The sequence below is a fragment of the Denitromonas ohlonensis genome (genome assembly GCF_007625205.1).
Taxonomy (GTDB): Bacteria; Pseudomonadota; Gammaproteobacteria; order Burkholderiales; family Rhodocyclaceae; genus Nitrogeniibacter; species Nitrogeniibacter ohlonensis.
On the sequence record NZ_VMNI01000010.1, the window covers coordinates 1 to 226,317 of the forward strand.

Annotated in this window: 204 protein-coding genes, 2 tRNA genes, 1 rRNA gene, 1 other RNA gene and 3 pseudogenes; 94 read left to right on the forward strand and 117 right to left on the reverse strand. The window is 63.6% G+C overall.

What is annotated here, in order from left to right:
- Positions 1-24: 24 nt before the first annotated feature.
- Positions 25-137 (forward strand): 5S ribosomal RNA (gene rrf / locus FHP89_RS10955).
- 190 nt (positions 138-327) lie between these two features.
- On the opposite strand, the gene FHP89_RS10960 is transcribed toward rrf, so the two are convergent.
- Together FHP89_RS10960 and FHP89_RS10965 are read right to left on the reverse strand one after the other, a co-directional pair.
- On the reverse strand, positions 328-1,566 hold the full coding sequence (locus FHP89_RS10960) for a beta-ketoacyl synthase N-terminal-like domain-containing protein (RefSeq protein WP_144177848.1): 1,239 nt from the start codon (positions 1,564-1,566) through the stop codon (positions 328-330).
- Positions 1,567-1,882: 316 nt separating this feature from the next.
- The gene (locus tag FHP89_RS10965) at positions 1,883-2,200 is read right to left on the reverse strand and encodes a hypothetical protein (protein WP_144177850.1); all 318 of its coding nucleotides are present in this window, start codon (positions 2,198-2,200) and stop codon (positions 1,883-1,885) included.
- A gap of 144 nt (positions 2,201-2,344) precedes the next feature.
- Here FHP89_RS10965 and FHP89_RS10970 point away from each other — a divergent pair, with 144 nt between their 5' ends.
- Positions 2,345-2,764 carry an excinuclease ATPase subunit gene (locus tag FHP89_RS10970; RefSeq protein WP_222105370.1) on the forward strand — a complete coding sequence of 140 codons (420 nt, stop codon included), beginning with the start codon at positions 2,345-2,347 and terminating at the stop codon, positions 2,762-2,764.
- 101 nt (positions 2,765-2,865) lie between these two features.
- On the opposite strand, the gene FHP89_RS10975 is transcribed toward FHP89_RS10970, so the two are convergent.
- From FHP89_RS10975 to FHP89_RS11070, 20 genes are all read right to left on the reverse strand, one after another.
- Positions 2,866-3,564: a class I SAM-dependent methyltransferase gene (locus FHP89_RS10975; RefSeq protein ID WP_260851563.1), complete on the reverse strand. Its 699-nt coding sequence runs from the start codon at positions 3,562-3,564 to the stop codon at positions 2,866-2,868.
- 20 nt (positions 3,565-3,584) lie between these two features.
- Complete coding sequence (locus tag FHP89_RS10980) at positions 3,585-4,418, reverse strand: MipA/OmpV family protein (protein WP_144177854.1); 834 nt, start codon at positions 4,416-4,418, stop codon at positions 3,585-3,587.
- Positions 4,411-5,640, reverse strand: coding sequence for a beta-ketoacyl-ACP synthase (locus FHP89_RS10985; protein WP_144177856.1), 1,230 nt, complete (start codon positions 5,638-5,640; stop codon positions 4,411-4,413). Before FHP89_RS10985 ends, FHP89_RS10980 begins: the two co-directional genes overlap by 8 nt.
- Positions 5,640-6,377, reverse strand: a complete 738-nt coding sequence (locus tag FHP89_RS10990) for a 3-ketoacyl-ACP reductase FabG2 (RefSeq protein WP_144177859.1) — start codon at positions 6,375-6,377, stop codon at positions 5,640-5,642. The genes FHP89_RS10985 and FHP89_RS10990 overlap by 1 nt, the downstream gene beginning before the upstream one ends.
- Positions 6,370-6,804 (reverse strand): ApeP family dehydratase, encoded by a 435-nt coding sequence (locus FHP89_RS10995; protein WP_144177861.1) that lies wholly within the window; start codon positions 6,802-6,804, stop codon positions 6,370-6,372. The genes FHP89_RS10990 and FHP89_RS10995 overlap by 8 nt, the downstream gene beginning before the upstream one ends.
- On the reverse strand, positions 6,801-7,997 hold the full coding sequence (locus FHP89_RS11000; protein ID WP_222105371.1) for a beta-ketoacyl-[acyl-carrier-protein] synthase family protein: 1,197 nt from the start codon (positions 7,995-7,997) through the stop codon (positions 6,801-6,803). Before FHP89_RS11000 ends, FHP89_RS10995 begins: the two co-directional genes overlap by 4 nt.
- A 2-nt stretch (positions 7,998-7,999) precedes the next feature.
- Positions 8,000-8,566: a DUF3261 domain-containing protein gene (locus FHP89_RS11005; RefSeq protein ID WP_144177865.1), complete on the reverse strand. Its 567-nt coding sequence runs from the start codon at positions 8,564-8,566 to the stop codon at positions 8,000-8,002.
- A complete protein-coding gene (locus FHP89_RS11010) occupies positions 8,563-10,893 on the reverse strand; it encodes an MMPL family transporter (RefSeq protein ID WP_144177867.1) in 2,331 nt (776 codons plus the stop codon). Before FHP89_RS11010 ends, FHP89_RS11005 begins: the two co-directional genes overlap by 4 nt.
- The gene (locus FHP89_RS11015; RefSeq protein ID WP_144177869.1) at positions 10,893-11,513 is read right to left on the reverse strand and encodes a LolA family protein; all 621 of its coding nucleotides are present in this window, start codon (positions 11,511-11,513) and stop codon (positions 10,893-10,895) included. The genes FHP89_RS11010 and FHP89_RS11015 overlap by 1 nt, the downstream gene beginning before the upstream one ends.
- Positions 11,510-11,926, reverse strand: coding sequence for an acyl-CoA thioesterase (locus tag FHP89_RS11020; protein ID WP_144177871.1), 417 nt, complete (start codon positions 11,924-11,926; stop codon positions 11,510-11,512). The genes FHP89_RS11015 and FHP89_RS11020 overlap by 4 nt, the downstream gene beginning before the upstream one ends.
- Complete coding sequence (locus tag FHP89_RS11025; protein WP_144177874.1) at positions 11,923-13,482, reverse strand: HAL/PAL/TAL family ammonia-lyase; 1,560 nt, start codon at positions 13,480-13,482, stop codon at positions 11,923-11,925. The genes FHP89_RS11020 and FHP89_RS11025 overlap by 4 nt, the downstream gene beginning before the upstream one ends.
- Positions 13,479-15,173, reverse strand: a complete 1,695-nt coding sequence (locus tag FHP89_RS11030) for a glycosyltransferase family 2 protein (RefSeq protein ID WP_144177876.1) — start codon at positions 15,171-15,173, stop codon at positions 13,479-13,481. The genes FHP89_RS11025 and FHP89_RS11030 overlap by 4 nt, the downstream gene beginning before the upstream one ends.
- The gene (locus tag FHP89_RS11035; RefSeq protein WP_144177879.1) at positions 15,170-15,511 is read right to left on the reverse strand and encodes an ApeI family dehydratase; all 342 of its coding nucleotides are present in this window, start codon (positions 15,509-15,511) and stop codon (positions 15,170-15,172) included. The genes FHP89_RS11030 and FHP89_RS11035 overlap by 4 nt, the downstream gene beginning before the upstream one ends.
- Positions 15,508-16,866, reverse strand: a complete 1,359-nt coding sequence (locus tag FHP89_RS11040; RefSeq protein ID WP_186300304.1) for a class I adenylate-forming enzyme family protein — start codon at positions 16,864-16,866, stop codon at positions 15,508-15,510. Before FHP89_RS11040 ends, FHP89_RS11035 begins: the two co-directional genes overlap by 4 nt.
- On the reverse strand, positions 16,863-17,426 hold the full coding sequence (locus FHP89_RS11045; RefSeq protein ID WP_144177883.1) for a COG4648 family protein: 564 nt from the start codon (positions 17,424-17,426) through the stop codon (positions 16,863-16,865). Before FHP89_RS11045 ends, FHP89_RS11040 begins: the two co-directional genes overlap by 4 nt.
- A 1-nt stretch (position 17,427) precedes the next feature.
- Positions 17,428-17,679, reverse strand: coding sequence for an acyl carrier protein (locus tag FHP89_RS11050; protein ID WP_222105372.1), 252 nt, complete (start codon positions 17,677-17,679; stop codon positions 17,428-17,430).
- Positions 17,680-17,693: 14 nt separating this feature from the next.
- Positions 17,694-17,960, reverse strand: coding sequence for a phosphopantetheine-binding protein (locus FHP89_RS11055; RefSeq protein ID WP_144177885.1), 267 nt, complete (start codon positions 17,958-17,960; stop codon positions 17,694-17,696).
- Positions 17,941-18,729 carry a lysophospholipid acyltransferase family protein gene (locus tag FHP89_RS11060; protein WP_144177887.1) on the reverse strand — a complete coding sequence of 263 codons (789 nt, stop codon included), beginning with the start codon at positions 18,727-18,729 and terminating at the stop codon, positions 17,941-17,943. The genes FHP89_RS11055 and FHP89_RS11060 overlap by 20 nt, the downstream gene beginning before the upstream one ends.
- Positions 18,722-19,444, reverse strand: coding sequence for a beta-ketoacyl synthase chain length factor (locus FHP89_RS11065; RefSeq protein ID WP_186300305.1), 723 nt, complete (start codon positions 19,442-19,444; stop codon positions 18,722-18,724). Before FHP89_RS11065 ends, FHP89_RS11060 begins: the two co-directional genes overlap by 8 nt.
- 86 nt (positions 19,445-19,530) lie before the next feature.
- Positions 19,531-20,244 (reverse strand): 4'-phosphopantetheinyl transferase family protein, encoded by a 714-nt coding sequence (locus FHP89_RS11070; protein ID WP_144177891.1) that lies wholly within the window; start codon positions 20,242-20,244, stop codon positions 19,531-19,533.
- A gap of 215 nt (positions 20,245-20,459) precedes the next feature.
- Here FHP89_RS11070 and parA point away from each other — a divergent pair, with 215 nt between their 5' ends.
- Complete coding sequence (gene parA / locus FHP89_RS11075; protein WP_144177893.1) at positions 20,460-21,125, forward strand: ParA family partition ATPase; 666 nt, start codon at positions 20,460-20,462, stop codon at positions 21,123-21,125.
- Positions 21,122-21,496, forward strand: coding sequence for a hypothetical protein (locus FHP89_RS11080; RefSeq protein ID WP_144177895.1), 375 nt, complete (start codon positions 21,122-21,124; stop codon positions 21,494-21,496). Before parA ends, FHP89_RS11080 begins: the two co-directional genes overlap by 4 nt.
- 57 nt (positions 21,497-21,553) lie before the next feature.
- Here FHP89_RS11080 and FHP89_RS11085 read toward each other — a convergent pair.
- Positions 21,554-21,628 (reverse strand) — tRNA-Arg (locus tag FHP89_RS11085).
- A gap of 117 nt (positions 21,629-21,745) precedes the next feature.
- Here FHP89_RS11085 and FHP89_RS11090 point away from each other — a divergent pair.
- Entirely contained in the window at positions 21,746-23,635 is a 1,890-nt protein-coding gene (locus FHP89_RS11090; RefSeq protein ID WP_144177897.1) for an ATP-binding cassette domain-containing protein, read from the forward strand.
- Between the two features lie 5 nt (positions 23,636-23,640).
- On the opposite strand, the gene FHP89_RS11095 is transcribed toward FHP89_RS11090, so the two are convergent.
- The 3 genes from FHP89_RS11095 to FHP89_RS11105 all read right to left on the reverse strand — a co-directional run bounded on the left by FHP89_RS11095 (position 23,641) and on the right by FHP89_RS11105 (position 26,116).
- Positions 23,641-24,528 (reverse strand): hypothetical protein, encoded by an 888-nt coding sequence (locus FHP89_RS11095; RefSeq protein ID WP_144177899.1) that lies wholly within the window; start codon positions 24,526-24,528, stop codon positions 23,641-23,643.
- Between the two features lie 18 nt (positions 24,529-24,546).
- Entirely contained in the window at positions 24,547-25,122 is a 576-nt protein-coding gene (locus FHP89_RS11100) for a LemA family protein (protein ID WP_144177901.1), read from the reverse strand.
- Positions 25,123-25,216: 94 nt separating this feature from the next.
- On the reverse strand, positions 25,217-26,116 hold the full coding sequence (locus FHP89_RS11105) for an HDOD domain-containing protein (protein ID WP_144177908.1): 900 nt from the start codon (positions 26,114-26,116) through the stop codon (positions 25,217-25,219).
- 153 nt (positions 26,117-26,269) lie between these two features.
- On the opposite strand from FHP89_RS11105, the gene FHP89_RS11110 reads away from it, so the two are divergent.
- The 3 genes from FHP89_RS11110 to FHP89_RS11120 all read left to right on the forward strand — a co-directional run bounded on the left by FHP89_RS11110 (position 26,270) and on the right by FHP89_RS11120 (position 30,461).
- A complete protein-coding gene (locus FHP89_RS11110) occupies positions 26,270-27,268 on the forward strand; it encodes an oxidoreductase (RefSeq protein WP_144177914.1) in 999 nt (332 codons plus the stop codon).
- 22 nt (positions 27,269-27,290) lie between these two features.
- Positions 27,291-28,484: a response regulator gene (locus FHP89_RS11115; protein WP_260851567.1), complete on the forward strand. Its 1,194-nt coding sequence runs from the start codon at positions 27,291-27,293 to the stop codon at positions 28,482-28,484.
- Between the two features lie 84 nt (positions 28,485-28,568).
- Positions 28,569-30,461, forward strand: a complete 1,893-nt coding sequence (locus FHP89_RS11120) for a propionate--CoA ligase (RefSeq protein WP_144177916.1) — start codon at positions 28,569-28,571, stop codon at positions 30,459-30,461.
- Between the two features lie 61 nt (positions 30,462-30,522).
- Here FHP89_RS11120 and FHP89_RS11125 read toward each other — a convergent pair whose 3' ends face one another.
- Genes FHP89_RS11125 through FHP89_RS11135 form a run of 3 tightly spaced genes read right to left on the reverse strand, consistent with a single transcriptional unit; the run spans position 30,523 to position 33,761 of the window.
- Positions 30,523-31,272 carry a PEP-CTERM/exosortase system-associated acyltransferase gene (locus FHP89_RS11125; protein WP_144177918.1) on the reverse strand — a complete coding sequence of 250 codons (750 nt, stop codon included), beginning with the start codon at positions 31,270-31,272 and terminating at the stop codon, positions 30,523-30,525.
- 27 nt (positions 31,273-31,299) lie between these two features.
- Positions 31,300-32,511: an ABC transporter permease gene (locus FHP89_RS11130; protein WP_144177920.1), complete on the reverse strand. Its 1,212-nt coding sequence runs from the start codon at positions 32,509-32,511 to the stop codon at positions 31,300-31,302.
- A 5-nt stretch (positions 32,512-32,516) separates the two neighbouring features.
- Entirely contained in the window at positions 32,517-33,761 is a 1,245-nt protein-coding gene (locus tag FHP89_RS11135) for an ABC transporter permease (protein WP_144177922.1), read from the reverse strand.
- Positions 33,762-33,828: 67 nt separating this feature from the next.
- Here FHP89_RS11135 and FHP89_RS11140 point away from each other — a divergent pair, with 67 nt between their 5' ends.
- The 3 genes from FHP89_RS11140 to pepA all read left to right on the forward strand — a co-directional run bounded on the left by FHP89_RS11140 (position 33,829) and on the right by pepA (position 36,803).
- A complete protein-coding gene (locus FHP89_RS11140; RefSeq protein WP_144177924.1) occupies positions 33,829-34,713 on the forward strand; it encodes a ThiF family adenylyltransferase in 885 nt (294 codons plus the stop codon).
- Complete coding sequence (locus tag FHP89_RS11145) at positions 34,706-35,782, forward strand: nitroreductase family protein (protein WP_144177926.1); 1,077 nt, start codon at positions 34,706-34,708, stop codon at positions 35,780-35,782. The genes FHP89_RS11140 and FHP89_RS11145 overlap by 8 nt, the downstream gene beginning before the upstream one ends.
- Before the next feature lie 241 nt (positions 35,783-36,023).
- Positions 36,024-36,803 carry a flocculation-associated PEP-CTERM protein PepA gene (gene pepA / locus FHP89_RS21185; RefSeq protein WP_260851569.1) on the forward strand — a complete coding sequence of 260 codons (780 nt, stop codon included), beginning with the start codon at positions 36,024-36,026 and terminating at the stop codon, positions 36,801-36,803.
- Positions 36,804-36,970: 167 nt separating this feature from the next.
- Here pepA and proB read toward each other — a convergent pair whose 3' ends face one another.
- The 5 genes from proB to FHP89_RS11175 form a co-directional block, all read right to left on the reverse strand.
- Complete coding sequence (gene proB, locus FHP89_RS11155; RefSeq protein WP_144177928.1) at positions 36,971-38,086, reverse strand: glutamate 5-kinase; 1,116 nt, start codon at positions 38,084-38,086, stop codon at positions 36,971-36,973.
- Entirely contained in the window at positions 38,083-39,177 is a 1,095-nt protein-coding gene (gene cgtA, locus FHP89_RS11160; protein WP_144177930.1) for an Obg family GTPase CgtA, read from the reverse strand. The genes proB and cgtA overlap by 4 nt, the downstream gene beginning before the upstream one ends.
- A 125-nt stretch (positions 39,178-39,302) precedes the next feature.
- Positions 39,303-39,566 (reverse strand): 50S ribosomal protein L27, encoded by a 264-nt coding sequence (gene rpmA, locus FHP89_RS11165; RefSeq protein WP_144177932.1) that lies wholly within the window; start codon positions 39,564-39,566, stop codon positions 39,303-39,305.
- Positions 39,567-39,581: 15 nt separating this feature from the next.
- Positions 39,582-39,893 carry a 50S ribosomal protein L21 gene (gene rplU, locus FHP89_RS11170; protein ID WP_144177934.1) on the reverse strand — a complete coding sequence of 104 codons (312 nt, stop codon included), beginning with the start codon at positions 39,891-39,893 and terminating at the stop codon, positions 39,582-39,584.
- 65 nt (positions 39,894-39,958) lie between these two features.
- Positions 39,959-41,671, reverse strand: coding sequence for a SulP family inorganic anion transporter (locus FHP89_RS11175; protein WP_144177936.1), 1,713 nt, complete (start codon positions 41,669-41,671; stop codon positions 39,959-39,961).
- Positions 41,672-41,842: 171 nt separating this feature from the next.
- Here FHP89_RS11175 and FHP89_RS11180 point away from each other — a divergent pair, with 171 nt between their 5' ends.
- From FHP89_RS11180 to glcF, 5 genes are read left to right on the forward strand one after another with little or no spacing between them, the layout of a single operon-like run.
- Positions 41,843-42,604: a FadR/GntR family transcriptional regulator gene (locus tag FHP89_RS11180; RefSeq protein ID WP_144177938.1), complete on the forward strand. Its 762-nt coding sequence runs from the start codon at positions 41,843-41,845 to the stop codon at positions 42,602-42,604.
- Complete coding sequence (locus FHP89_RS11185) at positions 42,601-44,115, forward strand: FAD-linked oxidase C-terminal domain-containing protein (protein ID WP_144177940.1); 1,515 nt, start codon at positions 42,601-42,603, stop codon at positions 44,113-44,115. Before FHP89_RS11180 ends, FHP89_RS11185 begins: the two co-directional genes overlap by 4 nt.
- Entirely contained in the window at positions 44,115-44,243 is a 129-nt protein-coding gene (locus tag FHP89_RS21190) for a hypothetical protein (RefSeq protein ID WP_260851570.1), read from the forward strand. The genes FHP89_RS11185 and FHP89_RS21190 overlap by 1 nt, the downstream gene beginning before the upstream one ends.
- Entirely contained in the window at positions 44,243-45,307 is a 1,065-nt protein-coding gene (glcE, locus tag FHP89_RS11190; RefSeq protein ID WP_144177942.1) for a glycolate oxidase subunit GlcE, read from the forward strand. The genes FHP89_RS21190 and glcE overlap by 1 nt, the downstream gene beginning before the upstream one ends.
- A 3-nt stretch (positions 45,308-45,310) precedes the next feature.
- The gene (gene glcF / locus FHP89_RS11195; RefSeq protein WP_144177944.1) at positions 45,311-46,546 is read left to right on the forward strand and encodes a glycolate oxidase subunit GlcF; all 1,236 of its coding nucleotides are present in this window, start codon (positions 45,311-45,313) and stop codon (positions 46,544-46,546) included.
- A gap of 221 nt (positions 46,547-46,767) precedes the next feature.
- Here the strand turns inward: glcF and FHP89_RS11200 are convergent, their stop codons facing one another.
- Positions 46,768-47,151: a MaoC family dehydratase gene (locus tag FHP89_RS11200; protein WP_186300306.1), complete on the reverse strand. Its 384-nt coding sequence runs from the start codon at positions 47,149-47,151 to the stop codon at positions 46,768-46,770.
- 181 nt (positions 47,152-47,332) lie between these two features.
- On the opposite strand from FHP89_RS11200, the gene FHP89_RS11205 reads away from it, so the two are divergent.
- Positions 47,333-48,112, forward strand: a complete 780-nt coding sequence (locus FHP89_RS11205) for a PP2C family protein-serine/threonine phosphatase (protein WP_144177948.1) — start codon at positions 47,333-47,335, stop codon at positions 48,110-48,112.
- 12 nt (positions 48,113-48,124) lie between these two features.
- On the opposite strand, the gene corA is transcribed toward FHP89_RS11205, so the two are convergent.
- Positions 48,125-49,210 carry a magnesium/cobalt transporter CorA gene (gene corA, locus FHP89_RS11210; protein ID WP_144177950.1) on the reverse strand — a complete coding sequence of 362 codons (1,086 nt, stop codon included), beginning with the start codon at positions 49,208-49,210 and terminating at the stop codon, positions 48,125-48,127.
- A gap of 190 nt (positions 49,211-49,400) precedes the next feature.
- Between corA and FHP89_RS11215 the strand changes: the two genes are divergently transcribed.
- The 3 genes from FHP89_RS11215 to FHP89_RS11225 are packed head-to-tail and all read left to right on the forward strand — an operon-like array spanning position 49,401 to position 52,210.
- Complete coding sequence (locus FHP89_RS11215) at positions 49,401-50,525, forward strand: NAD(P) transhydrogenase subunit alpha (RefSeq protein ID WP_144177952.1); 1,125 nt, start codon at positions 49,401-49,403, stop codon at positions 50,523-50,525.
- Positions 50,526-50,540: 15 nt separating this feature from the next.
- On the forward strand, positions 50,541-50,840 hold the full coding sequence (locus FHP89_RS11220) for an NAD(P) transhydrogenase subunit alpha (RefSeq protein WP_144177954.1): 300 nt from the start codon (positions 50,541-50,543) through the stop codon (positions 50,838-50,840).
- The gene (locus tag FHP89_RS11225) at positions 50,840-52,210 is read left to right on the forward strand and encodes an NAD(P)(+) transhydrogenase (Re/Si-specific) subunit beta (RefSeq protein WP_144177956.1); all 1,371 of its coding nucleotides are present in this window, start codon (positions 50,840-50,842) and stop codon (positions 52,208-52,210) included. Before FHP89_RS11220 ends, FHP89_RS11225 begins: the two co-directional genes overlap by 1 nt.
- A 170-nt stretch (positions 52,211-52,380) precedes the next feature.
- On the opposite strand, the gene FHP89_RS11230 is transcribed toward FHP89_RS11225, so the two are convergent.
- The 3 genes from FHP89_RS11230 to rlmM all read right to left on the reverse strand — a co-directional run bounded on the left by FHP89_RS11230 (position 52,381) and on the right by rlmM (position 57,839).
- Complete coding sequence (locus FHP89_RS11230; protein ID WP_186300307.1) at positions 52,381-55,029, reverse strand: sensor domain-containing protein; 2,649 nt, start codon at positions 55,027-55,029, stop codon at positions 52,381-52,383.
- Between the two features lie 176 nt (positions 55,030-55,205).
- Complete coding sequence (locus FHP89_RS11235) at positions 55,206-56,672, reverse strand: DEAD/DEAH box helicase (RefSeq protein ID WP_144177960.1); 1,467 nt, start codon at positions 56,670-56,672, stop codon at positions 55,206-55,208.
- An 87-nt stretch (positions 56,673-56,759) separates the two neighbouring features.
- Complete coding sequence (gene rlmM / locus FHP89_RS11240; RefSeq protein ID WP_144177962.1) at positions 56,760-57,839, reverse strand: 23S rRNA (cytidine(2498)-2'-O)-methyltransferase RlmM; 1,080 nt, start codon at positions 57,837-57,839, stop codon at positions 56,760-56,762.
- 95 nt (positions 57,840-57,934) lie between these two features.
- On the opposite strand from rlmM, the gene FHP89_RS11245 reads away from it, so the two are divergent.
- From FHP89_RS11245 to FHP89_RS11255, 3 genes are read left to right on the forward strand one after another with little or no spacing between them, the layout of a single operon-like run.
- Positions 57,935-58,972 carry an aldo/keto reductase gene (locus FHP89_RS11245; RefSeq protein ID WP_144177964.1) on the forward strand — a complete coding sequence of 346 codons (1,038 nt, stop codon included), beginning with the start codon at positions 57,935-57,937 and terminating at the stop codon, positions 58,970-58,972.
- Between the two features lie 28 nt (positions 58,973-59,000).
- The gene (locus tag FHP89_RS11250) at positions 59,001-60,536 is read left to right on the forward strand and encodes an HD-GYP domain-containing protein (RefSeq protein ID WP_144177966.1); all 1,536 of its coding nucleotides are present in this window, start codon (positions 59,001-59,003) and stop codon (positions 60,534-60,536) included.
- Positions 60,533-62,347: a putative bifunctional diguanylate cyclase/phosphodiesterase gene (locus FHP89_RS11255; protein ID WP_144177968.1), complete on the forward strand. Its 1,815-nt coding sequence runs from the start codon at positions 60,533-60,535 to the stop codon at positions 62,345-62,347. Before FHP89_RS11250 ends, FHP89_RS11255 begins: the two co-directional genes overlap by 4 nt.
- A gap of 13 nt (positions 62,348-62,360) precedes the next feature.
- Here FHP89_RS11255 and FHP89_RS11260 read toward each other — a convergent pair whose 3' ends face one another.
- The gene (locus tag FHP89_RS11260) at positions 62,361-62,738 is read right to left on the reverse strand and encodes a hypothetical protein (RefSeq protein ID WP_186300308.1); all 378 of its coding nucleotides are present in this window, start codon (positions 62,736-62,738) and stop codon (positions 62,361-62,363) included.
- 126 nt (positions 62,739-62,864) lie between these two features.
- On the opposite strand from FHP89_RS11260, the gene FHP89_RS11265 reads away from it, so the two are divergent.
- From FHP89_RS11265 to FHP89_RS11295, 7 genes are all read left to right on the forward strand, one after another.
- Positions 62,865-64,109, forward strand: coding sequence for an extracellular solute-binding protein (locus FHP89_RS11265; RefSeq protein WP_144177970.1), 1,245 nt, complete (start codon positions 62,865-62,867; stop codon positions 64,107-64,109).
- On the forward strand, positions 64,106-64,852 hold the full coding sequence (locus tag FHP89_RS11270) for a glycerophosphodiester phosphodiesterase family protein (protein ID WP_144177972.1): 747 nt from the start codon (positions 64,106-64,108) through the stop codon (positions 64,850-64,852). The genes FHP89_RS11265 and FHP89_RS11270 overlap by 4 nt, the downstream gene beginning before the upstream one ends.
- Positions 64,853-64,947: 95 nt before the next feature.
- The gene (locus FHP89_RS11275; protein ID WP_144177974.1) at positions 64,948-65,916 is read left to right on the forward strand and encodes a polyprenyl synthetase family protein; all 969 of its coding nucleotides are present in this window, start codon (positions 64,948-64,950) and stop codon (positions 65,914-65,916) included.
- Positions 65,917-65,939: 23 nt separating this feature from the next.
- Positions 65,940-66,016, forward strand: a tRNA-Pro gene (locus tag FHP89_RS11280).
- A gap of 45 nt (positions 66,017-66,061) precedes the next feature.
- Complete coding sequence (locus tag FHP89_RS11285) at positions 66,062-67,561, forward strand: site-specific integrase (RefSeq protein WP_260851571.1); 1,500 nt, start codon at positions 66,062-66,064, stop codon at positions 67,559-67,561.
- Positions 67,561-68,055, forward strand: coding sequence for a hypothetical protein (locus tag FHP89_RS11290; protein ID WP_144177978.1), 495 nt, complete (start codon positions 67,561-67,563; stop codon positions 68,053-68,055). The genes FHP89_RS11285 and FHP89_RS11290 overlap by 1 nt, the downstream gene beginning before the upstream one ends.
- Positions 68,056-68,583: 528 nt before the next feature.
- Complete coding sequence (locus FHP89_RS11295) at positions 68,584-69,453, forward strand: hypothetical protein (protein ID WP_144177985.1); 870 nt, start codon at positions 68,584-68,586, stop codon at positions 69,451-69,453.
- 101 nt (positions 69,454-69,554) lie between these two features.
- Here FHP89_RS11295 and FHP89_RS11300 read toward each other — a convergent pair whose 3' ends face one another.
- Both FHP89_RS11300 and FHP89_RS20950 read right to left on the reverse strand, forming a co-directional pair.
- Complete coding sequence (locus FHP89_RS11300) at positions 69,555-69,788, reverse strand: helix-turn-helix transcriptional regulator (RefSeq protein ID WP_186300309.1); 234 nt, start codon at positions 69,786-69,788, stop codon at positions 69,555-69,557.
- A gap of 253 nt (positions 69,789-70,041) precedes the next feature.
- Positions 70,042-70,278 carry a hypothetical protein gene (locus tag FHP89_RS20950; protein WP_186300316.1) on the reverse strand — a complete coding sequence of 79 codons (237 nt, stop codon included), beginning with the start codon at positions 70,276-70,278 and terminating at the stop codon, positions 70,042-70,044.
- Here FHP89_RS20950 and FHP89_RS21350 point away from each other — a divergent pair.
- From FHP89_RS21350 to FHP89_RS11340, 8 genes are all read left to right on the forward strand, one after another.
- Entirely contained in the window at positions 70,246-70,521 is a 276-nt protein-coding gene (locus tag FHP89_RS21350; protein ID WP_391525644.1) for a GSU2403 family nucleotidyltransferase fold protein, read from the forward strand. The two genes, FHP89_RS20950 and FHP89_RS21350, sit on opposite strands and share 33 nt — an antisense overlap.
- Positions 70,522-70,706: 185 nt before the next feature.
- Positions 70,707-72,269: a type I restriction-modification system subunit M gene (locus FHP89_RS11310; RefSeq protein ID WP_144177994.1), complete on the forward strand. Its 1,563-nt coding sequence runs from the start codon at positions 70,707-70,709 to the stop codon at positions 72,267-72,269.
- Positions 72,266-73,333, forward strand: coding sequence for a virulence RhuM family protein (locus FHP89_RS11315; RefSeq protein WP_144177996.1), 1,068 nt, complete (start codon positions 72,266-72,268; stop codon positions 73,331-73,333). The genes FHP89_RS11310 and FHP89_RS11315 overlap by 4 nt, the downstream gene beginning before the upstream one ends.
- Before the next feature lie 70 nt (positions 73,334-73,403).
- Positions 73,404-74,621, forward strand: coding sequence for a restriction endonuclease subunit S (locus tag FHP89_RS11320; RefSeq protein ID WP_186300310.1), 1,218 nt, complete (start codon positions 73,404-73,406; stop codon positions 74,619-74,621).
- Between the two features lie 21 nt (positions 74,622-74,642).
- Positions 74,643-75,821 carry an SIR2 family protein gene (locus FHP89_RS11325; RefSeq protein ID WP_144178000.1) on the forward strand — a complete coding sequence of 393 codons (1,179 nt, stop codon included), beginning with the start codon at positions 74,643-74,645 and terminating at the stop codon, positions 75,819-75,821.
- Positions 75,818-77,668, forward strand: a complete 1,851-nt coding sequence (locus FHP89_RS11330; protein WP_144178002.1) for an ATP-binding protein — start codon at positions 75,818-75,820, stop codon at positions 77,666-77,668. The genes FHP89_RS11325 and FHP89_RS11330 overlap by 4 nt, the downstream gene beginning before the upstream one ends.
- A 4-nt stretch (positions 77,669-77,672) precedes the next feature.
- A complete protein-coding gene (locus FHP89_RS11335) occupies positions 77,673-80,594 on the forward strand; it encodes a type I restriction endonuclease subunit R (protein ID WP_144178004.1) in 2,922 nt (973 codons plus the stop codon).
- Positions 80,595-80,598: 4 nt separating this feature from the next.
- Positions 80,599-80,934 carry a M48 metallopeptidase family protein gene (locus FHP89_RS11340; RefSeq protein ID WP_144178005.1) on the forward strand — a complete coding sequence of 112 codons (336 nt, stop codon included), beginning with the start codon at positions 80,599-80,601 and terminating at the stop codon, positions 80,932-80,934.
- A gap of 553 nt (positions 80,935-81,487) precedes the next feature.
- On the opposite strand, the gene glnE is transcribed toward FHP89_RS11340, so the two are convergent.
- Positions 81,488-84,175 (reverse strand): bifunctional [glutamate--ammonia ligase]-adenylyl-L-tyrosine phosphorylase/[glutamate--ammonia-ligase] adenylyltransferase, encoded by a 2,688-nt coding sequence (gene glnE / locus FHP89_RS11345; protein ID WP_260851572.1) that lies wholly within the window; start codon positions 84,173-84,175, stop codon positions 81,488-81,490.
- 75 nt (positions 84,176-84,250) lie between these two features.
- Between glnE and FHP89_RS11350 the strand changes: the two genes are divergently transcribed.
- The 4 genes from FHP89_RS11350 to FHP89_RS11365 all read left to right on the forward strand — a co-directional run bounded on the left by FHP89_RS11350 (position 84,251) and on the right by FHP89_RS11365 (position 91,323).
- Positions 84,251-88,105 carry a YhdP family protein gene (locus FHP89_RS11350; RefSeq protein WP_144178009.1) on the forward strand — a complete coding sequence of 1,285 codons (3,855 nt, stop codon included), beginning with the start codon at positions 84,251-84,253 and terminating at the stop codon, positions 88,103-88,105.
- 1 nt (position 88,106) lies between these two features.
- The gene (locus tag FHP89_RS11355; RefSeq protein ID WP_144178017.1) at positions 88,107-88,922 is read left to right on the forward strand and encodes a carbon-nitrogen hydrolase family protein; all 816 of its coding nucleotides are present in this window, start codon (positions 88,107-88,109) and stop codon (positions 88,920-88,922) included.
- 47 nt (positions 88,923-88,969) lie between these two features.
- Positions 88,970-90,415: a metalloprotease TldD gene (gene tldD, locus FHP89_RS11360; protein ID WP_144178024.1), complete on the forward strand. Its 1,446-nt coding sequence runs from the start codon at positions 88,970-88,972 to the stop codon at positions 90,413-90,415.
- A gap of 89 nt (positions 90,416-90,504) precedes the next feature.
- Entirely contained in the window at positions 90,505-91,323 is an 819-nt protein-coding gene (locus FHP89_RS11365) for a type IV pili methyl-accepting chemotaxis transducer N-terminal domain-containing protein (protein ID WP_186300311.1), read from the forward strand.
- Here the strand turns inward: FHP89_RS11365 and FHP89_RS11370 are convergent.
- Positions 91,320-92,381, reverse strand: a complete 1,062-nt coding sequence (locus FHP89_RS11370) for a PA0069 family radical SAM protein (RefSeq protein ID WP_144178029.1) — start codon at positions 92,379-92,381, stop codon at positions 91,320-91,322. The genes FHP89_RS11365 and FHP89_RS11370 overlap by 4 nt on opposite strands.
- A gap of 126 nt (positions 92,382-92,507) precedes the next feature.
- On the opposite strand from FHP89_RS11370, the gene FHP89_RS11375 reads away from it, so the two are divergent.
- Complete coding sequence (locus FHP89_RS11375; RefSeq protein WP_186300312.1) at positions 92,508-94,190, forward strand: PAS-domain containing protein; 1,683 nt, start codon at positions 92,508-92,510, stop codon at positions 94,188-94,190.
- A gap of 38 nt (positions 94,191-94,228) precedes the next feature.
- Here FHP89_RS11375 and FHP89_RS11380 read toward each other — a convergent pair whose 3' ends face one another.
- A complete protein-coding gene (locus FHP89_RS11380; protein WP_260851573.1) occupies positions 94,229-97,828 on the reverse strand; it encodes an indolepyruvate ferredoxin oxidoreductase family protein in 3,600 nt (1,199 codons plus the stop codon).
- 172 nt (positions 97,829-98,000) lie between these two features.
- On the opposite strand from FHP89_RS11380, the gene FHP89_RS11385 reads away from it, so the two are divergent.
- Entirely contained in the window at positions 98,001-98,471 is a 471-nt protein-coding gene (locus FHP89_RS11385) for an Lrp/AsnC family transcriptional regulator (RefSeq protein ID WP_260851574.1), read from the forward strand.
- 56 nt (positions 98,472-98,527) lie between these two features.
- On the opposite strand, the gene FHP89_RS11390 is transcribed toward FHP89_RS11385, so the two are convergent.
- The 3 genes from FHP89_RS11390 to FHP89_RS11400 form a co-directional block, all read right to left on the reverse strand.
- Positions 98,528-99,151: a BON domain-containing protein gene (locus tag FHP89_RS11390; protein ID WP_144178035.1), complete on the reverse strand. Its 624-nt coding sequence runs from the start codon at positions 99,149-99,151 to the stop codon at positions 98,528-98,530.
- Entirely contained in the window at positions 99,152-99,742 is a 591-nt protein-coding gene (locus tag FHP89_RS11395; protein WP_144178037.1) for a phosphoheptose isomerase, read from the reverse strand. It lies immediately after the preceding gene.
- Between the two features lie 92 nt (positions 99,743-99,834).
- On the reverse strand, positions 99,835-100,233 hold the full coding sequence (locus FHP89_RS11400) for a YraN family protein (RefSeq protein WP_144178189.1): 399 nt from the start codon (positions 100,231-100,233) through the stop codon (positions 99,835-99,837).
- A gap of 55 nt (positions 100,234-100,288) precedes the next feature.
- Between FHP89_RS11400 and rsmI the strand changes: the two genes are divergently transcribed.
- The 23 genes from rsmI to FHP89_RS11515 all read left to right on the forward strand — a co-directional run bounded on the left by rsmI (position 100,289) and on the right by FHP89_RS11515 (position 123,183).
- Positions 100,289-101,125 carry a 16S rRNA (cytidine(1402)-2'-O)-methyltransferase gene (rsmI, locus tag FHP89_RS11405; RefSeq protein ID WP_391525645.1) on the forward strand — a complete coding sequence of 279 codons (837 nt, stop codon included), beginning with the start codon at positions 100,289-100,291 and terminating at the stop codon, positions 101,123-101,125.
- 29 nt (positions 101,126-101,154) lie between these two features.
- Positions 101,155-102,189, forward strand: coding sequence for a dihydroorotase (gene pyrC / locus FHP89_RS11410; RefSeq protein WP_144178041.1), 1,035 nt, complete (start codon positions 101,155-101,157; stop codon positions 102,187-102,189).
- Between the two features lie 15 nt (positions 102,190-102,204).
- On the forward strand, positions 102,205-102,627 hold the full coding sequence (locus FHP89_RS11415; protein ID WP_260851575.1) for a hypothetical protein: 423 nt from the start codon (positions 102,205-102,207) through the stop codon (positions 102,625-102,627).
- On the forward strand, positions 102,624-103,487 hold the full coding sequence (locus tag FHP89_RS11420; protein WP_144178047.1) for a DUF3025 domain-containing protein: 864 nt from the start codon (positions 102,624-102,626) through the stop codon (positions 103,485-103,487). The genes FHP89_RS11415 and FHP89_RS11420 overlap by 4 nt, the downstream gene beginning before the upstream one ends.
- Before the next feature lie 10 nt (positions 103,488-103,497).
- An RNA gene (gene rnpB, locus FHP89_RS11425) (RNase P RNA component class A) lies at positions 103,498-103,954 on the forward strand.
- Between the two features lie 298 nt (positions 103,955-104,252).
- On the forward strand, positions 104,253-104,696 hold the full coding sequence (mraZ, locus tag FHP89_RS11430) for a division/cell wall cluster transcriptional repressor MraZ (RefSeq protein ID WP_144178053.1): 444 nt from the start codon (positions 104,253-104,255) through the stop codon (positions 104,694-104,696).
- The gene (gene rsmH, locus FHP89_RS11435) at positions 104,693-105,625 is read left to right on the forward strand and encodes a 16S rRNA (cytosine(1402)-N(4))-methyltransferase RsmH (protein WP_144178055.1); all 933 of its coding nucleotides are present in this window, start codon (positions 104,693-104,695) and stop codon (positions 105,623-105,625) included. Before mraZ ends, rsmH begins: the two co-directional genes overlap by 4 nt.
- A gap of 2 nt (positions 105,626-105,627) precedes the next feature.
- Positions 105,628-105,894, forward strand: coding sequence for a cell division protein FtsL (gene ftsL / locus FHP89_RS11440; protein ID WP_144178057.1), 267 nt, complete (start codon positions 105,628-105,630; stop codon positions 105,892-105,894).
- Positions 105,891-107,639, forward strand: a complete 1,749-nt coding sequence (locus FHP89_RS11445) for a peptidoglycan D,D-transpeptidase FtsI family protein (RefSeq protein ID WP_144178059.1) — start codon at positions 105,891-105,893, stop codon at positions 107,637-107,639. The genes ftsL and FHP89_RS11445 overlap by 4 nt, the downstream gene beginning before the upstream one ends.
- Positions 107,636-109,141, forward strand: coding sequence for a UDP-N-acetylmuramoyl-L-alanyl-D-glutamate--2,6-diaminopimelate ligase (locus FHP89_RS11450; RefSeq protein WP_144178061.1), 1,506 nt, complete (start codon positions 107,636-107,638; stop codon positions 109,139-109,141). The genes FHP89_RS11445 and FHP89_RS11450 overlap by 4 nt, the downstream gene beginning before the upstream one ends.
- The gene (locus FHP89_RS11455) at positions 109,138-110,547 is read left to right on the forward strand and encodes a UDP-N-acetylmuramoyl-tripeptide--D-alanyl-D-alanine ligase (protein WP_144178069.1); all 1,410 of its coding nucleotides are present in this window, start codon (positions 109,138-109,140) and stop codon (positions 110,545-110,547) included. The genes FHP89_RS11450 and FHP89_RS11455 overlap by 4 nt, the downstream gene beginning before the upstream one ends.
- Positions 110,537-111,625 (forward strand): phospho-N-acetylmuramoyl-pentapeptide-transferase, encoded by a 1,089-nt coding sequence (gene mraY, locus FHP89_RS11460; RefSeq protein WP_144178078.1) that lies wholly within the window; start codon positions 110,537-110,539, stop codon positions 111,623-111,625. The genes FHP89_RS11455 and mraY overlap by 11 nt, the downstream gene beginning before the upstream one ends.
- Positions 111,626-111,632: 7 nt before the next feature.
- Positions 111,633-113,015: a UDP-N-acetylmuramoyl-L-alanine--D-glutamate ligase gene (gene murD / locus FHP89_RS11465; RefSeq protein ID WP_144178080.1), complete on the forward strand. Its 1,383-nt coding sequence runs from the start codon at positions 111,633-111,635 to the stop codon at positions 113,013-113,015.
- The gene (gene ftsW / locus FHP89_RS11470) at positions 113,012-114,241 is read left to right on the forward strand and encodes a putative lipid II flippase FtsW (protein ID WP_144178082.1); all 1,230 of its coding nucleotides are present in this window, start codon (positions 113,012-113,014) and stop codon (positions 114,239-114,241) included. Before murD ends, ftsW begins: the two co-directional genes overlap by 4 nt.
- 100 nt (positions 114,242-114,341) lie before the next feature.
- Complete coding sequence (gene murG / locus FHP89_RS11475; protein WP_144178084.1) at positions 114,342-115,421, forward strand: undecaprenyldiphospho-muramoylpentapeptide beta-N-acetylglucosaminyltransferase; 1,080 nt, start codon at positions 114,342-114,344, stop codon at positions 115,419-115,421.
- The gene (gene murC / locus FHP89_RS11480) at positions 115,418-116,815 is read left to right on the forward strand and encodes a UDP-N-acetylmuramate--L-alanine ligase (protein ID WP_144178086.1); all 1,398 of its coding nucleotides are present in this window, start codon (positions 115,418-115,420) and stop codon (positions 116,813-116,815) included. The genes murG and murC overlap by 4 nt, the downstream gene beginning before the upstream one ends.
- The gene (locus tag FHP89_RS11485) at positions 116,812-117,630 is read left to right on the forward strand and encodes an FAD-binding protein (RefSeq protein ID WP_144178088.1); all 819 of its coding nucleotides are present in this window, start codon (positions 116,812-116,814) and stop codon (positions 117,628-117,630) included. The genes murC and FHP89_RS11485 overlap by 4 nt, the downstream gene beginning before the upstream one ends.
- A 25-nt stretch (positions 117,631-117,655) precedes the next feature.
- Entirely contained in the window at positions 117,656-118,570 is a 915-nt protein-coding gene (locus tag FHP89_RS11490; protein WP_144178090.1) for a D-alanine--D-alanine ligase, read from the forward strand.
- On the forward strand, positions 118,563-119,390 hold the full coding sequence (locus FHP89_RS11495) for a cell division protein FtsQ/DivIB (RefSeq protein WP_144178092.1): 828 nt from the start codon (positions 118,563-118,565) through the stop codon (positions 119,388-119,390). The genes FHP89_RS11490 and FHP89_RS11495 overlap by 8 nt, the downstream gene beginning before the upstream one ends.
- Positions 119,387-120,616 (forward strand): cell division protein FtsA, encoded by a 1,230-nt coding sequence (gene ftsA, locus FHP89_RS11500; RefSeq protein ID WP_144178094.1) that lies wholly within the window; start codon positions 119,387-119,389, stop codon positions 120,614-120,616. The genes FHP89_RS11495 and ftsA overlap by 4 nt, the downstream gene beginning before the upstream one ends.
- Before the next feature lie 148 nt (positions 120,617-120,764).
- Entirely contained in the window at positions 120,765-121,898 is a 1,134-nt protein-coding gene (gene ftsZ, locus FHP89_RS11505; protein ID WP_144178096.1) for a cell division protein FtsZ, read from the forward strand.
- A 172-nt stretch (positions 121,899-122,070) separates the two neighbouring features.
- A complete protein-coding gene (lpxC, locus tag FHP89_RS11510) occupies positions 122,071-122,988 on the forward strand; it encodes a UDP-3-O-acyl-N-acetylglucosamine deacetylase (RefSeq protein WP_144178098.1) in 918 nt (305 codons plus the stop codon).
- A gap of 6 nt (positions 122,989-122,994) precedes the next feature.
- Complete coding sequence (locus FHP89_RS11515; RefSeq protein ID WP_144178100.1) at positions 122,995-123,183, forward strand: hypothetical protein; 189 nt, start codon at positions 122,995-122,997, stop codon at positions 123,181-123,183.
- Positions 123,184-123,233: 50 nt separating this feature from the next.
- On the opposite strand, the gene FHP89_RS11520 is transcribed toward FHP89_RS11515, so the two are convergent.
- Positions 123,234-123,668: a DciA family protein gene (locus tag FHP89_RS11520; RefSeq protein ID WP_144178102.1), complete on the reverse strand. Its 435-nt coding sequence runs from the start codon at positions 123,666-123,668 to the stop codon at positions 123,234-123,236.
- 111 nt (positions 123,669-123,779) lie between these two features.
- On the opposite strand from FHP89_RS11520, the gene secA reads away from it, so the two are divergent.
- From secA to argJ, 3 genes are all read left to right on the forward strand, one after another.
- The gene (gene secA / locus FHP89_RS11525; protein WP_144178104.1) at positions 123,780-126,500 is read left to right on the forward strand and encodes a preprotein translocase subunit SecA; all 2,721 of its coding nucleotides are present in this window, start codon (positions 123,780-123,782) and stop codon (positions 126,498-126,500) included.
- Between the two features lie 93 nt (positions 126,501-126,593).
- Positions 126,594-128,057: an HDOD domain-containing protein gene (locus FHP89_RS11530; RefSeq protein ID WP_144178106.1), complete on the forward strand. Its 1,464-nt coding sequence runs from the start codon at positions 126,594-126,596 to the stop codon at positions 128,055-128,057.
- Positions 128,058-128,144: 87 nt separating this feature from the next.
- Positions 128,145-129,371, forward strand: coding sequence for a bifunctional glutamate N-acetyltransferase/amino-acid acetyltransferase ArgJ (argJ, locus tag FHP89_RS11535; RefSeq protein ID WP_144178108.1), 1,227 nt, complete (start codon positions 128,145-128,147; stop codon positions 129,369-129,371).
- A gap of 134 nt (positions 129,372-129,505) precedes the next feature.
- Here the strand turns inward: argJ and FHP89_RS11540 are convergent, their stop codons facing one another.
- The 3 genes from FHP89_RS11540 to apaG all read right to left on the reverse strand — a co-directional run bounded on the left by FHP89_RS11540 (position 129,506) and on the right by apaG (position 131,723).
- On the reverse strand, positions 129,506-130,012 hold the full coding sequence (locus tag FHP89_RS11540) for a hypothetical protein (RefSeq protein WP_144178110.1): 507 nt from the start codon (positions 130,010-130,012) through the stop codon (positions 129,506-129,508).
- A gap of 563 nt (positions 130,013-130,575) precedes the next feature.
- The gene (locus tag FHP89_RS11545; RefSeq protein WP_144178113.1) at positions 130,576-131,172 is read right to left on the reverse strand and encodes a class I SAM-dependent methyltransferase; all 597 of its coding nucleotides are present in this window, start codon (positions 131,170-131,172) and stop codon (positions 130,576-130,578) included.
- Positions 131,173-131,336: 164 nt separating this feature from the next.
- Positions 131,337-131,723, reverse strand: a complete 387-nt coding sequence (gene apaG / locus FHP89_RS11550) for a Co2+/Mg2+ efflux protein ApaG (protein ID WP_144178115.1) — start codon at positions 131,721-131,723, stop codon at positions 131,337-131,339.
- A gap of 125 nt (positions 131,724-131,848) precedes the next feature.
- On the opposite strand from apaG, the gene rpe reads away from it, so the two are divergent.
- The 4 genes from rpe (at position 131,849) to FHP89_RS11570 (ending at position 136,442) form a co-directional block, all read left to right on the forward strand.
- On the forward strand, positions 131,849-132,538 hold the full coding sequence (gene rpe / locus FHP89_RS11555) for a ribulose-phosphate 3-epimerase (protein WP_144178117.1): 690 nt from the start codon (positions 131,849-131,851) through the stop codon (positions 132,536-132,538).
- Entirely contained in the window at positions 132,535-133,212 is a 678-nt protein-coding gene (locus FHP89_RS11560; protein ID WP_144178119.1) for a phosphoglycolate phosphatase, read from the forward strand. The genes rpe and FHP89_RS11560 overlap by 4 nt, the downstream gene beginning before the upstream one ends.
- Before the next feature lie 204 nt (positions 133,213-133,416).
- Positions 133,417-134,892: an anthranilate synthase component I gene (gene trpE, locus FHP89_RS11565; protein WP_144178121.1), complete on the forward strand. Its 1,476-nt coding sequence runs from the start codon at positions 133,417-133,419 to the stop codon at positions 134,890-134,892.
- A 281-nt stretch (positions 134,893-135,173) separates the two neighbouring features.
- Positions 135,174-136,442, forward strand: coding sequence for a tyrosine-type recombinase/integrase (locus FHP89_RS11570; RefSeq protein ID WP_144178123.1), 1,269 nt, complete (start codon positions 135,174-135,176; stop codon positions 136,440-136,442).
- Between the two features lie 16 nt (positions 136,443-136,458).
- On the opposite strand, the gene FHP89_RS11575 is transcribed toward FHP89_RS11570, so the two are convergent.
- Entirely contained in the window at positions 136,459-137,085 is a 627-nt protein-coding gene (locus FHP89_RS11575; protein WP_144178125.1) for a substrate-binding domain-containing protein, read from the reverse strand.
- A 102-nt stretch (positions 137,086-137,187) separates the two neighbouring features.
- On the opposite strand from FHP89_RS11575, the gene FHP89_RS11580 reads away from it, so the two are divergent.
- Positions 137,188-137,484: a helix-turn-helix domain-containing protein gene (locus tag FHP89_RS11580; protein ID WP_144178127.1), complete on the forward strand. Its 297-nt coding sequence runs from the start codon at positions 137,188-137,190 to the stop codon at positions 137,482-137,484.
- Positions 137,485-137,510: 26 nt separating this feature from the next.
- On the opposite strand, the gene mobH is transcribed toward FHP89_RS11580, so the two are convergent.
- From mobH to FHP89_RS20955, 5 genes and pseudogenes are all read right to left on the reverse strand, one after another.
- Entirely contained in the window at positions 137,511-139,388 is a 1,878-nt protein-coding gene (gene mobH, locus FHP89_RS11585; protein WP_144178129.1) for a MobH family relaxase, read from the reverse strand.
- 200 nt (positions 139,389-139,588) lie between these two features.
- A pseudogene (locus FHP89_RS11590) lies at positions 139,589-139,843 on the reverse strand (nucleotidyl transferase AbiEii/AbiGii toxin family protein); the annotation flags it as partial.
- 87 nt (positions 139,844-139,930) lie between these two features.
- Positions 139,931-140,287 carry a cupin domain-containing protein gene (locus tag FHP89_RS11595; protein WP_144178131.1) on the reverse strand — a complete coding sequence of 119 codons (357 nt, stop codon included), beginning with the start codon at positions 140,285-140,287 and terminating at the stop codon, positions 139,931-139,933.
- Positions 140,288-140,435: 148 nt separating this feature from the next.
- Entirely contained in the window at positions 140,436-141,494 is a 1,059-nt protein-coding gene (locus tag FHP89_RS21355; RefSeq protein WP_391525641.1) for a hypothetical protein, read from the reverse strand.
- A 12-nt stretch (positions 141,495-141,506) separates the two neighbouring features.
- Complete coding sequence (locus tag FHP89_RS20955; protein WP_186300313.1) at positions 141,507-141,674, reverse strand: hypothetical protein; 168 nt, start codon at positions 141,672-141,674, stop codon at positions 141,507-141,509.
- Positions 141,675-141,959: 285 nt separating this feature from the next.
- Between FHP89_RS20955 and FHP89_RS11605 the strand changes: the two genes are divergently transcribed.
- From FHP89_RS11605 to FHP89_RS11615, 3 genes are read left to right on the forward strand one after another with little or no spacing between them, the layout of a single operon-like run.
- On the forward strand, positions 141,960-142,592 hold the full coding sequence (locus tag FHP89_RS11605) for an integrase (protein WP_144178133.1): 633 nt from the start codon (positions 141,960-141,962) through the stop codon (positions 142,590-142,592).
- Between the two features lie 12 nt (positions 142,593-142,604).
- Positions 142,605-143,225: an RES family NAD+ phosphorylase gene (locus tag FHP89_RS11610; protein WP_144178135.1), complete on the forward strand. Its 621-nt coding sequence runs from the start codon at positions 142,605-142,607 to the stop codon at positions 143,223-143,225.
- A gap of 24 nt (positions 143,226-143,249) precedes the next feature.
- Positions 143,250-143,618, forward strand: a complete 369-nt coding sequence (locus FHP89_RS11615) for a DUF3742 family protein (RefSeq protein ID WP_144178143.1) — start codon at positions 143,250-143,252, stop codon at positions 143,616-143,618.
- 27 nt (positions 143,619-143,645) lie between these two features.
- Here the strand turns inward: FHP89_RS11615 and FHP89_RS11620 are convergent, their stop codons facing one another.
- From FHP89_RS11620 to FHP89_RS11640, 5 genes are read right to left on the reverse strand one after another with little or no spacing between them, the layout of a single operon-like run.
- Positions 143,646-145,163: a conjugal transfer protein TraG N-terminal domain-containing protein gene (locus tag FHP89_RS11620; protein ID WP_144178148.1), complete on the reverse strand. Its 1,518-nt coding sequence runs from the start codon at positions 145,161-145,163 to the stop codon at positions 143,646-143,648.
- A gap of 15 nt (positions 145,164-145,178) precedes the next feature.
- A complete protein-coding gene (locus FHP89_RS11625) occupies positions 145,179-145,532 on the reverse strand; it encodes a hypothetical protein (RefSeq protein WP_144178150.1) in 354 nt (117 codons plus the stop codon).
- A complete protein-coding gene (locus FHP89_RS11630) occupies positions 145,529-146,935 on the reverse strand; it encodes an integrating conjugative element protein (protein WP_144178152.1) in 1,407 nt (468 codons plus the stop codon). The genes FHP89_RS11625 and FHP89_RS11630 overlap by 4 nt, the downstream gene beginning before the upstream one ends.
- A gap of 10 nt (positions 146,936-146,945) precedes the next feature.
- Positions 146,946-147,896 (reverse strand): TIGR03756 family integrating conjugative element protein, encoded by a 951-nt coding sequence (locus FHP89_RS11635; RefSeq protein ID WP_144178154.1) that lies wholly within the window; start codon positions 147,894-147,896, stop codon positions 146,946-146,948.
- Positions 147,893-148,339 (reverse strand): TIGR03757 family integrating conjugative element protein, encoded by a 447-nt coding sequence (locus FHP89_RS11640; protein WP_144178157.1) that lies wholly within the window; start codon positions 148,337-148,339, stop codon positions 147,893-147,895. Before FHP89_RS11640 ends, FHP89_RS11635 begins: the two co-directional genes overlap by 4 nt.
- A gap of 581 nt (positions 148,340-148,920) precedes the next feature.
- On the opposite strand from FHP89_RS11640, the gene FHP89_RS11645 reads away from it, so the two are divergent.
- The 4 genes from FHP89_RS11645 (at position 148,921) to FHP89_RS11660 (ending at position 154,508) form a co-directional block, all read left to right on the forward strand.
- Positions 148,921-150,039, forward strand: a complete 1,119-nt coding sequence (locus FHP89_RS11645) for a DUF4062 domain-containing protein (RefSeq protein ID WP_186300314.1) — start codon at positions 148,921-148,923, stop codon at positions 150,037-150,039.
- Between the two features lie 293 nt (positions 150,040-150,332).
- Positions 150,333-151,829 (forward strand): type I restriction-modification system subunit M, encoded by a 1,497-nt coding sequence (locus FHP89_RS11650; protein ID WP_144178161.1) that lies wholly within the window; start codon positions 150,333-150,335, stop codon positions 151,827-151,829.
- Positions 151,826-153,385 carry a type I restriction-modification system subunit M gene (locus FHP89_RS11655; RefSeq protein WP_144178163.1) on the forward strand — a complete coding sequence of 520 codons (1,560 nt, stop codon included), beginning with the start codon at positions 151,826-151,828 and terminating at the stop codon, positions 153,383-153,385. Before FHP89_RS11650 ends, FHP89_RS11655 begins: the two co-directional genes overlap by 4 nt.
- 10 nt (positions 153,386-153,395) lie before the next feature.
- Positions 153,396-154,508: a hypothetical protein gene (locus FHP89_RS11660; protein WP_144178165.1), complete on the forward strand. Its 1,113-nt coding sequence runs from the start codon at positions 153,396-153,398 to the stop codon at positions 154,506-154,508.
- On the opposite strand, the gene FHP89_RS20960 is transcribed toward FHP89_RS11660, so the two are convergent.
- The gene (locus FHP89_RS20960; RefSeq protein WP_186300315.1) at positions 154,505-154,654 is read right to left on the reverse strand and encodes a hypothetical protein; all 150 of its coding nucleotides are present in this window, start codon (positions 154,652-154,654) and stop codon (positions 154,505-154,507) included. The two genes, FHP89_RS11660 and FHP89_RS20960, sit on opposite strands and share 4 nt — an antisense overlap.
- A gap of 28 nt (positions 154,655-154,682) precedes the next feature.
- Positions 154,683-154,853: a hypothetical protein gene (locus tag FHP89_RS11665; RefSeq protein ID WP_144178167.1), complete on the reverse strand. Its 171-nt coding sequence runs from the start codon at positions 154,851-154,853 to the stop codon at positions 154,683-154,685.
- 131 nt (positions 154,854-154,984) lie between these two features.
- On the opposite strand from FHP89_RS11665, the gene FHP89_RS11670 reads away from it, so the two are divergent.
- The 6 genes from FHP89_RS11670 (at position 154,985) to FHP89_RS11695 (ending at position 163,905) form a co-directional block, all read left to right on the forward strand.
- Positions 154,985-155,374 carry a type II toxin-antitoxin system RelE/ParE family toxin gene (locus FHP89_RS11670; protein ID WP_222105374.1) on the forward strand — a complete coding sequence of 130 codons (390 nt, stop codon included), beginning with the start codon at positions 154,985-154,987 and terminating at the stop codon, positions 155,372-155,374.
- Positions 155,367-156,491, forward strand: coding sequence for a helix-turn-helix domain-containing protein (locus FHP89_RS11675; protein WP_144178169.1), 1,125 nt, complete (start codon positions 155,367-155,369; stop codon positions 156,489-156,491). Before FHP89_RS11670 ends, FHP89_RS11675 begins: the two co-directional genes overlap by 8 nt.
- Complete coding sequence (locus tag FHP89_RS11680) at positions 156,484-158,394, forward strand: ATP-binding protein (RefSeq protein WP_144178171.1); 1,911 nt, start codon at positions 156,484-156,486, stop codon at positions 158,392-158,394. Before FHP89_RS11675 ends, FHP89_RS11680 begins: the two co-directional genes overlap by 8 nt.
- Positions 158,387-159,514: a restriction endonuclease subunit S gene (locus tag FHP89_RS21195; protein WP_260851576.1), complete on the forward strand. Its 1,128-nt coding sequence runs from the start codon at positions 158,387-158,389 to the stop codon at positions 159,512-159,514. Before FHP89_RS11680 ends, FHP89_RS21195 begins: the two co-directional genes overlap by 8 nt.
- Complete coding sequence (locus tag FHP89_RS11690; RefSeq protein WP_144178173.1) at positions 159,504-162,521, forward strand: type I restriction endonuclease subunit R; 3,018 nt, start codon at positions 159,504-159,506, stop codon at positions 162,519-162,521. Before FHP89_RS21195 ends, FHP89_RS11690 begins: the two co-directional genes overlap by 11 nt.
- A 142-nt stretch (positions 162,522-162,663) precedes the next feature.
- The gene (locus FHP89_RS11695) at positions 162,664-163,905 is read left to right on the forward strand and encodes an SIR2 family NAD-dependent protein deacylase (RefSeq protein WP_144178175.1); all 1,242 of its coding nucleotides are present in this window, start codon (positions 162,664-162,666) and stop codon (positions 163,903-163,905) included.
- 317 nt (positions 163,906-164,222) lie between these two features.
- Here FHP89_RS11695 and FHP89_RS11705 read toward each other — a convergent pair whose 3' ends face one another.
- Positions 164,223-165,356 carry an ISAs1 family transposase gene (locus FHP89_RS11705; protein ID WP_144178177.1) on the reverse strand — a complete coding sequence of 378 codons (1,134 nt, stop codon included), beginning with the start codon at positions 165,354-165,356 and terminating at the stop codon, positions 164,223-164,225.
- A gap of 65 nt (positions 165,357-165,421) precedes the next feature.
- Here FHP89_RS11705 and FHP89_RS11710 point away from each other — a divergent pair, with 65 nt between their 5' ends.
- The gene (locus FHP89_RS11710; RefSeq protein WP_144178865.1) at positions 165,422-167,221 is read left to right on the forward strand and encodes a helicase HerA-like domain-containing protein; all 1,800 of its coding nucleotides are present in this window, start codon (positions 165,422-165,424) and stop codon (positions 167,219-167,221) included.
- Positions 167,222-167,673: 452 nt separating this feature from the next.
- Here the strand turns inward: FHP89_RS11710 and radC are convergent, their stop codons facing one another.
- From radC to FHP89_RS11765, 10 genes and pseudogenes are all read right to left on the reverse strand, one after another.
- Positions 167,674-168,168, reverse strand: coding sequence for a RadC family protein (gene radC / locus FHP89_RS11715; protein ID WP_144178864.1), 495 nt, complete (start codon positions 168,166-168,168; stop codon positions 167,674-167,676).
- A 337-nt stretch (positions 168,169-168,505) separates the two neighbouring features.
- A complete protein-coding gene (locus FHP89_RS11725) occupies positions 168,506-171,472 on the reverse strand; it encodes a conjugative transfer ATPase (RefSeq protein WP_144178863.1) in 2,967 nt (988 codons plus the stop codon).
- Complete coding sequence (locus FHP89_RS11730; protein ID WP_144178862.1) at positions 171,472-171,906, reverse strand: TIGR03751 family conjugal transfer lipoprotein; 435 nt, start codon at positions 171,904-171,906, stop codon at positions 171,472-171,474. Before FHP89_RS11730 ends, FHP89_RS11725 begins: the two co-directional genes overlap by 1 nt.
- Positions 171,887-173,323: a TIGR03752 family integrating conjugative element protein gene (locus FHP89_RS11735; RefSeq protein ID WP_144178861.1), complete on the reverse strand. Its 1,437-nt coding sequence runs from the start codon at positions 173,321-173,323 to the stop codon at positions 171,887-171,889. The genes FHP89_RS11730 and FHP89_RS11735 overlap by 20 nt, the downstream gene beginning before the upstream one ends.
- The gene (locus FHP89_RS11740; protein ID WP_144178860.1) at positions 173,313-174,248 is read right to left on the reverse strand and encodes a TIGR03749 family integrating conjugative element protein; all 936 of its coding nucleotides are present in this window, start codon (positions 174,246-174,248) and stop codon (positions 173,313-173,315) included. Before FHP89_RS11740 ends, FHP89_RS11735 begins: the two co-directional genes overlap by 11 nt.
- On the reverse strand, positions 174,245-174,937 hold the full coding sequence (locus FHP89_RS11745; protein ID WP_144178859.1) for a PFL_4703 family integrating conjugative element protein: 693 nt from the start codon (positions 174,935-174,937) through the stop codon (positions 174,245-174,247). Before FHP89_RS11745 ends, FHP89_RS11740 begins: the two co-directional genes overlap by 4 nt.
- Before the next feature lie 83 nt (positions 174,938-175,020).
- Positions 175,021-175,425, reverse strand: a pseudogene (locus FHP89_RS11750) (TIGR03750 family conjugal transfer protein); the annotation flags it as partial.
- A 24-nt stretch (positions 175,426-175,449) separates the two neighbouring features.
- Positions 175,450-175,815, reverse strand: a complete 366-nt coding sequence (locus tag FHP89_RS11755; protein ID WP_144178858.1) for a TIGR03745 family integrating conjugative element membrane protein — start codon at positions 175,813-175,815, stop codon at positions 175,450-175,452.
- 23 nt (positions 175,816-175,838) lie between these two features.
- Positions 175,839-176,078 (reverse strand): TIGR03758 family integrating conjugative element protein, encoded by a 240-nt coding sequence (locus tag FHP89_RS11760; RefSeq protein ID WP_144178857.1) that lies wholly within the window; start codon positions 176,076-176,078, stop codon positions 175,839-175,841.
- The gene (locus tag FHP89_RS11765; protein WP_144178856.1) at positions 176,075-176,443 is read right to left on the reverse strand and encodes an integrative conjugative element protein, RAQPRD family; all 369 of its coding nucleotides are present in this window, start codon (positions 176,441-176,443) and stop codon (positions 176,075-176,077) included. Before FHP89_RS11765 ends, FHP89_RS11760 begins: the two co-directional genes overlap by 4 nt.
- 251 nt (positions 176,444-176,694) lie before the next feature.
- On the opposite strand from FHP89_RS11765, the gene FHP89_RS11770 reads away from it, so the two are divergent.
- Positions 176,695-176,952: a helix-turn-helix domain-containing protein gene (locus FHP89_RS11770; RefSeq protein WP_222105375.1), complete on the forward strand. Its 258-nt coding sequence runs from the start codon at positions 176,695-176,697 to the stop codon at positions 176,950-176,952.
- A gap of 6 nt (positions 176,953-176,958) precedes the next feature.
- Positions 176,959-177,504 (forward strand): HipA N-terminal domain-containing protein, encoded by a 546-nt coding sequence (locus FHP89_RS11775; RefSeq protein WP_222105376.1) that lies wholly within the window; start codon positions 176,959-176,961, stop codon positions 177,502-177,504.
- Here the strand turns inward: FHP89_RS11775 and moaA are convergent.
- The 17 genes from moaA to FHP89_RS11860 all read right to left on the reverse strand — a co-directional run bounded on the left by moaA (position 177,482) and on the right by FHP89_RS11860 (position 195,562).
- On the reverse strand, positions 177,482-178,453 hold the full coding sequence (moaA, locus tag FHP89_RS11780; protein WP_144178855.1) for a GTP 3',8-cyclase MoaA: 972 nt from the start codon (positions 178,451-178,453) through the stop codon (positions 177,482-177,484). The genes FHP89_RS11775 and moaA overlap by 23 nt on opposite strands.
- A gap of 31 nt (positions 178,454-178,484) precedes the next feature.
- Positions 178,485-179,360, reverse strand: a complete 876-nt coding sequence (locus FHP89_RS11785; protein WP_144178854.1) for an ethylbenzene dehydrogenase-related protein — start codon at positions 179,358-179,360, stop codon at positions 178,485-178,487.
- Between the two features lie 49 nt (positions 179,361-179,409).
- Positions 179,410-180,015: a NapC/NirT family cytochrome c gene (locus FHP89_RS11790; RefSeq protein WP_186300348.1), complete on the reverse strand. Its 606-nt coding sequence runs from the start codon at positions 180,013-180,015 to the stop codon at positions 179,410-179,412.
- Positions 180,016-180,133: 118 nt separating this feature from the next.
- On the reverse strand, positions 180,134-180,973 hold the full coding sequence (locus FHP89_RS11795) for a chlorite dismutase family protein (protein WP_144178853.1): 840 nt from the start codon (positions 180,971-180,973) through the stop codon (positions 180,134-180,136).
- A gap of 77 nt (positions 180,974-181,050) precedes the next feature.
- Positions 181,051-181,725: a molecular chaperone TorD family protein gene (locus FHP89_RS11800; protein ID WP_144178852.1), complete on the reverse strand. Its 675-nt coding sequence runs from the start codon at positions 181,723-181,725 to the stop codon at positions 181,051-181,053.
- A gap of 61 nt (positions 181,726-181,786) precedes the next feature.
- Positions 181,787-182,512 (reverse strand): cytochrome c family protein, encoded by a 726-nt coding sequence (locus tag FHP89_RS11805; protein ID WP_260851578.1) that lies wholly within the window; start codon positions 182,510-182,512, stop codon positions 181,787-181,789.
- A 51-nt stretch (positions 182,513-182,563) separates the two neighbouring features.
- On the reverse strand, positions 182,564-183,565 hold the full coding sequence (locus FHP89_RS11810) for a 4Fe-4S dicluster domain-containing protein (RefSeq protein ID WP_144178851.1): 1,002 nt from the start codon (positions 183,563-183,565) through the stop codon (positions 182,564-182,566).
- Positions 183,566-183,595: 30 nt separating this feature from the next.
- Complete coding sequence (locus FHP89_RS11815; RefSeq protein ID WP_144178850.1) at positions 183,596-186,385, reverse strand: molybdopterin-dependent oxidoreductase; 2,790 nt, start codon at positions 186,383-186,385, stop codon at positions 183,596-183,598.
- A 564-nt stretch (positions 186,386-186,949) separates the two neighbouring features.
- Positions 186,950-187,138 (reverse strand): ATP-binding protein, encoded by a 189-nt coding sequence (locus FHP89_RS20965; RefSeq protein WP_186300347.1) that lies wholly within the window; start codon positions 187,136-187,138, stop codon positions 186,950-186,952.
- A gap of 58 nt (positions 187,139-187,196) precedes the next feature.
- Complete coding sequence (locus FHP89_RS11825) at positions 187,197-188,216, reverse strand: tyrosine-type recombinase/integrase (RefSeq protein ID WP_144178849.1); 1,020 nt, start codon at positions 188,214-188,216, stop codon at positions 187,197-187,199.
- Entirely contained in the window at positions 188,213-189,121 is a 909-nt protein-coding gene (locus FHP89_RS11830; RefSeq protein ID WP_144178848.1) for a tyrosine-type recombinase/integrase, read from the reverse strand. Before FHP89_RS11830 ends, FHP89_RS11825 begins: the two co-directional genes overlap by 4 nt.
- Positions 189,115-190,362: a site-specific integrase gene (locus tag FHP89_RS11835; protein WP_186300346.1), complete on the reverse strand. Its 1,248-nt coding sequence runs from the start codon at positions 190,360-190,362 to the stop codon at positions 189,115-189,117. The genes FHP89_RS11830 and FHP89_RS11835 overlap by 7 nt, the downstream gene beginning before the upstream one ends.
- Positions 190,363-190,537: 175 nt before the next feature.
- On the reverse strand, positions 190,538-191,140 hold the full coding sequence (locus FHP89_RS11840; protein ID WP_144178846.1) for an ATP-binding protein: 603 nt from the start codon (positions 191,138-191,140) through the stop codon (positions 190,538-190,540).
- Positions 191,133-192,518: an IS21 family transposase gene (istA, locus tag FHP89_RS11845; RefSeq protein ID WP_144178845.1), complete on the reverse strand. Its 1,386-nt coding sequence runs from the start codon at positions 192,516-192,518 to the stop codon at positions 191,133-191,135. The genes FHP89_RS11840 and istA overlap by 8 nt, the downstream gene beginning before the upstream one ends.
- Positions 192,424-193,428: a ParB/RepB/Spo0J family partition protein gene (locus FHP89_RS11850; protein WP_144178844.1), complete on the reverse strand. Its 1,005-nt coding sequence runs from the start codon at positions 193,426-193,428 to the stop codon at positions 192,424-192,426. Before FHP89_RS11850 ends, istA begins: the two co-directional genes overlap by 95 nt.
- A gap of 57 nt (positions 193,429-193,485) precedes the next feature.
- The gene (locus tag FHP89_RS11855) at positions 193,486-193,926 is read right to left on the reverse strand and encodes a hypothetical protein (protein WP_144178843.1); all 441 of its coding nucleotides are present in this window, start codon (positions 193,924-193,926) and stop codon (positions 193,486-193,488) included.
- Positions 193,927-194,176: 250 nt separating this feature from the next.
- Entirely contained in the window at positions 194,177-195,562 is a 1,386-nt protein-coding gene (locus tag FHP89_RS11860) for a sigma-54-dependent transcriptional regulator (RefSeq protein WP_144178842.1), read from the reverse strand.
- Between the two features lie 103 nt (positions 195,563-195,665).
- Between FHP89_RS11860 and FHP89_RS11865 the strand changes: the two genes are divergently transcribed.
- Positions 195,666-197,570, forward strand: coding sequence for a sensor histidine kinase (locus FHP89_RS11865; protein ID WP_186300345.1), 1,905 nt, complete (start codon positions 195,666-195,668; stop codon positions 197,568-197,570).
- Positions 197,571-197,591: 21 nt separating this feature from the next.
- On the opposite strand, the gene FHP89_RS11870 is transcribed toward FHP89_RS11865, so the two are convergent.
- From FHP89_RS11870 to FHP89_RS21200, 17 genes and pseudogenes are all read right to left on the reverse strand, one after another.
- The gene (locus FHP89_RS11870) at positions 197,592-199,979 is read right to left on the reverse strand and encodes a PAS domain S-box protein (RefSeq protein ID WP_144178840.1); all 2,388 of its coding nucleotides are present in this window, start codon (positions 199,977-199,979) and stop codon (positions 197,592-197,594) included.
- A 497-nt stretch (positions 199,980-200,476) separates the two neighbouring features.
- Positions 200,477-201,584, reverse strand: a pseudogene (locus FHP89_RS21410) (IS1634 family transposase).
- 145 nt (positions 201,585-201,729) lie between these two features.
- On the reverse strand, positions 201,730-202,479 hold the full coding sequence (locus FHP89_RS11890; protein ID WP_144178837.1) for a TIGR03747 family integrating conjugative element membrane protein: 750 nt from the start codon (positions 202,477-202,479) through the stop codon (positions 201,730-201,732).
- Positions 202,476-204,635, reverse strand: a complete 2,160-nt coding sequence (gene traD, locus FHP89_RS11895; protein WP_144178836.1) for a type IV conjugative transfer system coupling protein TraD — start codon at positions 204,633-204,635, stop codon at positions 202,476-202,478. Before traD ends, FHP89_RS11890 begins: the two co-directional genes overlap by 4 nt.
- Before the next feature lies 1 nt (position 204,636).
- Positions 204,637-205,200: an integrating conjugative element protein gene (locus FHP89_RS11900; protein WP_144178835.1), complete on the reverse strand. Its 564-nt coding sequence runs from the start codon at positions 205,198-205,200 to the stop codon at positions 204,637-204,639.
- Positions 205,197-205,817, reverse strand: a complete 621-nt coding sequence (locus FHP89_RS11905) for a transglycosylase SLT domain-containing protein (protein ID WP_144178834.1) — start codon at positions 205,815-205,817, stop codon at positions 205,197-205,199. The genes FHP89_RS11900 and FHP89_RS11905 overlap by 4 nt, the downstream gene beginning before the upstream one ends.
- On the reverse strand, positions 205,802-206,533 hold the full coding sequence (locus FHP89_RS11910; protein ID WP_260851581.1) for a TIGR03759 family integrating conjugative element protein: 732 nt from the start codon (positions 206,531-206,533) through the stop codon (positions 205,802-205,804). Before FHP89_RS11910 ends, FHP89_RS11905 begins: the two co-directional genes overlap by 16 nt.
- Positions 206,534-206,543: 10 nt before the next feature.
- Positions 206,544-207,197 (reverse strand): hypothetical protein, encoded by a 654-nt coding sequence (locus FHP89_RS11915; RefSeq protein ID WP_144178833.1) that lies wholly within the window; start codon positions 207,195-207,197, stop codon positions 206,544-206,546.
- Positions 207,194-207,766 (reverse strand): PFGI-1 class ICE element type IV pilus protein PilL2, encoded by a 573-nt coding sequence (gene pilL2, locus FHP89_RS11920; RefSeq protein WP_144178832.1) that lies wholly within the window; start codon positions 207,764-207,766, stop codon positions 207,194-207,196. Before pilL2 ends, FHP89_RS11915 begins: the two co-directional genes overlap by 4 nt.
- Before the next feature lie 448 nt (positions 207,767-208,214).
- A complete protein-coding gene (locus tag FHP89_RS11925; protein ID WP_186300344.1) occupies positions 208,215-210,512 on the reverse strand; it encodes a helicase-related protein in 2,298 nt (765 codons plus the stop codon).
- A gap of 99 nt (positions 210,513-210,611) precedes the next feature.
- Positions 210,612-210,917: a hypothetical protein gene (locus FHP89_RS11930; RefSeq protein ID WP_144178830.1), complete on the reverse strand. Its 306-nt coding sequence runs from the start codon at positions 210,915-210,917 to the stop codon at positions 210,612-210,614.
- A 102-nt stretch (positions 210,918-211,019) separates the two neighbouring features.
- Positions 211,020-212,129 carry a DUF6094 domain-containing protein gene (locus FHP89_RS11935; protein WP_144178829.1) on the reverse strand — a complete coding sequence of 370 codons (1,110 nt, stop codon included), beginning with the start codon at positions 212,127-212,129 and terminating at the stop codon, positions 211,020-211,022.
- A gap of 67 nt (positions 212,130-212,196) precedes the next feature.
- Positions 212,197-212,853 (reverse strand): hypothetical protein, encoded by a 657-nt coding sequence (locus FHP89_RS11940; protein WP_144178828.1) that lies wholly within the window; start codon positions 212,851-212,853, stop codon positions 212,197-212,199.
- Positions 212,854-213,168: 315 nt separating this feature from the next.
- A complete protein-coding gene (locus tag FHP89_RS11945; RefSeq protein WP_144178827.1) occupies positions 213,169-213,996 on the reverse strand; it encodes a DUF932 domain-containing protein in 828 nt (275 codons plus the stop codon).
- A gap of 90 nt (positions 213,997-214,086) precedes the next feature.
- Positions 214,087-214,692, reverse strand: a complete 606-nt coding sequence (locus FHP89_RS11950; protein ID WP_144178826.1) for a DUF3275 family protein — start codon at positions 214,690-214,692, stop codon at positions 214,087-214,089.
- 56 nt (positions 214,693-214,748) lie between these two features.
- Positions 214,749-215,297 (reverse strand): STY4534 family ICE replication protein, encoded by a 549-nt coding sequence (locus FHP89_RS11955; protein ID WP_144178825.1) that lies wholly within the window; start codon positions 215,295-215,297, stop codon positions 214,749-214,751.
- A gap of 392 nt (positions 215,298-215,689) precedes the next feature.
- A complete protein-coding gene (locus tag FHP89_RS21200) occupies positions 215,690-216,373 on the reverse strand; it encodes a hypothetical protein (RefSeq protein ID WP_260851584.1) in 684 nt (227 codons plus the stop codon).
- Positions 216,374-216,491: 118 nt separating this feature from the next.
- Here FHP89_RS21200 and FHP89_RS11970 point away from each other — a divergent pair, with 118 nt between their 5' ends.
- Both FHP89_RS11970 and FHP89_RS11975 read left to right on the forward strand, forming a co-directional pair.
- Positions 216,492-218,198: an ATP-dependent nuclease gene (locus FHP89_RS11970; protein ID WP_222105377.1), complete on the forward strand. Its 1,707-nt coding sequence runs from the start codon at positions 216,492-216,494 to the stop codon at positions 218,196-218,198.
- Positions 218,183-219,274: a UvrD-helicase domain-containing protein gene (locus tag FHP89_RS11975; protein ID WP_144178823.1), complete on the forward strand. Its 1,092-nt coding sequence runs from the start codon at positions 218,183-218,185 to the stop codon at positions 219,272-219,274. The genes FHP89_RS11970 and FHP89_RS11975 overlap by 16 nt, the downstream gene beginning before the upstream one ends.
- Positions 219,275-219,762: 488 nt before the next feature.
- On the opposite strand, the gene FHP89_RS11980 is transcribed toward FHP89_RS11975, so the two are convergent.
- The 7 genes from FHP89_RS11980 to FHP89_RS12010 form a co-directional block, all read right to left on the reverse strand.
- Complete coding sequence (locus tag FHP89_RS11980; RefSeq protein ID WP_144178822.1) at positions 219,763-220,128, reverse strand: DUF3085 domain-containing protein; 366 nt, start codon at positions 220,126-220,128, stop codon at positions 219,763-219,765.
- A gap of 65 nt (positions 220,129-220,193) precedes the next feature.
- Entirely contained in the window at positions 220,194-220,991 is a 798-nt protein-coding gene (locus tag FHP89_RS11985) for a GTPase (protein WP_144178821.1), read from the reverse strand.
- 281 nt (positions 220,992-221,272) lie between these two features.
- Complete coding sequence (locus FHP89_RS11990) at positions 221,273-221,989, reverse strand: DUF5983 family protein (RefSeq protein WP_144178820.1); 717 nt, start codon at positions 221,987-221,989, stop codon at positions 221,273-221,275.
- Positions 221,990-222,153: 164 nt separating this feature from the next.
- Positions 222,154-222,546 (reverse strand): hypothetical protein, encoded by a 393-nt coding sequence (locus FHP89_RS11995; protein WP_144178819.1) that lies wholly within the window; start codon positions 222,544-222,546, stop codon positions 222,154-222,156.
- A 24-nt stretch (positions 222,547-222,570) separates the two neighbouring features.
- Entirely contained in the window at positions 222,571-222,822 is a 252-nt protein-coding gene (locus FHP89_RS12000) for a hypothetical protein (RefSeq protein WP_144178818.1), read from the reverse strand.
- Between the two features lie 789 nt (positions 222,823-223,611).
- Positions 223,612-225,627 carry a DNA topoisomerase III gene (locus tag FHP89_RS12005; RefSeq protein ID WP_144178817.1) on the reverse strand — a complete coding sequence of 672 codons (2,016 nt, stop codon included), beginning with the start codon at positions 225,625-225,627 and terminating at the stop codon, positions 223,612-223,614.
- Positions 225,628-225,909: 282 nt separating this feature from the next.
- A complete protein-coding gene (locus tag FHP89_RS12010; protein ID WP_144178816.1) occupies positions 225,910-226,293 on the reverse strand; it encodes a single-stranded DNA-binding protein in 384 nt (127 codons plus the stop codon).
- Positions 226,294-226,317 lie beyond the last annotated feature (24 nt).

Here is a 226,317-nt window from a genome sequence, read left to right on the forward strand (position 1 = left end):
AGCCCTGCGACGCCAACCGTCAAGTCTGACGACCATAGCGTTCTGGAACCACCCCTTCCCATCCCGAACAGGACCGTGAAACGGAACAGCGCCGATGATAGTGCCCATACGGGTGTGAAAGTAGGTCATCGTCAGACTAACTAAAAGAAAACCCCGCAATCATTCGATTGCGGGGTTTTTTATTTGCTCACCAAAATAATTCCACAAACCAAATCCCCTTCAAATCCGTCATTCAATCGCTCAGATGCCGATGTAGCGCGCATTCGATGAACGCCGGCGCCGGAAATCGGAACGCAGCGATAAGTGGATGCTAATCATCTTTGGCTTCTATACGCGACGGAAGATCAATGAGGCGTTGGTACCGCCGAAGCCGAAACTATTCGACATGACAGTTGCAACCCGTCGCTCTATGCACGATGTTACCAGGCTCATATTCTGCTCAAGAGCGGGGTCGAGTGGGGCATGTAGCGCGCTGCCGACAATAAAACTCTGATCGAGCATCAGGAGGCAGTAGATGGCTTCATGGACAGCCGCCGCGGCAATTGGATGACCGGTCATCCCCTTGGTGGAGGAAAACGCGGGCAAGGCTGGTCCAAACACTTCTTGTAGTGCCTTCACTTCGCTAAGGTCGCCGTTGGGCGTTGAGGTGGCGTGTGTGTTGATGTAGTCAACGACGGAGGTTTTGGCTTCATCTAACGCCTGGCGCATGGCACGTGCCGCCCCGGCCGGATGGGGGCTGACCATGTCCATGCCGTCCGACGTGGCGCCGATTCCGATGATTTCACCGTAAATTCGGGCTCCCCGTGCTGCGGCGTGGGTTAATGATTCGAGAACCAACATGCCGCCACCGCCGGCGATGACAAAGCCGTCTCGGCTAACAGCGTAGGGCCGGGAGGCTTTTTCCGGGTGGTGATTAGAACTGCTGGAGAGCGCGCCCATGGCATCGAACAGGGCGGTAGAAGTCCAGCACACCTCTTCTGAGCCGCCAGCAAAGACGATGTCTTGCTTTCCCGATTGAATCAGCTGTGCCGCTTGTCCGATGCAATGGGCAGAGGTTGCGCAGGCGGAGGTGATGGAGAACGAGACGCCCTGGATGCCAAATGCAGTCGAGAGGCATGCGGATGTGGTGCTTCCCATGACCCGCGGGACGAGATAAGGCGGGACTTTGTCCGCGCCGCGCTCCCTCAGGATATCGATGCCTGCGACGTGATGAAATCCGGATCCGATGCCCGAGCCTACGATCAGTCCCGTACGTGGATGGCGAACCGCTGAGAGCGGAAGCTGCGCATCGTCGAGGGCCTTGCTCAGTGAGTGATAAGCGTAGATGGCGGCGTCGCCCATGTAGCGGCCAATTTTTCGGGGTATTGCCGGCTCAGACGTCAGGTCGGGGATTCCCGCGACTTGGCTCTTTAGCTTCAGCTCGGCATATTGGGGCACATGGCGAATGCCGGCGATCTGGTTTCTGAGCGCATAGGCGATCTCGTCCAGAGTGTTTCCGATACAGGATATTGCGCCCATCCCAGTAACAACGACACGACGATCTGAGCGGGATGTCGTGCTGGTCATGGTGCTTCCGAGGGGGCAGGGGAGCACGTTTCTCGATAGGTTTTACCATCATAGGCAAGGTCACTCGTGCAGGACAAGGTGTCGCCAAGGCGTGACCGGAGGCGCGCCGCCTGACGTCTGTCTTGCTGGGGATGCCGCATGTAAAAGCGTGTGAGATTCAATGCAACTCTCGCCTATTCTGTTAATTCTGTTCGGATAGCGCCGACAAGGCCGTCGGCCCATCGGTTGCAGTTGGGATGAATGACTTCCGTGCGGAATTTTACTTCGCCAGCGCTGAAGCTCGTAGCGTAAGGGGTGGGTTCCTTGATTGCATCGTTCATGTTGGTGCTGCCGAAATAGCTAATGTCGAAGGTGCTGTGGAGTAACGGATCGACGTCCGAATGGTGTGTTTGTTGCGGACAACGAGCGTCGCAATGGGCGCATTTTCATCCGCCGTGGTAGCAACACTCCAGTTTTTCTTCTGACATGCCCGGACGATTGCGGCCTGGACCTGATCGAGCGTGCGGTGTTGCCCGCTGCTTGGTGACCATGTCACTCCGGTGTGGTTGATGATGGGGGCCGACGTCCTCGCGGCAACTGGGCTGGCGAGTAACATGAAAAATGCCGCGGTCGTCAGTGCTTTTATCAGGCTCATGATGAAAGGGTTCCAGGCGAGGGCGTTTGTGGAACGACAATTATCGTTTGCCAGGATGGGTTGCTGCAGTAAACTGGCCCGATGTCATGCATTTTGTTTATTTCGAAGGGGAGATGCTCTGTGTCAATTTGTCGAAGTGTTGTCTTGGTTGCGCTGGCGGCGTTTGTTTCCTTGCCGGCTTTTGCACGTGATACTCGTCATAATTTTCCGATTGCCGATGCGATGTCAGCATCAGGCGCTCGGGAAAAGCTGGATCCCGAGATCAAGTTTTTTTTCGGCACCCAAAAACCCCCGAAAGTCGTCAAACGCATTGGTGAATGGGGGACCAATAAAAAAACCAACGCTTTTGGTAAAGATGACAAGGTGGCCTGTGAGTGGGCATTTCTTAGCGCGATGCTTGAGTTGCAGGAGCGGGTTAAAAAAGAGGGTGGTAACGCGGTCATCAATATCAAGAGCAATTATCGCGGCAAAGAGACGTCGAGCAACGAGACCTACGAGTGCGGTGCTGGCGCCATCATGGCAGGCGTGGCGCTGAAGGGCACGGTTGTGCGACTCTCCCGTTAAGCGTGTTCGACGCGACGGCGGCTGGGCCGTCGTCGCGCTGTTGCATTTTGGGCCGCGCAACGACTCACCGCGAGGTGGCTCGGTGTGATTGGCACTGATGGCTAATCGCGCGGTTTGGTGGCCACGAGATTGACCAGGGTTTCTTCCCGCTCTTTCGGCACCCCGAACCCGAACCACTCGAAGGCACCCAAGTCTGAGCGACTCCACCACAAATAAGGCTCCGATACGTTCCTGGCATCAAATTCAAAGCCAACGGCGCGGATCATCGCCTTGTATTCATCGGCGGTGCGTTGCACATGCATGGGGTGGCGAAACAGTAGCTTGATCACCCAGGAATGAATATAGGCGCGCGTCGACTCCGCAAACAGCAAGCGACCGCCGGGTTTGAGAATCCGGTAGAACTCGCGCATGGCGTCTTCCTGGCGCAGCAGGTGATGGAAGGTCTGGTGGCAAAACACCATATCGACGCTCGAATCGGGCAAATCAATGTTCGCGCAGTCGTTCTGCTGGAGCTCGGCGTCGATGCCTTGCTTGGTCAGGGTGGCGCGCGCGATGCTCAGGCTCTCCGCGTCAAACTCAACACCGATCAGGCGTGAGGGCGCAAAGGCGGCGTTCAGCAGGCTCAGGGAGTTGCCCTGCCCACAACCCACGTCGGCGATGATCGGTGCTGATGGAAACGGGGTATCCGTCAGGCGGCGAAGATCGTCGATGGCAATCTTGAGGACGTGGTTTCGCCAGATATTGGTGCCGAGAAACCAGAAGCCGAAGCGGGTCTCCGGTACGTAAGCATTGGATGTCATGGATTGTGGCATGTGTGCAGTTAGCGGGAGGTGGGGACGCGCTGGGCAGACTCGAGGAATATCCACGAGATGCCGACGCCGCCGGTCCACGAGGTTTGCTGGCGAACCAGCGGGCTGTCTTCAAAGCTGGCGCCACCGAGATGGTCGGCGCGCAGGAAGCCACCGACCCAGAGTTTTTTGAAGCGCTTGGCCAGCGTCAGGGTGAGCTGCCATCCGCCGTAGCCTGATTTTGCATTCCACGCCGGACGGTCTGCCGTTGCGTAGCGGTCGTCGACTTTGTAGTAATAGGCGAAGTAGTCCTTGTCGCCAAAGATCGGTCCGGTCGATACGCTGGCATGCCAGCCCGGCCACGGGTGGTTGTCGCGATCGATCGCCAGCGTCGGGGTGAACACCGTGCCGACATCGCGGACACCGGGGATGTCGACCGCCAGCACCTTGCGCAGCGGCAGGCGCAGCGTGATGTCCCCCCAGGATTGACGGTGTTTGTAGCTCCACTGCGGCCCGATCTCGACGGTCGGGTCGAGGTCGGGCATGTCGCGGCGCGCGCGGTTGTCGTCGCTCTTCACCGGCACGGACGCAGCGAGGCTGATGTCCCATTCCGTATGGGCGTCCTGGTAGAACACGCCGCGCACCTTGTCGCGATCAATCTTCAGGAACTCGCCGCGGTACACCAGGTACGGGATTGGCAAGGCATAGCTCTGGCGTTGATCCGAGCCGCGATAGTCCGGTATCGACAGCAGCCCGACGCCGGCGCCGAACTCCCAGAGCGGTTCGTCGGCCGCGGCAGCGCTTGCCGACAACAGCAGTGCGAGCGGCAGTGTGGCCGCGCGAATTAGGCGAAATGGATCAGACATGATGGCGCTTGAAAATCAGTGAGGTATTGATGCCGCCGAATGCGAAGTTGTTGCTCATGAAGGTCGTGACGTTCAGCGGCCGCGCGCTACCCATGATGTAGTCCAGGGCGGCGCAGCGCGGGTCGGGGGTATCGAGATTCAAGCTCGGCGCGAAGCGTCCGGCGTGCATCATCTCGATGCCCAGCCAGGCTTCGATGGCACCGCAAGCGCCCAGCGTGTGGCCGAAGTGGCCTTTCAGGCTGCTGATCGGTGTCGACGCACCAAACACCTCAGCGACTGCGGTCGATTCGGCGATATCGCCGACCTCGGTGGCCGTGCCGTGCGCGCTGATGTAATCGATGGCCGATGGCGGCAGGTCGGCGTCGGCCAAGGCGCGTCGCATGACGGTGGCCATGGTGTCGGCCGAGGGCTGGGTAATGTGCTTGCCGTCGGCGTTGCAGTCGAAGCCGACGATCTCGGCGAGGATGGTCGCGCCGCGCGCGATGGCGTGTTCGTAGGATTCGAGCACCAAGGTGGCCGCACCTTCGCCAACCACCAGACCGTCGCGGCGGGTGTCGAAGGGGCGGGGCGTCAGCGTTGGCGTGTCGTTCATCTGGCTGGTGGCAAACAGCGTGTCGAACACCGCCGCCGCCGGGCTCGACAACTCCTCGGCGCCGCCAGCGATCATCAGCGCCTGCTTGCCATAGCGGATCGCCTCATAGGCGTAGCCGATGCCCTGGCTGCCCGAGGTGCAGGCGCTGCTGGTCGGGATCACCCGGCCTTTCAAGCCAAAAAACAGACCGATGTTGACCGCCGTGGTGTGGGCCATCATCTGGATGTAGCTGGTGGCGGTCACGCCGCTCATCTGGCCGGTTTCGAGCATCTGGCCGAACACCCGCACCGGCTCGACGCTGCCGCCGGAGGAGCCGTAGGCGATGCCCATACGGCCGTCGCTAATCTGCGCGTCGCCGAGCAGGCCGGCATGCGCCAGGGCGCGCTCGGTGGCGCACACCGACATCAGCGAGACGCGGCCCATCGAACGCAGCATCTTGCGCGGGTAGTGGCTCGGCACCTGAAAGTGATCGACCGGCGCGCCGAGGCGGGTTTGCAGGTCGGTGATGGCGTCCCATTCGGGCATGCGGCGCACGCCGTTGCGACCGGCGTTCATGGCCGCTTCGATAGCCTCCCAGGTGTCGCCCAGCGAGGTGATGCCGGCCATGCCGGTGACGACGACACGGTGCATCAGATGATGCCTCCATTCACGCCGATGACCTGACGCGTCACGTAGGATGCGGCGTCGGACATCAAGAAACCGACCACCGCGGCCACCTCGTCGGGCGTGCCGACGCGGTTCATCGGCACCATCTTGAGCGCTTCGTCCATGGGCAACTCGCGCGTCATGTCCGAGTCGATCAGGCCCGGGGCGACGCAATTGACGGTGATCCGTCGGCTCGCCAGTTCGACGGCGAGCGCTTTGGTGGCGCCGATCAGCCCGGCCTTGGCGGCGCTGTAATTGACTTGGCCGCGATTGCCCATCACGCCGGACACGGACGCCATGGTGACAATGCGGCCGCCTTTTTTCTTGCGCACCATCGGCATGACCAGCGGATGCACGATGTTGAAAAATCCGTTGAGCCCGGTGTCGATGACCTCGTCCCAGTCGCTGTCGCTGAGTGCGGGGAAGGCATTGTCGCGGGTGATGCCGGCATTGACCACCACGCCGTAGTAGGCGCCCCTGGCCTCGACATCCGCCTCCAGCGCGGTGCGCGCCGCATCCCGGTCGGTGACATCGAACACCAGCAGGTCGGCGCTGCCGCCGGTGTCGCGAATGGCGGCAATCACCGCTTCTGCTGCGGCAATGCCCTGACGACAGTGCACCGTGATGGCAAAGCCCTGCGCCGCCAGTTGCAGTGCGATGGCGCGGCCAAGGCCGCGGCTGGAGCCGGTGACGAGGACGCGGCGAGGCGGGGTGTCAGTCATGGTCGGGAGTCTCGTAAACCTTGAGCGTGGCGTCGGCGATCTGCATGCCGTTGTGATGCAGCGTGCAATCGAAAGCACCGAGGCCAGAATCGTCGCGAAACACAAGATTTGCCTTGATGTCGATGCGGGTATGGGCCGGAAAGCGCGCTTGGTCGCAGCGGTAGGCGCGGGTGCCAAGCAGGTAGCCAATCTTTGGTGGTCGGCCGTTACGTCGGCCTTCCATGCCGACAAAGGCGGCGATCGCCTGCGCCATCAGTTCGATGCCGACCCACGCGGGCATGCCGCCTTCGGCATCCGAATACCACTGGCCGGGCAGGATGTCGGCGTAGGCGGCGACATGGTCGGTGGTGCACTCAGTGACCCCGGAGATCAGCAGGTTGGGTGCGCGGTGCGGGAGCAGCGCCTCGGGCGGCGGGAACGGACTCATGGCGCGTCTCCGATGGCCAGACAACAGTTGCTTCCGCCGAAGGCGAAGGAGCTCGATAACATGATTCGATGCGTGTGACGGTCGATAGTGTCGCCGATGCGCACCAGATTCAGTTCGGGTAGCGCCGGGTCGGCGCAGCCGTCCCAGACATGCGCCGGCAGGCGGCGGTCGACATTATGGTGCGAAAGCGCCAGCCAGCAAAAGGCCAGTTCGGTGGCGCCCGCCGCGCCCAAGGTGTGACCCGTCAGGGGTTTGGTCGAGCTGCAGGGCACACCCTTGGGGAATAGGCGCGCCACGGCGCGGCTCTCCATTTCATCATTCTTGGGCGTGGCCGTGCCATGCAGATTCAGGTAGCTGACGTCTTCGGAGTCAGCACCGGCCGCGGCGAGCGCCTGCCGAATAGCGGCTTCCGCGCCCTTGCCGTTCGGCTCGGGGGAGGAGATATGGTGTGCATCGCTTGACTCGCCCGCGCCGAGCAGGGCGATGGCGGCGGGGTCGCGGCAGACCAGAAACAGCGCAGCGCCTTCGCCAATATTGATGCCGCGGCGATTGGCGCTCATCGGATTGCACAGTTCGGCGCTGGTCGCTTCAAGCGCGCTGAAGCCGTTGATCGTCAGTCGGCACAAGGTATCGACACCGCCGGCGATGACCGCATCGCAGAGACCCGTGCAAATCAGGTGCTGGGCCGAGATCATGGCTTTGGCGCTGGAGGTGCAGGCGGTGGATACGGTGTAGGCCGGGCCGGTCAGTGCCAGCGCGTCAGCCAGAAACCGGGCGCAGTCGCCAAGCTCCTGCCGGCCGTATTGAAAGCCCGGCGGCAGCGTGCCGTGCTGCGCGTGGTGCGCGACGGCGGCTTCGCCTTCGAGAATGCCGGAGGTGCTGGTGCCCAGCACCACGCCGACCCGATGGGCTCCAACGCGCGCGATGGTGGCGCGCACTTCATCTTCAATCTGCCTCAGCGCGGCGAGCAGCAGCCGGTTATTGCGGCTGTCGTAGTGCGCCAGTTCAGCGGGCAGGGCAGGGAGATCAGGGATGCGTGCGCGCCCGACGCGCGCCGCGCGCTGCGGTAGCCAGCCGTCTTCGCGCACCATGCCGGTGGTGTCGCCGCGAAACAGGGCGTGGCTGACGCTGGCCGTGTCATGACCAAGGGCGTTGACCAGGCCCAGCGCCGGCAGTGTGATGAGGGGGGCCATGTTCATTCCTCCAGGCGCGTTACCCGGATGCGGGCGTCCATCGGCGCGAACACCGCGTCGATGGTGCCGCGTGTCGGGTCGGTATCGGATTGCCGGGTCGTCAGCACCGGTGGCGCGTCGCCCTGGCGGATCGTGCGGCCGTGTGCGGTGGTGGACAGCTCGGCGTCTTGCCCCAGCCCTTCGCGGACCGCGTCGACGGGCCAGCTCATGAGTTGAATCAGCGCGGGCAGTTGCAGACCGAGCGCTTCGGCGGCGGGCGGGCCGTCCCAGGTGAGTGTGCCGTGGTCAGCGGTGATGCGGAACACCTTCTGGCCGAGCGGCGTGAGGGCGACGATCTGCATGTGTGCGGCGTGTGCGTCGATGGCGAACACCAGGCGTTCGCCGTCGGGGCGGTCGGGGAGGGTGAATTCCACCAGCTGGTTGACGGCCAGCGCTTGTCCCGCGGGGAGGGCTTGCAGGCAATAGCGCAGCGACGGCGCCAGGGCGGTGCAGCCCGCCTCGTGTGGCGCGCTGGCGCAGCCGGCGAGGGCCAGCGCGCTCAGCAGGATCAGGCGGGTGAGCGCTTTCATGCTGTCGACCTGTGTGCGCTGCGACCGGCCAGCGCCAGCGGCGAGGCCAGAAACGCGGTGATGACCCCCATGAACAAAGTCAGCCCGAAGCTGGCGATCGCCGGCGTGCTGCTGAAGGCGAGCAGCCCGAAGCCGAGCACGGTGGTGATCGCCGCCAGCAACACGCCGAGTGCGGCCTCGCCCTGCGGCCCGCCCTCGCGGGTAAAGATGCCGTAGTCGGCGCCGATACCGAAGACCAGCATCAGCGCCAGCCAGTGGAACAAGGTGGCTGGCAGGCCGAGATAGCCAAGCGCCGCCAGCGGCACGCCGACGGCCAGCACGCAGGGGATCAGTGTGGCCGCCGCACCGCGCCAGCCGTGGCGACGGCTGAGCAGGATCAGCGACAGGCCGATGGCGCAGGCCAGCGCCCAGGCCATGCCGCGGCGGTATTGCGCCATCAGTTTGGACACGGCGGCCGGCTTGTCGAGCAGCGTGACGCCGGGCAGGTCGGCGCTGGCGGCCGCGAGGGTGTCGGCGGTCCAACTGCCGTGCAGCGTGATCACGCTGGCCACGCCGGTTTCTGCAGGGCCCAGCCAGAGGTGGCGATAGGGTGTGGACAGCGGCTGTTTCAACCAGACATCGAGCGTAAGGTTTAGTTCGGTTTGATAGGCCTGGCTCAGCGCCTCGGCGATGCGGGGGCGATAGCCGACCTCGTCGAGCTGATGTGCCGCCCACTGATCGTCGCCGAACAGCGCCTCGCCGATCAGCCGGCGGTGGTCGGTCTGGCGTTGAGCTGAGGGGACGAAGCTGGAGATTGCGGTGAAGCCGCCGGCGTGCTGCGGGTCGCGCGCGCGCAGGGCGTCGGTCAGTTGCTCTTCGCGCTGAAGGAGTTGTTCGGTGTTGCGGGCGTGCACCAGAAACAGCCGGCTGCCCTGGCCGAGCTGGGTGAGCTCGCGGATCTGCGCTTCCTGGCGCGCCAGCGCGGGGTCGGGCGTGCTGAGCAGGCGCACGTCGTCATTGTGCGTCAGCATCCAGGCGCCGGGCAGACAGGCGGCGACAGCCATCGGCAGCAGCCAGTGCGCACGGGCTTGGAGGAAGCGCTGCCAGGTGGCGAATGCCTGACGAAGGCGGTCGAGTCCGGCGGTGCTGCGCGGGTCGGCCCGGTGGGCAAACAGCGGCAGCATCATGAGGGTTGCCAGATAGGCGGTGCCCAGCCCGACCATCGAGAACAGCGCGATCTGACGCAGGCCGGGGAAGGGCATGGCGAGCAGCGCAGAGTAGCCGAGCAGACTGGTGAGCAGGCCCTGGGTGAGCGCCGGGCGCATCGCCGCCATGGCCTCGCCGGCATGCCAGTCGGCGCCCGCCAGACGGCGCTTGGCGAAGTAGTGCAGCGGGTAGTCCACCGCAATACCCAGCAGGCTGGTGCCGCACACCAGGGTGAGCAGGTGCAATTGCCCGTCGACCAGCAACACCACCGCGATGCCGGCGGCAACGCCGGTGGCGATGCAGGCGATGCCGAGCAGTACCGGCCGCAGCGAGCGAAAGGCGAGCAGCAAGAGCGCGGTGATGCCGAGCAGGGAGATGCCGCCGATCAGCGACATCTCACGTTTGGCGGTGGTTTGGGCTGCCTCGGCGTAGAGCACCAGGCCGGTCGCCTCAAAATGTGCTGCTGGTACTTGCGCCTGAACGGCCGCGCGGGCTTGTGCCAGCGCGGCCACGACGGCGTCCTGCGTCGACACCGCGTGCGGGCTGCCGACGGTTTCGGCGCTGACCAGCGCGTAGCTGTGGCCGTCGCGATGGGCCATCAGGATGCCGTCTTCGGGCGCAAATGCGCCGCCGGCGAACGGCAAATCCGCAAGGAAGCCGGCGAGCGTGCCGAAGGGGTCGAGCGGGCGGGGCACCGGCGTGGCGGTCGGGATCGGGCTGGCCAGGGCGCGGTAGAGGTCTTCTTGCAGCGCGTCCCGGCCGCGCTGCTGCAAGGCTGCGCGGGTGGCGGCGGAGAGCAGCCCGAAACGGTGCGGCAGGTAGGTGGTGAGCAGGGTGTCGAGCGCGTCGGGCGGAATGTCCAGCGTGACATGCTGCAAGGCCGGCGAGGCGCGCAGCGTTGTTGCCAGCACTTGGGCGCCGGCGCGCGCCTGGGCGGCATCGTCGGCGACGGTGAGCAGCACGATGCGCCGTTCGTGGGCACGCGCGAGTTGCGACATGGCCTGCTCGGCGATCGGGCTGCGCTCGGTGGCGGGCAGCATGGCGAGCAGATCGGTTTCGACCGGTAGCTTGTCGAAGGCGGCCAGCGCGATCATGCCTGCGACCAGCGCGGCGGCCAGGAAGGTGAACAGGCGGCGTGGCATCAGTCGGGGCGGGCGAAGAGCGCGGCTTCGGCGTCGTTCAGCCGGGTGTCGCGCTCGATCGCGGTGAAGCGGATTTCGGTGTGGTCGCCGCTGGCTTCAAAGATATCGACCTGTTCGACGGCCGTCGTGCCGGCGACCGTGATGCGCGCCAGATGGCGGGCGATTTCCGTCTTGCGCGGCGTGAGCGTCACATGCCACCGATCGGCGCCACGTACCGGTTCAAGCACGAAGCTCGACTGCAGCGGCGCCAGGTCGGCACTGAGCAGGGCTTGCATGATCTGCCCGGCCTGGGCGGCGCCGGCGGCTTCGCGGCTCGTGCGCGCCTTGCGCTGGCCGTCCGGCCCGATTTCGACGGTGCCGCGCGCGTCGATCAGATAGCGCACGGTGTAGGGCGATGCGACCTGCCACAGTACGCCGGCGTCGCGCGCGTAGGTGAAATGGCCGGCGATGCGGAAGGGCTTGCGCATGGCGGCGAGGGTTTTGGTCTGGCTGAACTCGGCGCGCAGCACCGGGCTGTCGGCGACCCGGGCGGCGATCTCCTTGAGTAGCGCATCATCGGCGTGTGCGCTGGCCGACAGGAACGCCAGCAGCGCTGCGAGAACAAAGCGGCGGCGTTTCATTCGGCGCCGCCCAGGCGATCGAGCAGTGCCGCGGGCGACACGAATTGCAGTTCGCCGCTGGCCATGTCGACCGCCACTTGAATCGTGTACGCGCGGGTCAGGCGCTGGCCGGTGGCGGCGTCGCGGATGGTGTAGGCGATCTTGAGTCGGTTCTGCGCTTCGACCAGCGCGGCTTCGATGCGGATCTTCTGACCGTAGCGCGCCGGCTTCACGTATTTGATGTGGCACTCGACCACCGGCCAGGCGTAGCCGGAGGCGCGCATCTGCGGGTAGTCGTAGTCGATGCTGCGCAGCAGGACGGTGCGTGCCTGCTCGAAATACTGCACATAGTGGCCGTGCCACACCACTTCCATGACATCCACGTGGAAGAAGGGGACGTCGACTTCCACCTCCACCTTGGGCAGCGTACTCATGCGTAGAGCGTCCAGGCTTTGGCGCGCATCGCCGTCAGCGTGGCGCGCAGGTCGGCTTCGAGCGGGCGGTCTTCGGTGACCAGCGCGGACAGCGACGACACCTGCTGGTGGAAGGCGAGCACCGACGCGGGCAAGGCCTCGGCGCGCAGTTCGCCGGTTTGCAGGCGCAAGGCGAGGCCCTGGTTGGCGGCGAGCAGCGCGGCGGCGGCGACCTGCTCGCTGAGTTCCAGCACGCGCAGGCAGTCGCGTGCGGCGATGGTGCCCATGCTGACCTTGTCCTGGTTGTGGCACTCGGTTGAGCGCGAAAATACCGAGGCCGGCATGGTCAGTTTGAGCGCTTCGGCGGTCCACGCCGAGGCGCCGATCTGCACCGCCTTGAAGCCGTGGTTGATCATCGCCCGCTCGGCCGTCGCGCCGGAGAGGTTCTGCGGCAGGCCGTGGTTGAACTTGCTGTCGACCATCAGTGCCACCTGCCGGTCGAGCAGGTCGGCGAGGTTGGCGACGGCGGTTTTCATGGCGTCCATGACGAAGGCGATGTGCCCGCCATAGAAGTGGCCGCCGTGCAGCACCCAGTCGGCATCGGGGTCGATCAGCGGGTTGTCGTTGGCGCTGTTGAGCTCGTTCTCGATGTCGCGGCGCATCCACGGCAGCGCGTCGCGCAGCACGCCGATGACGTGCGGGGCGCAGCGGATCGAGTAGCGATCCTGCAGGCGCATGGCACCGTCGTCGGTGTCTTCAGGCAGATCGGTGAAGATCCAGTCGGCGGCTTCGGCCTGGCCGGCGTGCGGTTTGGCGGCGAACAGGCGTGGGTCGAAATGACCGCGGTTGCCTTGCATGGCCATCGAGGCCAACGCGGTGATGCGTGTGGTCAGCCGGCTGAGGTAGTCGGCACGCGACCAGGCCTGGCAGGCCAGCGCGGTCATCACCGAGGTGCCGTTCATGATCGCCAGCCCTTCCTTGGGCTTGAGTTTGAGCGGGGCGATGTCGAGTTCGGCCAGCACCTCGGCGGTCGGACGCACCGCGCCGCGATAGCGCAGCTCGCGCTCGCCGACCAGCGCCGCGGCGACGTAGGAGAGGGGGGTCAGATCGCCGCTGGCGCCGACTGAGCCTTCTTCCGGAATCAGTGGCAGGGCATCGTTGACCAGCAGGTGTTCGATCTGTTCGAGCAGCGCGACGCGCACGCCGGAGTAGCCTTGCGCCAGCGAGTTGAGGCGAGTGACCAGCACTGCGCGGGTGGCTGGCTCGTCCAGATGCCTGCCGAGGCCGCAGCCGTGGTAGCGGGTGAGGTGCAGCGGCAGCTCCTGCACCAGATCGGACGGCACGGTGACGGTGCAGGATTCACCATAGCCCGTGTTCACGCCATAGACCGTGCCGTTGTTGGCGAGCAGGCGCTCCAGATACGCGCCGCCGCGGGCGATGCGGGTGCGGAAGCTGTCGTCCTGCGAGAGGCGAACGGGGCGTCGGCCATCGGCGGCATCGACCACGTCTTCGATGCTCAGATGGCGGTTGCCGATGATGACCGTGTCGGCGGCCTGGTTTTGAACGGTGTCTTTCATGGTTTTGAAGGAAGGGGTATCGCCCGCTCCTCCCAGAAGTCGAAGAAGTTGAACCACTGCAGCGGCGCTTGGCCGCAGTAGTGTTCGAGCCGTTGGGCGTAGGCGCCCATGTGCTGCTGCAAGGCCTGGTCGCGCGCTTTGCGCGGCAGGTCGATGCGCTCGGCGAACGGCTCGAAGTGGAGGTGGTAGCGGTTGCCGGCGTCGAGACAGAAAAACAGATACACCGGGCATTCGAGCAAGTGCGCCAACACGAACGGGCCTTGCGCGAAGGGCGCCGGCTGGCCGAGGAAAGGCAGGCGCTGGGTGCGGCCGTTTTCTGCCACCGGCGTGCGGTCGCCGACGATGAACAGCAGCTCGCCGCGGTCGATCTTGTCCTTGAAGGTGATAGCGGTGTCGGGGCCGAAGTCGGTGACTTGAATGAGGTTGAAGGCGAAGTCGGGGTTGGCCTCGGCCATCATCTTGTTGAAGCGCACCGCGTGCTCGGTGAACACCACGGCGTTGATGGTGGTGAAGCGCGCCGCGACGCCGAGGGCGCGGGCCATTTCGAGATTGCCCAGGTGCGAGCCGATGATCAGCGCGCCGCGGCCGCTGGCGATGAGGGCGTCGAAATCGGCCTGGCCGTGGAAGCTCAGGTTCTGCGGCGCCACGGCACCGCTCCAGGCGGCGAGCTTGTCGAGCCCGGCGCGGGCGAAGGCCAGCATGTGGCGATAGGTGTCGGTCAGGCCGGGCGGCTTGGGCAAGGTGGTGCTCGGCCCGAAGTGGCGATACACCCGGTCGAGATACTGCTGCGAGGCTTGGCGCGCGGTGCGGCCGGTGAGCAAAAAGTAGCCGACGATGGGGTAGAGCATCAGGCTGGCCACCGGCCGGCCGAGCAGGCGATAGGTGGTGAGCACCGTTTTCAAGCCGAGGCTGCTGCCGCGCTCGGCCAGGCGCGACCAGTGCGGTGCGTTGTTACCCGCGCGCAGGCGTCGCCACACCAGCGCGGGTGCGCGCCACAGCATGCCGGCAACCAGTTTGGTGTGGGTGGCCGAGATGCGCAGGTTGTCCTTGAGCATCGCGAAGTGCGAGATGCCGTCGGCCGGGTAGGTCACGCGCGTGGGCACGTTGATGATCGGCAGGCCAAGCCAGGCCAGGCGCACCAGAATCTCGATGTCGAAGGCCATGCGCCGGGCGATGTGCGGGCCGAGGATGCGCATCGTCGCGGCCAGCGGGTAGAGCCGGAAGCCGCACATCGAGTCGGGCACGTCGCGCGAGAGGGTTTCGATGCGCACCCAGAAGTGGGTGATCGATCGGCCATACAGGCGCGACTTGGGCACGCTGTCATCGTAGATCGGCCGACCGCAGACGACCGCCTCGGGCGTGGCGGCACCGAGTTCAAGAAAGCGCGGCACGTCGGCCAGAGTGTGCTGGCCGTCGGCGTCGACTTGCAGCGCGTGGGTCAGGCCGTCGGCATGGGCTTGCGTGAAGCCGGCGATCACCGCTGCGCCCTTGCCGCCATTGACGGGCAGGGTGATGAGCCGTGTCAGCGGGCAGTCGGCGACGGCGCGCGCCAGCGCCTCGCGGGTGGGGGCGTCGCTACCGTCGTCGATCAGATAGATCGGCAGGCCGTGCTCGGCAAGCTGTGTGACGACATGCGCAATGGTGTGCGGGTGGTTGTAGACCGGCACCAGAAAACAGGGGCGGAAGCTCATCGCTGAAACACCGCCCTGCCGCTGGATTTGGCCCGACCGTCGACGGTGTAGGCGAAACGCAGGGTGTTTTTCTCGGGCGACCACTCCAGCGTCAGTTCCAGCGCGTCGCCGGGCAGCACGCGGTCGTTGAACTTGAGGGCGTCGAGTCTCTGGCAGCTGCCGGCCGGGGCAAAGTACTGCAGGGCGAAACGGATCGCCCAATCGACCTGGGCGACGCCGGGCAGGATCGGGGTGCCCGGGAAATGGCCGGCAAACTGGATCAGGTCGGCGTCGGCCGTGATGCTCAGACGAACGTGGGTATCGCTGTGCTCGATGAGTTGTGCGGTGGGCAGGCTCATGACGGGACGGCCTCGTCGAAGAGGCGCTGCAAGGCGTCGAGCGGGAGTTTGCCGCGCTCGTTGTAGGGCAATTCGGCGGGGAAGCGCCAGCGGCGCGGCAGGGTGACGCGCTCGAAGTGTGCGAGCAGGTGGGCGCGCAGCGCGTCGATGGTGGCGCGGCGGCCGAGCGCATCGAGCTGGTGCCGGCCGTCGGGCGTGAGGACGGCGATGGCGCCGAGCTGCTCACGAGGGCCGGGCAGCACGATCACGGCGCAGGCGGCAATCCACGGGTGCGCGTTGAGCTGCTTCTCCATCGCCGGCAAGGAAACGCGCTTGCCCTCGAGCTTGATGATGCGGTCGGCGCGCCCGCGCAGGTGGAATCGGCCCCCGGCCAACATTTCGGCCAGATCGCCAGTCGCCATGGGCGTGTCTTCATCGGCAAACGGCGAGCGCACTTGCAGGGCGCACGCCGCGTCGACCGCGATGTCGACGCCGGGCAAGGGCTGCCAGGGCGATTCGGCCTGTGGCCACTGGCGGCGCCAGGCGATGCCGCCGGTTTCGGTGCTGCCATACACTTCGATCGGCGCCTGACCCAAGGCCGCGCCGAGCGTGGCGGCGGTGTCGGCGGCCAGCGGGGCGCCGGAGGAGAAGATGGCCGCGGTGTAGGGCGCCAGCTCGACCGGATCGAGCAGATCGCCCAGGCGCGACAGATGGGCCGGGCTGGAGATGACCGTGCCGCGGCCATGGGCGCGCAGGCGGTTGAGTAGCGCGTGCGGGGTGGCGGCGACGGCGGTGTCGAAGGGCCGGCCGGCGCTCAGCGGCCCCAGCAGTCGGAACAGCAGGCCGTAGATGTGGAAATGGGGCACGGTGGCGAACACCGGATCGGTGCCCAGCAGCGCGCCCCACTGCGCCTGGTGCGCGAGCACTTCGGCGTCGAGCTGGATGAGCCGCTTGGCGATGGGTTTTGGGGCACCGCTACTGCCCGAGGTGGTGAGTTCGATGGCGGCGTCGGGCGACAGCGGCGCGCCGGGCGTCCAGCCATCGACGCCGGGCAGGTGGTGGATGGCGGCGGTGTCGAGGACGCCGTCGCAGGTGTCGGCGCACTGTGCCATCGACGCGTGCTGGAAGTTGGCGGGAATCACCACCTGTTTGCCGGCATGCAGCACGCCGAGAAACCCGATCAAAAAGTCGGCTGCATCCGGCGTGTCGAGCGCGATCCGGCGTCCTGGCTGTGCGGCCAGGGCGAGCGCGACGGCGCCCACGCGCGACCAGAATTCGCCCCAGCTCAGTACTGCGCCGTTCTCGCGCAGGGCGACCTGCGTATGGCTTGGTCGGTCAGCTGGGGTCAGCCCGATCAACGATCTGGGCTCGTTCAACGTGACGCTCCGACATGCCGTCGCCGGTACAGCCACTCACCCACAAAGAGCAGACCCATCAGGGCATAGGCGACACCGCCGTTGTACCAAGCCCAGGCTTCACGGCTGGCGAGCACGGCGGTGTAAGCCGCGATGGCCCCATTGACGATGAAAAAGGCGCACCACAGTTGGGTGACCTTGCGGGTGTAGGCCACGCCTTCGGGCGGCAGATCAGGGCGTTGCAGTCGGGCGATGCGCTCGATGACGGTCGGCGGATTGATGAGCGAGTGGGCGAAGAGCGAGAGCATGGCCAGATTGACGATAACGGGGTAGAGCCGAAGAACGGTTTCGCTGTTGCTGATGGCGACCAGCGCGGCGAGGGTGAGCAGCGCGCCGACCAGCAACCAGCGCTGTCCGCCACGGGTGGCAGTGGCGCCTTTGCCGCTGGTGAGCAGACGCAAGCCGGCCAGCACCAGCAGCAGTGGGATCACTTGCCGGGGTTCGAAGTGGCCCAGCGCCAGATAGATGGCGACAGGCGTGGCTGCGAACAGCAGCGCGCGAACGACCGGCAACAGGCGCAAATCAGCTGTCCAGCAGCGAGCGCACCGCACGCACGACGTCGGCGACGGTACGCACGGCCTTGAACTCGTCGGCCTTGATGCGCTTGCCGGTCAGGGTTTGCAGTTTAACGGCCAGGTCGACGGCGTCGATGCTGTCCAGGTCGAGATCTTCATAGAGGTTGGCCTCCAGGGTGATCTGCGCTTCGGGCGTTTCGAAGGACTCGACGAGGATCTTCTTGAGCTCGTCGAAAATTGCCTCATTGCTCAGTGCCATGATGTTTTCCATTTTCATGCTTCGTTCTCGCTGCGCTGGCGCACCAGTTCGACCAGGGTGTTCACGGATTGAAAGTAGCGCTTGACGCTGGGGTCGTCACCATCGAGGCGCACCTGGTAGCGCTTGCGCAGCGCCACGCCAAGCTCCAGCGCGTCGATGGAGTCCAGGCCCAGGCCGTCGCCGAACAGCGGTGCCGCCGGATCGATGTCGTCGGCGGTCATGTCCTCGAGGTCGAGGGTGTCGATGATCAGTTGCCTGATCTCAGTGTGCAGATTGTCCACAGGCCGCAAGCTCCAGGGCGAAATGGTTTTCCAGGGCGACCGTCAGGCGGCGAACGGCGAGCGTGCCGGGCAGGTCCGGTTCGATCAGGTCGCTGACGGAAAGAGGGGATTTTACTTCGAGTCGGTACTCGAATCGACGGGGCGGGATGTCATACCACGGCCGGCCTTTCGACAGCGTGGGGGGATCGCAGCTGAGCACGACCGGCAGAATGGGTTGCTCGCAGCCCAGTGCGATGTGCGCGGCGCCGCGCAAAAAGCGCAATGGCACGCCCGGCTGGGTGCGGGTGCCTTCGGGAAAAATCACCAGTGCACCGCCTTGCTGAAGCGCGCCGACACAGGATTCGACCAGTGCTTCCGATGATTTGGCATTGCTGATGTAACCGGCCGCACGTACCACGCCGCCCAGAAAAGGGCTGTTCCACAGCGCGCCCTTGACCACGCAGTCGGAGCGCGGCATCAGCGAGATCATGACCACCACATCGATCAGGGTCGGGTGATTGGCCAGCACCAGCGCGCCGCGCGCCTCGGCGAGTGCGTCGGCATTCTTGAGGTGCAGGCGCATGATGCCGACGGTGCACATGAAACCGACAAATACCCCGAAGAGTTTGTGGATCAGCCATTGGGTGCGTTCGCGGCGGCGGTTGGCATCGCCCGGCAGCAGGCGGATCACCGGACAGGCGAGGAGGGTAATCATCAATCCGCCGATGCTGAACAGGCTGAAGGCCACACCGGTCATCAGCAGGCGCCATACGTAATTGAGCTTACGCATCGGCGAGCGTCCATTGCCAGGTGCTGCGCTGGCCGGTCCAGATGTCGCTCGGGCCGTGTCCGGCGAGCACGTGCAGCAGGCTCAGACCCATCATGCGATCGGTGGGCGCGGCAGACGTGCGCTGCGTGGCCACGTGCAGACGGCTCGGGCCGCGGATGTCGAGCAGCAGCGCCAGGGCATGCGGTGTTTCGGCGCTGTCGATGTCCTGCGTGTAAAGCTCGGGCACCGGGGCGTCGGCGTACACCAGCAAGATCTGCGGCTGTCCGGCCGATAGCCGGGCAGCGGCTTCAGTGAGCGCCATGCCGAGCGTTTCATCGCCGGCGGCGATGGCCGTGGCGGGGGCAGTGTCCTGACGGGCTATGGAGAACACGCCGGCCGAGGCATTGTGCACGCTCAGACTGAAGCTGGCGGGCGAGACTTCTTCGCCGGCGGCGAGGTCATTGAGCATGGTCAGCGTGCGGGCCAGTTCGCCGTGACGGGAGGCAAACACCATGGGCACGCCAGTGCGCTCACCGAGGCAGCGGTGGGCCACATTGAGCGCCGCGCGCGCGACCGGGCCGAGGCGCCGGCGCAGCATGGGGTCGACAAAGCCGATGTCGGCCGCGGCACCGGCCGGGTCAAAGGCCTCGGGGGGCGATGCGCGCCATTCTTGCTGTGTGCTTCGGCCGGGCGCCCATGCCTCCCATGTGGCCAGCGGCAAAGAGAATGAATCCATGCTTTCGGGCGCGGTTAAGGGTGTCAGGGCGCGCAATTCTAGCAGGGTAGTGTTACGTGTTGTAACACCTTCTGTCCTCTCGTGTGTCATGTGTCGCACCGCGCTGGATCCCGCTCAATGCGCAAGTCCCAGCGTGTCCAGTGCGACTGGCGGGGGACGAAGCTCCCGTCATGCCATTCGTTCAGTTCGACCGTGGCGACGGTGCCCTCGGTGGTCCAGCCGGTCGTCAGCGTATCGGTCAAGGCCGTCGTGCCCGCGTCCCAGGGCGTGGCGGCGATGTTGGCCGGATGTCGTGCTTGCCAGCGGGTTTGCGCCAGCGCCGTCAGGAGCGGCGCGCCGGTGACTTTTGCCCAGGACTCCTTGAGTACCCAGAGCTGGTGGAAGGCGGTCGAAAAATCGGACTGTTCTGCCAGCCAGCGGGTGTCGTCGTCAGCAAAAAAAGCGTTCGCGAGGCCATGTCGTGAGCGCGGGGCATGCGCCTGAAGGTCAAAGCCGCAGCGCAGCGTCTGGCTGATGGCGCAACCGACGTGGTCGCCGCTGTGACTGAGGCTGAACTGCGGGGCGTCGGGTCCGTCGAGCTGCGGCCGATCTCCGAGCAGGTGGATTCGCCAGGCGGCGGGTGCTCGTGTGCCGTCCTGGCTCAGCGCCAGACGCAACAACGCCCGACCGGCGCAGAACTGTCGGCGTCGGCGGCTGGAGGTTATTGCGCGGGCGCGTTGCTGCTCGTCGGGCGCGAGCAAATCCACCCGGTCGCTCAGGGCGTCGGTCGTGCAGATGAAGATGCGCAGACGATCGGTCATCGGGGTGTTTGCTGGCGTCGGCGCGGGGGCCGGCGGAAGAGGCCTAGGGCGAACGATACCGGGTCTTGTCGGCCTTGGGCAGCGTGGTCAGCCGGGTGGTCGGTCGCGCAGCCCGGCGCGCAATGGCGGTGCGCCTTGGGGCGCTGTCATCAAATTCGGCAAGGCCGTGCGCTACTATTCACGGTTATCTCAGAATTGAACCAAGGAAACCGCCAATGGCGCGCGCGCCAATCGTCACGTTGATTTCTCAAAAAGGGGGCGCGGGGAAAACCACCGTGACCATGCAGTTGGCCGCCGGCCTCGCGCGCCGCGGGCGCAAGGTTGAAATTGTCGATCTCGACATGCAGGAGTCGGCCAGCCGATGGGCGGCTGCGGCATCCCCGGAGCATCCGTTTCCGGCGCGGGTGCACCGCTTCAGTGATGATCCGCGTGAGCTTCCGGACAAGCTGGCCAAGTGGCGCAAGCGGGCGGATGTGGTGCTGCTCGACTGCCCGCCATCCATCGATCATCCGCGTACGCTGGCAGCGCTGAATCACACCGATCTGGCGATTATCCCGGTGGTGCCGAGCCCCACCGACCTGTGGTCGACGCGGGCGGTCGAGCGCCTGATCGTCGGTCTTCAGGCCACGCATCCGGGTCTGCAGGGCGTGCTGGTGCCCAACCGGGTCACCCGCACCTCGCTGGCGGCGGACGTGATGGAGGTGATGCGCGAGTTCGATCTGCCGGTGCTGTCCACCATTCTCAATCAGCGCAATGCTTATGCGCAGAGTGCGGCGGTCGGCGGTTCGGTGTTTGACCTGGGCAGCGCGGCCCAGCCGGCACAGCTTGAGGTCTTGCGGCTGGTCAGCGCGGTGGTGAAGCGTTTGGGAGGGGGTGAATGATTGTTCGTAAGCAAATCAAGGCGTCGCTGCGCGCCAGTATTGACGATGAAGATGCGGCGCTGAAAAAACGCCTGCCGACCCGCAGCGAAAAGCGTCGCGCCTCGGTCAAGCTGACCACCAAGGCCGTGAACCGGATGTCGCCGCCGATCAAGCCGAGTGTGGTGGCGCCGGCCAAACCGGCTGAGGTCGTCCTGTCGGTCGATGAGGCTGCGCAACTCAAAAAAATGCGCGATCACCTGCGCGAACAGGCGCCGTCGGTGAGCCGAAGCGATTTGATGCGGGTGGCGGTGGAGTTGCTGCTGGCGGTCGGGCCGGACGAGGTAAAAGTCCGGCTGGACGGGTTGCCTCGGTTTCCCAAAAAAAATAAATAGCGGAAGGCGCGCGAGTGCGGCGCACTGCAGGCGATTCATGGGTGAGGCGGCGTGTGCTGGTCTCCCCGACAGGAATCGAACCTGTATCTAGCGCTTAGGAGGCGCTCGTTCTATCCATTGAACCACGGAGAGAGACCGGGCCCCGCGATGGGTGGGGGCGGGGCGCAGTTTACCGCGAATTCAGGCTTTTTCGAAGCGCGGGGCCGCGGGGCGGTAAAATGCGCGCTTTGCCCTGTTGCTGGATGCCTCATGCCCCTGATTTCCGTAGATCGTGCCTGCCTTGCCTTTGGTCACGTCGCCCTGCTCGATAAGGCCGATTTTCAGCTCGATGCGGGTGAGCGGGTCGCGCTGATCGGGCGCAATGGCTCGGGCAAGTCCAGCTTGCTGCGGGCCATGGTCGGGCAGTCGCCGCTGGATGATGGCGAGGTCTGGCGCGCGCCGGGCATTCGCATCGCGTATGTGTCGCAGGAGGCGGATTTTGACCTCGCGCGCTCGGTGTTTGATGTGGTGGCCGAAGGCCTGGGCGATGTGGCGGCGGTGCTCAAGGCCTATCACGCGGCGCTTCATCATATTGCCGAGGACGCGTCGGAGGCCGCGATGGCCGAGCTGGAGCGCACGCAGCACGCGGTGGATAGCGCCGACGCCTGGCGCATGAATCAGCGTGTCGAAGCCATGCTGGGCCGGCTGGCGTTGGATGGCGACCTGATCGTCAGCACCCTGTCGGGCGGCGGCATCAAGCGGGTGGCGTTGGCGCGGGCGATTGTCGGCGATCCGGAGCTGCTGCTGCTCGATGAGCCGACCAACCATCTCGACCTCGATGGCATCCTGTGGCTGGAGGAGTTGATCAAGAGCTTCTCCGGCGCGGTGGTGCTGATCACCCACGACCGGGTGTTCATGGACAACGTGTCGACCCGCATCGTCGAGCTCGATCGCGGCAACCTGGCCAGTTTCGACGGGCGCTTTGCCGATTACCAGGTGAAGAAGGCCGAGCAGCTTGAGTCCGAAGCCAAGGCCAGCGCGCGTTTCGACAAGCTGCTGGCGCAAGAAGAGGTTTGGATTCGCAAGGGCGTCGAGGCGCGTCGCACTCGCAACGAAGGCCGGGTGCGGCGGCTGGAGGCGTTGCGTCGTGAGCGCGCGGCCCGCCGAGAGCGCCAGGGCAATGTGACGCTGGCGCTCGACCGGGGCGACAAGTCCGGCCAGATGGTGGCGGAGCTCGAAAACGTCAGCAAAGGCTACGGTGGTGCGCCGCTGGTGCGTGACTTCTCGACCCGCATCATGCGCGGCGACCGCATCGGCTTCATTGGCCCCAACGGCGCGGGCAAGACCACGCTGCTCAAACTGATTCTGGGCGAGCTTGAGCCTGACAGCGGCACGGTGCGCCGCGGCACGCGCCAGCAGGTGGCCTATTTTGACCAGTTGCGTGCGCAGCTCGACCCCGAGGCGCCGCTGACCGAGGTGATCAGCCCGGGCTCGGACTATGTCGAGATCGGTGGCGAGCGCAAGCATGTGATCGGCTACCTGGAAGACTTCCTGTTCGCGCCGCAGCGGGCGAGGTCGCCGGTCAAGTCGCTGTCGGGTGGTGAGCGCAACCGCCTCTTGCTGGCGCGCTTGTTTGCCCAGCCGGCCAACGTGCTGGTGCTCGACGAGCCGACCAACGACCTGGATATTGAAACGCTGGATCTGCTCGAAGCGCTGCTGGCGGACTACGCCGGCACGCTGTTCCTGGTCAGTCACGACCGGGCTTTCCTCGATAATACGGTGACGCAGGTCATCGCCTCCGAGGGCAACGGCGAGTGGAAGGAGTATGTGGGTGGCTATGCCGACTGGCAGCGTCTGCGCAAGCAGCCGGCGGCGCCGGTGGCCGAAAAGAAGGCGGTCGTGACCAAGGACAAGCCCAAGGCCGCGCCTGCCAAGAAGCTGTCATTCAAGGATCAGCGCGAACTCGACGGCTTGCCGGATCGCATCAGTGCGCTGGAGGCGGAAGAGGCGAGCCTGCACGCCCGCCTGGCCGACCCCAATCTGTATCAGAGCACACCGGACGTGGCGGTCGAGCTGAACGCGCGGCTTGAGGCGGTGGGTGAAGAGATGCTGGCGGCGATGGCGCGCTGGGAAGAACTGGAGCAGCAAGCCGGCGGTTGAACCGCTCAGATGGCGAGCAGACGCACCATTAGCCCGGCACTGACCAGCAGCACGACGAGAAAGCCCCAGCCCCAGAGCTGATAGCGGCGGCCAAGCTGTGACGGATCGAGGTCCGAAATCAGATACAGCCGCCGCCCCTCGGGCTTGCGAACGATATGCGCTTCGGCCGCGGCGTGGAGCTCGGCTTGTTGGCGGCGCACTTCGCGCTTGGCTTCGGCGCGCGCCAGCTCCCATTCCTGCAAATCGACCTGGCCGTCGCCGTCGAGATCGAAGCGTTCGAGCAGGCGTGGGTGATCGGCTTTCCAGTCGGCCAGCAGGTCGCGCACCTGGCGGGCGGTGTCATGCGCGGGGTCGATGCTGCCCAGGGTGGTGAAGTCGCCGATGACGTAGATCGGGTCTTGCTTGATCAGGCACCACTGGGTGTAGCGGCGGTCGTCGCGTATCACCACATCCTTGCGGGTGATCAGTAACTCGGCGCCTTCGGGGTCGACCGCGCACTGGCCGCTGCCGTCGTCGAGCAAGAAGGAGGCGTCGCTCTCGTCGTCCGAAAAACGCCGCCAGCTGTCGCCGTCTTTTTCATCCACCACCAGCCGATACCACAGCACCGGCAGGCCGTTGAGCGGGGAGTAGAGCGGCGCGCCATCGAGCGGCATGCCCTGACCAAACAGTTCGGTATAGCCTTGGGCGGCCGAGGCGATGCGCGAGGTGGGCGTGTCGAGAATCAGCCGGCTGTGGTGGATGGAGCGCAGCCAGCCGAACAGCGCGGCGGCCACCACCAGCACCAGCGCCACCAAGCGAAAGCTGCCGTCGGCTTGAAAGCCGGCAAAGCCGAGCGCGGCGATGCCGGACGCGACCGCCGCGCCGGTGCGATCCGGTCGCAGTGAAACGAGCATGATTTTGCTGGGCGGCGCTTAGGCGCTGAACAGGGCTTTGAGGTCGACGTCGGCTTTTTCGGCGGTGGAGAACTCGAGCAGGGGCTGCTCGGTGAAGCCGGTGAGGCGCGCGATGATCAGGTCGGGGAATTGCTCGATGCGGATGTTGTGCACATTGGTGCTCTCGTTAAACCACTCGCGGCGATCGGCAATGCCGTTTTCGAGCGCGGTGATGCGTGTTTGCAGCTGCATGAAGTGCTCGTTGGCCTTCAGTTCCGGATAAGCCTCTGCCACCGCGAAGAGTTGGCCGAGCCCGAAACGCAGCATGCCTTCGGCCTGTCCGAGCGCGGGCACGTCGTGCTTGGCGCGCGCGTCGGAGACGCGGGAGCGGGCTTCGATCACGCGGGTGAGCGTGCTTTCTTCGAATTGCTTGTATTGGCGGCAGACTTCGACCAGCTTGGGCAGTTCGTCATGACGCTGTTTGAGCATCACGTCGATATTGGCCCAGGCCTTGGCAATGTTGTGCTTGAGCCGCACCAGGTTGTTATAGACGACGATGCCATACAGCAAGGCAATGGCAATCACACCGAGCAGGACGAGGGCGGACACGGACATCGAGGGCTTCCTTTAAAAGCGGGCCGGCGAGCCGGCGGGTCGGGGGCATTTTAACCGCTGGCGACGACGGCCGGCCGGCGGGGCTGCCGAGGGGTTAGTCTGGGCGGGCGGGCGGCTCGGCGTCGGCCTCGGATGTATCCTCTGGCGCAGGCATCAGACGTATCGCGTCTTCCTCGGGAATGGCCAGTCGCCGGATGAGTTGCTCGCGGTTGAGTTTCAGCAGTGACTGGATCGCGGTCAGGTCGTCGGGAATCGCGGCGTTGCCCCAGCCCTTGGCGTTGTGGCGGGCCAGGGCGTTGGCCAGCGCGACGGTGCGCACGCGGGGGTTGCTGGCACTCGATTCGTCCATCAGGTGGATGAGCAGTTCGGGGAGTTGCCATTTTTTCGCCAGCGCGAGCTGGATTTCATTGGCAGAAAAGCCGAACACCTCGCGTTGCACGGCAGCGCTGCGCAGGCTGGCGTCGGCGCGCTGCATGGCGTAGGCCTTGGCGGTCAACGCCGGGGCAAACGCCCAGCACAGGATGTCTGCGGTGTCGTGCAGCAAGGCGGCAATGGTGATTTCTTCAACGTCCAGATCGTGACGGATGATCGCCCATTCACGCGCGTAGTGGGCGGCGCGACGGGCGCGCCCAATGACACCCAGGACGCCAATGAGCGCCGCGGGGGTGTCGGCGAGTGCGTCTTCGATGGTGGGCAGGTCTTCGAACTGGCGAAAGAAGGGCGTGATGCCGATCATCATCACGGCCCGGTCAATGGTGGTGATGGCGTGATTTTGCGCCTGGCGTCGGTGGGTCTCGAGATGGCTGAGCACGCGCAGCGTCATCAGGGGGTCGCCCAGGATGACCTGCGTGATCTGTTTTCCGTTGACCCTGCCTTCCTGCTCGCGCATTCCGGCGAGGTCGCGCGCCGTGCGGCGAAGGACGGGCAGGCTGCCCTGGGAGAACAGGTCGACATAGGCATCGAGGGAGGGGAGGGCCTCGTTCAGTCGGTTCATGATGGTCTCATTTTTCCGGGTTGTCGCTATTTACGGCGCGTGGCACGCTGGACTTGAGCTTTGCGACGGGGCGGTGCAGACGCCGCGGATGAATTCGTTATAATCTTTTGGGATGGGCGCTTGCGCTTCGCGCGGGCCGAGACGGAGAAGCATGTGAAAGGGTCTTTCAAGGCGTTTCTGATCGAGCAGGCTGAAGACAAAACCATACGCGCAGGGATGCAGTCCCTGAGCCCCGATGACCTGGATGTGGGCGAGGTGTTGATCCGGGTGCACTACTCGAGCATCAACTACAAGGATGCCCTCGCCGCGACGGGCAAGGGCAAGATCATTCGCCGCTTTCCGTGTGTGGGCGGCATCGATTTGTCGGGTGAAGTGGTCGAGAGTTCGGATCCGCGGTTTTCTGCCGGCGATCCGGTGATCGCGACCAGCTTTGATATTGGCGTGGCCCACCATGGTGGCTATGCCGAGTACGCGCGCATTCCCGCCAAATGGGTGGTGGCGCTGCCCGAGGGCTTGAGTCTGTTCGAGGCGATGGCCTTGGGGACGGCGGGTTTCACCGCGGCGCTGGGGGTGCAGCGCATGGAAGACAACGGCCTGCGGCCCGATAATGGCCCGGTCGTGGTGTCCGGCGCGACCGGCGGTGTGGGCAGTCTGGCGATCGACATTCTGGCGGCCGCCGGTTATTCGGTCACGGCGCTGACCGGCAAGGCCTCTGAAGAAGACTATCTGCGCTCGCTGGGTGCCAGCGATATCCTGCTGCGCGAATCGATCGATTTCGACAAGGTTCGCGCGCTCGAAGGGGCGCGCTGGGCCGGCGCGGTGGACAACACCGGCGGCAAGATCCTGCACTGGATGCTGGCGACCATGCAGCAGGCCGGCACGGTGGCCAGTATTGGCAATGCGGCAGGCTTTGATCTTGATACCAGCGTGTTTCCGTTCATCCTGCGCGGCGTGAGCTTGCTCGGTGTGGACTCCGGTTACATCGGGTTCCCGGTGCGCCAGCAGATCTGGGACAGGCTGGCCACCAATTTGCGCCCGCGTCACCTCGAGGCGGTTACGCAGACCATCGATTTTGACGCGTTGCCGACCGCCTTTGATGATTTCATCGCCGGGCGCATTCGCGGCCGTACCGTAGTTCGGATTGGCGCGTGAGCGGTTTGGGGAGGAGTCCTTCGTGAGCGACGAGAGCATTTCGCTGCCGCGCGTGTTGATCGTCGATGACTCGCGCATGGTGCGCGCGTCGATCAGCCGCAATATTCGTGAGCGCTTCGACGTGCGCGAAGAAGCCGACGGCGAGGCTGGCTGGGAAGCGCTGCTGATCGATCCGTCGATCCAGGTGGTGATCTCCGATCTGGGTATGCCGCGGCTCGACGGCTATGGCCTGCTGGAGCGGATTCGATCATCCAAGCTGTCGCGCATTCATGAACTGCCGGTGATCATCATCTCCGGTGAAGAGGATGATGTGGCCCGCGTCAAGGCGCGCGAAATGGGCGCGACCGATTTCATCACCAAGGGCACGGGCACGGTCGAGCTACTCAGCCGCCTCGAAGCCCTGACTCGCCTGGCCCGCGCTACGCGCGAGCTCGAAGCCAGTCGCGAGGCGCTGGCCAGCCATAGCCCGGTCGACCCTGAGTCTGGCCTGGTCACGCAAGCTTATTTGAACTGGCACGGCAATCAGGAGCTCGCTCTGGCGCGGCGACGCAATGGCGATCTGGCCGCGATGGTGATCGTCATCGATCACTTCGACAAAATGGTGGCCGACTACGGCGTTCATATCACCGAGCTGATCAATCGCAAGCTGTCGAAAATTCTGTCGTCCAAGGTGCGCAAGGAAGACACCGTGGCGCAGATGGCGCAAGGGCAGTTTGCCGTGCTGTGCCCCAGCACCGATCTCGATGGCTGCTCGGCCTTCGCGCTGCGGCTGCAACGGGCCATCGACAAGCTGGTCATGACCTACCGGGACACGCGCATCCGCATGAGCGTTACCGTTGGCATCGCCGCAGGGGCGGGGGCCAGTGAAGCGACAACACTCAGCCATCTGATCGGCTTGTCCGTCCAGCGTGCGCAAGCCGGCGTCAACGCCGGTGGCAGCAAGGTGATTGCCGAAAGCGGCGAGATCACGCCGGGAGAGCTCAGCCGTTTTGTGCGCCTGCCGGTCAGCATCGATCATGTGCTGATGCAGATCCGCTCTGGCGCGACCAGCGAAGTGCTGTTGCGTCTGCCGGATGTCGCGGCAACGCTGATGCCGCTGCTCGACTTGATAGAATCCGAATTTCGTTGCGGGTTGCCGCTCGACGCATTGCGTCAGTTGCGTCGTCGGCCGCCCGGCGAAGAAGATCCCCATGAGGGAACAACAACAAAGCTATGAAATTAGCTGGCAGGAGCAACACCGTAGTATTGACGTAGTACGTCACTCACAATCGAAGGGAATAATAGGGAGAGGATTGTTGTCATGACGACATTTAAAGAGTTTCACCGCCGTTCCATTGAAGACCGGGATGGCTTCTGGAATGAGCAAGCGCAACTGATTGACTGGCACAAGGCACCGGAGCAGATTTGCGATTATTCGCGTCCGCCCTTCGTCAAGTGGTTCAAGGGGGGCGAGACCAACCTGTGCTACAACGCGGTCGATCGCCATGCCGCCAAACGGCCGAACGACAAGGCGCTGGTTTACATCTCGACCGAGACCAACGAAGAAGTGGTCTACAGCTTTGCCGAGTTGCAGCGCGAAGTCGAACGCATGGCGGCGATCTATCAGGATCTGGGCGTCAAGAAAGGCGATCGCGTTCTGATCTACATGCCGATGATTGCCGAAGCCGCATTTGCCATGCTGGCCTGCGCTCGTATTGGCGCGATCCACTCGGTGGTGTTCGGTGGTTTTGCGGCGGGTTCGCTCGCGACGCGTATCGACGATGCCAAGCCGGTGCTGATGGTCAGCTCCGATGCCGGCATGCGCAACGGCAAGGCCGTGCCATACAAGCATCTGGTCGATGAGGCCTGCAAGCTGGCGGAATTCCCGCCGGCCAAAGTGCTGCTCATCGACCGTGGCCTCGACAAGGGCTTCCCGAAAGTTGCCGGCCGCGACGAAGATTACGCCAGCCTGCGCGCCAAGCACATGGATGCCCAGGTGCCGGTGGTCTGGGTTGAGTCCTCCGACCCCAGCTACATCCTGTACACCTCGGGCACCACGGGCAAGCCGAAGGGCGTCCAGCGTGACACGGGTGGCTACGCCGTTGCATTGGCCGCATCGATGAAGCACATCTTTACCGGCGAAGCCGGCGAAAGCATGTTTGCCACCTCGGACATCGGCTGGGTGGTCGGTCACTCCTACATCATCTACGGTCCGCTGCTCGCCGGCATGGCGACCATCATGTACGAAGGCACGCCGCTGCGTCCTGATGCCGGCATCTGGTGGCAGATCGTCGAGAAGTACAAGGTCAGCGTGATGTTCTCGGCGCCGACCGCGGTCCGCGTCCTCAAAAAGCAGGATCCGGCCTTCCTCAAGAAGCACGATCTGTCTTCGCTCAAGGCGCTGTTCCTGGCCGGCGAGCCGCTCGACGAGACCTCGCACGAGTGGATCATGAGCGAACTGGGTATTCCGGTCATCGACAACTACTGGCAGACCGAAACCGGCTGGCCGATTCTTGCCGTGTGCCGTGGCGTTGAAGACAGTCCGATCAAGCTCGGTTCGCCCGCCTTCCCGGTGTACGGATACGATCTGCGCCTGTTCCGCGAGGACGGTAGCGAATGCGATGCCAATGAAAAAGGCATCGTCGGTATCGTTCCGCCGCTGCCGCCGGGCTGCCTGTCCACGGTGTGGGGGCAGGACGACCGTTTCGTGTCGACCTATTTCAGCACCTTCAGCGATCCGGTCATCTACTCGTCGTCCGACTGGGGCATCCGTGACGACAAGGGCTACTACACGATCCTCGGCCGCATGGACGATGTGATCAACGTGGCCGGTCACCGTCTGGGAACCCGCGAGATTGAAGAAGCGGTCCAGACCCACCCGGCGATTGCCGAAGTGGCGGTGGTGGGTGTGGCCGATCAGCTCAAGGGGCAGATGCCGATGGCCTTTGCCGTGGTGAAGGACGCATCGACTGCCGACACCGCCGAGAAGCGCGCCGCGCTTGAAAAGGAAGTGATGAAGCGGGTCGACAGCTCTTTGGGCGCCATTGCGCGCCCGGCCCGCGTCCTGTTCATCTCCGGTCTTCCCAAGACGCGTTCGGGCAAGCTGCTGCGTCGCTCCATCCAGGCGCTGGCCGAAGGTCGCGATCCGGGTGATCTGACCACCATGGAAGATCCGGCTGCACTGGAGCAGATTCAGGCCGCACTGAAAGCCTAAGTGTTTGATGCTGAATTGAAAAAGCCCGCGAAAGCGGGCTTTTTCTTATCTGTCGCCAGTGTTATCGCGGTGGCGCGCTGGCATCGATCTGCGCCTGAATCACGCGCCAGATCGGTTTGACCATGAAGCGCAGCCCTTTGATGATGCCTTGTACGTCCATCATCGAGGGTACGCGGGTGCCGCGGTGCTCGACCGGGCCGCCGATCTGCGTGATTTCGACCCCCAGCTTGGAAAAATGGGAGGCCAGGCGGGGCTCGGTGAGGACAAAAAGCGTGTCGATGTTATTTCGTGCCGCCAGCGCGACCGACCCAAGATACAGGCCGATCGGAATGTAGGGGAAGCGCGGTTGGCGCCCCGCGAGTTCATAGTCGTCGTCGTGCAGCGCCACGGCAACATTTTGCTCTCCTTTGCGTCGCCGATAGGTTGAGCGCACGGCCAAGCGAGAGACTTCCGCGATACGTCGGCGGTCGAGCTTCATTGGATCAATGAGCCTGCGATCGATGGTGTGCGCGCAGGTTTTTTCGAAGGGCAGCAGTTCGTCCAGTGCGTCGGGCGGCGGCAGCACCAGGCGAATACAGCCGACCGACGGGTTGGGCGGCTGTGAGCCACGCAGCAGGCAGTGCAGGCTGTTGCTGTCGTAGGCGTCGGTTTCGCGGCGGTCCGGTCGCTCGGGCTCGAATTTGAGCTCTTCGCAGTAGACCTCGTGGCGCACACGAAAGACCTCGTCGCGCACGGCATCAGTGGCCGCGGCTTCGATCTGGAAGTACTTGCTGAAGCCGACACCGAGATTGAAGCGATCGAACAGTGACATGATGACTCCTTGATATTCCGTTCGCGCTCAGACGCCCTGACGGAGTGCGTCGACGATCTGGGTCGACGCGACTCGGCGGGCGGGGAAGATGGCCGCCAGAACGGTGGCGACAAGTCCGATCACAAAGGCCACGGCGATGGTCGACGGCACGATGCGGATGAAGGCAACATAGCCCAGGTTGGCGTTGGGCGGCGGCGGCATCGGGATGCCAATGGCCGAGACGCCCAGCGCAACGCCGATGCCGACAAGCACGCCGAGACCGGCGCCGATCAGCCCGAGAATCGTACTTTCAACCAGCAGCAAGCGAAAAATGGCCGGCGGCCGGCTCCCGAGCGCGAGCATGGTGCCAAATTCGCTCTGGCGCTCAAACACGCTCATGTTGACGCTATTGACCACCGAGAGCAGCACCATGGCCAGAATGATGAGCTGAAGAATGCCGAACTGACGGTCGTAGAGCTGAACGGTTTTGTCGTAAAAGTCGGACAGCTGTCGCCAGTTGCGGATGTCGAGCTCGTCGGGGAGCGCCGCCTGGAGGCGCTGGTGGGCGGGCGAGGTGTCTTCGGTGCGGTGCAAGGAGACCACCAGCAGGTTGGCGCCCTCGGTCAGCATGAGTTGTTGTGCGGCCTGCAGCGGGATGCGCACCGTGCGCGCATCAAAGTCTTTGGAGAAACTCTGGAAGACGCCGATCACGTTCATGTCGATCGTATTCAGCGCGCCGCCCGCGGTGTTCATCACCAGGGTGACATGGTCGCCGGGCACGATGCCGAGCGCTTGGGCAACGCCCTGGCCGACGGTCATGCCAAAGGTGTCGTCGTCGTCAAGCTGGCGGCCCGCGGTGATCGACAGATAGCTGCCGAGTTGCGCCTCCTTGCGTGGCTCGATGCCCTCACCAACGATGGCCAGATCGCGTTTCCCGTTGTTGAGCAGGCCCGAAAAGCTCAGCCGGGCGGTGACGCCGCTGACCTCGGGGGTTTGCTCCAGTTGTGCCGCAACGCGGGCGGGGTCGGCAATCAGGAAGCGCTCGGGGTGCCGGGTGCCTTGCTCCAGATAACCGCGTTTGAAGACCTGGAAATGCCCGGTCTGCGAGTGAATGATCGCCTCGCCGAGCTGGACGAAGATGTCCGCCACGAAGCCGCCCGAGACGATCAGGCCAGCGACACCGAAAACGATGGCCATCAACGTCATGCCGGTGCGCACTTTCTGGCGAAGCACATTGCGAAGGGCGAGTTTGATCAGCATGGCGGTCAGCGCTGGTGACGCAGGGCGTCGACAATGATCATTCGGGAGGCCTTCCAGGCCGGGAAGACGCTGGCCAGAAGCGTGGTGGTGATCGCAAGCACGAGGGCGTCAAACGCGAGTGCGGGGGTAATGGCAATCTGCCCGGTGAAGCCGTGTGCCATGCCCGGCGGGGGTGGCATGGGAATGCCGACGCTGGAAATGATCTGGCCGAGCAGCAGGCCGACGACAATGCCGCCCACGCCGCCAACCACGCCGATCAGAAGCCCTTCAGAGATGAACTGCTGCAGGATGCCCTGGCGCTTCACCCCAATGGCCATGGCGGTGCCGATTTCGCTGGTGCGCTCGAGTACCGACATGGTCAAGGTGTTGGAAATGCTCAACACCACAATCAGTGCGATCAGCAGGCGAACGACGCCCACCTGGCGGGTGAACAACTCAACGGTCTTGTTGTAGAAGTCGGCCAGATCGCTCCACGGCACGACGTCGAAGGCTTTCGGATCGAGCGAGGCGCGCAATTGCTGAACCGTTGCATCGGTGTGTGCGGTGTCGTCGAGGAGTACGACCCACGAGGTCGAGCCACTCACCCGCATCAGACTCCGCGCAATGCCGATCGGCGCGCGCAGGACGACGTCGTCGTAGGCCTTGGTGATGGTGGCGAAGATGCCGGCCACCTGGCACTCGACCGCATTGACACCGCCGCCCGCGGTCGTGCCAAGCAGCACGATCGTGTCGCCGGGTTCGGCGCCAATGCTGGCGGCCAATCCCTCTCCGAGCAGGACGGAGTTCTCGGGGCTTTCGGTGAGATCCTTGCCGCGCAACACGGTGATGGCGCGGCTGATCGGTGCTTCGAGGTCGGGGGCGATGCCTTCGCCAATGAACGAGACCGTCGCGTCGCCCTTGCTGAGCAGGCCGCCAAAGGTCAGTCGTGGGGCGAGGGTCTTGATGGCTGGTGTTTTGGCGGATTGGGTGGTGTCGATCGGCGCTTCGTCGATCAGGTAGCGATACGGATCGGACTGGCCGCCAGACAGGAAGCCCGGGCGAACAAGCTGAATGTGGCCCAGCTGCGAGTGGATCGTCGATTCACGCATGTCGATGAAGATCCACTGGATGAATCCGCCTGCGAGCAGGAACGCTACCACCCCACCGCCCACGGTGCCGAGCGCAAACAAAGAGCGCCGGCGGTGACGCAAGAGATTTCTTGCGGCCAGCGTAATGTCTTGCTTCAGGCGTTGGAGAGCGTTGCGCCACATGGCAGTTTCATGTCGAGAAGGAGTTGCCTATGATAACGGTTCGATTTGCGGAAGATGAAGGTGTCGCATGAGCGGGGCATTTGATTATGGTGCGGCATTCTCGAGAAATATCGGTTGGGTCACGGAGGACGAGCAGGCGGCGCTGAAGCGCAAGCGTGTTGCCATCGCCGGGATGGGCGGCGTCGGTGGCGTGCATTTGCTGACCTTGGCGCGCTTCGGCATCGGCGCTTTTTCGATTGCCGACTTCGATACATTTGATGTCGTCAACTTCAATCGTCAGGCCGGGGCCGTGGTATCGACGCTCGGGCAGCCCAAGGCCGAGGTCTTGTCCCGCATGGCAAAGGACATCAATCCTGAGCTGGATGTGAGGGTGTTCCCGGAGGGCGTGTCGGATGCCAATCTCGACACCTTTCTGGATGGCGCCGATCTCTATGTCGATGGCCTCGATTTTTTTGCCTTCGCCGCCCGGCGCGCCACATTTGCGGCGTGTCGCCGACGGGGCATTCCGGCGATTACCGCAGCGCCGCTCGGAATGGGCGTGGCGTTTCTGTGCTTTACGCCCGAGAGCATGAGCTTTGAGGACTATTTCTGCCTCGACGACTGCGACGAGAACGAAATGGCGCTGCGATTCCTGCTCGGCCTGTCGCCCGCCATGCTACAGCGCAGCTATCTGGCCGACCCGTCGCGCGTGAATCTGGCGGAACATAAAGGACCTTCGACGATTGCCGCGTGCCAGCTGTGCGCCGGGGTGATCGCGACGGAGAGCGTCAAACTGCTGCTCGGTCGCGGCGGCGTGCCCGTGGCGCCACGCGGCTACCAGTTCGACGCGTATCGCAATCGCTTTACCCGCACCTGGCGACCCGGGGGTAATCGAAATCCGATCCAGAAAATCGGCCTGGCCATTGCACGCCGGCAACTGGCGGGCATGAAGAAGGCGTCACATCATGGCTGATCGCGACACGCTGCTGAAAATGCTCGATCTGGCCCGCTGGGCGCCCAGCGGAGACAACACCCAGCCATGGCGTTTTGAGATCGTGTCGGAGTCGCACATTGCCATCCATGGGCACGACACCCGCGATTGGTGCGTGTATGACTTCCGTGGTTACGCCAGCCACATCGCGCACGGAGCGCTGCTCGAAACGCTGCGTATTGCCGCCAGTGATGCCGGCTTGATCGCCACATGGGCGCTTCGCGACGGCACGACGGATGTCGCGCCGATTTACGATGTCACGCTTGAGCCCTCGGCAGATATCGCGCCCGACCCCTTGCTGGCTTTTGTTGAATCTCGTGCGGTGCAGCGCCGCCCCATGCAAACCACGCCGCTCACCGGCGAACAAAAGGCCGCGCTCAAGCATGCCGTGGGTGACGACTTCGAGCTCAGTTTCTTTGAGTCCGGCCAGATGAAGCGCCGGGTGGCCAAGCTGCTGTGGGATAGCGCCTACCTTCGCCTGACCTGCCCCGAGGCCTATGAGGTTCACAAGCGCGTGATCGAATGGGGCGCGAGATTCAGCGACGACAAGATCCCGGAAGAGGCCGTTGGCGTCGATGCCGCCACCGCCAAGCTGATGCGCTGGGTCATGCAGAGTTGGGCGCGGGTGGCGTTTTTCAACAAGTATCTGGCAGGCACGATTGCCCCCCGAATTCAGCTCGACGTCTTGCCGGCATTACGCTGCGCTGCGCATATTCTGATCACACCCAAGAGCACGCCGGCGGGGTTTCTGGACTACGTTCGTGCCGGCCAGTCCATGCAGCGGCTGTGGCTTACGACTGCGTCGCTCGGCTTGCACCTTCAGCCCGAGATGACCCCGGTGATCTTTCGGTGGTACGCGCAAAACGGGGCGCCGATTACAGCAGATCGAAGCATGGATGCGGCGTCGGCGCGATTGGCGGGGCGGTTTGATGTCTTGGCCGGCCGTGGCACGGATGACCCGTTCGTGTTTTTCTGTCGTGTTGGCACTGGCGCGAACCCCGTTTCTCGCTCCTTGCGGATAGCGCTTCGCACGTTGTTGCGGTCGGATTGAACTTCAGCGGGTGTGCCCGCGCGGTTGGCGTCGATAAGACACGATTTGATGCTGGATAGCGCGCCATCCGAGGTGTCGGCAAATTTTACAGATGGCCGGTTTGGGTTTGTGGCGGATCAAGGTGCAAGTGGAAAAGGTGCTTGTTTACAGTCAGTTATCTTTATGTTGGTTTGATGGCACGGTCATTGCTTTTACTCAGTCGAGGCAAGCAGCCTTTCAATATTCGAAGGAGAACATGGCTATGACTACTTTTCTGAAAAAATCTTTGCTTGGCGTTGCAGCCTCGACCGCGATCATGGCATCCGGCTCGGCGCACGCTGTGCTGACCAACTGGTGGCTCGATACTGACGGCGTTGGTGGTAACGCCGCGGTTCAAGTCCAGCAGTATGTCGACCTGAACGGCCAGGCGCTGGTGGAGAACACCTTCACCGGCGGTGGCAACTTCAACTTCAATGAGGTGGGTTTCTTCACCTCGGTGCTGGCAGACAGCGTGACACCGCTGGCGCCGGGACTGTCCTCCACCTTTGTGGGTACGGGTACTGGCAACGTGGGTGGCAACCTGAGCTTCTTGACGGGTACGCTGAACATTTCGTCGGGTGTGACCCAGATCGCGTCTTTTGATCTGGTGACTGGTAGCGCCAACCTGAACGGTGGCACGGTGCTGCCGAACGGCCCGGTTTCGTTGATTTTCAAGGCAACATCGTTGTCCGCTGGCTACTTCTTTGATGCGGGCTTGACCGATTTGTCCACCATCGTTTCCAGCCCGCAGGGTCTGTTGTTTGGTTTTGCGACTACCAACGCGATTCCTATCAATACCGGCAACCAGGCTTCCGCAGGTCTTCAGGCCCAGTACGTGTCTGAGTTCGGTGCGCTGAGCCAGACCAATGTGGATCAGCAGAATCTGCTGCAACTGTCGAACAACGGCCAGTTCCAGCTTCAGGTTCCGGAGCCCGCATCGCTTGCGCTGCTGGGTCTGGGCTTGGTCGGCCTCGCTTCGGTGCGTCGCCGTAACAAAGCCTAAGCTGCTGCCATTCGGTGTGAAAAAGGGCTCGCGAAAGCGAGCCCTTTTTTTGTTTCTCGGTGCTGACGGCCTTGGTTTCGATGTGGACTGTTGAGCGAACCGTTGTAAGTCGAGATGGCAATCGACCCAGGCCCCGCCCCACTTTGGGCCGGGTATGTCGATCCAAATTACAGTGTGACCAGGTTGTCCCGGTGAATCGCTTCGGGTTCGCAGACATAACCCAGTGTCGCCTCAATGGCACTCGACGGCTTTTTGACCAGCTTGCGCGCCTCGGTGCTGGAGTAGCTGCTCAGGCCGCGGGCAACGGGTTCTCCGGTCTCGAGCTGGCAGGATACGGCTGCGCCTCGCTCGAAGTTGCCTTTGACGTCCACAATGCCGACCGGCAGCAGGCTCTTGCCTGCGCGCAGCGCGTTGGCCGCGCCTTCGTCGACGATGAATGCGCCGGCGACCTGCAGATGGTCGGCCAGCCATTGTTTGCGGGCTTGTAGTGGTGTGCTGGAGGCGTAGAGCAGGGTGCCGAGGGTTTCGCCCTGGGCGACCTTGAGTAGCGCATCTGGGATGCGGCCGCCGGCGATGATGGTGTGGGCGCCGCTGCGGGCCGCGCGCTGGGCGGCCTTGATTTTGGTGAGCATGCCGCCTTTGCTGATGCCGCTGCCGGCGCCGCCAGCCATCTTTTCGTAACGAATATCTTCGGCCTGGCCTTCAGAGATCAGCGTGGCCGCGGGGTCCTTGCGCGGATCGGCCGAAAACAGCCCGTCCTGATCGGTGAGGATGACCAGCGCGTCGGCTTCGATCAGGTTCGCCACCAGCGCGCCCAGCGTGTCGTTGTCACCGAACTTGATCTCGTCGGTGACCACCGTGTCGTTCTCGTTGATGATCGGAATCACGCCGAGCTTGAGCAGGGTGGTGATGGTGGAGCGCGCGTTGAGGTAGCGCTTGCGGTCCGACAGGTCTTCGTGGGTCAGCAGGATCTGCGCGGTGTGCAGGCCGTGGCGCGTGAAGGCGTCTTCGTAGGCCTGGGCGAGGCCCATCTGGCCGACGGCAGCCGCTGCCTGCAGCTTGTGCATCTCGTGCGGGCGCTTGGTCCAGCCGAGGCGCTGCATGCCGGCGGCGATGGCGCCCGACGACACGAGCGCGACTTCACGCCCGCGTGCTTTGAGCAGTGCGATCTGGCGCGCCCAGTCGGCCAGCGCGGCGTGGTCGAGGCCGGCGCCGTTGTTGGTGACCAGTGCGCTGCCGACTTTGGCGACCAGGCGCTTGGCGTCGCGGATCTTGCTTCTCATGGGGCGAGCGGATCGTAAGGTTTGATTTCGTCCGGATCGACGGGGGCGGCGACTTCGCCGGTGCTGGTCGGCGGGGGCGGGCGGTTCGCATCCAGGTGGTCCTGAATGGCGCGCACGACCACCGGGCACCCCTCGCCGTTGATGGCGCTAATGGTGAAAAATCGCTCGACGTCGCCGTAGCCCGACAGGAAGGCGTCGATGCGCGCCTGGCGCTCTTCTTCGGGGATCAGGTCGATCTTGTTGAGCAAGACCCAGCGCGGTTTTTCGAAAAGCTCGGGATCGTAGCGGCGCAGCTCGTCGACGATCGCGTGCGCGTCTCGCACCGGGTCGGCGCCGTCGTCAAACGGGGCGAGATCAACCAGGTGCAGCAGCACATGGGTGCGCGCCAGATGCTTGAGGAAACGGTGGCCGAGGCCGGCGCCTTCGGCCGCGCCTTCGATCAGGCCGGGGATGTCGGCGATGACGAAGCTGCGGTTTTCGTCGGTGCGAACCACACCGAGGTTGGGGTGCAAGGTGGTGAACGGATAGTCCGCGACCTTGGGTTTGGCGGCCGACACGGCGCGAATGAAGGTCGATTTTCCGGCGTTGGGCAAGCCGAGCAGGCCGACGTCGGCGAGGACCTTCAGCTCCAGGGCGAGGTTGCGGCGTTCGCCTTCCTGGCCGAGCGTGCGGATGCGCGGCGCGCGATTGACGCTGGACTTGAAGTGAATGTTGCCCCAGCCACCGTTGCCACCCTTGGCGACGAGCACGCGCTTGCCGTGTTCGTCGAGGTCGGCGATGCGTTCGCCGGTGTCCTGGTCGACGATGACCGTGCCCACGGGCATGCGCATCACGATGTCGTCGCCGCCCTTGCCGTAGCGATCCTTGCCGTGGCCGTTTTCTCCGCTCGGGGCGCGGAACATGCGCTTGTAACGGAAGTCGATGAGGGTGTTGAGATTGCAGTCGGCTTCGGCCCAGATGCTGCCGCCCTTGCCGCCATCGCCGCCGTCAGGGCCGCCCTTGGGGATGAACTTTTCGCGGCGGAATGAGCACGCACCGTTGCCGCCGTCGCCGGCGATGATTTCAATACGTGCTTCGTCAAAAAACTTCATTTGCGTCTGCCCTGGCGCCGGGTCCGACGGCGAGTGCCTGACGGAGTCCGGGTGTGCCCAAAAAGAAAAAGAGCCCTACCGGGTGGATAGGGCTCTCAGATACTGCCTGCCAGGCGGCCGAGAGATTACTCGGCGACCGGGATGATGCTCACTGTGCGACGCTTCTTGGGGCCTTTCACCGCGAACAACACCGTGCCGTCCTTGAGGGCGAACAGGGTGTGATCCTTGCCCATGCCGACGTTTTCGCCAGCGTGGTACTCGGTGCCGCGCTGACGGACGATGATGTTGCCAGCGGGGATCAGTTGGCCGCCGTAGCGTTTGACGCCCAGGCGTTTCGATTCTGAGTCGCGACCGTTCCGGGAACTGCCGCCGGCTTTTTTATGTGCCATGACGTAATCTCCTGATTAGGCCGAAATCGTATCAATACGGATTTCGGTGTAGTTCTGACGGTGGCCTTGATGCTTGATGTAATGCTTGCGACGACGCATCTTGAAAATCTTGACTTTGTCGTGACGTCCTTGCGAAAGCACGGTGGCCTTCACGGTGGCACCTTCAATCACGGGCGTGCCGATTTTCACCGACTCGCCTTCGCCGACCATCAAAATCTGGTCGAGTGTGATTTCCGAGCCCACGTCTGCTGGCATCTGTTCTACTTTGATCTTTTGGCCGGCAGACACGCGATACTGCTTGCCCCCGGTTTTTATGACCGCATACATGGTGTAGCTCCAGTTAATCGGAATTGCGCGAAAACCCAGCAGTTTATTGGCGAGCTATTGTTTTGTCAAAGATTTTCTGGTGGGCTGGCCAGCGGGGCGAGTGCGTCGATGGCCTGGCGCTCGTGCCGGTAGCTGCCGTGAGGCGCTATGCTCGTCCATACGTCATCGCGTTCGAGTACGTCGATGACCTGTTTTTTGAGGCCGCAAAACGCGAGCTGTTGGCCGTGCTTGGCCAGATTCGCGGCTTCGCGGCGGACCGCGTCGAGGCCCGTGGCGTCGATGGCGTTGATGCCGGCGGCGGAGACCAGCACGATGCGCACATCCGGCTGCGCCGTTCGGGCCCAATTGACGGCTTCTTGAAAACGGGTGGCATTGACGAAGTGGAGCGGGCCGTCGAAGCGCATCACCACGAGGTGCGGATGGGGGTGCGGCAGGCCGAAGCGCTCCAGGTCGCGGTGAGTGCCGTCTTCGTGCAGGCCGAGCAGCGCGATGCGCGGTTTCATGCTGCGCCAGATCAGCAGGGCGAGCGAGAGCAGCAGGCCGGTGAGGATGCCGTTCTGGATGTTGGGGGCAAACACCAGGGTGGCGACAAAGGTGGTGGCGGCGGCGAGGCCGTCGTCGCGGTCGATGCGCCAGGCGTGGACGAGGGTGGCGGGCTGAAAGAGGCGCGCGACGGCGTCGAGAATCACAGCCGCGAGAACGGCCAGCGGCAGGTGATGGAGCCATTGGCCGAGCGCCAGTGCTGCGACGACGACGGCGAGTGCGCACACCAGCGACGCCACACCGGTTTGTGCACCATTGGCCAGATTGAGCGCCGAGCGGGAGAACGAGGCGCTGGTGGGGAGTGTGCTGGCACAGGCGCCGGCGATCTTGGCCAGACCCTGGCCGATCAGCTCCTGATTCTCATTCCACGCCTCACCTGTTTTCTCGGAAATCAGCTTGGCACTGGAGGCGGTTTCAAGAAAGCTGACCATGGCGAGCACGAACGCGGCGGGCAGCAGCGTGATGATCATGTTCCACTCGGGGACGGTCGGAAGTTGCAGGCTGGGGCGCAGCGCGGGCAAGTCGCCTATCACGGCGCCGCCGTTGGCTTCGAAGCCGGTCAGCGCTGACAGCGCCGTGCAGGCGACAACAACCACCAGCACGCCGGGCAGGCGAGGCACGAAGTGACGCAGCCCGATGAGCGCGGCCAATGCGCCGATGCCCAGCGCCAATGTGGGCAGGTGCGGGGCCATTGCGCCATGAAAAATTCGGATCGCTTCATCAACAAGCTGCGGCGAGCGCGGGCCGGGGGCCCCCAGAAGCGCGGGGATTTGCGAGAAGCAGATCAGCAGTGCGGCAGCATTGATGAAGGCGGCGAACACCGGCTGAGAGAGAAGATTGAGCACCCAGCCCTGGCGCAGCAGCCCCAGGCCGAGCTGAATTGCGCCCGCGAGCAGGCCAATGGCGATGGCGAGGATGAGATAGCTCTCGCTGCCCATGGCGGCGAGGGGCGCGATGCTGGCCGCGGTGAGCATGCCGGTGAGTGCCACCGGGCCGGTCGAGAGCTGTGGGCAACTGCCGAACAGCGCACCGATTACGGTTGGCAGCATGGCTGCGTAGAGCCCGTAGTGCGCTGGGAAGCCTGCCAGCTGCGCATAGGCGAGTGATTGCGGGATGGCGACCAGCGCAACGCTTAAGCCGGCCCGGATGTCGCCCTGAAGTGCCGCACGCGTCAATTGGCTGCGCCAGCGCAGGAAGGGGAGTAGCCGTTCGAGGCGACTGATCGGGGCAGTCATCAGGGCAGCTCCTCGTAGGCGGGCGGCGCGATCGGCCGAGAGGCGTTTATGTTAGCAAATCCGCATGTGGGCTCGGCGTATCGATTGCGCGGGATGCGGGTTTTCCCGCGCTGGCGTTTTTCAACGGCTCGGCGTACGCTAGCAAAAGTTGTCAGACAAGCAGATCAATTGATGCCAGAAATTGCCCGCGTGGCCCGACCCTCTCAGTTAAGTGAAACCGTCTCGAAGACCATTGAGAAATGGATTCTCGACGGCGTCATGGCGCCGGGGGTCAAGTTGCCGACCGAGAAAACGCTGTCCGCCGAATTCGGCGTGTCGCGCGCCGTGGTGCGGGAGGCCATCTCGCGTCTGAAGGCGGAGGGTTATGTTGCCTCCCGCCAGGGCGCCGGTGCGTTTGTTGAGGCGCGGCCGGGTCAGAACAGCTTCCGGCTGGCCGATGCTGTCGACCCCGCTGGCCCGGCGGCGACCGCGCATATCTTTGAGCTGCGCTACATCGTCGAAACCGCCGCTGCCGCACTGGCGGCCAGTCGCCGATCGGATCAAGATCTGGCGCAGATGCGCGAAGCCTTGCTGCGGATGCGTCATGCGGTCGCCGAGCGGACCGATGGCACGCAGGCGGATGACGACTTCCATGTGGCGATTGCCGCCGCCACGGGCAACCCGGCGCTGCTACGTTTTATCCGCTTTGTGGGCCACCAGTTTTTTGCTTCGCGCGTGCCGACCTGGAATGCCGAGGGGCATGCGGCGGGGCGCGCCGACGCAGCGCAGGCCGAGCATGAACGCATGTTCGAGGCCATTGCCGCCGGCGACGGCGTTGCGGCTCGTGAGGCCGCACGTATACATATGGTCGAGGCGGCGCGCCGCATCGGCATCGATACTGACCACTGGGATCCGGCGCCTCAGGCGCCCTGGGAAGAGGAGGCTCTGCCATGACTGCCGCGACGGCATCGTTACCCGAAAACGCACTGCGAGAGGTCGATTACTCGCAGGTGGATGTGGCGCGCCTGATTGGCGAGCTTCGTGCCGTGTTGCCGCCGGTCGCGCTATTGCACGACAGCGAAGACATGCGCCCTTATGAATGCGATGGACTGAGCATTTACCGCCAGGTACCGCTGGCCGTGGTTTTGCCGGGCACTGAGGCTGAGGTGGCCGCCGTGCTGAAGATCTGTCACTCGGTCGGCGTGCCGGTGGTGGCGCGTGGGGCCGGTACCGGCTTGTCGGGCGGCGCTTTGCCGCATGCGCACGGCGTGCTGCTGTCGCTGGCGCGCATGAACAAGATCCTCAATATCGACCCGCTGGCGCGTACCGCCGTGGTGCAGCCGGGCGTGCGCAATCTGCGCATTTCGGAAGAGGTGGCGCCGCACGGGCTCTACTATGCGCCGGACCCGTCCTCGCAGATCGCCTGTTCCATCGGCGGCAACGTGGCCGAGAACGCGGGCGGCGTGCATTGCCTCAAGTACGGTTTGACGGTGCACAACGTGCTGCGCATTCGTGGCGTGACGATTGACGGCGAGGTGGTCGAGATCGGCAACCATGGCCTCGACGCGCCGGGCTACGACTTGCTGGCGCTGATGCATGGCTCCGAAGGCATGCTGGCGGTGGTGACCGAAATCACCGTCAAGCTCACGCCCAAGCCGCAGTTTGCTCAATGCGTGCTGGCCGCGTTTGATGACGTGATCAAGGCCGGCGAGGCGGTGGCGGCGGTGATCGCGGCCGGCATCATCCCGGCCGGGCTGGAGATGATGGATCAGCCGGCGACCGCCGCGGTCGAGTCCTTTGTGCACGCGGGCTACCCGCTGGATGCCGCGGCGATCTTGCTGTGCGAGTCGGACGGCACGCCGGAAGAGGTGGCCGAAGAGATCCAGCGCATGTGCGCGGTGCTCGAATCGCACGGCGCGACCGAGGTGCGTATCTCGCGTGACGAGGCGGAGCGGATGCGCTTCTGGGCCGGTCGCAAGGCGGCGTTTCCGGCGGCGGGCCGGATCTCGGCCGACTACTACTGCATGGACGGCACCATCCCCCGCAAGCGGCTCGGCGAGATGCTGACTGCTATCCAGGGCATGGAAAAGACTTACGACCTGCGGTGCATCAACGTGTTCCATGCCGGCGACGGCAACATGCACCCGCTGATTCTGTTTGATGCAAACGTGCCGGGTGAGCTCGAGCGGGCCGAGGAATTCGGTGCCGCCATTCTCGATCTGTCGGTCGATCTGGGGGGCACGATTACCGGTGAGCACGGGGTCGGTATCGAGAAAATCAATCAGATGTGCCGGCAGTTCAACGTGGCCGAGCGCCAGACCTTCTTCCGGGTCAAGGCCGCCTTCGATCCGAAGGGGTTGCTCAATCCGGGCAAGGCGATTCCGTCCATGAACCGCTGTGCCGAATTCGGCCGCATGCATGTGCAGGGCGGCCAGGTGCCGCATCCGGAGATCGAGCGCTTCTGATGTCAAAGGGATGGATTCAGTTCCTGCTGGTCGCCGTACCGGTGTTGGGGCTGATTGGCGCATGGGCCACCTTGCGCGCTTGGCCGAATCGGCCGCGCGACGAGGCAAGCGATGATGAGGGCAAGTGATGACAGACTTTGAGCAAACGTGGGCCGAGCAGATCCGCGAGGCGGCAGCGAGCAAGACGCCGCTGCGCATTCGGGGCGGCGGCAGCAAGGATTTTTACGGGCAGCAACTGGCGGGCACCGTGCTGGATGCGAAGGCGCACCGCGGCGTGATCAGCCATGAGCCGACCGAGCTGGTGGTCAAGGTGCGCGCCGGTACGCCGCTGGCGGAACTGGAGGCGGCGCTGTTGGCCGAGGGCCAGATGCTCGGCTTCGAGCCGCCGCATTTTGGCCCCGATGCGACGGTCGGTGGCTGTGTGGCAGCCGGCTTGTCCGGCCCACGGCGCGCCACGGCCGGTGCGGTGCGCGACTTCATGCTCGGCGTGACGCTGCTCGATGGCCGTGGCAATCGCCTGCACTTTGGCGGCGAGGTGATGAAAAACGTCGCCGGCTACGATGTTGCGCGGCTGATGACCGGCAGTCTCGGCACCTTGGGCGTGCTGCTTGATGTCTCGATCAAGGTGTTGCCGCTGCCGGTGGCCGAGGCCACGCTGCGTTTCGAAATGGATGCGCTCGAGGCGGTTGCACAGATGAATCGCTGGGGCGGCCAGCCGCTGCCGGTGTCAGCAACCAGCTGGATGGCCGGCGTGCTGACCGTTCGCTTGTCGGGCGCTGAAGCGGCCGTGACTGCCGCCTGTGCCCGCCTCGGCGGCGAACGCCTGAGTGAGCAGGCCGCCCGAGCCCACTGGCAAGGCCTGCGTGAGCAGAGCCAGGGCTTTTTCGGGGGCGAAGCACCGCTGTGGCGCTTGTCGGTGCCTTCGGTGGCCGAGGCCACCGGGCTGGCCGGCTCGCAGCTGATCGAATGGGGGGGCGCCCAGCGCTGGGTGCGCACCGAGCAGGATGCGGCCAGCGTTCGCGCTCGCGCGACGGCGCTCGGCGGGCATGCCACGCTGTTCCGCGGGGCCGACAAGTCGGTCGGCGCCTTCCACCCCTTGCCACCGGCGCTGCGCAGCATTCATCAACGCCTCAAGCACAGCTTTGATCCGGACGGGATTCTGAACCCCGGCCGGCTCTACGACGGACTCTGAGCCATGCAGACAACACTCGCAGATTTCATCAAGGACACCGAAGCGGGCCGCGAGGCCGATGCCATCTTGCGCACCTGCGTGCATTGCGGCTTCTGCACGGCGACGTGCCCGACCTACCAGTTGCTGGGCGACGAGCTCGACGGCCCGCGCGGGCGGATCTACCTCATCAAGCAGATGCTCGAAGGTCAGCCGGTCACCGAAAAGACCCGGCTGCATCTCGATCGCTGCCTGACCTGCCGCGCCTGCGAAACCACCTGTCCGTCGGGCGTGGCCTACGGCCGGCTGGTCGATCTGGGGCGCTATATTGTCGAGCAGAAGGTGCCTCGTACCGGTGTGGACAAGGCGGCGCGCTGGTTGCTGCGCGAGTTTGTGCCGCGTCCGCGTCTGTTTGGTGCCGCGATGAAAATGGGGCGATTGGCGCGCCCGCTATTGCCTAAAGTGCTCGCTGACAAAGTGCCGTTGGCCGCGCCGGCCGGGCGCTGGCCCGAGGCGCGTCATGCCCGCAAGATGCTGTCGCTGGCCGGCTGTGCGCAGCCGGCCATGGCGCCGGCCATCAACGCGGCGACGGCGCGCGTGCTCGACGCGGTGGGCATCTCGCTGGTTCAGCTGGGCGGCACGGGCTGCTGTGGCGCGGTGCGCCATCACCTGAACGACCACGCCGGTGGCAAGGATGACGCACGCCGCAACATCGACACCTGGTGGCCGATGATCGAGGCCGGCGAGATCGAGGCGATCGTGATGACAGCCTCGGGTTGTGGCGTGCAGGTGAAGGACTATGGGCATTTCCTGGCGTCCGATCCCGCGTATGCGGCCAAGGCCGCGCGGGTCTCGGAATTGACGCGTGATATTGCAGAGGTGCTGGCTGATAAGCTCGATGCACTTGCCGCCTGCCTGCCGACGCCGCCCGAGTCGCCCACGCCGCTGGCCTTCCATTCGCCCTGCACCTTGCAGCATGGCCTGAAGGTGAAAGGCAAGGTCGAGGCGATTATGGCGGTGGCGGGCTACGCGCCGACGCCGGTGAAGGATTCGCATCTGTGCTGCGGCTCGGCCGGGACATACTCCCTGTTGCAGCCGACCTTGTCCAAGACCTTGCGGGACAACAAGCTCACGGCCTTGCAGGCCGGCGGTGCGGCGTGCATTGCGTCGGCCAACATCGGTTGCATCACGCATCTGCAAACCGGCACCGACACGCCGGTGCAGCACTGGGTCGAGCTGGTCGACGCACGACTGCTTCGCTGAAGCCCCGGGCGGGTGAGGTGTGACACTTTTCACGTTTCACTCGCCAAAGCCCTCAAGATGCTTCGGGGGCGGCCGTTACTGCGGGGCATGGAGATCGTGCCTGCCGTCGTCCCGCGTTCCGGCGTCCCCCTTTCGAGCGATTGGGTGTGAGCGTCCTCACGCCCGTCGTCGCGAGTCTCGCGCGAGAACGTGGCCTGTCAGCGTGTGAGCGATCATCTGGCTCAGGCTCGGTTGTTGCCGATCAGCATGCTGGCCTCGGCGTCTGCCACCACTTCCCCATTCTGATTCGTGCATATCCCGGACAGCACCACGATGCCCGCGTCGTGCTGCGGCTTGGGCGTCAATGCGGTCACCGTCCACGCGATGGTCAAGGTGTCGCCTGCGCGTACCGGCGCCTTGAAGCGCGAGGTATGTTCGAGATAGGCGTGCGCCGTGCCATGAAACAGCATGCCGAGCGCGGCGGCCATGAACGATGTGGTCAGGTAGCCGTGGGCAATGCGGCCACCGAAGCGGCTGCCCTCGGCCATGTGCTGATTGACATGCAGCGGGTTGAAATCGCCAAACAGGCCTGCGCCGAGCACAAGATGCGTTTCGGTCAGTGTCATGCTGCTGTCAAAACATGTGCCGACCGAGATTTCGTTAAATCCGCGTCCAAGTTGCATGGGCTATGTATTCCGGTAGATGCGAGGTATTTGGCGAAACGATACCATGCAGCCTTGTCGCTTCGCGGCACGATAAAAACAAAGCCCCCATCAGGGCGATAGAACGGACTTGAACAGCATCCCTATGGCACTCAAGGTTGAAACCTGCGTCGCGCGGCACCAGGGCGATCGCGTCGAACAGCAAGATCGCGTGGCGATTTTTGGCCACCCCGACAAACCGGGCATGATGATGGCGGTGCTCGCCGATGGCATGGGCGGTCACACGGGTGGCGCGATGGCGGCCGAGCAGGTGCTGCTCAAGGCGCGACAGAATTTCGAGGCCTTTGCGCCGCGAGAGGAAACGCCCGAGATGCTGCTCACCAGCATCGTCCACGAAAGTCATCTGGTCATCAAACTCACCCGCTTTACCAGTGAGCAGGATCCGCACAGCACCGCCGTGGCCTTTTTGCTGCAACCCGATCGCGCGGACTGGGTGCATTGCGGCGACTCTCGCTTCTACCATTATCGTGGTGACCAGGTGATCTACCGCAGCCCCGACCACTCACTGGTTGGCGAGTTGCAGCGCAAAGGCCGACTGGATGAGGCCGGCGCGCTGACGCACCCGCACCGCAACGTCTTGCTCTCCTGCCTGGGAAGCGATCGCGAACCGCGAGTCGATCTGGCCGGTGTGGCGCCGCTGATCGGCGGCGACAGTTTCTTGTTGTGCTCGGACGGCCTGTGGGCGTATTTCACTGATCTGGAAATCGGCGAGATCCTGTCCAGCATGAGTGCACGCGATGCCTGCCAGGCGCTGATCTCCCAGGCGCGCGAACGCGCCAAAGGTGAGGGCGACAATGTGTCGCTGGCGGTGGTGCGGCTGATCGATGTGCCGCCCGAAGCCTCACCGTTGGGGCAGCTGCACTGAGCGTGTCGGGCGCTAATTCGGGTCGTCGGTCTTGAGCCACTTCCTGCGCCAGAAAATGGCGGCAAGGACGGTGGCGGTGACGGCCATCAGGCTGATCGCCAGCCAGAACCCGTCGTGAGCATCGCGCCAGGGCATGTCCTGAAAGTTCATGCCGAAGATGCCGGCGATGAGCGTGGCCGGTAAAAACAGTGTGGTCAGCACCGCCAGCACCCGGACCTCGAGGTTCAGCCGGTTGCTGACGCTCGATAGATAGATTTCCAGAGCACCACTGAGTACGTCGCGCACGCTGTCCAGGTCTTCCTGGACATGCATCGTGTGATCGAGCACGTCCCGCAGATAGGGGCGCACCTCGTCCCCAAAAAAACGGCTCTCGCCGCGGTTGAGCGTCATCAGCACCTCGCGTAGCGGCGTGATGGCGCGGCGGATGGTCTGCACCTCATGCCGCAATCCGTTGATGGTTCGAAGGATGGCGGGCGTGGGATGGGTGAGCACGGCGTCTTCGACCGGCGCCGCGGCGGCGTCGAGGCCCTCGATCACCAGAAAATAGCGATCGACGATGCTGTCGATCAAGGCATGGGCGAGGTGGTCGATCGGCTTGTTGCGCAGTGGGCTGCCAAGCGTGCGCAGTCGCTCGCGGACGGGTTCGAAAACGCCCGTGGATCGCTCCTGGAACGACAGCACGAAGTTGCGCCCCAGCACCAGGCTGATCTGGTCGGACTCCAGCGTTTTGCTGGCCGCATCCCAGGCAAACAGGCGCACCACACAGAACAGCACATCGCCGTAGTCTTCGACCTTCGAGCGCTGATGGGTATTGAGGATGTCCTCAAGGATCAGGGGGTGCAGGTTGAACTGCTTGCCCAGGTTGCCCAGCCAGGTGACATCACGCAGGCCACGCACGTCGAGCCAGGTGAACTCGTGCGGGCCGACGCGCTGGGGCGTCGGTTCGGTGGCGGCGAGCAGCTTCTCGGTGAAGTGCGCGCTGTCGTAGCTGATCGAGGTTAGCGTGGTGTGATCGGCGCGAACTTCGCCGATATGCACGAGCGTGCCCGGCGGTAAACCGGCTTTCCGACTGTGGGATGTGCTGCGTCTCTTTTTCATGCGGGGGGCTTCGTCCTGGCCTGTGGGCGTGGTACGTTCGCTGTGACAGGTTTTACCATGCTGAGCGATTCAGTATGATAGTCGCCACGGGGAGCAGTCGCCCATCATGCCGGCCCGAGCTTGGGAGAGGTGCCGCAGCAGAAGATGACCACCCGCAGGTTTGATGTTTTCTGCAAACAGGGAGTTTTACATGCCATTAGTCATTGGTATTGCGGCGGAAACGACGCCTGGAGAGCGAAGGCTCTCCGTCGTTCCGGACGTGGTCAAAAAGTATCTCGCATTGGGCGCTGAAGTCGTCATGCAAAAAGGCGCCGGTATTCCCGCGCACTTTCGCGACGAAGCCTTCGAGTCGGTCACTTGGGTCGACGAAGATGTCGACGTCTGTGCTGCCGCCGACATTCTGCTCGGTGTTCAGCCGCCGTCGCTCAAGCGCATCGGCAAGCTCAAACCCGGTGCCGTGGTGCTCGGATTCCTCCAGCCGTGGTTCGACGCCAAGCGCGCCGAGCGGATGATGGAAAAGAACATCACCTCTTTCGCGCTGGAGTTGTTGCCGCGCATCAGCCGTTCACAAAGCATGGACGGGCTGTCCTCGCAGGCGGCCGTCGCCGGCTACGAGTGCGCGCTGATCGCGGCGGACCATTCGCCCAAGTTTTTCCCCATGCTCACCTATGCGGCGGGCACCATCCGTCCGGCCAAGGTGCTGGTGATCGGCGCTGGTGTGGCTGGTCTGCAAGCCATTGCCACCGCGCGGCGTATCGGCGCCATGGTTGAAGCCTACGACGTGCGCCCCGAAACCCGTGAGCAGATCGAATCGCTGGGTGCCAAATTTGTCGACACCGGCGTGTCGGCGGCCGGTCTGGGCGGCTATGCCCGTGAGTTGACCGACGAAGAAAAAGGCAAGCAGGCCGAAAAACTGGCCAAAGCGGTGTCGCAGTGCGATGCACTCATCACCACGGCCGCCATTCCGGGCCGCAAGGCGCCGGTGATCATCACCGCCGCCATGGTCGCCGGCATGAAGCCGGGCGCGGTGGTGGTCGACATGGCCGCCGAGAGCGGTGGCAACGTCGAAGGCACGGTGGCGGGCGAGAAGACCTGGATCAACGACGTTCTCGTCGTTGGTCCGACGCACATCACCAGCCGCATGCCGGTGCACGCCTCCGAGATGTACGCCAAGAACCTGTTCAACTTCATCAGCCCCTTCATCAAGGACGGCGTGTTGACGATGGATTGGGAAGACGAGGTGATGGCCGGTTGCTGCCTGACCCACGACGGGCAACTGCGCCACGCAGGTGTCAAACAGATTCTCGGCCTGTAACCGGAGGGTACGATCATGGAAGGCATTGTCTATCTATACGTTTTCGTGCTGGCGGCATTCACCGGTTACGAAGTCATTTCGCGTGTGCCCGTTATTCTGCACACCCCACTCATGTCCGGCTCCAACTTCATTCACGGCGTGGTGCTGATCGGCGCCATGGTGGTGATGGGGCACGCTGACCCCGACAGCCCGCTGCAACTGACGCTCGGCTTCTTCGCCGTGTTGCTCGGCGCAGCCAACGCGGCCGGCGGTTATGTGGTCACCGAGCGCATGCTCGCGATGTTCAAAGCGGGCAAGAAGAAGGGGGCCGAATAATGAAGTGGTTCATTGATATTTCCTATGTCGCCGTGGCCGTGGTGTTCGTCCTCGGCCTGAAGGCGATGAGTTCCCCTGCGACCGCCCGCAAAGGCATCGTCTGGGCCGGTTGGGCGATGATCGCCGCGACGCTTGTCACCTTGTTCTGGCCGGGCATGCAGAACTTTGCGCTGATGATCGTCGCGATGGTGATCGGCGGTTCCGTGGCATGGTGGTCGGGCAAGAACGTGGCCATGACCGACATGCCGCAGATGGTCGCCATCTACAACGGCATGGGCGGTGGCGCGGCGGCGGCGATTGCCGCGGTGGAGTTCGCGCGAGGCGAGATGCACGGCGGCATGGTGGCGCTGCTGGCGGTGCTTGGCGCCTTGATCGGCTCGGTGGCCTTCTCCGGCTCCTGCGTGGCCTACGCCAAGCTGCAAGGCATCATGAAGAAGGCGTATCGCTTCCCGATGCAGAACCAGCTCAACGTCGGTCTGGCGGCGGTGGTCGGCATTCTCGGCCTGGCCATCGTCACCGCCACCGATCCGGATGGCTGGGCGATCGTGCTGTTCTTTGTGCTGTCGCTGGCGCTCGGCGTCATCGTCACCAGTCCGATCGGCGGTGCCGACATGCCGGTGGTGATCTCGCTGCTCAACGCCTTCACCGGTCTGGCCGTGGGCTTCGAGGGCTATGTGCTGGGCAATCCGGCGCTGGTTGTGGCGGGTATCGTGGTCGGCGCGTCCGGCACCTTGCTCACCCAGTTGATGGCCAAGGCCATGAACCGGCCCATTACCAACGTGTTGTTCACCCCGATGACGGGTGAGGCGCAGGAAGGTGAGGCAATTGAAGGCTCGATGCGCGAAATGGGCGCACTTGATGCTGCCGCCACCATGCGCTACGCCAACAAGGTCATCATCGTGCCGGGTTACGGTATGGCGGTGGCCGGTGCGCAGCACAAGGTCTGGGAAATGAGCCAGTTGCTTGAAGAGGCGGGCGTCGAAGTGGTGTTTGCCATCCACCCGGTGGCCGGGCGTATGCCGGGACACATGAACGTGCTGCTGGCCGAAGCCGGTGTGCCTTACGATAAAATCTTCGACCTGGAAGAAATCAACGCCGAGTTCAGCCTGTCGGACGTGGCCTTGGTCATTGGTGCCAACGATGTGGTTAACCCCACGGCGCGTACCGACAAGTCCAGCCCGATCTACGGCATGCCGATTCTCAATGCCGATCAGGCGCAGAACGTGATCGTCATCAAGCGCGGCAAGGGCACGGGTTACTCGGGTATCGAGAACGCACTGTTCTACAAAGAAAACTGCAGCATGCTCTACGGCTCGGCGCAGCAGGCCGTGGGCGAGATCATCTCCCATGTGAAGTCGATGGAAGGCTGATTCTCCGCGCCAGAGTGATTTGAAGCGCCTCCCTTCGGGGAGGCGTTTTCAGTCAACCTGGACACTGTAGTTGGGCGCGCCCGATTGCGTGCCTGGCGGTCGGCACCGAAACAGTCAATACCCACCATTGCCTCCCAAGACCGGCAAGCGGTCAACTGCGGTTTTCAGGTCTATAGCAGCTGGGCGAAATCGTCGGGTGCGAGCGGGGCAGCGAACAGTCGCCCCTGCTGGCGATGGCAGCCGAGGGCGAGCAGGGCGTCTTGTTGTTCAATGGATTCGACGCCGACCGCCTGCAGGCGCAAACCCAGCGCGGCCGACGCGGCAAGGGTCGCGGCGAGGACGCTGTGGTTGTCGGCATTGGCCATATCGCGAATCAGCGAGCGGTCCAGTTTGAGTCGATGGACCGGGCGCTGGCGAAGCCGGGCGAGCGGCAGCGGCGTGGCGCCGACGCCGGTGATGGCGAGGCGCACCCCGGCGTTGTCGAGGGCGTACAGCGCTTTGATCAGATCGCCGTGGTCCTGCGTCAAGCAGCTTTCGGGCAGATTCAGTTCGATGGCGCTGGCCGGCAAGCCGGTTTCGGCGAGCACTTCGAGTAAGGTTTCTTGCAGGCGCCCGTATGTCAGCATGTGCTCGGTGGCACCAATGGCGACGGGGATCGTCTGCCCGGCCTGGTGCCATTCGGCCGCGTGCCCGCACACCATCCGCAGGGCTTGGCGGCCGATTTCCAGGTCAAGTCCGGCACTTTGTGCAATGGGGAGAAACTGATGGGCCGGGACGAGGCCCATGTCGGGATGCTGCCAGCGAAGGAGCGCCTCGGCGGCAATGATGCATCCGGTCTGCGCGTCCACCACGGGCTGAAAGTACATGGCCAGTTCATCGCGCTCAAGGGCGTGCGCGAGTGAGCGCTCGAGTGCGGCTTGTTCGAAGCTTGCCGTGTTGAGTTCGTCCGTATGAAAGCGGACGGCGCCGGGGCCTTCGAGGCGCGCGCGCTCGAGTGCGGCCGAGGCCAGTGCGCACAGCTCGTCAAAATCGGCGCCGTCGCCGGGAAACACCGCCGCACCGAGGCTGGCGGTGAGCGTCACGGATACCTGGCCTGCCTTGAAGGGCGCCTTGATGGCGTCGTGCAAGGCGTGGACTTCGCGCGTGACGTCACTGAGCAGCTCGACGCCATGAATCAGGGCGAGAAAGCGATCGCTGCCCACACGCGCCAGTTGAATGCGCGGGCTGCATTGACGGATGCGGGTGGCGAATTGCTGCAGCACCTGATCGCCCAGCGCGGTGCCGTGGGCGGTGTTGATCTGCTTGAACTGGTCGATGTCCACAAAGGCCAGCGCCAGATGCTGCTGTTTTCGCAGCGCGCCGGGGGTGAGTTCGGTGAATCGCGCCCGAATGAAATGGGCCTTGGGCAAGCCGGTCATCGCGTCGTGATTGACCAGATAGTCGCTGCGCGCTTCGGCTTGCTTGCGGGCGGAGAGATCGCTGAACAGCCCGATGTGGGCCACGGTGGCACCGTCGGCGCTGTGCACGCTGTTGAACGACAGCCATTCCGGGAAGGCTTCGCCCTTGCGGTTGCGCAGCCAGAACTCGCCTTGCCAGGCCTGATGGGCGCCAAGGCTGCTCTGCAAACGCTCAAAAAACGCATCGTCCTGCCGGCCACTGGCGGCGTCGGCGAGTGGCTTGCCGCGCAAGGCGTGGATGTCGAGTCCGGTCAGCGTGGCGAAGGCGGTATTGATCGACAGGATTTTGTGTTCGGCGTCGGTCACGATAACCGCACGCGCATTGGTGCTGAAGATGTCGAAATCGACCGGCGAAGCCGATGCGCTGGCGCCGCCGTGGACGATCAGCCATTCGCTGTGGGCGCCGTCGAGGGCCTGGGCCTGAGTGTGTGCGCTGAAGGCCTTGCCGCCGCCCAGCCACTGCCAGTTGCCGCTCACAAGCGTGCTGACGGTGTCGCTGCGAAGTGTCGACAGGCGCATGCCGATCAGTGCCGAGCGTTCCCGGCCGTGCATCGTGGCAGCCATGTCGTTGGCGGCGAGGATGGTGTGGTCGCTGCCGCGCACGACGAGCATGGCCTGGGGGGCATGGCGAAACACCTGACTGGCGCGGGTGTCCACCGCGGCGACCGGCGAGGATGCGCTCAGCAGCAGCACCTGCCAGCCGGGTTCCGGCCCCGCCAGCAGGCGACCGTGCATGGCCGGGGCGCCATCGGTGGGCGTGACGGTGACCGGCCCGGATTCGCGGGCGGGGTCACTGATTGTGCATAGTGCCGATAACGGGAGTCCGGTGAGGGCGCCGCCTTCGCGCGAGAAACGACGGCGGGCCGGCGCGTTGGCGGCCATGATCTTGCCGCGGGCATCGACAACCAGCGCCGCCTGGTCGAGCGCGGCGGCGAGGCGCGGCCAGACGGCGTCGGCGGCGCGTTGCACATTGGGGGTGAGACCGGTGACCGGGTCGGGGCTGAGGATCAGGGCATGCACGCCGGGCCGGATACGCGCGGCGGCGACATAGCTCAGATCGCGCTCGCGCCCGCCGGGCAGGCCGACCCGCAGGCTGCCGCGCATCTCGCCCTGGATGAACAGGGCGCCGCGGGCCTTGAGGAAAGCGCGCTCAGTCGGGAAGAGCGAGGACAGCGGTTGGCCGGCCAGGTCGCGGTAGCTGCGCTCCAGCAAGCGACAGACGGCGCTGTTGACCTCCAGGATCGTTTCGTCGCTGGCGATGATCAGCCCCTCGTTCATGAGTTCGAACAAGGACAGATACAAGCCGGCTTCGGCCCCTTCGGTCAGGTCGGGGACGAAAAGATCGTCGGGTTCTCGGGGCACGGGAGCCAGTTCCATCGGCAGCCTGGATGAGGGTGATCGGGATGCTCACCATCATATCGACCTGTCGCGGTGGATCTTGACTTTGAAAGGGGGGCGTTTCCCCCTCTGTTTGTTCGTTTCAGCGCGGGCCCGTCTGCGGACAGACGGGCCATAAAATGGCTGAAAGCCTTGTGGGCTCAGCCTTTGCGGCCGACACCACCAAGCAGGAAGGCCACCGGTCGGTTGGCGCGTGACGGGGTGTCGGGTTTGGTGCTTGGGGCCTTGGGCGCGTCGCTGGCTTCGTAGGGCTTGGCATAATCGAAGCCATCGGCGGCGACGGTGGATTTCTTGCGTGCCGGCGTGCGCGTGCGCTCGCTTCGGCCGCGCGGCGCGGCGCTGTCGTCACCGCCTCGGCCGCGCGGGGCGGCGCTATCGTCACTGCCCCGGCTGCGGCGCCCGGCGTTGTCTTCGTTGCGGCCGCGGCGGCCGGCACTGGCGCCGTCGCTGTGGTCACGAACACCGGAGGCCTGGAAGTCTTCAACGGTATGTACCGGAATCGTCAGCTTGATCAGCTTTTCGATGCCAGCCAGGTTGCTGCGATCTTCGGGCGCCACGAGTGAAATGGCTTTGCCTTTCTTGCCGGCGCGACCGGTGCGGCCGATGCGGTGCACATAGTCTTCCGAGGTATTGGGCAGGACATAGTTGACCACGTAGGGCAGGTCGTCGATGTCCAGGCCGCGGGCGGCCACGTCGGTGGCCACGAGCACGCGGGTGGTGCCGTTCTTGAAGCCTTCGAGGGCCTCGGTACGCTGCTGCTGGCTCTTGTCGCCATGGATGGCGTCGGCCGGGATGTCGCAGCGGTTGAGGTAGTGGGTGAGTCGGCTGCAGCCGAACTTGGTGTCGACAAACACCAGCACCTGGGCGTCGATGGTGGTCTTGAGCAGATGCACCAGCAGGTCACGCTTGCGGCTGGACTCGACCGGATAGACCTGGTGCTCGATGGTCTCGCTGACCATGTTGCGGCGGGCGACTTCGATCAGTTGCGGCTCGTTCAGCATCTGGTCGGCCAGCTTCTTGATTTCGTTCGAGAAGGTGGCCGAGAACAGCAGGCTCTGGCGCTGGTTGGGCAGCATCGAGAGGATGCGGCGGATGTCGGGGATGAAGCCCATGTCGAGCATGCGGTCGGCTTCGTCGAGCACCAGCATCTTGACCTGGTTGAGCTGGATGCTGCGCTGCTGGACGTGGTCGAGCAGACGGCCGGGGGTGGCCACCACGATCTCGACGCCTTCGCGCAGGATCTGCGTCTGGGCGCGCATGTCGACACCGCCGTAGATGCAGGTGGCGCGCAGCGGCAGGTATCGACTATAGGTGAGCACCGACTCATACACCTGCATGGCCAGCTCGCGGGTCGGCGCCAGAATGAGGGCGCGAACCGGGTGGCGGGCGGGCGAGGTGCTGGTGCTGGCATGCGGGGCCAGGCGTTGCAGGACCGGCAGCGTGAAGCTGGCGGTTTTGCCGGTGCCGGTTTGCGCACCGCCCATCACGTCGCGGCCCGACAGTACGATCGGAATGGCGTCGCGTTGGATGGGGGTCGGCTCTGAGTAGCCGGCGTCTTCAACGGCGCGCAGCAGTTCCGGCATCAGGCCGAGATCGGCAAAAGTCATAGGCGGCGGGTGTCCTGAGTGGGCGCACGGCGCCCCAATAGGTGAGAAAACAAAGGATTATAACGCGTTGCGCTGTCGTTTCGGTGATCAGCGGAAGTCGGTTCGGCTGAGGTAGCCGGTGACCTCTTCGCGATCGTGGTAGAGCTGTTTGAAACGCAGTACATGCGGGACGCCGTTGAGCTTGTTTTCGATGATGTCCTGACACTTGAGGAGCGCGCCGTAGCGTTGCTTCATGGGGAGCTTGAGATTGAAGATCGCGTGGCGACAGCGCTTGTTGGCGCTCCAGTCGCCCATCAGCGTGGCGATCCGGCTGGGTTGCTCGACCATGTCGCACACCAGCCAGTCGACCGCGCGTGGCGGGCGCCAGGTAAAGCCGTCGGCGCGGATGTGGGTAACCATGCCGCCGGCGAGCAGCTGTTTGTCCATCGGGCCGTTGTCGATCGCGGTCACATACAGTCCGCGTTGCGCCAGCTGCCAGCTCCAGCCACCCGGGGCGGCGCCCAGGTCGACCGCCTTGCCTTGCGGGCGCAGCCAGCGTTCGCGCTCCTTGTCGTCGAGCAGGCACATGAGCGCTTCGGCGAGCTTGAGCGTGGAGCGGCTCGGCGCCTCCGACGGCATGCGCAGGCGGGCGATGCCTTGCGGCCAGGGATTGGTGAGCTGGGCATTGCCGAGGCCGATCCAGGCCTGGGTTTCGTCGGGGAAGAACAATTGGAGCTGCGGATCGCGACCGTTGGGGCGCAGCAGGCCGGCCTGCGCCAGACCGTTTTCCAGTGGGCCGGCAAATCGCTTGCAAAAGCCGGAGCGGCTCTTGCCCTCGTTGGTGTCCGGATATTCGTACATCACGCTTGAGACGCGTGCGCCGGCCTTGCTCAGCGCCTCGACGATGGGCGTGACCCGGTCTCGGCTGGGGAGCGCCGCAATGGTGTGGATGACCGGCCAGGCCTGCCGCGCGAAGATCAGGTCGCGCCAGTTGAGCGCGGCCTGTACTTCAGACCAGATCAGCGGTTCGTCGAGCTGAAACAACACGTAACCGTCGCGCTCCCGCATGGTGCTGGCGCGGCCGGGTATGCTGGCCAGCGTGGCGCGCTCTTCAAGCTCCGCAGCGACCTCTTTTTCGAAGCCTGGGCGGCATTGGACGAGCAGGGCTGAGGCGATAGGCAGGGGCATGGAGGCGGGGACGACACAGAGGCAGAATGGCCGGATAATACTGGCATCCGATGCCGCTCGCCATGTTCGGGCGCAGATCATTGTGAGGAAGGCCAATGCAGTATCAACAATTGGGCCGCAGCGCGCTGGAGGTGTCGCGTGTTTGCCTGGGGACCATGACCTTCGGTCAGCAGAATACCGAGGCCGAAGCGCATGCGCAGCTCGATTGTGCCCGGGCTGCCGGCGTGAATTTCATCGATACCGCCGAGCTCTATGCGGTGCCCGCGCGAGCCGAGACCTACGGCGCGAGTGAGCGCATCGTCGGGTCCTGGCTGCGCCGTCAGCCACGCGATCAGATTGTGCTGGCCACCAAGGTGGCGGGCCCGGCGCGCGGATTGCAGTGGATACGGGGCGGCCCGCTGGCGCTCGACGCGGCAAACATTCAGGCCGCGATCGAAGGCAGTCTGACGCGCTTGCAAACGGATTATGTCGATCTGTACCAATTGCACTGGCCCGAGCGAAACCAGCCCATGTTCGGGCAGTGGCAGTACGACCCGGCGCGGGAGCGCGACTGCACGCCGATTCGCGTGCAACTCGAGGCGCTGTCAGCGCTGGTCAAGGCCGGCAAAGTGCGCTATGTCGGGTTGTCGAACGAGCACCCGTGGGGTGTTGCCGAGTTTGTTCGACTCGCCCGCGAGCATGATTTGCCCTGCGTCGTGTCCGTTCAGAATGCCTACAACCTGCTCAATCGGATCTACGAGTACGGGATGGCCGAGTTGTGCGAACGCGAGGGCGTTGGCCTGCTGGCCTATTCGCCGCTGGGTTTTGGTTTGCTGACGGGCAAGTATCTGACCGACCCGAAGACGGCGGGGCGGCTCAATGCGTTTGCCGGTTTCGGCCAGCGCTATGACAAGCCAGGCGTCGCCCCGGCGGTCGCCGCCTATGCCCGGGTGGCGAAAGATTTTGGTCGTTCGCCCACGGCGCTGGCGCTGGCGTTTGTACTGGGGCGCTGGTTTGTGAGCAGTACCATTATTGGTGCGACCTCGATCGAACAGCTAAAGGAAAATCTCGATGCTGCCGATATGACACTGTCAGGCGAAGAGCTCGCCGCGATTGACGCGGTGCATCTGCAGTGGAGCAACCCTGCGCCATGAGGCCACGTGAAGTGAAGGACGCGATTCTGTGAAAGAGATTGTCGCCGCGACAGATTTGAAGATCGGCATGTTCGTCGCTGAGCTGGATCGGCCGTGGCTGGATTCCCCCTTTCTGATCCAGGGCTTCGTCGTCGAAAACCAGGCCACACTGGACAAGCTTCAGGCCCTGTGCCGGTTTGTGTCGGTGGATTGGCAGCGCAGCACGGGCGAGCACTATCGTGCGCCGGTGCGCGAATCGGTGGCGTCGACCGTTGGACACAGCCTGGCCGGCGCTGCCCGCATTGCCGGGCGTACCGCGGCACCTCGGCCAAAACACGATTTTGTGGATGTGCTGCGTTGGCTACGCAGCGGGGGGGCGCCGCCGCCCGAATTATCGCCACCGTCGGCGGCCCGCGCGTGGGTTGATGCGGAGGCGCCGGCAGGACGTCCTGCCACGAACTATGCGTCAGACGACGAGGCGCCGTCGCGTGAAGGCTGGCGCGCGCGCATGTCCCGCTGGTTTGCCCGGGAAGAGGCGCCCGCGCCCTATGTGGTGGCGGACCCCCTGGCCAGCAAGGATGAAGACCTCGGTCCGAAGCGCGAGGGCGCCAGCGCAACGGTCTGGATCGAGTCGGCTGCGGTTGAGGATGAACTGTTCCTCGCCACGCCGGCCTATGAGTCGGCACAGACCACCGTCGAACAACTGGTGGCGGATGTGCAGCAGAACCTGCGTCCGGACATGGAGCGGGTGCGCAGCAATGTCGAAGACATGATGCAGAGCGTGGTGCGCAACCCCGACGCGCTGCTGTGGCTCACCCGGCTCAAGCGAACCGACCAGTACGCCTATGATCACGCGCTGGATGTCAGCGTGCTGCTGATGGTGTTTGCGCGGTCGCTGGGCATGACGGCGCATGAGATGACGCTGCTGGGTATTGTTGGCTTGATGCAGGACATCGGCAAGGTGCGCCTGCCGCCCCGACTGCTCAAAAAATCCGGCCTGATCACCCCGCTGGAGCGCCAGATCTTCCAGGCCCATGTCGATTATTCGCTGGCGATTCTGAAAGACACGCCCGATGGCTCCCCCGAGGTCCTCGAGATTGTCTCGCGCCATCATGAGCGCTACGACGGCTCCGGCTATCCGGACGGTATGGCGGGCGACGCCATTGGGCGCTATAGCGAAATGGCGGGGCTGGTCGATACCTACTGTGCGATGACGCGCGAGCGGCCGTGGGGTGATGCGCTCAGCCCTCAAAGTGCGCTTGAACAGATCAACACCATGCGCGAGCGCGATTTCTCCGAGACGGTGGTCGATACCTTCATCCAGTGTGTCGGCCTCTATCCGGTGGGGACGCTGGTGGCGCTGAACACGGGCGAGGTGGCGGTGGTGATTGCGCAAAATCAGGTTCGCCGCTTGCGACCGCGGGTGCTGGTGCTGTTGGCGCCGGATCACTCCCCCAATGCGCACCCGCCGACACTCGATCTGCTCTACGACCCGGTGGCGCCCGATGGGTCGGTCTACGAAATCCGCAAGGCCTTGCCACCGGGCGCCTACGGCATCGATCCGAAGGAGTTCTACCTCGGATGAACGCCGCGCTCCGTGCGACTTCGACTGCGCTGGCTTTGCTGGACGAGGCGGATCTCGCTCGTCTGCTGACACAGCAGGGTTTTCAGCCGGAAGATCGCGCGGCGGTGCGCGCCTTTGGCCGCGTGGTCAGTCGCGACCAGTTGCAGGCCGACTTTGCGACCGCTTTTCTGTCTCGCGCCGGTGCGCCGGTGGCGCCGGATGCCGCCGACGCCGAGGCTGCGTTTTGCGACGAGTTGCTCGACATCTGCCATTGGCAGGGCGACGCCGACTGGTTCAACCGCCTGGCCGCACGGTGGCGCGACTGTCTCGACCGCGGGGTGTCCGATCACTTCCCCTGGGCGGCCTGTGGCGCCTTGCTGTCTGCCTGCCGGGACCGGCTCGTCGGGGGGCGCGCCGAGGTCTTTCAGCTCGAAATGGATCTGCTTACCGGCCTGGTGCGGGTCATCTGGGCCTTGGCGGCCTATCTGGCCGAAGTGGGCATTTTGCGAGAGCGTGAAAAGCTGCGCGCATTTACCTTGCTTGATGCGCACACCGGTTTGCCCAACCGCCGTCGCTTCGAGCAAGTGCTTGAGGCGGCGCTGGCGGTGGCCAGTGCGGACTGGTCGGTGGGGCTGGTGATTCTGAGCTTGCGGGCAGGCGATGCGTCGGCCACCTTGCTGGCAGGCGAGCGTGAGCGTGTGCAACTGGCCGTCAGCGAGCGCCTCGCCACCGCGATCCGCGATGGCGATGTGCTGTGTCTGACCGGTGAAGATGAGTGGTCGCTGGTGCAATGCGCCGTGCGCTCTCCCGCGCAGGTTCTGCTGGCCGCACACAAGTTGCGGGAAGTCGCGCTGAGCGCCGTGGCCTCGCTGGACGTGGCCAAACACCTGACGATCAGCGCTGGCGGTGCCAGCGGTCCGGTGGATGCGGCCGATGCCAAAGGGCTTGAACGCGCCGCGCGCAACGCCTTGTTTGCCGCCCGGGACGCGCGTCAGCCGGTGGCCATGTACTCGCCGGAGGCGGCTCAGACGTCGCATGCGGCCGCCGGCCTCGAGCAAGAGTTCATGCGCGCGCTGGCAATGCAGCACTTTGAACTGTTCTTGCAGCCGCAGATCGATGTGGCCACCGGCGCGTGTCGTAGCGTCGAGGCCTTGCTGCGCTGGCGGCGTGCCGAAGGCAGCTGGGTGGCGCCACCGGCGGTGATTGAACTCGCTGAACGCTCCGGCGGCGGCGCTCAGATGCTGCGCTCCTTGCTGTCGCGGCAGGCGCGTATCGCCGATGAACTGGCGCGGGCCGGGGTCGATGTGGCGGTGATGCTCAATCTGACCTCTCAAGATATTCGCGACCCCGATTTGCCTGCCCTGGTGCGCCAGTCGCTGGACAGCTGGCGGGTTCCGGCGCATCGCGTGGGCTTTGAACTCACCGAGGGGGCGTTGCTGGTCGACGAACCTGCCGCGGGCAAGGTGGTGGCGGCGCTGGGCGAGGCAGGATATGCCGTGGCGCTGGACGATTTCGGTACCGGGTATTCGTCGCTGTCGCATCTGCGCCGTCTGCCCGTCGATGAGCTGAAGATTGATCGTCAGTTTGTGGCCGGCGTGTGCACCGATGAGCAAGACCGCGCCATGGTCGAAGCCTTGCTGGTGATGGCGCGTGCGTTCAAGCTGCGGGTTGTCGCCGAGGGCGTTGAGACCGAAGCGCAGGCGAGCCTGCTGACGGAAATGGGCTGTGATCGCTTGCAGGGCTACTTTTTTGCCCGGCCCATGAATGTTGAGGCGTTTGTGCGGTGGTGGCGCGCGCGCTATGTTCAGCCGGTCGTGCCGCTAGGGACTTGACGCCGCGGCGGGTTCACGGGCGGCGGCTGTAGCGCGGGCGCGGTGCGTCGGGCTCGGCCGCATGCGCCTCGGGGGCGGCAGTTTTTGTTTCGTCCGATTGGGTCGGGTCGGGTGTTTCGGTCATTGTCGGTGGCACCACGTCGATCTTGTTTTCGACCATGTAGTCGTTCATATTCCGCCACCCGTTGAACACGTCGGCTTTGGACGCTTTGGGGTTGAGCGAAAAACAGTCCTCCAGCGCGCGGCCGGCGTGGCGGCAGGCGCTGCCGATGGCTTCGCCTTCGGCCTGCGCCCGGGCAGCTTCTTTTACCGGATCGGGAATGCCCAGTTCCTCGCAGCCGGTGAGGGTGGCGATCAGCGCAAAGGCAATGGCGGCAGATTGAAGTGTCATGGTGAATACCAAATAGGGTCCGACGATGAAAGATATCGTCGCCCCAGGCAAAATCTTGAGCGGCGTTGCCGCGCAAAATTTCGGATCAAGCGAGTTGTCCGCGCACATCGCGGGAGGAAGGTTCTGATGTTGATGCAATCGATGTCGAAAATGTGGCGCTATGGGCTGGTCGCAGCGCTGGCGTCCGCGGGGCTGACACACGCAGCCGGCGAGCCACATGTGGTGAGCTTGTCGCATGTTTTTGATGCAGAGCGGGCCCAGCAACTCGAGACCTTGGTCGAGCGCTTCAACGCCTCGGATCGCGGTGGGCGGGTGCGTGTCGTGGCTGACCCCACGGCCGAAGCGGAAGCGGCGATTCAGATCGTGCAAGGCGATGCCGAGCAGGCCTTGCGCAAACGCGGCGCGTACCGACCGCTCTATCAGGTCATGGCGGAGTCCGGCATGGCGCTTGGCCGCGACAAGGTGCTGGCGGCGTTTGACCGCGACACCACCGATTCACGAGGCCGTCGCGTGGCCTTGCCGGTGGGCATGCACACGCCGGTGCTGTTCATCAATCGCCAGGCCTTCATCGGTGCCGGGCTCGACCCGGATGCGCCGCCGCGGACATGGCGTGAGCTGCAGGACGCGCTCGGCAAGCTCTTTGATGCCGGACAGGCGTGCCCCGGTACCGTGTCCAATCCCAGCTGGGTCATGGTCGACAACGTCAGCGCGCGCCAGAATGTGGCGGTCACCCGGCAGGCCGGGCGCAAGGAAGAGCTGTCGGTCAACGGCATGCTCCAGATCCGCCACATTGCGCTGATGGCCAGCTGGGTGCGTGCGCGCTATCTTCACCTGCACGGCGCGGGCGCTGAGCCACTTGAGCGATTCAAGCGCGGCGAGTGCGCAGTGATTGCGGCAGAGTCAGCGCATTGGCCCGAATTCCGCCAATCGGCGGGGTTTGACGTCGGCGTCAGCGAATTGCCTTTTTATGACGACTTTCCCGGTGGCGTGGGCGCGACCCTCGCGGATGGCCCGACGCTGTGGGTGGCCAAGGGCAAGAAGCGCGACGACTACAAAGTCGTCGCCCGCTTTGTGCGCTTTTTGCTGAAGCCCGAAAACCAGCTGGCCTGGCAGCGTGGCACCGGCTATTTGCCGATGGACGAAAAAGGCAGCGTGGCCGGCGGCGGTGTGGCCAGCGATCAGCCCAATCTGGTGGTGGCCCGTAAACAACTCGGCGCGAGTGCCAAAGGCAGCCCTGCCAGTACCGAGCTGCCCCGGCAAGCCCGCGTACGGACCATTCTCGACGAAGAACTCGAAGGGGTCTGGACCGATCGCCAACCCGCCAAACAGGCGCTGGACAACGCCGTGACCCGGGTGAGCAACGAAAAGTGAGCGCACGCGCCGCCCACCGCTGGCCATGGCCAGCGGTGATCGCCCATCGCTGCGGCGGCCTGCTTGCGCCTGAAAATTCGATTGAAGGCCTGGTGCGCGCGCAGGCCATTGGCTGTCGCGGTGCCGAGTTCGACGCCATGCTCGCCGCCTGCGGCACCCCGGTGCTGATGCACGATGAAACGCTGGAACGCACCACCACCGGGCGCGGCCGGGTGGCACAGACGTCGTGGGCTGCGCTGTCGCAGGTCGCGCTGAAAACGCGTGACGGCAGCGTGTCGGCGGAGGGCGTCCCCAGCCTGGCGATGGCGCTCGATGCCTGCTTGCGCCTCGGGATGACGCCCAATATCGAAATCAAACCCTCGGCCGGCGCGGACCATGCGACGGGGCGTGTCGTGGCAGAGGTGGCCGCCGCGCTGTGGCAGCGTTCGGGCGTGACGCCGCCCTTGTTGTCTTCGTTTTCTCCCGCCGCGCTAGCGGCCGCGGCACTGGCTGCGCCGGCGCTGCCCAGGGCCCTGCTTCTTGAGCGCGTGCAGGACGACAGTCTTGTCGTGGCACACGCGCTGGGATGTGTGGCGGTGGTCGTCGAACAAACCCAGCTCGGCCCGCAGCTGATCGCGCAGGCGCATGCTGCCGGTCTTGGCATCGCCATCTACACCGAGAACGATGCCGAGCGCGGGCAGCAATCGCTGGCCTCGGGTCTGGATGGGCTGATCACCGATCGACCGGAGCGGTTTTTGCGCTGACAGCCGCCGTGCCGGGCGCTGGCTTGACCATCCGGCTTGACGCTCTGGTGTCCCGCTCATACCATCGCCCTTTTCCTGCTCGCCGCGGTCCCATTTTGTCAGCCCAGCACCTCTTCGCTCCGATCGCCGACGATATGGCGGCCGTGAATCAAGTTATCCGCCAACGGCTCCACTCCGAAGTGGTGTTGATCCGGCAGATCGCCGAATACATCATCAACAGTGGTGGCAAACGCCTGCGCCCCGCGCTGGTGCTGTACACCGCACGCGCCATGGGGTATCAGGGCACGGCGCACCACGAGCTGGCGACCGTTGTCGAGTTCATTCATACGGCGACGCTGCTGCATGATGACGTGGTCGACGAGTCCTCCCTGCGCCGTGGTGCCAAAACTGCCAATGCCCTGTTCGGCAATGCCGCCTCGGTGCTGGTGGGCGACTTCCTCTATTCCCGCGCCTTCCAGATGATGGTGTCCGTTGGCGACATGCACATCATGGAAGTGCTGGCGGATGCGACCAACACCATCGCCGAAGGCGAAGTGCTGCAGCTGCTCAACTGTCACGACGCCGATGTCTCGGTGGATGCGTATCTGAAAGTGATTCGCTACAAGACCGCCAAGCTGTTCGAGGCGGCCGCGCGCCTTGGCGGCATCCTCGGCGGCGCCAGCCCCGACGTCGAAGCGCAGCTCGGTCGGTTCGGCATGCATCTGGGCACGGCTTTCCAGCTGATCGACGACGTGCTCGACTACTCTGGCGAAGAAGCGGCCACCGGCAAGCACCTTGGCGATGACCTCGCCGAAGGCAAGCCCACCTTGCCGCTGATCCACGTCATGCAGCACGGCACGCCGGCGCAAGCCGCGCTGGTGCGCAAAGCCATCGAAGAAGGCGGGCGCGATGCGTTCTCAGAGATCCACGCGGCCATTCTGGCCACTGGCGCGCTCGAGGCGACGCGCGAGTACGCCAAGCGTGAATCGAAACTCGCAATCGACGCATTGAGCGTACTTCCAGCTTCCCTTTTCAAGGATCGTCTGCTAGAATTATCGGACTTTGCAGTTGGGCGAGATCACTGATCTTCTCAGCTGCAAAAATGCGTCGGGGAATAGCTCAGCCTGGTAGAGCACTGCGTTCGGGACGCAGGGGCCGGAGGTTCGAATCCTCTTTCCCCGACCAAAAAACCCAAGCAAATCAATAACTTGGTTTGCAGGTTGCGGGAAGTTGGCTCAAAAGAAACACTGTTTGAGCCAGTCTTGCGCCAACCCGAGAAAAAGCCCACCGTTTATCGGCGGGCTTTTTTTTGTTCACTGCCTCTTTGTAGCTATACGGCACTCCATTTTTTTAGAAAAAAAGGAGTTCGCTGTGGCTGTCAAAAAGAACACTAGTAACATCATCAACCGCTCGCCATGGTTCGTCAGCGTGCGCGGGCGTCCGGAGCTTGGCCGGCAGTTCTCGTACCCGAAAAAAGCAGAAGCAGACGCGTACCAGAACATGTTGCACGACAAGGGCCTGATCGCGAGTGTGCGACAGCTTGAGACATCGTTCCAGTTGCGCATCAGGAGAAAAGGCGTGCGCGTGCAGCGCATCACCTTCGATACTTATGCAGCAGCAGAGCAAGCGCTTCGCAAGATCGAAAGCGACTTGTCTGTCAGCATTGTTCGCGACTATGCCATCGCTGCTCAAACTAGTTTCCGGGATATCGCTGACCGCTACATTGCTGAAGTTGCGCCAAAGCACAAAGGCGGGGAGATCGAAATCGGTCGCTTGAAGAAGATCTTGCGCGACCAGTCGTTTGTCGATAAGCCGCTAGCTGCTCTCCGGACCGAAGACCTTCAGGACTTTATCGGCGAACGGTTGGCTGATGTCCGACCCGCGACAGTCGATCGCGATATCGATGTCATTTCCCAAACGCTTCGCTACGCGAGCGACGTTTGGAAAATCGGGCCTGCCGAAAGTCCTTTGCTTGGGTTGAAGCGCCCGAAGTACTTCAATGAGCGCGATCGTCGGCTTGGCAGTGGGGACGAGAGGAGGTTGCTGGAAGCGGCGCGTGCGGACGAAAACGAATACATCGAGCCGGTGATCATCTTGGCGATTGAGACGGCGATGCGTCGCAGCGAAATCTTGTCGTTCTCTGCGCGTGACGTCGACTTCGATCGCCGTTTTATCTTGTTACGCGAAACCAAGAATGGCCAGTCGAGGAAAGTGCCGCTTACGAGGCGCGCAATGTCCGTGCTACGTGGACTGCCTGACCGGGGCGATGCGCCGCTGCTCAAACTCACGGCGAACGCCGTCAAGAAAGCCTTTTTTCAGCGCGTGTTGCCCGCCGCGGGGATCGCAGATCTTCATTTTCACGACCTGCGCCACGAGGCGATATCGCGTTTTGCAGAAACCGGTAAGTTCGAGTTGATTGACCTGCTGGCCATTTCTGGTCATCGCGATCCGCGCATGCTGCAACGCTATGCGCACCTGTGTTCGAAGAAGCTTGCGCAGAAAATGGATGGGGTAGAACGCGAAGACGAGATCGAAGAAGCTTACATCCATCGTGGGCGAAAACGGACCCTCCGGCGTAAGTGCGATGCGACGTTCCAAGTGGCAAACGGTCAGGCGGTCGAAGTCGAAATGTCGTCTGAAAACGTCGACGCGGACCCCGTGGTCTTCAGTGCAAGCGTGATCGATTTTGCTGCAATCCGCGCACGTCGTGTTGGCGGGAGGTCCGAATAATGAAGAGCCCGCACACACAAGAGGATCGGCGCTATTACCCTGTCCTCCCATCGATCGAATCTCAAACAGTCGCGTTTGTCCTCGCAGCTCGGGCTGTGCGCGAAATCCGCCCATCTTATGCTGCGCTACTTGAGTGGCAAGGCTTCGAAGCGTACCTGCGCTACCACGCGTGTTGGCAGTGGGGGAGTCTCGTGTCTGTCGGCGAAGTCGTGACAATCGCGCGTGTCGACGTGCCCGAAGCGTTTCAAAAACGAGGCTGGTTTATGCGCTACGTTCAGTTGTGTCACGCGCTCTCGGCAGGTGGTGTGGTGATCGAAAGCGTCTTCAATTCGCATCTGCTCAATGCGTTGCGACGCCGTGATTTCATGGTTGAATTCGAGCCTCATTGCTTCTTTTTGCCGCGATCTGTGGCCTCGGGAGTGATTGTGGATCCGAGTCCCCTTTGCATTCGCACGACGCTGCAAGCGAGGGGACTGCCGGGCATGAAGCGTTAGTCCGGGCAAGAGAAAATCGGGGCTGCACTGGCAGCCTCGATTGCTTTTCTACGTCCAAAATATCACTCGTTCCAGGCGCCCGCAGGGCTGCGTAGCAAAGCCGATAGGCGTCTTGCGGAGCGGCCGGCAGCCCCCCAGGGAGGCCGGCGCCCTTTGGGGGGAGCCGTTTTGCGTACGACGCGCCGTCCAGGCGTGTCGAGCCGCCCCAGCGGCGTTAGCAAAAAGGGGGGCGAGTTAGCCCCCGCAGGCCGGACGCGCGCAGGGCGGGGGGCCCCATGCTCAGTCGGTCCGCAGGGCCGGCGCGTCCTGAGCGTGGGGCCCCCCGGCCGGCGGCAACGACGGGTGGGCGGCCTGCGCAATACGGAAGCGGGGCCCAAGCCCCGCAGCGACTGGCCGTGCGTTCAGCGCGGGAAAAGGAGCGGTTCCGGACCCCGTTCCCAGAGGCAATTCCAGAAAAAAGAACGGGCGAGGGGACTTGCCACGGAACAGTAGCTATACGTGTTTTCCAACTCCAAAAGGAGAACACGCATGACGTTTCAAAAAGACCAGCAGAGCAAAGATGGGCGCGCGATCGCACAAATTAACGAACAACGTGTGCTCAAAGTTGTGCACGATTTCGGACACATCCGCGTGCCTGAACTTGCAGCCGCCGTGTGGCCAGCCTCGAGCGTGGAATCAGGCGAAAAAATGGCGCGGAGAACGACACGACGCCTGCTCGATGCCGGCCTGTTGTTGGCCCGCACCAACGCGTTCGGCACGACAAGCTTTGTGTTGTCCGCGCGCGGCGCTGCCAGCCTATCAGCGCGCGGGATCGACGCGCGCGACGGATACGATATTCAAGGTGTGAGCGGGCCCACATTTGCGCACCGTACCTTGGGCACAGCGGTGCTTGCCAAGCTGCACGGCGGTGGAGGTACGGTATGGGGCGAGTACGCGGTCAACCATGATCGCGCGCCATTCACCATTGCAGAGCTAAGGCAGCGCTACGGAAAAATTCCGGATGGGGTCGTTGTTGGAGAAGTTCAGCAGCCGCACGATGCCACCCCGGTAACGTACTTGCGTTGGATCGAAGTCGAGAACACGTTCAAGTCAAACACAGAGCTCGACCGTGTAACCGATCTCATGAACACGTTCGCTGACGAAATGGACGCCCCTGGCGCAATCCGTTTTGCGTGGCTGTGGATCGTTGTGCCGACGGGCTGCCGGCACGAAGAACGGATCGTCGAGAGTTTCGGGCGGGTGCTTCCGAAATGGCGTCCAGAGGCGGCGGACATGGTGCACATCGTGCGGGTCGATGTCGTGCCGCCGCTGCGCATACAGCGTATCGAACTCGTGTCGCTGCGCGACCTCGCCGAGAGCGTCGGGCGGGGCGCGATACTTCCAGCATTCGAATACTAGGGGAAGGGCACCCGGGGGCCCCGGGGCCGATGCCCCCGGGTGCCATCAACTGACGCGGGTGCGTGCTAAAAATTGGCGAGTCGGCTACCGCGCGGTCTGCATCAAGAAGGAAACGCGGCGCGCGGGCGTCCGCGCCGTTTCTTGCTCGAATCAATGGCCGCCGCTTGCCCCGGTGTTACGCCGAATTGGGCATCGATCCATGCCGCGACATCCGCGCCGCGCCAGTACAGGCGCCGGCCGATCTGCGTGTGCATCGGTAGTTCGCTCTTTGAGATCATCGTGTCAATCGTTCGCTTCGACACTTGCAGCAATTCTATGAGGTCTTCTTTCGTCATCAGCGTTTTCATCGCCCGTGCCAATTTGGTTGAGGGGCGATGTATAGCTACGCGAACACAGCGATGCGCAAGTCAATGAAAAATTGTTGGAGATTAATGGGAAGCTGATATGAGTGTGATCCCAAATCCCAGTCGTGGCTTGGGCGTATGAGGCAGATCACGGGAACTCTGGTTCCTGTACAAATCGTCAAAATGCATAGTAGCTATCATGCGCCGGCGTGACCTTGACCTGGTCCGAAAGCCCCGGAGCAGGTCAAGCGGGCAGGTGGGCGCGCAGCGCCGCAATCCGGACGACCCCGAGCTTCGTCTGGATTTTGTGACCCCGGTGCAGCGCGATGGCAGGCCAGTCGTGATGCCAGAGCTTAACTTCGCATTCGAACCACAGAAGTTCATGGAGTAGTTGATTGCTGAGCCGGTGCAGGCTTGTGTTTTTTCCAACCGGGCCGCCTGTGTTGTGATGGTGCCAGCCCCAGCGCGGCTTGCAGTCCATAATCTCATCTTTTGCGGGGAGCGTCCTGGGCGAGAGCGAACCAAATCAGCCAAGAAAGTCCTTCAGAGTGCTTCATTGATCAGCTATTTCCTGCAAGACGGTCAAGCTGCGGTGGGCAACCTAGCCTGGCGTGAGGCGCTGGCCAGAGGCAAGGGGTGGCGTATCCGTGCGCTTCAAGGCAAAGACGCACTGTTACGCCTTGCTCCGGAGCTCTATGAATCGCGTTTTGGCACTTGTGAGTAACTTATTGGGCGCCAGAATGGCACGTCCTTGGCCGGAGCGGCCTGATGATGCTGGCTTTGATATAGTCCGCAATCGGTATAAAACCGTCCTTCAGATTTCCCTTCCCATTTGTATGATGGCAGGATGTCTCAAGTTTTCAATTCGTACCAATAAGTAGTTCGTAAACACGAAAGGTCATAACGCTGATGGCTAGCAACAATGGTAGAGAAAAATCCCTCGAATCATGGATATGGGACGCTGCCTGCTCCATCCGTGGTGCCAAGGACGCACCGAAATACAAGGACTACATCCTCCCTCTCATCTTCACCAAGCGCCTCTGCGACGTCTTCGACGATGAGCTGAACCGCATCGCCGTCGAAGTCGGCTCGCGCAAGAAGGCCTTCCAGCTTGCCAAGGCCGACCACAAGCTCGTTCGCTTCTACCTGCCCCTCGTGCCGGATGATCCCGAGCAACCGGTCTGGTCCGTCATCCGCAAGCTGGCAGACAAAATCGGCGAAGGCGTCACCACCCACATGCGTGCCATCGCCCGCGAAAATCCGCTGCTGCAGGGCATTATCGACCGCGTTGACTTCAACGCCACCACCCACGGCCAACGCGATCTCGACGACGACCGCCTGTCCAACCTCATCGAGGCCATCAGCACCAAGCGCCTCGGGCTCGAAGACGTCGAAGCCGACATCATCGGCAAGAGCTACGAATACCTCATCCGCAAGTTCGCCGAAGGCGGCGGCCAGAGCGCCGGCGAGTTCTACACCCCGCCCGAGGTCGGCACCATCATGTCCCGCGTGCTCCAGCCCGAGCCCGGCATGGAAATCTACGACCCCACCTGCGGCTCTGGCGGTCTGCTCGTGAAATGCGAGATCGCCATGGAAGAAAACGCCAAGGGAAAAAAGCGTACCGTCGCCCCGCTGAAACTGTTCGGCCAGGAGTTCACCCCCGAGACCTGGGCCATGGCCAACATGAACATGATCATCCACGACATGGAAGGCCAGATCGAGATCGGCGACACCTTCAAGAACCCCAAATTCCGGAGTAAAGGCAAGCTCCGCAGCTTCGACCGCGTCGTCGCCAATCCCATGTGGAACCAGGACTGGTTCGCCGAGGCCGACTACGACAACGACGAACTCGACCGCTTCCCCGCCGGGGCCGGCTTCCCCGGCAAATCCTCCGCGGATTGGGGGTGGGTGCAGCATATCCACGCCAGCCTGAACGCCACCGGCCGCGCCGCCGTCGTCCTCGACACCGGCGCTGCTTCGCGCGGCTCGGGCAATGCCGGCACCAACAAGGAAAAGACCGTCCGCCAATGGTTCGTTGATCACGACCTGATCGAGAGCGTGCTCTACCTGCCCGAAAACCTCTTCTACAACACCACCGCTCCGGGCATCGTGTTGTTCCTCAACAAGGCCAAGACCAAGGTGCGTCAGGGCAAGGTCTTGCTCGTCAATGCATCCCAGGTCTTCGAAAAAGGCGACCCCAAGAACTTCATCCCCGAAGCCGGCATCCAGCGCATCGCCGACACCCTCATCGGGTGGACCGAAGCGGAAAAACTCAGCCGCATCGTCGACCACGCCGAACTGAAGAAAAACGACTACAACATCTCCCCCAGCCGCTACATCCACACCTCGGATGCCGAAACCTACCGGCCCATCGCGGAGATCGTCGAGGAGCTGGCCGTAATCGAGGCTGAGGCGCGGGAGACGGACGAGGCATTGCGGAGCATCCTGAAACAACTGGGCGTGTCGGCATGAAAAAGAAACCGGACAACAAGGAAACTTCCCTGACGCGTTCCTCCGCCGTCGAATACCTCACCTTCGTCGCGGTACAGGGTCAAGGTGGCGTCGAGGTGGTTTATGCCGACGAGGACATCTGGCTGACGCAAAAAATGATGGGCGTCCTCTACGACGTGAAGACCCCCACCATCAACTACCACCTCAAAACCATCTTCGCCGACAACGAACTCACAGAGGATTCAGTTATTCGAAAATTTCGAATAACTGCCGCCGATGGCAAAAACTACGACACCGGCCACTACAACCTCTCCGCCATCATCGCCGTCGGCTACAAGGTCAACTCCGAGCGGGCCGTTCAATTCCGCAAATGGGCGACCACCGTGGTCAAGGAGTTCACCGTCAAGGGCTTCGCCATGGACGACGAACGCCTCAAGGCTGGCGGCACCGTCCTGACCAGGAAGTACTTCGAAGAACAACTCCAGCGCGTCCGCGAAATCCGCCTCAGCGAGCGCAAGTTCTACCAGAAGATCACCGACATCTACGCCACCGCCATCGACTACGATCTCAGCGCCACGGCCACCCAGCGCTTCTTCGCCACCGTGCAAAACAAGCTCCATTGGGCCATCCACGGCCACACCGCCGCCGAGGTCATTGTGGACCGGGCCGATGCCGGGAAACAGCACATGGGCCTGACCACATGGAAAGATGCGCCCCATGGAAAAATCCAGAAATTCGATGTCAGCGTCGCCAAGAACTATCTGACCGAACCGGAGATGGCGCAACTCTCCCGCCTCGTCAACGCCTACCTCGATGTCGCCGAAGACATGGCCCAGCGGCAGATCCCCATGACCATGCAGGACTGGGAAACACGGCTCAACCGCTTCATCGAAGCCACCGACCGGGAAATCCTGCAGGACGCCGGCAAAGTCACCGCCGAAATCGCCAAAGCCCACGCCGAAACCGAGTTTGAGAAATACCGCATCGTCCAGGATCGCCTGTTTGTCTCGGATTTCGACGCCGAAGTCATGCGGATCGCAAGGAATGATGAGGAAAGCGGGAACGAGGAAGGCGGTGCGGAGTGAGCGCCAAACGGAGCGGGGACATCGCGTCCGCTGTAGCCCCGGCGAAGGAGATTCTGGAGAAGATCGGGGTATGAGTGACCACGCGCAAAATGGCTGGATAAAAACTAGCATTCGAGAGCTTGAACACGCCGGCGACATAGTGCTCGGGCGCGGAAAGGTCATCTCGCAAAAGGACATTGAGGCCGATCCCGGCGACTACCCGGTTTACTCCTCGTCAGCCAGAGGCAACGGTGAGTTCGGTCGCTACGGCAAGTACATGTTCGACGAGGAACTCGTGACGTGGTCCGTGGACGGCGGGGGCAAATTTTTCTACCGACCGAAGAGCCGATACTCGATAACGAACGTCAGTGGTTTTCTCCGCGTCACCGCGAAGGAGAAGCTCGATACCTACTACACGTGGGCGCACCTATTCAGCATCTGGCTGACAATGACCTTTAATTACACGGAGAAGCTCCACCCGAGCATTCTTCGTGAAAGGTTTTCTTTCGCCTACCCTCCACTCCCCGAGCAGAAGAAGATCGCGCACATCCTTTCGACGGTGCAGCGGGCAATCGAAGCGCAAGAGCGGATCATTCAGACCACCACCGAGCTGAAAAAAGCCCTCATGCACAAGCTCTTCACCGAAGGCCTCCGCAACGAACCCCAAAAACAAACCGAAATCGGCCTCGTCCCCGAAAGCTGGGGGGTGTGCAAAGTTGGTGAAGTGGCGAAGATCCAGAGCGGCGGAACCCCCACACGTGAGGCCGCAGAAAACTGGATTGGCGGAACAATCCCGTGGGTGAAGACCGGTGAGATCAACTACTGCGTGATCCACAACACGGAAGAGAAAATCACACCAACTGGCCTTGCCAATTCTGCCGCACGACTTTTCCCAAAAGGAACCTTGCTAATGGCGATGTATGGCCAAGGAATCACTCGCGGGCGGGTAGGCTTGCTGGGGATTGAAGCCGCAACAAACCAAGCCTGTGCGTCGATCACGCCGACCGACAAGAAGCGGATTTCTTCAGTCTTCCTGTATTACTTCTTTGAGTATCACTACGAAGACCTGCGAAAGCTCGGTCATGGAGCGAACCAGCGGAACATGAATGCCGCTTTGATTCGAAGCTTCCCCCTCGCATTCCCGAAGCAGGACGAACAGACTGCTGTCGTGACCGCATTCGAGTCACTTGATCAGAAACGCGCCCTACACGAGCGTAAGAAGACTCAACTCCAAGACCTCTTCCGCACGCTCCTTCACGAACTGATGACCGCGAAGACCCGCGTTCATGATTTCGAATTTACAGCGTAATCGAGAGGAGCAACGAACCACATGGATCCGATCGCAAAAGACAATCTAGCCCAACTCGACAACCTGCTTGCTGCAAGCAACCAGTCATGGCTATTTGGAGCGGGCATCAGTCTCGATGCTGGAATTCCGCTGATGTGGCCTCTCACGGACCGCGTCTTTGCGAGAGCCAAAGACGAAGGTGAAGCGAACGACCTCAAGGTTCTGGAATTCATCAGAAGTCAGCTTTTCGATGACTCGCATATCGAGCACATATTGAGTCACCTCGGCGATCACCGCGCGATTGCCGACCGTTCAAAGGACAAGAACGTTACATTCGATGGAGTGACTCTGTCAGTTGATGAATTAGATGCACTTCACCAGCGCGTACTCACATGGATAGCTGAAACTATCCGGTGGGGATACAAGCCTGAGAAAGCTGACGGAACGCCAGAAGTAGTTGGAACCCACGAAGCGCGAATCGTCATAATCGACAACCACTCTGCATTTGTATCCGCGCTCTTCAATCGAAGCCAGGCTGGCGTAGCAGAGCGCCGACGGGCAGTCAGACTGTTCACGACCAACTACGACACTTTGCTAGAAGATGCACTCGCACTTGGAGGGTTCTCTTACTGGGACGGATTCTCTGGCGGAGCAGTCGCGTATCGTAGTCACCGGTATGGGGACGAAGAACCCAATCTCCGGGATAGGGCGCACGTTATCAAACTTCACGGATCGATTGATTGGCACATGGGTGAAGACGACCGCGTTTGGCGCGTTCGAGATGGTGATCTCTATCCAAAGAAAGTTTCTCGCGTTCTGATATACCCACAATCAACCAAATACCTCGCAACCCAACGAGACCCATTCGCCGCCCAATTTGATCTATTTCGTCGGGCGCTTGGCGCACGAGAGGAAAACGTTCTCGCGACATGCGGATACAGTTTTGGAGATGAACACATCAATCAAGAGATTGAATTAGCCCTCCAGCGCCCTGAGAACAAAACGACGATTCTCGCCTTTGCTCGAGGGATTAACCCCACGCTCGAACGATGGAGAACAGGAGCGTGGGGTAAACGAGTGTACGTCATCGCCGAAGATGGCCTTTATGTAGGCACTGATGGCCCATTTGCAGGTCCCGTCGCAGGTGGGAAACGCGACTGGTGGACGTTTGAGGGCGCAACCAAAATTCTCAATAGTGGTGCGGAGGCATGCGCGCTATGAATACCTTCGACTTAATTCCTGATTTGAGGATTGGGCACATTGTTGAAGTGTCAGGCACGGCGATTCGAGTGGAGCTGTCCGGTGATGTCACCGAACTCACCCGAACATATGAAGGACGTGTCTACCCCATAGGGCAAATTGGAAGCATCGTAAAAGTCCACTTCGGAAGACGCCTCGTGTTTGGTTTTGTAACCCTCTTGCGCATGCGCTCAGAGGAGCTACACGAGATCACGAAGCCCATTCCCCCTGATGCAGATCAAAGGTTGATGGAAGTCGAACTGTTCGCGGAAGGGATATGGAACGCTGCTGATCAAAAGCTGAGGTTTGTGCGTGGTGTCACCACATATCCTCTGCCGCGACAGAGCGTGCACCTTCTCACTCGTGAAGAGACCAGCCAGATATACTCGGCGGCGGAAGGTCAACAGAATGACGGCACCTATAGCCCACTTGTCCCCTTCGCTCACTACGTTGGCGCGGACAACGCGATTTGTCGTGCAAACGTGGACAAAATGCTGGGTATGCATTGTGCCGTCCTCGGGTCCACGGGCTCGGGCAAATCTGGTGCCGTTGCGGCCCTGCTGCACAGCATGCTTGATCACAAGCCAGAGCCGGATTCCGTCTGTCATCCGCGAATCCTCGTCATCGACCCGCACGGAGAATATGGGCACGCGTTCAAAGAGCGTGCGATCGTATATCGCGCCTATGATCCGCTTGGCAACGAGGAAACTGCCGGATCGCCAATTAGCCTTCCGTACTGGCTAATGTCAGCGGATGAGTTTCGATCTTTGGTCATTGGTAAGACGGAGCAAGAGGCAACTTCGCAGAACAACATCATCTATAAGGCAATCACCTATGCGCGAATGGTCGCGGCTGGCTTAATAGAGCCGTCGCCGACAGCATATGGCGGACCAGCCCCAACAGATGGACTGGATCACGATACGCCACGACCAAAGGACGGAGTAACCCTTGAGCAGTTGATTGAGTTTGATCACGACAAGCCACGGCCTTTTAGTCTTCAAGAGTTTTACAACCACATTTTCTACTTGCAGGCTGCGCGCGTACAAGGCGGAGTACTACAGAGCGTTACGGCGTCTGATTTCGCCACAAAATTCAAATCGATGCTGGACAAACTCTCAGTACTAAGGCGTGATCCGAGAATCCGTTTCATGATGCGCGAATGGAACAATCAAAGTCCTCCACTTGAGCACATCATTGCCCAGCTGGTCGGAAAACTCCAAGGGGAGGGCGGCGCCGATCAAGATATTCGCATTTTGGATATCTCGGGACTTCCGAACGAAGTTGCCGGGCCTCTTGCAGCGATGTTGGCTCGCTTGGTGTTCCAATACAAGGTCTATCAAACGACAGAAGAGCGGAGGCGTGACCCTGTTGTTCTCGTTTGTGAAGAGGCTCACCGATATGTCCCCGATAGAGGGGATGCAGAGTATGCAGTCGCACAAAATGCCATTCGCAGAATTGCACGAGAAGGCAGAAAATACGGGATAGGCCTCATGCTTGTAAGTCAGCGGCCCGCAGATGTGGAGAGCACAGTGATTTCTCAGTGTGGCACCTGGCTTGTCCTGCGACTCACCAACGCGGCAGATCAACAACACGTTTCTCGATTCTTGCCAGACGGACTTTCAGGCATGACAAAAGCGCTACCAAACCTTGCCCAGCAGGAAGCTATTTTCGTTGGCGAAGGGGCTGCTATGCCTGCTCGAGTTCGAATAAGAGATCTTTCGGAAGATAAACTTCCTAAATCGGAGACCGCGAAGTTTGCGAGGGGATGGATACTTGACCGACTCTCTGAAGCGGAGATTGCTGCAATAGCGAACAGAATGGCCGGCTAAATCCATGCCCACACCCGGAGAACACAAAACCGTTCAGTCCCGAATCCTCGGCTATGCTGAAGCCATCGGCTGGACGTTTGTGTCCCGCGAGGAAGCCGAGCAGCGGCGCGGTTTTGATCCGGAAGTGCCACCTGCCGACCGCGCCAGGAACCGTTCGCTGTTCTTCGACGATCTGCTCGACGCCAAGCTGCGGGAATTTAACCCGCGCTACGCCGAGGCCGAGGGTGCCTTGCTCGGAGCTTTCCGCCATCTCCACACCGACATCTACGGCAACCGGGAATTCGTCGAGCACCTGCGCAACCGGGGCAAGTTCTTCGATCACGAGGACAAGCGCGAACGCGACCTGATGCTGATCGATTACGACGATCCGGCACGCAATGTTTATGAAGTGACCGAGGAGTGGGCCTTTCATAACGGCCACTACGGCACGCGGGAGGATGTGGTCTTTCTGATCAACGGCATCCCGGTGCTGGTGATCGAGTGCAAGAACGCCAACAAGGACGAGGCGATTGCGCTGGGGGTGGACCAGATTCGTCGTTATCACCGCGAGACGCCGGAGCTGTTTGTGTCGCAGCAGTTGTTCACCGCCACCGACGCCATCGGCTTTTCCTACGGCGTCACCTGGAACACGGTGCGGCGAAACATCTTCAACTGGAAGGATGAGGAAGTCGGCAAGCTGGAGGCCAAGGTGAAGAGCTTCTGCGCCATCGGGCAGGTGCTCGCCTTTCTGAAGGACTACATCGTCTTTGCCGAGAAGGACGAGGAACTCAACAAATACATCCTGCGCCAGCACCAGACCGGCGCGGTGGACGCGACTGTCGGCCGTGCCCTCGAACCTAATCGCACGCGCGGCCTGGTCTGGCACACCCAGGGCAGCGGCAAGACCTTTACCATGATCAAGACGGCGGAGCGGCTGTTCCGCGCGCCTGAGGCGGACAAGCCGACCGTGTTGCTGATGATCGACCGCAACGAGCTGGAAGATCAGATGCTGAAGAACCTCGCCGCGCTTGGCCTGGGCAATCTGGAACACGCCAGCAGCATCGCCCGGCTGAACCAGCTGCTGCGCGACGACTACCGGGGCATCATTGTGACGATGATCCACAAGTTCCGTGACATGCCGGCGGACTTGAACATGCGCGCGAACATCTACGTCCTGATCGATGAAGCCCACCGCACCACTGGCGGCGACCTCGGCAACTTCCTCATGGCCGGCCTGCCGAATGCGAGCTTCCTCGGGTTCACCGGCACGCCGGTGGACAAGACGGTGTATGGCAAGGGCACCTTCAAGACCTTCGGCTGCGAGGATGACCAGGGCTACCTGCACAAGTATTCCATCGCCGACAGCATCGAGGACGGCACCACGCTGCCGCTGTACTACCAGCTCGCCCCCAACGAAATGCTGGTGCCGCATGAGACGCTGGACAAGGAGTTCCTGTCGCTGGTCGAAGCCGAGGGTGTGGCCGACATCGAGGAGCTGAACAAGATTCTCGAACGGGCGGTGAACCTGAAGAACTTCCTCAAGGGCAAGGAGCGGATTCAGCAGGTGGCGCAGTTCGTCGCCAAGCACTACCGCGAGAACGTTGAGCCGCTTGGTTACAAGGCTTTCCTCGTCGGGGTCGACCGCGAAGCCTGCGCGCATTACAAGCATGCGCTCGACCAGTTTCTGCCGCCGGAGTATTCCGAAGTGGTTTACACCGGCAGCAACAACGACGCCAAGCTGCTGAAGGAGTTCCACCTCGACCCGAAGAAGGAGCGGCAGATCCGCAAGAGCTTCGGCAAGCTCGACCAGATGCCGAAGATCCTCATCGTTACCGAGAAGCTCCTCACGGGCTTCGATGCGCCGGTGCTCTACGCGATGTATCTCGACAAGCCGATGCGTGACCACACCTTGCTGCAGGCGATTGCCCGGGTGAACCGCCCCTACGAGAACGAGATGCAGGAGATGGTGAAGCCACACGGCTTCGTGCTGGATTTTGTCGGCATCTTCGACAAGCTGGAAAAGGCGCTGGCCTTCGATAGCGAAGAGATTAACGCCATTGTCAAAGATCTCAAGCTGCTCAAGGTGCTGTTCAAGAACAAGATGGAGACCAAGGCCCCGGACACCCTCAGGCTGATCGAGCGCAACTTCAACGACAAGGACGTCGACACCCTGATCGAACACTTCCGCGATCCTGAGCGGCGCAAGGAGTTCTTCAAGGAATACAAGGAAATCGAGATGCTCTACGAGATCATCTCGCCCGATGCCTTTCTGCGCCCGTTCATCGACGATTATGGAACGCTATCGGCGATCTATCAGGTCGTCCGCAAGGCCTACACCAAGACCGTGATGGTCGACCGCGAGTTCCAGGCCAAGACCAACCATCTGGTGCAGGAGCAGGTGAGTACTTATGGCGTGGGCGGCCTGGGTGAGATTGTTGCGATTGATGGCAATACGATTGAGCTGATCAAGAACAAGCGCGGTGGGGACGGCACCAAAGTCATCAACCTGATCAAGAGCATCGAAAAACTGGCCGAGGAAGGCAGTGATGACCCGTGCCTCATTGCCATGGCGGAGCGCGCCAGAGCGGTGCAGGAGAGTTTCGAGCAGCGCCAGACCAGCACAGCCGAGGCACTGGCGGCACTGCTTCAGGAAGTTGAAACGAACGAGATTCGCAAAAAGGAGCAGGCCGAGAAGTCGTTCGATGGCCTGACTTATTTCGTCTATCGCAGCCTGCTCGACGCGAAGATTGAGAACGCCGAGGCGGTCAGCCGCAAGATTCGCCAGGCCTTTGCTGATTTCCCGAACTGGAAGCGAAGCGAAAACGCCCTCCGCGAGCTCAGGAAGAAAGTCACCTTCGCCATCTTTGCGGAAACTGACGATCTGGATCGGGTGACAGCGATGGTGAACGAGCTGTTCACCCTGCTGGACAAGGCAGACCGGATTTGACGTGATGACTGCGATCGATCAAAAGCGGGCGTTCAAGCAATGTGTCCGCCGGTGGGCCAATAAGCTGGAGGTGAAAGTTGTTTGGCTGGGCGTCCGTCCCATGCGTAACAAGTGGGCGTCATGCTCCACCAGCGGCCACCTGAACTTCAATGCCGAACTGCTCGACCTGCAACCCGAGCTGTGGGATTACGTTATCGTCCACGAGCTGCTTCACTTCTTTGTTCCAAACCATGGAAGGCTTTGGAAAAGCTTGATGCGTGCCCACCTGGGTGACTATGAGGCACACGAAGACGAGTTAAACCGTATAGCGCAAAACGCTTCGAAACAGCGGGCGCGCTGACGCACTCCGTTGGGTTTTTCGTTGAATGACCACGTCGGTGCAAACCGCATCACGGTTGTGGGCCAAGGACCGGATGGAATCAAACTGACGCTTGATTAGCCGCTCCGGCAGGGGGCCGGTCGCTGGTAGATCTTTGGTAAAAACGTCGTTCTCAATGTGCCTAGCAGGCGAGTGAACGCCAGGTGATGGCGTCAAATTACGTCACGGTCATAGAACTTTTGGAAAAACGTCGAAACCTGCATGGGATATGCAAATATCGTTTTCCTTGAGCCAATTTTGCGCCAATTATTCCGGTTGTGGTTGCATTTTGCTGCATGCAGGTGCATGCTAACGCACTGAAATCTATGGATTTCTAATTTTGTGTCGTAGGCTAAAAGTGGGCCGAAACGGGTTCGGGACGCAGGGGCCGGAGGTTCGAATCCTCTTTCCCCGACCAAAAACCGTTAGCAAAAAAGCCACTCGAAAGAGTGGCTTTTTTGTTTTCTGGCGTGGCTCTGCGCCAGCGGGTACCGCCCTGGCGCAGATTTCCAGCGATGTGGTTGGCGGTGGCCGCTTACGGCTCAAGCACGAGCGACCATAGCTGGCTCACCGCCTCACGGTGTGCGCTGATCGGCTCGGCGGGGACTTCGACCCGCAGCCCGTTGAGGCGTTGGCGGTGTTGCAGGCGGCGGAATTCGCGGTAGGTGTCGCCGCTGCGCTGTGCCAGTTCGGGAGGGATCAGGCCCAACTCACCAGCGATGCGCAGCAAGGCGATGTTGCCGAGGTTGCCGGCGAGTTCGGGGTGCTGGTGGGCGTGGGCGAGCACGAGGTACTGGACGATGAACTCGACGTCGACCAGGCCGCCGCGATCATGCTTGAGGTTGAACAGCGCGCTCTTGTTGCTGTGCGCCTCCCTCATTTTTTTGCGCATGGCAATCACCTCGGCACGCAGGGTGTCGTGGTCGCGTGCCTGGCGCAGCACATCGATGCGGATGGCTTCGAAGGCTTCGCCGACGCGCGGATCGCCCGCCGAGAAACGGGCGCGCGTCAGTGCCTGATGCTCCCAGCGCCAGGCAGACTCGAGTTGATATTTCCGGAAGGCGTCGACGCTGCAGGCGAGCAAGCCTGAATCGCCATTGGGGCGCAAGCGCAGGTCGGTTTCAAACAGCTGGCCGGCGGCGGTCTGGCTGGAGAGCCAGGTGTTGATGCGCTGGGCGAGGCGTGAGTAGTGCTCGGCGGCTTCGGGGTGCGGGTCGTCGTAGAGGAAGACGATGTCGAGGTCTGAGGCGTAGCCGAGTTCTTTGCCGCCAAGTTTGCCGTAGCTGACGATGGCAAAGGCGGGGGCCTCTTCGTGGTGGCGGCGACGGATCTTGCGCCAGCACAGCGGAATGGTGATGTCGAGCAGGACGTCGGCAAGTGCGGAGAGGTGGTCCGACAGGGCTTCGACGGTGAGGACGCCGGCGAGGTCTTGAGTGAGTAGCCGGAAGGCCTGGGTGTGATGCTGCTCGCGCATCAGATCCATCTGGCGTTCCATGTCGGGCTCGATGTTGTCGCATTGCTGGCGCAGATCGGTGGCAAAGGCCGGCCAGTCGGGCTGGCTTTCGAGCTGGCGGGCATCGAGCAGTTCGTCGAGCAGAATCGGGTGGCGGGCGAGGTATTGCGCCGCCCAGCGTGAAGCGGAAACCAGTTCGGCCACTTTGTTCAGGGCTTGCGGGTATTGCTGGAGCATGGCGAGGTAGGCGCCGCGGCCACCGATGGCGTCGAGCAGGTCGAGGCAGCGCGACAGGGTGTCGTCGGCGTTGCTGGCTTCGGCCGCGGCGTCGACCACGCGTGGCACCAGGGCGTCGAAGCGGCTTTTGATCTTGGGCGGCAGTTGCTGGTAGCGGGTGCCGCGGTGCAGGCTCTGAAGCCGACGGGCGGAGGTCTCGGGCTCGGCGTAGTTGAGTTTTTCGAGCAGGGGCACGATGGTGGGGATGTCGTCGGCTTCGAGCCAGACGGCGTCCAGGTCGTGGCCATCTTCATCCGGGTCGCCAAAGACCATGCTGAAGTGCTGGGTGACCTTGGCGCGGTGACGGTCGAGTTCGGCGAGCAGCGCGTCGTAGTCGTCAAAGCCCATGGCGCGTGCGATCAGCGCCTGATCATCGGGCTGAACCGGCAGGTCATGGGTTTGCGCGTCGTCGAGGTACTGGAGTCGGTGCTCGAGCCGACGCAGGAAGACGTAGGCCTGTTTGAGGCTGGTGACGACATTGGGGTCGAGCACGCCTTGCCCGGCCAGGAGGTCGAGCACCTTCTGGGTCGGCTTGATCTGCAGCTGTTCTTCCCGCCCGCCGCGAATGAGCTGAAACACCTGGGCGATGAATTCGATCTCGCGAATGCCGCCGGGGCCGAGTTTGATGTTGTTGGCGCGTTCCTTGCGCGCGACTTCGCGGCGAATCTGCGCGTGCAGGTCGCGCATGGCGTTGATGGCGCCGAAGTCGAGGTATTTTCGGAACACAAAGGGGCGGGTGATGGCGTTGAGTTGCTCAAAGCGCTTGCCGAGCATGACGCGTGCCTTGATCCAGGCGTAACGCTCCCACTCGCGGCCCTGGGCGATGAAATAGTTTTCGAGCATGTCGAAGCTGCACACCAGCGGGCCGGAGTCGCCGTTGGGGCGCAGGCGCATGTCGACCCGGAAGACCTGGCCGTGCTCGGTGATGTCGGCCAGCGCCTGGATGATGCGCTTGCCGAGGCGTTCAAAAAACTCGAAATTGCTGATGACCTTGCCGCCGCCGGTGTCGCCGTCGTCGGGGTAGACAAAGATGAGGTCGATGTCCGAGGACACGTTCAACTCGCGTCCGCCCAGCTTGCCCATGCCGACGATCAGCAGTTCCTGCTCCCAGGCGCCGGGCGCCAGTGGCAGGCCGTGGCGCTGCACCAGGGCTTCGCGCTCGATGTCATGCGCGACGCGCACCGCGTAGTCGGCGAAGGCGCTCATGGTTTCGGTGACTTCGGCCAGATCGGCGTCGCCAGCCAGGTCGCGCACGGCCAGGTGGCAGAGCACCCAGGTGCGCAGTCGGCGCAGTGCGGCGCGCATGCTGTCGCGGTCGAGGCTGGGTGGGTCGACAAAGGCGGCCATGGCGGCGGTGTCGAGTGGCGCATCGAGATGACTCGCCAGTTGCCCGGCCAGCCAGGTGCGGCTTTGCAGCATCTGCTTCAGATAGCGTGAGAAGGGTAGTGCGGCACGAATTTTTTCAGGCAGCTCGGCCTGTTCGATCAGGGACATGGCGAATCCGGCTTGGTAGAATGTGCGGGATGCGTTTGGCCTCATCCGGCATGCCGGTGGGTGCAACGCAACCCCATGGTGCTCCCAGTCCTTCAGGATACTCAAATCACTTCCGCCGTGCCTACTGCCGAGTCTGCCGCGCCGCGCCCCCCTCGCCGGTGGCGCCGCCGCATACTGACCGGTTTGCTGATCCTGTACTTCCTGTTTGGTGCGGTGATCCTTGTGCTGCGCTACGGCGTGCTGCCCGACATCGAGCGGTGGCGCGCGCCCATCGCGCAACAGGCGGCGGCCGCGCTGGGCGTGCCGGTCAGCATCGCGTCGATCGAGGCGGACTGGTCGGGGCTTCGGCCGCGTTTGCACTTGAAGGACGTGGTGCTGCGCGACAGTGAGGGCGAGCCCGCATTGGTGTTGCCGCAAGTCGACGCGACCCTGGCCTGGTCCTCCCTGCTCAAGCTGAAGCCGTATTTTCATCGGCTGGAGGTCGTCGCCCCCGAGTTACATATCGCGCGCAACGAGGCGGGCCTGTTGTCGGTGGCCGGGCTGCCGGTTACCGCCAGCGGTGAGGATGACGGCGAAGCGCTGCACTGGCTCATGGCGCAACGGCAGATCGTCATCCGACAGGCGACCGTGGTGTGGCGCGATGCCTTGCGTCAGGCGCCGCCGCTGCGGCTGGCGGATGTGAATTTTCGGTTGGTCAAAGGTTTTGGCAAGCATTCCGTGGGGCTGACCATGGCGCCTGAGGGGCCGCTGGCCGAACGGGTGGATGTGCGCGTCGATTTACGCGAGTTCGACGAGCGCGCGCCGACGGCGTGGACCGGGCGTGTGTTTGCGTCGGTCACCCGCGCTTCGCTCGATAGCCTTCACGCCTGGGTGGATGTGCCCGCCGCGCTGACCGGCTTTGGCAATGCCCGCGTCTGGATCGATCTGCTGGAGGGGCAGCCGACGCAGGCGACGGCCGATCTGGCGCTGCGCGATGCGCGCGCACAATTGGGCGAGGCCTTGCCGGCCTTGTCCTTGAATCGTCTCGGCGGGCGCATCAGTGTCAAACGCAGCGCGGCCGAGATGGCGCTGAGCACACAGCACCTGGCGCTCGAAACCCGCGACGGCGTGGTGGTGGATCCGACGGATTTGCGCGTCAGTCGTGGTGGTGCGGCGGCCAGCCAAGTCACGCAGTTTGAGGTCAATCAGCTTGATCTGGCGGCCTTGTCGGCCTTGGCCGTGCATCTGCCCCTGGACGAAGCCATGCGCGAGCGCCTGGCGGGGCTCGCACCGACGGGGCGTTTTACTCAGGTGGCGCTGCAGTGGACCGGCGATGCGGCAGCGCCCGCGGCGTGGCAGGTGTCGGCGGATTTCGATGGTGTCGGCATGCAGTCACGCGACAGCTTGCCCGGCTTGGCCGGGGTCAGTGGGCACATTGCCGGCAGCGAGGCCACGGGGCGTTTCCTGCTCGACAGCAAAGCCATGGCGCTTGATTTGCCCGCGGTGTTTGAAGCCCCCCTGGGTTTCGACACATTGTTTGCCGAAGGGGGCTGGCAACGGCGCGAGGGGGCGATGCGGATCGCGCTCGACAAGGCGCATTTTGCCAACGCCGATGCCGATGGCGAGGCCAGCGGCTACTACGAGCCGGTCGTGGACGGGCCGGGGGTGATCGATCTGCAGGCGCGCCTGAGCGAGGCGGACGGCACCTCGGTGTGGCGCTACATGCCCAAGGTGGTCAATCTCGACACCCGGCAGTGGCTGCGCGACAGCATTACCGCCGGGCGCGGGCACGATGTCCGGCTGCGCTTGCAAGGCGATCTGGCGGATTTTCCGTACCGCGAAGGCGGCGGCATTTTTCTGATCACCGGCAAGATCAGCCGCGCCAAGCTGGACTACGCGTCGGCTTGGCCGAAAATCGAAGCCATCGAAGGCGGGCTGCGCTTCGAGGGCGCACGCATGGAAATCACCGCCAGTCAGGGCCGGATTTTTGGCGTGCGTCTTGGCAAGGTGAAAGTCGTGCTGCCGGATCTGGATGTGCCCGACGAGGTGATCACCATCACCGGCGTGGCGAACGGCGGCACGCAGGATTTCCTGCGCTTTGTTGGCGACAGCCCGGTGCGCGAGCGCATCGACGGCTTTACCGACGACATGCGGGCCGAAGGCGACGGCAGCCTCGATCTCAAACTGGTGCTGCCGCTGCGGCACGTGGTGGATACCGAGGTGGTCGGGCGCTACCGTTTCAAGGACAACACGCTGACGGTGGTGCCGGGTCTGGCGCCGATCATCGAGGCGGCAGGTACGGTGAACTTCACCGCGAGCGAGCTGAGTATCCCGCAGGCCTCCGGGCAGTTGTTCGGCAAGCCGATGACACTCAGCGCGGCCACGCTGGCGGACCGCGGCGTGCGTTTCGATGCTTCGGGTGCGGCGCAATTGTCGGCCGTGAGCGCGGCGTATCCCTTGCCGGTGTGGCCGCATCTGTCGGGCGAAACGCCATGGACGGCGCAGATTACCGTGCGCGGACGGCAGGCCGATGTGGTGGTCGAGACGCCCCTGACAGGTGTCTCCAGCAGCTTGCCATCGCCGTTCAACAAGTCGGCCACGGAGCCTTGGCCGACGCGGGTCACGCTGCAGATGCCGCCCGACAGCCCCGTCAAACTCAGCGCCAACCTGGCCGACCGGATGAGCGTGCAGGTGGCGATCCCGCGCGGCAAGAACGCAGCGCCCGTGTCCGGTGGCGTGGGTATTGGTGCGCCGGCGCCGGCCAGCGAGCGCGGTGTGCTGGTGGCCATCGAGCAAGCGCATGTCGATGTGGACGCCTGGCGCATGGCATTGTCGGCCGCGTCGGCGTCGGCGTCGGGGGCGTCATCGCTGCCGCTGGCCCGGGTCAAACTGAACACGCCGCGCCTGAGTGTTTCCGGGCTGGATCTGACGGGGGTGGCGGCCGAGGCCAGACAAAGTGACGATGGATGGCGGGTGACGCTCAAGGCCAGGGAGGCGGCGGGCGTTGTCGATTGGTTGCAGGCGGGCGAGGGAAGCGTGCACGCCCGCTTTTCTCATGTGCTGCTTGGCAAGGGCGCGGAAGACGCCGCGGAGGCGGTTGATTTCAAACCCCCCGAGTCCTTGCCGGCGCTGGATGTGGTGGTCGAACGCTTCGGTCTGCGCGGCTTGGAGTTGGGGCGGCTCGATGTGCAAGCCTTCAATCGTGGCGGCCTGTGGCATCTGAATCGACTGACCCTGGGCAGTCCCGACGGTGTGCTTGCCGGGAGCGGTTTGTGGTGGCCGCAGGCGCCGGTAAAAACCGAGCTGGACTTCACGCTCGAAAGCCCCGATGTCGGTGCCCTGCTCAAACGCCTCGGCTATGCCGACGCGGTGCAGGGCGGGCGCGCCACGCTGGGGGGCAAGGTGGCGTGGCAGGGCGCACCCACCGATGTGGATGTGGCCTCGATGACGGGCGTGCTGAAACTCTCGGCCGAGGAGGGGCAGTTCCGCAAGCTTGAGCCCGGCGTGGGGCGTTTGCTCGGTGTGCTCAGCCTGCAATCCTTGCCGCGCCGTATCACGCTCGACTTCCGCGACGTGTTCAGCGAAGGATTCGCCTTCGACAGCATTTCCGGTAGCATCGATGTCGATCAGGGCGTGCTGCGGACCGATCCGCTCGACATCCGCGGGCCGGCGGCGAAGGTGCAGATGCGCGGCTCGGCCAGTGTGCCGAACGAAACCCAGGATCTGCATGTCACAGTACAACCGACCCTGAGTGAAACCGTGGCCGTTGGCGCCGCGCTGGGGGCCGTCAATCCGGTGGCCGGCGTCGTGACCTATCTGGTGCAGAAGGCCTTGAAAGATCCGCTGGAAAAAGTCTTTGCCTTCGAATACGACATCACCGGCACCTGGACCGAGCCGGTGGTGACCAAGACCTCATCCGCGCCGCCCAAGAGCGGTGCAGGGAGCCAATAGCATGCGTTTTGACGCGCCCGTTCGCATCGCTGCGATTCAGACCGTTTCGGGCCCGAATGTGGCCGAAAACCTGGCGATTGCCGGCGATCTGGTGGCCGAGGCCGCGCAGGCCGGCGCGGTGGTGATCGCGCTGCCCGAATACTTCCCGCTGATCAGCAGCGATGAAGACGACAAGGTACGCCTGCGTGAGCGCGACGGCAGCGGCCCGATCCAGCAGTTTTTGCAGGAGGCGGCCAAGCGCCACGGCGTCTGGCTGATCGGCGGCACCTCGCCGCTGGTGGCCGATGCCGGCGACAAAGTGCGCAATGCCACGCTGGTGTTCAACCCGGACGGCGAGCGGGTGGCGCGCTACGACAAGATTCACCTGTTCGGTTTCGACAACGGCGCGGAGCGCTACGACGAAGCCGAGACCATCGAGCCGGGCGAGTCGGTGATCTGCTTCGACGCGCCCTGTGGCCGGGTCGGCCTGTCGGTGTGTTACGACCTGCGCTTTCCCGAGATGTTTCGTGCCATGGGCCCGGTCGATCTGATCGTCCTGCCCGCGGCGTTTACCTACACCACCGGGCTGGCCCACTGGGAAGTGCTGCTGCGTGCCCGCGCCATCGAAAACCAGTGCTACGTGATGGCCCCGGCGCAGGGCGGACGCCATCCCAGCGGGCGGCGCACCTATGGCGATACCCTTATCATCGACCCGTGGGGCGAGGTGCTGGCGCGACGGGCCGAAGGCCCCGGCGTGGTGCTCGCCGAGATGGACCCGGCGCGCATCGCCGATGTCCGAACCCGCTTGCCGGCGCTGTCACACCGCCGCCTTTCCTGAATTGACTGACCGGGTCGCGCCTCTGGCCGCGGCCCCACTGGATGCTCATGACCCAACACGCCGAAGCGCTCACCATTGCCGAACGCCACCTCCTGACGCCGACCGGGCTCGACCTGTCGGTGCTCGAGCGGGTCTTCGGCCAGATGCACGCCCATCAGCTCGACTACTCCGACCTGTATTTCCAGTACCACCGCACGGAGGCCTGGAGCCTGGAAGAAGGCATCGTCAAGTCCGGCAGTTTCAATATTGATCAGGGCGTTGGCGTGCGCGCCATCAGCGGCGAGAAAACCGCCTTCGCCTATTCCGACGATATCAGCCTGAACGCCTTGCTGGCCGCCGCCGACGCGACCCGCGCCATCGGTGAGGCCGGCGGCAGCGGCAGCACCCGCATCGGCAAGCCGATTGTGGTGCCCTCGCGCTACCGCGGTGTCGATCCCTTCCTGTCCCTGGCCGACACCGACAAGGTGCGTCTGCTCGAGCGCCTGGAGCAGTTCGCGCGCGCCGAAGACAGCCGGGTCAAAGAGGTGATGGCGCATCTGGTGGGTTCGTGGGAGACCATTCTGGTGGCGCGCAACGATGGCCATCTGGCCGCCGATGTGCGCCCGCTGGTGCGGGTATCGATCTCGGTGATCATGGAAGAAAACGGCAAGCGCGAGCAAGGCAGTGGCGGCGGCGGTGGCCGTTTCGACTACGCCTGGTTCGACGATGAGCGCCTGCGTGAATACGCCCGCGCCGCCGTGCATCAGGCCAGCGTCAACCTGTCGGCCGATCCGGCGCCGGCCGGCACCATGACCGTCGTGCTCGGCGCCGGCTGGCCCGGCATTTTGCTGCACGAGGCCATCGGCCATGGTCTGGAAGGCGACTTCAACCGCAAGGGCAGCTCCGCCTTTGCCGGCCGCATCGGCCAGCAGGTGGCGGCCAAGGGCGTCACCGTGGTGGATGACGGCACACTGGCCGACCGTCGCGGCTCGCTCAGCGTCGACGACGAAGGCAACCCCACGCAATGCACCACCCTGATCGAAGACGGCGTGCTCACCGGCTACATGCAGGACATGCTCAACGCACGCCTGATGGGCGTGGCGCCGACCGGCAACGGCCGACGCGAGTCGTTTGCCCATCTGCCGCTGCCGCGTATGACCAACACCTACATGCTGAACGGGGGGCATGACCCGCAGGAGATCATTGCCTCGGTCGATCGCGGGCTGTATGCGGTCAACTTCGGCGGCGGTCAGGTGGACATCACCTCGGGCAAGTTCGTGTTTTCGACCGCCGAGGCCTATCTCATCGAGAAGGGCAAGGTCACCCGTCCGGTCAAGGGCGCAACCCTGATCGGCAATGGCCCGGATGCGCTCACCCGCGTGGCCATGATTGGCAACGACATGACGCTCGACCCCGGTGTGGGCACCTGCGGCAAGGACGGCCAGAGCGTGCCGGTGGGCGTCGGACAGCCCACTTTGCGCATCGATCGGCTCACCGTCGGTGGCACCGCTTGATCCAGATCAGCGGGCCGGTTGTTTTGTATTAAGGAATGAAAAAGCGCGTCGTTACACCATGCACGCTATTTGTGATTTGTGGTGACGAGATGACGCACAGAAGGGATGTAATCAAGGCCGTGCTCGGTGGCATGGGGGTGCTGGCAGTACCGCGTGTTTTTGCTGCGCCGGGCGATGCGCCGTTAGCCGCCGCAGCATCGCTGACACTGCCTGAGGCGATCAACAAGGCCGGTCGTCAGCGCATGTTGTCGCAGCGTTGCGCCAAGGCCTGGCTGATGCAAGGGCTGGCGGTGACGCCCGGCGTCGCCACCACGCTCCTGCAATCGTCAATGACACTGTTTGAGTCGCAGATGACGGAGTTGTCGCGCTTTGTGCCGACGGCCGATGTGCAGGGCGCGCTGGTGCAGTTGAGCGCCGACTGGCAGAGCTATCGCGCGGCACTGCTGGTGCCGCCGTCGCCCGAGAGCGCGGCGCAGATCTATACCCGAAACGAAGCCGTGTTGAGCGCCGCACACGCCGCAACACAGGCCTACGAGCGCGCCTCGGGAACCACCGAGGGCCGGCTGATCAACGTGGCGGGCCGTCAGCGGATGCTCTCGCAGCGTATGGCAAAATTTGTTTACTTCGCCCGTTACGGGGTTGAGTCGCAGGCCTCGATTGAAGCGCTCGGCAAGGCGCGCGAGGAGTTCATCAAGGCGCTGGACCTGCTCAAGGCGGCGCCACAGAACACGGCACAGATCACCAACGAGCTTTCGCTGGTCGATCAGCAGTGGTTCTTCTTCCAGAACGCGCTCGGGCAGGGCAGCTCGCCCAAGGCGTTGCTGGCCATCGCCACGACCAGCGAGCGGATTCTCGAGCAGCTCAATCTGGTGGTCGGCTTGTACGAGTCCTTGGCCAGACCCGCCTAAAACAAGCGGCCTTGCCGATCGGCACCCGGCGGCGTGAAGCGCTGGGTGTCGAGCGCCAGATGGCGCGGGGCGAGGCCGAGCTGCTTGCAGGCCAGCGCGAATCGCTGGCGGTAAAGATCGGCAAACAGGCCGGTGCCGCGCATGCGCTCACCGAAGCGGGCATCGTTCACCCGGCCGTCCCGCAGCTGACGGACCAGGCTCATTACATGCGCGGCGCGGCCCGGTGCGTGTTCGGCCAGCCAGTGCTCGAACAGCGGCCCGACTTCGCGCGGCAGTCGCAGCACCCCATAGCCCGCGGTGCTCGCGCCCTGCGCGCGCGACGCCGATAAAATCGTTTCCATTTCTTCGTCGTTCAGCGCCGGTATCAGCGGCGCGAACAGCACACCGACCGGCACGCCCGCGTCGGCCAGCGTGCGAATTGTGCGTAGCCGGCGGTGTGGTGCGGTCGCGCGCGGCTCCAGCGTGCGGGCCAGTTCGGCAACGAGGGTGGTGACGGACACCATCACCTGCACCAAGCCGTCGCGCGCCATCGGCCCGAGAATGTCCAGATCCCGTTCGATGAGCGCCGATTTGGTGATGATCACCACCGGATGCTGGCACTCGGCCAGCACCTTGAGAATCTCGCGCGTGACACCGAGCTGCCGTTCCACGGGCTGATAGGCGTCGGTGTTGACGCCCAAGGCGATGGGCGAGCAGCGATAGCGGCGGGCGGACAGTTCGGTGCGTAGCAGCGAGGCGGCATCCGGCTTCCATGCCAGTCGCGTCTCAAAGTCCAGCCCCGGCGACAGCCCCAGATAGGCATGGCTTGGCCGGGCAAAGCAATACACGCAGCCGTGCTCACAGCCGCGATAGGGGTTGATCGACTGCGTGAAGGGGACGTCGGGCGACTGGTTGGTGGTGATCACGCTGCGGGCCGTGTCGATCTGCAGCTGCGTGCGAAACGCCGGCGTCGGCGCGTCCTGCGGCCAGCCGTCGTCGCTGGGCTCACGCTGCCAGTCGAGAAATCGGCTGTCTGGCGCGCGGGCGGTGCCGCGGCCTTTGGGGGGTGCTGTGTTCATGATGTATGTCAGTGTCGCGAGCATCGGCCTGTGGGGTCAAGCCGGTGCGTTCAAGTTCGCGGCGTGGGTGCCGACATAGTGAGAGACGGCATGCCGCATGCCGTCGGAGGCCTCCGAGGAGAGGGCATGACCGATCTGACTAATGCCGTCGCGCAACTTTCTAGCCAGGCCCTTGCCGAGGGCGGGTCGCTCAGTGCGGTTGAGATCAGTGTGCTGATGGACAATCTGCCGGTGGGTGTGGCGCTGGTCGATGACGCGTTCACCGTGCGCATCTTCAACCGCAAGGCGCGCCAGTTGCTCGATTTTCCTGACAGCCTCTTTGCCAGCCGAATGCCGACGCTGAGGGAGTTGTTTCTGTTCAACGCGCAGCGCGGCGAATATGGCGACGGTGACCCCGAGGTGCATGCCGATGCGCTGGTCGAGCGCAGTCGCAAGCGAGAGCCTCATCAGTTTGAGCGCGACCGACCTGACGGGTCGGTGCTGGACATCCGCGGCGAACCCCTGCCCGGCGGTGGCTTTGTGACAATCTGGACCGACATCACGGCGCGCAAGCGTGCCGAGCGTGAGGCCGAAGCGCGCGCGAGACAGCTTGATCTGGTGATGAACAAGGTGCCCGGCAAGCTGTCCTTTTTTGATGCGGATCTGCGCTGTGTGTACAGCAACCAGCGCGAACTGGTGTTCGGCGGGGTGGCGACAGGGGAGGAAGGCAAAACCTTGCGCGAGCTCGTTGGCGATGTCGTTTTCCCCGAGATCGAGGGCCACTTCCGGCGCACGCTCAATGGAGAGTCCACCGCCTATCATCGGCAGTTCACCCGCCCCGACGGCAGCGTGGGCTACCTGCAGGTCAGTTCGGCGCCGCATCGTGCGCCCAATGGCGACGTGATCGGAGTGTTCACCATCGGCCAGGATGTGACCGAGCTGATGCAGACAGAGGAAGCGCTCAAGCAGCGCAATGCCGAGCTTGAGGCCGCGAATGCGGCATTGGCGACGACGCATCAACACTTGGTGCAGACCGAAAAGCTCGCCTCCATCGGGCAGCTGGCGGCGGGCGTGGCGCATGAAATCAATAATCCGGTCGGCTTCGTCAGCGCCAATCTGTCGACGCTGGGCGGCTATGTGGGCAAGCTGCTCGCGCTGGCCGAGGTGAGCGAACGCAGCTTGCGCGAGGTGTTGCCGGCGGGCAGCCCGGCGCTCGTCGCGTTCGAGGCGGCCTGTGCGGACGCCGATCTCGATTTTGTTCGCGATGACATCGTTGCCCTGCTCGACGAGTCTCGCGACGGGCTCGACCGGGTGCGTCGCATCGTCCAGGACCTGCGCGATTTTTCGCGCGCGGGCGGCAACGACCAGTGGCAGATGGCTTCGCTCGAAGCGGGGCTCAATGCCACCGCCAATATCGCGCTGACCGACATGAAGCATCGGGTGACGGTGAGTCGGGAATACGGTGACATACCGGAGGTCGAGTGCCTGCCATCACAACTGAATCAGGTCTTTCTCAATCTGATCGTCAACGCTGGCCACGCCATCACGGACACCGGCACCATCAGCTTGCGCACCGGGATGAGCGAGGATGCCGCCGAGGTGTGGGTGGAGGTGGCCGATTCCGGCTGCGGGATTCCCGCCGAGAACCTCACCCGGCTGTTTGATCCCTTCTTCACCACCAAGCCCGTCGGGCAGGGGACCGGGCTGGGGCTGGCGCTGTCTTACGGCATTGTGGAAAAGCACGGCGGCCGGATCGAGGTGCGCAGCACCGTGGGCGAGGGGACGACGTTCCGCGTGTCGATCCCGCGCGAGCGCCCGACGCCCGACTGAGCGGGTCGCCGGGCGGGGCCGACGGTGCGCCCCTCGCGCTACTTCCCGGCCACGACCGGGATGCCTTTGAATGCGGCAGTGTCGGTTGTGTGCGGTAGTTTTTTGAGCGCCTCGGCGAAAATCGCCGGGACACCCAGGGCTTTGGCCAGCGGTGCCTCGCGCATTGCGACGGCCTGCAGGTTGGCGTGCTTCACATGGCCGAAGCCGCGAAGCTGGCGGGGCAGGTCGGCCAGCGCGATGACTTTGTCGAGGTTCTCCGCGGTCAGTCGCTTGAGCAGGGCGTCGATCAGTTCGGCGTAGGTGTGGGTCAGTTCGCGCTCCATGCGGCGCTCGGCGGTGCGACCAAACAGGTCGAACAGGCCGCCGCGCAGGCGCTTGCCGCGGGCCAGCCAGGCCATGGCGCGCATCAGCCAGGGGCCGAAGTCGCGCTTGATCAGACGGCCGGCGGCATCCACCTTGGCCAGCAGCGGCGGCGCCATGTGGAAGCTCAGTTTGAGATCGCCCTCGAAGGTGTCGCGCAGCGCGTCCATGAAGCGGCCGTCGGTGTACAGCCGCGCCACTTCGTATTCGTCCTTGTAGGCCAGCAGCTTGGCGTAGCCGAAAGCCACCGCTTCGGTCAGCCGTAGCGGGGCGTCGGTGCCGACCAGTGCCGTCTCGGCGCGGCGCACTTGATCGACCCGCGTGGTGTAGCGGTCGGCGTAGGCGGCGTCCTGATAGGCGGTGAGGTGCGCCACACGATGGGCGATCAGCGCGTCCAGCGTCAGCGTCTTGTGGGCGGGCTCTTCGGCCAGTTCGAGCACCGCGTCGGGCTTTTCGGCCGCCAGCCGGCCGAGGTGGAAGGCCATGCGGTTGCTGTCGACCGCCACGCCGTTGAGGGCGATGGCGCGCTCCAACGCGGTGAGCGAGACCGGCACTCGGCCGCGCTGCCAGGCATAGCCGAGCAGCAGGATGTTGGCGCCGATCGCGTCGCCGAGCAGGCGCAGGGCAAGGTCGTAGGCATCGATGGATTCCATCGCGTCGTCGCCGGCGGCGAAGCGCAGCTTGTCGAGCAGGGCGTCGGCGTGCAGCTCGGCGTTCGGGTCGCGCACGAAGCGGTCGGTGGGGTTCTGGTGCTCGCTGGCAATGATGCGGGTGCGGCCGTGGCGTACGGTCTGCAGCGCTTCGGCCGAGGCGCCGACGACCAGGTCGCAGGCCAGCAGCAGGTCGGCCTGCTGGGTGTCGATGCGCACCTGGTTGAGCAACTCCGGCGTCTTCGCCCAGCGGATGAAGGCCAGCACCGCGCCGCCTTTTTGCGCAAAGCCCATGAAGTCGAGCTGCGAGCTGGCCAGGCCGTCGAGGTGGGCGGCCATCGACACCAGCGCGCCAACGGTGACCACGCCGGTGCCGCCGACGCCGGTGATCAGCAGGTCGTAGGGCGCGTCGTCGAGGTGGGTGTGCGGCACGGGCAGGTCGTGGATGAGGTGGGCCAGCGTGGCGGCGTCGAGCTTGCCGACGCGCTTCCTGAGCGTGGCGCCGGCCACCGACACAAAGCTGGGGCAGAAGCCCTGCACACAGGAAAAGTCCTTGTTGCACGAGGACTGCTCGATCTGGCGTTTGCGCCCGAGCGGGGTCTCCAGCGGAATCACCGACAGGCAGTTGGACTGCGTGCCGCAGTCGCCGCAGCCTTCGCACACTTCGGGGTTGATGAAGATGCGGCGGTCGGGGTCAGGGAAGGCGTTTTTCTTGCGCCGGCGGCGCTTCTCGGCGGCGCAGGTCTGGTCGTAGATGAGCGCGGTGACGCCTTCGATCTCGCGCAGGGTGCGCTGCACGGCGTCCATTTCACTGCGGTGGTGGAAGCTAGTGCCCGGCGGGAATAGCGCACCGGCGCCGTCATATTTTTCCGGTTCATCGCTGACCACGGCGAGGCGCTTGACGCCTTCTGCCTCGACCTGGCGGGCGATGCGCTCGACGCTGATCACGCCGTCGTGGGCCTGGCCGCCGGTCATGGCGACCGCGTCGTTGTACAGAATCTTGTAGGTGATGTTGGCGTGGGCGGCGATGGCCTGGCGGATGGCCAGACTGCCGGAGTGAAAATAGGTGCCGTCGCCGAGGTTCTGGAACACATGCGGCCGACGCGTGAAGCGCGCGTGGGCCGACCAGTCGGCGCCTTCGCCGCCCATCTGGATCAGGCCGGTGGTCTGGCGGTCCATCCACGAGGCCATGAAATGACAGCCGATGCCCGCCTGCGCCACCGAGCCTTCGGGCACCTTGGTGGAGCTGTTGTGCGGGCAGCCGGAGCAGAAATAGGGCAGGCGGCGCACGGCGTCGCCGGCGTTGGACAGCACCTCGGGGGCGGTGAAGTCGCACACATGGCTGAGCCGGTCGAGCGCCGGGCGGTGGTCGGCCAGCCAGCGGGCGAAGGCCGGCATGATGCGCGAGGGGCGCAATTCGCCGAGCGCCGAGAGCAGCGGCGCGCCGTCGGTGTCGTGCTTGCCGATCACGCGCGGCCGGGCGCCGGGCCGGTTGAAGAGCAGGGTCTGGATCTGTTCTTCGACCACCGGCGCTTTTTCTTCGATGACCAGCACTTCGTCCAGGCCCTCGACCAGCGTGTCGATGCGCGTCGGTTCGAGCGGGAAGACCAGGCCGACCTTGTAGAGGCGGATGCCGGCTTCGGCCAGATCGTCGAGCGTGAGTTCGAGCCGGCGCAGCACTTCGAGGAAGTCGAAGTGCGCCTTGCCGACGGTGACGATACCGAGCGTGGCGTCTGGCGTGGCGCGGATCCAGCGGTCGATGCTGTTGACGCGGGCGAAGGCGCGCACCGCGTCGAGCTTGTCGGCCAGCCGCGCTTCGAGCGCCAGGCTGGGCAGGTCGGGCCAGCGGTAGTGCAGGCCGCCGGCGGGCGGGGTGTAGTCGGCCGGCGGCGGGAAATCGTGGCGCACGGCGTCGAGGTCGACCGTCATGCCGCTCTCGACCACTTCCGAAATCGCCTTGAAGCCCACCCAGTTGCCCGAGAAGCGCGACAGTGCCCACCCGTAGAGGCCGAATTCCAGATACTCGGCGACGTTGCCGGGGTGGATCACCGGCATGTGCCAGGCCTTGAGCGTGAGGTCGCTCTGGTGCGGCATCGACGAAGACACACAGCCGTGATCGTCGCCCAGCACGGCCAGCACGCCGCCGTGGGGCGAGGCGCCATAGGCGTTGCCATGCTTGAGCGCGTCGCCGGCGCGATCGACGCCGGGGCCCTTGCCGTACCAGATGGCGAACACGCCATCGACGGTGCGCTGATCATCCGTTTCGACCTGCTGGCTGCCGAGCACGGCGGTGCCGCCGAGCTCTTCATTGATGGCAGGCTGGAAGGCGATGCCGGCCGCGTCGAGCTGCTTTTGCGCCTTGCCCAGCGCGATGTCGTAGCCGCCCAGCGGTGAGCCGCGGTAGCCGCTGATGAAGCCGGCGGTGTTGAGGCCGCGCTCGCGGTCGAGCCGGGCCTGCATCAAGGGCAGGCGCACCAGCGCTTGGATGCCGGTGAGGAAGACGACGCCGTGCTCGGCCTCGAAGGCGTCGCTCAGGGTGTAGTCGGGGCGCGCCAGCATTGAATCCGGCTCGGCCTGGCAGGCGAGCGCGGCAGCCGGCACGCTCACCCGGGGTTCGGGGTGGCGCATGTCTCTCTCCGTGGGGTCGATCCTTGCCGGGGAGGCCCGGTCATGTCGCCCGTCATGATTTGTGGTGATAACAGTTTAGGTGCCGGTGGCGGTCTGCGCGTTCCCCTCTTGCCAGGCATCGGCGAGAAATGAGAAGGTGCATTCTTGATTTATATCAATTTGGAGAATGAGTGTGCTTGAGCGATTTGTGCGCCGCATTCTGGCCGAGTTGCAGCGTGATGCACGCCAGTCGGTGCAGGAGCTCTCCGCGCGGGTGGGCTTGTCATCCACGCCCTGCTGGCGGCGCCTCAAGGAGATCGAAAAGGCGGGGCTGATTCGCCGCCACACGGTGCTGCTCGACCGCGAGGCGATCGGCCTGAAGGAATGCCTGCTGGCGCATGTGACGTTGGCGCGTCATGTGGGCACGGCGGTGGATGAGTTCGAACGCGCGGTGCTGGCGCACCCGGAGGTGATCGAGTGCTACTCGACCACCGGCGACGCGGACTACATCCTGAAGGTGGTGGTGCCCGACATGAAGGCCTACGACCACTTCCTGCACAAGCAGATTTTTGCCATTGCCGGCGTGGCCAATGTGCGCACCGCGGTGGTGCTGCGCGAGGTGAAGTACGACACGGTGCTGCCGATCGATACCGAGACCCCGTAAGCTGCCGGCAATAAAAAACCGCCCCGGAGGGCGGTTGGGGGCGGCGACGGGTGGGCTCAGTTGTTGCGCAGCAGGTCCAGCCGGCGGGCCTCGGCGTCGCTGATGTACTCGAAGACACGAATCACTTTTTTGACGCCGTCGGTAGTGCGTGCCACCTGGGTCGCGGCATCGGCCTCTTGCTGGGTCACCAGCCCCATCAGGTACACCGCCGAACCTTCGGTGACCACCTTGATCTGGTTGGCTTGCACGCTGGCCGAATCAATCATGCGGGCTTTCACCTTGGAGGTGATCAGGGCGTCGTTGCTGCGCGAGGTCAGCGAGCTGTGGCCGGCAACTTGCACATCGTTGGTGACGCCGCGCACATTGGGCACCACCGAAATGAGTCGCGGCAACTGATCGCGCATGCCCGCATCAGGCGCCTCGCCGGTGAGCAGCACATTGCGATTGTAGGACGTGACGTTGACGTGCACATGGTCGCCGAGCTTCTCCTTGATCTGCGCGGCGGCTTTCCATTCGATGGCTTCGTCTTCCACATAGGCGCCGGAGCTGCGGCGGTCGGACACCATCAGCGCACCCGTGCCAACGCCGGTGGCGACCAGCGGGAAGCAGCCCTGCAGGGCTGGAACAACGCCAGCGACCAGGGCCAGCGTCAGTACGGTACGGCGCAGGGATTGACTCATTTATTCGACTCCTAATAGCAAACAATCGATGCCATCACACAGGCAGTGAAGGATCAGTAAATGGACTTCCTGGATGCGCGCGGTGCGCTCGGCCGGGACGCACAGATGGACATCTTCCGGCCCCAACAGTTCGGCCATGCGCCCGCCGGACTTGCCAGTGAGGGCGATGACGGTCATTTCGCGCTCGTGCGCGACCTTCATCGCTTCGATCACGTTGGGCGAATTGCCGCTGGTGGAAATGGCCAGCAACACGTCGCCGGGGTGACCCAGCGCGGCGACCTGTTTGGCAAAGATCTGGTCGTAGGCGTAATCGTTGGCGATGGAGGTGATCGTGGAGCTGTCGGTGGTCAGCGCGATGGCGGCCAGCGGCGGGCGCTCCATCTCGAAGCGATTGACCAGCTCGGCGGCAAAATGCTGGGCGTCGGCCGCTGAGCCGCCGTTGCCGCACGCGAGGATCTTGCCGTTGTTCATCAGGCTGCCGGTCATCACGTCCACGGCGTGGGCGAGCGGCGCGGCAAGCACCTCGAGCGATGCGCGCTTGGTGGCGATACTCTGTTCGAACTGGTCGGTAATGCGACTGATGAGATCCATCGTGAATCCGCTGACTCTTGGCCTGAAACGAGCGCCGATTCTAGCATGCGGCCTGTCGGCGCCCGGTGTGGCCGACGCGCTTCGTTACATTCTCATCCGGTGTCGAAGGCGCTACGGATCCATTCGATGCGGGTGCTGTCGAGCGCGTCGAGCAACACCACATCAAAGCGGCAGGGCGCGTCGGCAAGCCGGCCAGCCTGGGCCAGCCAGTGGCGTGCCGCGAGCACGATGCGCGCCTGTTTGCGCGGTGTAATGCTGGCCGCCGCGCCGCCAAAATCGCTGCGTCCGCGCAGGCGGACCTCCACAAATACCAGGGTCTTGCCGTCGCGGCAGACCAGGTCGAGTTCGCCGCCGCGGCAGCGGAAATTGCGCGCCAGCGTGTGCAGCCCGGCCGCGTTCAAATGCGCCTCGGCCATCTGTTCGGCGATCTGGCCGCGCTCGCCGGCTTGCCGTTGAGGGGCGAGGCGGTCGACAATGGCGGACTTGCACATCAGAGCCAGGCGTTTCATGGACATCAACGAATCACCGCTTTCCAGGACGCCGTCATTGTATGTGGTGGCTACGCCGATGGGGAATCTGCAGGACATCACCCTGCGCGCGCTGGCCGTGCTGCGGGCGGTCGACGTGGTGGCGGCGGAAGACACCCGTCACACCAAGGGGCTGCTCAGCGCCCACGGCATTGCCGCGACGCTGATGGCGGCGCATGAGCACAATGAAGCCCGGGCGGCCGAGCAGATCATCGGGCGCCTTGCGGCGGGTGAACAGGTGGCCTTCGTGTCGGATGCCGGCACGCCGGGCATCTCTGATCCCGGCGCACGTCTGGTGGCGGCGGTGCGAGCGGCGGGGCATCCGGTGGTGCCGGTGCCGGGGCCGAGCGCCGTGGTGACCGCGATGTCGGTGGCGGGGTTTGTCGAAGGCGGCTTCCACTTCGTCGGATTCTTGCCGCCCAAGTCCGGCGCACGCCGCAGCCGGCTCGACGCGCTGCGCGAGGGCACGGATGTAACCGTCTTCTACGAGGCGCCGCACCGGGTGCGCGACAGCCTGCGCGACATGGCCGAGGTGCTCGGCCCGGATCGCGAGCTGGTGGTCGCCCGCGAGCTGACCAAGCGTTTCGAAGAGATCGCGCGCCTGCCGCTGGGCGAGGCGCAAGCCTGGCTGGATGCCGACAGTAACCGCGAGCGCGGCGAGTTTGTGTTGCTGGTGTCCGGTGCGCCGCCCGTTGAGGGGCTGGATGTGGAGGCCGAGCGCGTGCTCAAGCTGCTGCTGGCCGAGATGCCGACCAGCGCGGCGGCCAAGCTGGCCGCTGAAATTACCGGTCAGCCCAAGAACGCGCTCTATCAGCGCGCGCTGGCCATCAAATCAGAATCCGAGCCGGACTTATAATCCGACCCGACGACCAACGAGGTTTACGCATGCAAACACTGACCATTACCCGCCCCGATGACTGGCATCTGCATGTGCGCGACGGCGCCGCGCTGGCGGCGGTTGTGCCCGACACCGCCCGGCGCTTCGGCCGCGCCATCATCATGCCCAACCTGCGCCCGCCGGTGGTCAATGCCGAGCAGGCGCGCGCCTACCGTGACCGAATTCTCGCCGCCGTGCCGGCCGGTCTCAAGTTCGAACCGTTGATGACGTTGTACCTTACAGACAATACGGCGCCCGACGAAATCGACCGTGCGCTGGAGACCGGCTTCATCCCCGCGGTGAAGCTCTATCCGGCCGGTGCGACCACCAATTCGGATGCCGGCGTGACCGCCATCGACACGGTCCGCCCGGCGCTCGAACGGATGGAAAAGTCGGGCATGGTGCTGTGTGTTCACGGAGAGGTGACCCATGCTGACGTTGATATCTTTGATCGCGAGCGTGTCTTTATTGACCGCGTGCTGGCACCGCTGGCAAAAGACTACCCGGCGCTGCGTATCGTCTTCGAGCACATCACCACGCGCGAGGCGGCGCAATTCGTGACCGAAGCCGGCCCGAACGTGGGGGCAACGATCACCGCGCACCACCTGCTGCTCAACCGTAACGCGATCTTTGCCGGCGGCATCAATCCGCATCACTATTGCCTGCCGGTGCTCAAGCGTGAGCTGCATCGCGAAGCGCTGGTGGCTGCGGCGATTTCCGGCAGCCCCAAGTTTTTCCTCGGCACCGATTCGGCCCCGCATGCCCGTGGCGCCAAAGAGTCGGCCTGCGGCTGTGCCGGCTGCTACACCGCCAACACGGCCATCGAACTGTATGCCGAAGCCTTCGACGCGGCCGGTGCGCTGGATCGTCTAGAAGGCTTTGCCAGCCATTTCGGGCCCGACTTCTACCGCCTGCCGCGCAACACCGACACCCTCACGCTGACACGCGCCGACACCGCCGTGCCGGCGCAACTCGATTACCTGCCGGATGACCCGCTGATTCCGCTGCGTGCGGGCGGTACGGTCGCCTGGCAACTGAGCTGACCCACACCAAAAACCATGATGCTTGACCGCCGCCTCCTGTTGTTGCCGCTCATGCTGCTCGGCCTGGCCGGCTGCGAGAACTCCGCCACCGCCTACAAGGTGGAGGGGTCCGAGCACGCCTTGATGCTGATGCGCGAGCAGCGCTATTTCTGGGCTGACGAAGTCGAGCAGGCGATTGTCGTTGCGCGCCTGCCCAAGTGCCAGCGTCGCGTCAGCATCTGGCCGGGCAGCGGTGACGGGCCGGTCATGGACGTCTATGAGGCCGGCTACCAGCTGTGGGCGCTGCAGCAAGGGCGCCGCTGGTATCTGGCCAGTACCGAGAAATGCCGGGTGCAGGACTGGGCCGATGCCCCTGCGACGCCGCCCGGCGCCTTGGTGGGCAGCTTCCGCATGCGCGATGGCGACATGGTGTTTGAACCCGCGTCGGGCGACAAGTGAGCGACCGCCCGGACTACCTCGTGCCGGCGGCGCTGGCCAAGTGGCCATTGTTTGCGCCCCTGGCGGCGTTGCTTGAAGGCAGCGGTGACCGTTTGCCCGGCCTGCTGGCGCTTAACCAGCTGGTCGCCCAGACCGCCCCCGGCCTGGCAAGTGCCAGTGGTGAGGCAATTCGCTTTGTGGTGCCGGATGCAATCAGTGCCGACTACGAGCAGGCGGTCTTCGACAGCGGGCAGGTCGCCACGCGAGACGACAACTGGCACGACTACTTCAATGCGCTGGTGTGGGCGGCGTTTCCGCGCGCCAAGGCCGCGCTCAATGCCTGCCACATGCAGGAGACCGCGCTGGCGGGTGTGACCCGGTTGCGCGGTCGCGGCCCGGTGCGCGACGCGCTCACCCAGTTCGACGAGTGCGGCATGCTGGTGCTGGGCACCGACGACACCTTGCTGGCGGCCATGGCACGTCACGACTGGTTGTCGGCTTTCTGGGGTGCCCGTGCCCGCGTGAAGGCGATGACACGATTTCTGCTTTTCGGTCATGCGTCTTACGACCAGATGCGCACGCCGTTCAATGGACTGTGTGCCAAAGCCATCTATATTTTGGTGCCCGAGTCGGTGCTGTCGATGCCTTTGTCCGAGCAAACTGCCTGGGTCGATGCGTGGCTCGCAACCCGATTGGCCGACAAGGGATTGCTGGCCTCGCCGCGCGATTTGTCGCCATTGCCGCTGCTCGGCATTCCGGGCGTCGTGCGTGAAAACGCCGTGCGCGAGTTCTATGAAGACACAGCCCAGTTTCGCCCCTTGGGGGGGCGCGCGCCGGCGCCCGTAATCTCTGACGTGGAAGCGACCGCCGTCGCGCTATAATCCGCGCCGGGAAGTTCGCCAGGCAGTCGCGACACGCGCAAGCGTATCGAGGAAAGTCCGGGCCACATAGAGCAGGATGCCGGCTAACGGCCGGGCGCCATACGCCGAAAGGCTAAAGCGACGGAAAGTATTGCCCGAAGGGGTGATCATCTCGTGGATTGTGATCTGCGCCGCTTGCGGTGGGGAAACCCGAGCAGACACGGGGTGGCAACAGAAAATAAACCGCCGACGACCGCAGATGTCGGGTCAGGGTGAAACGGTGGGGTAAGAGCCCACCGCGGACGTGGTGACACGGACGGCATGGCAAACCCCATCCGGGGCAAGGCCAAATAGGGGAGCATTGGCGTGGCTCGCGTCGCTCCCGGGTAGGCTGCTAGAGCGGCGTGGCAACGCGTCGCCGAGAGGAATGACTGCCCGGCGCCCGCAAGGGCGTTTGACAGAACCCGGCTTATCGGCGGACTTCCCACTTCCCGCCTTTTTCTCTGCGCGCATCGATCAAATGCCCCCACCTTTCCCCACCACGGGGCGATGCGGGCGTGATCGTTTCGCGTGAAATCTCCAATACATTCCCGTTGTCATTGATTTGGCTAAGAAAATGCCTTTCTCGGCATTGTCGAAGCATTCGGTAAGTGGTTGTGTCCATTGGCAAAACCCTCGATTTGTGCGCTTGACCCCCCTTGCTCTATGCACTAAAGTGGGGTCAAGTGCACAAATGTGGGAGAGAGTGCACCAAATCTCTCTTCCGAACCGTCCTGAGGGGGTGCGATGTTCCAAGGCGCTGCAGCGCTCAGTCTCGATGCGAAGGGTCGCCTGGCGATCCCTGCGCGGCATCGTGACGCGCTGACCGCGGGCGCCGGCGAACTGGTGGTGACGGGGCATCCGCACCGCTGCCTGCTGATTTACCCCTCGGAGGCCTGGCAGCCGATTCGCGACAAAGTGCTCGCGGGCTCCAGCCTTGAGCCGCGCTCGGCGATGCTCAAGCGCTTGCTGGTCGGTTTCGCGCGCGAAGAGCGCCTGGATGGCGCCGGCCGAGTGCTGGTGGCGCCGGAGTTGCGGCAGTTTGCCGAGCTCGAAAAGTCGGTGTGGCTGGTCGGACAGGGCTCGCATTTCGAGTTGTGGTCTGACGCCGGCTGGCAGAAGCAGCAGGAACTCATGTTTGGCATGGGCGCCGATCTGCTGCCGCCGGGCCTGGAAGATCTGGCGCTATGAGCTCCGCTGCCACCCATGTCAGCGTCCTCCTCTCCGAAGCGATCGATGCACTGAATATCCGCCCGGACGGGTGCTACGTCGATGGCACGTTTGGTCGTGGCGGTCATAGCCGCGCCGTGCTCGAGCGCCTGGGCCCCAAGGGCCGCCTGGTGGCGTTTGATCGCGATCCGGTCGCCATCGCGGCCGGCGCAGAACTGAAAGACCCCCGTTTTCTTTTGATTCATGCCCCGTTCAGTGAAATGGCGCAGTCGCTCGATGCCGCAGGCATTGGCCAGGTCGACGGCATTTTGCTGGATCTGGGGGTGTCTTCGCCTCAGCTGGATGAGGCGGAGCGTGGCATGAGTTTCCGTTTCGATGCGCCGCTGGACATGCGCATGGATACGAGTCGCGGCGAGACCGTGGCTCAGTGGCTGGCCCGAGCGGAGGTCGGCGAAATTACCGAGGTGGTGAAGGACTATGGGGAAGAACGGTTTGCTTATGCGGTTGCAAAGGCGATTGTTGCTGCTCGGGCAGGGGGGGCTGTTGCAACCACTGGACAACTTGCCGCACTCGTGGAGAAAGCGGTCCGCACGCGCGAGCCGGGGCAGCACCCAGCGACGCGCACCTTCCAAGCTCTTCGGATTTTCATCAACGCGGAGCTTGAGGAGCTGTCGGTAGTCCTGCCGCAGTGCATGGACCGCTTGGTGACGGGTGGCCGGCTGGTGGTGATCAGTTTTCACTCGCTTGAAGACCGCATCGTCAAGCGCTTCATGCGTGACGCGTCGGTGCCGCCGGCATTGCCGCGTGGCATGCCGGTGCGTGAGGCCGATCGTCCGGCACCGAAGCTGCGTCTGGCTTCCAAGGCGGTCAAGGCCGGTGAGGCCGAAGTGCGGGCCAACCCGCGTGCGCGCAGCGCCGTGATGCGTGTGGCCGAACGGACGGAGGCCTGATCATGCTGCGTATCGATGTATTGCTCGTGGTGGTGGTGGTGGCCAGCGCACTGGGGGTGGTGGCTTCGCAGCATCAGGCACGCAAGCTGCACACCGAACTGGAGCGCGATCAGTCGCGCATGCGCCAACTCGAAGTGGAGTGGGGGCAGCTTCAGCTGGAACAAAGTACCTGGGCGGCGCATGTGCGCATCGAAAAAATCGCCCGCCAGCGCTTGCGAATGCAAGCGCCCGTGGCAGCGCAGATGCTGCTGGTGGAGGGCTCGCCATGAAAAAGCGAAGCGTCACTTTCAACCATAATCCGCTTCTCGCAAAAGGGCTGCCTGTCTGGCGGCCCCGTGTCGTTTTGTTGGCCCTGCTGTGTGGCTCCTTCGCGCTGGTGGCGCGGGCCGCCTACTTGCAGGGCGTGAATGATGAGTTTTTGCAGGCCAAGGGCGAGTCGCGCTATGCGCGGGTGATCGAGATCCCGGCGACCCGCGGCAAGATCACCGATCGCCACGGCACGGTGCTGGCGGCGAGCACGCCGGTCAAATCGATCTGGGCGATTCCGGGTGACGCCAAGCCGACGCCGGCCGAGGTGCGCAAGCTGGCCAGTCTGCTCGACATGGATGTGCGCGACCTGAACCACCGTCTGGCGCGCGACAGCGATTTTGTGTATCTCAAGCGCCAGGTGCCGCCCGAGGTGGCCGAGCAAGTGGCGAACATGAAGCTTGCCGGCATTCATGATCAGCGCGAGTATCGGCGCTACTACCCGGGCGCCGAGGTGATGTCGCATCTGCTCGGTTTTACCGGGGTGGATGATCACGGACAGGAAGGGGTCGAACTGGCCTACGACGGCCAGCTCAATGGCAAGCCGGGCTCGCGTCGCGTGATCAAGGACCGCCGCGGGCAGATCGTCGAGGATGTGGAGTCGATCCGCACGCCGCAGGAGGGGCAGGACATTGCCCTGTCCATCGATGCCAAGATTCAGTACCTGGCCTACACCGCCTTGCAGCACGCGATGGAAACGCATCGCGCCAAGGCGGGCAGTGTGGTGGTGCTCGATTCGCGCAGCGGCGAGGTGCTGGCGATGGTGAACGCGCCGACCTACAACCCCAACAACCGGGAGTCGCTCAGCGGTGCGCAGTTGCGCAACCGGGCGGTCACCGACACCTTTGAGCCGGGCTCGGTGCTCAAGCCGATCATCGCGGCGATGGCGCTCGAAAGCGGCAAGTTCCGGTTCGATACCGTCATCGACACCGGCAATGGCCGCATGGCGCTGGCCAATTCAACAATCTCGGACACCAAGCCGCATGGCCGGCTGACGGTCGCCGAGGTCATCCAGAAGTCGTCGAACGTCGGCGTCGTGCGCATGGCAATGACCTTCAAGCCCGACGAGATGTGGCAGGTCTATGACGACCTGGGTCTGGGATCGTCGCTGCAACTGGGCTTTCCGGGCGAGGCCTCCGGGCGGCTGCGCCCCGCCAGCACCTGGCGCCCCATCGAGCAGGCCACCATGGCCTATGGCTATGGGGTCTCCTCCAGTTTGATGCAATTGGCGCGCACTTATCTGGCGTTTGCACGCGATGGCGATGTGATCCCGGTGACGCTGACCCGTAGCGAGGTGCCGCAACTGACCGGCCGTCGCGTGTTCTCGGCGCAGACGGCGCGCGAGACCCGCGCCATGATGGAGATGGTGACCCAGGAAGGCGGTACGGCGATTCACGGCCGGGTGCCGGGCTATCGCGTGGCCGGCAAGACGGGGACCTCTCACAAACTGGAAGGGGCAAAATACACCAGCAAGTACATCGCCTCCTTTGTGGGTCTGGCGCCGGTGAGTGACCCGCGCCTGGTGGTGGCGGTGATGATCGACGAACCGACCGGCAAGCAGTATTACGGCGGCCAGGTGGCGGGCCCGATCTTTTCGAATGTCATGGCGGGCGCCTTGCGTGCCTTGTCGGTGCCGCCCGATGCGCCGATCACGCCGATGCAGGTCGCGCGCAGCAAAGAAGAACTCGCTGCTCAGGGGCGCATGTGAGCCAGGCAGAAGCCCTTCGCCTCCTCGACGCGCTGCGCGTGGCCGGCGTGAGCGTGCGTGGTCTGAGTGTGGACTCGCGTGCGGTGGCACCGGGCGATGTGTTTCTCGCCCATCCCGGCTTGCGCAGCGACGGCCGCGACTATATCGGCCAGGCCCTTGCCCGCGGTGCGGCGGCGGTTATCTATGACACTGCCGATGGCTTTTCGCCGCCTGCTGCCGGCGTGCCGATGCTGCCGGCGACCGGCTTGCGCGGCATTGCCGGCTATCTGGCCGATGCCGTGTTTGATTCGCCGTCGGCCAAGCTGTGGGTGGCCGGGGTGACCGGTACCAATGGCAAGACCACGGTCAGCCAGTGGCTGGCACGGGCGATGGCGCTGCGCGGCGAGCCCTGCGGTGTGATCGGCACCCTGGGCAGCGGCTTCCCGGACCAGTTGATGGAAGGCCTGCACACCACGCCCGAGGCGGTGGCCGTGCATCGCACGCTGGCCTGGCTGCGCGGCGAAGGTGCGCGGGCCGTGGCGATGGAAGTGTCTTCGATTGGCTTGCATCAGGGCCGGGTTGCCGGTGTGCGCTTCGATGTGGCGATATTCACCAATCTGACCCGCGACCACCTCGACTACCACGGCGACATGCAAGCCTACGGTGAGGCCAAGGCAGACTTGTTTCGCCTGGATATCGATCACGCGATCATCAATCTCGACGATGCGTTCGGGGTCGAGCTGATCAAGCGACAGGTGGCCAAGGGCGCCTCGGTGATCGGTTACACCTTGATGGCTGAGAACGCCGCGCTGGCACCGGTCGGCCGCGCGCTGGTCGCCGAGTCGCTGAGCACCACGGCCGCCGGCGTGCGCTTTGTGGCAAGCTGGCAGGGACGCCGTGAGCCGGTGAATGTGCCCTTGGTGGCTGACTTCAACGTCTCCAATTTGCTGGCCGTGATGGGTGCGCTGCTTGCGCGCGGTGTGTCGCTGGAAGGCGCGGTTCAGGCTTGTTCGCGCCTCAGCCCGCCCGCCGGACGGATGCAGATGCTGGGCGGCATCGGCGAACCGCTGTTGCTGGTGGACTACGCACACACCCCCGACGCGCTTGAGAAAGTGCTGGTGGCCGCGCGCAAGACCGCGCAGGCCCGCAAAGGTCGTTTGTTCTGCCTGTTCGGATGCGGCGGTGATCGGGATGCTGGCAAGCGCCCCCTGATGGGCGCCGTGGCCGCGGGCATCGCGGATGTGGTGTGGCTTACCAGCGACAACCCGCGCAGTGAAGACCCGGAGCAGATTCTGGATCAGGTCGCCCTCACGGCAGGCGCCAACATGCATCGCATGGCGGATCGCGCGCGTGCGATTCAGGCGGCTGTGGCTGCGGCGAGCGCTGATGATGTCTTGGTGATCGCGGGCAAAGGGCATGAGCCGTATCAGGAAATTCAGGGCGTACGCCATCCGTTTTCCGATGTGGAACACGGTCGCGCTGCCCTGGCGCAATGGGGCAGTGGCCACGGAGCGCACACATGATTGATTTGCAGACATCGGCTCGCGCGATCGGCGCACAAGCCACCGGCGCCGCGACATTTGATGCGGTGCTCACCGATTCGCGGGCGCTCACCGCCGGCTGCCTGTTCGTGGCCTTGCGCGGCGAGCGCTTTGACGGGCACGACTTTATTGATGCCGCCCGACAGGCTGGCGCGGCCGCCGCGATGGTCGATCGCGCCTATGCCGATGCGCATGCGCCAAGCGACGACATGCCCTGGCTGGTGGTGGACGACACCCGACTGGGGCTGGGCGCTCTGGCGGCCTGGTGGCGCCGGCAGTTCGACTTGCCGCTGATCGGTGTGACCGGCAGCAACGGCAAGACCACGGTCAAGGAAATGTGCGCCGCCATTGCCGCCGCGCGCGTCGAACGCGAGGGCGGCGATCCGGCGCTAGCCGTGTTGGCCACGGCCGGCAACTACAACAACGATATCGGCCTGCCGCTGACACTGCTGCGTCTGCGTGCCGAGCATCGCATCGCGATCATCGAAATGGGCATGAACCACCCCGGCGAGATCGCCTACCTCACCGGTCTGGCTGCGCCGACGGTGGCCTTGGTCAGCAATGCGTTGCGCGCGCATCTGGCGGGCTTGGGTGATCTGGACGGTGTGGCGCAGGAGAAGGGCGCAATCTACAGCGGACTGGTCGATGGCGGTGTCGCCGTGATCAACGCCGATGACGCGTTCGCCGACTACTGGCGTGGCGTCAACGCCGATCGCCAGACGCTCACTTTTGGCCTCGGCGCGTCGGCCGATGTGCGCGCCGACTGCGTGCTGCATGGTCTGGGCGTGCGCATGACCTTGCACGTTGGTAGCGAGGCGGCGAGTTTCCCCTTGCAGGTGCCGGGCTTGCACAACGCCCGCAACGCCTGCGCAGCGGCGGCGGCCTGCATGGCCGCCGGGGCGAGTCTGGCCGATGTGGTGGCCGGCTTGTCGGCCTACCAGGGCACGCGCGGGCGCCTCACCCAGCGCGCCGGCCTGAACGGCGCAACCGTGCTGGACGACACCTACAACGCCAACCCGGATTCGGCCCGCGTCGCCATCGACGTGCTGGCCGCCACGCCGGGCCGCAAGGTGCTGGTGCTGGGCGACATGGGTGAGCTGGGAGAGACCAGCGCACAAATGCACGACGAGGTCGGCGGCTACGCCAAGAGCCAAGGCATTGATTACCTGCTGGCGCTCGGTCAGGCCAGCGTCGTGGCGGCGCGCAACTTTGGTGCCGGCGGCGAACATTTCGAGCGCATCGACGACCTGGTCGCTGCGCTGAAAAAACTGATGGATGAGAACACGGTGGTGCTGGTGAAGGGCTCGCGCTTCATGCGCATGGAACGCGTGGCCAACGCGGTCGCGAACGGCACGATCGAGGCCGGGGAGGGAACGCATGCTGCTTGAATTCGCCCTGTGGCTCGGCCAGGACGTCCGGACCTTCAATGTGTTCGGCTACATCACGCTGCGCGCGGTGCTGGCGGCACTGACGGCGCTGGCCATCTCCTTCATCTTTGGCCCGGCGGTGATTCGCTGGCTGGCCGCCAAGAAAATTGGTCAGGCGGTGCGCGACGACGGCCCCAAATCCCACCTCACCAAGGCCGGCACGCCGACCATGGGCGGCGCGCTGATCCTCATCGCGATCGGGTTCACGACACTGCTGTGGGGCGATCTGCGCAACCACTATGTGTGGGTGACGCTGCTGGTCACGCTCGGCTTTGGCGCCGTGGGCTGGGTGGATGACTGGCGCAAGGTGGTGCATCGCGACCCGAAAGGGCTGGCCAGCCGCTGGAAGTATTTGTGGACCTCGGTGATTGCACTGGCCGGCGCGCTGGTGCTCGGCCTGACCGCCACCGACCCCGCGCAGACCACGCTGATCGTGCCCTTCTTCAAGGATGTGGCCTACCCGCTGGGCTTCGGCGGCTTCGTGCTGCTGAGTTATTTCGTGATTACCGGCACCAGTCACTCGGTGAACCTCACCGACGGCCTCGACGGCTTGGCGATCATGCCGACGGTGATGGTCGCCGGTGCGCTGGCGATCTTCGCCTACGTGGCAGGTCACGCCGGCTTCTCTAAGTATCTCGGCGTGCCCTATATCGCGGGGGCTGGCGAGCTGGCGGTGTTTTGCGGCGCCATCGCCGGCGCCGGCCTCGGCTTTCTGTGGTTCAACGCCTACCCGGCGGAAGTGTTCATGGGCGACGTCGGCGCGCTGGCGCTGGGCGCCGCGCTGGGCACCGTGGCCGTGGTGGTGCGTCAGGAAATCGTGCTCTTCATCATGGGTGGCCTGTTTGTGGCCGAGACCCTGTCGGTGATGTTGCAGGTCATCTATTTCAAGCTCAGCGGCGGCAAGCGCATCTTCCGCATGGCGCCGCTGCATCACCACTATGAACTGGGCGGCTGGAAGGAAACGCAGGTGGTGGTTCGCTTCTGGATCATCACCATCATGCTGGTGCTGTTCGGGTTGTCCACGCTGAAACTGCGCTGAGGAAAACATGGGCATGTGGCAAGGCAAACACGTATTGGTGCTCGGGCTGGGTGAATCCGGCCTGGCCCTCGCGCGCTGGTTGGCGCGAGAGGGGGCATCGGTGCGCGTGGCCGACAGCCGTGCCAATCCGCCCGGTGCCGAGGCCTTGTGCGCCGCGCTGCCCGGCGTGTCGCTGACCGCAGGTGCGTTCGATCTCGATCTGCTCGTGGGTGTCGATGTGCTGGCGATCAGCCCGGGCCTCGATCCGCGCCAGCCGGTGATCGCTGCTGCGCGTGAGCGCGGCATCCCGGTCACCGGCGAAATTCAGGTGTTTGTGGATGCGCTGACCGCGCTCGGTGAGCGTGATCGCTGCCGCCTGATCGCCATTACCGGTACGAACGGCAAGACCACCACCACGGCGCTGACGGCCGCCTTGTGTCGTGCGGCCGGGGCGGATGCGGTGGAAGCCGGCAACATCAGCCCGGCCACGCTCGCGGTGCTGCTCGACCGACTCAATGCTGGCCAGCCGCTGCCCGACTGCTGGGTGCTGGAGCTGTCCAGTTTCCAGCTTGAGACCGTGTCTGAGCTGCGTGCCGATGCGGCCGTGGTGCTCAATATCAGCGACGATCACCTGGACCGCTACGATTCGCTGGCCGACTACGCCGCCACCAAGGCGCGCATCTTTGCCGGTGCGCGGGTGGCCGTGGCCAATCGCGATGACGCGCGGGTCGCCTCGATGCTTGGTGATGCCGCCAGCGCGACCTTCGGGCTCGACAAGCCGCATCGTGTGACTGACTACGGCATCCGCGACGGCCATCTGGTTCGCGGTGATGAATCGCTGATCGCCATCGACGCGCTGCCCCTGGCCGGCCTGCACAATGCCGCCAACGCGCTGGCCGCGCTGGCGCTGTGCGAGGCGATCGGCCTGTCGACCGAGCGCCTGCTCGAGGGCTTGCGCAGCTTTCGCGGCCTGCCGCACCGGGTCGAGCGCATCGGCGAGCGTGACGACGGCGTCACCTATTACGACGACTCCAAAGGCACCAACGTCGGCGCCACCATTGCCGCGCTGGCCGGTTTGCAGCGCTCGGTGCTGCTGATTGCCGGCGGCGACGGCAAGGGCCAGGACTTCTCGCCCCTGCGTGAGCCGGTCACCCGGCATGCACGGGCGGTCATTTTGATTGGCCGCGACGGCCCGCAGATTGCCGCCGCACTCGATGGCACCCATGTGCCGATCGAATTTGCCGCCGACCTGCCGCGTGCGGTGTTGCGCGCCGATGCCTTGGCGCAGCCGGGCGACGCGGTGCTGCTGTCGCCGGCCTGCGCCAGCTTCGACATGTTCCGCAGCTACGTTCATCGCGCCGATGTGTTTGTCGAGGCGGTGCGCGCCTTGCCCCGGGTGGCGGCTGCATGAAACTGAGCCTCACACTCCCTTCCTTGCTGCCGCGTCGCAAAGCCGAGAATCCGGCGGCGCGTCGTGCGGTGCACCGTCTCGGCGCACGGGAGGTCCACCCGCGCGAGCTCGATCCGATGCTGATCTGGTCGGCTGTGAGCCTGCTCATGATCGGCCTGGTGATGGTCTATTCGTCCTCCATCGCGACGGCCGAAGGCCTGAAATATACCGGCCATCAAAGCACCTACTATCTGGTGCGCCACGGCGTGTTTCTGATGATCGGCGCGATCATCGGTGCGGTCGCTTTCCAGCTGCCGATGCGGGTGTGGCAGCAGTTGTCGCCGCATCTGTTCGTGGGCGGCGTGGTGCTGTTGATTCTGGTGGTGATCCCCGGCATTGGCCGGGAGGTCAACGGCGCCAGCCGCTGGCTGCCGCTCGGGCCGCTCAACTTCCAGCCCTCCGAGGCCATGAAGCTGTTCGCTGCGCTGTACGCCGCGGACTACACCGTGCGCAAGCTGCCGCACATGGCCAGCTTCAAACGCGCCTTCCTGCCCATGCTTGGCGTGGTGCTGCTGGTGGGCTTCTTGCTGCTCAAGGAGCCGGACTTTGGCGCCTTCGTGGTCATCACGGCGATCGCCTTCGGCATCCTGTTCCTGGGTGGCATCAATGTTCGTGTCTTCGCCCTGCTGGCGGTGGTGGCGCTGATCGGCTTCATGTTGCTGATCTGGCTGTCGCCTTATCGGCGCGACCGCATCTTTGGCTTTATGGACCCGTTCCAGGACGCCTTCGGCAAGGGCTATCAGCTCTCGCACGCGCTGATCGCCTTCGGCCGTGGCGAATGGTTCGGCGTCGGCCTTGGCGCGAGCGTGGAGAAGTTGTTCTACCTGCCCGAAGCGCACACCGACTTCATCCTCGCCATCATCGCTGAAGAGCTTGGCCTGGTTGGCGTGCTGGTGGTGATCGCCCTGTTCGCCATGCTGGTGCATCGCGCCTTTGCGATCGGGCGCCAGGCGATCGATCTCGAGAAGTTCTTCGCCGGATTGGTAGCGCAAGGCATCGGCCTGTGGATCGGCGTGCAGTCCTTCATCAACATGGGCGTGAACATGGGCTTGCTGCCCACCAAGGGCCTGACCCTGCCACTCATGAGCTTTGGCGGTTCGGGCATCGTGGCCAACTGTCTGGCGCTGGCGATCCTGTTGCGGATCGATTGGGAAAACCGCCAAATCATGCGCGGAGGTGGTGCATGACACCGCAGCGCATGATTTGGCGGGATCAAAGGAGCATCGCATCGTGCGCAAGCGCGATGTGGAGCCAAAATCGCTTGTGCGCTCTCCGCGGAGGTGGCGCATGAAGACGCTGATGGTCATGGCCGGCGGCACGGGCGGGCATATCTATCCGGGCATCGCGGTGGCCGAGGCGCTGCGCGCCGAGGGCTGGCGCATCGTCTGGCTGGGCAATGCCGACCGGATGGAAGGAAAGATCATTCCCGAGCTCGGCTACGAAACCGCCTGGATCCGCTTCGGCGCGCTGCGTGGCAAGGGTGTGATGGCCAAGCTGCTGCTCCCGCTCAACCTGCTGCGCGGTTTCTGGCAGGCACTCAGCGCGATTCGCAGCAGCAAGCCCGATGTGGTGCTCGGCATGGGCGGCTATGTGAGCTTCCCCGGCGGCATGATGGCGGCGTTGATTGGCCGGCCGCTGGTGGTGCACGAACAAAACTCGGTGGCCGGCCTGGCCAATCGCGTGCTGGCGCGGGTGGCCGATCGCATCGTCACCGGCTTTCCGAAAGTGATCAAAGGCAGCCACTGGTTGGGCAATCCGGTACGGGCCGACATTGTCGCGCTGCCGACGCCGGATGAGCGCTTCGCCGAGCGGGAAGGGCCGTTGCGCGTTTTGGTCATCGGCGGCAGTCTGGGCGCCAAGGTGCTGAATGACACGGTGCCGCAGGCGCTGGCCAGTCTGTCTGAATCGATCCGGCCGGTCGTGGTCCATCAAGCCGGCGCGGCACAGATCGACGCGCTGCGTGAAAGCTATGCAGCGGTGCGGATCGAGGGCGATCTGCGACCGTTTATCGAAGACATGGCGGCGGCCTATGCCGCGGCCGATGTGGTGATCTGCCGCGCCGGTGCGCTCACCGTGGCCGAACTCGCGGCGGCAGGCGTGGCGAGCATTCTGGTGCCCTTGCCGCATGCGGTGGACGACCACCAGACCGGCAACGCACGCTTCCTGGCGGATCGCGGTGCGGCCTATCTGCTGCCGCAGAGCGAGCTGAGCCCCGATCGTCTGGCTGGCATTTTGCGCGGCCTCGATCGCCGTCGTCTGCGTGACATGGCCAACGCGGCCCGTGCCCTGGCCCGCCCGAATGCGGCGGCCGAGGTGGCGCAGGTGTGCCGTGAGCTGGCCGGCGAGAAGGAGTCCAAAGGATCATGAAACACAAAGTCAAACACGTCCATTTTGTGGGCATCGGCGGCGCCGGCATGAGCGGTATCGCAGAAGTGTTGCTGAACCAGGGTTTCGCGGTGAGCGGTTCGGATCTGGGCGAGAGCGCGGCAACGCGCCGCCTGACGGCCATGGGCGCACGCGTCATGCGCGGGCACGATGCCGCCCACGCGGCGGATGCCGATGTGGTGGTGGTATCCACCGCCGTCAAAGCCGACAACCCTGAGGTGCGCGCCGCGCGCGTGCGTCAGGTGCCGGTGGTGCCGCGTGCCCAGATGCTCGCCGAGATCATGCGCCTCAAGCAGGGCGTGGCGATTGCCGGCACCCACGGCAAGACCACCACGACGTCGCTGACCGCGTCGATTCTTGCTGAGGGGGGGCTGGACCCGACCTTCGTCATCGGCGGTCGCCTGAACGCGGCTGGCGCCAATGCGCGCTTGGGCAAGGGCGAGTTTCTGGTGGCCGAGGCGGACGAATCCGACGCCTCCTTCCTGTTGCTCAATCCCGTCATTTCGGTCGTCACCAACATCGACGCCGATCACATGGATACCTACGGCCACGACTTCGCGCGGCTCAAGCAGGCCTTCATCGACTTCCTCCAGCGCCTGCCCTTCTACGGCGTTGCCGTGCTGTGCGAGGACGACCCGCATGTGCGCTCGATCATGCCGCTGGTGTCCAAGCAGATCGTGCGCTATGGCTTCTCGCCGAACGCCAACATCCGCGCCGAGAATGTTCGCGCCGAAGCCGGCCGCATGGTGTTCGACGTGCTGCGCATCAACGGCACGGTGTCGCGTCTGCCGATCACCCTGAACATGCCGGGGACGCACAACGTCCTCAATGCGTTGGCGGCCATCGCGGTGGCCACCGAGGTGGGCGTGGCAGACGAGGCGATCATCCAGGCGCTGGCTGACTTCAAGGGCGTGGGACGGCGCTTCCAGCGCTATGGCGACATCGCCTTGCCCGCCGGCGGCAGTTTCACGCTGGTGGATGACTATGGTCACCACCCGGTCGAAATGGCCGCCACCATCGAGGCGGCGCGCGGTGCCTTCCCCGGGCGGCGTCTGGTGCTGGCTTTCCAGCCGCATCGCTATACCCGGACGCGTGATTGCTTCGAAGATTTCGTAAAAGTGTTGTCCACCGTCGATGCGCTGGTGCTCGCCGAGGTCTATTCGGCCGGCGAGGCGCCGCTGGTGGCGGCCGACGGTCGGTCGCTGGCGCGCGCGTTGCGCGTGGCCGGGCGGATCGAGCCGGTGTTTGTCGAACAGATCGACGAGATGAGCCAAACCGTACTCGACGTGGTGCAGGACGGCGACGTGGTGCTGACCATGGGCGCCGGCACCATCGGCGCGGTGCCGGGTCAGCTGGCCGGCGAGGAGAGCGCATGAGCGCCCACGGCACCTGGTTGCGTGATGCCGGCATGGCCGAGCGCAGCGCCTGGGGCGTTGGCGGCACGGCGCAGTTTGTGTATACGCCGAGCGATGCCGAGGACGTGCGCGGTTTTCTCGCAGCGCTGCGTCTGGACGAGCCGGTGCTGGTGAGCGGCACGGGTTCGCGCGTGGTGGTGCGCCAGGGCGGCATGCAAGGCGTGGTGATCGGTACGGCCAAGTTGAAGCGCATCCAATTCACCGACGACGGCGTGTATGTCGAAGCCGGCGCCCTGTGCGCAAGGCTCGGGCACGCCTGCGCGCAACATCATCACGGCGCGCTGGCGTGGCTGGCCGGCGTGCCCGGCTCCGTCGGCGGCGCCTTGCGCACCAATGTCAGCGTGGGTGAGCACGGGCTGTGGTCGCAGGTGAGGGCGGTGCACACCGTCGATCGACACGGCCATGCGCATGAGCGCGACGTGACCGAGTTTGGTCTCGACAGCACCTGGGCCGGTGCCACGCGTCACTCGGACGAGATGGTACTCGGGGTGTGGCTGATCGGCGGCAGCGAGACGACGCATGTGCCCGTGGCGATGGCCGGCGCGCGGGCGGTGACGCAACTGTTTGCGCCCGAGAGCGTGCCCCATGTGCTGGCCGCAGGGTCGACCCTGACGGGCGCGGTGCGCCTCGATGGTAATACGGCCCAACTCCAACTGGATGAAACGGCCGAGGCGGCGGATCTCGAATCGGCGATTGAACAATTGTGCGCGGCTGCGAGCCAGCAGGCGGGGCGGTCGGTCAATTGCCGGCTTCGCTTCGTCGGGGCGCGAGGCTAAGGCGATGAGCGAAATGACGGAAAGCATGCAGACACGATTCGGAAAAGTCGCGGTGTTGATGGGCGGTGCGTCCGCCGAGCGCGAGGTGTCGCTGATGTCCGGCAAGGCCGTGCTCGCCGCCTTGCAGGGCGCCGGCGTGGATGCGCACGCCTTCGACCCCGCCGATACCGATCTGCATGTGCTCAAGGATGAAGGCTACGACCGCGCCTTCCTGGCGCTGCACGGCCGGGGCGGTGAAGACGGCACGGTGCAAGGCATGCTCGAGATGCTCGGCATCCCTTACACCGGCAGTGGCGTGATGGCCTCGGCGGTGTCGATGGACAAGTGGCGCACCAAGCTGGTGTGGCTGGCCGCGGGCCTGCCCACGCCGCGCTTTCACATCATCGACGAGACCAGCGACTGGGCCGCCGTGGCCGCCGACCTGGGGCTGCCGATCTTCGTCAAGCCGGTGCATGAAGGCTCGAGCATGGGCGCCACCAAGGTGACCGACGCCAGTCAGTTGGCCGAGGCCTGGGCGCTGGCGGCGCGCTACGACACGCTGGTGATCGCCGAGGAATTTATCGAAGGCCAGGAGCTGACCATCCCCTTCCTGGGCGACGAAGTGCTGCCGGTGGTGCGCATCGTGGCGCCGGACGGCAACTACGACTACCAGCACAAGTACTTCACCGACGACACCCAGTACTTCTGCCCCAGCGGCTTGCCCGCCGCGCAAGAGGCCGAGCTGCAGGCGCTGATGCTGCGCGCCGCCAAGGTGCTGGCTTGCCGGGGTTGGGGGCGGGGCGACCTGATCCTGACCGCCGAGGGGAAGCCTTACCTGCTCGAAATGAACACCACGCCGGGCATGACCGGCCACTCGCTGGTGCCGATGTCGGCCCGCGTGGCCGGCTATGACTTTGCCGCCCTGTGCCTGTCGATTCTGGAGAAAGCACGCCTTGGCTGAGATCCGCCCTCGTCCTGCTGCACGCAAGAGCGCCACCCGCGCTGCACGGGGTGGGCGGGTGCGCGTGGGCGTGTGGCATCGGCCGGCGGTGCTGAATCTGGTGTCGGACGCGCTGATGCTGATCGCGACCGCGATGATCGGCTACGCGGCGGTCACCTGGCTGGCAGCGCGGCCGGCCTTTCAGTTGCGCGAAGTGACGGTGCTCACGCCGCCGGCGCAGGTGTCGGCTGAACAACTGCAGTACGCCGCGCGCTCGGCGGTGAAGGGCAATTTCTTCACGGTGGATCTGGTGTCGGTGCGCGAGGCCTTTGAAAAGCTGCCGTGGGTGCGCCGCGCCCAGGTGCGTCGCCACTGGCCCGACATGCTCGAAGTGCGGCTCGAGGAACACCAGGCCGTGGCCTACTGGACGGTGAACGACAGCGGCGAGACGCGGCTGGTCAATCGCCAGGGCGAGATCTTTGTGGCTGCCAGCAACGCACACATGCCGGCCTTCATCGGGCCGGAGGGCTATGCCGGTTATGTGCTGGCCAGCCATGCACGCTTCTCCAAGCTGCTCGCGCCGCTGGGTCGGGAGTTGGTCGAACTGGGCCTGTCGGCGCGAGAGGCGTGGCAGCTGACGCTGGACGATGGTCTGGTGATCCGGCTGGGTCGGGATCGTGAAAAAGCGCATGTCGAAGAGCGCATGGCGCGTTTTGTCGAGGCCTACCCCAAGGCCTTGGCCAAGTCGCCGATGACGGTCGCGGTGGCGGATTTGCGGTATCCGAATGGTTTCGCCCTCTTGCCGGTGGGCGACAAGAAGTCAGTGGAAAGCAAAAAATGAGCAAGGAATACAAAGACCTCGTCGTCGGGCTCGACATCGGCACATCCAAGACCACCTGCATGGTGGCCGAGGTGCGCCCGGATGGACAGTTCAACGTGATCGGCCTCGGAACGCAGCCCTCCAACGGCTTGCGCCGCGGGGTGGTGGTCAATATCGAGGCCACCGTCGATGCGATCTCGCGGGTGATCCAGGAGGTTGAGCTGATGGCCGACTGCAAGATCGGCGATCTCTACACCGGCATCGCGGGCAGTCACATCAAGAGCTTCAACTCGAATGGCATGGTGGCCATCAAGGACAAGGAAGTGTCCACGATGGATGTGGAGCGGGTGATCGAAGTGGCGCGCGCCATGCCGATCCCGGCCGACCAGCAGATCCTGCACATCCTCACCCAGGAATTCATCATCGACGGCCAGGACGGCGTACGCGAGCCGATCGGCATGAGCGGCGTCAAGCTGGAAGTGAAGGTGCACATCGTCACCGGCGCCGTGTCGGCTGCGCAAAACGTGGTCAAGTGTGTGCGCCGCTGCGGGCTGGAGGTGATGGATCTGATCCTTCAGCCGCTGGCTTCGAGCTACGCCACGCTGTCTGAAGACGAAAAAGGCCTGGGCGTGTGCCTGGTCGATATCGGCGGCGGCACCACCGATCTGGCGGTGTTCACGCAAGGCGCGATCCGCCACACGGCAGTGATTCCGGTGGCGGGTGACCAGATCACCAACGACATCGCCATGGCCTTGCGCACCCCGACTGCCGAAGCCGAAGAAATCAAGATCCGCCACGGCGTGGCGATGAGTTCGCTGGCCGATCCGAGCGAGATGATCGAAGTGCCCGGCGTCGGCGATCGCTCCGCCCGCAAGCTCTCGCGTCAGGCGCTGGCCGACGTGATCGAGCCGCGAGTGTCGGAATTGTTTGAACTGGTGCAGTCGGAACTGCGTCGCAGCGGCTACGAAGAGCTGCTCTCGTCCGGCATCGTGCTCACCGGCGGCGCGTCGGTGATGGACGGCATGATCGAGTTGGGCGAAGAAATTTTCCATATGCCGGTGCGCATCGGCGCGCCGCAATACAAGGGTGGCCTGGCCGATGTGGTCTGTCAGCCGCGTTATGCCACCGCGATGGGATTGATGGTCGAGGCCATGGCGCAGCGGCGCCGCGGGATTCAGGCGCGCGAGACACGCAACCTGCGCCAGATGTTCGACCGGATGAAGGGTTGGTTTGAACGGAATTTCTAGGGCTCGCCCTCGGGCGGGGTTTTGTATGAATTTGTAGTTCGTCTGTTGCTGCCCGGTATTTAGTTATAGAATGCCAAACTAATACTAGATACCGGATAGCGCAGACGAGAAAGTGGCGTTAAAGCCGTTTTTCAAGGAGGCGAGGCACATGTTTGAAATCGTTGAAAAGGAACCGATCGGCACCATCATCAAGGTGGTCGGCATCGGTGGCGCCGGCGGCAATGCCGTCGATCACATGATCCGCGAGAGCGTGCACGGCGTTGAGTTCATCACCGCCAACACCGATGCGCAGGCGCTCAAGCGCAACCTGTCGACCCAGAAAGTGCAATTGGGTACGTCGGGCCTGGGCGCTGGCGCCAAGCCGGAAGCCGGCCGTTGCTCCGCGCAGGAAGCGCGTGAGCAGATCGCCGAGGCGATCAAGGGCGCGCACATGGTGTTCATCACTGCCGGCATGGGTGGTGGCACTGGCACCGGCGCTGCGCCGGTGGTGGCTGAAGTGGCCAAGGAAATGGGCATCCTCACCGTGGGTGTGGTGACCAAACCCTTCGACTTCGAGAATCGCGACCGCGTCGCCGACAGCGGCATCGAAGAGCTGTCCAGTCATGTCGATTCGCTGATCGTTGTGCTCAACGACAAGCTGATGGAAGTGCTGGGCGATGACGCCAGCCTCGAAGATGGCTTCCGCGCAGCCGACAACGTTCTGCGCAACGCCGTCGGCGGGATTGCCGAAATCATCAATATTCCGGGTCTGGTGAACGTCGACTTCCAGGACGTGCGCACGGTGATGGCCGAAATGGGCCGCGCCATGATGGGCTCCGCCGAAGCCGCCGGTATCGACCGCGCGCGCATCGCCGCCGAACAGGCTGCCGCCAGCCCGCTGCTCGAAGGGGTTGAACTGTCCGGCGCCCGTGGCGTGCTGATCAACCTGACCGCCAGCCGCTCGCTGAAGATGTCGGAAGTGAAGGAAGCCGTGAATACCGTGCGCGCCTTCGCCGCCAAAGATGCCTTCGTGATCTACGGCACCGTCTTCGACGAAGCCATGGAAGACCGCATCCGCGTCACCGTGGTCGCCACCGGCCTGGGCAACCCGGCCGTGTCGGCCAGCAAGCCGGTGATGCAAGTGGTGCAGGGCACGGGCACTTACGGCCCGTCCAGCGGCGCGCACGAAAATGATGTGCCGGCGGTGATTCGCAGCGGTCGTCGCACGACCGTCGAGGCGATGAGCGCCAGCGGTGTGGGCACTTACGATATCCCGGCCTTCTTGCGCAAGCAGGCAGACTGATCAGCATTCGTACTGCCCCGACGGGCGCCTTGCGCATGGACGATGCCTCCCGTCCGCGCGCAAGGCGCCCGTCGCCGTTAAAAAGCGCGTTGTGCGCCGCATGCTAGACTTCAGCCTGATGCGCCTGCGTCATCTCCTGAACGGGCGCCAGGACCCTACACGGCGACGGATCATGATCAAGCAACGCACGCTCAAATCGACAATTTCGGCCACCGGCGTCGGCCTGCACGGGGGCCGCAAGGTGACCATGGTGCTGCGTCCCGCGGCGCCCGATACCGGCGTGGTGTTTCACCGGGTGGACCTCGATCCGCCGGTCGACCTGCCGGCAGACCCGTACTCCGTCGTCGATACCCGCTTGTGCTCCGGCCTGCAGCAAGGCGAGGCCAAGGTGGGTACCGTCGAACATCTCATGTCCGCGCTGGCTGGTCTGGGTGTGGACAATGTGCATGTGGATGTGGACGCCGCCGAACTGCCGATTCTCGACGGCAGCGCCGGCCCCTTCGTGTTTCTGATTCAGTCGGCCGGGCTGGAAGAGCAGGCCGCGCCCAAGCGCTTTCTGCGTGTCAAGAAGGCGGTCGAATACCGCGAAGACGACAAATGGGTGCGCCTGGAGCCCTACGACGGCTTCAAGCTCGACTTCTCCATCGTCTTCAATCACCCGGCCATCAACCGCACCAAGACCGACGCCACCGTCGACTTCGCCGATCTGTCCTATGTGCAGGACGTATCCCGCGCGCGCACCTTCGGTTTCGTGCAAGACGTCGAATTCATGCGTTCCAACGGCCTAGCCTTGGGTGGCAGCCTCGACAACGCGATCGTGATGGACGAGTACCGCATCCTCAATTCAGACGGGCTGCGCTACAACGACGAGTTCGTCAAACACAAGGTGCTGGACGCCATCGGCGATCTCTACCTGGCCGGCAAGCCACTGCTGGCCGCCTACTCGGCACACAAATCGGGCCACGCGCTGAACAACCAGGTGTTGCGCGTGCTGCTTGAAGACGAAAGTGCCTGGGAGGTCGTCACCTTCGAGGATCACACCCAGGCGGCCCCCGGTGTCGCCGGCATGTTCGAACCCGTGATGGGTTGATCGACGATGTTCGTACTTCGACTGGTGGGCGCGCTGGCGCTGGTGATGGTGGGCGGCTCGCTGATCCTCTATCTGCTCTCGGGCAACCCCCGCTATCGCTACTGGGCCTGGGTGTTCACCCGTGTCGGCTTGGTCACCTTGTTGGTGTTTCTTGCGCTGATGCTCATCGAGCGCTTGCTGGCGCCGATTTTTTAGCTGCCGCCGCGCGCATCGACCGGTGCCGGCACTGCCCAAACCCCTTTGTGTTACGCCCCCCGGCTTCGCCGCACGAAGCGCTCGAGCGCGGCGCGCAGCGGGTCGTCGGCGGGCAGGTCGCTGGCGAGTGAGCGCAAGGCGTCTTGCGTTTGACCGCTCACCGTACGTTGCTCTGGTGGTTTCGGCGGGGGCGCGGGGTTCACCGGGCGGGTGGCAATCTTGATGCTGCGGACCATCACGCCCTGCATTGCCAGGGTGTTGAGCAGGCGGGGCGTAGCCTGGCGCAGTTTGGCAGCGACAGCGCCGGTGGCGGCGTGAATCAGAAGCACGTCTTCCTTGAGGTTGGCCACATGACAGCTGTCGGCCAGGTAGGGCGGCAGCTCGGCCAGCACGATCTGCTGGAGCCGGCCCAGACGACTGGCGTGGGCGCGCAGGCGGTCGAGGGCCGAGCCTTCTCCAGCAAAGCGATCAAGCCGTTGCGTCATGGGTTGAATTGATGCATCTCAAGGGTTGGTGGCGACGGGGTGCACGGGACGGAGTCAGTTCTGCTGACCGTGCTAGTATTCGCATTTTGCCCCATCTCCCACGCCCCTGACATGATTTCCGGCCTTCTAAAGAAAGTATTCGGTAGCCGCAACGATCGGCTCATTCGCCAATATTCGAAGACGGTGCGGGCGATCAATGCGCTCGAACCCGAGATGGCGGCGCTGTCCGACGCCGAGCTCACGGCCAAGACCGACGCCTTCAAGGCGCGGATTGCCGAGGGCGAGAGTCTGGACAGCCTTTTGCCCGAAGCGTTCGCGGTGGTTCGCGAAGCCGGCAAGCGGGTGCACGGCATGCGCCACTTCGACGTCCAGCTCGTGGGCGGCATGGTGTTGCACAACGGCAAGATTGCCGAGATGCGCACCGGCGAGGGCAAAACTCTGGTGGCGACGCTGCCGGTGTACCTCAACGCGCTGACCGGCAAGGGCGTCCATGTCATTACGGTGAACGACTATCTGGCCCGCCGCGATGCGGAGTGGATGGGGCAGTTGTATGGCTTCCTCGGCCTGTCGGTGGGGGTTAACGTGTCGCAGCTGAGTGAGGCCGAGAAGCTCGCCGCCTACGCCGCCGACATCACCTACGGCACCAACAACGAATTCGGTTTCGACTACCTGCGCGACAACATGAAGTACGAAGCGGCAGAGCGTGTACAGCGCGCGCTGAGCTTTGCGGTGGTCGACGAAGTGGACTCGATTCTGATCGACGAGGCCCGCACGCCGCTGATCATCTCCGGCCAGGCCGAAGACCATACCGATCTCTACCTCAAGATGAACAGCATCGCGCCGCTGCTGAAGAAGCAGATCGGCGAGGGCGATGACATCACCGAGCCGGGCGACTACACGGTCGACCTCAAGGCGCATCAGGTGTTGCTGACCGAAGCCGGTCACGAGCGCGCCGAAGAGATCCTGACCGAGCACGGGCTGCTGCCGGAAGGCTCCTCGCTGTACGATCCGGCCAACATCCTGCTGATGCACCACATGTACGCCGCCTTGCGTGGCTACTCGCTGTTCCACAAGGATCAGCAGTACGTGGTGCAGAACGGCGAGATCATCATCGTCGACGAATTCACCGGCCGTCTGATGCCGGGCCGTCGCTGGTCCGAAGGCCTGCATCAGGCCGTCGAGGCCAAGGAAGGCGTCAAGATCCAGGCCGAGAACCAGACGCTCGCCTCGATCACCTTCCAGAACTACTTCCGCATGTACGCCAAGCTGGCCGGCATGACCGGTACAGCCGACACCGAAGCCTTCGAATTTCAGTCCATCTACAGCCTTGAGACGGTGGTCATTCCAACCAACCGCCCGATGCAGCGTAAAGACCAGAACGACAAGGTCTATCGCACCATGAAGGAAAAATTCGACGCGGTCATCGAAGACATCAAGGACTGCCAGGAGCGTGGCCAGCCGGTGCTGGTGGGCACCACCTCCATCGAGAGCTCGGAGCTGCTCGCCGACCTGATGGCCAAGGCCGGGCTGCCGCATCAGGTGCTCAACGCCAAGCAGCACGAAAAAGAAGCGCAGATCGTCGCCCAGGCCGGCCGGCCGGGGGTGATCACCATCGCCACCAACATGGCGGGTCGCGGTACCGACATCGTGCTCGGCGGCAACGTCCAGAAACAGGTGGATTCGGTGATGGCCGACGAGTCGCTGTCGGACGAGCAAAAAGCCATCGCGACCGAGGCCCTGCGCAAAGAATGGGATTCGCTGCACGCACAAGTGATTGCGGCTGGCGGCCTCAAGATCATCGGTACCGAGCGTCACGAGTCGCGTCGTATCGACAACCAGCTGCGCGGCCGTGCCGGTCGTCAGGGCGATCCGGGCGAGAGCCGTTTCTACCTGTCGCTCGAAGATCCGCTGATGCGCATCTTTGCCGGCGACCGCCTCAACGCCATCATGGTTCGCCTCAAGATGCCCGAGGGCGAAGCCATCGAGCATGGCATGGTCACCCGCTCGCTCGAATCTGCCCAGCGCAAGGTCGAGCAGCGCAACTTCGATATCCGCAAGCAGTTGCTGGAGTTCGACGACGTCTCCAACGACCAGCGCAAAGTCATCTATCAGCAGCGCAACGAACTGCTCGAAAGCACCGACATCTCCGAAACCATCACCGCCATGCGTCAGGGCGTGATCCACGACTGCTTCCGCTTGTACGTGCCGGCCGACAGCGTCGAGGAGCAGTGGGAGATTGCCGCGCTCGAGCAGGCGCTCGAAGGCGAATACCAGCTCAAGCTGCCGGTGGGCGAGTGGATTTCGGCCGAAACCGGGCTGGACGACGACGCCATCGCCCAGCGTGTGGTCGAAGCGGCCGATGCGCACTTTGCCGCCAAGGTCGCCATGGTCGACGCCACCGCCTGGCACCAGTTCGAACGCAGCGTCATGCTGCAGAGCCTCGACAACCACTGGCGCGAGCACCTGGCCGCGCTCGACCACCTGCGCCAAGGCATCCATCTGCGCGGCTACGCGCAGAAGAACCCCAAGCAGGAATACAAGCGCGAAGCCTTCGAGCTGTTCGAAGCGCTGCTGCAGTCCGTGCGTGTCGATGTCACCCGTTTGCTGATGACGGTGCAGATCCGCACCGAAGCACCGCTCGAAGAAGTCGAGACGGCGGGCGTCGAGAATGTGCAATATCACCACGCCGACTACGACGAAGCCCTGGGCATCAAGCGGGGCGACGACGATGGCGCAGTCCCCGCCGACGCCGGCCCCAAAGTCGGCCGCAACGAGCCGTGTCCCTGCGGTTCGGGCAAGAAGTACAAGCACTGCCACGGCCGACTGGCCTGATCGGTCAGGCATCGAGCAGCGGCGCCCTCGGGCGCCGTTGTCATATGTGGCGATGGGCTCAAGCTGACGGCCCCGCAGGCCGTTAAATTCAGCATGTTTCCAGAACTCTCATTCGATGAAATCCCCCCGCTGCCCGGCGCAACGCCCGAGGGCCTGAGCGGGTGGGTGGCCCATATCCGCGATCAGGAGATGCCCGCCTTTGGCTCAACGGTCGACGGCATCCGCGCGATCATGGGCGATGACAGCGCCTCGGCCGGCCGGCTGGCCGCGGTGATTCTCAAAGACCCGGCCATGACCACCAAGGTCTTGCGCCTGGCCAACAGCGCCTATTTCAATAGCGCCCGGCAGGGCGTGGGCACCATCAGCCGCGCCATCGTGGTGCTCGGTTTCGATGTGGTGGCTGATCTGGCGGTCGGCATCGCGCTGGTCGACGGCCTGCTCAAAGGCGGTGTGCGCAAGCGTGTCGAGGCTGAGTTGGCGCATTGTTTCTTTGCCGCCACGCTGGCGCGCGGCGTGGCCAAAATGCGGGGCGACGGGCGGGCTGAAGAAGTCTTCATCGCCGCGCTGCTCACCCGTGTGGGCGAAATGGCCTTCTGGTGCTTTGGCGGCGCCAAGGCCGATCTGCTGGCCGAGCAGCTGCCTCCCGATGTGACGCCGGAGTATGAAACCTCGACCCAAACCGCTGTGCTCGGCTTTCGCCTGCGGCAACTCTCGGTGCAGTTGGCGCGAGAGTGGCGGCTGGGCAATCTGCTGCACGCGGTGCTCGAGCCCGCGGCCCGGCCCGGCGCGCTCGAAACCTCGATTGCGCTCGGCCATCAAGTGGCTGGGGCGGTGATTGGCGGGTGGGACAGCACATCGACCAAAACCGCGTTGGCCGCGTTGGCACGTCATGTCGACCGACCCGAAAAAGAGGTGCGCGATACGGTCGCGGCGCTGGCGAATGAAGCCGCCCGTCTGGCCACCGAGTATGGCGCCTCTGCCGCGGCACGCGGCATTCCCGCCTCGTCCGAATTCGTCGAGACCGCCGCCGAAGCGCTGCCCACGGTGTCGCCCGCCGAGCGCCAGCTCGCCATCCTGCGCGAACTGACGGCGCTGATCATGTCCGGCGGGCGGTTTTCCGACGCGGTCTATCTCGCCTCCGAAGGCATCTTGCAGGGCGTCGGCTTTGCCCGTGTGGTGGTCGCCTTGCTCACGCCGAATCGTCAGCAGCTCGTCGGAAAATACGGCCTCGGTGCCGGCGGCGAAGCCGTGCGCAAAGCCTTTGTATTGACGCTCGGGCAGGGCGGCAAAGACCCGGTCGACACCCTGGTCAGCACCGCGCAGCCGCTGCGGCTCACCGCATCGCGCGGCCATCTGGCCGGCATTGTCGGCACCGGGCCGGCCGCCATGGCGCCCATCATGGGTAATGGTCGGGTGATTGGCCTGGTCTATGCCGAACGCGATCCGGGGGGCGCCGCGATCGATGACGAAGCCTTCTTCGCCTTCGTGCATTTCGTCCAGCAAATGTCGATGGCGCTGGTCACCGCCAGCCGGGCAGGGGGCGCCACCGCGCCCTGAGGCGCAACTCCGGTATCATTTCAGCCGAAGCGTGGCCGTGGCCGCGCGCACAGACCTATTCAGCTGATTTCGTCCGGAGACGCCCCGATGCCTGTCAATCTGCCGCCCCTCAAGCCCGACCACCTGCACGCCATCGCCGGCGTCCGCCTCGGCGTCACCGAGGGCGGCATCCGCAAGCCCAACCGCAAGGACGTGACCGTCATCGCCCTCGATGCCGGCACTCGCGTGGCCGGCGTGTTCACCGAAAACCGCTTCTGCGCCGCCCCCGTGCAAGTGTGCAAGCAACACCTCGCCAGCGGCAACATCCGCGCCTTGGTCATCAACACTGGCGTCGCCAATGCCGGCACCGGCGAACAAGGCCTGGCCGACGCCAACGCCACCTGCGCGGCGGTCGCCAGCGCGCTGTCGATCGCGCCCGAGCAGGTGCTGCCTTTCTCTACCGGGGTCATCCTCGAACACCTGCCTATGGACCGCCTCACCGCCGCTGTGCCCAAGGCCGCGGCCAATGTGCACATCGACGGCTGGTTCGACGTCGCCCACGGCATCATGACCACCGACACCGTGCCCAAAGGCGTGTCGCGCCGCATCCGCATCGAAGACAAGGAAGTCACCCTCACCGGCGTCAGCAAAGGCGCCGGCATGATCAAGCCCAACATGGCCACCATGCTCGGCTTCGTCGCCACCGACGCGGCCGTCTCCCAGCCGCTGCTCGAGCGCCTGGTGCGCGAAGCCGCCGACCTGTCCTTCAACAGCATCACCATCGACGGCGACACCTCCACCAACGACTCCTACATCCTGATGGCCACCGGCAAAGCCGGCCACAGCGAAATCACCGACGATGCCTCGCCGGCCTGGCTCGCGCTGCGCGAAGCGGTCATCGCCGTCTCCATCGAACTCGCCCAGGCCATCGTCCGCGACGGCGAAGGCGCCACCAAGTTCATGACCATCGTAGTCAAAGGCGGCCGCGACCGCGCCGAATGCCGCAAAGTCGGCTACGCCATCGGCCAGTCCCCGCTCGTCAAAACCGCCTTCTTCGCCTCCGACCCCAACCTCGGCCGCATCCTCGCCGCCATCGGCTACGCCGGCATCGACGACCTCGACGTCAGCCAGATCCGCGTCTGGCTCGGCGACGTCCTCGTCGCCGAACACGGCGGCCGCGCCGCCACCTACCGCGAAGAAGACGGCTCCCGCGTCATGGCCGAAGCCGAAATCGACGTCACCGTCGACCTCGCCCGCGGCCAGACCGAAGCCACTGTGTGGACCTGCGATTTTTCGTATGACTATGTGAAGATCAACGCCGATTATCGGAGTTGATGGTGGGCGTGTTGTCCTGATGGGCGACAAGCTGGATACGGGTAGGGTGCAATAACCGAAGGGCATTGCACCGCTCAACCGTTGCATGGTGCAATGCCCTTCGGTTATTGCACCCTACGCGGGCTTGGCGTGGGTTACCGAACCTTCCTAACCATCCCATCTTTGATGGCGACGAGCCCATCCATCGAAAGTCTTGTGCCTCCACAAAGGACATGGATATTTACCGTGCCATCCGCTGCGGGGTACCAATACGATGATGAGCATTCACTAGGAAGCCCAGTGAGAAAACGTTCTGCCTGGATGATGTCGCTGGGATTGGGGGCGAACGTATTCTCGGGTGAGGTGGTGCGGCTCGATTGATGGTTCTGAGGCGCCGCAGCTGCTTCGGCTTGGAGCCGTTCTCTTATTCGTCTGGCTGCGGCTTCTCTTCGCAGTCTTTCCTTTTCGAGCTTCTGTCTCTTCTCTTCCTCAACGCTGATCCATTGCTTCCCGTTCCATCGATATCCGCTATCGCATCGAGTGTCGGAATACCTGATCGCGCCGCTTTCGCTCTTGCACTTGAAGACTTCCGCATAGGCGAATGCTGACACGCCGAGTGTTGCGGCGAGGAAGACGACAGAGCTTCGAATGATCGATTTCATAGGGCAGAATGTTTAGCTGATTAGCATGGTGCTGCTATGTTATGCGACTGCGCTTTGAATGTCTCCGGGAAAGAAACGGCCATAGCCCGCGCAGCTTTGCTGCGCAGGCGGCAAGATGTGCTTTCCGTCCGGTTGGCACGGCCTACCCGCCCTCTGTCGCGCCAACCGGAGGCGGTGGCGGGCGGAATAAGGGGCTTCGCTGTTTGAGCCCGCAGGGCGAGTTTGCGAAGCACCCCGCCCGACGCCGCCGTAGGGCGGGGACCCCCGCAGGGGGCGCAGAAGCGGGCTGTGCTTCTTTGCTTAGCTTTCTTGCACAAGCAAGAAAGTAAGTCGCCCGCCGGGGCGAGACCCGGCCAATCCAAGCCAGTCGGAGCCGTGGCGGTTCACCGTGATCGATGCGCGGTAAAAGTGCGCCCAACGCCGCCAGGTGAGGCTGATGCACCGAATGTTGGGCTTCGCTGCGCTCAACCCAACCTACGTCGGATTCGATCGGCGTTTGATTCAAACGTTATTTGTGGTGAGCCACGATGGTGGGCGGCGAGCCGCCCACCCGACGACCCAGCTCACAGCTTGGTGAGCCGAAGCCGCCGAAACCACCCGCCGGCCAGCGCGGCTTCGTCGCTCTCGACCCGCGCCCCCGGCGCCCCGGCGAGCAGCGTCTCGAACTCCACATCCATCCGCGTGGCAATCCGCCCCGAAATCGGTGTGAGCCAGCGCCGCAGCCGCGCCCGTTGCCCTGGCCGCAGAAACTTGTCGAACACCAGCAGACTGCCGCCCGGCCGGGTGACGCGAATCGCCTCTTGCAAGGCGCGCAACGGATCAGGCACGACGGCGAGGATGAGGTGCAGCACGGTGTGGTCGAAATGGCCGTCGGCAAAGGGCAGGGCGAGCACGCTGCCTTGTACGGCGTGATAGGTGTGCCGCCCGGCGCGCGGCAGGCTGCGGCTGAGCATGGCGGCGGTGAGGTCGATGCCGATGTAGTGGTGTTGCGGCGGCAGGTGGGGCAGGTCGAGGCCGGTGCCGACGCCGGCGACCAGCACGGACCCGGGGGTTTGCGCGGCGAGATGCGTGACGCTGCGGATGCGGGCCTGGCGGGTGGCGGCGGTGAGCACCGCGTCGTAGAAGGGCGCGATGAGGGTGTAGCTGTGGCGCAGCGACATGGCGGTGCTCAGCGCATGTGAATGAATCGACTGCGGAGACAGATGGCTGCGGTGCTCACTTGTTCACTCCTCGCCCATTCATTTGAGATGTGTCGTCGTTCGAGCGCGTCGTTGCCTGATGCGGTCTGGCGTCGGGTTTGTGCGCGCGATGTGGTCACTTGTGTTCAGTGCAGCACGTTGGGCACGAGCAGCGCGAATTCGGGGATTTCGGCCTCGAAGCGCTCGCCGTCGGCGGCGACCATCTGGTAGGTGCCGCGCATGGAGCCGACCGGGGTGGTGAGCGCGCTGCCGCTGGTGTATTCGAAGCTCTCGCCGGGGGCTAGGTCGGGGTGCTCGCCGACCACGCCGAGGCCGCGCACTTCCTGCACGTCGCCGTTGCCGTCGGTGATGATCCAGTGTCGGCTGACCAGTTGCGCGCTGACCGAGCCAACATTGCGCAGGGTGATGCGGTAGGCGAACACATAGTGCGCTTCGTCCGGGTCGGACTGGTCGGCCAGGTAGAAGGACTCGGCGGTCACTTCAATATGGTAGGGATGTTCGTATTCGGTCATGTCGGGGCGTCCCGCGGGGCGAGAGAATCGACTCATTGAAACGGAATCTCCCGATGCCCGCAAGCGCAGCACGGTGGGCGGCGGTAAAATGCGGGTCTGTTCAGCTCAACCTTGCCGGAGCCCACATGTATCGAATCGCCCCCAGCCTGCTGTCTGCCGACTTTGCCCGTCTCGGCGAGGAGGTGCGTAATGTGATCGCCGCCGGTGCCGACTGGATTCATTTTGACGTGATGGATAACCATTACGTGCCCAACCTGACCATCGGTCCGCTGGTGTGCGAGGCGATCCGTCCGCACACCGAGGCACCGATCGATGTGCATCTGATGGTCAAGCCGGTGGATCGCATCATTCCCGACTTCGCCAAGGCGGGCGCGAATGTCATCACCTTTCACCCCGAGGCCTCGGAGCATATCGACCGCACGCTCGGGCTGATTCGCGATTCGGGCTGTCAGGCCGGGCTGGTGTTCAACCCCGCCACGCCGCTACACCATCTGGATCATGTGATGGACAAGATCGACGTGGTGCTGCTGATGAGCGTGAACCCCGGCTTTGGCGGGCAAAAGTTCATCCCCGGCACGCTCGATAAGCTGCGCGCGGCGCGCGCCCGGCTGGATGCGTATGAAGCGCAGAGCGGCCGCAAGATTCTGCTCGAGATCGATGGCGGGGTGAAGACGGACAACATTGCCGAGATCGCCCGCGCCGGCGCCGATACCTTTGTGGCCGGCTCGGCGGTGTTTGGCGCCGCGCGTGACAGCGATCCGCATCACTACGACACCGTGATCGGCGACCTGCGCCGCGCGCTGGCCGGCGCATGACGCGGCAATTTGCCGTCGATGCGCTGCTGTTCGATCTCGATGGCACGCTGGTCGACAGCATTGGCGATCTGGCGCTGGCGGCCAATGCCATGCTGGCCGAGCTCGGTCGGCCGGCGCGCTCGCTGGAAGCGATCCGCTGCTTTGTGGGCAAGGGCATCCCCAAGCTGGTCGAGCGCTGTCTGGCCGATGCGCCGCTGACGGGCGCGGCATTCGACGCGGCGGTCGAGGTGTTCAAGCGGCACTACGCGCAAACCAACGGCCAGGTGTCGCAGGCCTATCCCGGTGTGGTCGACATGCTGACCACGCTGCGGGCGCAGGGCATCTCGATGGCCTGTGTCACCAACAAGGCCACGGCCTTTACCGAACCGCTCTTGCAGTTGGCCGGTATCGCGTCGTTTTTTGATGCGGTGGTCTGTGGCGACACGCTGGACGTCAAGAAGCCGCACCCCGGCATGCTCCTGCACGCCTGCGAGCAGCTCGGGGTGGATATCGCACATGTGCTGATGATCGGCGACTCGGCGAACGACGCCGAAAGCGCCCGCGCGGCGGGCTGTCCGGTGCTGCTGATGACCTGGGGCTACACCGAGGGGGTGCCGGTGGACACCATCGAATGCGATGGGCTACTATCGAGCGCAAACGCACTGCTGCAGCGCGTTGCGCCGCGAGCGCCTTGAAACTGCAGCACTTTTCTGACTCGACAAAGATTGCATCCGTGACCCACGAAAGCCCGTCTTTTCCGAAGGAGATCGCATCGGCCTGCGCCGGCTTCAACGCCGTCCCGCGTGGCTGGCGGTCGTGGCCCTGGCGCCTGCGCCCCTGATGCCTCGCGGGCCCGCCCCGCGCCGTCCTGACGACCCCCTGCTTTTTGTGGAGCTCACATGCTAGAAGCCGAATTCAATGCGCTTGCCGCGCAAGGCTATAACCGTATCCCGGTCACCCTCGAGACCTTTGCCGATCTCGATACCCCGCTGTCCATTTACCTGAAGCTGGCCAACGAGCCTTACACCTACCTGCTCGAATCGGTGCAGGGCGGCGAGCGCTTTGGCCGCTACTCGATGATCGGCCTGGCCGCCAACACGCGCATCGAAGTGTATGGTCGCAGCGCGCTGCTGCTCACCGGCAATCGCCTGGTCGAGCGCCGCGATTATGGTGATCCGCTCAATTACGTGGCCGAGTTCATGGAGCGCATCAAGGTGCCGCCCAACGACGGCTTGCCGCGCTTTGCCGGCGGTCTGGTCGGCTGCTTCGGTTACGACACGGTGCGCTATATCGAGCCGCGTCTGGCCGGCACCAAAAAAGACGACCCCATCGGCACGCCGGATATCCTGTTGCTGCTCTCCGAAGAGATCGCGATTGTCGACAACCTCTCCGGCAAACTGACGCTGGTGGTGTATGCCGAGCCGGAGGTGCCGGGCGCGTTTCGCCGTGCCAAGCGCCGCCTGCGCGAGCTGATCGACAAGCTGCGCGCCCCGGTGTCGATGCCCGAAGACGTGCGTGGCGAGCCCCTGCCCGAGGTCTCCAGTTTTGGCGAAGAGGCCTTCAAGTCCGCCGTGCAGCGCGCCAAGGATTACATCGTCGAAGGCGACGTGATGCAGGTGGTGCTCTCGCAGCGCATGAGCAAGCCCTTTACCGCCTCGCCGCTGGCGCTGTACCGCGCCATCCGCACGCTCAACCCCTCGCCCTACATGTTCTTCTTCAACTTCGAAGACTTCCATGTGGTCGGCGCCTCACCCGAAATTCTGGTGCGCCTGGAGGGCGACAAGGTCACCCTGCGCCCCATCGCCGGTACCCGGCCGCGCGGCGCCACCGAGGACGAAGATCTGGCGCTGGAGAAGGAACTGCTGGGCGACGAAAAAGAGCGCGCCGAGCATGTGCAGCTGCTCGACCTGGGCCGCAACGACGTGGGTCGCGTGGCCGAAGTCGGCTCGGTGCGGGTGACTGAGCAGTTCGGCATCGAGCGCTACTCGCATGTGATGCACATCGTCTCCAACGTCGAAGGCCGCCTGCGCGACGAGCTGAACGCGCTGGCGGTGCTGCGCGCGTCCTTTCCTGCCGGTACCGTGTCGGGCGCGCCCAAGGTACGGGCGATGGAGATCATCGACGAACTCGAACCGGTCAAGCGCGGCATGTATGCCGGCGCCTCGGGCTACATCGGTTTCCATGGTGACATGGACATCTGCATCAACATCCGCACCGCGGTGCTCAAGGATGGGCTGATGCATGTGCAGGCCGGCGCCGGCATCGTCGCCGACTCCGACCCCGACGCCGAATGGGTGGAGACGCGCAACAAGGCCCGCGCCATGTTGCGCGCCGCCGAGATGGCCGAGCGGGGTCTCGACTCCGACCTCGACTGAGCTCGCCCTCATTGCGTGCCGCGCCAAGCCTGAGTGCCGTGCGGCAGCCCCCGGATGAACGGCGCGCCCTGAGCCGCGCCTTGCAGGAGCACCACAGCATGCTGCTGATGATCGACAACTGCGATTAGCGTCCACTGAATGCTTTCTGGTTCCAAGAAAGATATATAACGCTCTGATATTCAAGGATTGATGGTCTGGTGAGGTCCATGGTCTTCTAGACCAAGCCACTACAAATGTGTATAACGGCGTGAGTAACAGCTCAACCGAAAGGCGTTATACACATGGCTCTCAACCTCCTCGCTGTCCGCAAGATCGAGACGGCACAAGCCAAGCCCAAGGCATACACGCTGCGGGACGGCGGCAGCTTGTTTCTGCGCATCCAGGCCAATGGAAGCAAGCTCTGGTGGTTTCGGTATCGCCTCGGGAATGTTGCCCAGATCTACTCGATCGGCGTCTTTCCCGAGGTGACTTTGGAGGCCGCGCGACAAGAGCGCGATTGGGCGCGCAGCATGGTCAGCGATGGTCGCGACCCAATCTTGGAGAAGCGGGTCAAGATCGCCAATCAAGTCGAGCAGAATGCGCGCACCTTCGAGGCGGTTGCCCGCAAGTGGATGGCGAGCAATGTACAGTGGAGCGACTACTACGCCGGTCAGGTGAAGACCTACCTTGAGAAGGACGTGTTTCCCAAGATCGGCAAGCTCCCCGTCGGGGTCATCAAGGCGTCTCACCTTCGGCCCATCATCCACGGCGTGGTTGAGCGCGGTGCTCCCACCGTGGCGATCCTGATCAGGCAGTGGTGCGGTCAGCTCTTCGCATATGCATCGGGGGAAGGGCTTTGCGACAGCGACCCGACGGCATTGCTGAAGCGTTCGGTGAAGCGCCCGAGGGTACGACACAATCCGCCGTTGTCGTGGCAGGATATCCCGAAGTTCTTGAACAGCGTGGACGATGCGGGCTACCGGACTACCGTGATCGCGCTGCGGCTGATGGCTCTGACCTTTGTTCGCACCGCCGAGCTGCGCAAGGCGTATTGGTCCGAGTTCGATCTGGACAATGCCCTCTGGACGGTTCCCGAAGGCCGGATGAAAATGCGCCAGCCTCATTTCGTTCCGCTTTCGAAGCAGGCGATCGTGCTCTTGAAGGAACTGCACACGCAGACTGGCGGGGGCAAGGTGCTATTCCCCAGCTATCGGAAGCCAGGAGAAGTGATGTCAGCCACGACGCTCAATAAGGTGTTGGAGCGCATGGGCTACGGCGGTCAGTTCTCCTCGCACGGCTTCCGCTCAACGGCGACGACGCTGCTTGGATTGTTGAGCTATCCCGAGAATCGGGTCGACCTGCAACTGGCGCACTCAAAGCGGAAGAAGGATTCCTCGCGCGCGCCGTATGACCACACCAAGTACATCGCCTCACGAACCATCATCATGCAGGATTGGGCGGACATCCTGGATGGGTTGGCCGGCGGTGATTCCATGAGCAAGATCATGGAAGCCTTTGGGCCGCTGTCGAAGCGGCGCAGGGCACTGCTGAACGTCATCGAGCGGGAGTAATGCCCGCAAGAGGTGTTCAGGATATCGAGCGGGCGCGTTGGATGAACCTCTCTTGGGGCCCGTTCAAGGACATGCAGGGACGTAGCAGGTAGGCCATTACGATGGCCGGTGCACCGGCCAGTGGCCGCGCCGCGACGCCGTGGCACAGGTAGCCGGCCAACCTCGCGGCAGGCGCAATGGCGATGCCGTACCCTGCCGCAACGAGCGTCATTGCCACGTCGAAGGTGTCGACCAACTGCTCGCAGCGCTGCAACTGGTCAGAGAACACGCGCTGCGCCACCGCGCGCCACGGTTCATCGGTCGTTGACTGCGCGCAGATCAAGGGCTGTTTGAGCACTTCGCAGCAAGGCACCTCCCCGTAGGCCAACAGGTGTGAGCGCTTGGCGACCGCGACTGCGAGCGTGTCGTGCCACAGCGGTTCGCACTCCCAGCCCGGCCACTGCCACGCGGCCGTGGACAGGGCCAAGTCGAAGCGGTTGCCCGGCAGTTCCTGCATCGATGCGGTGGCGGTCCATCCGACCAGGGTGGCGGCGGTCTCGGGCTCTTCGGCGCGCTGCAGAGCCAGCACGTCGGCAAGCTGGGGCGGCACCCATTCGCCATGGATGGCCACTCGAATTTCGGTGGAGGCATCGCTCGATTTCACGTCCAGCTTCCTCCAGGCAGTGGATTCGCGGCGACTGGGTGCCGCTGGATTGAGTTAAGTTTAACGTGGTTTAGAACGCGGCTGTATTCGACGCTTTTGACGATGCAAAAGCGATCGATTCAACGAGGCCGGCCTACCGGCACCACCACCTACGAAGCGGAACCCGCCATCGCGTTTGGGGCGGCCGTGCGCGAAGAAAGAACGAACCAGGCCATCTCCCAGGAGGCGCTGGCGCATCTGGCCGGGGTCGAGCGCTCGCACATGGGCAAGATCGAGCGTGGCGAACACGTTCCCACGCTCCCCCTGATCCTCAAGATCGCTCGTGCGCTGAAATGTAGTGCTGCCCATTTGATGGCACTCACCGAGGACAAGCTGGCGTCGCCCAATTCCTCGGACTGAAGCCGACCTGCACTGCGGCGGACGGTCTATTCCTGGCGGCCATGCCTGTCCGCCAAGTCTGAATCTTCGCGTCTTGCGGTTTCGTCGGCGAGACGCAGATGCGGATTGTTGGGTGGCACCTCCTGAAACAGCGTTTGGGGATCGGTCAACAGGTAGCCGTGCAGCCGCCGTGACTTGCGCGGCCCGGTGACTTCACATGTCCAAATGTTCAATCCGCTGGGCTGCTTGCGGTGCAGGCCCAGCTTCTCGAAGCGTTTCTGCACCCACTGCCATCCCTCCAGCTTGTCCGGCCTGGCCAACGTGGCGACCCGGGGATGCTCTTGAACGTAGCGCTGGAAGACGCCAGGACTGACGAGGTAGGCCGTTCCATCTACGGTGTGCACCAGCGCCTTGGCATCGTTGATGATGAGTTTGCGCATCTGGATGCACTGACGCAGCCAGGCCATGAAGTGGGTGCCGGAAGGTTCGGTGCGCTCCTGGGCTGCAGTGTGGCTCACCGTGGCCGACAGCGCGGTTGACGGCATCGGCACGGGGTCAGCCTCGACGCCAACATCCGTGCCGACCTCGGGCTCGGATGCGATCGGTAGCGTCGATGGTGTGGGCGTGACGTCCAGCAGATCGAACAGCGCCGCCACGTCCTTGTCCGCGGTCATCGGTGCGGCCGGCAAGACCGCTGGAGCCGCCGCCGCGTGTTCCACGCCAGGGGCTTCAGGCTCAACGGGCGCCTGCGGCACCGGCTCTTCCTGTTCCTCTTGATCGACCAACACACGGCCCGCGAAGGAAGCCGGCCGGTCAGCGGGATCCCAAATCGCCGCCGGCGACAGCTTCAGGAAGGTGAAGCTGTGCGACCAGCCGGCGTCGCTGGTGACGGTGGCCTTCCAGATCGCCTTGCCGTCCGGCGTGGCCAAGGCAATGCCATTGTCCTGCAGCACGTTGAACACCGCCGTGTTGCTCGATGGAATGCCGTCGATGCCCTGCGCCAGCAGGTGCGCGCGCAACTTGTCGGAGACGGTCTTGCTGACCAGCCAGAGGGCGTCCTGAGTCAGCCAGCCATCCGAGGCCTGGGGTTGGTTCAGCTTGAACTCTTCCTTGAGCAGATAGCGCAGGCCGTCCAGCAGTTTGCGTTGCAGCGCGTGGCGGGGTGCCGCCAGCGCTTTGCCGGGATCGCCGCCGAGTTCCTGGGCCACCGATGCCTGGTCGGCCTGCACCACCAGTTCGCCGAGCTTGCCGGCGTGCTCGTGCTGGCCGGCGAGGACGTAGAGCAAGGCGGCCCAGAGGTCGGGGTAGTCGCTCAGCCAGTCGAAGATGTCGCGATCGAGCAGGCGGGCATAGAGCAGTCCGGTGGCGGCGCTGTGCAGCCGGTACTCACGGTCCTTGCGGTAGCGAAATCGGTACGGCCGCCGCAGTGGTCCATGCCACGGGTGCCAGACCGTGCCGTCGTCGTATTCCACATGCAGGTCGACGGCGATCTTGCCGATGTCGTGCAGCAGCGCCGCGTAAGCGGTGCCGGCAGTCCAGGCCTCGGCCTGGGCGGCCTGCGCTTCCGGTGTGGTGCCGGCGGGTAGCAGGTGCGACTGCCGCAGCTTGAGCGCATAGGCGACGATTTCCAGGCCATGGTCGAGCATGCCGCCCGGATAGGCGTGGTGGTGGGCTTCCGAGGCCGGGAACTGCTGGACCAGCTCGGCGTAGCGCTCCAGGGGCGTAAGGTACAGCGTGGCGAACTGGCGGCGCGACAGCGAGGTGCGTTGCCAGATGTGTTCCAGCAGCTTTTGCCGCCGCGGCGTGGCCAGCAGTGCGGCGGCCGGTTGGGGGCGCAGCAGCCCTTTGGGTGGCTCGGAGGAGGGCGTGGGCGCCGCCGCTCCGGCGGCGGACGGTACCCGTTTGCGTTGGAACAGCGAGAGCATGGCGAACCCCGGATGGCGGGCCGGTCGGGGGCGCTTTTTGACCTTTTCGGGTAGGGCCTTTCCCCTTGGCGCCCTTCCTTTTCCCCTTCCCAGCCCTTTGGCCTTTGTCGGAAGCCTTTGCTTATAGGGCCGTAGCTTCGCGGGTGCCACGATGAATGCGGCATGGGGCAACCCCGGCAAGCCGGAAGCCGTGGGGGACGTCAGCTCTGGCCCAAGCCGGTGTCGAGAGCGGCAGCTTGCGCCGCGAAGTCATCGGGGCGGCGCTTGAGGAAGGTTTCGAGATTGCTCAGCTTCCAGCGCAGCGCCAGCAGTTTAGCGGCGTGGTGGCATTGCACCAGCGACCAGTCCGGTTCTGCGCGCACCAGCCCGCTCAGAAACTACTTGTGGGCGGTGCTCAGTCGTTGTGGCAGCTCTCGCCGCAGCCTGGCGCGAGCGCCGAGAAGTGTCTCCAGGGAGCGGAAACTTAATGCAAACCCTCATAATTGCCTAAAAATCAGGCAATTTTCCGGAAAAATAGTTTTGCAAGAGGTTTACGTGAGTGCCTATTTCTCAGACAACGCAAAACCGGCATTGCCCGGTGCAACCACTGAGACAAATATGAATGGTACGGGGCCAGAGTTCATTGCACCATGCACTTGCCCAGGTTTTGCTATGGAAATATCTCCAGCTTTAAGACGGGTGACTATGCCGTCACCTTGATAATACTCGGCCTCACCTGAAATAACCGTCCATGTATCTTGGCCGTGAGGATGGACATGAGCGGCTATTTCTTGCCCAGGATGGGCATGCCAAACAACAACGGCAGAGTCGTTGGTTTCCAGAACCACCGAACGAATTGGTTCGCCGTTAGACGGGCGAATATACTCTGCAACCGAAAAAATCCTTGATTCTGTTTTCATATTCATACCCTATTTAAAACTGATTGGACGCGTAGTCACAACGCAACAGCACCTGAGAGTTCTAACAGATCGCTGGTCTTGGCGCTCAGCGGCCGCCGCTCGACGGGCAGCACGCTGCCCGGAACACGACGTTGACCTCGATCTTCACCTAGTTGGCGTCGTTCTCGACGATCAGCTTGGTGTCCCCCAGGTCCTTGGCGCAATAGTAACGGCGATTGCAGCCGGTGAGGATCTCACGCAGATCGATCAGGCTGTAAATCGGCTTCCTGACGGCCGCCTGTTCCCGGGTGGCGGGTCCATCCCGGTGTTCCACCCTGCGGTGGTGCTTGAAGAAGGAAACATCATTGGTGGTGGTTTCAATGCGCAGCACCCGACCGAATTTGTCGTACATCTTGACCGAGTGATGGCCCTGTCGGTGCTTGATGCAAGTGCCCTCGATGTGGGTAGACAGGCGACTCTCGACTTCTTGTGCCAGTTGCGCCGTCAGCTTCTTGCCCAGGAAATGCATCACCTGCGGCGCCTTCACCGACACGATGGCTTCGCGCGAGAGCGATTCGTAGAGGTGCTGCATGATCGCGGCCGAATGGAAGGCCAGGTCGGTCGAACACTCGACTTGCATCAGGCTCCAGTGGTCGGTCTGGGCAAAGACGTCGAGAACCGGACAGCATTGCTCAGCGTAGCGATCCAGAATCCGGTGCAGGACGTCTGGGGAGAGATGGTTGGCCAATTGCTGCGCTTGCGCCCAGTCGCCAATGCGAAGGAAGGCGTTGTCGGCCATCGCATAGTCGATCCCGGCTGCCATCAACTGACGTGCCAGCCAACTATGCCCATTGCAGTAGAACTGCAGGCGGAACGGGCACCAGGTCGGTACGCGCAGATAGATCAGCCCCAACTCGGCGTCGATGAAGTAAAAGTAGTAATGCAGGCACTTGCCGGGCGTCGGGCGCAGAAAGGTCTCGTGGGTCCGCTTGTCATGCCACGCCTTGTAGGACGAGCAGGCTTCCATGACCGAGATGACATGCACCAATCCGGGGTGATCACCCCGCGCCTTGATCACCTCGGCGACCACCGCTTCCTTGCGCACATGCGCCTTGGCGATGTACTGAATGGCGACCCCGGCCGACGCCGCCAAGGCCTCCGCGTTCGTCCGAATCCGCTCACGCAACGGCTCGGCAAAACGCGGATAGTCAAAAACGCGGATAGTCAAAAACGCGGATAGTCAAAAATGCGGATAGTCAAAAATGCGGATGTGCTTGGCGTTCAGGTAGCTCGTCATGCCTGCCGCGTAGCACGCGCCAGGCAGCGTGCCAGTCATCACCATCCGGTCGTAGCAGGTCAAAACCCCCGCAATCCGGTCACGGTAGCGCTCAAGAAGCGGTGCGTTCATGGCAACCTCTCCTTCTCGTTGCAGAGTGCTTCTACTTTAGCCTGTTTGGTTCTGGCTCTGCCGGCTTAGGGTGTTTGGCTTGATGACGCCAGGGTCAATGCGTGGCTGGCCCAGACCGGATTGGACGACCACCACGTTCCCGGATGGGCTTACCCTGCGCGACCGCATTGGCCATCTGGATGATGTGCGCATGACACGGGGTGGTGCAGGATGTTGACAAAATTGACAAGAGAGACATGGGAGACTAGATTGCGGTTGTCTCAATCCTGTTTGCGGGTGATGACCATGCCCAAGACCCTCGAATTCATCGCCGATCACCTGCCGCGCGTCACCGTGGATGATGTCGTACGCCGCTTCTCCGCCAGCATCGAGATCCGGGATGCCCGGGCCTTTGCCGCCGAACTGCAGGCGTTTGTGCATGAACGTGTGGAAGCGGTGGCGCTTCCGCCTTCCCTCGAAATGCCACGGGTGGAAACCACGGAACAGACCCTGGCGCGCAAGGCGGCTGCGCTGCGCGCCAGCACCCGGTGGGTGGCGGGCGAGACCGACATCCAGCGCGGCCGCGCCGCGATGCTGGAAGCCTTCGATCAGCCGCACAATCTGCCGCTGGCCGACTTCGCCCGACTGGCGAACAAGTCGCGCCAGCAGATCTACAAGGACATCGATGCACGCCGGTTGCTGGCACTGAACGTCGGGCCTCGCGGCCAGAAGTTGCCCGACTGGCAACTCGATCCCGTGAAACAACGGTTGACGCAGGCCGTGCTGCAAGGGGCGGTCGAGGTCGACAACTGGACCCTGTACCGCGCCCTGTCCGAGCCGCTCGAGAGTCTGGGTGGCCGCTCGCCGGTGGAGGCCGTGACGGCCGATTCGGTCAGTGAGGTGACCACGGCGGTGCTCAACGTGCTGAGCATCCATTGAGGTGGGCTTGGCGTGAGTATCGGCTTGACCTCGTTCCGAATCGAGACGGGCACACTGCTCCAGCATGTGAGTCGCGTGAGCTACCGGGGCCAGGCGCTGTACTTCGGCCGTGACGGCACCAACCGTTACGACGCGCCCGCCCGGGACTACGGCGTGCTCTACCTGGGCCGCGATCTACCGACTGCGTTGATGGAAGCCGTATTCCACAAGCACCAATGGGACAAGGACACCCAGCGCTCGATTGCACTGGCAGAAGTCCAGCGCCGGCTGGTACGCGCGGTCGGTGTGCTGGAAGAACTGCATCTGGTCGACCTCACGGCCGAAGGCGTGATGGCCGGCTACTTTGGCTTGAACCTGGAGCAGTTGGCCAGTCGTGGATATACGCACACGCAGCAGGTGTCCGGCCAGGTGCATGCGATGCAGGGGAGCGATGGGGTGCCATTGTTCGACGGTGTGCGCTATCCGTCACGCAACACCTACCCCGCCACCAGCATCGCCCTGTTCGAGCGGGCCGAGCGGAAGGTCAAGCTGATCGAGGACATCGACTTGCCTGATCATGCGGACTGGCCGAATTTCGTTGCGGACTACCGCAACGGCGTGGCGCCGGATCCTGGTCCGGTAGAGCGGTCCTGAGCCAAGTCTGGAGAGATATCGACGATGAAACCCGCCGTACACACCACCTTCGCAGAGCGCATCGGCCGGACGCTGGGCCGGGTGTGGCGGGGATTCGTGCGCCTGGATCGCAAGGCGCACGGGCGGCTGGTGGCTCTGGGATGGGCGCCGGGCATGGCCGGGGCGGCATTGCTGGTCCTCAAACTTGTCCTACTTGGCGTACTGGTCTATACCGCGTTCTGGTTGGCGTTGCTGCTCGCGTTCGTTGCGTTCGCGGCTTGGACAGCGCGGAACTCTGAGGGTGACGAAACAGAAGAGTGGGCGATCGGGGAACAGGCTGAGCACAAACACAACCCGGGGTACGACCCGATCCTTTACAACGACGCTCCAGATCCACGATTCGATAAAGACTGAGTGCTTTGAGCACGGGGAGATAACCGCTCACCGAAGTCTATTTGAAACAGTTCCGGTTCCTTTCCCGCCGGCTTGGCCAGCTGGCCGCGTGGCATCTGAAAGCCCCTGAAGTGCCCCACCTGCCCGCACCCCAACCCACCCCAATGCGGCCACCCAAAACGTTGGCAGCACGATAAACATCGTCGCCATGACGAAGTTCAACAGCATGTCCCCGAACGCATTGTTCAGCCCGATCAGCGGATCGAAATTGCTGTGCGGCGTGTTTACGCCGAATCCCCAACCATAGAGCGCATCGAGAATCGTGCTGTCGAGCCAGCGCGCGAGCTGGAACCAGAACTCCACGAAGAATAGCGCGAACTCCACGCAGCTCACCGCGATCAGGGACTTCAGCTCGTAGGTGCCGAACAGCAGCACCAGCGGAATGCAGATGACGAGCGCCATCTTGAGCAGCGACAGTACCATCGGCAGTGCCTGGCGCACCACGTCCATGGCCGGGAAGAAACCCAGCGATCCAGCGGCCATGCCGAGGTCGCCGGCACCGCGCGTCACGATATTGGGCAGCGTCTTCTCGATCTGGCCACCATAGTCGGCATAGACGGCGCCTTGGTTCATCTTCTGCTGCCGGGGCGCAACGACGGCGCGGATCACCGAGTCGTTGGCCTCGTTCTGCGACAGAAATCCCGCCCAGCGGCCGATGCGGGTCAGCAGATCGGGATCGACCTGGGCCAGCAGGCGCGCACGCAGCCCGCTGCTGCCGTCAGACCACCACTGTCGGCAGCTCGGATAGCCACCGCCACTGTCCACCTGGGCGAGCCCCGCATCGCGGGTCGCGTCATAGGGCCAGGCCGTGCGCGGCGTGCTCGAATGGTAGGTGTCGTAGAAGCCCGCCGTGTCGAGGAAGTAGCTCGAACCGATCCAGGTCACGTCGTTCAACTGATCGTCGGAGAGCGTCGGCCGGTTCATGAACAGCTTGGCGCGCGACGGCCCGTAGCAGTCATGCACGAAGTCGCTGACCTCCTGTGCCAGCACCGGGTCGTCGATGCGGGTGGAATCGACGTCCATACGTATCTGCCGCAGGTCGGCCCCGCAGGGGATCGCCGCGACCGCGGCGCCGGTGACGGCCTTCGAGATGGCGTGCATGAAGAACCACCACACCGGCACCAGCGCGCTCTGGTTGTTGAGCGTGGTGTAGGCGTTGGACCAGCCCGTGTCCGCTGGTTGGGGCACGCTGACCTGGCACTGTGCGGAGCGCGTCGTGTCAAAGCGGATCGCGCTCAGGTCCACCGGGATGAAGGGGATGCCGGCGAACATGATGACCATGATCGCCACCCATACGCGGTTCTCGATGCGCATCGAGGACAGCACGCCCTTGTTGCCCTCGTCTGCCCCCTCGGCCCGCGCCCGCAACCACTCCTGGATGACGATCGCGACGAAGGGCAAGGCGAACACGCCGCTGGCCACGAGGATGTTCCAGATGCCGTTGTTGACCACCCAGCCCACCAGGGTCAGGTAATACTCCAGATAGTCCGTCGTGTAGAGGGTCATGACGACCTCCTCGTGTCAGCCGTTGCGCAGCCATTGGCTGCCTTCGAGCAACACGACAGTGACCACGGCCGCGATCTCGACCCGCAGCAAGCGTTGATGCGTCTCGGCCGTCGGCTCGCGTTGCCGCAGGCGCTGTCGCATCCACCACCAGCCAGAGGCCGTCGCCGCGTAGAGCACGAGGCGCCAGGCGAGGAAGTGGGTCGAGTGCGCGAGCAGCCAACGCTCCCAAGCATCGATGCTGCCGACGACATGGATGCCGGTGACGTTTACGGTCACCGCAACGCCGCAGATCAGCAGCGCCCACAGCAGCGCAACGCCCAAGCGCCGACTGAGCAGCCGAGAAGGCCGCAACCAGGTCCGGCCGCTCATGGCGTGCTCCGGGGCTTCTGCACTTCCTCGAGGCGGTCGCGCGTGGTGTCACCCTCGAAGATGCCGCGTGAACCAGCGGCGCGGGTGCTCTGACGTTGAACGATCGCCATCGCCGCGTTGCCAGCCAGCGTGCGTCGCAATTCGAGTTCGGTCTTGAGGTTGTTGATCTCTTGCTCCAGCGCGCCGTTTTCCTGGTCGACCGCCTTCACCGCCAGCTCGTTGGCCGCGACGTTCGGCTCCTTCTTGCCGGTGAGCAACGTGCGCTGCAACAGCAGCGCCTTCTCCAGCACACTGGATAGTGCTGCCTCGGAGGCCAGGCGCTTGCCCAGCAGATCCTGGTCGGGCTCGTCGCGCAGGGCCTCGATCACGCCGCGGGTGATCGGCAGCGAATTGCTCCCGGCCGCTTCGAGGTTCGCCACCGTCGTCGGCTTCGTGCCCGTCACCAGGTCCTGCAGCGCCTGCAGCTTGGTCTCGTACTCCTCCTGGATCACCGGCGTGAGGCCGACGCCGGGCGTGGTCTGAGTCTTGGTGCAGCTATCGCAGGTGCGCTGCTCGCGTTCGCCCAGCACGCGGGTCGCGAAATCCGCAGCCGCCTGCGGTGAAGTCCAGGTCTGGCAGGTCAGCCGGTTGCCGCAGGACGCACGCGGGATCGACGAGGTGTCGGTCACGCTGCGTCCGTTAAGCAGGTTGTAGCCCGCGCGGGTCACATCGCCCACCACCTTGATCGCGCTCTGGCCCGCGCCCCCCGCATTGCTGCCCCCGACCCAGGGCACGCCGTTGTTGCCCTTGTTCGACTCGGCCTGCTCCACCGCCGAGACCGCGTCGCCGTTGGTCGCGACCGAATCCCGCAGCGACATTCCCTCGGCAAGCTGATCCCAGCCGGTCTGGCCGCCGGCCATGTCGGCCATCCGGTTGGCGATGGCCCGGCAACTCATCTTCGACCGGTCGAAATCCAGGCGGGCCTGCAGCACGCCGTTGGTGAGCAGGTTATAGAGACCCGGGTCGGCGCGCTGGATGATCAGCGCCGGCAGCGATGCCACCGCGCTGGTGGCGTTCTGGATCACCGAGGACATGATCTGCTGGAAGCCATTGGTGATCCCGTTCAACTGGTTCTGCAGGGTGGTCGTGATGCTCATGTCACCGCAGATCAGGTTGCTGTTCCAGCCGACGCCCACGCCAATGCTCTGCATGTTCCCGGCGCCGCCCATGGACACGGCCCGACCGCCGCCGATGCTGTAGAGCACGTCGTCGCCGATGACGCTGCCGCTCACGCTGACACTACTGGGGGCGATGCGGGTCTGCGCCCACGCCACGCTGCTCGCAGCCGCCACGGCACAGGCGAGGACGACAGCCCGGGCATGGGGCAGGGTGCTGCGGATGAGAAGGGAGATGGAAGTGCTCATCGCAGACTCCTTACGGGAAATCAACGCTGCCGAGGAAGATCTGCCCCTTGCGCTCACAGCAGGCATAGGGCCGCCACAAGGCCCAGGCGTAATCGCCCTGCTCGGCCTGTTCGCGCGTGTCGCTGTGTGGAAAGACCGCGCAGGTGTTGGCGAGGGTCGGTGTCAGCTCCTGCCACTTGCCGGTAGAGGCGTCGCTCTCCTTCAGGGCGCCTGCGGGCCAGTACCCATCCTTGGCGTCCGCCAGCAGCGACTGGTAGACGTGCGCTTGATTACTGCGCGTCACGATATCGCCCGCCCGCTGCGCGACCACGGCAGCGCTCATGTAGTCATCGCTCTGGTGCAGGAAGCCGCCCCGCGGATAGACGTTGCCCCACAGGTTGGCGCCAGCGCGGCTACCGATTTCACGCATGCCGGGGGTCCGCGCCTCAGGGTAGTACTTCTCGGGAATGTTGTTTCGCCAGGCCAGCGTGTCGAGCGTGCTCAGCAGGTACGGCATGAAGGCCGTGCCCGCGCCTTCGCAGGCATAGCCGGTGCGGCTGGCGAACTGGCTCAACACGTAGCCGCCCGGATGGCCAATCACGTCCGCGTTCTTGAACTTCGCCAAGTTGTTCTCGTTGTCGTGGTTGGTGGTGCCGTCGCCGCCCGCCTGAGCCGAGTCGTTCGGGGGGCTCATCGCACGCACGTCCGTCCACGGGTTCTCGCCGGTATTCGAATAGCTCGAGACCACCGCATCCGGGATGTAGTGGCGCACTTTCACCGAGGTGCGCACCGAGCAACTCGTCCACGTGCAGTGCAGCCAGTAGCAGATGCCGACCACACGGTATTCCAGGCAGTCCACGGACAGGACGGACGAGGTGATGGTGGCGGTGTTCAGGGCGAAGGCCGATGCCGCGCCACTGAACAGCACGGCGGCCACGGCTGACCGCACGCGCCGTGTCGGCGGAGTCAGCAGGCAGCTCATGGCTGGCCGCTCCGATAGGCATCGATACGGGCCACGGCACGCGCCACGTCAGGTTCGCCATAGACCACGTAGCGCCGGTCGACCACGACAGCCGGAATCTTGGCGATACCCAAGCTCCAGGCATCGGCCACGCCCTGGTAGGCACGCCTCATCCGGCGCTGCAAATCGCCTTGGCCGCCGCTCAGCCGCTGGCGTGCGAGGGCTGTGGCCTGGCCGGGATCGGTAGGCAGTCCTGCGGAAAGTTCAGCTTCTATGCGTGCGGGCTGGTCCAACTCGATGATCCGCTCGCCGCCCATGGGCTTGACTGGGTGATGGCTGTCGGTGACGACGAGGACATCGGCGGCGAAGGCGCCAGCGCTGAGTGCGGTCAGCACAGCAGTCGTTGCGGTGGCAATGCAGGGGGCCGGCCATCCCGGCAAGGATATGGAAAGGAAGTCCGGCATGTCGGGCACCTTGGGCGTTGATCAGGGGCGTAGTCAAACCCCGCAGGCTCCATCAAATCGACAAACAAAGCGTTCCGCGCGTGTACCGATTACTGCGTTCGTCCCCGGATAAAAATGCGGTTCGATGCGTTGTGAGGTTGGATACCCGCATTCAACCAAACTTCGAAACAGACTGATTTGTGCAATACAGCGTTGGGAGGCGAAATGCCAATGAACGTACGAAGCTTGGAACAGCCATCCATCATCACGATGGCCCTGCGGCAGGTTCCCGCACGGAGCGGACGCGCAGTGCGCGGAAGCGGCAGGTTCATGGTCGGACCGGTCCGCGAGGGTAGGAGGGCGCCGGTCAGCCATCTGCTCTCATTGGCGGGCCTCAGGAATCGGCGAACTGAACGTCGGCAGCCACCGAGACAGCTGACGTTCGCACGACATGGCGATTTCCCGAATTTTGGCCGTAGCCCAAGCCGAATCGGGCCTCAAGACAGGGGCAAATTGTCGCTGGCACGAATACCATGCGAACATATTGCAGCACCGTCCGCTGCCGACGGTTTCTTATCGCGTCCCCCGCTTTTGAGGCCCACATGAAAATCTTCATCAGCTCACTGATCACCGGCTATGAACCGCTACGCGCGGCCGCGCGCTCGGCGGTAGAGGTGCTGAGGCATGAGCCCGTCATGGCGGAGGATTTTGGCGCCCGCCCCACGTCCCCGCAGGTTGCGTGCCTTCAAGGCCTGCGAGATTCCGACGTGGTCGTGTTGATTCTTTGCGATCGTTATGGCTACGTTCAGGGTAGGTCCGGAGTGTCGCCAACCCACGAGGAATATTTGGAGGTACGAGGAAAGAAGCCAATCTTGATGTTCGTTCAGGAGGGTGTGGAGTACGACGAGCAGCAGGCGCAGTTCGTGTCGGAGGCGCAATCTTGGCAGCAGGGGCACTTCCGGGCTGGCTTCAAAACTGCTGACGAGTTGAAAGACCTCGTCACCCGCGCCATACACGACTACCAACTCGCTAACGCGGCTGGCCCTTTCGACACCGCAGCGCTATTGAAGGCGGCCGCCGATCTTCTGCCGAAGGCACACCGAATTAGCCATTCAGGCTCGCCGATGCTGCACGTAGCGATTGTCGGTGGCCCCTCACAACGCATCCTGCGGCCGGCGGAGCTAGAGGCGACTGCCCTAGCCGAGAGCCTGCATCAGCAGGCGTTGTTTGGCGCCCCCAGACTGTTCACGCCATCAAAAGGGATCAACTTCGGCATCGAAGGCTCAGCGCTATTTCTGGAGCAGGAATACGGCGCGAGGATTCAGGTCGACGAGTGCGGCTCCCTCTTGCTGCGGCTCCCGCTGGAGCATTCCGAGAATGGGCGCCGCCAGAACTTTGGGATGTTCGCTCTAATTGAGGAGGATGTCGTTCGAGAGCTCGGCTCGGCCATCGCGTACGCCGCATCGACGCTAGATCGCATCGATTCGACCCAGCGCCTCACACACATCGCGCTGGCAGCATGCATCGAGGCGAGCGACCACCTTGGGTGGCGGACGCAAGCCGAGCAAGACGCCAGCCCAAACTCGGGTGCCATGAGGATGGGCGGGGTGCAGGAACAGTCAGCCACACAGGTCGATCGGCCGCGTGCCGCGTTGCGGTTCGAAGCACATACCTTGGCCGAGGATTTGATGGTTCCACTCCGGCGTCAGTGGAAGAATTGACCTCGCTCAAGTTTATGGCCGCACAGCTCGCCCATCGCCGGCAACCGATCTGACCTGCAACAATAGGGGGTCACTGTTCTACGTCCAGCGCTGCATCGCCGTGGGCAGGTGGCGCCCTGCTCACCTGTAAGGAAAAGTGCTTTTCTGAGCTCTTCAGCGCGACGCCTGCCTCTTGCTTCGATGTTCGGCCACATCTTCCGTTGTGCCTACCCTCGATAGCGTGCCTATGGGCACAGGTAACGGCCGCCCAGTCTGCGATAATCCGGCGCACATCATGACACCGGACATTCGTCTTGCAGCATTCAACGATTACGCTCGCCCAGCTTGAATCACACCTTTGGGAGTCGGCAAACATCCTGCGCGGCCCGGTGGATGCCGCAGACTTCAAGACCTACATCTTCCCGCTGCTGTTTTTTAAGCGCATCTGCGACGTCTGGGACGAGGAATATCAGGAAATCGTCGACGAGACCGGCGATGAACAACTGGCCTGGTTTCCGGAATCGCATCGCTTCCAGATCCCTGATGACTGCCACTGGAACGACGTCCGCACCAAGGCGAGCAACGTCGGTGCCGCGCTCCAGCGGGCCATGCGCGAGATCGAAAAGGCCAACCCGGAAACCCTGTATGGCGTGTTCGGCGACGCGCAGTGGTCGAACAAGGAGCGGCTGTCTGATGCCTTGCTCAAGGACCTGATCGAGCACTTCTCCAAGCTGCCGTTTGGCAACAAGAACGTCGATTCGGACCTGGTCGGTGACGCCTACGAATACCTGATCAAGAAGTTCGCCGACGCCACCAACAAGAAGGCCGGCGAGTTCTATACCCCGCGCAGCGTGGTGCGGCTGATGATCGACATGCTCGACCCGAAGGAAGCCGAAACCATCTACGACCCGGCCTGCGGTACCGGCGGCATGTTGCTGGCCGCCGTGCAACACGTCAAAGAGATGCACGGCGACGTCAAGCGCCTGTGGGGCAAGGTGTACGGCCAGGAAAAGAACCTCACCACCTCCTCCATCGCGAGGATGAACCTTTTCCTCCACGGCATTGAGGACTTTCAGGTGGTGCGTGGCGACACCCTGCGCAACCCGGCTTTCTTCGACGTTGACCGCTTGGCCGTCTTTGACTGCGTGATCGCCAATCCGCCGTTCTCGCTGGAAAAGTGGGGCGAAGACCTGTGGTTGAACGATCCCTTCGGCCGCAACTTTGCCGGACTGCCGCCATCATCGAGCGGCGACTTTGCCTGGGTGCAGCACATGGTCAAGTCGATGGCTGACGTAACCGGCCGGATGGCCGTAGTACTACCCCAAGGGGCACTGTTCCGCAAAGGGGTGGAAGGCAGCATCCGCCAGAAACTGCTGGAGATGGATCTGGTCGAGGCCGTGATCGGGCTCGCACCCAATCTGTTCTATGGCACTGGCCTTGCCGCGTGCATCCTGGTCCTGCGAAAACGCAAACCGGCCACGCGCAAAAAGAAGGTGCTGATCGCCGATGCCTCACGACTGTTCCGCCGGGGCCGCGCGCAAAACTACCTGGAGCCCGAGCACGCCGCCGACATCCTCGGCTGGTATCGCGGTTTCACCGATGTGCAGGACACGGTCCAGGTGGTCACCCTCGACGAGATCAAAGCTGAAGACTGGACGCTGAACATCTCGCGCTACGTCCTCCCGCCGCTGCAAGAAGACATCCCGCCCCTGCCCGAAGCCATCGCAGCGTTCAAGGATGCCCTCACCCGCTGTCGCGAGGCCGAAGATCGGCTTGCGCAGGTTATGACTGAAGGGGGATGGCTGCAATGAGGCCCCCAAGCAGACGCATCAGCCAGCAAGAGCTGGAAAGCTACCTCTGGGGCGCCGCCGTGCTGCTACGCGGCCTCATCGACGCGGGTGACTACAAGCAGTTCATCTTCCCCCTGCTGTTCTACAAGCGCGTGTCGGATGTGTGGGAAGAGGAATACCAGACTGCACTGGCCAACTCAAATGGCGACCTGTCCTATGCCCAGTTCGCCGAGAACCATCGTTTTCAGATCCCTGAAGGTGCGCACTGGAACGATGTGCGCCAGTCTCCGAAAAACGTTGGCGCCGCCATCCAAAAAGCCATGCGCGCGATCGAGACCGCCAACCCCGATCTGCTCGACGGCATCTTCGGCGACGCGCCGTGGACCAACCGCGAGCGTTTGCCGGATGAAACGCTGAAAAACCTCATTGAGCACTTCTCCACCCAGACGCTGTCGGTGGCCAACGTACCCGAGGACGAGCTCGGCAATGCCTACGAATACCTGATCAAGAAGTTCGCGGACGATTCCGGGCACACGGCGGCCGAGTTCTACACCAATCGCACCGTCGTCCACCTGATGACGCAACTGCTGGCCCCGCAGGCTGGCGAGTCGATCTACGACCCCACCTGCGGCACCGGCGGCATGCTGATCTCGGCGTTGGACGAGGTGAAGCGCTCGGGCGGCGAGCACCGCACGCTCAAGCTGTACGGACAGGAACGCAACCTCATCACCTCATCCATCGCCCGCATGAATCTGTTCCTGCACGGCGTGGAGGACTTCGAGATCATCCGAGGCGACACCCTGGCCGACCCCAAGCACATCGAGGGCGACCGCCTGCGCCAGTTTGACGTAATCCTGGCCAACCCGCCGTACTCCATCAAGCAGTGGAACCGCGAAGCCTGGGCGCAGGACAAATGGGGCCGCAATCATCTGGGCACGCCGCCGCAGGGCCGCGCTGACTACGCCTTCCAGCAACACATCCTGACCAGCCTAACATCCAAGGGCCGCTGCGCCGTGCTGTGGCCTCATGGCGTGCTGTTCCGCAATGAAGAGCAAGCCATGCGCGCCAGGATGATCGAGCAGGACTGGGTGGAGGCCGTGATCGGTCTCGGCCCCAACCTGTTTTACAACTCCCCAATGGAGTCGTGCATCGTCATCTGCAACCGCAAGAAGGCGGCTGCCCGGAAAGACAAGGTGCTCTTCATTGACGCGGTGAACGACGTAACCCGCGAACGAGCACAAAGTTTCCTCAAACCCGAACACCAGCAGCGCATCCTCGGCGCTTTCAAAGGCTTCGCCGATGAACCGGGGTTCGCCAGGATGGCAACGCTCGCCGAGCTTCAGAAGAACGCCGGAAACCTCTCGATTCCGCTTTATGTGAAACGAAGACCCGCCGGCGCTTCAACTGCCGACGATGGCACACATCCCGATGACCTTGCCGAAGCATGGGCCGCATGGGAAGAGCATGGGCGAGACTTCTGGCAGCAGATGGATTCCCTGGTCGAGACGCTGGACGCGCTCGAGCAATCAGGTAGCGAGCCTGAAGGGGATCTCTCTCGCGCTTCGACCATTTCCTGAGGTCCCGGCCGTGCTGGAAGAGGCCGTATTACGCTATTACGAGTACGCCTCAGGCAGGAAGCGGATTCCGTTTCTTGCTGAACGGACCGGCATCAGTGCGAGGGGGCTGGGCAAGGGTCTGAAGAAAGGTCTTCGGGAATCGACCATTTCACGCGCCCGGCGCCATTCCGAAGAGAACGTCCGGGATCAGTTGCGGCAGTGTCAATTCAGTGAGGACGAGATCAGCGCCTGGATCAGCGGCCACCCCGGAACGCTGACCGCAGGCATGATCTATGAGACCGAGGTGCAAGGATTGATCGAGTTTCCGCTGACAATGGCTCTCGCCAGGCGCATTGACGAACTGGGCATCGCGCTGATCAGTGCTCGCCAGAGCGACGATTTTGCGAAAGCGAAAACTACACTGCTCGACACCGACTGGCTCCACTCCCCGCACTTTTCGAACAATTACGACGAAGCATCCGACGCCTGCCCAGAGTTGCTGCGACAGGCACAGTCTGCGAGTGTATGGTCCGAGCTTGAGAAGCCTGCCGCCGGAGCTGCAGCCAATCTACTGTTCTCGCTGCTTGCCCAATGGGACATCGAATTTCAGTCGCTGTACCTTCGGCAGATGCAGCGTCGCCCGGTGTTCAGTCTGTTGCTACCGCTCGCCGACATCGAGCGCGTTCAGGCCAATCCGCGTGGTCGCGAACCCATCCGCTTTCCGGTTTCGCGGCTGATAGACCTGCTCTACGCGATGCACCATCGCCATAGGTACTGCAGGTGGCCCGACACGCGCCCCGGGCTTAAGGACCTCGTGCCCGTGTGCAACGAGTCCGAGACCAACCTAGTCAACTGGCGGGATGGCACCAAGCACCTGTCGCTGAAGAACTTCGAACAACTCCGGCAGGCGTTTTTTGTGCCACCTAAGGACAGCTGCCCGCCCCCCATCATGCCGCTTTACGTCGCCGCGGCCCTGTTTCAGGTACTGCTGGTGAAGGTCGATACCGCCAAGAGGGGCAAACAGATTCGCTTGCACAACGAGGAGTACCTTTACTGGTGGAACGAACATCTGCAACGCATGAAGCAGGCCGGTGGGGTTGTCAGCGGTGACACCCCATGGCCTGCCTGGCTCAGCGAACCTTAGTCGTTGCCCTCCGGCAGTAAAGCGTCGGTCTCGACTCTGTCCTCCCAGTCATCCGGGCGTTCGTCCCAACCGCGGGACTCCCAGTATGTGTCATTGTTCGGGTTCAACTGGTCCGCATGATTGTCCAGATCGTCTTTGCGTGACATGCTCATTCTCCTGCAAAATGTCGGGGATTCATTGGTCGTTGGAATCGATGGTGTTTCGCTCGGCCGCCTCCTGCATGCGCCCCACGTAACTGTCCTTGGGCACTTGTCCGTCGTTCTTTTTCGCGACCGCCGACTGTATGCGGGCCAAGTCGGTCTTGTTGATCGGCTTGCGGTTGGTGTTCGGTTTCGACTTGCTCATTTTCATCTCCTTGGCGAAGCAAGAGTTGGTGGACACCCGACGCATCGGGAGTGCGCAGTGTCGCCGCTTGCGCTCGTCAGGCCGTTCCAAAAAACGGAACTTTCAGACACCGAACATCCAGATGGTCGTTCGTGACACCACAATTTAATCTTTACCTGATAGGTAAAGATGAATATCATTCGGAGTGGCTGTTGGAGATTCGATACCAGGACAAGAAGCTCCGCGAGCTGTGTGAAAAGCAGGCCGCCGCCGAGAAGAAACTTGGGGCGGCCTGCTCGCGCAAGCTGCGCAACCGACTGAGCGATCTGGAATCCGCAAGCCGGGTGAGTGAGCTGGCTGCTGGCAACCCTCATCCGCTCAAGGGTGATCGTGCGGGGCAGTTCGCGCTCGATCTGGCCGGCGGCTGGCGTCTGGTATTCGCGCCAGCCCACGATCCATGTCCAACCCATCCGGACGGCGGGATCGACTGGTCCCAGGTCACCATCGTCTGCATCGAATACATAGGGGATTACCATGACTGAACTGAGTGCTCCCTTTGCGCCAGACTGGGTCTCCCCACCTGGCGAATCCATCCTCGACATCGCAGAGGAGCGCGGCTGGACGCAAGCCGAACTGGCCCTGCGCCTGGGCTACAGCGAAAAACACATCAGCCAGCTCATCAACGGCAAAGTCCCGGTGACGGTAGATGCGGCCCAGCGTCTGGAACGTGTGCTCGGCAGCACCATGGATTTCTGGCTCACGCGCGAGGCCAGCTACCAGAAACACAAGGCGCGCCTGGAAGCGGCCGAACGCCATGTCGGATGGGTGCCCTGGCTGGACGAATTGCCACTCAAGGAGATCATGAGCAGCGGCGCCATTGCCAAACAGCGCGTGGATGCCAGGAACAAGCCCGGCTTGGTCGAAGCCTGCCTGCGCTTCTTTGGCGTGGCGTCCCCCGACGACTGGCGCGCCCACTATGGCAGCATGCAGATGGCTTTTCGCCGCAGCCGCGCCGAGCAGTGCGATGTGGGCGCCATCTCGGCCTGGTTGCGTCTGGGTGAGCAGCAAGCCGAAAGACTCGACGGCCCGAAATACGACAAAGCCCGTTTCGAGAATGCCCTGAACGCCATTCGCGGCCTGACCTGCGAGGCGCCCGACGTCTTTGAGCCTCAGATGCGCAAGCTCTTGCACGAAGCCGGCGTTCTTCTGGTACTCGTGCCGGCCATTCCCCGCGCCCATGTCAGTGGCGTGGCGCGCTGGCTGGGGCCGACACGCCCGCTGATCCAGCTCTCGCTCTACGGCAAGACCAACGACAAGTTCTGGTTCGCCTTCTTCCACGAGGCGGCCCACATCCTGCTGCACGCCAACAGCCATGCCGACAAGAAATCCATCTTTCTCGACGACCCCAATGCCGCGCATACGGATGACCCGCAGGAGCACGAAGCCAATCAGTGGGCCGGCAACCGCCTGATTCCGGCGCAATGTGCGCATTTGCTGCCCGGCCTGCGCAGCAAGGCTGCGGTGATCGAGTTTGCCCTGCAGATCGGCGTACATCCCGGCATCGTGGTCGGGCGTCTGCAGCATGACGGGCTGATCGATCCTTCATGGATGAATGATCTGAAGCAGAGCTTCCGCTTCAAGGAAGCGGCGGATGCGTAGCGCTGCCGAGCTTTTCGCCGAACTCAACGCGGTAGACGAATCCACCCGAATCGAGGCCAAGCGCGCCAGCGAACTGGGCAAGTCGGTCATGCAAACCGTCATCGCCTTTGCCAACGAGCCTGGGCTCGATGGCGGTTATCTGTTGCTGGGCGCGGAGTGGTTCACAAACGAAAAAGGCGACACGGTCTATCGCGCTGCGGGCCTTCCCGATCCGGACAAGGTGCAGCGCGACCTGGCCAGCCAATGCGCCTCGATGCTCAACGTGGCATTGCGCCCCGAGATGCAACCGGAAACGGTAGACGGACAGACCGTGCTGGTCGTGTACGTGCCAGAGGCCGACGTCACGCAAAAGCCCGTCTACCTGAAAGCCACCGGTCTGCCGCGCGGCGCTTATCGTCGTATCGGCTCCACCGACCAGCATTGTGTCGATGAAGACCTGTGGGTGCTGCGGGGAGAAAGCCAACCGGCGCACGGCCCCGACCAGAGCATTCTGTCCGATGCAAGACTGGACGATCTCGACCCCGCGGCCATCGCCGCCTACCGGCGCGAGCGCGCGCGCATCAATCCGCAGGCCGAAGAGCTCGGCTACGGTGATGAAGACATGCTCGAGGCGCTCGGTGTGCTGCGCCGCATGGACGGGCACCTGCTGCCCACACTGGCCGGCATCGTGATCTTCGGCAAGCCGCTGGCCCTGCGGCGTCTGTTGCCCATGGTACGCATCGACTACATCCGCGTGCCGGGCAACGAATGGGTGGAAGATCCGGAGAACCGCTTCCAGTCCATCGACATTCGCAAGCCGCTGCTGCTGGCCTTGCCGCAGGCCGAAGCCAGCATCATCGACGAGCTGCCCAAGGGCTTTCGCCTGCCCGAAGGGCAATTGCATAGCGTGCAGGAGCCCGTCCTGCCGCGCAAGGTGATACGCGAGGCGCTGGCCAACGCGGCCATGCACCGCAACTACCAGCAGCACAGCCCGACGCAGATCATCCGCTACAGCAACCGCATCGAAATCCGCAACGTCGGCTACTCGCTCAAGGAACCGGCGCAGTTGGGCAGCCCCGGCTCGCGCCTGCGTAACCCCACCATTGCCGCCGTGCTGCACGACCTGCATCTGGCCGAGGCCAAGGGGACCGGCATCCGTGCCATGCGCCGGCTGGCCGCTGAAGCCGGCTTGCCCCTGCCCGAGTTCCACTCCGACCGGCAGGCCAACGAGTTCAAGCTCACCCTGTTCCTGCACAATCTGCTCACCGAGGAGGACCACGCCTGGTTGCGTGGCTTCACCGGCAACGGGCTCAGTGCCGAAGAGGCCAAAGTACTGATTTACGCGCGCGAAACCGGCGCAGTGGATAACACCGCCTGTCGCGACTTCTGCGGGCTGGACACGCTCGCGGCCAGCCTAGTGCTGCGCCGCCTGCGCGACCGGGGGCTGCTGGAAAAACAGGGCGCCGGCAGTCGCACCTACTACACGCTGAAATCGGCGGACCGCGCCGAAGCCCGTAACGCGACCCAGCGGGAATTGCCGCTCGAAATCCCCACAAGCCCGGCCGGCGCTGCGGGGGATTCCGGCAATCCCCACAAGCTGGATGAGCAATCCCCACAAGCACTTGTGGGGATTCCAGAGGCATTGCGCCTGCGCATCCAGGCCGCCGGCAAGAAACCGCGTCAAGCCACGGTGCGCGAGCTGTTACGCGACCTGTGCGCGCTACGAGCCTACACCGCGCAGGAGCTGTGCCAGGTGCTTGGCCGCAGCGACGCCCGCGAACTGGCCCGGCTGCACCTCAAGCCCATGCGCGAAGCCGGCGTGTTGACCCTGCTGTACCCGGAAAGTGAAAAACACCCGCACCAGGCCTACCGCACCGTGGGCGCTGAAGGCGAACACGAGAAGGAACAAGGCGGCGATGACTGAGCAGACCGCGAATCTCAAGCCCGGCTGGAAGATCTGGCGCTTTGATCAAATGGCGACCAACGTCAATGTCCGCATCGACAACCCGTCCGAGTCCGGGATGGCGCACTACGTTGGCCTCGAACATCTGGATACCGACTCGTTGAAGATTCGGCGCTGGGGCTCGCCCGATGACGTGGAAGCCACCAAGCTGATGTTTAAGAAGGGCGACATCATTTTCGGTCGCCGCCGGGCCTATCAGCGCAAGCTCGGCGTCGCTGAGTTCGATGGGATCTGTTCGGCACATGCGATGGTGCTGCGGGCCAAGCCTGACGTTGTGCTTCCCGAATTTCTGCCGTTCTTCATGCAGAGCGAGCTGTTCATGAGCCGGGCGGTGGAGATCTCGGTGGGTTCGCTGTCGCCGACGATCAACTGGAAAACGATGGCGGTGCAGGAGTTCGCGCTGCCGCCGATGGAGGAACAGCGACGGACATTTGATCTTCTGAATGCTGGTTTGGGCACCGTTGACGAGCTGCAAGCCGCTCTAGACGTGCTCCCGATACTTCGACGTTCGATGGAAATGCGTTTGCTCTCGATGGAGAGCGTACCAAGACAGAGAGTCGGGAACATCGCCAAGTTCACCAGCGGTAAGGGAATTCGGGTTTCCGACCTGCCGAAGAGCCCTTCCGATACGAATCCGGTTCCAGTTTTTGGTGGGAACGGGATTTCTGGGTACACGGACTCGGTTATGGATGGCACAGCAGAGCCAACAGTCGTCATTGGTCGTGTTGGACAGTTTTGCGGAGTCACGTCAATGACGGCGGGGCCTTGCTGGATTACTGACAACGCGCTCTATCCAGCCAAGATGAGCCGCGATGTTCATCCGGCGTTCCTAGCTATTTGCTTACGCGCTTCAAATCTAAACCGGAGCAAGCTGGGTGAATATTTGCCGCTGATCACTCAAGAAGTTGTACATAAGATCGAGATTCCCGTGCCGCCCCCATCAGATCAGTGTGCAGCAATTAAGGAGTTTGCTCAGATAGAAGCGACCGGAACGTCGCTGATGGCTCGGTTATCTAGCACGCGATCTTTTTTGATGCAGGTAGCGAGTCAGGTCCTTGAAGGGGGCGCGAATGGCATTTAACGAATCCAACACCGTCGAAGCCTACGTCCGCGATCTGCTCGCCGGCCCGATCAAGGCTGTCCCTGCCAACACCGTCCAGGAACCTCAAGCCAGCTACGGCCCCGGCCCCAAGGGCATCGGCTGGCGCTACGCGGCACCTGCCGACGTGCCACGGCAGATTCAGGAAGTGCTGGTCGAGCCATGGCTGCGCGATGCGCTGATCCGCCTGAACCCGGAGATTGCTGCCCAGCCCGACCGCGCCGACGAGGTGCTCTACAAGCTGCGTGCCATCGTGCTGTCGGTGCGCTCGGATGGCCTGATCCGCGCCAACGAGGAAATGACCGCCTGGATGCGCGGCGAGCGCTCGATGCCCTTCGGCCACAACCACGAGCATGTGCCGGTGCGGCTGATCGACCTCGACGACCTGTCGCAGAACCAGTTCGTCGTCATCCAGCAATTCACCTACCGTGCCGGCCCCACCGAACGCCGTGCCGATTTGGTGTTGCTGGTGAATGGCCTGCCGGTGGTGCTGATCGAGGCCAAGACGCCGGTCAAGAAGTGCATCAGCTGGGTGGACGGCGCGGTGCAGGTGCATGACGACTACGAAAAGTTCATCCCCGAGCTGTTCGTCTGCAATGTGTTTTCCGTCGCGACCGAGGGCAAGGCCTACCACTACGGGTCCATCGGCTTGCCGGTCAAGGACTGGGGGCCGTGGCACCTGGACACGGGAGCTCAGTCGGCACACGCGCAGCACCACCCGCTGAAATCGCTCAAGCTGTCGGCCGAGAGCATGCTACGGCCGAACGTGGTGCTCGACATCCTGGGCAGTTTCACCCTGTTCGCCACGGACAAGAAGAAGCGGCGCATCAAGATCATCTGCCGCTATCAGCAATACGAGGCCGCAAATAAGATTGTCGAGCGGGTGCTGGCGGGCTACCCCAAGAAAGGCCTGATCTGGCACTTCCAGGGTTCGGGCAAGTCGCTGTTGATGGTGTTCGCGGCGCAGAAGCTGCGCATGCACGCCGGCCTGAGGAACCCCACGGTGCTGATTGTGGTCGACCGCATCGACCTCGATACGCAGATCACCGGCACCTTTACCGGCGCGGACATCCCAAACCTGGAAAAGGCCGACACGCGCGAGAAGCTGCAGCAACTGCTGGCGCAGGACGTGCGCAAGATCATCATCACGACGATCTTCAAGTTCGGCGAGGCTCCCAACGGAAAATCGGGCAGCCTGAACGACCGCAGCAACATCATTGCGCTGGTAGACGAAGCCCATCGCACGCAGGAAGGTGACCTGGGCCGCAAGATGCGCGAGGCGCTGCCCAATGCCTTCCTGTTCGGCCTGACCGGCACCCCCATCAACCGCGCCGACCGTAACACCTTCTACGCCTTCGGTGCCGACGAGGACCTGGCCAACGGTCGGGGCTACCTGAGCCGCTACGGCTTCGAGGAATCAATCCGCGATGGCGCCACACTGAAATTGCACTTCGAGCCGCGCCTGATCGACCTGCACATCGACAAGGCTGCGCTCGACGCTGCCTACAAGGATTTGACCGGCGGCCTGTCGGATCTGGACAAGGACAACCTCGCCAAGACCGCCGCCAAGATGGCGGTGCTGGTGAAAACGCCCGAGCGCATTCGCAAGATCTGTGAGGACATCGTCGAGCACTTCCAGACCAAGGTGGAGCCGAACGGCTTCAAGGGTCAGATCGTCACCTTCGATCGTGAGTCCTGCCTGCTGTTCAAGGCCGAGCTGGATAAGCTGCTGCCAGCGGAGGCCACGGACATCGTGATGTCAGTGCAGGCGGCCGACAAGAAGGACCATCCGGAGTACGCGCCCTATGACCGTTCGCGGGATGAGGAAGAACGGCTGCTCGACCGCTTTCGCGACCCCGCCGACCCACTGCAGCTGATCATCGTCACGGCCAAGCTGCTGACCGGCTTCGACGCACCCATCCTGCAGGCGATGTACCTGGACAAACCGCTGCGGGACCACACCCTGCTGCAGGCGATCTGCCGGGTGAACCGCACCTATTCCGAGCAGAAGACCCACGGCCTGATCGTGGACTACCTCGGCATCTTTGATGATGTAGCGGCGGCGCTCGAGTTTGACGACCAGAGTGTCAAGCAGGTGGTCAGCAACATCCAGGAGCTGAAGGACAAACTGCCGGAGGCGATGCAGAAGTGCCTGGCCTTCTTTGCCGGCATCGACCGCAGCCAGCACGGTTACGAGGGCCTGAGCGCAGCGCAGGACTGCCTGCCGAACAGCGAGGTACGCGACAACTTCGCCGCCGAATACAGCGTGCTCAACAAGATCTGGGAGGCGCTGTCACCCGACACGGTGCTGGGTCCATTCGAGACTGACTACAAGTGGCTGTCGCAGGTGTACCAGTCGGTGCAACCCTCCAGCGGCCACGGCAAGCTGATCTGGCATTCGCTCGGTGCCAAGACCATCGAGTTGATTCACCAGAACGTGCATGTGGATGCGGTACGCGATGACCTCGACACCCTGGTGCTGGACGCCGATCTTCTGGAAGCGGTCCTCTCGACCCCTGACCCGAAGAAGGCCAAAGAGATCGAGATCAAGCTCCAACGCAGGCTGCGCGGACATGGCGGCAATCCCAAGTTCAAGAAACTGTCTGAACGGCTCGATGCGCTGAAAGACCGCTTCGAGTCCGGGCAAATCAATAGCGTGGAGTTCCTGAAAGCTTTACTGGAGATCGCCAGGGAAACCCTGCAGGCCGAGAAGGAGGTCCCGCCCGAAGAAGACGAGGATCGCGGCAAGGCGGCGCTGACCGAGTTGTTCAACGAGGTCAAGACGGCGGAAACGCCCATCATCGTCGAACGCGTGGTCACCGATATCGACGAGATCGTGCGCCTGGTGCGCTTCCCGGGCTGGCAGGGCACGCAGGCGGGGGAGCGCGAGGTGAAGAAGGCTCTGCGCAAGGCGCTCTTCAAGTACAAGCTGCATGCCGACGAGGAGCTGTTCGAGAAGGCCTACAGCTATATCCGGCAGTATTACTAAGGGAGCGCGGGATGAGCACTCAGACAAATAACAGTGCATCGCATGCGACCTGGTTCGTCGGCGCAAGCTACGACGGTAACCCCAGCCGTTGTTACGTCTGCTGCTCAAAGACGCTGTATTGCATCAGCCAGGAGATCACTCAATGACCGTAAGTGTTCACAATCCCGACCAATACATGGCCAGCCTGCGGCAGATCATTGCCCAGGGGCGCAAGCGGATTGGCCTATTGGTTGGGGCAGGCGCGCCAGCCGGCATCTTCCCGCCCGGTAGCGATAAACCATTGATTCCCGCCGTCGCCGGCCTCACCGACATGGTGATGGAAGCGCTGAATGCGGACTATGGCAACGCTCTGGACGCCGTGCGGGCCGAGCTTGACACCCCGAACATCGAAACGATCCTGTCGCGGGTACGTAGCCTGGCCGGAGTCATTGGAAAGACGAAGGTTCACGACCTGGATGGAGAAGGATACAAAAGGCTGAGCGAGGCGATCTGCGAACAGATCGGCACTATCGTCAACAGGCCTCTTCACGAGGGGGCTTCGCCGTATACCGAGTTTGTAACGTGGATCAGCGGTACGGGTCGTGAACATCCAGTGGAAATTTTTACCACCAACTACGACCTGCTGTTCGAGCAGGCGTTGGAGCGTGCACGCGTGCCGTTCTTCGATGGATTCAGTGGTGCCAGCGAACCATTCTTCGATCCTTCGACGGTTGCCAGCAATGATTTACCAGCGCGCTGGACCCGCTTGTGGAAACTGCATGGATCGCTCGGTTGGGCCGCCAATGTGAGAGGTGAGGTGGTGCGTACTGGGCGAGCCAATGCAACGCACTTGGTGTTCCCAGAACACCTCAAGTACGACCAGACACAGAAAGCGCCGTACGCCGCGCTCTTCGATCGGCTTCGGGCTTTCCTGATGACACCGGACACGCTGTTGGTTGCGACAGGGTTTTCCTTTGCCGATGCGCACATCTCCGCAAGGATTGATGAGTGTCTGGCGGCCAACCCCTCGGCCAGCGTCTTCGCATTTCAGTTCAAACCGCTTGATCAGGAGATCCATGCCCGCGATATCGCGGGGCGCCGCGCCAACATGAGCCTGTATTCCCCAGACAAAGCCATGATCAACGGCATTGCCGCTCCCTGGATGCCGGGAGACCCACCAACGCGAGATTGGGGAGCCATTCGTGCCACCTATTGGGGCATTGATGAGAAAAGCGGGACCGCGCAATTCCAACTGGGGCGCTTCGATCGACTTGCGCGATTCTTTGCGTCATCGCGCGCCGCACAGCATTTTCCTCATGCCGCGCCGGTAGCGGCCCCAGTGGCTGAAGCCGTGGAGTCTGCTCCTCAGGCTGATGGAATTGCTCCTGCGACTGCTACGGTATGAGCACGAAACCAACCCTGTTGGGATACGTGGGAGCAGTGACTGGCGCTGCGGTCAGCGTCAGGCAGTCACCCAGCGTGGCGTCGGGTATCGCAATCATTGGAGGCAAAAGCTATCGCATCGGGCAGGTGGGTAGCTTTGTACGCATTCCTCAGGGATACCACGATCTGTACGGCATCGTGGCGGAAGTTGGTGCCAGCGCGACACCAGAGGCGGCACGTGAGCCCAATGATCGAGGTGATCGTTGGATGACGATCCAACTCGTCGGTGAAATCGTTGGAGCGTCTTTCGAGCGCGGTATCAGCAGGGCTACCGCACCTTTATGTCATGAGCCCAAGTAGTTCAGCGCGGAACTGATCGGAGGAGGCGGCGAGCAGCCGCTTGGTCTTGATGCTGCCCTTACGGGTGGCGTTCAAACGGATGAGGTTCATGGTGATATGGCGCACGATAGCAAAGTTGTTGGCTGCGTAGCCGGTGCGCACGCGCGACTGGTCTTCATTCAGTTGGACGTCCAGGCACCAGTGCAGCCGATTCTCGATTTCCCAGTGGCTGCGCACCGCGTGCGCGATGCGCGCGGCGTCGGCAGGCAGACTGCTGATGTAGTAGCGACACTCGTGGGAGGTGCGCTCGCCCACCTTGCGCAAGCGCTCGACGATCGCGAAGCTGCGCAGGCCCTCCCACTGTTCGGGCTTACTGAGCCGATCGATGCAGTCGTAGGCCCAGCAGCGGCGCAGTTCGATACGCCCGTGAGCTTTAGTGGTCTGCTCGAAGTAGGACGGCTCCGGCAGCGGCTCGCCCACGCCGGCCCGAGCGAGCATGATCGACTCGGAGAGCTTGGGCTGGTTGTCCTTGACGCACAGCACGTAGTCGGCCCCGCGGCTGACGATGGTGCGCGCGATCGCCGTCTGGGTCCCCATCGCATCGATGGTGACCACGCAGCCGTCGATCGCCAGCGTCATGAGCAACTCGGGAATGGCCGTGATCTCATTCGATTTCTCGGCCGTGGCGCGCTGCCCGAGCACGATGCCCAGGCCGGCGACGAAAGCGCTGACCAAGTGCAGCGGCTTGCTCTTGAGCTTCGAGGTCGTGCGTCGGCTCGCCTTGCCGTCGACGCCGATGATCGTGTCCGTTTCTGCATCGGCCTTCAGCGCCGGAATCACCATGCCCACCCAGCGCCGAAACGCGGCTTCGAAGTGATGTGCATCGAGCATCGCAAAGACCCGCTCGAACGTGTCGTGCGACGGGATACCGTGCTCAAGCTGCATGAAGCCGCGCAACCAATCGAGCTTCTCCTTGCCCCACGCCTCGATGCTGGTGAACTCGTCGGCCCCGCACAACACGGCGCACACCGCCACCGTCAGCAGCTCGGCCAGATCGTGGCGCACTTGACGGCGGCTGCGAGGATCGGGAATCGACACGAACACTTGTTGCAACGGCGTGACGGCTGTCTTCATGGGAGGCCCAAAAAGACAGTAAGCTACACAAAATATGACAATGTGAACAGGGGGTGCGTAACTGCATGATTGTTAACGGATTATCTGCATGGGTTATGCATAGTCGGTGCGGCAGCCCTGGCGGTATCAGCCAGTATCCAAATGTCAGAGACGAAGTCCATCTTGTGACCGAGGAGGACCTTGCAGTCATCTATGGGGCAGAGGATGGCGGGCAAGTGATGATTGGACGCTTGGCGAGCGCTGAAGGCATTCCTGTTCGGGTCGATCTCGACAAGCTCGTTACACGGCACAGCGCCGTGCTGGGTTCGACAGGGGCCGGAAAATCAACCACGGTAGCCAGTCTGCTGAGGTCGATTGCATTGGGTGGCGGTGCGGAGGGAAGTACGAACTTTCCTAGTGCGAGGATATTGCTTCTGGATATACACGGAGAATACGGTCGTGCGCTGAAGTCTGTTTCGACGGTGTTTCGCGTCAACCCGAGCGCGGACGAGCAGCCACTGCACATTCCATTCTGGGCGCTCGATCCGGTGGATTTGCTTTCATTCCTGATGGGGAAGCTTGACGACAAACCACTGTCGCAAATTCTTGATCGGGTGCTCGACTACAAGACCAAGCTGGTGAATGAGTCGTCGATAGCTGGCCTTGACGTCAACTCGATGACCGCTGATAGTCCGGTTTCGTTCAGTCTGAAGAAACTCTGGTTTGAACTGCTCGAACCGGAAATCAAGACTTGGGCCGATCAACCCCGGACGATTCCAGCGTTGGATGAAGCTGGAGACGCGGCGACGCTGAAGGCTCCTCGATACAGACCGCACGGTGCTGGAGCTACTGCGCCCTTCATCAACCAGATCGGGGTGCTTGGTATTCGCCGCCCACTGGATCAAATGCGATCTCGATTGCTGGATCGGCAATACGACTTTCTTCTGCATCCAGGAGCATGGGAACCAGACTTAGACGGTAAGTCGGCAAAAGATTTGCCTGCACTTCTGGAAGCATGGCTTGGTCACGATAAAACGGTCACTATTCTCGATCTATCGGGCATTCCCAGCACAGTAGTTGCCCGTCTGATCGGCGCGATTCTCAAGATCATCTATGAAGGGTTGTTCTGGGGGCGAGAGAAGAGCGAAGGGGGAATTTCGAGGCCATTGCTCGTTGTAATGGAAGAGGCACACCGCTATCTCTCAAAAGAGGCGGACGGGCCAGCGCGGTCGATGGTTCAGCGTATCGTGAAGGAAGGCCGCAAATTCGGTATTGGCGCCATGGTCGTCAGCCAGCGTCCTTCCGAGGTCGACGAGACCATCCTTTCGCAGTGCGGCACATTCATCGCGCTGCGACTTTCCAACTCGGCGGATCGAGCGAAAGTACAGGCATCGTTGCCGGATAACCTTGCTGGCGTGGTTGACAGTTTGCCCGTGCTGCGGGTCGGAGAGGCCATAATCACCGGAGAAGCAGCTCGGCTGCCGATCCGCTGTCGCATTACGCTACCCGACGAAAATAATCGACCGAACAGCGAAGACCCGGCCGTGGCCAAGCGGTGGCAGGGTGCTCGGTTGCCCGAAAACTACGAACGGGTCGCAGCGGCCTGGCGCGCCCAGAATCCGATATGGACCACATTGCGAGTGCTGCGCACCGCGCTTACCCAAGAGGAGGTTGAGAACATGGACAGAGAAACCGTCGCTTCGTCGACAGTGATTTCAATCGGCTACGAGCCGAGCAGCAACACGCTTGAGGTCGAGTTCAGGAACGGTATCTATCAGTACTACAATGTGCCAGAACCGATTTATCAACAGTTCATGGCATCGGATTCGAAGGGAAAATTTCTGCATGCCTATATCAAACCAGCCTACCCATGCTCACGGGTGTGATTCAGCGCTCAACGTCGGGCTAACGGCCCTTGATGGCGTGCAACCGACCGGTGGAACCTGCTGTCACTGACCTGTCCCACCTAGAACTTGTCGCTCAGGCAGCAAGAGTCGCTTCGGTGTATCGAACTGTCGCTCCCGTCGCCTCGGTTGCAGGGGCAAACGGCCGCTTTGAAAGAACTCGACTGGCCAGTTCTGATCGGGGGTAATCCGAAAGGGTGTGTTCGCCGAGCGGGGAGCTACCGTTCGGCCCGAGTTTCAAGCCTATGTCCGTTTGCGGATCGAGTCCGGCCCTAGAGCCATCCTTGGTTCAGCGGCAGCTGAGGCCGAGTTGTGTGAATTGGCCCAACGTCACGTCTCGAAGTGCTGCGGACGTTCACGCTGCCGGTTTGCGGAAACGGCATGCGGCTGCACCTCGCCCAAAAAAACGGGAGCCGAAGCTCCCGCGGTAATGGCTACAGCAGTCCCGACTCAGCGAACGAGTACGGTGTGCCCTTGCCGATGACGAAGTGGTCCACCACCCTGATGTCGACCAGCGACAGGGCTGTTTTCAGCCGATCGGTGAGCGCGCGATCGGCCGTCGAGGGCTCGGTCACGCCGGACGGGTGCTGGTGCGCCAGGATGAGCGCTGAGGCATTGAGGGCCAAGGCGCGCTGAACGACCACTCGCGGATACACCGAGGTCTGGTCCGCCGTGCCCTTGAACAGTGGCTCGTAGGCGAGCACCTGGTGCTGGCTGTCGAGGAACACGACGGCGAAGACTTCGTTGGGCTCCACGACCAGTTTCAGGCGCAGGTAATCGCGTACGGCGTCCGGGCTGGACAGCGCTGGACCTGCCTTGAAGACACGGTTCTCAAGCAGCGTGATGGCCTGCTGGATGATCCAGTCTTCGTGCTGGGCGGCGATCAGGGTGAGCGATTCCGGTCTGGAATCGGCGATGACGCAAGACATGGCGAACCTCCAATGGATGAGATCGGAGGGCGCCTGCCCCGGGAGGGCAAACCCTCCAGGGGATGACGGGATGAGGCAGGCGAAGAGAGGAGGGCATCCGCCACCGCGGGGGCGGTGGCCGTTCGCGGCGAGGGATGCGATGCGAACGGGGTTTCGATCAGCGCGGTCGCGCCGCACCGTAGCCTTGAAGATCGAGGGCTACCTGGGCATGTCGCCGACGGACGCGGCGGACATGTCTGGGGATCGGGGCGGCTCGGCTGTCGCCAGGTTGCCTGCGGCAAGCAGGTCGAGTGCCGAAAGTCGCGGCCAACGCACCATGGTTCTCCCCCTCAGCCGCTCAAGCCAGCGATCCGAGCGGCAGCGACTCGATGCCCCGGGCGCGGTCGATCTTCTCGGCCACCTTGAAGGCCGCCTCCAGCTCGCCGATGCCGTACTGCTGCATCAGCTGGAAGCGCTCGGCCTTCTCTTCCGGCTCGGTCTGGGCCAGCGCCAGGTACAGGCTCGGCGGCACCGCGCGGAACAGCACCTCCATCGACTTGGACAGGATCACGCCCTCGGTGAACTTGCCGGCCTCCTTGCGCGCGGAGAGCATCAGCGCCTTCTGTGCCGGGTTCAGTTCGCGAAAGCGCGCGATCTTCTCTACCTCGTCCGGCGGCATCGAGAGGCAGATCCACCACTCGATCATGTTGAGCATGGGCTCGGCCGCCTTGGGCAGGTCGTCGATGTTCTGCGTCGCCAGCCAATACCACGCGCCGAGCTTGCGCCACATCTTGGTGATCTTGACCACGTAGGGCGCGAGCAGCGGGTTCCTGGTGATGATGTGGCCTTCGTCGGTCACGTTGATGATGGGCCGCCCGAGGAACTGGTCGCGCTCGGCGATGTTGTTGACCGTGTTGATCAACGAGATGTACGCGATCGAGAGCTGCGCGTTGTACCCCTCGCGGGCGAAGGTCGCCAGATCCACGACGGTGATGTCGGCCTCGGGCCAGGGCGTGCCGGGGCGGTCGAACATCTCGCCGTCCACACCCTGGCAGAACATATCCATGGCATCCGCCATCTCCAGCAGCCGGGTGCGCCGGACCTCCGGCAGGGTCGCATCGCGGGCGCGCTCGCGCAGTGCGTCGCGCACGTTGCGGGTGAGCACCGTGCGCCGGTCTGCAACACAGCGCTGCGCCGCGTCGAGGATACACTGGCGGATCAGGCTGCGGTCGGCGCGCGTCATGCGCGCTTCTTCCTTGTCTTCGCCACCGGTGATCATCAGCCGCGCGGTGATCTCCAGCTCGCCCAGCACGTCGCGCTGCTCGTCGCCTTCCTCGTCGCGGTGGGTCGCTTGCGCGGCGTCGTCCCGGTCCTCGTCCAGGGCGTCGGCATCGAGGGTCTGCACCTGGCTGGGGGTGTCCACCAGGCGCCAGGCGTCGGCGAACGGGGCCAGGCTCACGCCGGCACCCGGGGCGAGCTTGACCCGATGCACCGTCAGGCCCAGCCGGGTCGCAAAGTCGCCAAACAGGCCGAAGCTGTTGCCCGCCTCGACGATGAAGAGGCGCGGCCGGTAGATCGCCGTGATCTGGTTGAGGATGTTGTTGAGGGTGGCGCTCTTGCCCGAGCCGGTAGGGCCGAAGAGGAACAGGTGGGCGTTCATCTGCCGGTCGAGGCGATTCAATGGATCGAAGGTGATCGGCCCGCCGCCGCGGTTGAAGAAGGTGATGCCGGGATGCCCCGTGCCCTGGCTGCGGCCCCACACCGGCGCCAGGTTCGCGGCGTGCTGCGCGAACATGAGCTGGGTGTACCACTGGCGCTTGTCCAGGGTCGGGTCGAACACGCAAGGCAGCCAGCGCAGATAGCTGTTGAGCGGCGCCACCTCGTCTTCTTCGCGCACGGGCTGCAGGCCCGCGTTGAGCATGACGTTGAGGAGCTGCAGGCCGCGGGTGTCGAGCTGCTGCAGATCGCGCCCGCGCAGGTAGAACGCCAGCGCGCCCCGGTAAAGCTTGTGCGCGCTGCCGATCAGGCCGCGCGCCTGGTGCACATCGTGCCGGGCCTGCTCCGAGGCGAGGGTCTCGCCGACCGACTTCCTGCTCAGGTGGTTCAGGTGCGCTTCCAGCACGTCCTGCGGCGTAGCGACCAGGGTCAGGCACATCACCGTGTCCTCCGGCATCTGGTCGAACAGCGCATTGACCGCATCGCCGCCCTTGCGGGTCTCGCCGGTGATGTGGCCGGTCGAGGGCGGCATGCGCAGCCGATCCATCACGATCACCCGATGGGGGAGGCCATCGAAGTGCCAGGTGCCGCTGTCCACGTCCGAACGCGGCTGGCCGAAGAACAGGCGTTGTGCGAAGTCGCCACTTGCGAGTTCTATTTCCAGCTCAATCTCGTCCGCTTCCTGCGCCTCGGGATAACGGGTCAGCGCGTAGAAGCGCTCCCGATCCTCGGCGCTCGGGCCAAGCAGGGTCGGGTGGGGGTTGAACCAGCGCAGCAGCCAGTCGTGAATGTCGGCAGCGCCCAGGCGGCGAGCCTTCACGCCCGCATTCGCGAGCCCACCGGCGAGGCGGTCGCAGATCGTCGTGAGCGCCTGCTCGGGCGACTGGCCACGGCGGGTCGAGGCGGGCGTGGGCGTGCGCCGGTAGACCACCATGCGCACCCGCCGCACCTGGCCGCGCCATGGCAGGCGTGTCACCGTGGTGTCCTCGAACAGTCCGCCGGGTTTGGCGATGGCGCGCAGGTGATGGGCGAAGAAGCGCAGGTAGAACGCGCTGAAGGCACTGCCCTGGGCGCGCGGTCGCACGTAGCGCGCGAGCGCCCGCAGATAGCCGTCCCAGCTCGCCTCGTCCTGGGCGTAGAGCTGGACCACCCAGGGGTTCTCGTCGAGTTCGTCGAAGGAATCCTGCAGCGCATTTTCCAGCGCATCGCGGGCCTGCCACAACCAGGCCATCTCGCGCCCCTCGGTGCCGATCGGCTGCAACTCGAAGAAGGCTGCGACCGACTGGCCGTCCTCGAGCAGCATGCTCCTGGCGTCGGGCAGGTATTCCACCCAGGGCAGGAGGTCGGCAAAAGACGGCGCCACATCGTAGAGCGCCTGGGCATCCGCTTCGGTGGCGGGTGTGCGTTGGGGGCTGTCCAGGGCGCTGCCGGGCTCGGCAATCCCGTGCGCCGCCAGGGCCGACACGTGCCGCGTCCAGGCGTCGGCGGCTGGTGTCTGGGTGGCTGAGGTCTGGGCGGCTGACGTCTCGGTGGCTGGCGTCTCGGTGGCTGGCGTCTCGGTGCTGGTATGCGCCGCTGCCTTGCGCGTCCAAGGCAAGGTCCAGGCCATCAGTAGTCCTCCAGACGCTCGCCCGGCATCGCGTACTGCACGCGCTGGTACAGCGGGAACACGGTCGTGTAGCCGGGCACCGGCACGGGATCGCTGCCGGCCAGGTGCGGGAAGACATACATGACCAGGTCCGGGTTCGGGAGCCGGTGGAACTGACGGTAGATCTCGTTGGCGGCGGTCCGGGTGTAGGCCGCGTTGGCGGCGGGGGCGCGCTGCACGTCGGCCTCGGTCAGCGCCCGGCGAAGACTCTGGCGCGCATCGAGCAGCTGCCGGGCGGGCAGGGCACCGCCTGCACCGCCGCCGGTTTCCTGGTTCCAGACGTCGAGCATGGTTTGCGGGCCGCGCGGCATCAACGCGTCCTTGCTGGTGGCGCAGCCACCCAGCACCATGACCGCGAGCAGGGGCGCGGCAGCTTCAATCCAGTTCCGACGCATGGGTTTCTCCGAGGCGGTGATTGACCCGGCGCCCCTTGGCGTCATAGTCAATGTTGAGCGGCTGCTCCAGGTGGACGGCGACCTTCGCGCCGGGCTGCACGTAGATGGCGGCGAAGGCCTGGCCGTAGAGCTTGTTGACCCAATCGGCCATGTCACGCACGCCGCCGGCCAGGATGCGACCCATGGCTTCATTGCCGCTGATGCCGACCGTCCCGAGGGAGCCGTTGCTGTTGGCAACCACGGCCACGCTGCCGCTGTCGGACTTGATGAGCGATGCTGCGCCCGCGCCCGCCGCGGTGATCAATGCGTGCGAGCCGAGATATTGCTGAGCGTTGCTGCGCCGCTCGCCGGAAACGCACGGGATGCCGTAGGGGTCGCTGATCCAGCCCAGGCCGCCCTGAGTCGTGCTGTTGCCGTTGGATTGGCTGCCGCGCTGGCCCCTGCTGCCGTCCTCGGGCACCGTGCGAATGGTGCCGTCGTGAAAGACGAAGGTGACGCTGCGGATCTGGCCGCGCACGCAGGAAAGCGTCCAGTCGCCCGAGGCGGTGCCGCTGACCACGGCGCCGGCCACGTCGGGGATGTCGATGCCGTTGGCGGTGAGGTTGTCCGGGCCGATCAACACCTTGAAGGGATACGGGTCGTTCACCGTGCCGTCGATCGGCACGCGGCCGATCAGCGCGGTCATGGCCACCGACCCCATCAACGTCGAGTTCGACGGCACCGTGTAGGCCGGCTTGATGGAGGCGCCCACGGCGCGGCTCCCTGCGGCGGCGACCGTGTCCGCCGCGTTGGAGAGGGTTTTTTGGACCGGCCCGAAACTCGTCGGAAGGCTCGGTCCGCTACCGATGCCATCGATCTTAGCCTGAGCCAAGGTGTCATCCGGCTCGACCCAGCGCGTGCTGTTGCCATTGCCACCGCTGAAGTGCTTGCCGTCACCCGCTTCCAGGCCCAATCCAACGGGCAGATTGGTCTGAGCGCCCTGGCTTGAGAGGCTGTCGAGACGCTGCTGCAGATCTTGCAGCAGGCCCTGGGTCTGCTGGCGGTCGCTCGCCACCTGCTCGCGGTCCTGCTGCAGGCGAGTACGCTCGCCGTCCAGGGCGGTCTTGATACGCTGATCGATTGCGCTTTCGCGGGCGCGCATGCGCTCGTTCTCGGCCCTCTGGTGCTTGTTGTCGGTGAGGGCCGTCTGCAGTTCGTTGCGCAACTGCTTGACCTGGGCCACCAGGGTGGCGACGGTATCACGCGGTGTGTCGCCCGCGATGCCCAGGGCCTTCATCTCTTCGGGCGTGAGCTGGCTCGTAGCGCCGGGCGGCGCGGGCCGGGCGCCGCGATCACCGGAGAAGAGCTTGATGCCGACGAACACCAGCAGCAGCGCCATCGGGATCAGCAGCCACTTGAGCAGCGGATTACTCTTCATCGCGCGCCTCTTTTTCCCGGCGACCGTCGGCCTGGCCGGCGGCCGCTGCCGGCGGCAGGTTCACCATCGCATCGATGGGGGCGACCACCGGCAGCAGCGACTCGGCCAGGCCATGGCTGCGGGTGACAAGGTAGACCACCGTGGTGTCAGCCGACCGACCCGCCGGCCCGAGGGTCGGATGCTGAAAGGTCGCCGCGACGAAATCGCCCTGGAGCGCGCGCGGATCGAGCTCCAGCCAGCGCGCGGAAGCGTTGCTGAGCCGCACCGCCGTCACCCACTGGTCTTCCAGCCGCCACGCGGCCAGCGCCTGTGCGCGCACGGGCAGCGTGGGCAACAGGCTGTCCAGGGCGAGGTCGCGGCGCAGGCTGACGCGAACGATACCGGCCACGGGCTCGACAGTGCGCAGCGGCACGTACAGGTTCTGCGCCGCATAGCGTGTCAGCACCACGGACACAGGGGATGCGCGCCCGGTGGTCGCCGTGGGCGTACCGGGGCCGGATGCTTCATCCGCGTTGGCCGCGTCACCGGCCTGGTCGCGACGCCGGCCGGCTGGCGCGTCACCCTCGACGATGCGCACCGGCTCCAGCGGCGCCTGGCCCGCCGTTGCCGGCTCGGCCGCGATGTCGAGCAGGATCAGCGCGCCGGATTCCACGTCCTGCAGTTGCAGCCGCGTCGGCGGGATCGGCTCGCTCGCACGCAGGTAGATCGCACCGCCCGCGCTCTGGACGCGCAGGTGCTCGCCGATGCTCTCCGGCACACCGATGCGCACGTTGCGGTCGATGAAGACCACGCGCTCCTGACCGACCACGAGGGGCACGGCCAGCGGCAGGCGCTCCCAGCGCAGGATCTCCACGGCTTGGCTGGCGGAGATGAGACCCAAGCTGAGCAGGAGGCCGGCCACGGCCGGCAGGACAAGGCGTTTCATGGGGCTTCCCTTTGCAGATCAAGTCCGGCCTTGGCGGGTGGGCTGGCGGGCGAGGGGGCCGATGGCCGCTCGATGCGTTGCGGTGCGCTCGCGTAGCAGTCCAATGCCAGGCCGAAGGGGTTGCGCTCCGGGTCGACGTCCATGCGTACGACCTTGAGCGCGTAGCGCACCAGTGCGCGCTTGACCTGCTCGGCGCCCAGGTATTCGTCAGCGCTCACGTCCAGCGTGACGACCCAGTTGCTTGCCGACACGGCCTGTACGCGCAAGGTCGGATCGTCGCCATAGCCCCGCCCCGGAATCTCGTAGATGCCGCGCACACGTTGGCGCAACTCGCCGTTGCTGCGCCGATACTCGTAGTCCTGTTGCAGGAAGGCCCGGCAACTTGGCGTGAGATAGGCGGACAGCGCGTGCAGGTTGCGTGGGTAGTCCTCCTCCCCATTCGTTGGCCAGCGCTGTGCCTGCTGCCAGATGTAGAAGGTGAAGGCGTAGACGCTCTCCGGTGGCACGTCCCACCATTGGCGGGTGCTGCCGGAGCGCAGGTCCGGCGGTACGTGGATGGTCAGGCTCTTGGGCGCGCTCCACCAGCCGAATCCGAGCAGCAGCGCCACCACGAACAGCGCGGCGGCACCGAGACGCAGCGTCTTCACATGCGCCTGCAGGTGGGTGACCTCGTTCTTGAATCGGCTCAATGGACCACCCTCCGCACTGCGTGCTCCGGGGCTCGCGCGTGGGAACGGCCCGGCGCGCTCAATGAACCACCCTCCACTCGGGCGGCTGCGGCGGAACGCTGGCGCTGGGTGCTCCACCAGCCCGAGCGGGTGATGAGCTCGCATCCCCCCGCGTAGGCCGCCAGTGAGGGGTAGCGCAGTGCGAGCCGCCACTGGAGCTGGCGGTAGAGCCAGGTGTCGGGGCGGCCGCGCTTTTGTCGGCGCAGGAAGCCGCCGCCCACGAAAACACCCATCCCGATGCCCGCGACGATCAGCGTGGGCACCATGGCAATACTGTGCGTCAGCCAGGCCAAGGGCATCCCAGCCGAGAACCCGGCCACCGCCGACAGGCCGGAACAGATCCACAATTCGTCCGCCGTCAGCCCACGCACAACCACCGGGTGTCGGTTCAGGCGATGCGGCAAGAAAGTCACGAGCCCGTCGCGCGGACTCTCCCGCGGACTGTCCATAACGCCGGCCATCGGTCCCGGCCCTTACAGCACGCCAGTGGCCTTGGTCAGCAGCCAGATGCCGACGACCAGCAAGATCGCGCCCACGGCCACCGTCAGGCCGAACTGGCCCCAGGTGGCGCGGCCGGTGTGGATCTCCGAGTAGCGCGTGTAGGCGTGGTAGCACACGCCGACGAACATCGAAGCGACCACGAGCAGCGCGATCAGCAGCACGATGTCGTAGCCGTGGTTCTGCAGCGTCTGCATGATGCCGCTGCCCGCGCCGCGCGACGGGTTTTCCAGGGTGGGGAGTGCAGCCCAGGCGGCCAGCGGCGTTGCCGCGAGGCCCAGTGGGGCGAGCACGGCTGCGAGGCGGTGAACAGTGCGACGGGGAAGCGAGGAAGCGTTCATGGCGATACACCTTTTCGTGGTGGTCAGGACAGGAGGAAGTAAGTCAGCACCAGGTACATCGCGACGAAGCGCACGACGACGCCCAGGAACTGGCGCTGGGTCAGTCGGTTCTCGGCCCAACCGACATAGGCGGTACGCATCGCCCACACGCCCCACAGCAGGAGGACAGCGAAGACGAAACTGAGTACGACGACGGAAACGGTCGCAGGCGTGAAGCCGCCGTTGGCCTGAAAGGCGGCGACCTGATTGGCAGACGGTGTCATGGCGTGGACTCCTCCCGCTCGTTACGGCGCACGTAATCACCGGTCAGCGGGATCGGGTCGCGTGGTTGGGCGCGTTGCGGGACGAGGTAGTCGTGCAGGCCGGTACGTACGCGCCGCAGATCGGCGCGCAGCCGGGTGTAGTCGAAGTGGTAGCGGGCGCGTTCCTGCGGCGCTGTGCTGGCCTCGTGCTCGGCCAGTCGGTCGATCAGGTCGAGCTGGCGTGCGAGCGCGGCGAGTTGCTCGCGCTCCAGAGCATCGCCAGCTGCATAAGCAGGCTGCAGGGCCGAGAGTGACACGGCCAGCGCCCAAGGCAACACGGCCATCGAGCGTGGCCACGCATAGGTGCTGCGCCAAGTCTGTCTCATCGTGCCATTCCCAGCTAAAGCGAATGGCGTTGATACTGCGGCGGGGGATTAACGTGCGCTGCAGTGAATGGGAACCGAAGGGTGACCGGATTGATGCCGACTGTGCGGTCTTGGCTCGTTGTGAAGGCTCGGTACTTTGCCGGCTTACCCGAGCCGGCAAAGGGACTGCCGCGGGACGGCCGCTTGAGTTTATGTGTCCCAAGGGCTACATTAATAGTCATAGAAGGCCAATTTGATGCCTGAGGGCTACAGTGACAACACTATCCGATGTTGCCGAGATGCTCAGAAGTGCTCGCCGCGAAACGGGATTGAGCCAGGATGAACTTGCCCAGCAGGCGGGCGTTGCGCGCACGACCGTGACGCGGATGGAGAACCTGGCCAAGGGTGACATGAGCGTGTCCGCGCTGGTGCGCTTGCTTGAGGCCGCTGGCTACGACCTGAAGCTGGTGAAGCCTGGGCACGCACGCACGCACGGTCGAGGACATCCTTGCCGAGCAGCGCCGAGGTGATTCCGCATGAAGCTCGATGTTCAAGTCAGCGGCAAGACCGTCGCCCAGCGCTACCGTGAGCGCGACGAGTACGTCTTGAAGTATCAGACTGACACCGATCCGGCCGATTTCGTCAGCCTGACCATGCCGGTGCGTGATGAAACTTGGCGTTGGCCGCGTGACCTGCACCCGTTCTTCCGCCAGAACTTGCCCGAGGGCTATCTACTGAACATCATCCGCGAAGAGTTCGGGCCTTTGCTCGACGGCACGGATCTGTCCTTGCTGGCGGTCGTAGGGGCCTCCGGTATCGGCCGCGTCACGATGACGCCCGAAGGTGGCAAGCCCGGCGTCGAGATGGAGCCCCTGCAGATCAACGACCTGCTGACGGCGGACAACACTGCTGGCCTTCACCCCAAAATCGTAGGGCTTACGCGCTGGCGCTCGTTCTTCACCGCGGTTCGTTCGCGCGGATCTGCCGCCCTGCATCCTACGGTTCGATTGGCGTCGCGACCGGGGTCACCGGGTGAGTTTTGCAGGGCCGACTACTTCTTTATCCGCCCGTCGAGGACATGAACCGGACAACCCGCTCCGGACGCTCCCGGAATTCGTGACGGGCTGGCTTGGCCTGCAGCGCGGCCCGAAAACGCGCCGCGATCTGTTCGTCGTCGCAGCCCGAGCGCAGCAGCTCGCGGAAATCCACCGCGTCCTCCTGGCCGAGACAAAGGTAGAGCATGCCCTCGACGCTCAGACGGACCCGATTGCAGGTCTCGCAAAAGTGTTGGGAAATGGGGGTGATGAAGCCTAGCCGATGGCAGCCATCGGGCGACATCAGGTAACGCGCCGGACCGCCGCCCGGCACCATCCCGTCGACGAGGCCGAAGCGGGAGCGCAAGCGCTCCCGAAGGGGGCGCAGGTCCACATAGCCGGCGCGCCTGCCTGTATCGCCAACCGGCATCATTTCAATGAACCTCAAGACGAATCCCCGGGCGCCGCAGTACTCGACCATGGCGTCAATGTCCCCATCGCGCACTTCCGGCAGGACTACCATGTTGATCTTGATGACCTGGAAGCTCTGTGCCCGCGCCGCTTCCAGTCCGTCCAGGATCTGGGGCAGAACGTCGCGGCCGGTGATCTTGTGCACGCGTTCAGGATCGAGGGAGTCGAGGCTCACGTTCAATCGCGTGACGCCGGCGGCTCGAAGCGCGGCCGCATTTTGCTTGAGCCGCGTGCCGTTGGTCGACAAGGAGAGGTCCTCCACGCCAGGTAGTCGGGCCAGCCGCTGGGCAAGTTCAGGGAGGTTGCGCCTCAGCAGGGGTTCGCCGCCGGTCATCCGGATGCGCTTCACCCCCAATCCCGCGAGCACCGCCACGAGACGTTCCAGTTCGTCGAAATTAAGCCAATTCCCGGGTTCCTCGTAGTCCTTGAACCCGGGCGGCATGCAGTAGGAGCAACGCAGGTCGCAACGGTCCGTCACCGACAAACGAAGGTATTCGACGCGACGCCCCAATCCATCTTCCAACATTTGCACCTCCCTTACCACCCCGTCCGGCACCTCAGAACTTCATCGCAGTGAGGTCGGCCGCGGTGTCGATGCCGAGCTTGTAGCCGAGCGAAACCTGGTGGAAGCGACCGGCGGCGTTGTCGTCGTGGATCGCGAAGCCAAAGTTGTAAGCCTTGCCTGCCTCGAGCTTGACGTCACCGTCGCCGCCCGTGAACTTGCGCGCAAAGACCACCGACCAGCTGTCGCCATCCAGTTTGCCGTCCGCACTGACCAGCGCCTTGCCGCCTTCCACCACCCGGGTATCGGCCACATGACCGTCGAAGCCCTTCTTCTCGCCACTGCGCCACTGGACCAGATCGTAGAAGCGGCCCTCGGCGAGTGAGCCGCCCTTGACGTACTTCTTCTTGGTGTCGGCTGCATTGGGCATGGTGCGCGAGTCGGCATGGCAGCTGGCCCAGCATCCGCTCTGGTCGGCGAGCTCGACCTTGCCGCCGGATTCGAGCATGAACGCGATCTTGACCGGGTTCTTGTCGTCCATCTTGGCGGCGCCCGACGACTTGGGCTGTTTCCAGGTAAAGCGCAGGTACAGCGTGTCGCCGTCGTGCGCAGCCTGGACCTTGACCGGGATCGACGAAGCCTTGCCGGCAATCGGGCTGGGTTCGATCTTCTGCCCGCTCGCCATCTTCTTGCCCATGTCGGCGGTTTCTTCACTGTGACACTCGGCACAGGTTTCGCCCTTCTTCAACCCCCGGGCGCCGCCGTGCTCGGTACCCTTGGTGATCCACTCCAGCGGCGAAACGCCGGGATGGAACAGGGTGATGTTCTTGGCAGCGACCTTGCTCCAGTCCGCCGGCGCGGCGGCGCCGGCGCCACCCGCTCCGAGTACCAGCAATGCGCCAGCCACTGCGCTCATGATCGTCTTGTTCATGTTTGATTCTCCATTTGAAACTCAACCAGCCACAGCGGCTGCGTACCGCTCACTCTTCGTCTGCCTCAGTCATGCCTTCGGGCTTGTGATGCGCAATGCCCTTGTGGCAATCGATGCAGGTCATGTTGTCCTCGCGCGCCGTCTCATGCTGTTTGCGCGCGCGCTGCCTTTGCAGTTCCGAGTTCATGCTCTCCAGACTGTGGCAGTTGCGGCATTCACGCGAGTCGGATACCTTCATCCGTGCCCACTCGTTGCGCGCCAGCTGCAGACGCTTGGCTTCAAACTTTTCCCGGGTGTCGATGGAGCCGGTGATCTTGCCCCACACCTCCCGCGAGGCCTGGACCTTGCGGATCATCTTGTGCGTCCAGTCCTTGGGTACATGGCAATCGGAACACACTGCACGCACCCCGGTACGGTTGCTGTAGTGGATCGTTTCCTTGTATTCCTGATACACGTTGTCTTCCATCTCGTGACACGAAATGCAGAACTTCTCCGTGTTCGTCCATTCCATGACTGTGTTGAAGCCGCCCCAGAACACGATGCCCGAGAAGAAACCGGCCACGAGTAGGGTCAGCAAGGTGTACTTAACACGCGACCGGCGCTGAGGCGAGCCGAGCCGGGCCGGTCCGCTGGAGGGGGATTCCTTGTCAGTCACTTGAGTATCCTGTTTTAGGGGGGCTCCCCCTGTTGCGCGACGAGGTTCCCGCCCGCAAGGGGCGGGGATGTCGCGGTAAATTCACGGCGGAGGGAAAGGCGACACCTAGCCGACCCCCTTACTCGGAAAGTGCCTGTACCACCTTCTCCGGCGAATGGATCGTGCCAAGGGTGGTTGGGTTGCCCCAACGCACGTGATGCTTGTTTTCCTTCACCGAAGCGAGGCCGATCATCAGGTTTTGGAAGGCCTTTAGGTCGTCGGTCTCGAAATAGGTGATGAAATCGATGTCGTCGATCCCTGTGGAGTGGTAAAGCTTGCGCTTGACGTTGACCAGAAAGGCGAGGGTAGGCGCCGTGTGCTCTTCCATGAGTGCGAGGCGCTCGTCAATGCTCATGTTCCACCAGGCCGCGTCCTTTTTGATAGGCACGGAGACCACATAACGCGGCGCGGGGGCTGTGTAGCTAGCCGAGCTCAGACCCTTGTTCAGGTCCGGCGACATGCCCTTGGTGATGTAGTTGAGCGGCTTGGTGATGCCGACCTGGGTTTCCGCGACGTCGGAATGTCGGCCAAGAGTGGTGGCGCGGAACGCGCTCATGAAGGTCTGGGCCTTGTCCAGGTCATAAGCGTGCACTCGGAAGAAGTAGTCGTACTGCGTCTTCAGGCCCCGCGTGAGGTACACGTCCACTAGCACGCTGTTCTTGTGCTCCTCGATGAGTTTGGTCAGTTCCGCGGCAGCGCCCTGGCGCTCGGCGGCCGGTGCCTTGTCCCAGTCCGGCCGCAGCTTGAACATGGTAAAAACCCCGAAGACGCCCGGCTCGGCGAGAATCTTCGCTCGCTCAATCGCCGTTGGTTTCATTGGCTGCTGGGCAGCCGCAGGAATCGCGACCATTGTAATGCTCACCCCAACCAATGTAGCGATGAGGCCCAGTCGAAGGTCTGTGAATGAAATCTTGCGCATGGCTATCTCCCTTGAAAAATCTAAAATCACTCTGAAATTTGGAATACGGTCGCAGGTACGCCCGTGTTCCGCTGAAATTACGAAACTATTTCCTGCCGCACCTGCTCCAGATGAGCTGCTACGAAGCGTTCGGTCAACTCTGCCAGACCGACGAAAAATGGCGTTGTCACTTTGGCCGCGATGTCGGCATGCATCAAGGGCGCCCAGGCTGCGAGATGGCGCTCGAGGAAATCACGCTGCGCCAACTGATATGCTGCGGCCGAAAGCCCTTCTGTCTCAGCCTGCCACTGCTTGGCGGACAGGAAATGCATGAATTCGAGCTCTGCGGTCAGCGTGTCTTCGAGTTCATTGGCTGCGGTCTCCATCTGCAATCCAAAATTCCGATAGAATCCCTTGAGTTCCAGAAGCAGGGCCGGGCGGTTGCTTTGATAAGCATGCACTCCCTCGTTGAGCGCCGCACTGGGTGTCGGCATATTTGTTTCGAAGGAGCTGAGGAAAAGCGCTTCGAACTCCTCGTAAGAGCACGTCAACTGCAGGCGCGGAGCGATGTGCTCACGGAACTCCTCAGCCAGATCGGGGGTGCAGACATCCAGCGCCAGTTGCAACTCGGCTACAAAACTCCCGTCGGAAAACCTGTTGTGACTGTCGTGATCTGGAAATCCCAGTCCGCTCGCGATCAGGGCGTATACCCGACTTCGGCATAATGATCTCTTGAACCCTTCGACTACTGCTTCATCAGCAACGCTGTTCATGACATTCCTCAATTCTTGATATGTTCAAAACCTCTGAATAAGAGCTTGGGCAAGCTCGGAACTATTCCGGTTCGGGGGCGTCTTCTTGGAGCTTTGACCGGACGTCCGGAACCGGATCGCCCTTAAATACGCCGCGCAGTTTAAAGTGGGTATGAACCGGATTCTTCGGACCAGTTGTCATCACCGACTTTTGGTAGTCAAACTGGTATTTTGCATCGACGGAAGGGTGATACGGTGTGTACGGCGGCTTTGCCTCATGTTCCGTGGATCCCTCGTAATTGAGGTGGCATCGGGCGCAGCTCTTTTCCATATCAAAGACCTGTCCGGCATCAGCCAGCGGCTTGCGTTCGCTGGTCTCAAACATTGTCTTCAATCGGTCCTCTGCATCGGCGTGAAGCGACCGATAGTTTCCGCCAGCGCCATGGCAGGATTCGCAGGTGACGCCCACCACCCTCTTCATGTCATCTGGGGAAGCTCCCGGCACGAATCCCCCAGGCTCACCATAGCCGGTTACATGACAACTCACGCAGTTTTCATCCTGCGTATAGTCTTTGTCAGGGTCCAATTTGGCCTTGGTTTTTGCTTCTTTTTTCGTGCCGGGTCTCAGTGCATCGAAGGCCTTAGCATGGGCGGTCGTACTCCAAGATTCCCGTTGATCGTAGTGACACTTGCCGCATGCGTTAAAACCGATGTACTCCGCTTGTTGAGCAAGGGCAGTGCCTGGAGCCATTACCGCAAATAACAGGGTTATAAAAGCTATTGATTTCCGCATGAAATAACGATCCATCAAGTGTGTGGAAGTAGAGCGCAGCTTTGCAGCTGCTCTTCGCGGTGCAAGTTAAGTCATTGGAGAAATCATCATGTCGGCGGATCGCCGACCGATAAGCACATCCATCAGTTCCGATTCTTTTCCTTCCATCTTCTTCATACGCTCAGCTTGCAAAATATTCATCACATCGCGTACCTGTTTGCCGAATAGTTCTTCAAGCTGTGCCAACGGGATTTTCGGATCCGCCGACATTGTTCCATCCGGTAGTTCCATCTTCGGCCCGAGCACCGGCGGTATGTAAAATACGTTGGGCTCTGTGCCGAACTCCGGGTGCAACGGCAAGGCCACCTTGTACTGCTTAACCAATTTGTATACCGAGCTATTGGTGTCGTCGATGAATCCGACATGCATGGCGCGCCCTACGCATTGGGCAACGCATGCTGGCGCAACGCCTTTTTCAATCCGCGGAAAGCAGCCGATGCATTTGTTTGACTTATTGGTCAATGGATTGAAATACGGTTTAGCGTAGGGGCAGGACTGGACACAGGCTTGTGTGCCTTTGCACTTGTCCAGATGTATCACGACGATGCCGTCTTCTTCCCGCTTATAAATGGCGTCGTTCGGGCAAGCTTCAAGACAGGCCGGCTTGGTGCAGTGGTTGCACATGCGCGGCAGGTAGAAGTACGAGTTGTTGGGATAGTCCCCGTCGCCCTGATCCTCATCCCAATTGGGTCCTGAGCGAGGTGTTGGGCTCGGACGTACTCGCCCTTTCTTACCTTCAAAGAGACGCCCGTTATAGTCGAACTCGAACGGAATTCCATAGTCGATCATCGGAGGCAACTTTCCCACCTGGACTTCTCCGTCCTTGTAACCGCCGCCTTTGGTTTGCCAGTTTCTGGGGTAACCGAGACCAGGCGAGGTTTCAACATTTCGCCAGTACATGTACTCCTGGCCCGGACCGGTGGTCCACAGGTTCTTGCATGCGACGGTACAGGTCTGGCAACCGATGCACTTGTTCAAGTCAGTTACGTACGTCAGTTGTCGTTTGGGCGCTTTCATCACTTTTGCCATGACATATGCTCCTATTCTGTTAATCTGCGATTATGACTCAAGCGCGAGGGGTGTTGCCCCGAGGTAACGCTTCACCTCCACTCGCGTGTCGCGTTGACTTCCGCCCGGTCCGTAATAGTTAGGCCGAAAAACGAGATGCCCATAGTTGCCGACAAGGTGGGTTGGGGTGATGCGAATAGGTACAACGCTCTGAGAAGAACCTTCGATGAGATCCATGTACAGCTCGGGGGTATGCCACATCGTGACCCGGCCATTCTGCTCACCCTTCTTGACCTTGACGCGGACGATCACCTTGCCGTGGTTGTTCCACACTTCGACCCAGTCGTTGTCGTTGATGCCGCGTTCCTGCGCATCGGCTGGCGACATCTCGATCGACGGGCCGCCGCGCTGCAGCCGCAGCAACAAGATGTTGTCCTTGAACGTCGAGTGAATCGCGTGGCGGCTATGCGGCGAATTGAATCTGAGTGGGTATTTGTCGGCATCTATCGGCGCCTTATAGGTCGGCAGCTCGACCCCAAGATCAAAGAAGGTGTCATGATCCAAATAGAACTGTTGCCGTCCGGTCAGTGTCGGCCATGGTTTTTTGTCGTCGATGTGGTTCTTAAACGGCGTGTAAGGCACGCCATCTTCCATGGGTGAAGTCCAGTTCGACTTGAAGCGCTGTGGTTTTTCGCGCAGCATGTCGAGGGTAATTCCTTTGGTTTGGGGCGCGCTGTCCAGGAGATACTGGGCTGCTGCCTCGTCCTGCTCTAGCTTCCCATTCATGGTCATCTGGTTCCACAGATTGGAAAGATCGCGCACCCACTTGAACTTCTCGTCATTGAATCTTTCGAAATTTTTTCGTTTCGCCGCCATCTCTACGCGTTTGGCAAGTGCAAGGAAAATCTGCCAATCGGTCTTCGATTCCCACATCGGCTCAATGGCCGGCTCAGTCATGTTGATATAGGTATGCTCTCCAGTTACGTTCAGATCCAGCTTTTCATACCAGTGTGCCGATGGAAGAACAACGTCGGAGTACAGCGCGGTCGAATCCATTCGGATATTCACGTCCACGATCAGCTCCAGCTTCGGCCAGAGATTTCGCAGCACGTGCTGCTGACCTTTTGCTTGATTCAGGAAGTTGCCGCGATATACAAAAAAGACCTTCGGATCACGGAAATTTTCGGGAAGATTGGGCATCTGGCCCGTAGCAAATGCATGGCGGAGGTATTTCCCTGTATTAATGCCTTCGTGGACCATCTCATCATTGATTTCGCCATGGAGGTAGGTCCAGATGGTGGTCTGACAGAATCGTTGCTTACCCGGCCCCTCCGGGAAGGACAATGCCACGACACCGGGCACGAAGACTGGTTTCCACTGGCCAATGTAGTGATTCATGCCCCCGCCATTTTTCCCCTCGTTGTTGGTCAGCGCTGTGAGCAAGTGCATGGCGCGCAACAGTACGTCACTGTAGTACCAATGCTGAGTGCCGCCGCCGCAGATAATCATCGCCGGCTTGGCGGTGGCGTATTCCCGTGCCAGTTCGACGATGGCAGCGGCAGGTATGCCGGTGATTTCTGCCATCTTCTTGGGGCTGTTGTCCGCCATGACGCGCGATTTGAGAATTTCGAATACCGGCCGGACTTCGACGGTTTTGCCATCGAGCAGTTGGATCTTGAACTTGCCTTCGAGAGCAGGATCTAGATCGCCCAGTGCGATGTAACCTTTGGGAAAGGTGTTGGTATTTCGTCCCATGAACCCAATGGGCCGCGCCTTCTCTTCCGGCTGATCGCCCCAACATCCCTTCGCAATCGCTGCCTTGCCCGTTTTGCTGTCCCACAAGTAGAACTTGTCTTTCGATCCATCGGCAACGACATCCGCTTCACGCAAGAAACGCTTGTTGTCGGCACGTACCAGATAGGGAAGATCGGTCTGCTCTTTTAGGCTATGCGCGTCATAGAGGTTTTCCTTGATGATAGTGTACGCCATCCCCATGGCAAGCGCACTGTCAGTGCCGGACTTTGGATGAATCCATTTGTCGGCCTTGATTCCCGAGCTATTGTATTCCGGTGCAATGCTGACGACCTTCGCACCGTTCAATTGCGCTTCGGAAAGGAAGTGAGCGTCCGGAATGCGTGTCTGAGCCGGATTCGAGCCCCACAGGATAATGTATTTCGAATTGAACCAATCCGCGGTCTCGGCCGTGTCGCCCTGATAACCGGAGGTCTGGGTCTGCCCGGTGGGGTGATCACCATACCAGTCGAAAAAGGTGTGGGCGTGGGCGCCGATGTAGTGCGCGAAGCGATGTCCGGCCGCAAACGACACCGGAGACACTGCCGGCACCGGCGAGTACACACTGATGCAATCCGGCGCATGATTCTTAATCGTATCGACAACCTTGTCCGCGATCAGGTCTAAGGCCTCATCCCAGCTGGCACGCCGCCACTTGCCTTCGCCGCGCTCACCGACACGGATTAAGGGGTACTTGATCCGATGTGGGCCATACATGTAGTCGTGGCCGCACTCACCCTTGTTGCAGCCACGCGGGTTGTACTCTGGTATGTTTGGCATCGGCATTATGTCTTTGGACTGCTCTTCGCGCATGACCACGCCATCTTTCGTATAGACGAAATGAGGGCATGCCCCGGTACAGTTGACGAGATGAGCGCCGCGCGTCTTTTTGTCCCAAGTCCATTCCGCCCGGTGGAAGTTCTCCCAACCCGAGTATTCAAATTTACCGCTAAGATCCATGGTGGCAGCAAGAGTCTTGAAACTAAGAGTACTGCCCACGAAAGTTGCACTGGCGGCCGCTAAAAAGCGTCTGCGAGTCATCTGAACCATTGCTATTCTCCCTATTTGCTGTTTGACCGGATGTAACGGGGCATTTGAAGCACTATTCCTGAACGGCTGGTGCGGTTCGCTCCTGGATCTATCTCGCAACAAACGTGCCACCTTGGAGTATTCTGGTAATGCCCAGGCAAAGCCCCTTTTATGTACAGGGTCTGAGTCGCCCGGTTCGATCAATTACCTCAGAGAAGTTAGCGTTTCGTTCAATCGGGCGAATATAAGTGAACGTTTCGATAAATTGAATGAGTTCGGTCACGAGATTTGGCGTGCCGATTTTGCCTCAACGCTCACCGAAACTGACCCATTTATGCTCATGAGAACGGACCCAGGAAGTGCGCGCGGTGTTCTGCTGCCAGGAAAGGGGTCAAGGGGACCGTGGAATAAATGCGGCGGTTTCATCGCCGCGTTTATGCCGCGAAAGCCCCTTGACGCCTTGGATGGCAGATACGCTCGCGGCAGCGCCGGGGATGGGGTTTTTCCATCCCCGGCGCCTGCCTCACGGCGAGTGCGGGGTCTGGGGCGGCGCCCCAGGGTTTGCGAAGGGGAGGATGCGGCCGGTTATGTGGAGGCTGCGCTCGGGAGGTGCGCCGATTTGGACGCGCGCTTGATCGGCGGCGAGTGCGGCGCTGGCGTTCGGAGCGAGGGGCCGTCGATGCGAATGGTGATGCAGCGGTGCTGGAGCCGGTCGAGCAAGGCATCGACGAGTGGCTTGTTGGCGAACAGGTCGTACCAGGCGGTCGGTTCCAAATTTAATGCACTGTCCAGTTTTATGCGGAGCCCCCTCATCAGAGGCCCCGTCGGCGCTTCATCTTGAAGCGTCTTCGCTGCGCATAAGGGAACGCGGATTCAGCGAGGCGATGAGCGCATCGGTGGCCTTGAAGCGCCCTGAGCGGAGCTTCGGCGCAATGATGGACTCAAGTGCTTCCAGTTTCACGGAAGGATCGGCACGGGTGTACATCTCGGTCGTTTGCATGTGGGCGTGCCCGAGCCAGAGAGCGACTTTTCGAAGATCCTTGGTGGCCTGGAGAACCGTCAGCGCGCATGTGTGCCGCAGCACGTGCGGGGAGATGCGCTTTGTTGCCAGCGAGGGGCAACGCTGTTCGGCGATGCGGGCGTGCTTGCGCAGGATGTATTCGAATCCGGAACGCGTCATCGGTTGGCCGCGGGCGTTGAGGAACAACTCCGGCGCCAGGACCGGGCCCCGAACCGCTAACCACGCACGCAGTGCCGAGGTGGTTTGCTTCCACAGGGGCAAACAACGCTCCCTTCGGCCTTTGCCGTGAACGAGAACGCTGGCATTGGGCTGGAGTTTCAGATCGTCGAGGCGAAGTCCGATGAGTTCGGACACGCGCAGCCCGCCGGCGAAGCATAAGTGCAACATGGCGCGGTCGCGGAGGCCATCCCGGTGCTCGGGTGCGGGCGCATCCAGGATGGCCTGCATCTCGTCGACCGTGAGATGCCTGACCAGGCGGGTATCGGCTTTCTTGGTTGGAATCGCCAGAATGCGCCGGATCTGCTCCAGCGCTGAGGGTACGCGATACTCCATGAAATGCATGAACGACTTGATGGCCGCCAACCGGATGTTTCTGGAATTCGCGCCGTTGCCGCGTTCGGTCTCCAAGTGGGTCAGGAAGCCGAGAACCAGTGGCGCATCGATCTGCTCCAGCTGCAACGCGGAGGGCGGGACCTTGAGGCGGTCACTGGCGTATGCGAAGAGCAATTTGAAAGCGTAGGCGTAGGACTCGCAGGTGTGATAGCTGGCGCAGCATTCGACGGGCATACGTTGTTGGAGAAACGTCGTGATGTGGGGGGCGATCGGAGTCATGGCTGTGCTCCCGCGACCCAACTTTCGCAATGCTCGGCGATGTTTCTCATCAACTGTGGCGTTGCTTGCAGATACCAGTAGGTGTCGCTCACCTTGCCATGACCCAGATAGGTCGACAGCGCCAACATGTGCTTGGTGATCCGGTCGCGCCCATCCGGGCAGGTTTCCAAGGCCCTCACTGCAAACGTGTGCCTCAGCGAATGGGGCGTGGGCCGCGGCCGCTGCGGATGGCATGGCAGACCAATCTTCCTCGCGGCGGTGCGGAATGCGTAGTCCACATCCACGAGACGCAACGGCTTTCGTCGCAACGATACGAACACGTGATCGTCGAATGGCGCATAGGGGCGTCGGCGTTCCAGATATTGCTCAAGCCCAACCCGGGCGGTCTCATGCAAGGGAACGAAGCGACTCTTGCGGAATTTGGAATTTCGAATCACCAGCCCATCCGGGGTGATGTCCTCATAGCGCAGGCGGATGGCTTCCGACACGCGAAGCCCGGTGCAGGCCAGCAGCGCAAACAGCGTGCTGTACGTAGATCGACGCAAAGTCCGATAGCCCGACTGGGATGCAGCCTGCACGAGTCGCTCGATGTCGTCCTCGGAAAGGATGTAAGGCACGGGACGTGGCCCCCTTTCACTGCCAAAGATCGGATGGGGCACTTCATGGCGTCGGTCCTCGGCATGCGCGTATCGGGCCAATCGGATGACATCACCGAGCCGGCGGGCGCGCTGTTGGAGCGATCTTGCCGAGCCGGCCCATTGGACGGCGGTTTCCGAGCAGACGTGGTTCTGACCGCACGCCTCCGAGAAGGCGGCGAAACTGCGGAGGAGCTTGCCTTGGCACTTGAGTTCGAAACCACAAGCACGACGCACAGCCAGATACGACTCGACGGCTTGAGCTAGCATGGCCGTGCCCCCGGCCAGGGTTGCGCAATCTGCCCCAGCATCGTGACGTCGACCTTCGCGTAGATCTGCGTGGTGTCGATTGAACGGTGCCGGAGAACGGCGGCGATGTCTTGCAGCGACGCACCGTGCCGCAACATCGAACTCGCCGCGGAGTGGCGAAGGACATGGGCCGCTCCTCGGCTCGGGCATTTGACCCCAGAGCGGAGCATGGCGCGTTCGACGATGACCGAGACCGCACAATGATTAGCGAAGGCACGAAAGGGGGCCCGGGCGCGAACGAACAGGGCGTCCGAATCGGTCCGCGGCCGCCCATCCTGCAAGTAGTCCACCACAGCCTGGCCGACCTCCTGCGTCAGGGGCAGCCGCGTTTCGCGCCGGCTCTTTCCCGTGACCGATAGCCAGGCGCCTTTCCAGTCGATATCTCCCAGACGCAACTGCACGATATCGCCCGCCCGAAGTCCCAGGCGGGCAAGTAACAGCAAGATCGCACGATCCCGCTTCCCGACCGCTGAAGTCGGATCGCACGAGGCGATGACACGCTCGACTTCTTCGGATTGCAGATATCGTGGCAGAGAGGAAAGACGCCAATGCGCCACCGTGGGAACGGCAGCACCCAGTTCGGCGGGACACCTGCCTTCGGCGATCAGGAAGCGCAGGAACATGCGCAGTGCCGTCGTGCAATTCTTGGTTGCTGCCCACCCGCACTTCTGGCTCGTCTCGAGGACAAACTGCCGCACGCACTGCGCATCAAGTCTGCCCGGATCTTCGCCGACGCGTGCCAGCAGATCTCGAAGCGAGCGCTTGTAGTTGTAGAGGGTCGAATCGGCGGTTCCGCGTTGCTGGCGCATCCACTGACAGAATGCGGCGAGCAATACGCAATCATGCGTTTGCGTTTCTGCAAGGCGGGCCACGCTGAGTCCCTCACCCCGAAGAAACCCCAAGAACAAGCGCGCACCACGCAGCAAATCTACCCGGTACGTATGGCCGTACCCTGGGCATCGACACCGACTCAAGTGGCGGCCAAAACGCTGGATGACCTGTTCGTCCACAGGCCCTTCGCCCACACCTTCCTTGTTCGACCAATAGACAAAGTGTTCCGCTTCGCGGATGTGCCGACGCGCTGTAATCCTCGCATAGCCCGCGCGGTACAGCTCTTGAGCAAAACCCTCGATTTGAGGTCCGCTCGGACCGTCGCGAAGGGCTTGAATGCGTAAAGGGGAATCGAACCAGATTGCGAGCATGACGTCCTCCATCGATGAAAGTCATAGGCCGGAGGGCCGTCATGATTATGTGGAGTAGAAAGCCGCGCTGCCCGCTCACAACCCATTGAAACAAGTGCGCTATCGCTGATCCCGATGACCCGCTTGTGCGCATAAAACTGGACAGTGCATTAAATTTGTAATGCGGTGCACCGCATTACAAGTTCGTCGTGATCAGCGTCGAGACGCGCCCGTAGCGCTGATCCATCAGCCGGAAGAAGGCATTCGCTTGCTCGGACTTGAGGGTGAGATAGCCCAGCTCATCGATCAACAACGGTTGGAAGCGGGCGAGTTGCGCGAGCAGTTTCGGTGTCGAGCGGTCGGCGAGCGAGGCGTAGAGCTCGTCGAGCAAGACCTGCGCGTTGTAGAAGCGGGCGGCGTGGCCGTTGAGGCACGCCTCGCGCAAGAGGGCCAGCGCAATGCCGGTCTTGCCGGTGCCCGGCGGGCCAATGAGCAGGATGTTCTCGTTGCGGCGCAGGAAGTCGAGCCCGGCCAGGGCGCGGATCTGGGCGCGATCGACGCCGGGCTGGCGATCGAAGGGGAAGGTCTCGAGCGTCCAGCGCCACGGCAGCTTCGCCTGCGTCAGTCGGTACGCGAGGCTCCTCTCGCGGCGCTGCGCGGCTTCGGCCGCCAGCAAGCGCCCGATGACTTCGGCCGGCGGCGCGCCTTCGCGCTCGGCGCGCGCGAGCTCGACGTCGAGCGCGGCGGCCATGCCGCGCAGCCGCAACTGGGTGAGCTGTTGGTGGAGCGGCTCACGCATCGTCGTCGCGCGCGTTCAACGCAAAGAAGTTGCCGGCGACTTCTTGCAGGATGAGTTTCTCAAGCCGCCCCAGGTCGTACAGCCCGTAGTGCGCCGCCTGGCGCACGGCGGCCAGGAAGGGTTCCCTGGGGTAGGTGCGCTGCAGCTCCAGCAGGCGTCGCAAGGCGCGCGGCGCGCGGCCGTGACCGCGTTGCTTGAGGGCGCGCGCATAGGCCTCCAGTTCGGGACTGTCGGGGCGCAGTTGCGCCTCGATCGCCGGCGTGCGGTTCGCGCGCGTGGGGGTGGGATGGTGCGCGGGATCGGTGCGGCGCGCATCGCGCTGGCCGATCAAGCGCGGATGGGTCGCGACCACGCCATGGCGATGATGGATCTCGACACGGTCCGGATATTTGTAGACCGTCACGCTCGCCCCGACCAGACGCTCGGGGACGGAGTAGCGATTGGCGTCGAGCGACACATAGCCGTTCAGGTCCACCACCCGCTCGAAGAGCTCATAGAGCGGCGGCCACACCGGGGGCAGCGCCTGCAGGTGCGGTTTCTCGAGCACATAGGCGGTCTCGGGGCTCATCCCCAGGGCGCGCTTGGGCCGCGCGTTGGCGACCTCGCGGCACCAGGCGAGCGCCTGGCGGTTCAGATCCTCGAAGTCGGTGAAGCGGCGCCCGGGCAGGAAGTTGGTTTCGACGAAGAAGAAGTTGCGCTCGATCCGCCCCTTGCGATCCGGATGATTGACCCGATGGGCCCGGAATTCGAAGCCCAGCGTGCGGGCGAAGGCCGCCATCTCGGGCGCGATGACGGCGTTGGCGCCGGCGCCGGCGGCGAGCATCACGCTGGTGTTGTCGATCACGCACCGCGCACACGCCCCGTTCATGAAGCGCACCGCCTCGAGCAGGAACTGCTTGGCTTCGAAGCGGGTGTAGTGCGGGTAATACTGGATGAACAGGCGGCGCGAGTAGGCGAGCACGAGGCCGGCGCACTGGGCGGTCACGGTCTTGTCACCGAGCGTGACGCGATGCGGCGAGGTGTCGTGCTGCATCTCTTCGCCTAATCGGAAGTGGTACTCGCCGGCGCGCTCGGGCGCCACGCGCAGCCCCGCCTCGCGCACCCAGCGCGTGAGCGTGCTGTAGGAGACGGTGAGATCGACCTCGGCGGCGAGCAGCTCCCCCATGCGCACGACGTTGCCGTGGGCGCGCTCGAAGGCCGATTTCAGATAGGCCCGCGGCACGCCCGGCGCCGCCGCCTCGGTGGGCGCCGGCCCACGCGCACGCACGATGCGGCGCACGGTATTACGCGACAGCCGCAGGATGCGGCTGATCTCGCGCAGGCTCTTGCCTTGCGCCTGTAGGGTTCGGACCGCATCGCGGATCTGGCTGGGGGTCATGGTCAAGGTTCCTCGCAAGTTCGCCCTGCAGGGCATCGACGGCGATGCGCAGGCGGGTCAGCGCACCCACGAGGGATTCGGGCAGCCCCGCCTGGCGAAGTGGATCCCTGAGGCCCGGCAAGCGCTCACGCAGCCGCTTGATCAGCGCGAGCAGTTGCTGCACCTCGGCCGCACACTGGCCTTCCGGCCCGCGCGCGAGGCGCGTGTCGGCCCACTGCTCGTCCTGGGCACGCAGGCTCTCGATGAACAGGCGCGGGTGGGCCACCATCCGCGCGCGCGCCGCGCGCGGGCTGTTCCGGTAATGCCGGAACCAGGTCTGCAGCTCGCGGGTGGTCAGCGGGCTCGCCGCCAAGGCGTCGAGCAGTTCGGTCGCCTGCGCGCTGTTGGCGCGCGCCAACGGGGCCAGCACCCGCGTCGCCGCCCAGGTCGAGACCGTGCCCTGGCGCACGGCCGCGAGCACGGTCTCGGACAGGCCGCAGACCAGTTCCAGACGCCGGCTGACCCAGCTCACATCGCGACCGCTGCGGCGCGCCACCTCGCGCTCCGAGAGCCCCTGGCCGTGCACGAGTTCCTGCACCAGCAGGGCTTCCTCGATCGCCGCAAAGGGCCGACGGCGCGCTTGCGCGAGCACCAAGAGCAAAGCCTGGGCGAGATCGCATGCCCACGATTCGACCCGCGCGGTGTCGCGTCCGAGCCGGCGCAGCGCCCCCACCCGCCGGTAGCCGTCGACCAGGATCAGTCGGTTGCCATCGGCCTCGGGCACCGCGATGCAGGCAACGAGTTGGCCGCTGTGTTCGATCGAGCGGGCCAGCGCCTCGATCGCCCGCGGTTCGATGAGCCGTGCGTGGGCGAAGCGCAGCTCGAGACGGTGCAGATCGACTTCGCGGGGCTGGGGGGGCGGCGTGTCCATGACCGAAACCCTACCGAGGCGCGCCGCCCATGGCGATCACGTCCTCTCTTTGCAAGATTACCCGGAGGGCGCGCAAGGCCTTGAGACCGTGGTGATTCGAACCATCCACGCGTCCATCTTTGCAAGATCGTCACGCGTGGCCGGGCTCAGCCGGTAAAGCCCTGAGGGCACGGACGTTTCACGCGTCCACACGTCCATCTTTGCAAGCACGCGCTGCGCTCGCCGGGCGTCGCGCGCCGGCTGCAGGCACCGGTTACGCTCGCGGTACGCCGGATGCAAACGCTGGTACTCGCGCCAGTAATCCGGATGCTGCGCGGCCCACGCCGCCTGCGCCCGCGCCTGATTCTCCCGGTAATCGGGATCGGTCTGCCGCCGCGCCTGTTGCCAGCGCCGCCGGCGTTCCCGCTGGCACGCCGACGACGCGCAGTACGTTTGCCCAGGGGTTTGCGGCCGGGGATGGAATAACTTGCCGCAGCCAGCGCACGGTTTGCTCTGCATCGACGGACCTCTGCGGGGGGAATCCTCCCGGGAGCGTCCGACAGCCAGGCGATACAGATCAATCGACCGCCGCCTCCGCGGCGGCCTCATTCAGCTCGCTGGGTCAATTATTTGAGCGAAAGGCGGGTCAATTCTGATGAGCGTTGAGGGCCGATGACAGTGCAGTGCGCCATGAAGGCGCTGGGAGGATTCCAGAGCGTTCTTTCTCAACGATTCGTTAAATAGCTTTGGATCGACTTGAACGTTGCGTTCAATCTTTCTCACTGTCATCTGGGGCAGTTAGATCGAATTCCCGGATTCTGCGCTCCAGCCTTGGCCGGGAAATGCCCAGAATTTGGCACGCCTTACCCTTGTGCCATCTTGTGGAGTTTAGAACGCGGACGATATAGTCACGCTCCAGAATACGTAACGAGACGAATGCCTCCCCCGATGCCCCTGAGGTCCCTTGTGGCGGTTCGACAACTCCTCGTGAATGGCAAACGATTTCAGGATGTAGGTGATCAGTCGTCAAGGTGTCACTCCGCTCCATCACAATGGCCTTCAACAGGACGTTTTCCAGCTGTCGGACGTTTCCGGGCCAGGAGTAGGCTTGGAGGCAGGTCATAGCCTCGCCAGAAACGCGCCGGATGCTCCTCTGCAGATCTCGGTTAGCCTTCTTCAACAGGAATTCGACCAAGAGCGGGATGTCGTTGCGACGCTCCCGCAGGGGGGGCAGATGGATGACCGCCACGTTCAGCCTGTAATACAAGTCCTCGCGAAAGCCGCCGGAGGCCACCCGGTCCTCTAACTTCACATTGGTCGCTGCGACGAAACGGGCCTTGCTCTTCTTGATCTGCGTACTCCCCACGGGGCTGTATTCGCGCTCCTCCAGGATGCGCAGCAGCTTGCCCTGCATGGCTGGGGAGAGTTCCGCAATCTCGTCGAGAAACAGGGTTCCCTCGCCCGCCTGCTCGATCTTCCCTTTGTGGGCGCTCACCGCGCCGGTAAAGGCGCCCCGTTCGTGGCCGAACAACTCGCTCTCCAGCAGGTTTTCAACGAGGGCAGCGCAGTTAACCGCAATGTAGGGCGACTGCCTCTCGTTACTGGCGTCGTGGACTGCTCGCGCGACGAGTTCCTTACCCGTTCCCGATTCCCCCAGAATCATGACCGTGACGCGGCTCTGGGCGACCAAGGCAATGCTCTTGAATACCTCCTTCATGGCGAAGGACTGGCCGACAATCTTGGAGTGCGAAGCTTCCTGTGGACCGAGTGCCAAAGCGGCGCCGGCGGTGCCGCTTTTCCGGGACACGGCCCGTTTGACGGCGGCGTCCAACTCGTCGAGATCGATCGGCTTTGGCACGTAGTCGGTCGCCCCCCCTTGCATGGCCACCACAGTCATCTCCAGATCGTGGAAAGCCGTGATCATGATCACAGGGCATTGCGGGCGGTGCTGTTTGATCTCCCGCAACAGCCACAGGCCGTCCTTCCCCGGCAGCCGGATGTCGGAGACGATGGCATCAATATTGCTGGCAAAGGCAAGGGCGGCACCTTCTTCCGCCGTGCCCGCCGAAGACACCTTGAAACCATGCTGCTGAAAATACACCTTGAGCGTCTGGCGTATCGCCTTGTCGTCGTCGACGATGAGAATATGTGCCATCCTAGGTCCTCCTGGGGGTTGCGGGGCCGCGCCCCCGACTTGTTCGTCTTGCGACCAGCATTATCCACGCCAGCAACCTCGCACGGGGCGCCGCCACGCAGCCATGAAACTTGCTAACCGAATTCTGGCGATAACGTTCCTGATCTCGACCATCGCGATCGTTGGGATTGCCGGTCTGACGCTTGCCGTATCGAACGGGGCGTTGCATGATCTCCTGCGCAAGAGCTTGGACGACAGCGTCGGCCGGGAGGCGCGCAATGTGCAAAACAGTGTCGATATGGTGAAAAGCGATTTGGTCGTGCTGGCGGAAGTGGGCGTTTCTGGAATCCTAGGCGACCATTCTGAGCCGAACCCCGACAGCCTGAAAATGCTTGCGGATCATTTGAACGCCATGATGCGTAAGCGCCCCGCCTATGCGCAAGCCCAGCTAATACTGGGCGGAGCGACCGGCCAGCGCATGGTACTCAGTACCCGGTCGGAAGACGCCGGCCAGGCTACGATCGGTGCGCCCACCGGAGGTCTCAGCTATGAGGCCGTGCTGCGGGAAAAGCAGGGGCTGCGGCCGTGGAGTGCCCAGTTCGGGGCTGCACCGTGGGCCTCGAAGGGCGAGGAGACGGCGGAGGGAAGGAACGTCCTTTACTTCAGCGCCCCCGTGGTGGCACGGGGCGGCGCGACGGTGGGTGCCGTTGCCATAGCAGCGGATTTCGGCCTGATGGTGCGTGAACTCGGCTGGACGAGTGAGGATGTGGCCTACTCTGTGGGTGACCAAACGGGCCGGTATCTCTATCGCTCCCGCCCTCCGCCCGCTGCGGGCGGCGGTGCCAAAGGGAACATGCTCGACGACTTCCACTTGCGTAACGGCTGGGGCAAGTGGTTGGCTCAGGGCGAGCCCCACCTGCAGTGGGAGTTGCGGGACCCGCCGCGAGCTGTCGATCTGCGCCGGGTCGACCTTGTGGACGCGACTTCAGCGTCCCTCCCCGAGATTCTCATCGTGGGCGGAGTGGCTTCGTTCGCGAACGTGGAAATGAAGGCGTCTATGTACCGCACCCAGCTCGTCGTCACGGTGCTGGGAATTGGGACCCTCATGGTGTTGGCGCTAACCTTCGCGATTTTCTGCTTGGTCCGGCCCATTCAAAGGCTGACTACCGTCGTTGACCGCATTGCAGCGGGTGATCAGAACGTCATCGCCCCGACGCAACGGCGGGACGAGATCGGCATCCTGGCGCGGGCCGTGATTCACATGGCCGATCGACTGCGCAAGACGGCAAAAAATTCGGAACAAGCCGCTATGGGGCGCATGGCGAGCATGATCGCCCATGACCTGCGAAATGCCCTGTCATCCGTCAAGATGAATCTGCACATTCTGCAAGCCCACCACCGGAAACAGAACGACGACTGCTTGGATGGCTGCGAAATCGCCCTGGATCAAGTGCACTATATGGAGCACATCCTAAACGACATGCTCGCCTTCGCACGGCCGGGCACCCTGGAGTTGGACTGGGTAGACTTGGGCGAGGCCATCAGCACGGCCTCGGTGTCACTGCTGCCGGACGCTATGCGCAAGTCGATCGACCTACGCAGCAGCAGCGAGCAAAAACTGCCCACGGTCAGAGGCGACCGCAACAAGCTGCTCCAGCTCTTCCAGAACATCCTAGACAATGCCATTCAGGCCGCCCCGGAGGGCGGGCATATCACCATCGAGACGCGCGTCCTGCTGCACGATTCCCAGCCCGCAGTCGAAGTCAAAATCACGGACAACGGGCCCGGTATCGCGCCCGAGATCGCCGGCAAAACGTTCGAGCCCTTTGTCACGACGCGGGCGAGGGGAACGGGGCTCGGCCTAGCCATCGTCCAGCGCATCGTGACGCAGCACCGTGGCCACGTCACGCTGAATTCTAGGCCCTCGGGTGGGGCTGTCGCTACCGTCCTCCTCCCCGTTTCGCCCAACAATGCCGAGCCGGCGGACGGCGCCAGCCTGGACCCTGGGGTGGCCTCCCAGGGTATGTAAGCGGCCTCGCAGCACGGCTCCTTACATGCCGTGCTCACGCTCGGCAACGTCCTCCTTCACCACCAGGAAGTGGGTGATGTGGCCGGCTGCATCGTGGATCGGCAGAATACGCTCGTACTCCCAGAACAGCTCGCCGCTCTTCTTACGGTTGTGCAATTTTCCCGACCACTCACGCCCCGCGGTGATGGTCTCCCAGAGGTCCTGATGCACTTTGCGAGGTGTATCGGCGGAGCTCAGGATGCGGGGATTCTGGCCGAGGAGTTCCTCCTTCGAATAGCCGGTAACCAAGGTAAAGCGGCGGTTGACGTACTCGATGTTGCCGGCGGTGTCCGTGATCATGATGGAATTGGGGCTCTGCTCAACCGCCTGGGAGAGTATGCCAATCTGCTCCTGCAGTTTGATGCGCTCGCGCAGGAGAGCCGCCGCTTCTTTCCGCTCGCCAATGTCACGCGTTAGCGCCAGGATGCACTCGCGGCCGGCGATCTCAGCGCGCCGCACGCTCATTTCCACCCAAAATAGGCTACCGTCGTGGCGTCGGGCCAACCACTCCCATGCGGGCGCTTCACCTTGCTGCGCGCGGGCAAACCATCTCAGGGCGTCCTGTTCGGTGTAGGGTGGGGTATTGGCACTCAGCTCGGCTATCCCTAGGTGGCGCACCTCCTTCCGGCTATATCCGTACATTTGGGTCATCTGGGCGTTGACGTCGAGGATGGCGCCCGTGCCAGCGTCATGCAGGAAGATGGCGTCGCTCACTCCGTCGAAGATGGCCCGGAAGCGCGCCGCGCTCGCGCGCAGTTCACATTCCTGCTGCTTGTGCTCGGTAATGTCCCTGGCAACACCGAATATGCCGATGACTCTGCCCTGTGCGTCGTGCAGCGGCCCTCTGGTGGTAAGGAAGGTTCGGATTCCGCCGATGGTGCGCAGCGTTTCCTCCGAGGTCACCACCTGGCCGGCATTTATGACCTCACGGTCGGAATCCATGAGACGCTCCGCGTCAACCGGTTGAAAGATTGCCGTATCGTCCCTTCTGAGCACTTCCGCGCGGGTCTTGGCCACGACGCGGGAGAATTCGCGATTGGCGAACAAGTAGCGGCCCGCCGCATCTTTTGCGTATATGACATCCGTGGAGCCCTCGGCGATGGCGTCCAGGAGCTCGAGAACCTGCCGTTTTTCCGCCTGTTGGTGGTTCTGGATCTTTGAGAAGTGTAGTTCACCACGCTGGTGAATAAGTCTGATCACGGCCGCTGCGATCATAAGGCACAAGGTCGCCGCTAAGCCAATCCAGAGGGCATCCTTCCTCGCTTGTGCATAAAGTTCGTCCTTATCCAGCTTGGCAACGAGAAACCAGGCGGACCCTTCGATGTGCCTCACCACCCCGAGGACGGGAACCGACCGGTAGTCGACGCCTTCGACCCACGTCTGGTGCTTACCCTCCAGAGCCTGCACAGCAAGCAGTTTCTTCTGGGTCATGGGCATACGCTGCTTGAGCGCCGTGTCTGAACGATGGCGCAGTTCGTTGAGGAAGAGCACCTCGTCGTCTTCGCGGCGGAACAGCAGGGTTTCGGCGCTCGCGCTGGGAACCGGCCAAGACTGAATGAAGGGGAAGAGAAATCGATTCGGATCGACCCGCAAGGCGACGGCCAGACCCGGGGTCCCTTCGGGGGACGGGAGGGGGGCGACGAAGTCGAGATACACCCGAGACGGGTCACGCTGCACGACGTACAGATCCGTGGAAAGCACTTGCCCCGTCTGGATAGCGCGCTGGGAGGTTTCAAGCAGGTTGGGCCCCGGGGGCGGTTCGGCTCCCCCCATGGCAGACACTACAATCCCCTTATCGTCCAGAAGTAGGACGTTCTCGTAGTCGAAGGCATCGCGGTAAGCTACTAGGCGTGCCCTCAGCCGCGCGTGCCCGGCTTCGTCGCCTGACTGGCGCCAAGCCGCGTATAGCTCAAGCAGCGAGGCGTCACTGTGCACGAATTCAGCCGTTTTCCGCTGTTCGCCGAGCCACGCCACAGTCTGATTCGCCTTGAGATCGGCAATAGCCTCGAGCCCTTCTACCTCCTTTCCCTTAAGATTGTTTAACGTATAAACGATGCTAACAAGAGCGAGCAGAATGGTGACGCTGGCCAGCACGACGAAGACAAGAATGAGCGCGCGCCGGCCGGAATAGGAAGTCTCCCCTGCAGGCGGGCGATTCGATTTGCGGACGAGCCAGACCGCAGCGAGATACAGCACGAACCCTGTGGCTAGGACGAAGACAAGCCCTTTCCCAATGCCGATCTGCGTATGGACCATGAAGTCTGGCATGAAGTCCGGCACGAACTCAAGCATCAGATTTTCGGAGAAAACGACCCACCCGACGCCCATCAGCGAAAAAAATGATTGCGAAGTGAACTGCAGGTCTGTCAACTTTCACTACAGCTTACCTCCCGGCATCGATTCGGTGCCCGGTGGCGAGAAGGAGTGTATCGAACAAGGCGCATTCACCAGACAGCTGAGCCTCTTGCAAAACTCGACGGAATTTCGTAAACCCGCCGTATTCAACGCCAGAAGTCATGGCCATACCCCCCTACGCTGAACGACCAAAACAGCCCTGAGGGCGTAGGAATGGCCTTTGTGAGCAACGAACCATTTTCAGGCCACATACCCCAGTTAAAAATACAGCAAAGTTACAGCGGAAACTTAATGCAAACCCTCATAATTGCCTAAAAATCAGGCGATTTTCCTGAAAAATAGTTTTGCAAGAGGCTCAGCTGAGATCCCAATAAGTTTACAAGAGAATCGGCAACGCATGTTACCCATTGCGAGGTGTCGGGAGCCCCGACTTTGACACTTCCAGTTAACACGTGCCGCTGTATCGTCCATGGGGCGCGGCTTCCGGCGATGTGCTAGAAATGGCCGTGTATCTATGTGTGAGTCGCGCTCAGTCGAGCTTGAGGCGGGTTGAGCTTCAGTGATTTCAGTCGGTTAGCCGCTGCCGGCGATGGCTCGGTGACCTGCCAGACGGTGCGGTTGGGGCTGGACAATGGCGCGAGCTGGAGGCGCGTGAGGTCGTCGCGCATGTTGCGCCAGGTATCCTGGCAGTCACGCTCGATCACGCGCTCAAGCAGCGGCGCGAGCTCGGTGATCGCGATATGGGCGTGGATGCGGTGCGGCGCCCAGTGAAACACCGGGTGCATCTTCAGCCCGCTCTTCATTGTGCGCCAATCCTCCTCGACGCGCTGCTGCTGCTTGTAGCCCAGCGCCATGTTTTTGGCGCTGAGCGTGTCGTCGTTGGTATACACGACGAACTTGCCGTCGAAGCGTTCGAGCTCGGCAATCGCTTGACGGTCGATCGCGAGCCCGCGCTTCGTCTCCTTCAGCAGGTGACCCTAGCGGGCGCTCGAGCGCAGCGCGCAGACGCCTTTGCTGTGGCCGTGCTCGCCCCGATCGGCAAGGCTCGCCAGTCGGCCTCCAGTTCCTTGATGTGCTCGTCGCGGTGTGCGCGCTGGCGGCGCGCTTCGTGCGCATTGAAGCACACCGCGTAGCGGCGCCGGTGCTCGCCGTCGCCGACGACCTCCTTGATCTCGAGGTTCTCGGCCAGCTTGCGGTAGCGGCCTGCGCGCGAGAGCACTGCCTCGGTGACCTCGTCGCCGCGGCGGATCGGCATCGCCATCAGTACTTGCCGCCGCCCTTGGCGAGCGCCTGGAAGCTCGCCTGCGCGCGCACCACCGCATCGATACCGAGCCGCCGCCACAACGCTTCGAGTGCATACGCGTCGCCATACGGCCACCCACACACCAGCCGCCAGTCCGGGCAATCGGCGACGATCTCGTCCGGCGAGCAGCGGCGCAGGATGCTCTTGGCAAGACGGCGCAACCGTTCGAGCACCTGTTGATCGTCGGCGTGGCCGCAGTTGTAGACGATAGGCGCCTGCGAGCGCCCCTCCGTTGGGTCCCACACGTTCTCGGCCAGTTGCAGGTATAAGATCTCCCGCCCGTCGGCCCGCTCCTGTTTGCTCTTACGCAGATACATGCCCGCAACAGTAGCGGCATTCGGGGTGAAAAAACAACAATCCATGGATCGAGGCGTTAGGCCGATCATGGCGCTGAAACCCGCGCCGTTGTAGGGGGTAGGTCCGAAATGTGCCTTGGAGCTGTCAAGCTCGGGGCTAACGCGCTTACAGATACTTCTTAAACGTCGCCGCCGCGATGCACACGGCGATGCCGATTATCACGGCGCTGGGCAGCAGGATTAGTAGCGGGCTCACGCTCACCGGCAGTGCCAGGTAAGTCACCCACGGCAGTACGGCCAACGGCAACAGGCTGGCCTTGGCGCGGTGGTAAATGAACCCCGATTCGCGCCCCGCGCCGAAGCGGCGTACATCCCGGCGCACCAAGCCGTCCACCAGCCCGACGAAGGCGGCCATCAGGAACAGCGGCAGGGTCAGGCACAGCACCAGCAACCGCACGAGGAAGACCAGCGTCGTGTAGGCGGCCGCGATCAGGTAGCTCTCCACGTTCACGTAGACCAGGCCGATGTAGTAGAGGAAATCCTTGGTCTGGCGGTGGCTGCCGGCGCTGGCCCGCGCCGAGGCATCGCGTATCCAGTCTAGCAGGCCGCTGTTCACGAACAGCCAGTGGTGGCCCTGATCGACCATCCGGTGCGCGGTGCGTCCCGGCTCCTGCACCAGCGCGCTGCGCGTGAAGTTCTCCGTGAGCTGGTCCAGCTCGTAGTGGAGCATCCCCTGGGCATGACGCCAGCCCTGCTCGGGCCAGAAGAAGTGCATGCCTACGCACTCGATCAAGATGCACAGCAGCAGCGATCCGCACAGCACGCCGAAGAGGCGGAACGGCAGCGTGACCAGGCTGGCGATCAGCCCCTGCTGTCCTTGCTGCTGGCGCTGTGCCGCGACGGCCGGGTCGCTCATGCCCCGGTCTCTTCATCGACGGCCGCCATCCGTTTGAAGTCGTCCAGCAGGTCGGCGGGCAACGCGCGGTCCTGCAGGCCCGGCATGCCCGGGTTGTCCCACCAGTCGCCGGCCTCGACGTAGTGCTGGCGCATGTAGCCGGCCAGCTCCTGCAAGTCTTTGGGCATAGACTCGTCGGGATCGGGCGCCGGCAGCGGCATGCGGACTTTCCAGAGGTTGCCGCCCTCGATCAGCGCGAAGCATTGCCCCTTCGGCAGTGCAACCACATGTGCCGGCTCGATCAGCGGCACGCTGTTGTTGCTGATGCGGTCCTGGGTGTTGGACGTGAAGGCGGTATTGCCGCGCGGGTCGGAACTGTCGGTGGCGCCGCTCATGATCGCGGTAGCATGGACATCGACCTTGGGCAGTTGCCGCGTCAGCAGTTCCGCGGTGGCGGTCTCCCTTACCCTCAACATGAACAGGTTGTTGAAGTTGCCGACCACCTGGCCTGCCTTCGCGCGGTTGCCAATGCGCGCCTCGATGTCCGAGAGCGTTTGCGTGTAGGCCGTCACCTGCACGCCGGCACCGCCGCCCTTGTTGACCATCGGGATGAACTCGTCGCCCATGAGTTCGTTGAACTCGTCCGCGTGGACGTTGATGGGCACCTTCACGCCGGTCGCCGATCCGGGCAGGCCGTCGTCGATGCCGAACTTGTAGATGTGCCCCGCGACCGAAACGAGATCGGAGAACATGGAGTTGCCCACCGCCGCGGCCACCTCGGCATCGGACAACGCATCGAGCCCCACGTAGACCACCGCGCGTTTGCGGATGATCTGCATCCAGTCGAAGATCGGCCGCGGGTCACCCAGGTCCGAATAGTTCGGTGCGAGCAGTTGCGCGATCTTGCCGGTGGTGAGCTTCTCCAGCAGCGGCAGCAGCGAGGCGACGATCTTGTCGAAATACGTCCGGTCGTAACGCACGGCGCTGCGCAGGCCGTCGAGCACCGGGTCGTAGACGCGCACCTGCGACAGGTACTGCTCGAGGGCGATCACGCGCTTCTCGCGCCCGATCATGTTGCGCGGGATGTTCCTGTCGTTGAGCCTGGCTTCGAGCTGGACGATGACCTCCCAGGCCTTCGGCTCGTTCTTGGCGAAGTAGTGCTGGGCGTACTCGATGAACAGCGCATCGATGTTGATGACGTGGCGCTGGATCAGCAGGTAGTCCGGCCGCTGCCCCAACTCGACCAGGGCGCGGGCGATGATATTTACGAAGCGCCAGGCGAACTCGCGGAATGCGGCGCTGTTGCCTTCGCCGGAGAGTTGGCCGGCGATGCGCGTGGCGACTTCCGAGATGCGCCCGAAGCGGCCCACCGCGTTGTAGCGTGCCGAGATGTCCGGCCAGCCCAGGTGGAAGACGTAGAACTCGCCCTCGCGTCCGGCGCGCGTGGCCTCCACGTACATGCGCTTGAGCAGGTCGGCGTCGCCCTTGGGGTCGAAGACGATCACGACCTCGTGCTGGCCGCCCACCTTGCGCCGGATGTCCTGGGTGATGAAGAGTTCGGCCAGGCGCGTCTTGCCCACGCGCGTGGTGCCCAGCACCAGCGAGTGGCCGACCCGCTCGCCCAGCGGCAAGGTGACGTCGACCTCGTGGGGTTCGATGCCATGCAGACGTGGAAGCCCGCCGAGTGGTGGCAACGGACGCACCGGGTTGAGCGCGCTGTCCCAGGCCAGCACGCGCGCCAGCGTCGAGACGGGAAACGGCACGAACTCAAGCCGCTCCTCCAGCCGCCGGGCGGCCCGGTAGATCGCGGTCGGTTCCACGTAGCGGCGGAACTCCGGCCGGTAGGTCTGCATCAGTCGGTGCGTGTGGCGCTGGTCCCAGCGAAAGCCCCGACCGACGAACAGCCGCTGCTGGCTCACCGGCACGTCGCGGCTGGTCATCACGTAGCGCGGCAGGCGGCGGATGTTGCGGCGGTAGCGCAGGATCGCCCAGGCGTCATGCAGCCGGATCGCGCCGAACGCCAGGAAGGCCAGCGCGCTGCCGAACCCGAGCAGCGGGTTCAGCGCGAGCGACCACGGTGCCACCACGCACACCACCGCGGCGCCGGCGCATACCGCCACGGTATAGAGCTCCACCGCTGGCCGCAGCAGAACTTCCACAGCATGCGGCTGCGCCATCTCACTGCTCGATGCCGGTGGACGTGATGAGCACCGGGTAGTGGCGCAGGCCCAGGCGCTGGGCCAGATCGTCGCCCGATGCGGGCGCCAGGGTCAGGCCGGGCGCCAGGCTGCGCAATGCCGCCAGCGCAGCCATCGACTCCACGTTGACCACCAGCCCCACGGCTTGCAGCTCGCGCAGTGCGGCCTGTCGCTGCCGCAGCCAGGTGCGCGAACGCTCGTCGTCGCCGACCAGGAACAGCGGCGTCAGGCCCGGCGCCCGGATGACGCGGCGCGGCACGTCGCCCGGTGACAGGTGCAGCGAGCGCACCGGCAGCATGGTGGCCTCGGCGTCGGCCGGACTGCCCACGCGGGGTGGTGGCATCGGGGCTGGCGGCGTGGCGCGATCCGGCTGCGGATTCAGCGGCTGGTAGTACGGCAGTGCGGAAGCGCCGCCGCGGTCTTCGACGACGATCAGCGGCGCGGCGGCGGTCTGGGCGGACGCCGTCGCGGCGGACAGCAGCCCGATGGCGGCAATGAGGACGGCGGCAATTAGGACGGCGGCAATTAGGACGGTGCGCTTCATGGTGTGGTGGCCAGGTGGGTCGGAACGTAAATGCCGGGGCCGAGCACGCGAGTCAGGTGTCGATGCACGCTGCGCCGATAGCGCGCCGCGGGTTCCCCGCCCGCGGGGCGGTGGTAGCGGCCGATGGCAAGCAGCCAATCCTCGCCGGGGACGTGTTGCTCGCGCAGGATCTCGGCGGCGATGGCGAGGTTGCGGTAGGGGTCCAGCAGCTCGCAGGGCTGCGCATAGCGATGCGCGTGGTAGCCGAGATTGACCTGGCCGAGCCCGGCGTCGATGCGCTTGGCCGGCGTGCGGCCGAGTGCCCGGCGCAGCCCCGTGCAGGCTTCGGCGCGGGTGGCGTAGCGCTGGGGCGTGCCGGCGACGTTGAGCGTCCACGGCCAGGGCACCATGCGTCCGCGCAGCCGGGTGCCGCTCTCCTGCAAAGCCACCGCGTACAGCACCGACGACGGTATGCCGACCCGCTGCGCCTCCAGTTGGTAGGCCGGCGGTGGCACTTCCCGGGCCTGGGTGGCCAGCGCCCAGGGGGCCGTCATGAACAGCAGCGCCGCGGCAGCGCAGCGGTGGGTCAGGCGGCCCGGCCGCCTCGCCCGATGCGGGGTGCTTACTGTCGCTGCCATTGGCCGTTTACCTCGCGCACCACCGCCGGCAGGTCGCCGGGCAGGCCGAGCGCCAGCCAGCGCCCGGCGTCGTGGTTGAGCGTGATCGCGCGGGCGCGCACCTTGGCCGGGTCGATGCCGGCCTGCGTGGCCCACCGCCGGATGCGGGCATCGTCCTGGCGGCTGCCGACCATGTAGAGATCGAAGACCGTGCCCGCAGCCTGGAGCCGCTCGACGACGCGATCGCAGGCGGGGCAGACATCCTTGACGAATACGGCGATGCGTTCGCCGTGTGGCGTAATGGTTGGAACGGTCGCCGTGCCGACACCCGGCAACACAACGCGCTGCCGATCGGGATACAACCGCTGCCAGGCTGCATCGTAGGCGCGCTGGTAGGCCAGCAGCTTCTCGACCCGACGGGCTTCCACCTGGACCTGCAACTCGGCGTAGCGGCGCCGCTCCTCGTCCGAGCGGGCTTCGATACCGAGTGCCGTGAGCGGGTCGATGTTGGGGGAATGCACGCCCAGCGGACCCTGCATCAGTTCCTTGTAGTGCGCCCATTCTTCGCTACCCAGCCCCCAGTCGCGGGCCAACTCCTCGTCGCTGCGGATGATGGCCGCCGGCCGCTCGTGGGTGGGGGCGGTGGCTGACAGGGTGGCGTGCTGGGCGACGGTGACGGGCGCCGCGCCTGCGAGCAGCGCGGCAATCAAGCACGCGGTGACCCTGAAGGAGCTCACGCGGCTTCTCCTACCGTTCGGGAACGATCAGGCGGCGTGTTTCGTCGCCATGTCGGAAGACGGCGGTGCCGCCCTCGATCGCCTCGAGCCGCCAGCCGGCCTCGGCCTCACCGGGCCGCAGCAGGCGGACCTGTTCGAGTGCGGCCGTATTGGTGGGGAGGATCGCCACGAAGCGTTCGCCGGCGCGCAGATCGACGCCGATCACCCGGAATGCAGGTTCGACAGGCCGGGGCTTTACCGGCGTGGGTGCGCGGGGACGGACAGATGCCGAGGGCGTCGGCCGGGCGGTGGCGAGGCGCGCTTCGATCCGCTCGAGGCGGGCCAACAAGGACTGCAGCGCGTCAGTGGTCGGGTGCTCGCCGAGTGCAGCCTCGACCGCGGCAATGCGCTGGTCGAGTGCGCGGCGCTCGGACTCGTAGCGCGTCTGAGGCAGTGCAGTCGGCCGTTGCCGGTGCTGATCGAGCTGCTGCGCGAGATCGTCCAGCCGCCCTTCGAGGACCGCGATCCGCATGGCTGGCGTGCGGTCTTTGGACTCGTCGGCCAGGTTCGAGAGGGCGACGTGGTCGATCACGACCGTGGCGCTGACGAGCAGCACCCAGGTGGCTGCGGCCACGTGCAGCAACTGAAGACGTCGATGTTGTGGTGTGCCCGGAATCGCGGTCATGGCTGCGCCTCCTCGACGAGCGGGAAGGCCTCGGCTGACGTTTCGGCATCTTGGACGGGCGCCGGTAGCGGGGTAACTGGATCGACAGGTGTGATGAGCTGGCTGAAACAGACCCGGCGCGCACCGTCATCTGCGTGCAAATCCCAGGCTGGACCCGCGAGTGTCAACAGCGCGTCGCGCAACACGATCGGCCCGAGTTGGTAGTGGGCTGCCGGCAGCGGGAGGGCGTTCAGTGCATCGGTCTGAGGACCGCTGCAAAGCTGGTAGCCCGAGCGCTGCAACACATGGCGCAGCGCGTCGCCCACCGTCGCGTGCAGGGTCTCCGGCACGGCCACATCGACCACTTGCAGCATCAGGTTCCGCTGGGCCTCGGTGGGCGCGAGTTCGACCAAGGTGTAGCGGCCGTAGCGGACCACCTGGACGTCAGCCGGGGGTGGGGGCACGGATTGAGCGGTGTGCGATGAGGTGGAGGGGGGCGGGGACAGTGTGGTCGCGCAGCCTGCGGTCAGCGCGGCGGCCAGCAACAGGCTATTGCGCGCCGTGCAATGGGACGGTAGGGCGGATTGCATGGATCGGCTCTCGGCGATGTCGAGCCGACACCATCGCCATTCGGAGAGGCCGTATCAGCAAACAAAGGGAATCGCCGCTTTGCCGATTTCACGACGAGCAGGGAGACCGTTGGTCGAAAAAGCGTCACAGCCTTCGGGGGCCGGAACGTCGGGCGGTGGCGGACTTATCGAGCGCGTTATCCACAGTTTCTGTGGATAAACGAGGGCATGGGCTGCCGGCTGATTCGGTTGCGTTCGACGCCTGCCTGGGCGATGGACGAGTTCGAAACGGGGGAGGGCCGTCTGACGACGATACCCCGGCTCAGGCGGGCCTTCTGCGGGCGGTTGTCACCGTGGGGCGATATCCACCCGTTCCCGCAACGCCTTGCTGGAGCTGGCGAGGCGCGTGTCGACGATAGGGGAGAAGAAAATGCCGACGACCCGATGGGCCGCCGGCAGCGTCAGTAAATCAAGCCGCGACCAGTTGTCTGGCCAGCGCGACCTCGACGGAGTCACCGTCCTGGTTGAGCACATCCAACCCGGACTCCGGCACGTCACCCGACGTGCTCTGCGACACCATGATCTTCCTGGCCATCAACCCCAGGCAGGTCATCTGCGAGGAGTTCGCGTAGCCGAGGTAGATCACGCGCACCGGTTGCTTCTGGCCGATGCGCCACGAGCGCCGCGCGGCCTGCTGCAACGAATACACGTTGTAACCCGACTGCATGAACACGATGGTCGGGAATTCCAGCAGGTCCAGGCCGGTTTTGACCAGCTCCGGGTTGGTGATGAGTACGTCGATGCCACGGTCCAACTGCTCGGCGATCCAGTCCTCGCGGCGCGCGGCATCCACGCTTGCGCGCAGCACCGCCACCTTGAAGCCTTCCTGCTCCAGCAGCACCTTCAAACGCGACGTGGTATCGCGCGTGCCGGTGTAGACCGAATAGACCAGGGTCTTGCGACCTTCCGCCTTCTCCTGCTTGCAGATCTCGATCAACTCGCGCTCCTTGGGCATCACCTCCAGCTCGTTGAACTGCGCCGGGACGAACGCCAGGGTTTGGCGCGTGCGCGGATGTACCACCGTTTCCGAGCGGAAGCAGCAGTCCGGCCAGGCCAGCAGCACGTTGAGGACGACCCCGAGCAGCGTCGTGTCGCGCCTCGCCAGGGCCTGCTTCAGCGCCTGGGTCAGCAGACCCGCCAGATCGCGGTAGGCCGCGGCCTGCGCCTCGTCCATCGCGACTTCGCGGAACGCCTCGTCGTAGGGCGGCAGCACGTTGCCACCGATGTCCTTCAACTTGAGGAAGACCGTGAACGGCAGCACGCAACGCAGCACGCCCTTGGGACCAAAGCCCGGCGCCTTGACCGTGCGCACCGATACCTTGGTGCCCTTGGCCGTCTTGTGTGCCGTGCCGGTGCTCTCGGAATAGATGTCCTTGAGCACGCCGTGGTCGCGCATGAACGCCATTGCGGCCGACGTCATGCTGCCGCTCTTGGTCGGCCGGTAGCCGTCTTCGATCATCCGGCCAGGCAGGGCGCGGAACAGCAGGTGGAACAGGTCGTCGCCGTAGCCACCCATCAGCGTGCCGGTGAGCAGCAGCGTCTTGCGCGATTTGGCCGCCAACACTCCCATGGCTTGGCCCTGGGCGGAGCCGCCATTCTTGTACTCGTGCGCCTCGTCGGCGATGAGCAGGTCGAACGTGCCCTGGGGCAGGTAGCGCTTGATGAATTCGGACGGCTGGTAGCCGCCCTCGCCGAAGCCGAACTCCATGTTGGCCATCGCGCGCTCCATGCGGTGCGCCTGGCGGTCCGAGAAGACCAGCTCGCCGCGGTGGTCCATCAGGTTGATGAACTCGTGGATGTTGTCCCCGAGCATCGACGCGACGAACGCGTCGCCGAATTTTTGCATCAACTTCTGCGCGGTGACTTCGCCGATGGTCGGGATACGCTTCAGGGCTTTGAGCACGGCCGAGGACTGGTCACTGGCGGACAGGCCTCGGGGACGGATCAGCGTCCACAGCGGTGCGGCGCAATGGCTGCACTTCCTGCGGGACTCTTCGGCTTCCAGCGCCACCGGGTTCGCCGGCTCGCCGTCGAGGTCGGTGATGACATGGCCGCAGTCCGGGCACGCCGCCACGTCGCCGTGGCGGGTGCCGAGGTGGACGTGGTGGCGGGTGAAGACGGGCTTCCAGTGAAAACCCATCCGCATCCGCACGCGGCCCAGGACGAAGAACTCCTGGCTGTGTGCTGGCACGCGCAACTGCTCGCGCAGCTTCAGCAGCTTGACCAGCGTGTCCGGGCCGTTGAGCACCCAGACCTTGGCGCCGGCCACCGTCTCCTGGATTTCCCGCCGCCACTTGTAGACCAGGTGGGGTGGCGAGAGCACCAGGGTGCGGCGGTAGCCTTCGGCGTTGAGCACGGCGGCCGTGGCGATGCCCACCGTCGTCTTGCCGCAGCCCATCTCGCCATTGACGATCGCAGCACGTTCGCCGCGATCGGCCAGCAACTCGGTGACGGCATGGACCACATCGGCTTGCGCCTGGAACAACTTCCGCTTGAGGCCCGCGAGGACGATCTGGCGCTGCGCCCGCGGCAGGCCAATGTAGACCGGCGGGTTGGCACGGTTGAGCGAATCGAGCAGCTCGTCGCCGAACTCGGTGACGAAGTCCTGCAGGCTCAGCGTGAGAGGGGAAGCGGCCGCTTCGAGCAGGTCGCCCTGGACGGGCGTGCCTTCGGCGGCGGTGGGAACAGTTGCAAGATCGAGGGACATGGTGATGCTCCAAAGCGATGGGGCATGCACCTCCCCCGTGGGGCGATGGCATGCCCCGGGGTGGGAAGAAGAGAACGGCGCCAGGCCGTCGGATGCGGATCAGTATTCGCTGGGCAGCAGCAGCGTGGTGACGCTGCGATCCCATTCGGTGATGATCCAGAGCTTCAGGTCGGGCGTGACCTGGTAGGACGAGAACAGACGATCCTCACCGGACTTGAGCGCGGCGTCGTTCAGTTGCCGATCGTCGTCGCTCAGGTCGCCCCAGTCGCCATGAAGATGGCGGCGTAGGTACGGTGACGGATTGAGCAGGCCCTGGCGGACCAGCGCATCGACGCCGGCGGTCATGACCACCTGCCCTGACGGAAAGCGTGGCTGTGAAGCGAGGTTGAGGACTGCGTGTGCCATGGTGGTTTCTCCTTCGGAAGAAAATGAGGCCACGGCACCCCATCGGGGTAACGAGACCCCGGTGGGTGGATGAAAGCGACGGCGAACCGTCGGGAACAACAATCAGCGGATGGTCAGCACCTCGCCCCGTGTCGGAGAGCCTGGCGTCATGTCCCAGGCGCGGATGACCGGCACGAACTTGTCGGTGAGGATGCGCGTCTCGGCAACGGAGCCGTCGTCGCGTTCGGTGTATTCCGTCTGGAGCGTCTTCTCCTTGTGGGTATCACCTTTGACGACGAGCACACGCCCGGTCCTGGACCTCACCACGCCGGAGATCGCGCCCGCGGCCAGTGCCAGGGCGAGATGCCAGTGCGACAAGGCCCGCGCCGGTGGCCGCAGTGACTGCTGTGCGGCGCCCAGGTGCGTGTCGAGCGCCGGCCAGAGCCCTTGCAGCCGACCGACCTCGTCGGCGAACTGCTCGGGTTCCATCGTCACGCGGTAGAAATGCTCCGGCTCGGCCGGGCTGGCTGGGACCACGTAAGGCAGGAACGGCCATTCCAGCGGCAGTTCCTCGGCTTGCGTCTCGCCCTGCCCGATCTGCAGCAGCAGACCGCGCGTGGCCTTGACCGAATCCGATGCCTGGTCTTGTTGGCGAACCCGGCGACCGAAGATCACCACCTGTTTGAACTGCATCTCCACCGCACGGTAGATACGCAGGTCGGCGAAGTGGCGCGTCAGCCATCCGACCAGCTCGGCATCAAGCACGTAGGACGGCACGATGAAGATCAACACCCCGCCGTACTGCAGCAGCGGCAGCGTGCGCTGGTAGAACAGCTTCTCCAGCCGGGCGCGACCCTGGCCTTGGTAGCCGATGTTCCCATTGACGTCCTTGCTCAGGTCGCCATAGGGTGGGTTGAGCCACAGCAGGCCAAAGGTCTGGCGTGAGATCAGCGTATCCATCAGATCGCCGTGAATGCAGCGATCGACGAGTCTGCGCGCGTGGGCCGCCCGCTCGGCGTCGTACTCGACGGCGAACGCCTTGACCCGCTCGCGCCCGAGGGCGTTGGCGGCTTCGGCGATCGCCACGCCTTCGCCGGCGCAGGGATCGAGGATGCACATCGGCCCGTCGGCGGGCGCCAGTGCGGCGAGTGCCCTTTCGAGCGTGGGTTCGTCCGTGGGGAAGTACCCGTTCTTGACGAAATTGCGGGCGAGCCGCGGGAACATGAGTGCCATAGAAATCTCCTGAGCATGTCGATGGAAGGAAGCGGACATGCGCGGATGCATGTCCGGTACGAAGACCTCACGCCACCGCTTCGAGCGGCAGGTCGGAAGTGATCGGATGCCCGGAAGCGTCCGTGGTGAGCACATTGCTGCGAATCAGGCTACCCAACGCCTGGGTCAGCGCCGGCACGTCAATGGCGAGCCGATGGCCTTCCAATGGCCCGAGGGCAAACGGAAGACGGGTCAGCATCGACCGCGCCAACAACAGCTCCAGCACGACGTCGCGCCAGTGATCGAGCAGCGGCAGCGGGCAGGTGTCCCGCACCAGCAACCACAGCCGGTCGAGCCGGTGATTGGAGTCGCGCGGCAGAAGCGCCAACGCGCTGGCGTTGGCCTTGTCGGGCTTCACAGCACGACGGTCGAATAGCCAGAGATTGACGAGCGACCCGAACAGCGTGCGGCGGTAGGCGCGGGTGATGCGCTTCTCCAGGTTCTCGACGTTGCCGACGAAGACTGGAACCGAACCGCCTTGTTCTGTGATGAGATGGAACTGTTCCAGTCCCTGCTCGTCGCGCCCAAGGGTCAGGCGGGCAAGAAACTCCTGGACGGCGGTGTCGCGCGCCCAGACGGACAGGAAGACCAGATTGCCGTGTTCGTCACCGACGCAGCCGTCGGCCATGAGATCGGGGCATTCGTCGATGCGGTACGGCGTTTTGGAAGAATGGGTGGCAGGCATGGTGTTGTCCTCGAGGAAATCGGAGGCAGCACCGCCCGCCGGGGCAGTTGCTGCCCCAAGGGGTGGAAGAAAGCGCCGGGAACGGCTTGGCGAAGAGAGAGACCCGTGCATCGCAACGCACCGTAGCCTTGAAGGTCTGGGCTACCTGGGCATGTTGTCGGCAACGCCGACGGACATGGAGCCTAGTCTGCTTCAACTGGCAGACGAACGTGAGCAACAAAGCGCAGCCGGCACCTTCCCCGTTTGCTGGGCACTTCGGCCGCCCGCCAAAGAAAAAGCGGACCATGCCGCGATGGGCACGATCCGCTTGGGATGTCAGGCTTTCAACTGACGCAGGCCGTCCGCGAGCAGCCAGAGCGCACGGTTAAGCCGGACGTTCTGGTCGATGCCCTGGACGGGACGGGTGCGCTGCTGTCGCCCGTTGGCGCTGCGGCCACTCAGACCGCCTTTGACGAGGTTCTCCTGGACCCGATTGAACGTGGACCACAAGTCCTCGTGGTTGTCGTCGAAACGACGGGGACGCAGGATCTGGCTCTCCGTGATCGGCAGGGTCTTGCCAGGTTCGTCGTACTTGAGGACCAAGGCCGATCTGGCGAAGACCTCGGCCTCGCCGTCGTCGAGCGTGATGGCACGCATGGCGTCGCGCGAGTCCTGCACTTGCTCGAACCCATGCAGCACCTCGTAGGCGCCCTCGATCACGTGATCGGTGACGTTGCCCTTGTGAGGCACGCGCACGTCGGCGAACGTGTCGCCGCACACCAGACCATTCTGACAGACGAAGCGGAACATGCCCGCCAGCATCTGGTAGCTGCTGGTGCCATCGTGCGAATTGAGCAGGATGATCTCGTTGGCCTCGGCGCCGTTGATCTGACTTGCGTGGCGAAGACGCAGCATATGCTTGGTGTAGTCGCGGCGGTCCTCCTGGCGCACGCGGGTCTGGCACACCATGAATGGCAGGAAGCCTTCCTTGCGCAGTTCGGTCAGTACGGCCGCCGTGGGGATGTAGCTGTACCGCTCGGATCGGCTTTCGTGCGGGGTGTCCGCGAAGATGGAGGGTGCGACGGTGCGAATCTGGTCATCCGATAGTGGATGGCTCGACCGCAGCACCGGGGAGCGATAAGCGAAGCGGGATGCGAGTTGCATTACGATCTCCTTGGAAAAGAGACCGGAGTCCCGCCCCACCGGGGAGGAACCCCGGCGGGTGGTGGAACGCCGCTGGCGCGGCGGTTGGAATCAGGCCTTGGCGAGATGCCAGTCCTGGGATAGCGGAGCGAACTCGTAGCCCAGCACACCGAGACGGTCGCGCTGCTGACGCAGGACGCGGCGATCGACGGTGGCGTCGAGCTTCACGACATCGCCCAGCGGCCAGAGTGCGCCGAACAGGGCAGCATCGTCGGCCGAAGCCTTAGATGCCGCTGCGGCCGGCTCACTTCCGAACGGCGTGGTGTCGACCAGGGGATCGCGCGAGGAACGTGACTTCGACTTGGCCGTGGCCTTCGTCGTGTCCGGCGCGGGCGCCTGCGTTTCCTCGTCGATCGGATCGACTTCCTGCGGACTCAGCCGGCGGGCTTCGTCGCGGCTCAGGGCATCGATGTTGGACAGCGTCATTCCGCCCAGGAGGGCGCGGATCTCGATGACCATGCGGCCGTTGGCGCTGTACGTGGAGGGACGGATCTCGGCGATGATGAAATCGCCCTCGTACTTGCCTTCGGTGTACTGGTCGAGCTCGGCGTTCTTCACGACGAACTCGCCGATGGAGGTCGCGAGACGGCCGACGTTGAAGTCGCCGTTGCGACCGTGGATGGTCTTGATGGCCAGTTGGCCGGGGACGGTGATCATGAGGGTCTCCTGCTGACGATGAGAAGACAAGGCCCCAGGGAACGGGGCCTTGTGGATCAGAACGACTCGGCTACGGCCAATGCGGGAGCATCGGCAAAGTCGTCGTCAGCAGCATCCACGGCGGGCTTGGAAGGTGCCGGAGCTTGCTGCGCGGTGAGTACGTCGGTCGTCACTGGGACTTCTGGAGTGCGCTCGTCGGTCTCGGTCGGCTTGGGCTCTGCCTTGTAGACGAGCTTGCCGTCGACCTTGATCCAACTGACGAACAGCAGGCGTGCCTTGAGGCTCACACCTTGCTCGCCGGCACGCTTCCCCTTGGAGTAGGTGAAGGTGTCGGTCCACAGGTCGCCCAGACGGAACCCGATCATCACTTTCTTCTCCGCCTCGACGGCATCGATGCAGCGACGAACCAGGTGCTGCGCTTCTGAGCCCGATACGCGCGTGTCGAAACGCACGTACGAGACGTCATCGCTGGGACCGTTCAGGGCTGCGATGTCGCAGGCCAGGAAGGCATCGCCTTTCTTGGGTTTCACTTCGCGGATGCGATTGAGGTAGCCGAGGCCGGTGATGTGCAGATCGAAGTAGGACTTGTCGGTGGAAGTGGTCATGGTGAATCTCCTGAAGAACAAAGAGGCGGAGACACACCCGACCCAGGCGGGGAAGGTGTGGAACCCCCGCGTGGGTTGATGGAGCAGCTTCGTGGCATCACCATCGGGAGCCGATGGGCGTTCGCGCATGGATGCCGGTGCGAACTGGGATGATCAACGCGGCCGGAACCGCGTCGTAGCCTTGAGGATCGCGGCCACCTGGGCATGCTGCTGACGGGAGTCAGCGGAACATGGCATCAGCCTGTCATTCCTCGGCGTGACGGGCGAGAGGAAATCAGCATCGAAGTCCGCCCCGATTCGTCCCTCCATGGCTCTCTTGGAAAAGCGAGGGCTGATGTCGATATCATGCTGTTTTTGATGGGATTTCGGGTGGCCCGTAGGAAGCCCTCCTTCTATCGTGAGGTTCCCACTTCTGGAGAACTCTGATGACTGCCGAAAAACCCCCGACAAGAGACTCTCGCCCCTCTCGATCCTCTTCGGGTCTGTTCCTCCCAACGGGCGTGTGGACGAAAGACCGCCTGATGGTCGAACAGGAAAAGCAACGCCTTCTTCCATGGCGAACCATACTGAATGACTTGATGAACCAGGCGCACGACACCGAAAGTGCCTGCACTTGGTACCTGATGGCCGAGGCAACCCTGGCTCAGATTGATCGGGATCTCGATGACCTCTACGAATGGTTGGAGGCGATCGAGCGCGGCGACGCCGTCTGTGAGAAACCAGAACGGTGAAGCGAAATCGGCGCCTTGGTGGCGACGCGCACAGGTGCGGCTGGTTTCCTCAGTCGCCGCAGAAGCAAGAGATCGGTTCTTCGGCAGGGTCGAACAGGTCGCGCTGGTTGGCTGCGAAGCGCGCCAGGTCGGCGTAGCTCGGGCCATCGGGCGAATCCACCAGACCGCGGCCTCGGGCCGGGCGTTGATGAGCGTCAGGCGCTGCCCCCTGGGTTTGAGGAAGCACAGGTCGCAGTTGCCTTCGAGCGTACGGCCGTTGACGGTCAGCAGTTCCAGATCGAAGGGCTGCGCCTGCCAGAAGGCTGCAACATCGCGCACGGTCACACCGGCCTCGGCCAGCGGCATGCACATAGTCTCGCTCACCGATTCGGTGGAATGGCCGCGCGCCCGCATCTGCATTTCGGCGATTTACTCACTAGGTTTCATGCAGAATAGATGCTCTACAAGCATCGACTTCTGCTGCATGGCGGTCAATGCCGCCGGAACATCCTCGACCGGATTCGCTGCTCTGCAGCAGAATGTCGGACGCACCACGTTTGAGTGCGCTGGAGACCTCGTGATAAAGAAGATTCGTGTCCGCGGATACCGCATCCATCGCGACCTGACGATCTACCCGAACCGCAAGCTCAACCTCATCGTCGGCGCCAACGAGTCCGGTAAGTCGACGCTCATGGAGGCCATCGTTCTCGCACTGACGGGACGCATCAACGGGCGAAGCGCCGCCGAAGAGCTCAATCCCCACTGGTTCAACGCGGGCGTGGTGGCCGACTTCATCACAAAGAGGGCGCGTGGCGAACCCCAACGGTTGCCGGAAATCGACATCGAGGTGTTCCTCGAAGACGCCCCGGAATTGCAGGAGCTGTGCGGGGCCCATAACTCGGACACGCCCACCAACGCGTGTCCAGGCGTTCGGATTCGTTGCATTCCCAATCCCGACTATTCCGCCGAGCTGCAAGCGTGGGCGAAGGCGCCCTCGCGGCTCTTGCCGGTCGAGTATTACTGCGTCGAGTGGACGACGTTCGCGGACGCCCGGCTGACTATGCGCCCGCGAGTGCTGGCGACCGCGGTCATTGACGCGCGCACCGTTCGAAGCACTAGTGGCGTCGACTATCACCTGCGCCAGATCTTGGGTAGTCAGCTCGAACCCCAGGAGCGAGCTAACATTTCCCGCCAATACCGCGAATCCAAGGCGGCATTGTCAGATTCTGCGTTCAAGAACGTGAATGAGCGCATCGGCAAGCTTCATGCGCTGCTGCATGAGCAGCCGATTGCCCTAGCGATGGATCAGACCGCGCGCACGTCTTGGGAGGAGTCGGTGGCCCCCCACGTCGATGGCGTTCCGTTCACGATGGCCGGGCAAGGACAGCAGTCTGCGATCAAGATCGCACTGGCGATGAACAAGCATGCGGGCCGAGCCAAGTTCGTCATGATCGAGGAGCCCGAGAACCACCTGAGCCACACCAGCCTGACGAGACTCCTGCACAGGATGGAAGCGCTGGCCAGCGACGACCAGCAACTCTTCATCACCACTCACAGCTCGAGCGTGCTGAATCGGCTCGGACTTGAGGCCTTGCAGTTCCTCGGCCCCACCGCTCCCGTGAAACTCAACGAGTTGGATCCGGAGACGGTGAGCTACTTCAAGAAGCTGCCGGGATTCGACACCCTGCGCATCGTTCTGGCCGACAGTATTGTTCTCGTCGAGGGCCCCTCCGATGAAATCGTCTTCGAGCGGGTGTTCACGGACCTTTATGGAAAGCGGCCCATGGCGTGCGGGATCGATGTCCTGAGCATGCGGGGCCTGTCGCTGGCCCGGGGGCTCGAGTTGTGCGGGCGCTTGGGCAAGAAGGTCGCAGCACTTCGCGACAACGACGGCATCGAACCGGACGAGCTTCGAAAGCCGCTGGCGCAGTGGCTCAAGCCTGGCTCCCGTGAAGTCTTCATTGGCGAAGTGGCTCATGGCAGGACGCTCGAGCCGCAGATGATTCATCACTGCGGCGAGGCGCACCTGCGGACGATCCTCGGAATCACGGACAAGGCGGACGTCGAGACGTGGATGTCGCGCGAGGGGGAAGACCGAGGCTGCCCTGCGCATCGCGAGTTCGTCGGAGCGGTTCACGCCTCCGGCATACATGCTCCACGCCGCGCAGTTCATCCATGGCTAAGCGGGTGACCCTGGCGGTCGCAGGCTCTCGCAAGACCCAAGGCATCGTCGAGCACTGCGCGAGATTGCCGCGTGAGCGGCGCGTCCTTGCCCTGACCTACACGCAGAAGAACCAGTGCGAGCTTCAGGAACGCCTTGCCCGCTACGCTGGCGACCATCTGAACATCGAAGTGCTCGGCTGGTTCACGTTCCTCCTGCGGCATTTCGCGAAACCCTTCCTGCCATTTAAGTTTCCGGGCGAGCGTGTGCTGGGCTTCAACTTTGAAGGCATGCCATCCCGAATGGCAACCGGCAAGGCCCGCTTTGTCGACAAGAGCGGCGCGGTCTACAGGAGCGAACTCGGACGTCTGGCGTTCGAGCTGATCGCGGCGAGCCAGGGCGCTCTGATCAGCAGGCTTGAAGGCATCTACGATGAGATCCTGATCGACGAGGTGCAGGACCTCAGCGCCTACGATTTGGACATCGTCGATGCCCTCCTGGGCTCGGCCGTCGACCTCTGGATGGTCGGTGATATCCGCCAAGCGGTGCTCTCCACCAATGGTCGCAGCGCGAAGAACAAGAAGTACGCCTACGCTGAGGCGATCAACTGGTTCAGGAGTCGTGAGAAGAAGGGGCTCCTGGCGATAGAGGAGAGCGCGGTCACTTGGCGGTGTCACCCGAAGATCGCGGCGTTCTCGGACATCATCTTTGACCCGTCCTGGGCCTTTCCGAGCACCGTCTCCAAAAATGACCGCACGACGGGTCATGACGGCGTACTTCTTGTCTGCAGCGAGCACGTCCATGCTTACGTGGCGCAATATGGCCCCCAGAGTTTGCGTCACTCGGTTGCCTCGGCGAAGAATCTGGCCCTGGATTTCATGAACTTCAAGGTTTCCAAGGGCGCGACGTTTCCCCGCGTACTGATTGCCCCGACGTCCACCATCACGAACTTCGTTCGAGGCGGCGTCAGCATGGATGCCATCGCTGCTTCAAGCTTCTATGTGGCGGTCACGCGGGCACAACAGAGTGTCGCAATCGTGCTCGATGACCCAGGTATGTCGCGCTTGCCATATTGGAAGCCGGCGGCGGATCTAGAGCGGGACTAGACATGGTCGGCGCTCATCCGATTGCAGCGAGAGTCCGCTTCCAGCTTCGGCCGGACATTGATCGGGATTCGGCGAACTTCCGCTCCTGGCCGGATTGAGACAACCCCAGGACCCGAGAGATTACGCTAGAAAGCAGTCATCATCGGCAGCGAGCCCAGCTTCTGGTCAACGTGCGCCCGCTCTGGGTGCAGGGGCCGGCGGTTGCCGGTACAGGGGCGGCCCAGGACGGGCTGGAGACGAGCGCGAGCGCGCGGTGAGAGCCGCGGCGCCAGGAAATGAGACGCCCCCGGAGCGGCTAGCCGGTAACTTAAGGTGTTGATTCAGGGCCGCCAAGTACTGGCGGCCCTTTGTTTTCGCGGGTTCTGCGCGGCGGAGATTTTTCCGTGCAATGAAAAGGCCGCAATCCCTTGCAGGACGCGGCCTTCAATCAACCCATCAACACCTTACCGTACCGGCTAGCCGGAGCGGGGGCTGGGAATGTGGGACGGTCAGATGCCCTTCCGCGTCGGCGCAACGGCCCGCAGCGACAGGTGCGTTGCCGTGGCGGACACCTCGAGGTCGCCCTCGCCGCTCAGGATGAGCGCGAAAACGCCATCGTGCGGATCGAAGAACTCGCCGAAGTCGTCGCCACCGAACTCGGCGCGCGCCAGCTCCCACCAGTCATCGAACGCATCGATATCCGGATTGCAGCCCACGGCGTAGGCGACGAGCTGCTGGCGTCCATCGGGCCTGCGCTCGCCGCGCTCGGCTAGGAAGTACACGCCTTGATCCTTGACCAGGATGACGCGGCATTGGTTGACCACCGCCTCGGCAAGCACGGGCCGCAGGTCGGAGCCCTTGAATCGAACAGACATGGATGTGATCTCCAGGGAAAGGAATGACGAGCCTCCCGCCGCGAGGACGAGAGGTCGCATGGAGGTCAGTGCCGGACAGACTTGCGGCCGGACAGGCATTGCACGCGAATGCGCTGCCAGTTCCCGTCGTCGATCAGCCGTTCCAGCGTCCCGCCGAGTGAGTCGAAGAACACCTCATCGACTCGTTCGACCAGCTCGCCGTCGCGGTGCAGCTCCACCGCGTACAGGTCCGGCCCGCGCTTATACAGGACCGTGACCCGCCCCTGGAACTTCGCCGTGCTCACCGTGAAGCCAATGACTGGTGGTGTCGCGATGATGTCCTTGGGCAGCGGATCGACCCAGGTGAAGTCCCGCGCGCCGGCGTCCACCAGCAGGTGGGTGATGCGCCGGTAGCCGTCGGGAGCGGGCAACTGTTCCATCTGCTGGATCAGCGCCTGCAACTCGGGGCAGCGGGGGGCGGGGATCGGCAGCTTCGCCGGTGCGGAACCGAGCACGAACCGTTGCACCGTGTACGGCTTGCCGTCGGAAGCGAATGCGGTCTCTTCCTCGGGTGTGTCGGCGCGCAGGCCGTCGAAGCGGCGTCGGGCGTAGGGCTCGACGTGCACCTTGGCGCCCTCGTCGGGGACCTCGGTCACGAGCGCCCGGTCGAGCACCGCGAACTCGGCCCGCCCCGTCTTGACGACGATGGCCTCGTCGGTGGTGGCGATGACCTTGCCCTCGAAGGGCTTGGGATCGATATGGAAGCCCAGCGTCGAAACCTTGGGCTGGCCGTCGAAGATGTTGAACTTGAAGGTGCGGAAGTTGGAAGGCACATGGCCGTGGACGAGTGTCGGCATCTGTGCGCGGATGGCTTGGGTATCCATGGGAACTCCTTGTGGCAACCAAGGGACTCCCGCCCGCAAGGGAGGCATGTCCCTTGAGGGTGAGGTGGATGGACGCGGCATGCGTCCGGTGAAGGAAACGACCAGCGCGGCGAACCGCACCGCAATCTCGAAGGTCTCGACTGCCTGGGCATGCTGCCGGCAACGCCAGCGAACATGCGGGAAGCGTGCGGCAGGCGCAGATGCCCGTCGTCCGGGAATCGGCAACCTGTCGTCACCGCCTTCCATGAAAAGGAAGAGCCCCGCATAGGGCTCGAAAGGGGCTACTCGTCGTCGTACAAGGGCAATCCGTACAGGACAGCCGCATCAGCATCGAACACCAGCATGCGAACGTCGGCGAGCGCAGCCAGGTGCAATACCTCCACGAGGGATTCCGGCATGCCTTTGGCCCGGTGTTCCTGCCGCAACTGCTCGGCGGTGATGCCCTCGACAAGCTGCAGGTTCGCATCCGTCCAGGGGGTGGCGATCAGCTTCACGCCGATCGCGGGGCTGTACGGGATTCGGAAGGCGACGAACAGAAAACCGCTCGGCGTGGCGATGTCCGCCAGTTCGGCGAGAAAGCGGCCCGCCTCGGCAGTGAGATGGGCACTGCTGATTTCCCAGCACCGGCTGTAGAAGCCCGTCTCGAAGCTCAGTTGCCGCACGACTTCCCGCGCGGCCTCCTCCGAGTAGGTGTCGCCGACGTGCACGGGCTGGCCGAAATCGTCGCCGCTGACGCCATAGACCACCGTGCGCACCACGCCCTCGGTCTGGCATTGAGCCTCCAAGTCTTCGGGAATGTCCTGGCCTTCGGTGATCAGGGCGAAGTCGTTGCTGAAGACGCAGGGGAAGAGTGCGACCTGGTCGTCGGGCAGATGTGCCTGGCTGGGATGCAGCGGGCGCCAGACCGGCGGGCAGTCGTCCTCGTAGGTGATGCACAGGGAGCGGTCGATGCGCAGGTTCTGGTAGCCGCGGAGGAAAGGGTTGGAACTTGGGGACATGGGCTTTCTCCATCTGAGGAAGTGGAGCCCATTCCCCTGCTGGGGAGCAAGCCCCAGCGGGTGTCTGAAGAGATGTCGAGGACAAGAAGGGGCATGGCCCCGCATGGAGGCGCATGTCCCTCGTGGGTGGAAAAGGAAACGGGTTCCGAACAAGCGGATCGGGATCACCAGCCGCTGTAGTTCAGCACCAGATCGGCGATGACCTTGCGGCGCTCCAGATCGAGACCTCCCAGATCGGAAAGCCCCTCGAACCCGCAACGCTTGAGCATCGCGCCGCCCTCGCGGGCGTTGTAGAAGCTCACCATGGCGGACAGGAACATTCGCTGGCCGCCGCTGAGGACATCCAGGGCGTCGTTGAGCAACAGCACCTTGGGGCGCAGGTCCCACTTGCTGGTGGCGCGCTGCAGGCCTTCGGGCGTGCCGTCGCCGAACCACTCGGGGCCGGCGATTTCCGCACCGCGCTTCCACGCTTCGAAGAAGGCCCGCGGTGCTTCGGCGAAATGCCGTTCTTCCGCGGCAATCTGATCAAATACGTCCTGGGGCAAAGACTGGTTCATGAAATGGCTCCTGGTAAGTGGAGGTCAGGGGTGGATGCGTTGCTGCCAGCGACCTGTTGCCAGGGCGTGCTCAGCGGCGTGGTGCGAGAAGAAGTACTCGACGGACTCTCGGGACACCGGGCCGTCTTCATCGGCGGTGCCGATGTAGTGGCCGGCGGCGCCGTGGTGCACCTGCAGGGGCAGGCGCTTGCCCGTGCAGGCCAGGGCCAGATAGCCAATGGCTGCGGCACGGGCCTGTGCGGCACTCAGGGGCGTCGATGCGGATGCAAGGGACATGGGGTTCTCCTGGCTGAAGGACCGGGAGCTCCACACCCAGACGGGAGAGGAAACCTCCCGAAGGGTTGAACACGAACGGCATCGGCGTCGGGAAGACGCTCGTCCGCGGTGGGCGATGCGAAGCGGACTGGTTCGATCCACGCGGCGAACCGCGTGGCAGCCTTGAAGACCGGAGCTGCCAAGGCATGGTGCTGACGACCGTCAGCAGCGCATGACGCAGGATGGACGCGACGCATCACTAGCGTCTTCGGGGAATGCGCATCACACAGGGGCCGCTTTGAGGTTGCGCGACACCGATCAGGATCAGGCAAAGACCAGTAGGCCGAAGGCCCTTGAGCCTTCAGCCGGAGAAGAGAGAAACCACCTGTGGGCTGTGGCAGTCCCGGCCGTCGTGAAAGCCGCTCGCTGCGTCAGCAATCGCACGCGACCCGTGTCGTGGCTGGGGTCGACATCCTTCGGCACACATCCGCGCACAAAGGGAGCCCGTTGTTCCGCCGGCGGGCACCGGCACCGAATACCGTCGACCCGAGGGGTCTCCTGACGGCTCGCCACGGCACAGGTCGGCCAGGCGTCAGGAGACCGCTCGTCATCGACGGGAGCACCTCGATCAATGGAGTCGCGGCAGACGCGATTCGCGGAGGAACGACCTTCTCGTCTCGCGGGCCCGTCGCGGGACCGCGAGACGTGCACACCGTTGCAGAAGGGCGCGTGTGCTGGGGAATCCCGCGGGCTGCGGGAGGTTGGCCCCACCGTCGGAAACGGCCGGCGTGGCGAAGGGATTCGTCGGCGTCAGGACGCCTTGCGGGAGGCGCGCTGCTTGCGCGGCGCGCCTCGCTTGCCCGTCGAGGTGTCGATCGGGAGCGTTCCCTTGCAGTCCGGGTAACGGCTGCATGACCAGAAAGCACCACTCTTGCCGGTGCGCTGGCGCATCGGCGCGCCGCACTGCGGGCAGGATGGCGATGGCGGCAGCTTGATGGCGAGTGTCGCGCCACGGTACTGCTGCACGAGTTGGGCCACCCAGACGGATTGCTTGGTGATGAAGGTGTCCAGAGTCATCTGGCCGGCTTCGATCATGTCCAGCGCCTGCTCCCAGACCGCCGTCGTGCCCGGATCGGCAATGGCCGACGGCACGGTGTCGATCAGCGTAAAGGCCGCATCCGAGGCGCGGACGGCGCGGCCCTTCTTCAGCAGATAGCCACGGCCGAGCAGGCCGCTGATGATGTTGGCGCGCGTGGCCTCGGTGCCGATGCCCGTCGTCTCCTTGAGCTTCTGCTTCAGGCGCGGGTCGGTGACGAACTTGGCGACGCCCTTCATGGCCATGACCAGCTCGCCCTGCGTGTAGGGCTTGGGCGGCAGGGTCTTCAGCGCCTTCAGATCGACATTGCCAACCTGGCAGGACAAGCCAGCTCGCAGTGCCGGCAGAACCTGACTGCGCTGCGCGTCGTCTCCATCCGCATCGCTTTCCTCCGGCGCCGCCAGCACCTGGCGCCAGCCGGCCACGGCGATCTGCTTGCCTACGGCCTGCAGCGACTGCCCGCCGCATGCGAGCTGCGCCACCGTTCGATCGAACTCATGGTGCGGCAGGAACTGCGCCAGATAGTGCGCGCGGATCAGCCGGTAGACGGCCTGTTCCTTGTCGTTCATGGCCGACAGGTTGGCCGGTTCCAGCGTCGGGATGATGCCGTGGTGCGCCGTGACCTTGGCGTCATTCCAGGCGCGCGAGCGCTGGGTTGGATCAAGGCGGTCGATCAACAGGCACAGGCCGGGATCGGTCTTGACCAGGCTGTCGAGGACGGTCGGCACCTCGGCCAGCATGCTCTCGGGCAGGTAGCTCGAATCGGAGCGTGGATAAGTCGTCGCCTTGTGCGTCTCGTACAGCGCCTGGGCGATGTCCAGCGTCTCCTGAACGTCCAGGCCCAACTGCTTGGAACACACCTCCTGCAGCGTGCCCAGGTCGAATGGCAGCGGCGGACCTTCGCGCACCCGCTCCGTCTCGACCGACACCACCTGGGCGCAGCCGGCGGCGCGTATGCGGTCCGCGGCGTGTTGAGCGACCGGCTGCTGCAGACAACGGCCAGCATCGTCCGTACAGCCTTGCGGCGGCGTCCAGCTCGCCGTGAAGGACTGCCCCGCGCGGGACAGTGCCACCTCGACGGCCCAGAACGGGACCGAGACGAAGCGGGCGATCTCGCGGTCGCGATCCACCACCAGCTTCAGCGTCGGCGTCTGCACCCGGCCCACCGACAGCACGCCGGTGTAGCCGGCCTGTCGCCCGAGCAGCGTGAACAGCCGGCTCAGGTTCATGCCGATCAGCCAGTCGGCACGCGAACGGGCCAGGGCCGAGTAGTAAAGCGGCAATGTCTCGGCCGATGGCTTCAACGCGCCCAGTGCCTTGCGGATCGACGCATCGTTGAGCGCCGACAGCCACAGGCGCTGGATCGGTCCGCGGTAGCCGCACAGCGCGAGGATCTCGCGGGCGATCATCTCGCCTTCGCGGTCCGCATCGGTAGCGATCACCAACTCACTGGCCTGACCGACGAGTTGTCTGACGATCTTGAATTGCGCAGCGGTCGCAGCCTTGGGTTCGACGCGCCAGCGCTCGGGAAGGATGGGCAGGTGCTCGATGGTCCAGCGCTTGTAGCGCTCGTCATAACCCTCGGGCGGAACCGCTTCGACCAGATGACCGATGCACCAGGTCACGACGATACCCGCGCCGCTGTAGCAGCCGGAACCACGCTGGCCCGCTCCCAGCACGCGGGCGATGTCCTTGCCTTGCGAAGGCTTCTCGCACAGGAACACGCGCATGAAGCCTCCTCGGGACAGTGCGGTGCATCAGATGGGCAACAGCATGGCTGGGCCAGGAGAGACCGGCCGCAAGGAAGTCGGACGGCCTGGGCACCGAATTGTGATCGGCGGGGGAGTGATCTCCGCAGCGGTTCGCACGAATCGCGGCGGCATGAAGGGCGGGAGATTGGTTTCGGGAGGGCGGCTGGAACTCGGCGGACCACTGTGGAACTATCCCCAGGGGATAGCCCACTGGTGCATGGCGGGCGTCTGACGGTTGCTACAGCCGCCCGCGATGATCGGCTACTGTCCGCCGGTCGGCTTGGCGCTGAGCGCCACCGACTCGACGCGGTACGGCAGGATGCCCACGCGCCGGGCCTCGACCTTGAAGGTTTCGCGCTCGTTCTCGTCGGCGTCCTCCCATTCGTCGCGCACGGTGCGGCCCTCGACCAACACCCGCATGCCCTTCTGGTACAGCGACTGCCAGTGCGCGGCATCGCGATGCCACAGCTCGACCGGTGCCCAGAAACCGCCGCGGTCCTCGTACTCGCCGTCCTTCTTCGGGATCGGGTTGTCGAAATAGACGTTCAGGCGCAGCAGCCGGCGCGGCTCGTCGTTGCCGTTGGGGAATTCGCGGTAGTCCGGCGCAGAACCGATGTTGCCCTCGCCGACGAAGTGCGTGCTCATGGTGACTCCTTGGTGGTGGGTGGA

Bases quoted from the DNA above. Each gene is read 5' to 3' on its own strand.
- moaA (WP_144178855.1), bottom strand. From the start codon at position 178,453: ATGTTGGAAGATGGATTGGGGCGTCGCGTCGAATACCTTCGTTTGTCG.
- FHP89_RS10980 (WP_144177854.1), bottom strand. From the start codon at position 4,418: ATGTCTGATCCATTTCGCCTAATTCGCGCGGCCACACTGCCGCTCGCA.
- FHP89_RS11805 (WP_260851578.1), bottom strand. From the start codon at position 182,512: ATGGATCGTTATTTCATGCGGAAATCAATAGCTTTTATAACCCTGTTA.
- FHP89_RS11415 (WP_260851575.1), top strand. From the start codon at position 102,205: ATGATGCTTGACCGCCGCCTCCTGTTGTTGCCGCTCATGCTGCTCGGC.
- FHP89_RS11940 (WP_144178828.1), bottom strand. From the start codon at position 212,853: ATGCCTGCCACCCATTCTTCCAAAACGCCGTACCGCATCGACGAATGC.
- FHP89_RS11050 (WP_222105372.1), bottom strand. From the start codon at position 17,679: ATGGCACTGAGCAATGAGGCAATTTTCGACGAGCTCAAGAAGATCCTC.
- FHP89_RS11835 (WP_186300346.1), bottom strand. From the start codon at position 190,362: ATGCTCGCAATCTGGTTCGATTCCCCTTTACGCATTCAAGCCCTTCGC.
- FHP89_RS11785 (WP_144178854.1), bottom strand. From the start codon at position 179,360: ATGAACAAGACGATCATGAGCGCAGTGGCTGGCGCATTGCTGGTACTC.
- FHP89_RS11625 (WP_144178150.1), bottom strand. From the start codon at position 145,532: ATGAGCGGCCGGACCTGGTTGCGGCCTTCTCGGCTGCTCAGTCGGCGC.
- FHP89_RS11455 (WP_144178069.1), top strand. From the start codon at position 109,138: ATGATTGATTTGCAGACATCGGCTCGCGCGATCGGCGCACAAGCCACC.
- FHP89_RS11010 (WP_144177867.1), bottom strand. From the start codon at position 10,893: ATGCCACGCCGCCTGTTCACCTTCCTGGCCGCCGCGCTGGTCGCAGGC.
- rpe (WP_144178117.1), top strand. From the start codon at position 131,849: ATGTATCGAATCGCCCCCAGCCTGCTGTCTGCCGACTTTGCCCGTCTC.
- secA (WP_144178104.1), top strand. From the start codon at position 123,780: ATGATTTCCGGCCTTCTAAAGAAAGTATTCGGTAGCCGCAACGATCGG.
- FHP89_RS11760 (WP_144178857.1), bottom strand. From the start codon at position 176,078: ATGACACCGTCTGCCAATCAGGTCGCCGCCTTTCAGGCCAACGGCGGC.
- FHP89_RS10960 (WP_144177848.1), bottom strand. From the start codon at position 1,566: ATGACCAGCACGACATCCCGCTCAGATCGTCGTGTCGTTGTTACTGGG.
- FHP89_RS11320 (WP_186300310.1), top strand. From the start codon at position 73,404: ATGAGTGACCACGCGCAAAATGGCTGGATAAAAACTAGCATTCGAGAG.
- FHP89_RS11355 (WP_144178017.1), top strand. From the start codon at position 88,107: ATGCGTTTTGACGCGCCCGTTCGCATCGCTGCGATTCAGACCGTTTCG.
- pepA (WP_260851569.1), top strand. From the start codon at position 36,024: ATGACTACTTTTCTGAAAAAATCTTTGCTTGGCGTTGCAGCCTCGACC.
- FHP89_RS11375 (WP_186300312.1), top strand. From the start codon at position 92,508: ATGACCGATCTGACTAATGCCGTCGCGCAACTTTCTAGCCAGGCCCTT.
- FHP89_RS11175 (WP_144177936.1), bottom strand. From the start codon at position 41,671: ATGACTGCCCCGATCAGTCGCCTCGAACGGCTACTCCCCTTCCTGCGC.
- radC (WP_144178864.1), bottom strand. From the start codon at position 168,168: ATGTCTTGCGTCATCGCCGATTCCAGACCGGAATCGCTCACCCTGATC.
- FHP89_RS11915 (WP_144178833.1), bottom strand. From the start codon at position 207,197: ATGACCGCGATTCCGGGCACACCACAACATCGACGTCTTCAGTTGCTG.
- FHP89_RS11340 (WP_144178005.1), top strand. From the start codon at position 80,599: ATGACTGCGATCGATCAAAAGCGGGCGTTCAAGCAATGTGTCCGCCGG.
- FHP89_RS11205 (WP_144177948.1), top strand. From the start codon at position 47,333: ATGGCACTCAAGGTTGAAACCTGCGTCGCGCGGCACCAGGGCGATCGC.
- FHP89_RS11180 (WP_144177938.1), top strand. From the start codon at position 41,843: ATGCCAGAAATTGCCCGCGTGGCCCGACCCTCTCAGTTAAGTGAAACC.
- FHP89_RS11605 (WP_144178133.1), top strand. From the start codon at position 141,960: ATGCCCAAGACCCTCGAATTCATCGCCGATCACCTGCCGCGCGTCACC.
- FHP89_RS10965 (WP_144177850.1), bottom strand. From the start codon at position 2,200: ATGAGCCTGATAAAAGCACTGACGACCGCGGCATTTTTCATGTTACTC.
- FHP89_RS10990 (WP_144177859.1), bottom strand. From the start codon at position 6,377: ATGACTGACACCCCGCCTCGCCGCGTCCTCGTCACCGGCTCCAGCCGC.
- apaG (WP_144178115.1), bottom strand. From the start codon at position 131,723: ATGACCGAATACGAACATCCCTACCATATTGAAGTGACCGCCGAGTCC.
- FHP89_RS11925 (WP_186300344.1), bottom strand. From the start codon at position 210,512: ATGTCCCTCGATCTTGCAACTGTTCCCACCGCCGCCGAAGGCACGCCC.
- FHP89_RS11300 (WP_186300309.1), bottom strand. From the start codon at position 69,788: ATGACGAAAGAAGACCTCATAGAATTGCTGCAAGTGTCGAAGCGAACG.
- FHP89_RS12005 (WP_144178817.1), bottom strand. From the start codon at position 225,627: ATGCGCGTGTTCCTGTGCGAGAAGCCTTCGCAAGGCAAGGACATCGCC.
- FHP89_RS11260 (WP_186300308.1), bottom strand. From the start codon at position 62,738: ATGACACTTCAATCTGCCGCCATTGCCTTTGCGCTGATCGCCACCCTC.
- FHP89_RS11095 (WP_144177899.1), bottom strand. From the start codon at position 24,528: ATGCTCGTTTCACTGCGACCGGATCGCACCGGCGCGGCGGTCGCGTCC.
- FHP89_RS11000 (WP_222105371.1), bottom strand. From the start codon at position 7,997: ATGGCCCCCCTCATCACACTGCCGGCGCTGGGCCTGGTCAACGCCCTT.
- glcF (WP_144177944.1), top strand. From the start codon at position 45,311: ATGCAGACAACACTCGCAGATTTCATCAAGGACACCGAAGCGGGCCGC.
- FHP89_RS11570 (WP_144178123.1), top strand. From the start codon at position 135,174: ATGGCTCTCAACCTCCTCGCTGTCCGCAAGATCGAGACGGCACAAGCC.
- FHP89_RS11580 (WP_144178127.1), top strand. From the start codon at position 137,188: ATGCAAAAGCGATCGATTCAACGAGGCCGGCCTACCGGCACCACCACC.
- murD (WP_144178080.1), top strand. From the start codon at position 111,633: ATGGGCATGTGGCAAGGCAAACACGTATTGGTGCTCGGGCTGGGTGAA.
- FHP89_RS11705 (WP_144178177.1), bottom strand. From the start codon at position 165,356: ATGAAGACAGCCGTCACGCCGTTGCAACAAGTGTTCGTGTCGATTCCC.
- ftsZ (WP_144178096.1), top strand. From the start codon at position 120,765: ATGTTTGAAATCGTTGAAAAGGAACCGATCGGCACCATCATCAAGGTG.
- FHP89_RS20955 (WP_186300313.1), bottom strand. From the start codon at position 141,674: ATGAACGCACCGCTTCTTGAGCGCTACCGTGACCGGATTGCGGGGGTT.
- pilL2 (WP_144178832.1), bottom strand. From the start codon at position 207,766: ATGCAATCCGCCCTACCGTCCCATTGCACGGCGCGCAATAGCCTGTTG.
- rplU (WP_144177934.1), bottom strand. From the start codon at position 39,893: ATGTATGCGGTCATAAAAACCGGGGGCAAGCAGTATCGCGTGTCTGCC.
- rpmA (WP_144177932.1), bottom strand. From the start codon at position 39,566: ATGGCACATAAAAAAGCCGGCGGCAGTTCCCGGAACGGTCGCGACTCA.
- FHP89_RS11740 (WP_144178860.1), bottom strand. From the start codon at position 174,248: ATGAAACGCCTTGTCCTGCCGGCCGTGGCCGGCCTCCTGCTCAGCTTG.
- FHP89_RS11980 (WP_144178822.1), bottom strand. From the start codon at position 220,128: ATGTCTGTTCGATTCAAGGGCTCCGACCTGCGGCCCGTGCTTGCCGAG.
- glcE (WP_144177942.1), top strand. From the start codon at position 44,243: ATGACAGACTTTGAGCAAACGTGGGCCGAGCAGATCCGCGAGGCGGCA.
- FHP89_RS11970 (WP_222105377.1), top strand. From the start codon at position 216,492: ATGGCGGTCAATGCCGCCGGAACATCCTCGACCGGATTCGCTGCTCTG.
- FHP89_RS11695 (WP_144178175.1), top strand. From the start codon at position 162,664: ATGACCGTAAGTGTTCACAATCCCGACCAATACATGGCCAGCCTGCGG.
- parA (WP_144177893.1), top strand. From the start codon at position 20,460: ATGGCGCGCGCGCCAATCGTCACGTTGATTTCTCAAAAAGGGGGCGCG.
- FHP89_RS11815 (WP_144178850.1), bottom strand. From the start codon at position 186,385: ATGGTTCAGATGACTCGCAGACGCTTTTTAGCGGCCGCCAGTGCAACT.
- FHP89_RS11930 (WP_144178830.1), bottom strand. From the start codon at position 210,917: ATGGCACACGCAGTCCTCAACCTCGCTTCACAGCCACGCTTTCCGTCA.
- mraZ (WP_144178053.1), top strand. From the start codon at position 104,253: ATGTTCCAAGGCGCTGCAGCGCTCAGTCTCGATGCGAAGGGTCGCCTG.
- FHP89_RS11710 (WP_144178865.1), top strand. From the start codon at position 165,422: ATGATTGTTAACGGATTATCTGCATGGGTTATGCATAGTCGGTGCGGC.
- FHP89_RS11090 (WP_144177897.1), top strand. From the start codon at position 21,746: ATGCCCCTGATTTCCGTAGATCGTGCCTGCCTTGCCTTTGGTCACGTC.
- FHP89_RS11995 (WP_144178819.1), bottom strand. From the start codon at position 222,546: ATGAACCAGTCTTTGCCCCAGGACGTATTTGATCAGATTGCCGCGGAA.
- ftsW (WP_144178082.1), top strand. From the start codon at position 113,012: ATGAAACTGAGCCTCACACTCCCTTCCTTGCTGCCGCGTCGCAAAGCC.
- FHP89_RS11955 (WP_144178825.1), bottom strand. From the start codon at position 215,297: ATGACCACTTCCACCGACAAGTCCTACTTCGATCTGCACATCACCGGC.
- FHP89_RS12000 (WP_144178818.1), bottom strand. From the start codon at position 222,822: ATGTCCCTTGCATCCGCATCGACGCCCCTGAGTGCCGCACAGGCCCGT.
- FHP89_RS11105 (WP_144177908.1), bottom strand. From the start codon at position 26,116: ATGAACCGACTGAACGAGGCCCTCCCCTCCCTCGATGCCTATGTCGAC.
- FHP89_RS11295 (WP_144177985.1), top strand. From the start codon at position 68,584: ATGACGTTTCAAAAAGACCAGCAGAGCAAAGATGGGCGCGCGATCGCA.
- FHP89_RS11330 (WP_144178002.1), top strand. From the start codon at position 75,818: ATGAATACCTTCGACTTAATTCCTGATTTGAGGATTGGGCACATTGTT.
- mobH (WP_144178129.1), bottom strand. From the start codon at position 139,388: ATGCTCTCGCTGTTCCAACGCAAACGGGTACCGTCCGCCGCCGGAGCG.
- trpE (WP_144178121.1), top strand. From the start codon at position 133,417: ATGCTAGAAGCCGAATTCAATGCGCTTGCCGCGCAAGGCTATAACCGT.
- FHP89_RS11595 (WP_144178131.1), bottom strand. From the start codon at position 140,287: ATGAAAACAGAATCAAGGATTTTTTCGGTTGCAGAGTATATTCGCCCG.
- FHP89_RS11640 (WP_144178157.1), bottom strand. From the start codon at position 148,339: ATGCCGGACTTCCTTTCCATATCCTTGCCGGGATGGCCGGCCCCCTGC.
- FHP89_RS11200 (WP_186300306.1), bottom strand. From the start codon at position 47,151: ATGACACTGACCGAAACGCATCTTGTGCTCGGCGCAGGCCTGTTTGGC.
- FHP89_RS11390 (WP_144178035.1), bottom strand. From the start codon at position 99,151: ATGAGTCAATCCCTGCGCCGTACCGTACTGACGCTGGCCCTGGTCGCT.
- murC (WP_144178086.1), top strand. From the start codon at position 115,418: ATGAAACACAAAGTCAAACACGTCCATTTTGTGGGCATCGGCGGCGCC.
- FHP89_RS11485 (WP_144178088.1), top strand. From the start codon at position 116,812: ATGAGCGCCCACGGCACCTGGTTGCGTGATGCCGGCATGGCCGAGCGC.
- FHP89_RS11615 (WP_144178143.1), top strand. From the start codon at position 143,250: ATGAAACCCGCCGTACACACCACCTTCGCAGAGCGCATCGGCCGGACG.
- FHP89_RS10995 (WP_144177861.1), bottom strand. From the start codon at position 6,804: ATGAGTCCGTTCCCGCCGCCCGAGGCGCTGCTCCCGCACCGCGCACCC.
- FHP89_RS11655 (WP_144178163.1), top strand. From the start codon at position 151,826: ATGAGGCCCCCAAGCAGACGCATCAGCCAGCAAGAGCTGGAAAGCTAC.
- FHP89_RS11775 (WP_222105376.1), top strand. From the start codon at position 176,959: ATGAAGCTCGATGTTCAAGTCAGCGGCAAGACCGTCGCCCAGCGCTAC.
- FHP89_RS20960 (WP_186300315.1), bottom strand. From the start codon at position 154,654: ATGTCACGCAAAGACGATCTGGACAATCATGCGGACCAGTTGAACCCG.
- FHP89_RS11030 (WP_144177876.1), bottom strand. From the start codon at position 15,173: ATGAGCTTCCGCCCCTGTTTTCTGGTGCCGGTCTACAACCACCCGCAC.
- FHP89_RS11530 (WP_144178106.1), top strand. From the start codon at position 126,594: ATGTTTCCAGAACTCTCATTCGATGAAATCCCCCCGCTGCCCGGCGCA.
- FHP89_RS11950 (WP_144178826.1), bottom strand. From the start codon at position 214,692: ATGATCACCGTCCCCGGCCAACTGGCCATCAAGACCATCCACGGTCGC.
- rsmH (WP_144178055.1), top strand. From the start codon at position 104,693: ATGAGCTCCGCTGCCACCCATGTCAGCGTCCTCCTCTCCGAAGCGATC.
- ftsA (WP_144178094.1), top strand. From the start codon at position 119,387: ATGAGCAAGGAATACAAAGACCTCGTCGTCGGGCTCGACATCGGCACA.
- FHP89_RS11825 (WP_144178849.1), bottom strand. From the start codon at position 188,216: ATGACTCCGATCGCCCCCCACATCACGACGTTTCTCCAACAACGTATG.
- FHP89_RS11135 (WP_144177922.1), bottom strand. From the start codon at position 33,761: ATGTGGCGCAACGCTCTCCAACGCCTGAAGCAAGACATTACGCTGGCC.
- FHP89_RS11245 (WP_144177964.1), top strand. From the start codon at position 57,935: ATGCAGTATCAACAATTGGGCCGCAGCGCGCTGGAGGTGTCGCGTGTT.
- FHP89_RS11350 (WP_144178009.1), top strand. From the start codon at position 84,251: ATGGTGCTCCCAGTCCTTCAGGATACTCAAATCACTTCCGCCGTGCCT.
- FHP89_RS11100 (WP_144177901.1), bottom strand. From the start codon at position 25,122: ATGTCCGTGTCCGCCCTCGTCCTGCTCGGTGTGATTGCCATTGCCTTG.
- ftsL (WP_144178057.1), top strand. From the start codon at position 105,628: ATGCTGCGTATCGATGTATTGCTCGTGGTGGTGGTGGTGGCCAGCGCA.
- FHP89_RS11985 (WP_144178821.1), bottom strand. From the start codon at position 220,991: ATGGATACCCAAGCCATCCGCGCACAGATGCCGACACTCGTCCACGGC.
- FHP89_RS11315 (WP_144177996.1), top strand. From the start codon at position 72,266: ATGAAAAAGAAACCGGACAACAAGGAAACTTCCCTGACGCGTTCCTCC.
- FHP89_RS11445 (WP_144178059.1), top strand. From the start codon at position 105,891: ATGAAAAAGCGAAGCGTCACTTTCAACCATAATCCGCTTCTCGCAAAA.
- FHP89_RS11060 (WP_144177887.1), bottom strand. From the start codon at position 18,729: ATGCGTAAGCTCAATTACGTATGGCGCCTGCTGATGACCGGTGTGGCC.
- FHP89_RS11945 (WP_144178827.1), bottom strand. From the start codon at position 213,996: ATGCAACTCGCATCCCGCTTCGCTTATCGCTCCCCGGTGCTGCGGTCG.
- FHP89_RS11975 (WP_144178823.1), top strand. From the start codon at position 218,183: ATGGCTAAGCGGGTGACCCTGGCGGTCGCAGGCTCTCGCAAGACCCAA.
- FHP89_RS11730 (WP_144178862.1), bottom strand. From the start codon at position 171,906: ATGCGTCGGAACTGGATTGAAGCTGCCGCGCCCCTGCTCGCGGTCATG.
- FHP89_RS11325 (WP_144178000.1), top strand. From the start codon at position 74,643: ATGGATCCGATCGCAAAAGACAATCTAGCCCAACTCGACAACCTGCTT.
- FHP89_RS11540 (WP_144178110.1), bottom strand. From the start codon at position 130,012: ATGAAATCGATCATTCGAAGCTCTGTCGTCTTCCTCGCCGCAACACTC.
- rlmM (WP_144177962.1), bottom strand. From the start codon at position 57,839: ATGCCCCTGCCTATCGCCTCAGCCCTGCTCGTCCAATGCCGCCCAGGC.
- FHP89_RS11515 (WP_144178100.1), top strand. From the start codon at position 122,995: ATGTTCGTACTTCGACTGGTGGGCGCGCTGGCGCTGGTGATGGTGGGC.
- cgtA (WP_144177930.1), bottom strand. From the start codon at position 39,177: ATGAAGTTTTTTGACGAAGCACGTATTGAAATCATCGCCGGCGACGGC.
- FHP89_RS11890 (WP_144178837.1), bottom strand. From the start codon at position 202,479: ATGAGCGACCCGGCCGTCGCGGCACAGCGCCAGCAGCAAGGACAGCAG.
- FHP89_RS11545 (WP_144178113.1), bottom strand. From the start codon at position 131,172: ATGTCGCTGCGCCACAGCTACACCCTCATCGCGCCCTTCTACGACGCG.
- FHP89_RS11400 (WP_144178189.1), bottom strand. From the start codon at position 100,233: ATGTGCAAGTCCGCCATTGTCGACCGCCTCGCCCCTCAACGGCAAGCC.
- FHP89_RS11235 (WP_144177960.1), bottom strand. From the start codon at position 56,672: ATGACTTTTGCCGATCTCGGCCTGATGCCGGAACTGCTGCGCGCCGTT.
- FHP89_RS11215 (WP_144177952.1), top strand. From the start codon at position 49,401: ATGCCATTAGTCATTGGTATTGCGGCGGAAACGACGCCTGGAGAGCGA.
- FHP89_RS11005 (WP_144177865.1), bottom strand. From the start codon at position 8,566: ATGAAAGCGCTCACCCGCCTGATCCTGCTGAGCGCGCTGGCCCTCGCC.
- FHP89_RS11255 (WP_144177968.1), top strand. From the start codon at position 60,533: ATGAACGCCGCGCTCCGTGCGACTTCGACTGCGCTGGCTTTGCTGGAC.
- FHP89_RS11025 (WP_144177874.1), bottom strand. From the start codon at position 13,482: ATGAAAGACACCGTTCAAAACCAGGCCGCCGACACGGTCATCATCGGC.
- FHP89_RS21200 (WP_260851584.1), bottom strand. From the start codon at position 216,373: ATGCCGCTGGCCGAGGCCGGTGTGACCGTGCGCGATGTTGCAGCCTTC.
- FHP89_RS11800 (WP_144178852.1), bottom strand. From the start codon at position 181,725: ATGAACAGCGTTGCTGATGAAGCAGTAGTCGAAGGGTTCAAGAGATCA.
- FHP89_RS21195 (WP_260851576.1), top strand. From the start codon at position 158,387: ATGACTGAGCAGACCGCGAATCTCAAGCCCGGCTGGAAGATCTGGCGC.
- FHP89_RS11265 (WP_144177970.1), top strand. From the start codon at position 62,865: ATGTTGATGCAATCGATGTCGAAAATGTGGCGCTATGGGCTGGTCGCA.
- FHP89_RS11645 (WP_186300314.1), top strand. From the start codon at position 148,921: ATGAAAATCTTCATCAGCTCACTGATCACCGGCTATGAACCGCTACGC.
- FHP89_RS11865 (WP_186300345.1), top strand. From the start codon at position 195,666: ATGAAACTTGCTAACCGAATTCTGGCGATAACGTTCCTGATCTCGACC.
- FHP89_RS11015 (WP_144177869.1), bottom strand. From the start codon at position 11,513: ATGAAACGCCGCCGCTTTGTTCTCGCAGCGCTGCTGGCGTTCCTGTCG.
- FHP89_RS11850 (WP_144178844.1), bottom strand. From the start codon at position 193,428: ATGGACACGCCGCCCCCCCAGCCCCGCGAAGTCGATCTGCACCGTCTC.
- FHP89_RS10985 (WP_144177856.1), bottom strand. From the start codon at position 5,640: ATGCACCGTGTCGTCGTCACCGGCATGGCCGGCATCACCTCGCTGGGC.
- FHP89_RS11065 (WP_186300305.1), bottom strand. From the start codon at position 19,444: ATGGATTCATTCTCTTTGCCGCTGGCCACATGGGAGGCATGGGCGCCC.
- FHP89_RS11125 (WP_144177918.1), bottom strand. From the start codon at position 31,272: ATGTCACTGTTCGATCGCTTCAATCTCGGTGTCGGCTTCAGCAAGTAC.
- glnE (WP_260851572.1), bottom strand. From the start codon at position 84,175: ATGTCCCTGATCGAACAGGCCGAGCTGCCTGAAAAAATTCGTGCCGCA.
- FHP89_RS11225 (WP_144177956.1), top strand. From the start codon at position 50,840: ATGAAGTGGTTCATTGATATTTCCTATGTCGCCGTGGCCGTGGTGTTC.
- argJ (WP_144178108.1), top strand. From the start codon at position 128,145: ATGCCTGTCAATCTGCCGCCCCTCAAGCCCGACCACCTGCACGCCATC.
- traD (WP_144178836.1), bottom strand. From the start codon at position 204,635: ATGGCGCAGCCGCATGCTGTGGAAGTTCTGCTGCGGCCAGCGGTGGAG.
- FHP89_RS11990 (WP_144178820.1), bottom strand. From the start codon at position 221,989: ATGTCCCCAAGTTCCAACCCTTTCCTCCGCGGCTACCAGAACCTGCGC.
- FHP89_RS11905 (WP_144178834.1), bottom strand. From the start codon at position 205,817: ATGGCAGCGACAGTAAGCACCCCGCATCGGGCGAGGCGGCCGGGCCGC.
- FHP89_RS11145 (WP_144177926.1), top strand. From the start codon at position 34,706: ATGGCTGATCGCGACACGCTGCTGAAAATGCTCGATCTGGCCCGCTGG.
- FHP89_RS11335 (WP_144178004.1), top strand. From the start codon at position 77,673: ATGCCCACACCCGGAGAACACAAAACCGTTCAGTCCCGAATCCTCGGC.
- FHP89_RS11795 (WP_144178853.1), bottom strand. From the start codon at position 180,973: ATGCGCAAGATTTCATTCACAGACCTTCGACTGGGCCTCATCGCTACA.
- FHP89_RS11635 (WP_144178154.1), bottom strand. From the start codon at position 147,896: ATGAGCTGCCTGCTGACTCCGCCGACACGGCGCGTGCGGTCAGCCGTG.
- FHP89_RS11860 (WP_144178842.1), bottom strand. From the start codon at position 195,562: ATGGCACATATTCTCATCGTCGACGACGACAAGGCGATACGCCAGACG.
- FHP89_RS11080 (WP_144177895.1), top strand. From the start codon at position 21,122: ATGATTGTTCGTAAGCAAATCAAGGCGTCGCTGCGCGCCAGTATTGAC.
- FHP89_RS20950 (WP_186300316.1), bottom strand. From the start codon at position 70,278: ATGGACTGCAAGCCGCGCTGGGGCTGGCACCATCACAACACAGGCGGC.
- proB (WP_144177928.1), bottom strand. From the start codon at position 38,086: ATGAGAAGCAAGATCCGCGACGCCAAGCGCCTGGTCGCCAAAGTCGGC.
- FHP89_RS11020 (WP_144177871.1), bottom strand. From the start codon at position 11,926: ATGAGTACGCTGCCCAAGGTGGAGGTGGAAGTCGACGTCCCCTTCTTC.
- FHP89_RS11185 (WP_144177940.1), top strand. From the start codon at position 42,601: ATGACTGCCGCGACGGCATCGTTACCCGAAAACGCACTGCGAGAGGTC.
- FHP89_RS11725 (WP_144178863.1), bottom strand. From the start codon at position 171,472: ATGGCCTGGACCTTGCCTTGGACGCGCAAGGCAGCGGCGCATACCAGC.
- FHP89_RS11070 (WP_144177891.1), bottom strand. From the start codon at position 20,244: ATGACCGATCGTCTGCGCATCTTCATCTGCACGACCGACGCCCTGAGC.
- FHP89_RS10975 (WP_260851563.1), bottom strand. From the start codon at position 3,564: ATGACATCCAATGCTTACGTACCGGAGACCCGCTTCGGCTTCTGGTTT.
- FHP89_RS11490 (WP_144178090.1), top strand. From the start codon at position 117,656: ATGCAGACACGATTCGGAAAAGTCGCGGTGTTGATGGGCGGTGCGTCC.
- FHP89_RS21190 (WP_260851570.1), top strand. From the start codon at position 44,115: ATGTCAAAGGGATGGATTCAGTTCCTGCTGGTCGCCGTACCGGTGTTG.
- FHP89_RS11140 (WP_144177924.1), top strand. From the start codon at position 33,829: ATGAGCGGGGCATTTGATTATGGTGCGGCATTCTCGAGAAATATCGGT.
- FHP89_RS11765 (WP_144178856.1), bottom strand. From the start codon at position 176,443: ATGAGACAGACTTGGCGCAGCACCTATGCGTGGCCACGCTCGATGGCC.
- FHP89_RS11690 (WP_144178173.1), top strand. From the start codon at position 159,504: ATGGCATTTAACGAATCCAACACCGTCGAAGCCTACGTCCGCGATCTG.
- tldD (WP_144178024.1), top strand. From the start codon at position 88,970: ATGACCCAACACGCCGAAGCGCTCACCATTGCCGAACGCCACCTCCTG.
- FHP89_RS11675 (WP_144178169.1), top strand. From the start codon at position 155,367: ATGACTGAACTGAGTGCTCCCTTTGCGCCAGACTGGGTCTCCCCACCT.
- FHP89_RS11370 (WP_144178029.1), bottom strand. From the start codon at position 92,381: ATGAACACAGCACCCCCCAAAGGCCGCGGCACCGCCCGCGCGCCAGAC.
- FHP89_RS11855 (WP_144178843.1), bottom strand. From the start codon at position 193,926: ATGCAGAGCAAACCGTGCGCTGGCTGCGGCAAGTTATTCCATCCCCGG.
- FHP89_RS11365 (WP_186300311.1), top strand. From the start codon at position 90,505: ATGACGCACAGAAGGGATGTAATCAAGGCCGTGCTCGGTGGCATGGGG.
- FHP89_RS11735 (WP_144178861.1), bottom strand. From the start codon at position 173,323: ATGAAGAGTAATCCGCTGCTCAAGTGGCTGCTGATCCCGATGGCGCTG.
- istA (WP_144178845.1), bottom strand. From the start codon at position 192,518: ATGACCCCCAGCCAGATCCGCGATGCGGTCCGAACCCTACAGGCGCAA.
- FHP89_RS21350 (WP_391525644.1), top strand. From the start codon at position 70,246: ATGGTGCCAGCCCCAGCGCGGCTTGCAGTCCATAATCTCATCTTTTGC.
- FHP89_RS11755 (WP_144178858.1), bottom strand. From the start codon at position 175,815: ATGAACGCTTCCTCGCTTCCCCGTCGCACTGTTCACCGCCTCGCAGCC.
- mraY (WP_144178078.1), top strand. From the start codon at position 110,537: ATGCTGCTTGAATTCGCCCTGTGGCTCGGCCAGGACGTCCGGACCTTC.
- FHP89_RS11395 (WP_144178037.1), bottom strand. From the start codon at position 99,742: ATGGATCTCATCAGTCGCATTACCGACCAGTTCGAACAGAGTATCGCC.
- FHP89_RS11900 (WP_144178835.1), bottom strand. From the start codon at position 205,200: ATGAAGCGCACCGTCCTAATTGCCGCCGTCCTAATTGCCGCCGTCCTC.
- lpxC (WP_144178098.1), top strand. From the start codon at position 122,071: ATGATCAAGCAACGCACGCTCAAATCGACAATTTCGGCCACCGGCGTC.
- FHP89_RS11130 (WP_144177920.1), bottom strand. From the start codon at position 32,511: ATGCTGATCAAACTCGCCCTTCGCAATGTGCTTCGCCAGAAAGTGCGC.
- FHP89_RS11620 (WP_144178148.1), bottom strand. From the start codon at position 145,163: ATGACCCTCTACACGACGGACTATCTGGAGTATTACCTGACCCTGGTG.
- corA (WP_144177950.1), bottom strand. From the start codon at position 49,210: ATGAAAAAGAGACGCAGCACATCCCACAGTCGGAAAGCCGGTTTACCG.
- FHP89_RS11830 (WP_144178848.1), bottom strand. From the start codon at position 189,121: ATGCTAGCTCAAGCCGTCGAGTCGTATCTGGCTGTGCGTCGTGCTTGT.
- FHP89_RS11665 (WP_144178167.1), bottom strand. From the start codon at position 154,853: ATGAGCAAGTCGAAACCGAACACCAACCGCAAGCCGATCAACAAGACC.
- FHP89_RS11560 (WP_144178119.1), top strand. From the start codon at position 132,535: ATGACGCGGCAATTTGCCGTCGATGCGCTGCTGTTCGATCTCGATGGC.
- FHP89_RS11035 (WP_144177879.1), bottom strand. From the start codon at position 15,511: ATGAGCCTGCCCACCGCACAACTCATCGAGCACAGCGATACCCACGTT.
- FHP89_RS11380 (WP_260851573.1), bottom strand. From the start codon at position 97,828: ATGCGCCACCCCGAACCCCGGGTGAGCGTGCCGGCTGCCGCGCTCGCC.
- FHP89_RS11680 (WP_144178171.1), top strand. From the start codon at position 156,484: ATGCGTAGCGCTGCCGAGCTTTTCGCCGAACTCAACGCGGTAGACGAA.
- FHP89_RS11810 (WP_144178851.1), bottom strand. From the start codon at position 183,565: ATGGCAAAAGTGATGAAAGCGCCCAAACGACAACTGACGTACGTAACT.
- FHP89_RS12010 (WP_144178816.1), bottom strand. From the start codon at position 226,293: ATGAGCACGCACTTCGTCGGCGAGGGCAACATCGGTTCTGCGCCGGAC.
- pyrC (WP_144178041.1), top strand. From the start codon at position 101,155: ATGCAAACACTGACCATTACCCGCCCCGATGACTGGCATCTGCATGTG.
- FHP89_RS11840 (WP_144178846.1), bottom strand. From the start codon at position 191,140: ATGCGTGAGCCGCTCCACCAACAGCTCACCCAGTTGCGGCTGCGCGGC.
- FHP89_RS11630 (WP_144178152.1), bottom strand. From the start codon at position 146,935: ATGAGCACTTCCATCTCCCTTCTCATCCGCAGCACCCTGCCCCATGCC.
- FHP89_RS11120 (WP_144177916.1), top strand. From the start codon at position 28,569: ATGACGACATTTAAAGAGTTTCACCGCCGTTCCATTGAAGACCGGGAT.
- murG (WP_144178084.1), top strand. From the start codon at position 114,342: ATGAAGACGCTGATGGTCATGGCCGGCGGCACGGGCGGGCATATCTAT.
- FHP89_RS11290 (WP_144177978.1), top strand. From the start codon at position 67,561: ATGAAGAGCCCGCACACACAAGAGGATCGGCGCTATTACCCTGTCCTC.
- FHP89_RS11935 (WP_144178829.1), bottom strand. From the start codon at position 212,129: ATGGCACTCATGTTCCCGCGGCTCGCCCGCAATTTCGTCAAGAACGGG.
- FHP89_RS11520 (WP_144178102.1), bottom strand. From the start codon at position 123,668: ATGACGCAACGGCTTGATCGCTTTGCTGGAGAAGGCTCGGCCCTCGAC.
- FHP89_RS11310 (WP_144177994.1), top strand. From the start codon at position 70,707: ATGGCTAGCAACAATGGTAGAGAAAAATCCCTCGAATCATGGATATGG.
- FHP89_RS11220 (WP_144177954.1), top strand. From the start codon at position 50,541: ATGGAAGGCATTGTCTATCTATACGTTTTCGTGCTGGCGGCATTCACC.